Origin of the sequence: Amycolatopsis sp. NPDC098790 (genome assembly GCF_044759945.1) — a bacterium.
GTDB lineage: Bacteria > Actinomycetota > Actinomycetes > Mycobacteriales > Pseudonocardiaceae > Amycolatopsis.
Genome location: NZ_JBIWAI010000002.1, coordinates 1299930 through 1527884, shown reverse-complemented (window position 1 = coordinate 1527884; position 227955 = coordinate 1299930). Strand labels below are relative to the sequence as shown.

General features: G+C 71.8%; 206 protein-coding genes, 2 tRNA genes, 1 pseudogene and 2 riboswitches (2 of these 211 running past the window's edge). Of the genes and pseudogenes, 93 read left to right on the top strand and 116 right to left on the bottom strand.

The window, feature by feature from the left end:
* On the bottom strand, positions 1–124 hold the 5' end (the start) of the coding sequence (locus ACIQWX_RS20845) for an NAD-dependent epimerase/dehydratase family protein (protein WP_400873236.1). The gene continues 824 nt to the left of window position 1, outside the view; the window shows 124 of its 948 coding nt (coding positions 1–124); its start codon is at positions 122–124; the stop codon falls past the left edge of the window.
* 124 nt (positions 125–248) lie between these two features.
* Between ACIQWX_RS20845 and ACIQWX_RS20840 the strand changes: the two genes are divergently transcribed.
* Together ACIQWX_RS20840 and ACIQWX_RS20835 are read left to right on the top strand one after the other, a co-directional pair.
* Positions 249–917 (top strand): hypothetical protein, encoded by a 669-nt coding sequence (locus tag ACIQWX_RS20840; RefSeq protein ID WP_400873233.1) that lies wholly within the window; start codon positions 249–251, stop codon positions 915–917.
* A 67-nt stretch (positions 918–984) separates the two neighbouring features.
* Positions 985–1722, top strand: a complete 738-nt coding sequence (locus ACIQWX_RS20835) for a response regulator transcription factor (protein WP_400873231.1) — start codon at positions 985–987, stop codon at positions 1720–1722.
* 41 nt (positions 1723–1763) lie between these two features.
* Here ACIQWX_RS20835 and gcvP read toward each other — a convergent pair whose 3' ends face one another.
* Both gcvP and ACIQWX_RS20825 read right to left on the bottom strand, forming a co-directional pair.
* On the bottom strand, positions 1764–4634 hold the full coding sequence (gene gcvP / locus ACIQWX_RS20830) for an aminomethyl-transferring glycine dehydrogenase (RefSeq protein ID WP_400873228.1): 2871 nt from the start codon (positions 4632–4634) through the stop codon (positions 1764–1766).
* Positions 4635–4803: 169 nt separating this feature from the next.
* Positions 4804–4902: riboswitch (glycine riboswitch) on the bottom strand.
* 42 nt (positions 4903–4944) lie between these two features.
* The gene (locus tag ACIQWX_RS20825; RefSeq protein WP_086679377.1) at positions 4945–5523 is read right to left on the bottom strand and encodes a MerR family transcriptional regulator; all 579 of its coding nucleotides are present in this window, start codon (positions 5521–5523) and stop codon (positions 4945–4947) included.
* 279 nt (positions 5524–5802) lie between these two features.
* Between ACIQWX_RS20825 and ACIQWX_RS20820 the strand changes: the two genes are divergently transcribed.
* Positions 5803–6435, top strand: coding sequence for a TetR/AcrR family transcriptional regulator (locus ACIQWX_RS20820; protein WP_400873225.1), 633 nt, complete (start codon positions 5803–5805; stop codon positions 6433–6435).
* Here ACIQWX_RS20820 and trxA read toward each other — a convergent pair.
* The 8 genes from trxA to ACIQWX_RS20780 form a co-directional block, all read right to left on the bottom strand.
* A complete protein-coding gene (gene trxA / locus ACIQWX_RS20815; protein WP_400873222.1) occupies positions 6416–6751 on the bottom strand; it encodes a thioredoxin in 336 nt (111 codons plus the stop codon). The genes ACIQWX_RS20820 and trxA overlap by 20 nt on opposite strands.
* Positions 6752–6762: 11 nt before the next feature.
* Positions 6763–7158: a MerR family transcriptional regulator gene (locus ACIQWX_RS20810; RefSeq protein ID WP_400873220.1), complete on the bottom strand. Its 396-nt coding sequence runs from the start codon at positions 7156–7158 to the stop codon at positions 6763–6765.
* Between the two features lie 41 nt (positions 7159–7199).
* Complete coding sequence (locus tag ACIQWX_RS20805) at positions 7200–7673, bottom strand: bifunctional nuclease family protein (RefSeq protein ID WP_009078856.1); 474 nt, start codon at positions 7671–7673, stop codon at positions 7200–7202.
* Positions 7674–7889: 216 nt separating this feature from the next.
* Positions 7890–8636: a MerR family transcriptional regulator gene (locus ACIQWX_RS20800; protein WP_400873216.1), complete on the bottom strand. Its 747-nt coding sequence runs from the start codon at positions 8634–8636 to the stop codon at positions 7890–7892.
* On the bottom strand, positions 8633–9103 hold the full coding sequence (gene garA, locus ACIQWX_RS20795) for a glycogen accumulation regulator GarA (RefSeq protein ID WP_086679381.1): 471 nt from the start codon (positions 9101–9103) through the stop codon (positions 8633–8635). The genes ACIQWX_RS20800 and garA overlap by 4 nt, the downstream gene beginning before the upstream one ends.
* A 137-nt stretch (positions 9104–9240) precedes the next feature.
* Positions 9241–9627, bottom strand: coding sequence for a glycine cleavage system protein GcvH (gene gcvH, locus ACIQWX_RS20790; protein ID WP_086679382.1), 387 nt, complete (start codon positions 9625–9627; stop codon positions 9241–9243).
* A gap of 274 nt (positions 9628–9901) precedes the next feature.
* Entirely contained in the window at positions 9902–10528 is a 627-nt protein-coding gene (locus tag ACIQWX_RS20785) for a CDP-alcohol phosphatidyltransferase family protein (RefSeq protein ID WP_400873212.1), read from the bottom strand.
* Positions 10529–10541: 13 nt separating this feature from the next.
* The gene (locus ACIQWX_RS20780) at positions 10542–10772 is read right to left on the bottom strand and encodes a hypothetical protein (protein ID WP_400873209.1); all 231 of its coding nucleotides are present in this window, start codon (positions 10770–10772) and stop codon (positions 10542–10544) included.
* A 316-nt stretch (positions 10773–11088) separates the two neighbouring features.
* Here ACIQWX_RS20780 and ACIQWX_RS20775 point away from each other — a divergent pair, with 316 nt between their 5' ends.
* Together ACIQWX_RS20775 and ACIQWX_RS20770 are read left to right on the top strand one after the other, a co-directional pair.
* On the top strand, positions 11089–11592 hold the full coding sequence (locus ACIQWX_RS20775; protein ID WP_400873206.1) for a hypothetical protein: 504 nt from the start codon (positions 11089–11091) through the stop codon (positions 11590–11592).
* Between the two features lie 34 nt (positions 11593–11626).
* The gene (locus tag ACIQWX_RS20770; protein WP_400873204.1) at positions 11627–12031 is read left to right on the top strand and encodes a hypothetical protein; all 405 of its coding nucleotides are present in this window, start codon (positions 11627–11629) and stop codon (positions 12029–12031) included.
* Positions 12032–12298: 267 nt separating this feature from the next.
* Here the strand turns inward: ACIQWX_RS20770 and ACIQWX_RS20765 are convergent, their stop codons facing one another.
* Both ACIQWX_RS20765 and ACIQWX_RS20760 read right to left on the bottom strand, forming a co-directional pair.
* On the bottom strand, positions 12299–14002 hold the full coding sequence (locus tag ACIQWX_RS20765; RefSeq protein ID WP_400873201.1) for an AMP-binding protein: 1704 nt from the start codon (positions 14000–14002) through the stop codon (positions 12299–12301).
* Positions 14003–14014: 12 nt separating this feature from the next.
* Positions 14015–14857 (bottom strand): crotonase/enoyl-CoA hydratase family protein, encoded by an 843-nt coding sequence (locus ACIQWX_RS20760; RefSeq protein ID WP_400873198.1) that lies wholly within the window; start codon positions 14855–14857, stop codon positions 14015–14017.
* Positions 14858–14992: 135 nt separating this feature from the next.
* Here ACIQWX_RS20760 and ACIQWX_RS20755 point away from each other — a divergent pair, with 135 nt between their 5' ends.
* Positions 14993–15871 (top strand): alpha/beta fold hydrolase, encoded by an 879-nt coding sequence (locus ACIQWX_RS20755; protein ID WP_400873195.1) that lies wholly within the window; start codon positions 14993–14995, stop codon positions 15869–15871.
* A gap of 12 nt (positions 15872–15883) precedes the next feature.
* Positions 15884–16456: an AAA family ATPase gene (locus tag ACIQWX_RS20750; protein ID WP_400873192.1), complete on the top strand. Its 573-nt coding sequence runs from the start codon at positions 15884–15886 to the stop codon at positions 16454–16456.
* Here ACIQWX_RS20750 and cobA read toward each other — a convergent pair.
* The 5 genes from cobA to rpmB all read right to left on the bottom strand — a co-directional run bounded on the left by cobA (position 16407) and on the right by rpmB (position 18678).
* On the bottom strand, positions 16407–17633 hold the full coding sequence (gene cobA / locus ACIQWX_RS20745) for a uroporphyrinogen-III C-methyltransferase (protein WP_400873189.1): 1227 nt from the start codon (positions 17631–17633) through the stop codon (positions 16407–16409). The two genes, ACIQWX_RS20750 and cobA, sit on opposite strands and share 50 nt — an antisense overlap.
* Before the next feature lie 85 nt (positions 17634–17718).
* Complete coding sequence (gene rpsR, locus ACIQWX_RS20740) at positions 17719–17973, bottom strand: 30S ribosomal protein S18 (RefSeq protein WP_400873186.1); 255 nt, start codon at positions 17971–17973, stop codon at positions 17719–17721.
* The gene (gene rpsN / locus ACIQWX_RS20735) at positions 17970–18275 is read right to left on the bottom strand and encodes a 30S ribosomal protein S14 (protein WP_400873183.1); all 306 of its coding nucleotides are present in this window, start codon (positions 18273–18275) and stop codon (positions 17970–17972) included. The genes rpsR and rpsN overlap by 4 nt, the downstream gene beginning before the upstream one ends.
* The gene (gene rpmG / locus ACIQWX_RS20730) at positions 18275–18442 is read right to left on the bottom strand and encodes a 50S ribosomal protein L33 (protein ID WP_400873181.1); all 168 of its coding nucleotides are present in this window, start codon (positions 18440–18442) and stop codon (positions 18275–18277) included. Before rpmG ends, rpsN begins: the two co-directional genes overlap by 1 nt.
* A complete protein-coding gene (gene rpmB / locus ACIQWX_RS20725; RefSeq protein ID WP_257918745.1) occupies positions 18442–18678 on the bottom strand; it encodes a 50S ribosomal protein L28 in 237 nt (78 codons plus the stop codon). The genes rpmG and rpmB overlap by 1 nt, the downstream gene beginning before the upstream one ends.
* Positions 18679–18757: 79 nt before the next feature.
* Here rpmB and mrf point away from each other — a divergent pair, with 79 nt between their 5' ends.
* The 8 genes from mrf (at position 18758) to ACIQWX_RS20685 (ending at position 24656) form a co-directional block, all read left to right on the top strand.
* Complete coding sequence (gene mrf / locus ACIQWX_RS20720) at positions 18758–20002, top strand: ribosome hibernation factor-recruiting GTPase MRF (RefSeq protein WP_400873177.1); 1245 nt, start codon at positions 18758–18760, stop codon at positions 20000–20002.
* On the top strand, positions 19999–20253 hold the full coding sequence (locus ACIQWX_RS20715; RefSeq protein ID WP_400873175.1) for a type B 50S ribosomal protein L31: 255 nt from the start codon (positions 19999–20001) through the stop codon (positions 20251–20253). The genes mrf and ACIQWX_RS20715 overlap by 4 nt, the downstream gene beginning before the upstream one ends.
* Entirely contained in the window at positions 20253–20402 is a 150-nt protein-coding gene (gene rpmF / locus ACIQWX_RS20710; protein WP_400873172.1) for a 50S ribosomal protein L32, read from the top strand. Before ACIQWX_RS20715 ends, rpmF begins: the two co-directional genes overlap by 1 nt.
* Entirely contained in the window at positions 20399–21448 is a 1050-nt protein-coding gene (locus tag ACIQWX_RS20705) for a GTP-binding protein (RefSeq protein ID WP_400873169.1), read from the top strand. The genes rpmF and ACIQWX_RS20705 overlap by 4 nt, the downstream gene beginning before the upstream one ends.
* Before the next feature lie 63 nt (positions 21449–21511).
* Complete coding sequence (locus ACIQWX_RS20700) at positions 21512–21946, top strand: MarR family winged helix-turn-helix transcriptional regulator (RefSeq protein WP_400873166.1); 435 nt, start codon at positions 21512–21514, stop codon at positions 21944–21946.
* Positions 21943–23634, top strand: coding sequence for an MFS transporter (locus tag ACIQWX_RS20695; protein ID WP_400873163.1), 1692 nt, complete (start codon positions 21943–21945; stop codon positions 23632–23634). Before ACIQWX_RS20700 ends, ACIQWX_RS20695 begins: the two co-directional genes overlap by 4 nt.
* On the top strand, positions 23631–24371 hold the full coding sequence (locus ACIQWX_RS20690) for a dienelactone hydrolase family protein (RefSeq protein WP_400873160.1): 741 nt from the start codon (positions 23631–23633) through the stop codon (positions 24369–24371). Before ACIQWX_RS20695 ends, ACIQWX_RS20690 begins: the two co-directional genes overlap by 4 nt.
* 12 nt (positions 24372–24383) lie before the next feature.
* Entirely contained in the window at positions 24384–24656 is a 273-nt protein-coding gene (locus ACIQWX_RS20685; protein WP_400873157.1) for a DUF6295 family protein, read from the top strand.
* Between the two features lies 1 nt (position 24657).
* On the opposite strand, the gene ACIQWX_RS20680 is transcribed toward ACIQWX_RS20685, so the two are convergent.
* The 4 genes from ACIQWX_RS20680 to ACIQWX_RS20665 form a co-directional block, all read right to left on the bottom strand.
* The gene (locus ACIQWX_RS20680) at positions 24658–26076 is read right to left on the bottom strand and encodes a pyridoxal phosphate-dependent decarboxylase family protein (RefSeq protein WP_400873154.1); all 1419 of its coding nucleotides are present in this window, start codon (positions 26074–26076) and stop codon (positions 24658–24660) included.
* Positions 26063–27376, bottom strand: coding sequence for an MFS transporter (locus ACIQWX_RS20675; RefSeq protein ID WP_400873151.1), 1314 nt, complete (start codon positions 27374–27376; stop codon positions 26063–26065). The genes ACIQWX_RS20680 and ACIQWX_RS20675 overlap by 14 nt, the downstream gene beginning before the upstream one ends.
* Positions 27377–27496: 120 nt before the next feature.
* Positions 27497–28522 (bottom strand): LLM class F420-dependent oxidoreductase, encoded by a 1026-nt coding sequence (locus tag ACIQWX_RS20670; RefSeq protein WP_400873149.1) that lies wholly within the window; start codon positions 28520–28522, stop codon positions 27497–27499.
* 9 nt (positions 28523–28531) lie between these two features.
* Complete coding sequence (locus ACIQWX_RS20665; RefSeq protein ID WP_400873145.1) at positions 28532–29494, bottom strand: oxygenase MpaB family protein; 963 nt, start codon at positions 29492–29494, stop codon at positions 28532–28534.
* A 118-nt stretch (positions 29495–29612) separates the two neighbouring features.
* Between ACIQWX_RS20665 and ACIQWX_RS20660 the strand changes: the two genes are divergently transcribed.
* The 5 genes from ACIQWX_RS20660 to ACIQWX_RS20640 all read left to right on the top strand — a co-directional run bounded on the left by ACIQWX_RS20660 (position 29613) and on the right by ACIQWX_RS20640 (position 34391).
* A complete protein-coding gene (locus tag ACIQWX_RS20660; protein ID WP_400873142.1) occupies positions 29613–30203 on the top strand; it encodes a TetR/AcrR family transcriptional regulator in 591 nt (196 codons plus the stop codon).
* A 58-nt stretch (positions 30204–30261) separates the two neighbouring features.
* On the top strand, positions 30262–31047 hold the full coding sequence (locus ACIQWX_RS20655) for an IclR family transcriptional regulator (protein ID WP_400873140.1): 786 nt from the start codon (positions 30262–30264) through the stop codon (positions 31045–31047).
* 95 nt (positions 31048–31142) lie between these two features.
* On the top strand, positions 31143–32951 hold the full coding sequence (locus ACIQWX_RS20650) for a glycosyl transferase (protein WP_400873139.1): 1809 nt from the start codon (positions 31143–31145) through the stop codon (positions 32949–32951).
* 20 nt (positions 32952–32971) lie between these two features.
* Positions 32972–33811 (top strand): DUF4397 domain-containing protein, encoded by an 840-nt coding sequence (locus ACIQWX_RS20645; RefSeq protein WP_400873136.1) that lies wholly within the window; start codon positions 32972–32974, stop codon positions 33809–33811.
* The gene (locus ACIQWX_RS20640) at positions 33801–34391 is read left to right on the top strand and encodes a class F sortase (RefSeq protein ID WP_400873134.1); all 591 of its coding nucleotides are present in this window, start codon (positions 33801–33803) and stop codon (positions 34389–34391) included. The genes ACIQWX_RS20645 and ACIQWX_RS20640 overlap by 11 nt, the downstream gene beginning before the upstream one ends.
* Here ACIQWX_RS20640 and ACIQWX_RS20635 read toward each other — a convergent pair.
* The 6 genes from ACIQWX_RS20635 to ACIQWX_RS20610 form a co-directional block, all read right to left on the bottom strand.
* Positions 34388–35491, bottom strand: a complete 1104-nt coding sequence (locus ACIQWX_RS20635) for an LLM class flavin-dependent oxidoreductase (RefSeq protein WP_400873131.1) — start codon at positions 35489–35491, stop codon at positions 34388–34390. The two genes, ACIQWX_RS20640 and ACIQWX_RS20635, sit on opposite strands and share 4 nt — an antisense overlap.
* Positions 35488–36498, bottom strand: a complete 1011-nt coding sequence (locus ACIQWX_RS20630) for an ABC transporter substrate-binding protein (RefSeq protein ID WP_400873128.1) — start codon at positions 36496–36498, stop codon at positions 35488–35490. The genes ACIQWX_RS20635 and ACIQWX_RS20630 overlap by 4 nt, the downstream gene beginning before the upstream one ends.
* Positions 36485–37186, bottom strand: a complete 702-nt coding sequence (locus tag ACIQWX_RS20625) for an ABC transporter ATP-binding protein (RefSeq protein ID WP_400873125.1) — start codon at positions 37184–37186, stop codon at positions 36485–36487. Before ACIQWX_RS20625 ends, ACIQWX_RS20630 begins: the two co-directional genes overlap by 14 nt.
* Complete coding sequence (locus tag ACIQWX_RS20620) at positions 37171–37986, bottom strand: ABC transporter permease (RefSeq protein ID WP_400873122.1); 816 nt, start codon at positions 37984–37986, stop codon at positions 37171–37173. The genes ACIQWX_RS20625 and ACIQWX_RS20620 overlap by 16 nt, the downstream gene beginning before the upstream one ends.
* A gap of 124 nt (positions 37987–38110) precedes the next feature.
* Complete coding sequence (locus ACIQWX_RS20615) at positions 38111–38821, bottom strand: MBL fold metallo-hydrolase (protein WP_400873119.1); 711 nt, start codon at positions 38819–38821, stop codon at positions 38111–38113.
* Between the two features lie 16 nt (positions 38822–38837).
* The gene (locus ACIQWX_RS20610) at positions 38838–39791 is read right to left on the bottom strand and encodes a zinc-dependent alcohol dehydrogenase family protein (RefSeq protein WP_400873116.1); all 954 of its coding nucleotides are present in this window, start codon (positions 39789–39791) and stop codon (positions 38838–38840) included.
* A 48-nt stretch (positions 39792–39839) separates the two neighbouring features.
* On the opposite strand from ACIQWX_RS20610, the gene ACIQWX_RS20605 reads away from it, so the two are divergent.
* Positions 39840–40409, top strand: a complete 570-nt coding sequence (locus tag ACIQWX_RS20605; RefSeq protein ID WP_400873113.1) for a TetR/AcrR family transcriptional regulator — start codon at positions 39840–39842, stop codon at positions 40407–40409.
* 52 nt (positions 40410–40461) lie between these two features.
* Here the strand turns inward: ACIQWX_RS20605 and ACIQWX_RS20600 are convergent.
* A pseudogene (locus ACIQWX_RS20600) lies at positions 40462–40975 on the bottom strand (DinB family protein).
* Between the two features lie 44 nt (positions 40976–41019).
* Between ACIQWX_RS20600 and ACIQWX_RS20595 the strand changes: the two are divergent.
* Genes ACIQWX_RS20595 through ACIQWX_RS20585 form a run of 3 tightly spaced genes read left to right on the top strand, consistent with a single transcriptional unit; the run spans position 41020 to position 45344 of the window.
* Positions 41020–41877 carry a hypothetical protein gene (locus tag ACIQWX_RS20595; RefSeq protein WP_400873110.1) on the top strand — a complete coding sequence of 286 codons (858 nt, stop codon included), beginning with the start codon at positions 41020–41022 and terminating at the stop codon, positions 41875–41877.
* Between the two features lie 54 nt (positions 41878–41931).
* The gene (locus tag ACIQWX_RS20590; RefSeq protein WP_400873107.1) at positions 41932–43596 is read left to right on the top strand and encodes an ABC transporter ATP-binding protein; all 1665 of its coding nucleotides are present in this window, start codon (positions 41932–41934) and stop codon (positions 43594–43596) included.
* Complete coding sequence (locus ACIQWX_RS20585) at positions 43593–45344, top strand: ABC transporter ATP-binding protein (protein WP_400873104.1); 1752 nt, start codon at positions 43593–43595, stop codon at positions 45342–45344. Before ACIQWX_RS20590 ends, ACIQWX_RS20585 begins: the two co-directional genes overlap by 4 nt.
* Positions 45345–45435: 91 nt before the next feature.
* On the opposite strand, the gene ACIQWX_RS20580 is transcribed toward ACIQWX_RS20585, so the two are convergent.
* Entirely contained in the window at positions 45436–46305 is an 870-nt protein-coding gene (locus ACIQWX_RS20580) for a LysR family transcriptional regulator (RefSeq protein ID WP_400873101.1), read from the bottom strand.
* A 75-nt stretch (positions 46306–46380) separates the two neighbouring features.
* Here ACIQWX_RS20580 and ACIQWX_RS20575 point away from each other — a divergent pair, with 75 nt between their 5' ends.
* Positions 46381–46989: a dihydrofolate reductase family protein gene (locus ACIQWX_RS20575; protein ID WP_400873098.1), complete on the top strand. Its 609-nt coding sequence runs from the start codon at positions 46381–46383 to the stop codon at positions 46987–46989.
* 37 nt (positions 46990–47026) lie between these two features.
* On the opposite strand, the gene ACIQWX_RS20570 is transcribed toward ACIQWX_RS20575, so the two are convergent.
* From ACIQWX_RS20570 to ACIQWX_RS20555, 4 genes are all read right to left on the bottom strand, one after another.
* A complete protein-coding gene (locus tag ACIQWX_RS20570; protein ID WP_400873095.1) occupies positions 47027–47236 on the bottom strand; it encodes an MbtH family protein in 210 nt (69 codons plus the stop codon).
* A 10-nt stretch (positions 47237–47246) separates the two neighbouring features.
* The gene (locus ACIQWX_RS20565) at positions 47247–48275 is read right to left on the bottom strand and encodes an ABC transporter substrate-binding protein (RefSeq protein WP_400873092.1); all 1029 of its coding nucleotides are present in this window, start codon (positions 48273–48275) and stop codon (positions 47247–47249) included.
* 98 nt (positions 48276–48373) lie between these two features.
* The gene (gene panD / locus ACIQWX_RS20560) at positions 48374–48784 is read right to left on the bottom strand and encodes an aspartate 1-decarboxylase (protein ID WP_400873089.1); all 411 of its coding nucleotides are present in this window, start codon (positions 48782–48784) and stop codon (positions 48374–48376) included.
* A gap of 2 nt (positions 48785–48786) precedes the next feature.
* The gene (locus ACIQWX_RS20555; protein WP_400873086.1) at positions 48787–66981 is read right to left on the bottom strand and encodes an amino acid adenylation domain-containing protein; all 18195 of its coding nucleotides are present in this window, start codon (positions 66979–66981) and stop codon (positions 48787–48789) included.
* 136 nt (positions 66982–67117) lie between these two features.
* Here ACIQWX_RS20555 and ACIQWX_RS20550 point away from each other — a divergent pair, with 136 nt between their 5' ends.
* From ACIQWX_RS20550 to ACIQWX_RS20535, 4 genes are all read left to right on the top strand, one after another.
* Complete coding sequence (locus tag ACIQWX_RS20550) at positions 67118–68155, top strand: FecCD family ABC transporter permease (RefSeq protein ID WP_400873083.1); 1038 nt, start codon at positions 67118–67120, stop codon at positions 68153–68155.
* A 1-nt stretch (position 68156) separates the two neighbouring features.
* Positions 68157–69209, top strand: coding sequence for a FecCD family ABC transporter permease (locus ACIQWX_RS20545; protein ID WP_400873080.1), 1053 nt, complete (start codon positions 68157–68159; stop codon positions 69207–69209).
* 1 nt (position 69210) lies between these two features.
* Positions 69211–70014, top strand: coding sequence for an ABC transporter ATP-binding protein (locus ACIQWX_RS20540; protein ID WP_400873077.1), 804 nt, complete (start codon positions 69211–69213; stop codon positions 70012–70014).
* Positions 70015–70089: 75 nt separating this feature from the next.
* Complete coding sequence (locus tag ACIQWX_RS20535; protein ID WP_400873074.1) at positions 70090–70575, top strand: DinB family protein; 486 nt, start codon at positions 70090–70092, stop codon at positions 70573–70575.
* Here ACIQWX_RS20535 and ACIQWX_RS20530 read toward each other — a convergent pair.
* Positions 70562–71860, bottom strand: coding sequence for a lysine N(6)-hydroxylase/L-ornithine N(5)-oxygenase family protein (locus ACIQWX_RS20530; protein ID WP_400873071.1), 1299 nt, complete (start codon positions 71858–71860; stop codon positions 70562–70564). The genes ACIQWX_RS20535 and ACIQWX_RS20530 overlap by 14 nt on opposite strands.
* A 115-nt stretch (positions 71861–71975) precedes the next feature.
* Here ACIQWX_RS20530 and ACIQWX_RS20525 point away from each other — a divergent pair, with 115 nt between their 5' ends.
* A complete protein-coding gene (locus tag ACIQWX_RS20525; RefSeq protein ID WP_400873068.1) occupies positions 71976–72920 on the top strand; it encodes a methionyl-tRNA formyltransferase in 945 nt (314 codons plus the stop codon).
* A gap of 3 nt (positions 72921–72923) precedes the next feature.
* On the opposite strand, the gene ACIQWX_RS20520 is transcribed toward ACIQWX_RS20525, so the two are convergent.
* Positions 72924–73907 (bottom strand): hypothetical protein, encoded by a 984-nt coding sequence (locus ACIQWX_RS20520; protein ID WP_400873065.1) that lies wholly within the window; start codon positions 73905–73907, stop codon positions 72924–72926.
* Positions 73908–74084: 177 nt separating this feature from the next.
* Between ACIQWX_RS20520 and ACIQWX_RS20515 the strand changes: the two genes are divergently transcribed.
* The 4 genes from ACIQWX_RS20515 to ACIQWX_RS20500 all read left to right on the top strand — a co-directional run bounded on the left by ACIQWX_RS20515 (position 74085) and on the right by ACIQWX_RS20500 (position 79320).
* Positions 74085–76175 (top strand): alpha-galactosidase, encoded by a 2091-nt coding sequence (locus ACIQWX_RS20515; RefSeq protein WP_400873062.1) that lies wholly within the window; start codon positions 74085–74087, stop codon positions 76173–76175.
* Between the two features lie 109 nt (positions 76176–76284).
* Positions 76285–77556, top strand: coding sequence for an extracellular solute-binding protein (locus tag ACIQWX_RS20510; RefSeq protein WP_400873060.1), 1272 nt, complete (start codon positions 76285–76287; stop codon positions 77554–77556).
* A gap of 4 nt (positions 77557–77560) precedes the next feature.
* On the top strand, positions 77561–78502 hold the full coding sequence (locus tag ACIQWX_RS20505) for a carbohydrate ABC transporter permease (RefSeq protein WP_400873057.1): 942 nt from the start codon (positions 77561–77563) through the stop codon (positions 78500–78502).
* Positions 78499–79320, top strand: a complete 822-nt coding sequence (locus ACIQWX_RS20500; RefSeq protein ID WP_400873054.1) for a carbohydrate ABC transporter permease — start codon at positions 78499–78501, stop codon at positions 79318–79320. The genes ACIQWX_RS20505 and ACIQWX_RS20500 overlap by 4 nt, the downstream gene beginning before the upstream one ends.
* Positions 79321–80494: 1174 nt before the next feature.
* Here ACIQWX_RS20500 and ACIQWX_RS20495 read toward each other — a convergent pair.
* Positions 80495–82132: an ABC-F family ATP-binding cassette domain-containing protein gene (locus ACIQWX_RS20495; RefSeq protein ID WP_400873051.1), complete on the bottom strand. Its 1638-nt coding sequence runs from the start codon at positions 82130–82132 to the stop codon at positions 80495–80497.
* Between the two features lie 143 nt (positions 82133–82275).
* Between ACIQWX_RS20495 and ACIQWX_RS20490 the strand changes: the two genes are divergently transcribed.
* The 6 genes from ACIQWX_RS20490 (at position 82276) to ACIQWX_RS20465 (ending at position 88688) form a co-directional block, all read left to right on the top strand.
* On the top strand, positions 82276–83187 hold the full coding sequence (locus ACIQWX_RS20490) for a PaaX family transcriptional regulator C-terminal domain-containing protein (protein WP_086675251.1): 912 nt from the start codon (positions 82276–82278) through the stop codon (positions 83185–83187).
* 2 nt (positions 83188–83189) lie between these two features.
* Positions 83190–83969 carry an enoyl-CoA hydratase/isomerase family protein gene (locus tag ACIQWX_RS20485; RefSeq protein ID WP_400873047.1) on the top strand — a complete coding sequence of 260 codons (780 nt, stop codon included), beginning with the start codon at positions 83190–83192 and terminating at the stop codon, positions 83967–83969.
* A 118-nt stretch (positions 83970–84087) separates the two neighbouring features.
* Complete coding sequence (locus ACIQWX_RS20480; RefSeq protein ID WP_400873044.1) at positions 84088–86343, top strand: glycosyl hydrolase family 18 protein; 2256 nt, start codon at positions 84088–84090, stop codon at positions 86341–86343.
* Between the two features lie 158 nt (positions 86344–86501).
* Complete coding sequence (locus ACIQWX_RS20475; RefSeq protein WP_400873041.1) at positions 86502–87674, top strand: alginate lyase family protein; 1173 nt, start codon at positions 86502–86504, stop codon at positions 87672–87674.
* Positions 87675–87791: 117 nt separating this feature from the next.
* Positions 87792–87865: transfer RNA gene (locus ACIQWX_RS20470), tRNA-Pro, on the top strand.
* A gap of 217 nt (positions 87866–88082) precedes the next feature.
* Positions 88083–88688 (top strand): mobilome CxxCx(11)CxxC protein, encoded by a 606-nt coding sequence (locus ACIQWX_RS20465; RefSeq protein ID WP_400873038.1) that lies wholly within the window; start codon positions 88083–88085, stop codon positions 88686–88688.
* 218 nt (positions 88689–88906) lie between these two features.
* Here ACIQWX_RS20465 and ACIQWX_RS20460 read toward each other — a convergent pair whose 3' ends face one another.
* Positions 88907–89323: a tyrosine-type recombinase/integrase gene (locus ACIQWX_RS20460; RefSeq protein WP_400873035.1), complete on the bottom strand. Its 417-nt coding sequence runs from the start codon at positions 89321–89323 to the stop codon at positions 88907–88909.
* A gap of 446 nt (positions 89324–89769) precedes the next feature.
* Between ACIQWX_RS20460 and ACIQWX_RS20455 the strand changes: the two genes are divergently transcribed.
* Positions 89770–90573 (top strand): SAM-dependent methyltransferase, encoded by an 804-nt coding sequence (locus ACIQWX_RS20455; protein WP_400873032.1) that lies wholly within the window; start codon positions 89770–89772, stop codon positions 90571–90573.
* Here ACIQWX_RS20455 and ACIQWX_RS20450 read toward each other — a convergent pair.
* The 3 genes from ACIQWX_RS20450 to ACIQWX_RS20440 form a co-directional block, all read right to left on the bottom strand.
* Complete coding sequence (locus ACIQWX_RS20450) at positions 90563–90919, bottom strand: ClpX C4-type zinc finger protein (protein ID WP_400873029.1); 357 nt, start codon at positions 90917–90919, stop codon at positions 90563–90565. The two genes, ACIQWX_RS20455 and ACIQWX_RS20450, sit on opposite strands and share 11 nt — an antisense overlap.
* A 26-nt stretch (positions 90920–90945) precedes the next feature.
* Entirely contained in the window at positions 90946–91350 is a 405-nt protein-coding gene (locus tag ACIQWX_RS20445; protein WP_400873026.1) for a hypothetical protein, read from the bottom strand.
* 80 nt (positions 91351–91430) lie between these two features.
* Positions 91431–92648, bottom strand: a complete 1218-nt coding sequence (locus ACIQWX_RS20440) for a GDSL-type esterase/lipase family protein (RefSeq protein ID WP_400873023.1) — start codon at positions 92646–92648, stop codon at positions 91431–91433.
* Positions 92649–92735: 87 nt separating this feature from the next.
* Here ACIQWX_RS20440 and ACIQWX_RS20435 point away from each other — a divergent pair, with 87 nt between their 5' ends.
* Positions 92736–93011, top strand: a complete 276-nt coding sequence (locus ACIQWX_RS20435; protein WP_400873020.1) for a hypothetical protein — start codon at positions 92736–92738, stop codon at positions 93009–93011.
* Here the strand turns inward: ACIQWX_RS20435 and ACIQWX_RS20430 are convergent.
* The 3 genes from ACIQWX_RS20430 to ACIQWX_RS20420 form a co-directional block, all read right to left on the bottom strand.
* Positions 93008–93847 (bottom strand): lysozyme, encoded by an 840-nt coding sequence (locus ACIQWX_RS20430; protein WP_400873017.1) that lies wholly within the window; start codon positions 93845–93847, stop codon positions 93008–93010. The two genes, ACIQWX_RS20435 and ACIQWX_RS20430, sit on opposite strands and share 4 nt — an antisense overlap.
* A 91-nt stretch (positions 93848–93938) precedes the next feature.
* On the bottom strand, positions 93939–95387 hold the full coding sequence (locus ACIQWX_RS20425; RefSeq protein WP_400873014.1) for a radical SAM protein: 1449 nt from the start codon (positions 95385–95387) through the stop codon (positions 93939–93941).
* A complete protein-coding gene (locus ACIQWX_RS20420; RefSeq protein WP_400873011.1) occupies positions 95387–97957 on the bottom strand; it encodes a glycosyltransferase in 2571 nt (856 codons plus the stop codon). The genes ACIQWX_RS20425 and ACIQWX_RS20420 overlap by 1 nt, the downstream gene beginning before the upstream one ends.
* A 138-nt stretch (positions 97958–98095) precedes the next feature.
* On the opposite strand from ACIQWX_RS20420, the gene ACIQWX_RS20415 reads away from it, so the two are divergent.
* From ACIQWX_RS20415 to ACIQWX_RS20390, 6 genes are all read left to right on the top strand, one after another.
* Complete coding sequence (locus ACIQWX_RS20415; RefSeq protein WP_400873008.1) at positions 98096–99178, top strand: sensor histidine kinase; 1083 nt, start codon at positions 98096–98098, stop codon at positions 99176–99178.
* Positions 99175–99819 carry a response regulator gene (locus tag ACIQWX_RS20410; protein WP_400873005.1) on the top strand — a complete coding sequence of 215 codons (645 nt, stop codon included), beginning with the start codon at positions 99175–99177 and terminating at the stop codon, positions 99817–99819. The genes ACIQWX_RS20415 and ACIQWX_RS20410 overlap by 4 nt, the downstream gene beginning before the upstream one ends.
* A gap of 260 nt (positions 99820–100079) precedes the next feature.
* Entirely contained in the window at positions 100080–100976 is an 897-nt protein-coding gene (locus ACIQWX_RS20405; protein WP_400873002.1) for a hypothetical protein, read from the top strand.
* 254 nt (positions 100977–101230) lie between these two features.
* Positions 101231–101620, top strand: a complete 390-nt coding sequence (locus ACIQWX_RS20400; RefSeq protein WP_400872999.1) for a hypothetical protein — start codon at positions 101231–101233, stop codon at positions 101618–101620.
* A 1-nt stretch (position 101621) separates the two neighbouring features.
* A complete protein-coding gene (locus tag ACIQWX_RS20395; protein WP_400872996.1) occupies positions 101622–102914 on the top strand; it encodes a DJ-1/PfpI family protein in 1293 nt (430 codons plus the stop codon).
* Between the two features lie 175 nt (positions 102915–103089).
* Positions 103090–106737: a family 78 glycoside hydrolase catalytic domain gene (locus tag ACIQWX_RS20390; protein WP_400872993.1), complete on the top strand. Its 3648-nt coding sequence runs from the start codon at positions 103090–103092 to the stop codon at positions 106735–106737.
* A gap of 47 nt (positions 106738–106784) precedes the next feature.
* Here ACIQWX_RS20390 and ACIQWX_RS20385 read toward each other — a convergent pair whose 3' ends face one another.
* From ACIQWX_RS20385 to ACIQWX_RS20375, 3 genes are read right to left on the bottom strand one after another with little or no spacing between them, the layout of a single operon-like run.
* Positions 106785–107774, bottom strand: a complete 990-nt coding sequence (locus tag ACIQWX_RS20385; protein ID WP_400872991.1) for a pentapeptide repeat-containing protein — start codon at positions 107772–107774, stop codon at positions 106785–106787.
* Positions 107775–107825: 51 nt separating this feature from the next.
* Positions 107826–109145, bottom strand: a complete 1320-nt coding sequence (locus ACIQWX_RS20380) for a cytochrome P450 (protein WP_400872988.1) — start codon at positions 109143–109145, stop codon at positions 107826–107828.
* A gap of 38 nt (positions 109146–109183) precedes the next feature.
* Positions 109184–109528, bottom strand: a complete 345-nt coding sequence (locus ACIQWX_RS20375; protein WP_400872985.1) for a hypothetical protein — start codon at positions 109526–109528, stop codon at positions 109184–109186.
* A gap of 187 nt (positions 109529–109715) precedes the next feature.
* Between ACIQWX_RS20375 and ACIQWX_RS20370 the strand changes: the two genes are divergently transcribed.
* The 10 genes from ACIQWX_RS20370 (at position 109716) to ACIQWX_RS20325 (ending at position 116346) form a co-directional block, all read left to right on the top strand.
* Positions 109716–110975, top strand: a complete 1260-nt coding sequence (locus tag ACIQWX_RS20370; RefSeq protein ID WP_400872982.1) for a cation:proton antiporter — start codon at positions 109716–109718, stop codon at positions 110973–110975.
* A gap of 39 nt (positions 110976–111014) precedes the next feature.
* Positions 111015–111467 carry a Na+/H+ antiporter subunit E gene (locus ACIQWX_RS20365; protein ID WP_400872979.1) on the top strand — a complete coding sequence of 151 codons (453 nt, stop codon included), beginning with the start codon at positions 111015–111017 and terminating at the stop codon, positions 111465–111467.
* The gene (locus ACIQWX_RS20360) at positions 111464–111718 is read left to right on the top strand and encodes a hypothetical protein (protein WP_400872976.1); all 255 of its coding nucleotides are present in this window, start codon (positions 111464–111466) and stop codon (positions 111716–111718) included. Before ACIQWX_RS20365 ends, ACIQWX_RS20360 begins: the two co-directional genes overlap by 4 nt.
* Complete coding sequence (locus tag ACIQWX_RS20355; protein ID WP_400872973.1) at positions 111715–112014, top strand: monovalent cation/H(+) antiporter subunit G; 300 nt, start codon at positions 111715–111717, stop codon at positions 112012–112014. Before ACIQWX_RS20360 ends, ACIQWX_RS20355 begins: the two co-directional genes overlap by 4 nt.
* Entirely contained in the window at positions 112011–112247 is a 237-nt protein-coding gene (locus tag ACIQWX_RS20350) for a Na(+)/H(+) antiporter subunit B (protein ID WP_400872970.1), read from the top strand. Before ACIQWX_RS20355 ends, ACIQWX_RS20350 begins: the two co-directional genes overlap by 4 nt.
* On the top strand, positions 112244–112978 hold the full coding sequence (locus ACIQWX_RS20345; protein WP_400872967.1) for an MnhB domain-containing protein: 735 nt from the start codon (positions 112244–112246) through the stop codon (positions 112976–112978). The genes ACIQWX_RS20350 and ACIQWX_RS20345 overlap by 4 nt, the downstream gene beginning before the upstream one ends.
* A 5-nt stretch (positions 112979–112983) precedes the next feature.
* Entirely contained in the window at positions 112984–113319 is a 336-nt protein-coding gene (locus ACIQWX_RS20340) for a sodium:proton antiporter (RefSeq protein ID WP_400875831.1), read from the top strand.
* Between the two features lie 4 nt (positions 113320–113323).
* Complete coding sequence (locus ACIQWX_RS20335; RefSeq protein ID WP_400872964.1) at positions 113324–115114, top strand: complex I subunit 5 family protein; 1791 nt, start codon at positions 113324–113326, stop codon at positions 115112–115114.
* A gap of 97 nt (positions 115115–115211) precedes the next feature.
* A complete protein-coding gene (locus tag ACIQWX_RS20330) occupies positions 115212–115394 on the top strand; it encodes a CsbD family protein (RefSeq protein WP_364457290.1) in 183 nt (60 codons plus the stop codon).
* Positions 115395–115464: 70 nt separating this feature from the next.
* The gene (locus ACIQWX_RS20325; protein WP_400872960.1) at positions 115465–116346 is read left to right on the top strand and encodes an alpha/beta fold hydrolase; all 882 of its coding nucleotides are present in this window, start codon (positions 115465–115467) and stop codon (positions 116344–116346) included.
* On the opposite strand, the gene nrfD is transcribed toward ACIQWX_RS20325, so the two are convergent.
* The 6 genes from nrfD to ACIQWX_RS20295 form a co-directional block, all read right to left on the bottom strand.
* Positions 116324–117247: an NrfD/PsrC family molybdoenzyme membrane anchor subunit gene (gene nrfD / locus ACIQWX_RS20320; protein ID WP_400872957.1), complete on the bottom strand. Its 924-nt coding sequence runs from the start codon at positions 117245–117247 to the stop codon at positions 116324–116326. The two genes, ACIQWX_RS20325 and nrfD, sit on opposite strands and share 23 nt — an antisense overlap.
* Entirely contained in the window at positions 117244–118080 is an 837-nt protein-coding gene (locus ACIQWX_RS20315; RefSeq protein WP_400872954.1) for a 4Fe-4S dicluster domain-containing protein, read from the bottom strand. Before ACIQWX_RS20315 ends, nrfD begins: the two co-directional genes overlap by 4 nt.
* Positions 118073–121300 (bottom strand): formate dehydrogenase, encoded by a 3228-nt coding sequence (fdh, locus tag ACIQWX_RS20310; protein WP_400872951.1) that lies wholly within the window; start codon positions 121298–121300, stop codon positions 118073–118075. Before fdh ends, ACIQWX_RS20315 begins: the two co-directional genes overlap by 8 nt.
* A 69-nt stretch (positions 121301–121369) precedes the next feature.
* Positions 121370–123082, bottom strand: coding sequence for a selenocysteine-specific translation elongation factor (gene selB / locus ACIQWX_RS20305; RefSeq protein ID WP_400872948.1), 1713 nt, complete (start codon positions 123080–123082; stop codon positions 121370–121372).
* Positions 123073–124356 carry an L-seryl-tRNA(Sec) selenium transferase gene (gene selA, locus ACIQWX_RS20300; RefSeq protein ID WP_400872944.1) on the bottom strand — a complete coding sequence of 428 codons (1284 nt, stop codon included), beginning with the start codon at positions 124354–124356 and terminating at the stop codon, positions 123073–123075. Before selA ends, selB begins: the two co-directional genes overlap by 10 nt.
* A tRNA-Sec gene (locus ACIQWX_RS20295) sits at positions 124356–124450 on the bottom strand. Before ACIQWX_RS20295 ends, selA begins: the two co-directional genes overlap by 1 nt.
* Before the next feature lie 53 nt (positions 124451–124503).
* On the opposite strand from ACIQWX_RS20295, the gene selD reads away from it, so the two are divergent.
* Together selD and ACIQWX_RS20285 are read left to right on the top strand one after the other, a co-directional pair.
* Positions 124504–125496 (top strand): selenide, water dikinase SelD, encoded by a 993-nt coding sequence (selD, locus tag ACIQWX_RS20290; RefSeq protein WP_400872941.1) that lies wholly within the window; start codon positions 124504–124506, stop codon positions 125494–125496.
* A 35-nt stretch (positions 125497–125531) separates the two neighbouring features.
* Positions 125532–125744, top strand: coding sequence for a DUF2795 domain-containing protein (locus ACIQWX_RS20285; protein WP_400872938.1), 213 nt, complete (start codon positions 125532–125534; stop codon positions 125742–125744).
* Here ACIQWX_RS20285 and ACIQWX_RS20280 read toward each other — a convergent pair.
* Positions 125741–126022, bottom strand: coding sequence for a hypothetical protein (locus ACIQWX_RS20280; RefSeq protein WP_400872935.1), 282 nt, complete (start codon positions 126020–126022; stop codon positions 125741–125743). The genes ACIQWX_RS20285 and ACIQWX_RS20280 overlap by 4 nt on opposite strands.
* A gap of 55 nt (positions 126023–126077) precedes the next feature.
* On the opposite strand from ACIQWX_RS20280, the gene ACIQWX_RS20275 reads away from it, so the two are divergent.
* Entirely contained in the window at positions 126078–126635 is a 558-nt protein-coding gene (locus ACIQWX_RS20275) for a cysteine hydrolase family protein (protein ID WP_400872932.1), read from the top strand.
* Between the two features lie 25 nt (positions 126636–126660).
* On the opposite strand, the gene ACIQWX_RS20270 is transcribed toward ACIQWX_RS20275, so the two are convergent.
* Positions 126661–127629, bottom strand: a complete 969-nt coding sequence (locus tag ACIQWX_RS20270; protein ID WP_400872929.1) for a helix-turn-helix transcriptional regulator — start codon at positions 127627–127629, stop codon at positions 126661–126663.
* Positions 127630–127752: 123 nt separating this feature from the next.
* Here ACIQWX_RS20270 and ACIQWX_RS20265 point away from each other — a divergent pair, with 123 nt between their 5' ends.
* Positions 127753–128106 (top strand): RidA family protein, encoded by a 354-nt coding sequence (locus tag ACIQWX_RS20265; protein WP_400875828.1) that lies wholly within the window; start codon positions 127753–127755, stop codon positions 128104–128106.
* A gap of 39 nt (positions 128107–128145) precedes the next feature.
* On the opposite strand, the gene ACIQWX_RS20260 is transcribed toward ACIQWX_RS20265, so the two are convergent.
* The 3 genes from ACIQWX_RS20260 to ACIQWX_RS20250 all read right to left on the bottom strand — a co-directional run bounded on the left by ACIQWX_RS20260 (position 128146) and on the right by ACIQWX_RS20250 (position 130161).
* Positions 128146–129048 (bottom strand): serine hydrolase, encoded by a 903-nt coding sequence (locus tag ACIQWX_RS20260; RefSeq protein WP_400872926.1) that lies wholly within the window; start codon positions 129046–129048, stop codon positions 128146–128148.
* Positions 129045–129197, bottom strand: a complete 153-nt coding sequence (locus ACIQWX_RS20255; RefSeq protein ID WP_400872924.1) for a hypothetical protein — start codon at positions 129195–129197, stop codon at positions 129045–129047. The genes ACIQWX_RS20260 and ACIQWX_RS20255 overlap by 4 nt, the downstream gene beginning before the upstream one ends.
* A 97-nt stretch (positions 129198–129294) precedes the next feature.
* The gene (locus ACIQWX_RS20250; RefSeq protein ID WP_400872921.1) at positions 129295–130161 is read right to left on the bottom strand and encodes a LysR family transcriptional regulator; all 867 of its coding nucleotides are present in this window, start codon (positions 130159–130161) and stop codon (positions 129295–129297) included.
* 107 nt (positions 130162–130268) lie between these two features.
* Here ACIQWX_RS20250 and bla point away from each other — a divergent pair, with 107 nt between their 5' ends.
* On the top strand, positions 130269–131177 hold the full coding sequence (gene bla, locus ACIQWX_RS20245) for a class A beta-lactamase (protein WP_400872918.1): 909 nt from the start codon (positions 130269–130271) through the stop codon (positions 131175–131177).
* Here bla and rimO read toward each other — a convergent pair.
* From rimO to ACIQWX_RS20205, 8 genes are all read right to left on the bottom strand, one after another.
* Positions 131161–132528, bottom strand: a complete 1368-nt coding sequence (rimO, locus tag ACIQWX_RS20240) for a 30S ribosomal protein S12 methylthiotransferase RimO (RefSeq protein WP_400872915.1) — start codon at positions 132526–132528, stop codon at positions 131161–131163. The two genes, bla and rimO, sit on opposite strands and share 17 nt — an antisense overlap.
* A gap of 5 nt (positions 132529–132533) precedes the next feature.
* A complete protein-coding gene (locus ACIQWX_RS20235; protein ID WP_400872912.1) occupies positions 132534–132851 on the bottom strand; it encodes a hypothetical protein in 318 nt (105 codons plus the stop codon).
* Positions 132852–132941: 90 nt separating this feature from the next.
* A complete protein-coding gene (locus ACIQWX_RS20230; protein WP_400872910.1) occupies positions 132942–133577 on the bottom strand; it encodes an NAD(P)H-dependent oxidoreductase in 636 nt (211 codons plus the stop codon).
* A gap of 30 nt (positions 133578–133607) precedes the next feature.
* A complete protein-coding gene (locus tag ACIQWX_RS20225) occupies positions 133608–133841 on the bottom strand; it encodes a hypothetical protein (RefSeq protein ID WP_400875826.1) in 234 nt (77 codons plus the stop codon).
* 103 nt (positions 133842–133944) lie between these two features.
* Positions 133945–135195: a PucR family transcriptional regulator gene (locus ACIQWX_RS20220; protein ID WP_400872907.1), complete on the bottom strand. Its 1251-nt coding sequence runs from the start codon at positions 135193–135195 to the stop codon at positions 133945–133947.
* A gap of 24 nt (positions 135196–135219) precedes the next feature.
* A complete protein-coding gene (locus ACIQWX_RS20215; protein WP_400872904.1) occupies positions 135220–135912 on the bottom strand; it encodes an alpha/beta fold hydrolase in 693 nt (230 codons plus the stop codon).
* 11 nt (positions 135913–135923) lie between these two features.
* Positions 135924–137015 (bottom strand): FAD-dependent oxidoreductase, encoded by a 1092-nt coding sequence (locus ACIQWX_RS20210; RefSeq protein WP_400872901.1) that lies wholly within the window; start codon positions 137013–137015, stop codon positions 135924–135926.
* Entirely contained in the window at positions 137012–137701 is a 690-nt protein-coding gene (locus tag ACIQWX_RS20205; protein WP_400872899.1) for a TetR/AcrR family transcriptional regulator, read from the bottom strand. The genes ACIQWX_RS20210 and ACIQWX_RS20205 overlap by 4 nt, the downstream gene beginning before the upstream one ends.
* A 106-nt stretch (positions 137702–137807) precedes the next feature.
* Here ACIQWX_RS20205 and ACIQWX_RS20200 point away from each other — a divergent pair, with 106 nt between their 5' ends.
* Entirely contained in the window at positions 137808–138317 is a 510-nt protein-coding gene (locus ACIQWX_RS20200; RefSeq protein WP_400872897.1) for a hypothetical protein, read from the top strand.
* Positions 138318–138598: 281 nt separating this feature from the next.
* On the top strand, positions 138599–139027 hold the full coding sequence (locus ACIQWX_RS20195; protein WP_400872894.1) for a DoxX family protein: 429 nt from the start codon (positions 138599–138601) through the stop codon (positions 139025–139027).
* On the opposite strand, the gene ACIQWX_RS20190 is transcribed toward ACIQWX_RS20195, so the two are convergent.
* Both ACIQWX_RS20190 and ACIQWX_RS20185 read right to left on the bottom strand, forming a co-directional pair.
* Positions 139024–139530 carry a VOC family protein gene (locus ACIQWX_RS20190; RefSeq protein ID WP_400872891.1) on the bottom strand — a complete coding sequence of 169 codons (507 nt, stop codon included), beginning with the start codon at positions 139528–139530 and terminating at the stop codon, positions 139024–139026. The two genes, ACIQWX_RS20195 and ACIQWX_RS20190, sit on opposite strands and share 4 nt — an antisense overlap.
* 34 nt (positions 139531–139564) lie before the next feature.
* Positions 139565–140050, bottom strand: a complete 486-nt coding sequence (locus tag ACIQWX_RS20185; protein WP_400872889.1) for a TetR family transcriptional regulator — start codon at positions 140048–140050, stop codon at positions 139565–139567.
* A gap of 444 nt (positions 140051–140494) precedes the next feature.
* Between ACIQWX_RS20185 and ACIQWX_RS20180 the strand changes: the two genes are divergently transcribed.
* Together ACIQWX_RS20180 and ACIQWX_RS20175 are read left to right on the top strand one after the other, a co-directional pair.
* A complete protein-coding gene (locus ACIQWX_RS20180; RefSeq protein ID WP_400872886.1) occupies positions 140495–141364 on the top strand; it encodes an alpha/beta fold hydrolase in 870 nt (289 codons plus the stop codon).
* 4 nt (positions 141365–141368) lie between these two features.
* Complete coding sequence (locus tag ACIQWX_RS20175) at positions 141369–141959, top strand: TetR/AcrR family transcriptional regulator (protein WP_400872883.1); 591 nt, start codon at positions 141369–141371, stop codon at positions 141957–141959.
* Here ACIQWX_RS20175 and ACIQWX_RS20170 read toward each other — a convergent pair.
* Positions 141956–142498, bottom strand: a complete 543-nt coding sequence (locus ACIQWX_RS20170) for a dihydrofolate reductase family protein (protein WP_400872880.1) — start codon at positions 142496–142498, stop codon at positions 141956–141958. The genes ACIQWX_RS20175 and ACIQWX_RS20170 overlap by 4 nt on opposite strands.
* A 102-nt stretch (positions 142499–142600) precedes the next feature.
* Positions 142601–143722, bottom strand: coding sequence for a S1 family peptidase (locus ACIQWX_RS20165; RefSeq protein WP_400872877.1), 1122 nt, complete (start codon positions 143720–143722; stop codon positions 142601–142603).
* A gap of 374 nt (positions 143723–144096) precedes the next feature.
* Between ACIQWX_RS20165 and ACIQWX_RS20160 the strand changes: the two genes are divergently transcribed.
* Entirely contained in the window at positions 144097–145176 is a 1080-nt protein-coding gene (locus ACIQWX_RS20160; RefSeq protein ID WP_400872874.1) for a mandelate racemase/muconate lactonizing enzyme family protein, read from the top strand.
* Between the two features lie 60 nt (positions 145177–145236).
* On the opposite strand, the gene ACIQWX_RS20155 is transcribed toward ACIQWX_RS20160, so the two are convergent.
* From ACIQWX_RS20155 to ACIQWX_RS20135, 5 genes are all read right to left on the bottom strand, one after another.
* Positions 145237–145533: a hypothetical protein gene (locus ACIQWX_RS20155; RefSeq protein ID WP_400872871.1), complete on the bottom strand. Its 297-nt coding sequence runs from the start codon at positions 145531–145533 to the stop codon at positions 145237–145239.
* A gap of 200 nt (positions 145534–145733) precedes the next feature.
* On the bottom strand, positions 145734–146927 hold the full coding sequence (locus tag ACIQWX_RS20150; protein ID WP_400872868.1) for a GGDEF domain-containing protein: 1194 nt from the start codon (positions 146925–146927) through the stop codon (positions 145734–145736).
* Between the two features lie 110 nt (positions 146928–147037).
* Positions 147038–148708, bottom strand: coding sequence for a sulfatase-like hydrolase/transferase (locus ACIQWX_RS20145; protein ID WP_400872865.1), 1671 nt, complete (start codon positions 148706–148708; stop codon positions 147038–147040).
* A gap of 93 nt (positions 148709–148801) precedes the next feature.
* Positions 148802–149203, bottom strand: a complete 402-nt coding sequence (locus ACIQWX_RS20140) for a PPOX class F420-dependent oxidoreductase (protein ID WP_400872862.1) — start codon at positions 149201–149203, stop codon at positions 148802–148804.
* On the bottom strand, positions 149200–150120 hold the full coding sequence (locus ACIQWX_RS20135; RefSeq protein ID WP_400872859.1) for an NmrA family NAD(P)-binding protein: 921 nt from the start codon (positions 150118–150120) through the stop codon (positions 149200–149202). The genes ACIQWX_RS20140 and ACIQWX_RS20135 overlap by 4 nt, the downstream gene beginning before the upstream one ends.
* 203 nt (positions 150121–150323) lie before the next feature.
* Between ACIQWX_RS20135 and ACIQWX_RS20130 the strand changes: the two genes are divergently transcribed.
* From ACIQWX_RS20130 to ACIQWX_RS20100, 7 genes are all read left to right on the top strand, one after another.
* A complete protein-coding gene (locus ACIQWX_RS20130) occupies positions 150324–150518 on the top strand; it encodes an antitoxin (protein ID WP_086679365.1) in 195 nt (64 codons plus the stop codon).
* 133 nt (positions 150519–150651) lie between these two features.
* Positions 150652–151821 (top strand): VanZ family protein, encoded by a 1170-nt coding sequence (locus ACIQWX_RS20125; protein WP_400872856.1) that lies wholly within the window; start codon positions 150652–150654, stop codon positions 151819–151821.
* A gap of 101 nt (positions 151822–151922) precedes the next feature.
* Positions 151923–152309, top strand: a complete 387-nt coding sequence (locus ACIQWX_RS20120; RefSeq protein ID WP_400872853.1) for an STAS domain-containing protein — start codon at positions 151923–151925, stop codon at positions 152307–152309.
* A 92-nt stretch (positions 152310–152401) separates the two neighbouring features.
* Positions 152402–152797, top strand: coding sequence for an ATP-binding protein (locus ACIQWX_RS20115; RefSeq protein ID WP_400872851.1), 396 nt, complete (start codon positions 152402–152404; stop codon positions 152795–152797).
* Positions 152790–154409, top strand: a complete 1620-nt coding sequence (locus ACIQWX_RS20110; RefSeq protein WP_400872848.1) for a PP2C family protein-serine/threonine phosphatase — start codon at positions 152790–152792, stop codon at positions 154407–154409. Before ACIQWX_RS20115 ends, ACIQWX_RS20110 begins: the two co-directional genes overlap by 8 nt.
* A complete protein-coding gene (locus ACIQWX_RS20105; RefSeq protein WP_400872845.1) occupies positions 154406–155476 on the top strand; it encodes a B12-binding domain-containing protein in 1071 nt (356 codons plus the stop codon). Before ACIQWX_RS20110 ends, ACIQWX_RS20105 begins: the two co-directional genes overlap by 4 nt.
* Positions 155473–155820 (top strand): STAS domain-containing protein, encoded by a 348-nt coding sequence (locus tag ACIQWX_RS20100; RefSeq protein WP_400872842.1) that lies wholly within the window; start codon positions 155473–155475, stop codon positions 155818–155820. Before ACIQWX_RS20105 ends, ACIQWX_RS20100 begins: the two co-directional genes overlap by 4 nt.
* Here the strand turns inward: ACIQWX_RS20100 and ACIQWX_RS20095 are convergent.
* On the bottom strand, positions 155797–156603 hold the full coding sequence (locus tag ACIQWX_RS20095; RefSeq protein WP_400872839.1) for an MBL fold metallo-hydrolase: 807 nt from the start codon (positions 156601–156603) through the stop codon (positions 155797–155799). The genes ACIQWX_RS20100 and ACIQWX_RS20095 overlap by 24 nt on opposite strands.
* A 48-nt stretch (positions 156604–156651) precedes the next feature.
* Here ACIQWX_RS20095 and ACIQWX_RS20090 point away from each other — a divergent pair, with 48 nt between their 5' ends.
* Positions 156652–157029, top strand: a complete 378-nt coding sequence (locus ACIQWX_RS20090; RefSeq protein ID WP_400872836.1) for a MerR family transcriptional regulator — start codon at positions 156652–156654, stop codon at positions 157027–157029.
* On the opposite strand, the gene ACIQWX_RS20085 is transcribed toward ACIQWX_RS20090, so the two are convergent.
* Positions 157010–159064 (bottom strand): MMPL family transporter, encoded by a 2055-nt coding sequence (locus ACIQWX_RS20085; RefSeq protein ID WP_400872834.1) that lies wholly within the window; start codon positions 159062–159064, stop codon positions 157010–157012. The two genes, ACIQWX_RS20090 and ACIQWX_RS20085, sit on opposite strands and share 20 nt — an antisense overlap.
* A 75-nt stretch (positions 159065–159139) precedes the next feature.
* On the opposite strand from ACIQWX_RS20085, the gene ACIQWX_RS20080 reads away from it, so the two are divergent.
* The 3 genes from ACIQWX_RS20080 to ACIQWX_RS20070 all read left to right on the top strand — a co-directional run bounded on the left by ACIQWX_RS20080 (position 159140) and on the right by ACIQWX_RS20070 (position 160386).
* Positions 159140–159592, top strand: a complete 453-nt coding sequence (locus ACIQWX_RS20080; RefSeq protein ID WP_400872831.1) for a MarR family winged helix-turn-helix transcriptional regulator — start codon at positions 159140–159142, stop codon at positions 159590–159592.
* Between the two features lie 113 nt (positions 159593–159705).
* Positions 159706–159846, top strand: coding sequence for a hypothetical protein (locus ACIQWX_RS20075; RefSeq protein ID WP_400872828.1), 141 nt, complete (start codon positions 159706–159708; stop codon positions 159844–159846).
* Between the two features lie 120 nt (positions 159847–159966).
* Positions 159967–160386: a hypothetical protein gene (locus tag ACIQWX_RS20070; RefSeq protein WP_400872825.1), complete on the top strand. Its 420-nt coding sequence runs from the start codon at positions 159967–159969 to the stop codon at positions 160384–160386.
* A 54-nt stretch (positions 160387–160440) separates the two neighbouring features.
* Here the strand turns inward: ACIQWX_RS20070 and ACIQWX_RS20065 are convergent, their stop codons facing one another.
* The 6 genes from ACIQWX_RS20065 to ACIQWX_RS20040 all read right to left on the bottom strand — a co-directional run bounded on the left by ACIQWX_RS20065 (position 160441) and on the right by ACIQWX_RS20040 (position 167410).
* Positions 160441–161067, bottom strand: a complete 627-nt coding sequence (locus ACIQWX_RS20065; RefSeq protein WP_400872822.1) for a DUF4360 domain-containing protein — start codon at positions 161065–161067, stop codon at positions 160441–160443.
* Between the two features lie 182 nt (positions 161068–161249).
* Positions 161250–162113: a spermidine synthase gene (locus ACIQWX_RS20060; protein ID WP_400872819.1), complete on the bottom strand. Its 864-nt coding sequence runs from the start codon at positions 162111–162113 to the stop codon at positions 161250–161252.
* Positions 162113–162472: an adenosylmethionine decarboxylase gene (gene speD / locus ACIQWX_RS20055; protein ID WP_400872816.1), complete on the bottom strand. Its 360-nt coding sequence runs from the start codon at positions 162470–162472 to the stop codon at positions 162113–162115. The genes ACIQWX_RS20060 and speD overlap by 1 nt, the downstream gene beginning before the upstream one ends.
* Positions 162465–163607, bottom strand: coding sequence for a type III PLP-dependent enzyme (locus ACIQWX_RS20050; protein ID WP_400872813.1), 1143 nt, complete (start codon positions 163605–163607; stop codon positions 162465–162467). Before ACIQWX_RS20050 ends, speD begins: the two co-directional genes overlap by 8 nt.
* A 22-nt stretch (positions 163608–163629) precedes the next feature.
* Positions 163630–166170 carry a glutaminase domain-containing protein gene (locus ACIQWX_RS20045; RefSeq protein ID WP_400872810.1) on the bottom strand — a complete coding sequence of 847 codons (2541 nt, stop codon included), beginning with the start codon at positions 166168–166170 and terminating at the stop codon, positions 163630–163632.
* A 763-nt stretch (positions 166171–166933) separates the two neighbouring features.
* On the bottom strand, positions 166934–167410 hold the full coding sequence (locus ACIQWX_RS20040; RefSeq protein ID WP_400872807.1) for an MSMEG_6728 family protein: 477 nt from the start codon (positions 167408–167410) through the stop codon (positions 166934–166936).
* A 49-nt stretch (positions 167411–167459) separates the two neighbouring features.
* Between ACIQWX_RS20040 and ACIQWX_RS20035 the strand changes: the two genes are divergently transcribed.
* The gene (locus ACIQWX_RS20035; protein WP_400872804.1) at positions 167460–169055 is read left to right on the top strand and encodes an amidohydrolase; all 1596 of its coding nucleotides are present in this window, start codon (positions 167460–167462) and stop codon (positions 169053–169055) included.
* On the opposite strand, the gene ACIQWX_RS20030 is transcribed toward ACIQWX_RS20035, so the two are convergent.
* From ACIQWX_RS20030 to ACIQWX_RS20020, 3 genes are all read right to left on the bottom strand, one after another.
* On the bottom strand, positions 169024–169329 hold the full coding sequence (locus ACIQWX_RS20030) for a DUF1883 domain-containing protein (protein ID WP_086685181.1): 306 nt from the start codon (positions 169327–169329) through the stop codon (positions 169024–169026). The genes ACIQWX_RS20035 and ACIQWX_RS20030 overlap by 32 nt on opposite strands.
* Before the next feature lie 95 nt (positions 169330–169424).
* Positions 169425–170798 (bottom strand): hypothetical protein, encoded by a 1374-nt coding sequence (locus ACIQWX_RS20025; protein WP_400872801.1) that lies wholly within the window; start codon positions 170796–170798, stop codon positions 169425–169427.
* Between the two features lie 182 nt (positions 170799–170980).
* Positions 170981–171469, bottom strand: a complete 489-nt coding sequence (locus ACIQWX_RS20020; RefSeq protein WP_400872798.1) for a MarR family winged helix-turn-helix transcriptional regulator — start codon at positions 171467–171469, stop codon at positions 170981–170983.
* Positions 171470–171497: 28 nt separating this feature from the next.
* Here ACIQWX_RS20020 and ACIQWX_RS20015 point away from each other — a divergent pair, with 28 nt between their 5' ends.
* Entirely contained in the window at positions 171498–172943 is a 1446-nt protein-coding gene (locus ACIQWX_RS20015; protein ID WP_400872795.1) for a phenylacetate--CoA ligase family protein, read from the top strand.
* On the opposite strand, the gene ACIQWX_RS20010 is transcribed toward ACIQWX_RS20015, so the two are convergent.
* Together ACIQWX_RS20010 and ACIQWX_RS20005 are read right to left on the bottom strand one after the other, a co-directional pair.
* Positions 172940–175501: a hypothetical protein gene (locus tag ACIQWX_RS20010; RefSeq protein ID WP_400872792.1), complete on the bottom strand. Its 2562-nt coding sequence runs from the start codon at positions 175499–175501 to the stop codon at positions 172940–172942. The two genes, ACIQWX_RS20015 and ACIQWX_RS20010, sit on opposite strands and share 4 nt — an antisense overlap.
* A gap of 52 nt (positions 175502–175553) precedes the next feature.
* The gene (locus tag ACIQWX_RS20005; protein ID WP_400872789.1) at positions 175554–175862 is read right to left on the bottom strand and encodes a DUF4326 domain-containing protein; all 309 of its coding nucleotides are present in this window, start codon (positions 175860–175862) and stop codon (positions 175554–175556) included.
* 740 nt (positions 175863–176602) lie between these two features.
* Between ACIQWX_RS20005 and ACIQWX_RS20000 the strand changes: the two genes are divergently transcribed.
* Positions 176603–176989 (top strand): STAS domain-containing protein, encoded by a 387-nt coding sequence (locus ACIQWX_RS20000; RefSeq protein WP_400872786.1) that lies wholly within the window; start codon positions 176603–176605, stop codon positions 176987–176989.
* A gap of 4 nt (positions 176990–176993) precedes the next feature.
* Here ACIQWX_RS20000 and ACIQWX_RS19995 read toward each other — a convergent pair whose 3' ends face one another.
* From ACIQWX_RS19995 to ACIQWX_RS19925, 15 genes are all read right to left on the bottom strand, one after another.
* Positions 176994–177368, bottom strand: coding sequence for a response regulator transcription factor (locus ACIQWX_RS19995; protein WP_372665439.1), 375 nt, complete (start codon positions 177366–177368; stop codon positions 176994–176996).
* Positions 177365–178801 carry a PAS domain S-box protein gene (locus tag ACIQWX_RS19990; RefSeq protein WP_400872784.1) on the bottom strand — a complete coding sequence of 479 codons (1437 nt, stop codon included), beginning with the start codon at positions 178799–178801 and terminating at the stop codon, positions 177365–177367. The genes ACIQWX_RS19995 and ACIQWX_RS19990 overlap by 4 nt, the downstream gene beginning before the upstream one ends.
* A gap of 41 nt (positions 178802–178842) precedes the next feature.
* Positions 178843–179241 (bottom strand): ATP-binding protein, encoded by a 399-nt coding sequence (locus ACIQWX_RS19985; RefSeq protein ID WP_400872782.1) that lies wholly within the window; start codon positions 179239–179241, stop codon positions 178843–178845.
* A 72-nt stretch (positions 179242–179313) separates the two neighbouring features.
* Positions 179314–179958: a response regulator transcription factor gene (locus ACIQWX_RS19980; protein ID WP_400872780.1), complete on the bottom strand. Its 645-nt coding sequence runs from the start codon at positions 179956–179958 to the stop codon at positions 179314–179316.
* Positions 179959–180003: 45 nt separating this feature from the next.
* Positions 180004–180468, bottom strand: a complete 465-nt coding sequence (locus tag ACIQWX_RS19975; protein ID WP_400872777.1) for a DUF6292 family protein — start codon at positions 180466–180468, stop codon at positions 180004–180006.
* Between the two features lie 65 nt (positions 180469–180533).
* The gene (locus ACIQWX_RS19970) at positions 180534–181235 is read right to left on the bottom strand and encodes an RraA family protein (protein WP_400872776.1); all 702 of its coding nucleotides are present in this window, start codon (positions 181233–181235) and stop codon (positions 180534–180536) included.
* Between the two features lie 10 nt (positions 181236–181245).
* Complete coding sequence (cutA, locus tag ACIQWX_RS19965; protein WP_400872774.1) at positions 181246–181569, bottom strand: divalent-cation tolerance protein CutA; 324 nt, start codon at positions 181567–181569, stop codon at positions 181246–181248.
* A 106-nt stretch (positions 181570–181675) separates the two neighbouring features.
* Positions 181676–183241 (bottom strand): Hsp70 family protein, encoded by a 1566-nt coding sequence (locus ACIQWX_RS19960; RefSeq protein WP_400872772.1) that lies wholly within the window; start codon positions 183239–183241, stop codon positions 181676–181678.
* A 2-nt stretch (positions 183242–183243) separates the two neighbouring features.
* A complete protein-coding gene (locus ACIQWX_RS19955; protein WP_400872770.1) occupies positions 183244–184458 on the bottom strand; it encodes a hypothetical protein in 1215 nt (404 codons plus the stop codon).
* Positions 184455–185930 (bottom strand): dynamin family protein, encoded by a 1476-nt coding sequence (locus ACIQWX_RS19950; protein ID WP_400872768.1) that lies wholly within the window; start codon positions 185928–185930, stop codon positions 184455–184457. Before ACIQWX_RS19950 ends, ACIQWX_RS19955 begins: the two co-directional genes overlap by 4 nt.
* Positions 185927–187765: a dynamin family protein gene (locus ACIQWX_RS19945; protein ID WP_400872766.1), complete on the bottom strand. Its 1839-nt coding sequence runs from the start codon at positions 187763–187765 to the stop codon at positions 185927–185929. The genes ACIQWX_RS19950 and ACIQWX_RS19945 overlap by 4 nt, the downstream gene beginning before the upstream one ends.
* 47 nt (positions 187766–187812) lie before the next feature.
* Positions 187813–189225, bottom strand: a complete 1413-nt coding sequence (locus ACIQWX_RS19940; protein ID WP_400872764.1) for a hypothetical protein — start codon at positions 189223–189225, stop codon at positions 187813–187815.
* A 130-nt stretch (positions 189226–189355) separates the two neighbouring features.
* A complete protein-coding gene (locus ACIQWX_RS19935) occupies positions 189356–191920 on the bottom strand; it encodes an AAA family ATPase (RefSeq protein WP_400872762.1) in 2565 nt (854 codons plus the stop codon).
* Between the two features lie 134 nt (positions 191921–192054).
* Complete coding sequence (locus tag ACIQWX_RS19930) at positions 192055–192660, bottom strand: hypothetical protein (protein ID WP_400872761.1); 606 nt, start codon at positions 192658–192660, stop codon at positions 192055–192057.
* A gap of 4 nt (positions 192661–192664) precedes the next feature.
* On the bottom strand, positions 192665–193096 hold the full coding sequence (locus ACIQWX_RS19925; protein ID WP_400872759.1) for a hypothetical protein: 432 nt from the start codon (positions 193094–193096) through the stop codon (positions 192665–192667).
* Positions 193097–193225: 129 nt separating this feature from the next.
* Here ACIQWX_RS19925 and ACIQWX_RS19920 point away from each other — a divergent pair, with 129 nt between their 5' ends.
* Positions 193226–194626 carry a hypothetical protein gene (locus ACIQWX_RS19920; RefSeq protein WP_400872757.1) on the top strand — a complete coding sequence of 467 codons (1401 nt, stop codon included), beginning with the start codon at positions 193226–193228 and terminating at the stop codon, positions 194624–194626.
* A gap of 62 nt (positions 194627–194688) precedes the next feature.
* Here the strand turns inward: ACIQWX_RS19920 and ACIQWX_RS19915 are convergent, their stop codons facing one another.
* The gene (locus ACIQWX_RS19915; protein ID WP_400872755.1) at positions 194689–196572 is read right to left on the bottom strand and encodes a hypothetical protein; all 1884 of its coding nucleotides are present in this window, start codon (positions 196570–196572) and stop codon (positions 194689–194691) included.
* A gap of 199 nt (positions 196573–196771) precedes the next feature.
* On the opposite strand from ACIQWX_RS19915, the gene ACIQWX_RS19910 reads away from it, so the two are divergent.
* Entirely contained in the window at positions 196772–197923 is a 1152-nt protein-coding gene (locus ACIQWX_RS19910) for an FAD-dependent monooxygenase (protein ID WP_400872753.1), read from the top strand.
* Here ACIQWX_RS19910 and metH read toward each other — a convergent pair.
* Positions 197905–201528, bottom strand: coding sequence for a methionine synthase (gene metH, locus ACIQWX_RS19905; protein ID WP_400872751.1), 3624 nt, complete (start codon positions 201526–201528; stop codon positions 197905–197907). The genes ACIQWX_RS19910 and metH overlap by 19 nt on opposite strands.
* Before the next feature lie 14 nt (positions 201529–201542).
* Positions 201543–201621: riboswitch (S-adenosyl-L-homocysteine riboswitch) on the bottom strand.
* 206 nt (positions 201622–201827) lie between these two features.
* Here metH and ACIQWX_RS19900 point away from each other — a divergent pair.
* On the top strand, positions 201828–202682 hold the full coding sequence (locus ACIQWX_RS19900) for a TIGR03619 family F420-dependent LLM class oxidoreductase (protein ID WP_400872750.1): 855 nt from the start codon (positions 201828–201830) through the stop codon (positions 202680–202682).
* Positions 202683–202689: 7 nt separating this feature from the next.
* Here ACIQWX_RS19900 and ACIQWX_RS19895 read toward each other — a convergent pair whose 3' ends face one another.
* Both ACIQWX_RS19895 and ACIQWX_RS19890 read right to left on the bottom strand, forming a co-directional pair.
* The gene (locus tag ACIQWX_RS19895; protein ID WP_400872748.1) at positions 202690–203874 is read right to left on the bottom strand and encodes a GNAT family N-acetyltransferase; all 1185 of its coding nucleotides are present in this window, start codon (positions 203872–203874) and stop codon (positions 202690–202692) included.
* A 289-nt stretch (positions 203875–204163) separates the two neighbouring features.
* Positions 204164–205549 carry a sugar porter family MFS transporter gene (locus tag ACIQWX_RS19890; protein ID WP_400872746.1) on the bottom strand — a complete coding sequence of 462 codons (1386 nt, stop codon included), beginning with the start codon at positions 205547–205549 and terminating at the stop codon, positions 204164–204166.
* A gap of 287 nt (positions 205550–205836) precedes the next feature.
* Here ACIQWX_RS19890 and ACIQWX_RS19885 point away from each other — a divergent pair, with 287 nt between their 5' ends.
* Both ACIQWX_RS19885 and ACIQWX_RS19880 read left to right on the top strand, forming a co-directional pair.
* Positions 205837–207024, top strand: coding sequence for a hypothetical protein (locus ACIQWX_RS19885; RefSeq protein WP_400872743.1), 1188 nt, complete (start codon positions 205837–205839; stop codon positions 207022–207024).
* Positions 207025–207078: 54 nt separating this feature from the next.
* Positions 207079–208545 carry a cellulose binding domain-containing protein gene (locus ACIQWX_RS19880; protein WP_400872740.1) on the top strand — a complete coding sequence of 489 codons (1467 nt, stop codon included), beginning with the start codon at positions 207079–207081 and terminating at the stop codon, positions 208543–208545.
* A gap of 60 nt (positions 208546–208605) precedes the next feature.
* On the opposite strand, the gene ACIQWX_RS19875 is transcribed toward ACIQWX_RS19880, so the two are convergent.
* The gene (locus ACIQWX_RS19875) at positions 208606–210096 is read right to left on the bottom strand and encodes a cellulase family glycosylhydrolase (protein WP_400872738.1); all 1491 of its coding nucleotides are present in this window, start codon (positions 210094–210096) and stop codon (positions 208606–208608) included.
* Positions 210097–210520: 424 nt separating this feature from the next.
* Between ACIQWX_RS19875 and ACIQWX_RS19870 the strand changes: the two genes are divergently transcribed.
* A complete protein-coding gene (locus ACIQWX_RS19870) occupies positions 210521–211657 on the top strand; it encodes a cellulose-binding domain-containing protein (protein WP_400872735.1) in 1137 nt (378 codons plus the stop codon).
* Here ACIQWX_RS19870 and mgrA read toward each other — a convergent pair.
* Both mgrA and ACIQWX_RS19860 read right to left on the bottom strand, forming a co-directional pair.
* On the bottom strand, positions 211654–212649 hold the full coding sequence (gene mgrA, locus ACIQWX_RS19865; protein ID WP_400872732.1) for an L-glyceraldehyde 3-phosphate reductase: 996 nt from the start codon (positions 212647–212649) through the stop codon (positions 211654–211656). The two genes, ACIQWX_RS19870 and mgrA, sit on opposite strands and share 4 nt — an antisense overlap.
* Before the next feature lie 33 nt (positions 212650–212682).
* Positions 212683–213876 carry an AGE family epimerase/isomerase gene (locus tag ACIQWX_RS19860; protein WP_400872729.1) on the bottom strand — a complete coding sequence of 398 codons (1194 nt, stop codon included), beginning with the start codon at positions 213874–213876 and terminating at the stop codon, positions 212683–212685.
* A 187-nt stretch (positions 213877–214063) separates the two neighbouring features.
* On the opposite strand from ACIQWX_RS19860, the gene ACIQWX_RS19855 reads away from it, so the two are divergent.
* Positions 214064–215092, top strand: coding sequence for a lytic polysaccharide monooxygenase (locus ACIQWX_RS19855; protein ID WP_400872726.1), 1029 nt, complete (start codon positions 214064–214066; stop codon positions 215090–215092).
* A gap of 29 nt (positions 215093–215121) precedes the next feature.
* On the opposite strand, the gene ACIQWX_RS19850 is transcribed toward ACIQWX_RS19855, so the two are convergent.
* On the bottom strand, positions 215122–216381 hold the full coding sequence (locus ACIQWX_RS19850; RefSeq protein WP_400872723.1) for a substrate-binding domain-containing protein: 1260 nt from the start codon (positions 216379–216381) through the stop codon (positions 215122–215124).
* A 116-nt stretch (positions 216382–216497) separates the two neighbouring features.
* Between ACIQWX_RS19850 and ACIQWX_RS19845 the strand changes: the two genes are divergently transcribed.
* Together ACIQWX_RS19845 and ACIQWX_RS19840 are read left to right on the top strand one after the other, a co-directional pair.
* Entirely contained in the window at positions 216498–217760 is a 1263-nt protein-coding gene (locus tag ACIQWX_RS19845; RefSeq protein WP_400872720.1) for an ABC transporter substrate-binding protein, read from the top strand.
* 144 nt (positions 217761–217904) lie between these two features.
* Positions 217905–218423, top strand: coding sequence for a GNAT family N-acetyltransferase (locus ACIQWX_RS19840; RefSeq protein ID WP_400872717.1), 519 nt, complete (start codon positions 217905–217907; stop codon positions 218421–218423).
* Between the two features lie 55 nt (positions 218424–218478).
* Here the strand turns inward: ACIQWX_RS19840 and ACIQWX_RS19835 are convergent, their stop codons facing one another.
* The 5 genes from ACIQWX_RS19835 to ACIQWX_RS19815 form a co-directional block, all read right to left on the bottom strand.
* Positions 218479–220290, bottom strand: coding sequence for a glycoside hydrolase family 6 protein (locus ACIQWX_RS19835; protein ID WP_400872714.1), 1812 nt, complete (start codon positions 220288–220290; stop codon positions 218479–218481).
* A 26-nt stretch (positions 220291–220316) separates the two neighbouring features.
* The gene (locus tag ACIQWX_RS19830) at positions 220317–221894 is read right to left on the bottom strand and encodes a cellulase family glycosylhydrolase (protein ID WP_400872711.1); all 1578 of its coding nucleotides are present in this window, start codon (positions 221892–221894) and stop codon (positions 220317–220319) included.
* Positions 221895–221904: 10 nt separating this feature from the next.
* Complete coding sequence (locus tag ACIQWX_RS19825) at positions 221905–224850, bottom strand: glycoside hydrolase family 48 protein (protein WP_400872708.1); 2946 nt, start codon at positions 224848–224850, stop codon at positions 221905–221907.
* Between the two features lie 97 nt (positions 224851–224947).
* Complete coding sequence (locus tag ACIQWX_RS19820) at positions 224948–225073, bottom strand: hypothetical protein (RefSeq protein ID WP_400872706.1); 126 nt, start codon at positions 225071–225073, stop codon at positions 224948–224950.
* Between the two features lie 141 nt (positions 225074–225214).
* Positions 225215–226210 (bottom strand): LacI family DNA-binding transcriptional regulator, encoded by a 996-nt coding sequence (locus ACIQWX_RS19815; protein ID WP_400875823.1) that lies wholly within the window; start codon positions 226208–226210, stop codon positions 225215–225217.
* Positions 226211–226460: 250 nt separating this feature from the next.
* On the opposite strand from ACIQWX_RS19815, the gene ACIQWX_RS19810 reads away from it, so the two are divergent.
* The gene (locus ACIQWX_RS19810; protein WP_400872703.1) at positions 226461–227762 is read left to right on the top strand and encodes an extracellular solute-binding protein; all 1302 of its coding nucleotides are present in this window, start codon (positions 226461–226463) and stop codon (positions 227760–227762) included.
* A 4-nt stretch (positions 227763–227766) separates the two neighbouring features.
* Positions 227767–227955 carry the 5' portion of a carbohydrate ABC transporter permease gene (locus ACIQWX_RS19805; protein ID WP_400872700.1) on the top strand. The gene runs 801 nt beyond the window's last position, so the window shows 189 of its 990 coding nt (coding positions 1–189); it begins with the start codon at positions 227767–227769; the stop codon falls past the right edge of the window.

The window sequence follows — 227955 nt, the reverse complement described above, 5'->3', positions numbered from 1 at the left end:
CGCGGTCGACGACGGTGACCGGGACACCCCGCTCGCGGAGGGCGCGCACGACGGCCCGGCCGATGAAGCCGCTGCCGCCGGTCACGACCACGGACGTCCCATCAGGACCGTGCGCATTCGCCATGGCGTCAACCTACCTCCCGTTCCTGTGCGGTCGCCGGGTGCGTACGCAGAAGTGCGTATGGCCGGTTTCCCGGTCCGGTTGGTGTCCTGGACGGGTCATGAAGCAATGGGGAGGAAGGCTCACCATGAAACGACTCTTCACCGTTCCGGCACTGCTGCTGGCCTCGCTCGCCGGGGCGCTCACCGTGTCCGCCGCGCCCGCGAGCGCGGCGACGACCGACGTCGGCGTCATCCCGTCGGGCCGGTCGTGCCCGGTCGGCACCGAGGCGATCGTGATCCGGATGGACGACGAGGATTCGGGCAACGCGAACTCGCGCGGCGGGTTCATCGGGGCGGTCAGCAGCACGAGCAACACCGAGATGTTCTTCTGCCGGGTCAACGGCACCGCGTTCCGCGGGGTCGTGCAGTCCGGCTCGTTCCGGCCCTACGCCGTGCTGAAGCTCGGCGCGAACTGCCCGAACGGCTCGCAGGAGTTCTCGCGCCGGTTCGACAACGAGGACGACAGCAACAACAACTCGTTCTCCGGCAACATCTTCCCGAACGTGAGCGACAGCAACACGCTGCTGCGGTTCTGCCTGTTCGCGCCGGGGGTGGCCACGACGACGGCGTTCCCGACCGTCGGGTTCAGCTACCTGGTGTTCTCGGGGGTCGACTCCTCGGGCTTCTTCCACACCGACGACGAGGACGACAGCAACAACAACCAGTACTCGGCGCCGGCGGGGATCAGCAGCATCGCGCAGTCGATGGTGAGCGCCGGTTCGAACACCACGCTGAACGTCCGGATCGCCCGGTAACACCCGGTTCGTATCTCCCTCGGTTCGCCCGGGTCTTTTCCGACCGGGAGAACCGAGGGGGATACGGGTGAGCAGTGAAGTCTCGGCGCGGTGCCTGCACCGCGCCCTCGAAGTCGTGCGCGAGCTGAAGACCGCGGGGCCGGGCGAAGGGCTGGCCGGGCTGGGCCGGCTGGTCGGCTGCGACGTCGTCTCGTGCACGAGCACCGAGCACACCACCCGCCGGCTGACCGGCACGGTCACCGACCGGCCGGAGCAGAACCTGATGCGCCACCCGGAGTTCCGGGCGCACGTGCACCAGCACCCGGGGTTCGCGGCCTACCGCTCCGGCGCGCTGCGGCTCGGCACGTCCGCCGCGCTGAGCGACCTGGCCGACCTGCGGACGCTGCGCGCGCTGCCGTTCTACACCGACTTCTACCGCCCGCGCGGCACGGTCGACCAGCTGCTGTGCGTGGTCCAGGTCGACGACCGGCACGGGCGGGTCCTCACGCTCAGCCGGTCCCGGCCGGGGTTCGCCGCGCGGGACCGGGAGCTGGTGGACCTGCTGGCACCGCACCTGGCCCAGGCGTTCGCCCGGGAGTCCCGGCCGCCGGTCCGGCCGGTCGCCGGCGGGGCGGTCGAGGTGCTGACGGCCCGCGAACGGGAGGTGGCCGGCCTGGTGGCGCGGGCCGCGACCGACCGGGAGATCGCCCGCCGGCTGGGGATCAGCCCGCGGACGGTCCAGAAGCACCTGCAGCAGATCTACCGCAAGCTGGGGTTGACCAGCCGCACTGGGCTGATGGTCTGCCTGTCGGGCCCGGGGTCGTGAGTGCGTAACAGTGTTCTAACACTGTTACGCACTCCCGACCGTCAGGCGAAGGCTTCCGGGGGCGGGCAGGAACAGACCAGGTTGCGGTCGCCGGCCGCGCCGTCGATGCGGCGGACCGGGGGCCAGATCTTCGCCGCGGTCGCCCCGGCCGGGAAGACCGCCGTCTCGCGGCTGTAGGGTCGGTCCCACTCGCCCGTGACGCACTTCGCCGTGTGCGGGGCTTGGCGCAGCGGCGACTCCTCCAGCCGCCACTCCCCCGCCGCGACGCGGTCGATCTCCGCGCGGATCGCGATCATCGCGTCGCAGAAGCGGTCCAGCTCGGCCAGGTCCTCGCTCTCGGTGGGCTCCACCATCAGCGTGCCCGCCACCGGGAACGACATCGTCGGCGCGTGGAGGCCGTAGTCCGCCAGGCGCTTGGCCACGTCGTCGACCGTCACCCCGGTCGCCTTCGTCACCGGCCGCAGGTCGAGGACGCACTCGTGCGCGACGAGCCCGCCGTGGCCCGCGTACAGCACCGGGAAGTGCTCCCCGAGACGGCGGGCGACGTAGTTCGCGTTGGCCACCGCCACCAGCGTCGCCCGGCGCAGGCCCTCGGCGCCCATCATCCGGACGTACGCCCACGAGATGGGCAGGATCGACGCGCTCCCCCACGGCGCCGCACTGACCGGCCCGACCCCGGTCGCCGGACCGGCGGCCGGCTGCAGCGGGTGGTTCGGCAGGAACGGCGCCAGGTGCGCGCGGACCCCGATCGGCCCGACGCCGGGTCCGCCGCCGCCGTGCGGGATGCAGAACGTCTTGTGCAGGTTCAGGTGTGAGACATCGGCGCCGAAGCGGCCGTACTGGGCGACGCCGATGAGCGCGTTGAGGTTGGCGCCGTCGACGTACACCTGCCCGCCGGCGTCGTGCACCAGCGCGCACACCTCGCCGACGGTGTCCTCGTAGACCCCGTGCGTCGACGGGTAGGTGATCATGATCGCGGCCAGGTCGGCGCGATGCTCGTCCACAGTGGACCGCAGGTGGCCGAGGTCGATGTTGCCCTCGTCGTCGCAACGGACGACGACCACGCGCATGCCTGCCATCACGGCGCTCGCCGCGTTCGTGCCGTGCGCGCTGGCCGGGATCAGGCAGACGTCCCGCTCGCCTTCGCCGCGCGACCGGTGGTAGGCGCGGATGGCCAGCAGGCCGGCGAACTCGCCCTGGCTGCCGGCGTTGGGTTGCAGGGAAACCGTGTCATAGCCGGTGATCCGGGCGAGCCACGCGCTCAGGTCGGCGACGACCTCCAGGAGCCCGGCGGCGTCCTCGGCGGGCGCGAACGGGTGCAGGCCGGCGAACTCCGGCCAGGTGACCGGTTCCATCTCCGCCGTGGCGTTGAGCTTCATGGTGCACGAGCCGAGCGGGATCATGCTGCGGTCGAGGGCGACGTCCTTGTCCGCGAGCTGCCGCAGGTAGCGCAGCAGCGCGGTTTCCGAGCGGTGGGCGTGGAACACCGGGTGGGTGAGGAACTCGCTCGTGCGCCGCAGCGGGGCCGGGAGCGCGTCGGCGGTGTCCGCGTCGAGGCCGTCCACATCGGACACCGAGACGCCGAACGCCTTCCACACGCAGGCAAGCCGTTCGCGGGTGGTGGTCTCGTCGCAGGCGACGCCGACGTGGTCGTCGTCGATCCGGCGCAGGTTGACGCCGAGGTCGCGCGCCGCCTCGACGACGGTGCCCGCCCGGCCGGGGACGGCCGCGACGACGGTGTCGAAGAACTCGCCGTGCACGACCTCGACACCGCCCTCGCAGAGTCCGGCGGCGAGCACGGTGGCCATCCGGTGGGCGCGCAGCGCGATCGCGCGCAGGCCGTCGGGCCCGTGGTACACGGCGTACATCGACGCCAGCACGGCCAGGAGGACCTGCGCGGTGCAGATGTTCGACGTCGCCTTCTCGCGGCGGATGTGCTGCTCGCGGGTCTGCAGGGCGAGCCGGTACGCGGGGGCGCCGTCGGCGTCCTTCGAGACGCCCACGAGCCGCCCCGGCAGCTGCCGTTCGAGGCCCTTGCGGACCGCGAGGTAGGCGGCGTGCGGGCCGCCGAAGCCGAGCGGGACGCCGAAGCGCTGCGTCGACCCGACGTCGGCGCCGAGCTCGCCGGGCGGCCGCAAGAGCGTGAGGGCGAGCGGGTCGGCGGCGACGATCACCGCGGCGCCGTGCTTCTTGGCGTCGGCGATGGTCAGGTCCAGCTCGCGCACCGCGCCGGACGCGCCCGGGTACGCCAGCAGGATGCCGAAGAAGTCGCCGCCCAGCCCGAGGCCGGTCAGTCCTTGCGAGAGGTCTTCGACGACGAGTTCGATGCCGAGCGGCTCGGCGCGGGTGCGGAGCACGGCGAGGGTCTGCGGGAGGGTGTCCTGGTCGACGACGAACCGGTTCGAGGCCGATTTGCCCGCGCGGCGCACGAGCGTCATGGCTTCGGCGGCGGCGGTGGCTTCGTCGAGCATCGAGGCGTTGGCGACCGGCAGGCCGGTCAGGTCGGCGACCATGGTCTGGAAGTTGAGCAGGGCTTCGAGCCTGCCTTGGGAGATTTCCGGCTGGTAGGGCGTGTAGGCGGTGTACCAGGCCGGGTTCTCGAGGACGTTCCGCCGGATGACGGGCGGGGTGACGGTGTCGTGGTAGCCGAGGCCGATCATCTGCGCCATGGGCCGGTTCCGGCCGGCGAGCTCTCGCAGTTCGGCGAGTGCCTGGGCTTCGGTGGCGGCGGGCGGGAGTTCGAGCGGCTGCGCGGACCGGCGGAGTGACTCGGGAACGGCACGCTCGGAGAGCTCGTCGAGAGAAGCGACGCCGATGACGTCGAGGATGCGGCGGAGTTCGTCCGGACCGGGCCCGATGTGCCGGTCGGCGAAGGGAATGCCTTGTTCCAGGGAGGCGAGTGACGGTTCCACAACAGCCTCCTGGGGACGCGAAGCCGGACCGAGACGACGATGTCTCGGCCTCCCCACTCTGTCCGTACCCCCGAAGGGGCGCCTGAGAGTTTCGCCCGAGGTTGAGCCGGGCTTGCACCGTCGGCGGGGCCATCAGGTTGTGTCCTGACGACCCGCTTTCCAGAGGCGTCTCGTCCGCGCGGTCCAGGGTGCCTGAGAGGTTCCGGGGAGGACTTGCTCCTTCGGCGCCGAGCTCAAGGTGTGGCTCGGACTCTCCCGCGCGGATTCGTCGACCGCGAGGAGAACCTTACTCCGTCCGCCGCAGCGGTGATCACCCGGTCCGGCGGGCGTTGCGGCGCTGGGTCAGCTCGTCCGGCTGGTGGGTCTCGACGACGCCGCCGTCGGCGCGTTCGGCCGGGAACTCGTGGATCGTGCCGCTGATTTCCTGCATGGCGCCGCTGACCGCGATGCCGAAGACCCCTTGGCCGCCCTGGAGCAGGTCGACGATCTCCTCCGGCGAGGTGCACTCGTAGACGGTGGTGCCGTCGGAGAACAGCGTCACGCGCGCGAGGTCGCGGACCCCGCGCACGCGCAGGTGGTCGACGGCGACGCGGATGTTCTGCAGTGAGACCCCGGTGTCCAGCAGCCGCTTGACGACCTTGAGGACCAGGATGTCCTTGAACGAGTACAGCCGCTGCGAGCCGGAGCCGTGGGCGGTGCGGATGCTGGGTGCGACCAGCTTCGTCCGGGCCCAGTAGTCGAGCTGGCGGTAGGTGATCCCGGCGATCTGGCACGCGGCCGGGCCGCGGTAGCCCACCAGCTCGTCCGGCAGCGAGTTGTCGGGGAACAGCTCACCCTGCTCGCCACTCGCGACCTCAACAGGCTGCTTCTCGGAACCAGCCTCGACCACGCAAGCCTCCCCTCGCCCGACCTGGCGGCCGGCGAATGACAGCCGGAGGAGTCCCAGGAGCGGGACCCACCGGAGATCAACCGCCGCGGTCCGGCCCCAGACCGTGAATCACACCGTGGCGATTTACCTCCTTCGACGGTAAGCGCCCGGACAGTGCCGGTCAACGCGACGCGCGGCAAGCCTCAACGGTCGGCTGAGCCTTTGCACCGTTCGCCGTACCCCCGAGCCGGTGGTTCAAACCTCTTGCGCACTTTTACTCAGTCGAGTAACTTTTTACTCATGCAAGTAAACACCGACCTCATGGCCGAGATGGGGCTCAGCGCCGCCGAGGCGGCCCGCCGCGCGCAGATCATCGGGGCGACCATCGGCGTCCTCGCCGACCTCGGGTACCGCAAGACGACGTTCGCCAAGATCAAGGAGCGGGCCGGGCTCAGCAGCACCCGGCTGATCTCGTACCACTTCACGAACAAGGCCGGCCTGCTGCAGGCCGTGCTGAGCACGGTGGTCGAGACGAAGAACGAGTTCCTGAAGGAGCGCACCGGCGGCGGGCTCGACCCGGCCGACCGGGCCGGCTACCTGCGGGCCCACATCGAGACGTCGATCGCGTTCCTGCGCGCCTACCCCGAATGCGTCCGCGTGCTGACCGAGCTGTCGGCCAACGCCGACGACGAGGACGGCTGGGTGATGACGAAGGTGCTGGTCGACGACATGCGCGTGCACGGCCTCGCGCGTCAGCTCAAGCAGGGGCAGACCGAAGGGGTGTTCGGCGAGTTCACACCCGAGGTGATGGCGATGTCGGTCGCGCAGGCGATCGACGGGGTGGCCGCGGCGTACGCGGCCGACCCGTCGCTCGACCTGGAGAACTACGGGCGCGAGGTGGCGGACACCTTCGTCAAAGCGACGGCACCGTGAGGGCGCGGTCGAGGCGCTCTTCGATGCGGGCCTTCGGGAACGCCCCGACGATCGTCTCGACCGGCTCGCCCCCGCGGAACAGGATCATCGTCGGCAGGGACATGACCTGGTAGGAGCGGGTGGTCTCCGGGTTCTCGTCGGCGTTGATCTTGCGGACGGCGAGCTGCCCGGCCCGCTCGGCGGCCAGCTGCTCCAGCACCGGGCCGACCATCCGGCAGGGGCCGCACCAGGTGGCCCAGAACTCGACCAGCACGGGGACGTCGCTGCCGACGACCTCCGCGAACGTCGTGTCGGTGACTTCACGGACTTCGGACATGATGGGCTCCTTCACGGGCGCGGGGCATCGGGGACGACACAGGGATCGGGCGCTTGCCGGGCCAGCGCGCCGGCGAGCTTCGCGGCCAGTTCCTCGCGGATCCCGCCGAGGCGCGCCAGCAACGCGTCCGCTTCTTCGAGCTTGCGGCGGTAGACCTCGAGGGAGTTCGCGCAGGAGTCGCCGGTCTCGTGGCCGCTGCGGAGGCACTCGACGAACGGGCGGGTCTCGTCGAGGGTCAGGCCGACCGTCTGCAGGGTCTGGATCTCCTTGACCAGCTGCAGGTCGTGCTCGTCGTATTCGCGGTAGCCGTTCGCCGAGCGACGGGCCGCGATCAGGCCCTGGGCCTCATAAAACCGCAGCGCACGGGTGGTGACACCCGTGCGCTGCGCAAGCTCTCCGATCCGCATACCCCGACGCTAGACGTTGACGTCCGCGTCAAGGCAAGTTCTCAGGTATCGGCCCCGCGGAAGTCCTCCGGGGACACGGAGTCGAGGAACTCGCGGAACTTCTCGACCTCGTCCTCCTGCTCGTCCGGGATGATCAGGCCCGCCTCCTCCAGCACCGCGTCCACGGCGTGGATGGGGACGCCGATCCGCAGGGCCAGCGCGACCGAGTCGCTCGGCCGGGCGGACACCCGGATGTCGCCGTCGAAGACCAGTTCCGCGAAGAACGTGCCTTCCTTGAGGTCGGTGATGACGACCTGCTCGAGCTCCCGGCCGAGCGCCCCGATGACCTCTTTCAGCAGGTCGTGGGTCAGCGGACGGGCGGGCCGGACTCCCTGTTGCTCCAAGGCGATGGCGGTGGCTTCGACCGAGCCGATCCAGATCGGCAGGTACCGTTCACCCTCGGTCTCCCGCAGCAGCAAGATCGGCTGATTCGCGGGCAGCTCGACCCGCACACCGACGACGCGCATCTCGCTCATCGGGCTTCGCCTCCCTCTCGTGCACGCGGGCGCAGGTGCTGGAACGTTTCGGCGCCGTCACTGCCGACGCTACCCGTCATTCCCACGCTGTGCTCGCTGTCGAGACTATCTCGGTTCGCCTGCCGCAAACCCTTGCCCTCACGGTACGGCATGCGGCACCGAACATTCAGTCATTGACATGGGGCCGCCAAGAGGATCTCAGTGCCCCGTTGCGGATCAACACCCCGTGACGCCGCGGATTCCCGCCTTGACGAGAAGCGTGTGGAGCGTCACGGACAGCGCCGCGACCTCCCGGACCACTTCGTCGGCCCTCGACTTCGCTTCCGGGTCACGGTGCCGATACACCGGGGTCACGATCTGCTCCAGCAACCCGACCTCGCGGTCGGCCGCGGCGCGGAAGGCACGCAGGTGTCTCGGCTCGATACCGAATTCGGTCATCGCCTTCACCGTCCGCGCGACCAGCACCGCGTCCGGGTCGAAGAACCCGGCGGGACCGGACCGGACCAGGCCGTACTGCTGCAGCTCGGCCAGCGCGGCGGCGTCGATGCCGGCCTGCTCCAGGAGCTCCTCCTGGGTCAGGCGCAGCTCCTTGCCCACGGCGAAGTCCTCCGCCACGGGCAGGCCGACGTTCTCCGCCGGCGCGTCGATCGGGACCAGCCGGCGCGGCGGGCGGGGCAGGGCCGCGGCGGGCTCGGCTCCCGAGTCCACCGCGTCCAGCTGCTCCTTGATGACCTTCAGCGGGAGGTAGTGGTCCCGCTGGGCGGCCAGGACGAACCGCAGGCGCTCCACGTCCGCCGCGGCGAACTGCCGGTAACCCGAAGGCGTCCGGCCCGGCGTGACCAGGCCTTCCGCTTCGAGGAACCGGATCTTGGAGATGGTGACGTCGGGAAAGTCCCCGCGCAGCTGCGCGAGGACCGCCCCGATGCTCAACCCGTGGTTCTGTGGCCGCCCGGCCGCCGTCACTGCGCCCCCTGGCCCCCGTGACCCGGGCCGGTCAGGAAGACCAGGCGGAACTTGCCGATCTGCACCTCGTCGCCCCCGGCGAGGACGGCCTGGTCGACCGGCTCGCGGTTGACGTAGGTGCCGTTGAGGCTGCCGACGTCGATGACGACGAACTCGCCGCCCTCGCGCCGGAACTCCGCGTGCCGCCGGGAGACCGTGACGTCGTCCAGGAAGATGTCGCTGTCCGGGTGCCGCCCGGCGCTGGTGGTGTCGCGGTCGAGCAGGAACCGCGAACCCGCGTTGGGCCCGCGCTTCACGACCAGCAGGGCCGAACCCGGCGGCAGGGCGTCGACACCCTGGACCGGCGCCTCCGCGGCCGGGGCGGGCTCGTGGCCTTCGGCTTCGGCCAGGAAGTCGGCCCGGAAGACAGAGGTCCGCTCCGGAGACTGCTCCGGGGGAACGCCGCCGGGCCCGTCGTTCGTGCTCACCTGAGCTCTCCTCCACACATGCTGTGATGCCTAGTACTCAAGAACGTGTAGCTGCCAACGTACCGTGCCTGATCGATTCTCCGAGCCCCGGCTCCCCGAACCGGCGCAGCGCTGGTCCGACCGGGTGGGAGCGTCGTTCAGCCCTTGGTCAGGGCGTCGTACGCCTCGGCTTCGAGCAGGGCTTCGAGGCCCGCCGGGTCGTCGAGCCGGATCTCGATCAGCCAGCCCTCGCCGTAGGGGTCGCTGTTGATCAGCTCGGGCGAGTCGGCGACGGCGTCGTTGACCGCCACGACCTCCCCGTCGACGGGCGCGAACAGCTCGGAAACGCTCTTGGTCGACTCGACCTCGCCGAAGACGTCACCCGCGCTCACCTGGCGGCCGACCTCGGGCAGGTCGACGAAGACGACGTCGCCGAGCTGGTCCTGGGCGTACTCGGTGATGCCGATGCGGACGAGGGTGTCCTCGCCGCGGGTGGCGACCCACTCGTGTTCCTCGGTGTAGCGAAGCTCTTCTGGAGCGGACACCAGCGGTCCCCTTTCGTGCCCTCACTGGCGGAACGTGCTGCGCGAAGTCTTACACCCACCCGGCGCAGCCGCCGGGCACGGGCCGGGGAAAAGGTGGCGCTCAGTCGCCGGCGGCGGTGCGCGGGCCGGCACGGCGGGGGCGCGACGGGTCGGATTGCGTCGCCGACCGCCGCGACCTGCTCGCGCGGGCGGCGCAGGCCGGCGTGGTCGGTCCTGTGGTGAAGCCGCGGTTCGTGCGGCACGCCCGCCCGCTCCGGCGGCGCGAGCATGCCCCTCACTCCTCCTGAGCGGCGACTCCACGCAGGGCGTTGCGGGCCTGGACCACGTACAACACGCCGGACCACACGTACAGCACCGCGCCCCAGATCGTGAACGCGTAGCCGATCGGGCGGGCCACCGCCGCGACGTCCGAGCCGCCCTGGGCGAGCAGCAGGAACGGGAACGCGTACATCAGCACGAACGTCGCGCCCTTGCCGATGTACGTCACCTCCGGCGGGGCGAACCCGCGGCGGCGCAGCACCACCACGCACACCCCCAGCACCGCTTCGCGCAGCACCAGCGGGACCACGACCCACCAGGGGATGATGTCGCGGACCAGGAACGCGATCAGCGTCGCGAGGATGTAGAGCCGGTCGGCCGCCGGGTCGAGGAGCTGGCCGAGCCGGGACATCTGGTTGAGCCAGCGGGCCAGCTTGCCGTCGAGCCAGTCGGTCAGCGCGCTGAACACCAGCAGCGCGAGCGCCCAGCCGTCCTCCTCCGGTCCCAGCAGCAGCCACAGGAACACCGGGACGCCGGCGAGCCGCAGCAGCGACAGCATGTTGGGGACGTTGAAGGCCTGCCTGAGCAGGGACGGCTCGGCGGCGCTCGCCTGCGCGGCTGGTTCGGGTGCGGCTGTGCTCACCCGCCCAGCGTAGTCAGCAGGCGCGGCGGCGGCTCCAGCCGCGCCGCTGCAGTTCGGCGCTGCTCAGCGCCTCGGGGCGGCCCCGGTAGTCGGTGCCCATCCAGCGGGCGCGGCCGGGGCGCGCCTCCAGGACGTACGGGCGGCCGCAGCACCAGACGACGCTGCTGGGGACGGTCGGCGGGCCGGACGGGCCGGTGTTCTCGTCGGTGCTGGGTTCGGGGCTGGTCACAGCGTCGGCGTTCATCGCTCTCACGGGCTCGGGACGGGGGGTCGGGGACGGGAAGCTCGTCGGCCTCCACCAAGATCTTCGGCACGCGCGGCCGGATTGTTAACCGGTGCGGCCGGAATTAGACCGATCGATTCTTGATGGCAGTGTTGGGTTTCGGAGCGTGAACGGAATGTTAATCGTCCATTGTGGACAGTCTGGGAGCGCCCACCGTAACCGGCCGCCACCCGGCTGGAGTAATCTGCGGCACACCTGTGGGCGAGCCGGTCCACGGGGCCCCCACCCGGATGGGCCAGAATGACCGGGCCCAGCCGACCGGGGAGGAACGATCGCGGTGCCCCACCCGACCACCACGAGGACGTGGCGGCCGCTGCTCGCCGCCTGCCTCGCCGTGCCCGCCCTGGCGGCCTGCTCCGGCGAGCCGGCCGCCCAGGCGCCCGCATCGTCGGCCCCGCCTTCGACGTCCGCCGCGGCGGGCTCCTCGACCACCGCTCCCCCGCCGCCGCCCGCCGACGGCAGCACGCCCGCGCCGGCGACGAAGCCGTCCAGCGCGCCGCCGCCGGTGCCCGGGTCCTGCGGCACGGTGACCGCCGCCAGCGGGCTGACGCTCTACGTGTTCGACAGCGGCTCGGCCGGCGTCACCTGCGTCGCGGCGACGAAGCTCGTCGGCGACTTCCACCGCAAGATCGCCGGCCGCCAGGGCGCCGGCTCGAACGACGCGGTGAACGAGACCGTCGACGGCTGGCTGTGCACCTCCGGGCCGCCGGCCGCGCAGGGCGGCACCACCTGCACGAAGGGCGAGCAGACGGTGTTCGCCGCCGTCGTGCCCTCCGAGTGACCCCTCCCGATCCGTTCCCGCTCCTGAAGGGCCCATGAAGACACTCGCGTACCCCCTGCTGCTCGTCGCCGCGGCCGCCGTCCTGGCCGGCTGCGGCGGTGGCGACCCCGCGCCCGCCGCGCCGTCCTCCGGCGAGCCCGCGCCGGTCCCCGCCGCGGCCGCCGCGGCCGGGTCGACGGCCCCCGGCGTCCCCTGCGGCGACGTCACCGGCACCGGCGGCGCGAAGACGGCGGTCGTCGCGCACGGCCAGGTCGACTGCGCGGCGGCGGCCCAGCTCCTGACGGACTACTTCGCGAAGCTGACGCCCGCCGACGCGAACGACGCCGACGGCCCGGGCCCGATCGTCCTCGGCGAGTGGACGTGCGGCAGCGGCGCCGGCGACCCGGTGACCGCGTGCTCGACCGAGGACGGCCGCCAGGTCGAGGGCACCCGCGGCTGACCGGCGCCCGGCGGAAACGACGTGAATGACTCATTCATGTCGTCTGGCGACAGCAATGAGTCATTCACGTCGTTCGGCTAGCCCTTGAGGTCCGGGAAGTCCTCTTCAGCTCGCGCTTCAGGCCGGAACGGTGATCGTCCTCGGCAGCTCGGAGGCCACGGCGGTGCCGCGAATGCCGCATTCGAGACCTCCCACGTCCCGAATGCGGCATTCGCGACCTTCAAGTCCCCGGCTGCTGCCAGGAAATGGGTCATTCACGTCGTTCGGCTACCCCTTGAGGTCCGGGAAGTCCTCTTCGCGGAACTCCGTACCGGCACCGCGGGCCGGGTCGCTCTCGCGGGTCCGAAGCTCGACGCGGCGGATCTTGCCCGAGATCGTCTTCGGCAGCTCCGCGAACTCCAGCCGCCGAATGCGCTTGTACGGCGCCAGGTGCTCGCGGCAGTACGCGAGGATCGACCGGGCCGTCTCGGCGTCCGGGGAGAAGCCCGAGGCCAGCACGACGTACGCCTTGGGCACCGCGAGCCGGATCGGGTCCGGGGCCGGGACGACCGCCGCCTCCGCCACCGCTTCGTGCTCGATCAGCACGCTCTCCAGCTCGAACGGCGAGATCCGGTAGTCCGACGCCTTGAACACGTCGTCCGTGCGCCCGACGTAGGTGATGTAGCCGCGTTCGTCGATCGAACCGACGTCACCCGTGTGGTAGAAGCCGTTCGCGAAGGCGGCCGACGTGCGTTCGTCGTCATCCGCGTAGCCGGTCATCAGGCCGACCGGCCGGTGCCGCAGGTCGAGGCAGATCTCGCCTTCCGACGCGCGCTCGCCGCTGACCGGGTCGACCAGCGCCACCACGAACCCGGGCAGCGGGCGGCCCATCGAGCCGGGCACGACGTCCTGACCCGGCGTGTTGGCGATCTGGACGCTGCTCTCGGTCTGGCCGAAGCCGTCGCGGATCGTGACGCCCCAGGACTTCTGGACCTGCTCGATCACCTCGGGGTTGAGCGGCTCCCCGGCCCCGACGACCTTCTTCGGCGGGGTCTTCAGCGCCGTCAGGTCGGCCTGGATCAGCATCCGCCACACCGTCGGCGGCGCGCAGAAGCTCGTGACGCCGCAGCGGTCCATCTGGGCCATCAGCGCGCCCGCGTCGAACCGGTTGTAGTTGTAGAGGAACACCGTCGCTTCGGCGTTGAACGGCGCGAAGAAGTTGCTCCACGCGTGCTTCGCCCAGCCGGGCGAGGAGATGTTCAGGTGGACGTCGCCGGGTTCCAGGCCGATCCAGTACATCGTGGACAGGTGGCCGACCGGGTACGAGACGTGCGTGTGCTGCACCAGCTTCGGCTTCGCCGTCGTGCCGGAGGTGAAGTAGAGCAGCAGCGGGTCGCCCGCCTTCGTGGGGGCGTCCGGCGCGAACTCCGGGGACTGCGCGAACGCGGCCGAGTACCGCTGCCAGCCCTCGACCGGCTCCCCCACGGCGATCCGCGTGTAGTCGCCGTCGACGTCGGCGAACTTCGGGGCGTCCACCGAGCGGACGACGACGTGCTTGGCCGCGCCGCGCTCGACGCGGTCGGTCAGGTCGGCCGGCCCGAGCAGCGTGGACGCCGGGATGATCACGGCGCCGAGCTTGATCGCGGCGAGGATGGTCTCCCACAGCTCGCCCTGGTTGCCCAGCATGAGGATCAGCCGGTCGCCGCGGCGGACGCCGAGCGAGCGCAGCCAGTTCGCGACCTGGTTGGACCGGCCGGACAGCGCCGGGTAGGTCCAGCGGTTCTCGGTGCCGTCCTCTTCGACGATCCACAGCGCGTACCGCTCGGCGTTGTCCGGGTCGTGCGCGACGACGTCGAACCAGTCGATCGCCCAGTTGAACTCGTCGAGCGACGGCCAAGCAAAGTCCCGGTAGGCCGTCTCGTAGTCCTCGCGGTGGGTCAGCAGGTAGTCCCGCGCGACGCGGAACGCGTGGTGGACTTCCGAAGCGGTCACGCTGCCTCCTAGTTACTCGCCCTTGAACTCCGGCGGCCGCCGCTCCAGGAACGCCTGGACCGCCTCACCGAGGTCCTTGCTGGGCAGGAACGCCGAGTTCCACGCCGCGACGTACCGGAGGCCGTCGGCGACCTGGCGCTCGGTGTTCGTCGCCAGTACCTGCTTCGTACCCTGCACCACGAGCGGCGGGTTCGCAGCGATCTCCGCGGCGAGTTCCCGCGCGGCCGTCAGGAGCGCGTCCTGGTCCGCGTACACGTCGTTGACGAGCCCGATCTTCTCGGCGCGCGCGGCGTCGATGTCCTTGCCGGTCAGGGCCAGCTCCCGCAGGTGCCCCTCGCCGACGATCGAGGCGAGCCGCTGGAGGCTGCCGAGGTCGGCGACGATGGCGACGCGCACCTCGCGGACGCTGAACTTGGCGTCGACGCTGGCCAGCCGGATGTCCGCCGCCGCGACGACGTCGACCCCGCCGCCGATGCACCAGCCCGAAACGGCCGCGACGACCGGTTTGCGGCATTCCGCGATCGAGCTGACCGCCGCCTGCAGCGACCGGACCTGGTCGAGGAAGGCGGTCCGCGGGCCGGCCAGGTTCTCGCCGCCGAGCATCGGCGCCCAGTCGCCCATCATCGCGGGCAGGTCGAGACCGTAGGAGAAGTGCTTGCCGCTGCCGGTCAGCACCACCGCCCTGACCTGCGGGTCGGCGTCCAGCGCGCGGAAGACCAGCGGCAGCTCGCGCCAGAAGTCCGGGCCCATCGCGTTGCCCTTCGACGGGCCGAGGAGCGTCACTTCGGCCACGGAGCCGGTGACGTCGACCTTCAGGGAGACGAGGTCGGGCAAGCTGTCAGCAGTAGCGGTCATGGGGGTCATCTTCACCCATGACCGCGCCGGGCCGCCATTGGCACCTTGTCAACTGACGGCGACGTCACTGTGCCGACGCGGTGCCGGGATGCTTTCCTGAACAGGGTCACCACGACACGGGGAGGACGGTGGGACATGAGCCCGGCCAGTAGCGCGACCGCGATCGAGCCCGATCCGCCCACTGCCCCGGCGCGGCGCGCGTCCCGGCCGATCGAGCTGACCGGCTCGTTCGAGCACGAGGGGCACCGGCTCTGGTACACGGAGTTCGGCAGCGGCGACCGCGTCGTCGTGCTCACCCACGGCATCATGCTGACCCGCCGGATGCACGCACCGCTGGCACGCCGGCTGGCCCGCGCGGGGTTCCGGGTGGTCACGCTCGACCTCCTCGGCCACGGCGACTCCGACCGGCCGACCGAGTCGTGGCTCTACTCGATGCCCTCGTTCGCGGAGCAGACCCTGGCGCTGCTGGACCACCTCGAGGTCTCCTCGGCGGTCATCGGCGGGACGTCGCTCGGGGCGAACGTCTCGCTGGAGGTGGCGGTGCAGGCCCCGGACCGGGTCCGCGGGCTGATCGTCGAGATGCCGGTGCTGGACAACGCGATCGTGGCGGGCCTCGTCACGTTCGCGCCACTGCTGATGGCGGCCCGGTTCCTGCCGGTGACGGTCCAGGCGGTGGCGCTGGCGGCGTCCCTGGTGCCGCACGGCAACCAGTGGGTCGACGTCGTGACGGACACGCTCTCGCAGCGTCCCGCGCCGATGGCGGCGTTGCTGCACGGCGTGCTGTTCGGGCGGATCGCGCCGCCGAAGTCGGTGCGCCGCAAGATCACGACCCGGGCGCTGGTGATCGGCCACCAGAACGACCCGATCCACCCGTTCGGCGACGCGGACACCTTGGCGGTGGACATGCCGGACGCGGAGTTCGTCCAGGCGCGCAGCCCGGTCGAGCTGCGGTTCGACCCGAGCCGCCTGTCCGACGCGATCCGGGATTTCGCCGCGAGCTGCTACGAGAACTGAGATGCTGCGCCCATGCCTTTGGTGTGGGTGACCGGCAACTCCGGGGCCGGCAAGTCGGCGGTCTGCGCGGCCCTGAAAGCCCGGGGAGAGCTCGCGGTCGACGCGGACTGGGAGGGCTACAACCACTGGGTGGACCGGACGACGCGGGAGGTCGTCGTCGATCCCCCGGATCCCGTGCCGGCGGGCTGGCTCGACCGTTTCGGGTGGGAGACCGGCCGCGCGGAGGTCGAGGCCCTGGCGGCGAGAGCGCACGAAGGGGTCGCGTTCTTCTGCGGCTCCAGCGAAAACGACGAAGAGGTGCGGGATCTCTTCGACCTCGTCGTCTGCCTGGTAGTCGACGACGACACGCTCCGGGACCGGCTGCTGACCCGCACGTCGAACAGCTTCGGCAAGCACCCGGAGGAGCTGGCGGCGGCCCTCGACGCCAATGCGGGCGCCGAGACGACCTACCGGCGGCTCGGCGCGACGGTCGTCGTCGACGGCCGCCGCCCGCTGCCCGAAGTCGCCGACGCGGTCCTCGCCGCCGCCGCTTCCCTCACGACGCCCGAACCGGCGCCAGTCCCGCCACCGGCCCGATCACGATGATCGCCGGCGGCCGGACGCCCGACGCCGCCGCGTCCGTGACCACCGTGTCCAATGTGGACCGCAATGTCCGCTGGGTGCGCATGGTGCCGTCCTCGACGATCGCCACCGGGGTGTCGCCCGGGCGGCCGCCGTCCAGCAGCGCCTTCGCGAACTGCGGCAGCCGCTCGACGCCCATCATCAGCACGATCGTGCCGCGCATCCGGGCCAGCAGCTCCCAGTCCACCAGCGACCGGTCGTCGCCCGGGGCGACGTGGCCCGAGACCACCACGACCTCGTGCGCGACGCCGCGGTGGGTGACCGGGACGTCCGCCACCGCCGGGACCGCGAACGCGCTCGTGATGCCCGGGACCATCGTCACCGGGACGCCCGCCTCGGCGCAGGCCAGCACCTCTTCGAAGCCGCGGCCGAACAGGTACGGGTCGCCGCCCTTGAGGCGGACCACGAACTTGCCTTCCTTGGCCTTCTCGATCAGCGTCCGGTTGATGACGTCCTGGCTGGCCGCGCGGCCGTAGGGGATCTTCGCCGCGTCCACGACCTCGACCTCGGGCGCGAGCTCGTCGAGCAGCTCGCGCGGCCCCAGCCGGTCGACCACGACGACGTCCGCGCGCGAGAGCAGCCGCCGGCCGCGGACCGTGATCAGCTCCGGGTCGCCCGGGCCGCCGCCGACCAGGGCCACCCCGGGCAGCGAGCCCTCGGGGTGCGGCTGGCGGCCGTCTTCGATCGTGCCGTTGTGCAGGCCGTCGAGCATGGAGTCGCGGACGGCCGCCGAGCGCAGTGGCTCGCCACCGGACAGGACGCCGAACAGCAGACCGCCGTGCCGGCCCGACGCCGGGGTCACCGCGGAACCGGACTCGCCCTCGTCGGCGCGGACGCAGAAGACGCGCTCGCGCTCGGCCTCGGCGCAGATCGCCGCGTTCACGTCGGGGTCGTTCGTGCAGGCCAGGGCGTACCAAGCGTCGCGAAGGTCCCCGGTGGTGTAGCCGCGCTCGTGCCAGACCAGCTCGCCCGCGTCCACCATCCCCTGCACCGACGGCGTCGTGTGCGGCGACACCAGCTCGATGCGCGCACCCGCGCTGATCAGCCGGGGCAGCCGCCGCTGAGCAACGCTTCCGCCGCCGAACACGACAACGCGGCGGCCGGTGAGCTGGAGGCCGGAAAGGTAGTGCGGGTCGTCCATGGGCGGGAGTTTATTGACGGTTCACCCGGGCGCCAGCCCAGCGTGGGTCACGCCACCCGGAGATGTTCCGGGTGGCGTGACCGGCTCAGCTGGTGCGGCCCGCCGACGGGTACGGCAGCAGGGCCATCTCCCGCGCGTTCTTGATCGCCGTGGCGACCTGCTTCTGCTGCTGCGGGGTCAACCCCGTCACGCGGCGGGCGCGGATCTTGCCCCGGTCCGAAATGAACTTCCGGAGCAGGTCGGCGTCCTTCCAGTCGACGTGGGTGATCCGGTTGACGTGCAACAGGTTCACCTTGCGCTTGGCCGGGCGGTCCCGGTTCGGCTTCGGCATCCGGCTCACCAGCTCGACTTCGACACGCCGGGCAGCTCGCCGTTGTGCGCGGCCGCGCGCATCTTCACCCGCGACAGCCCGAACTTCCGCAGGTAGCCGCGCGGGCGTCCGTCGGCGGCGTCGCGGTTGCGGATGCGCGTCGGGCTCGCGTCGCGCGGCAGCTTCTGCAGCGCGACCACGGCCGCCCCCTTCTCCTCCGGAGACGACGCCGGCGAGGCGATGACGGCCTTCAGCTCGCGGCGCCGGGCGACGTACCGCGCCGCGACCACCTTCCGCTGCTCGTTCTTGGCGATCTTGGACTTCTTGGCCATCAGCGCTCTTCCTTGAACTCGACGTGCTTGCGCGCGACCGGGTCGTACTTGCGCAGGACCATCCGGTCCGGGTCGTTCCGGCGGTTCTTCTTGGTGACGTACGTGTAGCCGGTGCCCGCGGTGGACCGCAGCTTGACGACCGGGCGGACGTCGGTGCTCTTCGCCATTACAGCTTCACTCCCCTTGCCTTCAGTTCGGCCACGACGGCCTCGATGCCCCGCTTGTCGATCGTCTTCATGCCCTTGGCGGAGACGCGCAGCCGCACCCAGCGACCCTCGCTCGGCACGAAGTAGCGACGGTTCTGCAGGTTCGGCTCCCAGCGCCGGGACGTGCGGCGGTGCGAGTGCGAGACCTGCTTGCCGTAGCCCGGCTTGCGGCCGGTGACCTGGCACACGGCGGACACGAGACCTCCCAAGTTGATAGTGGTTGTCGTTTTCATCTACTCTGACGCACCGTACCCCGCCCGTATTCCTGGAGCCCCCGTGACCCCTGATTCCCGCATCCCGCTCGTCTTGGTGAGCGGCCTCGCGCCGGGACCGAACGCCACGCTCGCCGAGCTGCTGCGCGTGGCCGGGCCCGGCACCGCCGTCGTCCACCACGACCTGCGCGAGATCCACTCCGGCGTCGTCCGCCGCCGGCTGCGGCTCGAGCAGCGCGACCAGCTGACCGTGCTCGAACTGGCGCACGGCTGCGTGTCGTGCACCCTGCGCGAGGATCTGCTGCCGTTGCTGCGGCACCTCGCGCGGATGCCGCAGGTCCGCCGGATCGTCGTCCGGCTCGACGAGGCCATGGAGCCGGAGCCGGTGAGCTGGGCGATCCGGAACGTCCTGGTCGGCGACCACCCGGTGAGCGACGACGTCGACCTGCGCGCGGTGCTGACCGTCGTCGACTGCGCGACCTTCCTCGCCGACGCGACCGGCGACGACGTCCTGGCCGAGCGGAACCTGCAGGCCAGCCCGGAGGACGAGCGCACGGTCGCCCAGGTCGCGCTCTCGCAGGTCGAGTTCGCCGACGTCCTGGTGCTGGCCGGCGCGACCACCGACGCCTGGACCGCCGCGAAGGCGTCCGCGGTCCTCGACCGGGTCGCGCCGTCGGTCCCGCGCGTCGAGCTGTCGCGGATCGACGGGCACAGCGTCCTCGACGCCGTTCCCGCGGACGCCCGCCGCGGCGAGGTCACCGACATGCACGGCGCCCTGCTGCGCGGCGAACCACCGGTGCACGTCGACTGCGGCATCGGGCTGGTCACCTTCACCGCGCAACGACCGTTCCACCCCGAACGGCTGCACGACGCCCTGGACGTGCTGCTCGACGGCGTCGTTCGCACCCGCGGACGCGCGTGGGTGGCCAGCCAGCCCGACGTGGCGTTCTGGATCGAATCGGCGGGCGGTGGGCTCGGAATCGGCCACGCCGGGCCGTGGCTCGCGGCGCCGGACGGTCCGAAGTGGACGGATGTCTCCCCCGAGCGCCGCACCCTGGCGTCCCTGCGGTGGCACCCGGTGCACGGCGACCGCGCGCAGGAGCTCGTCGTGGTGACGGACCAGACAACGCCCGACGAGATCGACGCGGCCCTGCGCGGCGCTCTACTGACCGAAGAGGAACTCGCGGCAGGACCCGAGGCGTGGGCGCGCTACCCCGATCCGTTCGGCGACTGGCACGAAGAACCGTGCGAGGACACCGAACCCGACCCGGCGCGGCACTCCGCGGCGAACCGAAAGGAAGAACGATGAAGACCGGAATCCACCCCGACTACCACCCCGTGGTGTTCAAGGACTCGTCGACCGGCGACGCGTTCCTCACCCGCTCCACCATCACCTCCGACAAGACGATCGAGTGGTCCGACGGCGCGACCTACCCGCTGGTCGTGGTCGACATCAGCTCGTGGTCGCACCCGTTCTGGACCGGCACCCAGCGGATCATGGACAGCGCCGGCCAGGTCGAGAAGTTCCACCGCCGCTACGGGAAGCGGGGGACGCGCTGATGGCCGTCCCGAAGCGGAAGAAGTCGCGCAGCAACACGCGTTCCCGGCGGTCGCAGTGGAAGGCGGCGGTGCCGGACCTGGTGCCGATCAAGGTCGACGGCGAGATCCGGCTGGTCCCGCGGCGGCTGATGCGGCACTTCCACTCGTGAGCGTTCCGGTCACGGTGCTGTCCGGCTTCCTCGGCGCGGGCAAGACGACGCTGCTCAACCACATCCTCGCCAACCGGGCGGGCCTGCGGGTCGCGGTGATCGTCAACGACATGAGCGAGGTCAACATCGACGCGGCCCTCGTGCGTTCGCAGGAGCGCCTCGTCGAGCTGACCAACGGGTGCATCTGCTGCACCCTGCGAGAGGACCTCCTCGAGGAGGTGGCCGCGCTCTGCTCGGACGGCCGCTTCGACCACGTGCTGATCGAGTCGAGCGGGATCTCCGAGCCGATGCCGGTGGCGGCGACGTTCACCTTCCTGGACGCCGTCGCCCACCTCGACACGATGGTCACCGTGGTGGACGCGGCGAACTTCACCCGCGAGCTGGCGGCCGGCGACTCCCTCGTGGAGCGCCGGCTCGACCAGTACTCCGGTGACGAGCGGACGGTCAGCGACCTGCTGATGGACCAGGTCGAGTTCGCCGACGTCCTGCTGCTCAACAAGACGGACCTCGTCCCGGACGTCGACCGCCTGGTGGCGACGCTGCGGCGGCTCAACCCGGCCGCGGACGTCGTCACGGGCAGCTTCGGGAAGGTGCCCCTCGAGCGGGTTTTCGGGACCGGCCGGTACGACGTTTCGCGGGCGCAGGAAGCGCCGGGCTGGGTGGCCGAGCTGAACGGCGACCACGTGCCGGAGACCGAGGAGTACGGCATCTCGAGCGTGGTCTTCCGGGCTTCGCGGGCGTTCGACCCGGCGGCGCTGTGGGACTTCGTGACGCGGCGGCTGGACTCGGGTGAGTTCGGGACCGTGTTGCGGTCCAAGGGGTTCTTCGCGTTGGCGTCCCGGCCCGGGGTGACCGGGCTGTGGTCGCAGGCGGGCGCGGTGGCGCGGTTCGAGCCGCAGGGGGTGGCCGCGGAACCGCGGCAGGAGCTGGTGTTCATCGGAGTCGAGCTGGCGGGCGAAGCAATCCTGGACGCTCTGCGGGACTGCCTCGGCGAAGCGACCGGGCCGGATCCGTTCCCCGACTGGGAGCCCGTGCACGTCCACTGACGGCCGCGTCGGGCGAAACGTCCGAGTTGATCAACCCAGGTTTATCAGTCTAGGTTGACGATCGTGACGGACGAAGACCTTCTGCAAGCGAGCGCGGACCTGCGCGTCGCTTTGGGCCGGGTGATCCGGCGGTTGCGGCAGGGCTACGTCGTCGGGGAGCTGACGCTGCCCGAACGGTCGGTGCTCTCCCGGCTCGACCGGGAGGGCACGGCCACGCCCGGCTGCCTCGCCGATCTCGAACGCGTCAAGCCGCAGGCCATGGGCGTGACACTGGCCGGGCTGGTCGAGCGCGGGCTCGTCGAGCGGCGCAAGGACGACTCCGACGGCCGCAAGGTGCTGATGTCGGTCACCGAAACCGGCGTCAAGCTGCTCACCGACCGCCGGTCGGAGACGACGCGGAAGATGGCGGCCGCGCTGGCCGAGAAGTTCACCGCGGCCGAGCAGCGCGAGCTGGTCGCGGCCATCCCGCTGATCGAGCGGCTGGCGGACGAGCTGTGACCGTCACCGAAGCCCCGGGCCGCTACAAGTGGGTCGCGCTGTCGAACACCACGCTCGGCGTGCTGATGTCCGCGCTCGACGGCTCGATCGTGATCATCTCGCTGCCGGCGATCTTCCGCGGCATCGGCCTCGATCCCCTCGCCCCGGGCAACATCGGCTACCTGCTCTGGATGATCCTCGGCTACCTGCTGGTGCAGGCCGTGCTGGTGGTGACGCTCGGGCGGCTCGGCGACATGTTCGGCCGGGTCAAGATGTACAACCTGGGGTTCGTCGTCTTCAGCGTCGCGTCGGTGGCGCTGTCGTTCGACCCGTTCCACGCCGGCGGCGGCGCGCTGTGGCTGATCGGCTGGCGGGTCGTGCAGGCCGTCGGCGGGTCGATGCTGACGGCGAACTCGGCCGCCATCCTCACCGACGCCTTCCCCACCGAGCAGCGCGGCATGGCGCTGGGCGTCAACCAGATCACCGCGCTGGCCGGGCAGTTCCTCGGCCTGGTCGTCGGCGGGCTGCTCGCCGAGATCGACTGGCGCGCGGTGTTCTGGGTGAGCGTCCCGTTCGGGCTGCTCGGCACGATCTGGTCGATCCGCAGCCTCCGCGAAGTCGGGACGCCGAAGCGCGCGAAGGTCGACTGGGGCGGCAACGTCACCTTCGCGGCCGGGACGGCGTTGCTGCTCGCCGCGATCACGTACGGCATCCAGCCCTACGGCGGCGCCGCGACCGGCTGGGGCAGCCCGTGGGTGCTCGGCGGCATCGGCGCCGGCGTGCTGCTACTCCTGCTGTTCGGTGTCATCGAAACCCGGGTCGCCGCGCCGATGTTCCAGCTTTCCCTGTTCAAGATCCGCGCGTTCGCCGCCGGCAACGTCGCCGCGTTGCTGACTTCGGTCGCCCGTGGTGGCATGCAGTTCATGCTCATCATCTGGCTGCAGGGGATCTGGCTGCCCCTGCACGGCTACGACTACGAGCGCACGCCGCTGTGGGCGGGCATCTACATGCTGCCGCTGACCGTCGGCTTCCTGATCGCCGGGCCGGTGTCGGGCTACCTGTCCGACCGGTTCGGGGCGCGGCTGTTCTCCACCGGCGGGCTGCTGCTGGTCGCGGCGGCGTTCCTCGGCCTGCTCGCGCTGCCGGTGGACTTCCCGTACCCGGCGTTCGCCGCGCTGCTCGTCGTCAGCGGGATCGGGCAGGGCATGTTCTCCGCGCCGAACACGTCGGCGATCATGAGCAGCGTGCCGACCGAGCAGCGCGGGGTCGCGTCCGGGATGCGGGCGACGTTCCAGAACTCCGGGACGTCGCTGTCGATCGGCGTGTTCTTCTCGCTGATGATCGCCGGGCTGGCGTCGTCGCTGCCGCAGACGCTGACCGGCGGGCTGCAGGCCCACGGCGTCCCGGCCACCGTCGCCGACGGTGTCGCGCAGCTGCCGCCGGTCAGCACGCTGTTCGCGGCGTTCCTCGGCAGCAACCCGGTCGGGCACCTGCTCGGCCCGGACGTCCTCGCCGGGCTCTCCCCGGCCGACCGGAGCGCACTCACCGGCGGGGAGTTCTTCCCGCAGCTCGTCTCCGGCCCGTTCCACCACGGCCTGGTGGTCGTGTTCACCGCGGCCGCCGTGATGGCCGTCGTCGCCGCGGTGGCGTCCGCCTCGCGCGGCAAGCGCTACTTCCACACCCCCGAGGGATCGAAGGAGAACCGATGACCGACGAGATCGTCGCCGGGACCGTCACCATCACCGGCCACGGCGGGGACGAGCTCGAGGCGTACCTGGCCAAACCGACCGACGACACCCCGCGCGGCGGCGTCGTGGTGATCCACCACATGCCCGGCTACGACGCGGCGACGAAGGAGATGGTCCGCCGCTTCGCCGTCGAGGGCTACAACGCGCTCTGCCCGAACCTGTACACGCGCGAAGCGCCGGGCGCGGACCCGGACGACGCGGCGGCGACGGTCCGCGCGGCCGGCGGCATCCCCGACGACCGCCTGGTCGGCGACGTCTCGGGCGCGGCGGATTACCTGCGCGCACTGGAGAACGCGAACGGCCGCGTCGGCGCCATCGGGCACTGCTCGGGCGGCCGGCACGCGTTCCTGTCGGCGTGTTCCCTGGACCTCGACGCGGCGGTCGACTGCTACGGCGCCTTCGTCGTCAACGACCCGCCCGAAGCCATGAGGCAGATGAAGCCGCTGCTGCGTCTCGCGCCGCAGCTGTCGTGCCCGTTGCTGGGCATCTTCGGCGCGGACGACCAGTTCCCGAGCCCGGACGAGGTCGCCGTGCTGGCGGCCGAGCTGGAGAAGCTGGGCAAGGAGCACGAGTTCCACACGTACGCGGGCGCGGGCCACGCGTTCTTCGCGGTCGACCGCCCGAGCTACCGGCCGGAAGCCGCGAAGGACGGCTGGGAACGCATCCTCGACTTCTACTCCCGCACGCTGACCGCCTGAGAGGACCCGCGCATGTGCACTTACCTGACGGAGAAGTTCGAGCTCGAGGGCAGCGGCAAGGGCGCCCGCGGCTGGTTCCGGTTGAACGAGGGAACCGTGTACGTCGACCACCCGGTCCACGCACCGTACGCGCACACGGTGAACATCGACTTCCGCAACCCGGGACTGGGCGCTTCGGCGCGGGTCGCGCTGGAGCTGACGGAAGAAGACGCACTGGCCCTGGCGGACGCGATCCACGCGGCCGTCAAGTCGGCTCCCGCGGGGTTGGCTTCGCGGAACCAGTGATTCAGGGCGTGTAGAGCGCGCCCAGGAACTCGAGCAACAGCCGCTCCCGCAACGGCGCCGGTGCCGTTGCGAGGAGCGCGTTGATCGGGGCCATCCGGTCCGGCAGACCCGAAGCGCCGCCGAGACCCGCCGCCGCGAGCAGGCCCGCGAACTGTTCCGACGTCAGCGTTTCCGGATCCAACGCGGCGACGAACTCGGCGACGGCGGGATCGACGAGAACCGGGCCCGCCGCCCGGGCCGCGTCCACCGAAGCCGCGAGGTCGGTCAGGAACTCCTTCTCGCTGCCGTGGTTCGCCGCCGTCACCGTCAGGTGCAGGTTGACCGGGGACGCCAGATGAGCGAACTGCGGCTGGACGTACCAGCCCCGCACCTTCATCTCGTCGGCCACCGTGAACAGGTCGAAGCCGTCGTCGGAAGCGGTGAACGCGATCAGCGTCGACACCGGGTCGCCGAGTACCCGAAGCCCGGGCAGCTCGGAGATGCCGGACCGGATCCGGGAAACCGCTTCCCGTGTGGACGCCGCCAGCGAAAGGTAGCCCTCGGAGCCGAGGTGACGGGTCACCGCCCACGCCGCCGCCAGCGGACCGCCCGAGCGGGTGCTCTGGATCGTCGTGTTCAGCATCGTGTAGCCGGGCCAGGCCGCGCTCGCGAAGTAGTGCGACCGCCGCAGCTCCGCCGACGCGTGCAGCAGCACCGAAGTCCCTTTTGGACAGTACGCGTACTTGTGCAGGTCCACCGAGATGCTCGTGACGCCCGGGACGCGGAAGTCGAACGGCGGCACGTCCGCGCCGAGCCGCGCGAAGTACGGCAGCACCCAGCCGCCGATGCACGCGTCGACGTGCATCCGGACGCCGCGCTCGCGAGCGGCGGCCGCGATGGGGCCGATCGGGTCGAGGACGCCGTGGGCGTACGACGGCGCGCTCGCCACGACGAGGACCGTCGAGTCGTCGATCGCCGCGGCCATCGCCGCCGGGTCGGCGCGGAACGTCACCGGGTCGACCGGGACGTCGATCCGCCGCAGCCCGAACAGGTGCGCCGCCTTGTGGAACGCCGCGTGCGCGGTCGTCGGCAGCACGATCGACGGCGAAGCGACGTCGGACCGCGCGTCCCGGGCGGCCAAAACCGCCAGCAGGCACGACTCGGTACCGCCCGACGTCACCGAACCGACCACGCCCGGGACATCGCCCAGCAACGAAGAAGCCGCGGCCACGAGGTCGTTCTCCATGCGCAGCAAGCTCGGGAACGCCGTCGGGTCGAGGCCGTTGGCCGACGACGCCAGCGCGTGCGCCGCCGCGCCGAGGGAGTCCACTTCGGACAGCCCGCTGTCGTAGACGTAGGCCAGGGTGCGGCCGCCGTGCGTCGGCAGGTCGCCCGCACGCAGTTCGCGCAGCTCCGCCAGGACGTCCTCAGGCCGGCTCATGCCGCGGCTCCAGAACCTTGCGCCGCAGCAGCGGCAGCGCCAGCGCGATCAGCACGCCGGGGATGATCGACGACCCGATCAGGATCGCCACGATCGCGCTGTGCGGCTGGAAGGCCGTCGCGTCGGTGCTGGACACGTACCCGCCGAACGCGAGGATGAGCGCCCAGAGTCCGCCGCCGAAGGCAAGCCCGAGCGTCTCCCCCGCCGTCCACACGCCGGCCGCGATCCCCGCGCGGGTCTCGCCGGTGCGCTCCTCCTCGGCCGTGATCAGGTCGGGCAGGATCGCCAGCGGGAACACCGAGATCCCGGCGTACCCGACACCGCACAAGGCCACGAAGACGAACGTCACGACGAGCGGGATCGACTGCGCGAACACCAGCCCCAGCAGCCCGATCGCGAACGCCGCGGTCGCCAGGCGGAAGCCGTTCAGCTTGCCGACGCGGTCGCCCAGGCGCGGCCACAGCGGCATGGTGACCAGCGCCGGGCCGACGAAGATGACGAACAGGATCGTGCCGTACTTGTCGCTGCCGAGGATGCGCTGGGCGAAGAACGGGATCGCGGCGAGCACCGTGCCGATGCCCAGCGCCTGGATGAAGTACGTGCCCAGCAGCCAGCGGAACGGCCGCCAGCCGGCCAGCGTGCGGACGAGCTCCTTCAGGCTGACGGTGTTCGGCCGCAGCGAGCCGACCGGCGCGTCCTTGAGCCCGAAGTACACCAGCAGCGTCGCGGCCAGCACGATCAGCCCGATCACCACGGCCATGATCCGGTAGCCGGCGACGCCTTCGATCGCGGCCGTAATCGCCGGGGCGCCACCGCCGCAGATCAGGATCGTCACGGCCAGCACGCCGATGCGGACACTGGTGAGCTTCGTCCGCTCGGTCGCGTCTTCGGTCAGCTCGGCCGGCAGCGCGTTGAACGGCACCTGGAACAGCGCGTACGCCGTGGCGCACGCGGCGAACAGGACCGCCACGTACAGCGCGTCCGGCAGCGGGCCGCCCAGCCCGGGGTGGGCGAACATCGCCGCGAACAGGATCGCGACCCCGACGCCGCCGATCAGCAGGAAGCGCCGCCGGCTGCCGGTCTTGATCAGGTCCGCGTCGGACATCCGGCCGGCGACCGGGTTGAAGAAGAAGTCCCAGGCCTTGGGCACGAAGACGATCGCGGCGGCCCAGCCGGCGGGCACGGCCATGGTGTCGGTCAGGTACTTGACCAGGACCAGGCCGGGCACCGTCCCGAAGGACCCGGTGACGAACGAGCCGAGCGAATAGCGGAACCTCGTCCGGCCGGACAGCGTCGCCATGGTCCTCCTCGTAACGGCGTACCGGGTGCAGGCCATGAGTATTCGATCTCGGCGAGCACCCGGTAGTGGTCGAGGGGAATCGTGCCATCGTCGTGACCAAGGCCACGACCGGGGCCCGCGTCAGCCGAGCGCGCCCGCGATCTTCTCCAGTGTCGCCGCGTCACCGCGCAGGAGCAGTTGCGTGACCACCGTTTCCTCCCACGCCTGCAGCTCGTCGCGGATCTTCGCGGCCGGCCCGATCAGCGACGTGTCCTCGACCAGCGACGTCGGGATCGCCGCGGTCGCCTCGTCCTTGCGGCCGGCCAGGTACAGCTCCTGGACCTTGTCCGCGACGTCCTCGTAGCCGAGGCGGGCGAAGACGTCGTGGTGGAAGTTCACGCTCTTCGCGCCCATGCCGCCGATGTACAACGCCAGCGACGGCTTGATCCACGAAGCCGCCTCCTCGACGTCGTCGTGCACGATCACCGGGATCGAGCACGGCACCTCGAACGTCTCCAGCGTGTGCCGCGCCCCGGGCCGGGCGAAGCCCTCCTCCAGCGCGGCCTTGTAGAAGGCGTTGGACTTCGGGGAGAAGAACAGCGGCAGCCAGCCGTCGCCGATCTCGGCCGAGAGGGCGACGTTCTTCGGGCCCTCCGCCGCCAGGTAGATCGGGATCTCCTTGCGCAGCGGGTGCACGGTCGGCTTCAGCGCCTTCCCGAGCCCGGTGCCGCCCTTCAGCGGCAGCTGGTAGTGCTGGCCGTCCAGGGTCACCGGCGCCTCGCGGGCGATCACCTGCCGGACGATGTCCACGTACTCCCGCGTCCGGGCGAGGGGCTTCGGGTACGGCTGCCCGTACCAGCCCTCGACGACCTGCGGACCCGACGCGCCCAGCCCGAGCACCATCCGGCCCCCGGACAGGTGGTCGAGCGTCATCGCGCTCATCGCCGTCGCCGTCGGGGTGCGCGCGGACATCTGCACGATGTTCGTGCCGAGCCGGATCCTGCTGGTGGAAGCGCCGTACCAGGCCAGCGGCGTGAACGCGTCCGAGCCGTACGCCTCCGCCGTCCACACCGAGTCGAAGCCGAGCTCCTCGGCCTTCACCACGGCTTCCAGCGCGCCCGGCGTCGGCCCGCTGCCCCAGTACCCGACGTGGAATCCCAGCTTCACGAATGCCTCCTAGGTGTTTCGACGGACGTCCGGCGCGTAGTGCTCCGGCTTGCCCCGCTCCGACGGCGGCGGCAGGTTCCTGCGTGGAGTCTCGACCAACGGCGCTTCCGCAGCCACCTCGCCGCGCACGCGGCGCCAGCCGGCGCGGGCCCGCGGGTGGTAGCGGCGGTCGTGCGGGACGAGCTTGAACACGGCGTTGATCAGCTTCCCCACCCGGCGGTGCCGGCGGGCGTCGCGCTCGGACCAGCGGAAGCCGAGCAGGTCGCGGATCTCCCGGTCGTAGAGCCCGATGGTCAGCCAGCGGAAGTTCTTCGCGACCAGCACGCTCACCGGCCGCCAGAGCACGTCCGGCAGCCAGGGCAGGAACGGCGGCTTGGCGATCCCTCGCAGGTCGAGGACGTCCCGGGTGGCCTTGTTGTCCTCCAGGACCTCGGCGCACATGTGCTTCCAGTAGCGCTGGAAGTCCTCCCAGCTTTCGGGCACCGGCCGCAGGGTCATGCCGTACATCCGCCACCACGTGACGTGCTCGTCGAACAGCCGCCGCTTCTCCGCCCCGCCGATGCCGCCCATGAAGTGGTCGGCGATGAGGATCGTGCTGACGAAGAACGTCGAGTGAGCCCAGTAGTAGGTGTCCGGGTCGAGCGCGTGGTAGCGGCGGCCCTGCGCGTCCACGCCCTTGATGCGGTCGTGGTAGCCGCGCACCTGCAACGCCGTCTCGTGGGCGCGCGGGCCGTCGTAGACGACCCCGCCGATCGGGTAGAGCGACCGGAAGAGCCGTTGCCAGCGCTCCTCGAAGAACCGCGAGTGCTGCTCGACGCCGGCGCCGAGGCCCGGGTGCATGTTCTGCATCGACCCGGCCCACAGCGCGATGAGCAGGCCCCGCCAATCGCCGAAGTACTTCCACGTCAGCGAGTCGGGACCCAGCGGTTCTGTGACATCCGGGGCTCCGCCCCGGGCCGGGGGCTTCGCCACCCGGGCCCCCTCAAAGCGGTCGGAGGCATCCATCGGCACACTCCTCGTCGAGTCCAACTGACTACGGCTGTTGTCAGGCTAGGATCTGACAACACACGTAGTCAACCGAGGAGTGAGCATGCCGGGCCGCACGTGGGCGGGCACGACCCTGGACGACCGGAAGGCGCAGCGGCGCGCGCAGCTCGTCTCCGCGGGCCTGGAGCTGCTGGGCACCGAGGGGTCGGCCGGGACGAGCGTGCGCGCGGTGTGCCGGCACGCGAAGCTCACCGAGCGCTACTTCTACGAGAGCTTCGCCGACCGGGAAGAGCTGGTCGCCGCCGTCTACGAGCACGTCGGCGAGCAGGCCCGGCAGGCCCTCGTGGCCGCGGTCCGGGACGCGCCGACGCCGGTGCTGCGGGCCGAGCACGCCGTGCGCGCGTTCGTCGAGCTGATCGTCGACGACCCCCGCAAGGGCCGGATCCTGCTGCTGGCGCCGCTGACCGACCCGGCGCTGACCCGCCGGGGCCTGCACCTGCTGCCGGTGTTCGCCGCGCTCGTCGGCGAGCAGCTGTCCCACGGTGACGAGACCGAGCGGCAGATGGTCGCCGTCGGGCTGGTGGGCGCGCTGAGCAACGTCTTCATCGCCTACCTCGACGGCTCGCTGAAGGTCTCGCGCGAGCGGCTCGTGGCCCACTGCGTCAAACTCGTGCTCGGCGCCGACGACCACTGACGTCCACCTCCTTGCCGACCTGGTGACAGTCGCGCGGCGGATCGGGCACACTCAACCCATGCGTACCGCTGGGCGGAACGAGGGTGTGAGCGGCGACGGGCTCGTCGCGGCCCGGCTCGCCGCGCTCCTGGAAGCCTTCCGGCCGGGCGACGAGGCCCTCGGCGTGTCCGAGCTGGCCCGGCGGACCGGGCTGGCGAAGACGACCGTGCACCGGTTGGCGGGTCACCTCGCCGACACCGGGCTGCTCACCCGCGAGGGGGGTGCGGTCCGGCTGGGCCTGCGGCTGTTCGAAATCGGCCAACTGGCCTCACCCCGCCGCGGCCTCGTCGAAGCGGCCCGGCCGTACCTCGCCGACCTGCGCGAGGCGACGCGCAACACCGTCCACCTCGCGATCCTCGAAGGCACCGAAGTCGTCTACCTCGACGTGCTGCGCGGCCCGGACGCGCCGACGCTGCCGTCGCGCATCGGCGGCCGGTTCCCCGCGCACGCCACCGGGGTCGGCAAGGCGATCCTGGCGTTCTCTCCGGATTCCGTGGTGAACCAGGTGATCGACGCCGGATTGCCCAGGATGAGCCCGAAGACGATCACCGCGCCCGGCCTGCTGCGCCGTCAGCTGAGCCGGGTCCGCGAAGACGGGATCGCGTTGGAGCGTGAGGAATCCGGCGTCGGCGTCGTGTGCGCGGCGAGCCCGCTGCTCGACGCGCGCGGCGAGGCGGTGGCCGCGGTCTCGATTTCCGGCTGGGCCAACCGGATGCGGACCGAACGGGTCGCGCCCGCCGTCCGGACGGTCGCGCTCGCGTTGACCCGTACACTCTCCGGATCCACTGCGGACAGTCGGAAATAATCTTGCGGGACAACGCTTTTGCGGTCACTGGGCCGACCGGCTGACGTAACCGTCCCGAGCTGGACGGGTGATCGGGAGCGGCTACGATCCGTCCAATGGCCCAGCACAGCCGCGGGACGACGGTCCCCGGCCGCTCCCCCGCGACGCGCTTCGAACCGGTGGCCGCGCACCGGTTGCTGTCGCTCGACGTCGTGCTCGCGCTGCTGGCGCTGGCCGGCGGCCTGCGGGTGCTCTACCTCGCCGCGCCGGCCCCGGTCCTGCCCGCCGAAGCCGCCAACATCGCCCACGCCTACGCGCTCGGGCACTTCACGGCGTTCACCGACGCGGGCGGTGCCGGGGCCAGCCCGTTCGGCTGGTGGCAGCTTTCGGCGTACACCATGCTCACCGACGCCTTCGGGCGCTCGGCCACGGCGCTCGTGGCGGTCCGCGAAGCGATGCTCGTCGTCGCGGTGCTCGGGGCCCTGCTGCTGTGGGTCCTGGCCCGGCGGCTCGGCCTGACGCGGTGGGCGGCGGCGGCCGCGGTGCTGCTGCTCGCGGCGTCCCCGCTGGCGCTCGGCCTGCAGCGGCTGGTCGTCGTCGAGCACCTGGCGGCGGTGTGGGCACTGGGCGCGCTCGTGCTGCTCACCCGGCCCGACGCCCGGATCCGGCACGACGTCCTGGCCGCGATCTGCCTGTTGGCGGCCGTGCTCACCTCCCCGCTGGCGCTGGTCTTCCTGCCCGCGGCCGGCTGGCTGCTGGTGCGGCGCGCGCCCGTGCGGGCCGCGCTGGTGGCGGTGCTGCTCAACCTCGGGCTGGGCATCGCGTTCGGCCCGGCGGCGGGAACCCTGCGGCCGCACCTCGCGGCCGCGGGTCATCCCTCGGTCGCGGACTGGGTCGCGCTCGACCCGTCCTGGGCGGTGCTGTCGACCGTCGCCCTGGTGGCCGCCCTGGCCGTGCCGTCGCTGCGCCCGTTCGCGCTGTCCGGCCTCCTGCTCGTCGCCACCCTGCTCGTCCCCGGGGTTCCGGACACCGCCGTGCTCGCGCTGCTGCTACCGGTGACGCCGCTGCTGCTGGCCGGCGTCGTCCAGGCCGTGACCCGGCAGCGCGACCCGGCCCACCGGTGGGAAACGCGGCGCGGCACCGGAACCGCGCTGGCGGCGGTCGTGCTGATCGCGACGGTCGCCGTCGGCTGGGCGTACGGCTACCCCGCCCTGCAGCCCGCGGCCGACCGGATCGGCCCCCTCGCCGAGGCGCGGGAATGGTTGCGGGTCAACGCTTCCGGCGCCCGCGTGCTGGTCGGCGACGCCGCCTGGGCCGAGCTCGCGAAGGCGGGCTGGCCGACCGGCATGCTCGTCGCCCCCGCCGCGTGCGCGGACACCTGCCCGCCCGCCGAGTGGGCCGTCTTCACCGCCGACGAGACCGGGCTCCGGCACCGGTACCCCGGCATCGGTACCGCGTTCGAGACCGCCGCCGCGACCGCGGTGTTCGGCACCGGCGACCGCCGCGTCACCGTCACACGCCTCGGGCTGCCGCCCGCGGACCCGGCCGCGCCCTCGGAAGCGTCGGCCCGGGCCCACGCGGGCGAAGCCCTCCAGGCGTCGGCCCGGATCACGTTCACCCCCGACGCCGCCGTCCCGCTGCGGGCGGGCCACGTCGACCCCCGGCTGATCGCGACGATCGCCGCGCTCGCGGCGCTGCAGCCGGTGCGGGTCGCGGCGTTCCCCGAGGTCCCCGGCGAAGACCCCGCCGGGCAACCCCGCCGCCGGGTGCTGCTCACCGGCGGCGAAGACGGCGCGGCCGCGTACTACGCGGGCCAGCGCGACCTGTTCCGCCCCTCGTCGGTCGCCCGGACCGGCGGCGGCGTGCTCGTCACCTACCCGCTGTTCGCACCCCCGGGACTGCTCGTCCCGTTCTCCTCACCCTGACCGGCGAAAGAGGCCCTCCGATGCGCACCCTCCCCCAGCTCCTGCTCAGACCCGGCGGGCTGACCGCCGCGGCCCTCCTGCTCGTCGCGCTGACGCCGGTCACGGCCGAGGCGGCGACCACCCCCGGCCCGGGCGTCGGCTGGATCCGGGTCGGCCACCTCTCCCCCAAAGTCCCGCCGGTGGACATCTACTTCGCGCCGTTCGGCCAGGCCGAGAAGGTCGTCATCCGCAAGGCGGGCTACGGCGCCGTCACCCCGTACTCCTCGCTCGACCCCGGCAAGTACACGCTGTCGATGCGGCCCGCCGACGCCGCGTCCAGCACCCCGCCCGCGCTGTCGGCGACGATCGAGGTGGCCGAGCGGTCGGCGTACTCGCTGCTGGTGTTCGCGAACGGCCCGGAGAACTCGCTCAAGGGCACCCTGGTCACCGACGACCTCACCGCGCCCGCCGCGGGCAAGGGCCGGCTCCGGATCGTCGAAGGGTCCGCGGCGATCGCGCCGGTCTCCGTCGACGGCCCGGGTGTCCTCCTCGCCCAGGACGCGCCCTACGGCTTCACCTCGCCCTACGTCGACGTGGCGGAGGGCCGCTGGCCGCTGCAGCTGCGCGCCGGCTCGCTGCAGACGGCTCCCGAAGTCGACGTCAAGGCCGGCAGCTCGACGACCGTCCTGGTCCTCGAGAACAACGGCGTGCTGAAGGCGAACCCGATCTCCGACGGCGCTTCGCTGCCCGAGCCGCCGAAGCTGGGCGTCGAGACCGGCGGCGGGGGCACGGCGGACGGCACACCGCTGTGGCCCGCCTTCGCGGCGGTCGGGCTGCTCGCCGCGTTGCTCGTAGGACGCCGGGCGGCTCGTGCGCGGTGACGTCGGAGCGCTGCTCGTCGCCGCCTTGGTCGTGACGGGCTGCGCGCCGGCTCCGGCGCCGGTGGTGCCGCCCGCGGTGCGGACCACGACCGAGGCGGCGACCGGGCCCAAGCCGCTGCCGACCGCTTCGGAGGTCCGGCCGGTGCGGCTGCGGATCCCCGCGATCGGCGTCGACGCACCCGCGCTCGTCCCGCTCGGGCTGGGTGCGGACCACCAGCTCGAAGCACCGGCCCGCTTCGAAGACGTCGGCTGGTACGCCGCCGGTCCGGTGCCGGGCGACCCCGGGCCGGCGGTGATCGCCGCGCACGTCGACTCCCGGTCCGGTCCGGCGCCGTTCTTCCGGCTGCGCGACCTGCACGACGGCGACGAGGTGTTCGTCGGGCGCTCGGACGGCCAGGAGACGCGGTTCGTCGTCGACGCCGTCCAGCGCTACCCGAAGAACGCGTTCCCGACGGACGCGGTGTACGGGCCGGCGCCGGGCAGCGCGCTGCGGCTGATCACGTGCGGCGGCAGCTTCGACGCGGCGAAACGGTCCTACCGCGACAACATCGTCGTCTACGCCTCGCCGCGCTGGGGCTAGTACTCCTTGAGCAGCCCGCGCCGGGCCAGCTCGGGCCGGACGCCGTCGCCGAACCAGTACGCCTCCTCCAGGTGCGGGTAGCCCGACAGCACGAACTCGCTCACGCCGACGCTGTGGTACTCCTCGATCAGGTCCGCGACCTCTTCGTGGCTGCCGACGAGCGCGGTGCCCGCGCCGCCGCGGACCAGGCCGACGCCCGCCCACAGGTTCGGGTGGATCTCCAGCCCGCGCACGCCGCCGTCCGTCCGGCCGCCGTGCAGTGCGACCATCCGCTGCTGCCCCACGGACTCGCTCGCGGCCAGCTGGGCCTGCGCCTTCGCGACCTGCTCCGGGCTCAGCGCGTCCAGCAGCTTCTGCGCCTCCGCCCACGCCTCGGCCGAGGTGTCGCGCGAGATCGTGTGCAGCCGGACGCCGAACCGGATCGGCCGGTCCCCGGCCAGCTCGCGGACCTTGCCGATCTTCTCCGCGACCTGCGCGGGCGGCTCGCCCCAGGTCAGGTAGACGTCGGCGTGCCGCGCCGCGACCGGCAGCGCGGCCGGCGACGAGCCCCCGAAGTAGATCGGCGGCACGGGATCCGGCGCGGCCAGCGTCGTCGCGCCCTCGACCCGCAGGTGCTCGCCTTCGAAGGTGAACGGCTGCCCGGACCAGACCCCGCGCACGATCGTCAGGAATTCGTCGGTGCGCGCGTAGCGGGCGTCGTGGTCGTGCCAATCGCCGAAGCGCCGCTGCTCGACCGCGTCGCCGCCGGTGACGATGTTGAGCAGCACCCGACCCTCCGACAGTCGCTGGAAGGTGCCGGCCATCTGCGCGGCCAGTGTCGGCGAGATGACGCCGGGGCGGAAGGCGACCAGGAACTTCAGCCGGGTCGTCTCGCGGATCAGCGCGGCTGTGGTCAGCCACGCGTCCTCGCACCACGTGCCGGTCGGCGTGAGGACGCCTTCGAAGCCCTGCCGCTCGGCGGCGCGGGCGACCTGGGCCAGGTAGTCCAGGTCCGGTTGCCGCTGCGCCGACGGCCCCTGGGACCGGTTGGCGTGAAAGCGTTCCACGATCGTGCGGCCGTCGCCGCTGGTGGGCAGGAACCAGTGCAGCGCAATGCTCATCCGTTGCTCCTAGCCTGATCCAGGTCGGTGGCGAACCGCCGGTCGGCGAACGCGGCGAAGTCCACCTTGCCCGGCAGAGTCTTCTCCTCGGTGAAAGCGTCCGCGAGCTGCTGTTCGGACGCCACCACCGAGTCGTCCAGCGGAATCGGCAGGTCCCGGCCGGCGTCCACGGTCTTCTGCGCGACTTCGAGCTTCAGCCCGGTCTCCTTCGCCCACGCCGCCGCCCATTCCGCGCGGTGCGTGTCGGCCCACTTCTGCGCCTTGACGACCCGGACGGCGAAGTCCCGCAGCGCCGAGTTCTTGCCGGGGTCGGCCAGCGCGGCGGTGCCCGCGGTCAGGAAGCCGAGCCCGTTCGAGGCGCCCCGGCCGTCGGCCAGCACGCGGGCGTGCGCTTCGAGCTGGGCCTGCGCGGTGTAGGGGTCCCAGATCGCCCAGGCGTCGATCGTGTGCTGGGTGAACGCGGCGTAGGCCTCCGACGGCTGCAGGAAGCTCAGCTTGACGTCCTTTGTGGACAGCCCGTTCTTGCGCAGGGTGTTCAGCAGCTGGCCGTGGGCCGACGTGCCTTTGGCGACGCCGATCGTCTTGCCCTTCAACGCGGCGACGTTCGGCAGCGTCGAGTCGGGCGGGACGAGGACGGCCTCCCGCTCGACGTTGCTGCGCGAGACGCTGATGACCTTGATCTTCGCCTTCGCCGCGGCCGCGAAGATCGGCGGGGTGTTGCCGACCCGGCCGGTGTCGATCGCGCCGGCCGACGCGGCTTCGAGCAGCGGCGGCCCGGAGGTGAACGTCGACCATTCGATCTTGTACGGCGTGCCGTCGAGCTGGCCGGCCGCGGTGAGCAGCGACTTGACGCCGCCCTTCTGGTCGCCGACCTCGAGCGTCACCTTCGCGAGGTCCGCCGCGCTCACCGGGCCGGGCACGGCGGCCTGGTCGCCACCGGTCGCCGAGCCGCATCCGGCCAGCGTCAGCGCCGCCGCGGCGACTGCGATTCCCTTACGCCACTGCATCTTCGGTCACTCCCAGGTCCGCCAGCACGCGCCGGCGGAGGTCGTCGTGGCCGGCTTCGCGCGGCCGGTGCTCGGCCACGATCCGCCCGCCGTCGAGCACCAAGACCCGGCCGGCGAGCCGCAGGGCCTCGTCGACGTCGTGGGTCACCAGCAGGACGCCCGGCTGGTGCCGGCGCCAGAGGTCCACGACCAGCCCGTGCATCGCGATCCGCGTCAGCGCGTCCAGCGCCCCGAACGGCTCGTCGAGCAGCAGCAGGCCGGGTTCGCGGACCAGGGCGCGCGCCAGCGAGACGCGCTGGGCCTCGCCACCGGACAGCGTCAACGGCCAGTCGTCGGCGTGGTCGGCGAGGTGCACCTCGCCGAGGGCCTTCTCGGCCAGCGCGCGGTTGCGGGCCTTCGAGACGCCGTCCTGGCGCAGCCCGAGGACGACGTTGCGCCAGACCTTCCGCCACGGCAGCAGCCGCGGCTGCTGGAAGGCGACCGAGACGGTCCCACCCACGACCACGTGGCCCTCGACGTCGTCGTCCAGCCCGGCCAGCACCCGCAGGAGCGTCGACTTGCCCGACCCGCTGCGGCCCAGCAGCGCGACGAACTCGCCGCGTTCGACCGTGAGGTCGAGTCCACTGAGGATGGTCCGGTCGCCGAACTTCTTCGTGAGGTCACGGACCTCGGCTACCGGGTTCGCCACCGCAGCACCTTCCGTTCGAGCAGCCGGACCAGCGCGTCGGTGACCAGGCCGAGCAGGGCGTACAGGACGAGACCGACGACCACGACGTCGGTGCGCAGGAACTCCCGCGCGTTGTTGATGAGGTAGCCGACGCCGGCGTCGGCGTTGACCGTCTCGCCGACGATCAGCGCCAGCCAGGCGATGCCGAGCGACTGCCGGAGCCCGACCAGCGCCTGCGGCAGCGCGCCCGGGACGACCACGTGCCAGAGGCGTTCCGCGCGGCTGAACCCCAAGGCGCGTGAGGCTTCGACGAGGTTCGGGTCGGCGCTGCGGATTCCCGAGTGGACGTTGAGGTAGAGCGGGAACGCCACGCCGAGCGCGACCAGCACGATCTTCGTTTCCTCGCCGATCCCGAACCACAGGATGAACAGCGGGATCAGGCCGAGGAACGGAAGCGTGCGCAGCATCTGGACGGGCGGGTCGACCAGGACCTCGCCCCAGCGGGACAGGCCGGACACGATCCCCAGCAGCACGCCGGCGACGGCGCCGATCGCGAACCCGGCGCCGACGCGGCCGAGCGACACGGCGAAGGCCTCGCCGAGTTCGCCGGTGCGCGCGACTTCGACACCGGCCTGCACCACCGTCCACGGTGAACTGAGCTTGTCCGGTGGCAGGACGCCGGTGGCACTGGCGATCTGCCAGGCGGCGATGAGCACCACCGGGCTGATCCAGCGCCGCAGGTCGGGCTGCCACTTCTTGCGAGGTGGCCCGTCGGCGTGTTTCCGGACGCGTGGAAGCACGCCCGTGGTGGAAATCGACACGGATTTCTCCCGGGGACGGGGATGTTCGGGCTTGCGTGCTCCCGACATTCGGGCCCCGGGCAGGCTGAGTCAATCGGTGCCCAGTCCGTGAAATCGCGGGGTTTCACCCCGTGGAACGGTTTGCTCAGCCGCCGAACATGACCTTCCACTCGTCGAGCGACCGCGGCCGGTAGACGAAGTTCGTGCGCTTGACGTCGGACAGCGCGGCCGACGGCTCGGCGGAGTACTGGTGGCCGGGGTGGACGACGGGATCGCCCGGCAGCCCGGCGAGGGCCTGGAGGCTGCGGTAGATCTCGTCGGCGTCCCCGCCGGGGAAGTCGGTGCGGCCGCAGCCTTCGAGGAAGAGCGTGTCGCCGGAGACGAGCTTGTCCTCGACGAGGAAGCACTGGCTGCCGGGCGTGTGGCCGGGGGTGTGCAGCATCCGGATGGGCACGGACCCGACCTCGAGGACGTCGTCGTGGTCGTGGGCGCGCAGGTCGGTGTCCTCGACCCCGGTCACGCGGCGGACCCACTCGCTTTCGGCCCGGTTGACGTGGATCGGCACGGGCTGGATAGCGAGCAGTTCGGCGATGCCGGGCAGGTCGAAGCCGAGCATCTCGCCGCCGACGTGGTCGGGGTGGTGGTGCGTGGCGAGCACCCCGGTGAGCCGCATGCCGTCGGCTTCGAGCACCCCGAGCAGATCCTGCACGGCGTAGGCGGGGTCGACGACCACGGCGTCCCGGGTGTCCCGGTCCCCGATGAGGTAGGCGAAGTTCACCATCTGCGTCGCGACCGGGTCGCCGACGGCGAAGTCCCGCCCGGCGAGCAGCTGCCGGAAGTAGAGCCGATCTGCCATGGCCCCACCCTACGGGTCAGCTTTCCGGCGGGGTCAGCACGATCCGCCCGAACACTTCGCCGTCCCGCAGCTTCCGGTGCGCGGTCACCGCGTCCTCCAGCGGCAGCACCTCGTGGACCACCGACGTCAGCTCGCCGCGGGTGGCGGCCGCGAAGAGGTCGGCGGCCACCGGGCGGCGGTCGGCCCACGGGATCGTGTCGGCGCTGAACGTCGCGAACGACAGCGACCTGCGGAACGCCGTGAGCAGTTCCTTGCCGAAGTCCGCCGGTGGCTCGCCGGCGACCACGCCGACCGCCACCATCCGGCCGTTCGGCTTCAGCTTGGCGAAGAACCCGGGCAGCTCCGGGCCGGCGACGACGTCGAGGATGACGTCGTAGGTGTCCGGGCCGCCGGCGGCGCGGTCCAGCACCTGCGTCGCGCCCAGTTCGCGCAGCCGCTGCCCGCGTTCCGGCGACGACGTCGTGACCGCGATGGCACCGGCCTTGGCCGCGAGCTGGACGGCCATGATCCCGATGCCGCCCGCCGCGCCGCGGACGAGCACCGACTCGCCCGGGGCGAAGTGGGCGTGGCGCAGGGCGAAGTGGGCCACGAAGCCGGAGCTGCCGAGCGTCACCGCGTCGACGGGCGACAGGGTTTCCGGCAGGGGCACGAGTGTCTCCGCCGGGGCGACGGCCTGCTCGGCGTAACCGCCGCCGACACCGGCGAAGGCCCACACGCGCCGGCCGAGCCACGAGGGGTCGACGCCGTCGCCGGCCGCCGTCACCGTGCCCGCGATCTCGCCGCCGAGGACGTGGCCGGGTTCGAACCCGTAGGCGGCGAGGGCGCCGCTGAGGATCACGGCGTCGACCCCGCCGACGCCGATCGCCTCGGTGGCGACGAGCACCTGTCCGGGGCCCGGTTCGGGGTCCGGGAGGTCGATGACCGCGAGGCCCTCGGGGGCGCCGAACGTCTGTACCGCAACTGCTTTCATGCGCCCGACGGTAGTGGACGCCGGCGTCCACTTGGCTAAAGTGAGAGCGTGGTCGACCTTTTGCCTCACAACCTGCGCTCCGACGCCCGCGACAACCGCGAACGCATCCTCGACGCGGCCCGCGCGGTGTTCGCCGCCGACGGCCTCGACGTCCCGATGCGCGAGATCGCCCGGCGCGCCGGCGTCGGGCCGGCGACCCTGTACCGCCGGTTCCCGACCAAGGAGCTGCTGGTCACCGCGGCGTTCACCGACCAGATGCGGGCGTGCTACTCGATCGTCGACGAGGGTCTCGCGGACCCGGACCCGTGGCACGGTTTCGTCCTGGTCGTGGAGAAGCTGTGCGACCTCCAGGCGCGGGACGCGGGGTTCACCGCGGCGTTCACGACGGCGTACCCCCACGCGATCGACTTCACCGCGGACCGCGAGCGGGCGATGCGTTCGATCGCGAAGCTGATCCGGCGTGCGCAGGAGGCCGGCCAGGTGCGGTCCGACGTCGGCCTCGACGACGTGGTCCTGGTCCTGATGGCCAACGGCGGCATCCGGGCCGCGTCACCGTCCGCCCGCGTCGCGGCTTCACGACGCTTCGCCGCGCTTGCGTTGCGAGGGTTCCGCGCCTGACCGTTGGTGCGCCACGCAAGGCGGCCACTGCGGCGGCGGGCCCGAACCAGCCCTACTCCCCCACCTCCCCGTCGGCCAGCTCCCGCAGCAGATCCAGATGCCCCACGTGCCGCGCCGTCTCCTGGACGACGTGCGCCACCACCCAGCGCACGGTGAACTCCCCCCGCCGCCGGGTCCGGTCGTCCGGCCCCACCCTCGACAGCGACTTCTCCGACCGCGCCCACTCGGCCTTGTAAGCCGCCACCACCGAAGCCGGCGTGTCCTCGGCTCCCAAATCCCAACTGGGATCCGGCGACCCCGCCCACAACGACGGCAGATCCGCTCCCCCGGCCTCGATCGACAACCACCACCGCTCCACGGCCGTCAAGTGCTTCACCACCCCCAAGCGCGCTCAACCGCGGCGACGAAGGCAACGGCGTCGCCACCGCTAGCGAGACCGGCAACCCCGCCAGCTTGTTCACCGCCGTCGCGCGGAGGAACTGCAGGAAGTCCACCTGAAGGCGCAACTCGTCAGCGGCCAGGCGCCCGGGCCACGACCGCCGCGTCTTCGAACTCGTGTTCGACATGACCGCAACGTACCCCACGGGTCCGACAAAATAGAGTGATCACCATGTGGTGGGGACTGCTCTGCGCTCTCGGCGCGGCGATCGCGTACGGCGTGGCTTCGGTGATGCAGTCGGTCGCCGCCAAAGCGACCGACACGGGCACCGAAACCCAAGGCGTCGACCCGAAGCTCCTCGTCCGCGTCCTGAAACAGTGGAAGTTCGTGCTCGGCCTGTCCCTCGACGTCCTCGGGTTCGTCGCGCAGATCGCCGCCCTGCACGTCCTGCCGCTCTTCGTCGTGCAGGCCGCCCTCGCCGCCAGTCTCGCCGTCACCGCCGTCGCCGCGCGCTTCCTCGGCGTGCGGCTCGGGAAGAAGGAGTGGGCAGCCGTCGCCGTCGTGTGCGCCGGGCTCGGGCTGCTCGGCGCCGCCGCCGAAAGTGAAGGCTCCGACCCCGTCGGGCTCGGGTTCCGGCTCGGGCTGATCGGCGCCGTCGCCGTCCTGGCCGTCGCCGGGATCGCCGCCGGGAAGGCGAGCCGCCGCGTCCGGACGCCCGCGCTCGGGCTCGTCGCCGGCCTGAGCTTCGGCGTCGTCGCCATCGCCGGCCGGATCATCCCCAGCCTCGACCCCCTGGACCTGCTCACCGACCCAGCCACCTACACCGTCGCGGTCGCGGGCGGGATGGCGATGCTCTTCTACGCCACGGCGTTGCAACGCGGCAGCGTCACCACGAGCACCGCCATGATGGTCCTCGGCGAGACGGTCTTCCCGTCCCTGGTCGGCGTGCTCGTGCTCGGCGACCGGACCCGGCCCGGGTTCGCGGCACTGGCGATCGCCGGGTTCGTCCTCGCCGTGGCCGCCGCGCTCGCCCTGGCCCGCTTCGGCGAGCCGGACACAAGTGAGACGAAGCCGACCGTGTTCCCGTAACTCCTTTACTTAGACTAGCCTTACCTATCCCACGACCAGGACAGGGAGGCGCGGGTGAGCACGACCGGACGGGAAGTCCTCCGCCGTTCGATCACCGGGCAACGACGATCGGTGGGCCTCGCGGCACTGCTGACCTCGTGCCACCAGGGCGGCGAAGCACTGGTGCCGGTGGTGATCGGCGTGGTGATCGACCAGGCCGTCGCCGGCGGCTCGGTGGGCACGCTGCTCCTCTGGCTCGCGGTGCTCGGCGTGCTGTTCGCCGTGCTGTCGACCAGCTACCGGCTCGGCGCCCGCTTCGGCGAGCGCGCCGCCGAACGCGCCGCCCACGAACTGCGCCTCGACGTCGGGCGCCGGGTCCTGCACCCCGGCGGCGGCGCGGAGTCCCTCGCGGGTGAGCTCGTCAGCATCGGGACGTCGGACGCGAAGCGCGTCGGCCAGGTCAACGGTGTCCTGCCGTTCGGCGTCGCCGGGCTGGCCGGCCTGCTGGTCAGCGCCGTCGTGCTGCTGACCATGAGCGTCCCGCTCGGTTTGCTGGTGCTGCTCGGCACGCCGCCGATGCTCTACCTCGCGCACCTGATCGGCAAACCCCTCGAACGCCGCAGCGAGGCCGAGCAGGAACGCTCCGCCTTCGCCTCCGGCATCGCCACCGACCTCGTCGCCGGGCTGCGCGTGCTCAAGGGCGTCGGCGCCGAACGCGCCGCCGTCGACCGCTACCGCCGCACCAGCCAGGACTCGCTGAAGGCGACGCTGCGGGCGGCCCGCGCCCAGGCCTGGCACAACGGCGCGCTGCTCGCGCTGACCGGGATCTTCATCGCCGTCGTCGCGCTCGTCGGCGGCAACCTCGCGGCCGCGGGCGACATCAGCGTCGGCGACCTCGTCGCCGCGGTCGGGCTCGCGCAGTACCTGATCACGCCGTTCTCGATCTTCTCGTGGGTCAACGGCGAGCTCGCCCAGGGCCGCGCGTCGGCCGGGCGCATCGCCGACGTCCTCAACGCGCCGCCCGCCGTCGAAGCCGGTGAGGCCACGCTGCCGACGCCGGCCGCGGGGCACGTCCGGCTGTCCGCGCTCGGCCGCGGCGCGCTGCGCGACGTCGACTTCGAAGCCCGGCCGGGAGAACTGCTCGGCGTGGTCGCCACCGACCCGGCCGCCGCGACCGACCTCCTCGACTGCCTCGGCCGCGCCGCCGACCCCGCGACCGGCACCGTGACGGTCGACGCGGTCGACCTGTCCACTGTGGACCCCAGCCGGGTCCGCGAGGTGGTGCTGGTGGCCGCGCACGACGCCGACCTGTTCGCCGGCACCGTCGCCGAGAACTGCGGCGACGGGCCGCTGACCGAACCGGCGATGACCGCGGCCGCCGTCGACGAGGTGGCCGAGGCGCTGCCCGACGGCGTCGCGACCGCCGTCAGCGAACGCGGGAGGTCGCTCTCGGGCGGGCAGCGGCAGCGGGTCGCGCTCGCCCGCGCCCTCGCGGCGGACGCGCCGGTGCTCGTGCTGCACGACCCGACGACCGCCGTCGACACCGTCACCGAAGCCCGCATCGCCGCGGGCCTGGCCGAACTGCGGCGCGGCCGCACGACCATCCTCGTGACCACCAGCCCGGCCCTGCTCGCCGCGACCGACCGCGTCGTCCTCCTCGACGACGGGCGGATCGCGGGCGAGGGCAGCCACGCCGAGCTGGCCGGTCGCGCCGACTACCGGGCGGCGGTGCTGTCATGACCCGTGAACTCCTCCCCGTGGCCGACGGCCGCCGGATCCGCGCCGTCGTCGGCGAGCTCGCCGGCCGGTCCAAGGGCCGCGCCGCGGCCGCGTTCACGATGCTCGTCGCGGCGACGGCGATCGGCCTGCTCACCGCTCCCCTGCTCGGCCGGGTCGTCGACCTGGTCGCGACCCACCGGCCGGCCGCCGACCTCGTGACACCGGTCGTCGGCCTGGTGCTCGTCGCGCTCGGCCAGGCCGTCGCGACGGCCATCGGCGTGTCGCTGGTGGCGCGGCTGGGCGAGACGATCCTGGCCGAGCTGCGCGAACGGTTCGTCGAGCGCGCCCTCGGCCTGCCGCTCGACCAGCTGGAGCGCGCCGGGTCCGGCGACCTCACCACGCGCGTGACGAACGACGTCTCGGTCGTCGCGGAAGCCGTCCGGCAGGCACTGCCCGAGCTGGGCCGCTCGGTGCTGACGGTCGTGCTGACCCTGGGCGCGCTGGCGGTGCTGGACTGGCGGTTCCTGCTGGCCGCGCTGGTCGCCGTGCCGATCCAGCTGTGGACCGTCCGCTGGTACGTGCCGCGCGCGAAGCCGCTGTACGCGAGCCAGCGCGAGGCCGTCGGGGCGCAACAGCAGCAGCTGCTGGACACCATCGGCGGCGCGAAGACCGTCCGCGCGTTCCGGCTGGCGGACACCCACCTGGACCGGGTACGCGACCGCTCGAACACCGCGGTCGACCTCGCCCTGCGCGGGATCCGGCTGGTGACGCGGTTCTACGCGCGGCTCAACCTGGCGGAGTTCGTCGGGCTGTCGGCCGTGCTGGCCATGGGGTTCCTGCTGGTCGGCGCGGACGCGGTGTCGGTCGGCGTCGCGACGGCCGCGGCGCTGTACTTCCACAGCCTGTTCGGCCCGATCACGACGGCGCTGGCCCTGGTCGACGACGCGCAGGCGGCCGCGGCGAGCCTCGCGCGGCTGATCGGCGTCGCGGACCTGCCCGCCGAAGCGTCGCCCGCGCAGCCGGCCCGGCCGGTGGACGCGTCGGTGAAGACGGCGGCGGCGGGCTATTCCTATGTGGACGGTCACCCGGTGCTGCGCGACATCGACCTCGGCGTCGCGCCCGGCGAGCGGGTGGCGCTGGTCGGGGCGAGCGGCGCGGGCAAGACGACGCTGGCCAAGCTGATCGCCGGCATCCACGCGCCCGGCACCGGATCGGTCACGCTCGGCGGTGTCCCGCTGGACGAGCTCGGCCCGGAGGCCACGCGCCGGACGGTCGCGCTGATCAGCCAGGAGGTCCACGTCTTCGCGGGACCGCTGTCCGACGACCTCCGCCTCGCGCGCCCGTCGGCGACCGACGCGGAACTGCGGGCAGCGCTGGCGAAGGTGGGGGCACTGTCCTGGGTGGACAGTCTGCCGGACGGCCTGGCCACGGTGGTCGGCGAAGGCGGCCACCAGCTGACGGTGACGCAGGCGCAGCAGCTCGCTTTGGTCCGGCTGGTGCTCGCGGACCCGCCGATCGCGATCCTCGACGAAGCAACGGCGGAGGCGGGCAGCGCGGGCTCGCGGGTGCTGGAGTCCGCGGCGGCGGCGGCCCTCGAGGGACGCACGGCGCTGGTGGTGGCCCATCGCCTGACCCAGGCGGCGGCGTCGGACCGGATCGTGGTCCTCGACGCGGGCGCGGTGGTGGAGTCCGGCACCCACGACGAGCTGGTGGCGGCGGGCGGTCAGTACGCGAAGCTGTGGGCGGCCTGGTCCGGCCAGCGGGCTTGAGACAGACACGGTGAGCGCGGCCGGCCCGCCGCGACGGACTCGCGGGCCGGCGGCGGCTCGCCATCGACAGCAGCCGGCACTGGCCGCCGCCTCACGCCAACACGTCCGACGCCACCTCCGCCAGCGCGGCCACCACCGCCGCCACAGCGGGCGGGTCCGGCGGCTCCCCATAGGTGGCCGCGTGGACCCGCCGCCGGAAGCCGGTGTCGGTCGCGTGCACGTCGTGACGGCGGTGGGCTTCGAGCGCGAGTCCAGGCAGGATCGCAACCCCCGCCCCAGCGGCGACCAGCGACTGCACCACCACCATGTCGTCACTCAGCGAGGCGATCCGCGGCACAAAGCCCGCCCGCGCACACACCGCACCCAACTCCTCCCGGCACCGGGCACACCCACCGATCCACCCGGACTCCCGATGGTTCTCGAGGCGGTCACCGGCATCCCGGCTGACGAGGTGGATCGGATCGTCACCGAGGTGCCGCAGCCGGAACCCCTCCTCGACCGGACCTCCGTCGTGGCTGAACACCACGGCGACATCGATCTCCCCATGACGCAGCATGCGCAGCGCTTCGACCGGGTGCTCGTCGACCAGGCTCAGCTGCAGTCCCGGGTGCGCGACAGCCAGCACCGCCGCGGCCCGAGGCACGAGCGTGGCCAACGTGGACGCGTTGGCGGCCAGCCGGACCAAACCCGCCCGCAGGCCCACCTGCGCGGCCAGCTCGGTGGCCGCGGCGTCGACGCGGCCCACGATCTCCGCGGCCCGGTGGGCCAGCAGCCTTCCCTCCGGCGTCAACCGGATGCCGCGGCCGATCCGCTGGACGAGCTGGGCTCCCGTGGCCGCCTCCAGACGGGACAGGTGGTGGCTCACCGACGGCTGCGAATAGTGCAGCTCACGCGCCGCCTCGGTCACCGATCCGTGGCGCGCCACCGCCGCCAGCACCTTGAGGTGGACCAGGTTCAGCATTCATCAACGTTATCAATGCGTTCGCCGCCGATTTGGCATTGAACGTCATGCCCCGCACGCCGCAAGCTGGTCCCCATGACGAAGGTGACCTGCGACCTCACGATCTCGCTCGACGGCTACGCCGCCGGGGCCAACCAGACGGAGCAGCGCCCGTTCGGCGACGACGGCGGCGACGGCTGGGGCGACAAGCTGCACGCCTGGTACGGCGAAGGCGCCGAAACCCACCCCGAGGAGTTCGCCAGGATGATGACCGCGAAGGCGTTCATCATGGGCCGCAACATGTTCGGCCCGATCCGCGGCGACTGGGACCGGCAGTGGACAGGCTGGTGGGGCGACAACCCGCCGTACCACGGCCCGGTGTTCGTGCTCACCCACCACGAGCGCGAACCGCAGCCGATGGACGGCGGCACCACGTTCCACTTCGTCACCGAAGGGATCGAGGCCGCGTTCGAACGCGCTCGCGAAGCGGCCGGCGGCGGCGACATCTCCGTCCACGGCGGTGCGCAGACCGTGAACCAGTACCTCGCCGCCGGGCTGATCGACGAGATCCGGCTGCACGTCGCCCCGCTCATGCTCGGCGCCGGGTCGCGCCTGTTCGACGGCGTCCCGCCGCTGGACCTCGAGCAGGTCGAGGCGCGCGCCGCCAAGTCGGTCACGCACCTGCGCTACCGCGTGCTGCGCTGAAAACGCCGGGAGCCCCCGACCGGCTCCCGGCGCGACCTCAGTCGTCCATGGCGTCGGCCAGGGACTTCGGCCGCATGTCCGTCCAGTTCGCTTCCACGTGGTCCAGGCACTCCTGACGGGCCGCCGGGCCGAACGCGACCGTCCAGCCGGCCGGGACGTCGACGAACTCCGGCCACAGGCTGTGCTGGTTCTCGGCGTTCACCAGCACCAGGTACGTGCCGTCGGGGTCTTCGAACGGGTTGGTCATGCGGGCCTCCTCAGGCGGTGACGTCCGTGCGGGCGCCCTTGACGACCTCGGTCAGCTTCTGGATGACCGGGGCCGCGAGCACCGGGTTGAACCGGGGTTCGGTCGACCAGTCGGCGAGCTGGTTCGCCTTGACCGCGGGCAGCTGCGCCCACGTCGGGATCGCGGCCAGCTGCTGGCGCGAAAGCGCGTACGTGCGGCTGTCGGTCAGGATCAGGTCGGCCGGGTACTTGCCCGCCTGCTCCCAGCTGAGCGTCTCGAAGTAGTCGTCGGTGCCGGCGCCGTTGATGATGTCCAGGCCGAGGTCGCGGTAGTACGCCAGGTCGGCGAAGAACTCCGGCTTGCAGACGTACAGGTTGTCCTTGTCGCTGGACACCACGAGCACCTTGAGGCCGGGTTTGGCCTTGATCGCCGCCTTGAGGTCGTCGGACGCCTTCTGGAAGTCGTCCTTGCCCTTCTTGATGACGTCGGAGTTCGCGTCGCCGCCGAGCGCCACCGCGAGCTGCTCGTAGCGCTCGATCACCTTCGGCAGCGTGACCTTGTACTCCGACAGGGCGACGATCGGCGCGACCTGCTGGACCTTGGGGCCGAGGTCGTCCTTGAGCACCCACAGGTCGGTCGGCTTGGCGCCGGTGAGGCCGGTGATCACCAGGTCCGGCTTGGTGGCGGCGAACTTCTCCATGCTGAAGTCGTCCCAGGCGTTGCCGATCGACGTGACGGCGTTCAGGTCGATGTTGCCCGCCTGGATCTCCTTGCCGCCGTCGGCCGTCTTCTGCGGGCCGAACACGCCGACCGGGCGGACGCCGTAGTCCCACAGCGCGGCCGCGGAGCTGACGTAGGCCACGACGCGCGTCGGACGCTGGTCGCGCGACGCCTTCTGCCCGCGGTCGTCGGTGAATTCCCACGGGCCGGAGGACGCGGCGGGCTTGTCGTCCCCGCCGCCGCTGCCGCACGCGGTGAGGGCGGCGGCCGCGGCGAGCCCGCCGGTGCCGATCAGGAATCCACGCCGGCTGAGCCCGGCACCACCTTGAAACACGGACATGAAGAACCTCTCGCTGAGCTTTAGGTAAGGCACACCTTATTTAGGGCAGCCTGCCAAAAGCAACCACCGCAACCGTCCTGTGTCCACGCCCACGCGCGTCAATTCCGACCGGACAACTGGGCCTCCGCGCCGGGCACCGGCTCGGCCGGGTCGTGTCCCAGGTGGACCTGGCGGTTGTCGGCGTCGACGTGCACCACCCGCGGCCGGTGCCCGGCGCGCTCGGCTTCGTCGACCTGGGCGTAGGTGATGATGATGACGAGGTCGCCGGGGTGCACGAGGTGCGCGGCCGCGCCGTTGACCCCGATCACGCCCGTGCCGGGATCGCCGGTGATGGCGTAGGTCTCCAGGCGGGCGCCGTTGGTGATGTCGACGACCTGGACGCGCTCGCCCTCGACGATGTCCGCGGCGGCCATCAGGTCGGCGTCGATCGTCAGCGAGCCGACGTAGTGCAGGTCGGCCTGCGTCACGGTGGCGCGGTGGATCTTGGCGTTCATCAGGGTGCGGTGCACGTCTACCTCGCGTCTCGGGTCACGGTGTCTTTCGGGGGTTCCGGGTGGCGGAGCCCCCGGCCCGGGGCGGAGCCCCGGCTTTCACACAGCGTCTTTCGGGGTTCCGGGTGGCGGAGCCCCCGGCCCGGGGCGGAGCCCCGGCTTTCACACAGCGCGGCCAGGCCGGCCGCGGTCGGGGTGCGGAAGAACTCGGCGATCGGGAGCTCGGTCCCGAGCCGCTCGGTGATCCGGTTGCGCAGGACCACGAGCAGCATCGAATGCCCGCCGAGGGCGAACAGGTCGTCGTCGGCACCGACGGCACCGACGTCCAGGACCTCCGCGAAGATTTCGCAGAGGGTCTTCTCCAGGGGTGTCTCCGGGGCCCGGCCCCGGGTCGCGAACCCGGGCACCGGCAACGCGGCCTTGTCGAGCTTCCCGTTGGGTGTCACCGGGAACGCGTCGAGCGGGACGATCGCCGCGGGCACCATGTACTCCGGCAGCGACCGGGCGACGAACTCCCGCAGCCGCGCGGGATCCGCCGTCGCCGGGGTCGTGTAGGCGACCAGGCGCTTGTCCCGGTCCTCGCGGACGACGACGAGCGCCTGTTCGACGTCGTCGTGCCGGGTCAGCGCCGTCTCGATCTCGCCGGGTTCGATGCGGAAGCCGCGGATCTTGACCTGGTCGTCGGTGCGGCCGAGGTACTCGAGCTGCCCGTCCGGGCGCCACCGCACGAGGTCGCCGGTGCGGTACATCCGCTCGCCCGGCGGCCCGAACGGGTCGGCGACGAACCGGTCGGCGGTCAGCGCGGGCCGGTCGTGGTAGCCGCGGGCCAGCCCGGCGCCGGCCAGGTACAGCTCGCCGGGTACGCCGGCCGGGACCGGCGTGAGGCCGCCGTCGAGGACGTACGCGCGGGCGTTGTGCACCGGGCGCCCGACCACCGGTCGCTCGGAATCGGCGAAGCGGCCGACCAGAGCGTCCACAGTGGCCTCGGTCGGGCCGTAGAGGTTGTACGCCTCGGTGCCCGGCATCGACCGCAGCTGCTCCCACAGCGTCTGGGACACGGCTTCACCGCCGACGCCCACGACCCCGAGGGCGCACTTGCCGTCTTCGACGACGCCGGCCGCGGCCAGCTGCGCGAAGTGCGACGGCGTCAGTTCGAGGAAGTCGAGCCCGCGCTCGCGCACCACCGCGGCGAGCCGGTCGGGGTCGCGGCGGGTGTCGTCGTCGACGACGTGCACCTCGTGCCCGTCCAGCAGCCACAGCTGCGGCTGCCAGGAGGCGTCGAAGAAGAACGCCCAGGCGTGCCCGACCCGCAGCCGGCGTCCGCCCGCCGCGGCGACCGCCGGGCGGTAGAGCGTCTCGCGGTGGCTGTGGAACAGGTTCACCAGCCCGGAGTGCGGGATGACGACGCCCTTGGGCTTGCCCGTCGAGCCGGACGTGTAGAGCACGTACGCCGGGTTCGCGGGCGACGGCGGGGTGAGGACAGCGGAACTGTCCACAATGTCCTCGACGAACAGCGCCCCGGGTATCGGCGAAGCCACCGAACGGCTGGTGAGCACGAGCGTCGCCCCGGCGTCGGCGAGGATCGCCGAGATCCGCTCGACCGGCTGGTCCGGGTCGACCGGTAGGTACGCCGCCCCCGTCTTGAACACGCCGAAGATCGCCTCGACGACCTCGGCCGAGCGCGGAAGCACCAGCGCCACGACCTTCTCCGGCCCGGCGCCCCGGGAAGCCAGCCACCGGGCCAGGCGGTCGGTCCGGGCCCCGAACTCCGCGAAGGTGACGCTGCGGGACGCGTCGCTCAGCGCAGTCGCGCCGGGGGTCGCGGCCACCTGGGCGGCCAGCCGGTCGACCACGGTCGGCGCCGACGTCGTCAGTGGCTCGCCGGCGCCCCAGTCGCGCAGGATCCGGTGCCGCTCGGCGGGTTCGAGGACGTCGATCCGGCTCAGCGGGCGGTCCGGGTCGGCGACGACGGCGGTCATCAGCCGCACCAGGCGCTCGGTGAGCGTCCGGGCGGTCGGTTCGTCGAACAGGTCGAGGCTGAACTCGAGGTCGCCCTCGATCCCGCCGGGGGTTTCCACGAGGTCGAACGACAGGTCGAACTTCGCCTGCCGCAGCCCCGTGTCCCGGTATTCCGCGTCGAGGTCGAGCAGCCGTTCCGGCTCCGAACCGGAGTGGTAGACGGCGAGCATGACCTGGAACAGCGGGTGCCGCGCCAGCGACCGGGATGGGTTGAGCAGCTCGACGAGGTGCTCGAACGGCAGGTCCTGGTGGGCGTACGCGGCCAGGTCGGCCTCCCGGACGCGGCCGAGGAGTTCGCGGAACGTCGGGTCGCCGCCGGTGTCGGTGCGCAGGACCAGGGTGTTGACGAAGAACCCGGCCAGGTCCTCCAGCGCGTGGTCGGTCCGGCCGGCGACCGGGGTGCCGAGCGGGATGTCGGTGCCCGCGCCGAGCCGGGTGAGCAGGGCCGCGAGTGCCGCCTGCAGCACCATGAACGTGCTGGTGTCGCTGCCGTGGGCCAGCTCGCGAAGTCCACTGTGGACCTCGGCGGGCACGGTGAACGGTACGGCGGCGCCGCGGTTCGTCGACCGCGCCGGGCGGGGCCGGTCGACGGGAAGCGCCAGCTCGTCCGGGATCCCGGCGAGGGTGTCCCGCCAGAACGCGGCCTGCCGGCCGAGGATGCTGTCCGGGTCGCCGGCCCGGCCGAACATCTCCCGCTGCCAGAGCGTGTAGTCCGCGTACTGCACCGGCAACGGCGTCCACTGTGGACGTTCACCGCGCAGGCGCGCGGCGTACGCGGTGTCGAGGTCCCGCTTGAGCGGCGGCAACGACCAGCCGTCGCCCGCGATGTGGTGCACCAGCAGGACGAACACGTGCCGCTCGGGCCCGGCCGACACGAGCGTCGCGCGGATCGGGATCTCGGCGTCCAGGGTGAAGCAGTACGACGCCGCCGCGGTGACGCTGTCGTCGAGATCGGTGGACGTCTCCGTGACCAGCACCGGCCGCGCGCGGTCGTCGCCCGGATCCAGCACGACCTGCCGGGGCGTGCCGTGGTCCTCGACCAGGATCGTGCGCAGGACCTCGTGGCGCGCCACGACGTCACCCAACGCCGCCTGCAGCGCGCCGGCGTCGACCGGTCCGGTGAGCTCCCACGCCCACGGGATGTTGTAGGTCGCGCTCAGCCCGTCGAGGCGGTCGAGGAACCACAGGCGCTGCTGGGCGAACGACAGCGGCAGCACCTCGGGCCGCTCGACCAGCACCAGCGCCGGACGGCTTTCCCGGCCCGGGTCGAGCAGTTCCGCGAGCCGGGACGGCGTCGGCGCGTCGAACACCGCCCGGATCGGGACCTCGACGCCGAGCAGCGCGCGGATCCGGCTGACCAGCCGCGTCGCCAGCAGCGAATGCCCGCCGAGGGTGAAGAACCCGTCGTCCGGGCCGACCTGCGACACGCCGAGGACGTCGGCGAAGAGGTCGCACAGCGCCTGCTCGGCCGGCGTCCGCGCGACGCGGCCCGAGGTCCGGATCTCCGGGTCGGGCAGCGCGGCGCGGTCGAGCTTGCCGTTGGCGTTCACCGGCAGCTCCGGCAGCACGACGATCGCCGAGGGCACCAGGTACTCCGGCAGCCGCGCGGCGAGCGCCGTCCGCAGCGCGGCCGGGTCACCGGCCGGAGCGACGTAGGCGATCAGCCGGTCGTCCCGGGCGACCACCGCCGCGCGGGCGACCGAGGCGTCGGCCGTCAGCGCGGCTTCCACCTCGCCGGGCTCGACGCGGAACCCGCGGATCTTGATCTGCTGGTCGGCGCGGCCGAGGAACTCGAGGGCGCCGTCGGGACGGCGGCGGACGAGGTCGCCGGTGCGGTACATCCGCTCCCCCGCCTCGAACGGCGAGGCCACGAACCGTTCCGCGGTGAGCGCCGGACGACCGAGGTAGCCGCGGGCGAGCCCGGCACCGGCCAGGTACAGCTCGCCGCGGACACCCGGCGGCACCGGCCGCAACGCCGCGTCGAGGACGTACGCGCGGGTGTTCGCGACCGGCCGGCCGATCGCCACCGGCCCGCACTGCTGCGCGAGGCTGTCGCCCGCGACCTCCGAACAGCCGTACAGGTTGACGAGCTTCGCCGACGGCCACCGGCGCGCGACCTTTTCGGCCAAGGCGACCGAAAGCGGTTCGCCACTGGTGATCCACGTCGTCACGGAGTCGAACGCGTCGGCCGGGGCGTCCTCGACGAAGCTGTCGAGGAGGCTCGGCACCACGGTCAGCACCTCGGCGCCGGATGTCCGCACGAGGTCGGCCAGCGCGTGCGGGTCGGTGGCCGTCGCGTCGTCGGCGAGCACCACCGGATCGCCCGCGACGAGCCCGCCGAGCAGCTCGGTCGAACCGTCGATGAACGTCAGCGCGCTCTTCGCGATCCGTGCGCCGCCGGCGATCCCGCGTCCCCAGTGCAGCCGGTTCGCCAAGGCGAGCTGGGTGCCGGCGACGGCCTTGGGGCGTCCCGTCGAACCGGACGTGAAGATGACGTACGCCGGGTGGTCCGGGCTGATCGACGGCCACACGGGTTCGGGTCCCGTGTCGCCGGGCCGGACCAGCCGGTCACCGAAGCCTTCCTCGGCGATGACCAGGTGCGGGCCGGCGTCGGTGAGCATCAGCTCGACGCGCTCCGCCGGGTGGTTCAGGTCGAGGGGCAGGTAGGCGGCGCCGGTCTTGAGCACCGCCACCAGCGCGACGACGAGGTCGGCCGAGCGCGGCAGCGCGACCGCCACCACGCGTTCCGGACCGGCACCCCGCGCGAGCAGGGCGCGGGCGAGCGTCGTCGCCCGGGCGTCCAGTTCGGCGTAGGTGAGGCGTTCGGAGCCGAACACCAGCGCGGTGGCCTCCGGGGTCCGGGCCACTTGGGCGGCGAACAGCGCGGCGGTCGTCTCGGCAGGCAGCGGCGTCGCGGGGTCGGCGGCGAGCCGCTCGTGCTCGGCCGCGGTGAGCAGGTCGACCGCGCCGATCCGGGTGTCCGGGTCGGCCACGACGGCCCGCAGCAGCATCCGCAGCCGGTCCAGGATCGCTTCGACGCTCGCGCGGTCGAAGACGTCGCTGTTGTACTCGGCGGTGCCGCGGATCCCGGCCTGGTTGCCGGGCCGCTCGCCGACGAAGAACGTCAGGTCCGCGCGGGCCGTCCCGGTGCGAACCGGTTCTTCCGCGACCGTCAAGCCGGGCAGCGCGAGGTCAGCGACGGCGTTGTTCTGCCAGGCCAGCATCGTCTGGAACAGCGGGTGGTAGGCCAGCGAGCGGACCGGGTTCAGCGCTTCGACCAGGCGCTCGAACGGCACGTCCTGGTGGGCGTAGGCGTCGAGGCTGCGGTCCCGCACGCGGGCGACGAGGTCGCGGAACGACGGGTCGCCGCCGGTGTCCACGCGCAAGACCAGGGTGTTGACGAAGAATCCGACGAGGTCGTCGAGCGCGGCGTCGGTGCGGCCGGCGATGGACGTGCCGAGCGGGATGTCGGTCCCCGCGCCGAGCCGGGTGAGCAACGCGGTCAACCCGGCGTGGACGACCATGAACACACTGGCGCCGCAGGCGCGGGCCAGCTCTACTAGTCCACTGTGGAGCTCGGCGTCCCAGCCGAAGGCGAACTGCTCACCGCGGTAGGACGCTTCGGCCGGGTGCGGCCGGTCGGTCGGCAGCTCGATCCGCTCGGGCAGGCCGGAGAGGGTCTCGCGCCAGTAGGCCAGCTGCGGCTCGATCACCGGCTCGCCGAGGACGTCACGCTGCCACAGCGTGTAGTCCGCGTACTGCACCGGCAACGGCGTCCACTGTGGAGTCTCGCCGGCTTGCCGTGCGGTGTAGGCCGTCGCGAGGTCCCGCCACAGAGGTGCGGTCGACCAGCCGTCCGAGGCGATGTGGTGGAACACCAGCACCAGGACGTGTTCCTGGGCGCCGAGCCGCAGCAGCTCGGCCCGCAGCGGGATCTCCGACTCCAGCTGGAACACCGTCTGCGCTGCCTCGGACACGGCATCGGCGAGCGTCGCCTCCGTGACCGTGCGGGTGGGCAGCGGGATCGTGACGTCGTCGAGGATCTGCTGCCGGGCTTCGCCCTCGATCTCCGGGAAGACCGTGCGCAGAGCCTCGTGGCGGCCGACCACATCGGACAGGGCGAGTTCCAGCGCGGTGACGTCGAGGTCGCCGGTCAGGCGGACCGCGGTCGGCATGTTGTACGTCGCCGACGCGCCTTCCAGCCGGTGCAGGAACCACAGCCGCTGCTGGGCGAACGACAGCGGCAGCACGTCCGGGCGCGGCTCGACGCGCTCCAGCGCGGGCCGGGCGGCCGAGGAGTCCGAAGTGGACAACAGAGCCGCGAGCCCGGCGACCGTCGGCGTCTCGAACACCGACCGCACCTGCAGCTCGACGCCGAACACCGCGCGCAGCCGCGCGACCAGGCGCGTCGCCATGAGCGAATGCCCGCCCAGCGCGAAGAAGTCGTCGTCGACACCGATCGACGCGGTGTCGAGGACTTCGGCGAACAGACCGCAGAGGACCTCCTCGACCGGAGTCCGCGGCGCGCGGCCGGCGGTGACGGCGTGGGTGTCCGGGCTCGGCAGGGCGCGGCGGTCGAGCTTGCCCGAGGCGAGCAGCGGCAGCCGGTCGAGGACGACGAACGCCGAGGGCACCATGTACTGCGGCAGCCGGTCGCGGACGTGGGCGCGCAGGGCCGAGACCAGGGCGCTGTGGTCCCGCCGGCCCGCCGGGTGGTTGCCCAGCGTTTCCAGCGCGGCCCGGACCGGCTTCCCGCGGTGGATCCGCGTCGGCTCGCCGGTGGTGAACACGACCTCGAGCAAGCCCGGGTGCGTCGGCGCCGCGAAGACGCGGTAGCCGAGGTCCTGGAGTTCCTCGAAGTCCACTCCGGACGGTTCGGAGTCCAAAGCGGACAGTGCGGTGCCGGCGTCGCCCTCGGCGAGTGCGGCGACGGCGGCCAGCTCTCCGGACAGCCGTGCGTCCGGCACGCCGGTGACGCGCAGCCGGGTCGGGCGCTCGGCCAGCAGCCGCTTCAGCTCGTCGACCGTGGTGAACGCGACGACGGTTTCCTCGACGGGTTCCGGCTTCGGGGCCTTGCGCAGGACGACGTCGTAGCGGTGGCGGGTCAGCTCGTTGTGCGCGTGCCCACGTTTGACCCACAGGTCGACGTCGTCGAAGCCGTCGAGCTGTCGGGCCAGGGCCGGGAAGAAGTCCGGATCCAGCACCAATTCGCCTTCACGGGCAATGGCCTGATCGACGGCGGCCGTGTCGCGGCGGCCGTGGCGCAGCTCGGTCGCCGTCCGGAATGCCCGCAGGGAGCGCAGGTTCCGGATGTCGCCGAGGAAGATCACCCCGCCCGGGCGGACCTGCGCGGCGGCGGTGCGGATGACCTCGGCGAGGTAGCCGACGCTCGGGAAGTACTGCGCGACCGAGTTGATGATCACCGTGTCGAACGGTTCGTCCGGCAGTTCGCCCAGGTCGTGCGCGGGCCGGGCGGCGAGGTGGACCTTGGCCGCGAACGGCGTCGCCGCGAGTTCGCGCCGGAGGTTGGCGATCGCCTTCTCCGACAGGTCGACGCCCCAGTACTCCTCGGCGTCCGGCGCGATCCGGGACAGGATCAGGCCGCTGCCGACGCCGATCTCGAGCACCCGTTTCGGCTGGAGCGACCGGATCCGGTCGATCGTCGCCGCGTGCCACTCGCGCATCTCGCCGAGGGGGATTTCGGAGCCGTCGTAGCTGGAGTTCCAGCCGGTGAAGTTCTCCTCCAGCCCGCCGGACGCCGCTTCGGTGAACACGTTCTCGTGCAGTTCGCGCCACTCGCCGACGTGGTCGAGCTCCGCCTCTTCGTCGCGGCCGGCGGCCGGGACGGCGTAGGCGATGAGCCGCCCGTCCTGGGCGATCACCACGGCCTGGCCGACGGCCGGGTGCTCGGCGACGACGGTCTCGATCTCGCCGGGCTCGATGCGGTAGCCGCGGATCTTGACCTGGTCGTCCGCCCGGCCGAGGAACACCAGCCGCCCGTCCGGCAGCCACTTCACGAGGTCGCCGGTGCGGTAGAGCCGGCCGCCGTCGCCGAACGGGTCCGCGACGAACCGTTCCGAGGTCAGCGCCGCCCGGCCGAGGTAGCCGCGGGCCAGTCCGGACCCGGCCAGGTACAGCTCCCCCACCACGCCGGGCGGGACCGGCCGCAAGCCGGCGTCGAGCACGTACGCCCGGGTGCCGGGGTCGGGGATGCCGATCGGGACGACCGTCGCGTCCGCCAGTTCGACGGGGTCGCTCTCGCCGAGCGTCGAGTTGGTGGTCGCCTCGGTCGGGCCGTAGGCGTTGAACATCCGCCGCCCGGGGGCCCACCTTTTGACGAGTTCCGGCGACACGCGTTCGGTGCCGGCCAGCAGCACGCTGTCTCGCGGGAGGTCGCAGTCCGCCGGCATGGCGTCGAGCAGCGCGGGCGGCAGGATCATGAAGTCCACGGAGTGCTGGTGCGCGTATTCGGTCAGCGCCGGACCCGCGACCCGCCGTTCGGCCGGGACGACGACCAGGCGGCCGCCGGAGAGCAGGCCGACGCACAGGTCCCAGAAGGCGACGTCGAAGCTCGGCGACGCGAACTGCAGCACCCGGCTGTGCGGGCCGATCCCGAACCGTTCGACCTGCGTCGCGACCAGCTTGGCAACGCCGGAGTGCTGGAGGACGACGCCCTTGGGCCGGCCGGAGGAGCCGGACGTGTAGATGACGTAAGCCGCGTTCTCCGGCTTGACGACGACGTCCGGGTCCATTGTGGACATCGTGTCGAGCGCCGGGTCGTCCAGGAGCACGCGAGGAACGTCCGCGGGCAGCTTGGCGTCGATCTCGCGCGTCGTGACGACGCAGACCGGACGCGCGTCGCCGACCATGTAGGCGATGCGGTCGCCGGGGTAGTCGACGTCGACCGGCAGGTACGCGGCGCCGGCCTTGAGCACGGCCAGCTCCGCGACGATCATGTCGACCGACCGCGGAACGGCCAGCGCGACGACCCGCTCCGGCCCGGCACCGCGCGCGAGGAGCAGGTGCGCCAGCCGGTTCGCGCGCGCGTTCACCTCGGCGTACGTCAGCTCGACGTCCTCGAAGACGAGCGCCACGGCGTCCGGCGCTTCGGCCACGCGGCGCGCGAACAGGCCCGGGAACGTCTCGGTGCCCGCGGGGTCGAGCGAACCGGCCCACTCCGTCAGGACCCGGTCGCGCTCGTCCCCGGCCAGCAGATCCAGGGCGCCGACCGGGCGGTCCGGCTCGTCCAGCGCCGCGCGCAGCAGCACTTCGAGGCGGCGCAGGATCGCGTTCGCGCCGGCGTGGTCGAAGACGTCGGCGTTGAACTCCAGCACGCCGGCGATCCCGGCCTCGCGTTCGGTCAGCGAGATCGCCAGGTCGAACTTCGACGTTCCGGTGGTCACCGGGATCTCGGTGACGGTCAGGCCGGGCAGCACGACCTCGGCACGGGTGTTGTTCTGGCCGGCGATCATGACCTGGAACAGCGGGTGGTAGGACAGCGAGCGCGCCGGGTTGAGCACCTCGACCAGGCGCTCGAACGGGACGTCCTGGTGGGCGTAGGCGTCGAGGTTGCGCTCGCGGACGCGGGCGACGAGGTCGCGGAAGCTCGGTTCGCCGCCGGTGTCGACGCGCAGGACGAGGGTGTTGACGAAGAACCCGACGAGGTCGTCGAGGGCGGCGTCGGTGCGGCCGGCGATGGGCGAGCCGATCGGGACGTCGGTGCCCGCGCCGAGCCGGGTGAGCAGCGCGGCCAGCGCCGCGTGCACGACCATGAACACGCTCGCGCCGGACTCACGCGCCAGCTCGGCCAGCCGCGTGTGCAGTTCGGCGTCCCACGCGAAGGTGTGCAGCTCGCCGCGGAAGGTCGCGGTCGCCGGGTGCGGCCGGTCGAGGGGCAGCTCGATGCGGTCGGGCAGCCCGTCGAGGGTGTCGCGCCAGTACTCCAGCTGCGTGCTGAGGACGCTGTCCGGGTCGTCCTCGTTGCCAAGCAGATCTTGTTGCCACAGTGTGTAGTCCGCGTACTGCACCGGCAACGGCGTCCACTGTGGAGTCTCACCGGCGCGGCGCGCGGCGTAGGCCGTCGCGATGTCGCGCCACAGCGGGGCCATCGACCAGCCGTCGGACGCGATGTGGTGGAACACCAGGGCCAGGACGTGCTCGCGCTCGCCGGCCCGCAGCAGCTCCGCGCGTATCGGCGCCTCGCGTTCGAGGTCGAACGAGCCGCGGACGAGCCTGGTCAGGTCGGCGTCGAGGTCGGTGACTTCGCGCACGTGGAGGTCGACCGCACCGGCCGGGAGGATGTCCTGGTACGGGACGCCGTCGCGCTGCGGGAAGCGCGTCCGCAGCGCCTCGTGGCGGGCGACCACATCGGACAGTGCCGTGCGCAGCGCCTCGACGTCGACCTCGCCTTCCAGGCGCATGATCAGCGGGACGTTGTAGGTGGCCGACGGGCCTTCGAGGTGGTGCAGGAACCACAGCCGCTGCTGCGCGCCCGACAGCGGCACCAATGCCGGCCGGTCCACCGGGACGAGCGGCGGCCGCGCGGTGCCGGTCCCGGCGCCGACCAGCGCGGCCAGGCCGGCGGGAGTCGGGGTCTCGAACACCGAGCGGACTTCCAGCTCGGCGTTCAAGGTCGTGCGGATGCGGGCGATCAGCCGGGTGGCCAGCAGCGAATGGCCGCCGAGGGCGAAGAAACTGTCGTCGGGACCGACCTTCGGCAGGCCCAGGACGTCGGCGAACAGCTCGCACAGCTGCCGTTCGACCGGCGTGCGCGGCTCGCGGTCCGACGTCGGGGCGACCGGGTCGGGCGACGGCAGGGCACGGCGGTCGAGCTTGCCGTTGGCGGTCACCGGGAGCGCGTCGAGGACGACGATCGCCGACGGGACCATGTGCTCGGGCAGCCGGTCGGCCGCGAGGGTCCGCAGGTCCGCGGTGAGCGTGCTGATCCGGCGGAACCGGCCGGGGTTGCCGGTGTAGGACAGCAGCGGCCCGGTGCCCGGCTGGAACGCGCCGGCGGGGTCGCCGGTCGTGAAGAGGACATCGACCGAGCCGTCGCCGGACGCGGACCAGGTGACGACCGTGCGGTAGCCGTGCGCGTCACCGAATGCGTACCAGTCTTCGGGGTCCACCCCGCCCGGCGCCGTCCGGCCGTTCGGGACGCGTTCGATCCGGCACGGGCCGGTGATCTCGTCCAGTGTGGACAGATCCGTGCCCCACACCAGCGTGGGAACCTCGGGTGCCGCGGCCGATCCGGGGCGCAGGACAACGTCGTAGCGGTACTGGGTCAGCTCGTTGACCGCCCGGCCGCGCTTGACGCGGATGTCCGCGGTGACCTCGCCGAGCCCGGCGAAGAACTCGGGCGCGACGAGGAGTTCCTTCTCCCGCAGGAGGTTCTGCTCGACGTCGCCGCCGCGCGCTTCGGCCACGGCCGTGTGGAAGGCGCGGACCTGGCGGAGGTCGCGGACGTCGCCGACGAACAGCGATCCACCCGGCGCGAGCAGTTCGAGGGCCCCGCGCAGCACCTCCAGCAAGTACGTCCCGCTCGGGAAGTACTGGACGACGGAGTTCAGCACGATGGTGTCGAAGAACCCGGACGGCAGGCCGGACAGGTCCGCGGCGTCGCCGGTGCGCAGCTGGACGCGATCGGCGAGCGCGGGGTCGGCCTCGACCCGGCGGCCCAGCGACGCGATGACCTCGGCGGAGAAGTCCGTGCCCCAGTAGGTCTCGCAGTGCGGGGCCAGCTCGGTCAGCAGCAGGCCGGTGCCGACGCCGATCTCGAGAACCCGCGTCGGCTCGAGCTCGCGGATGCGCGTGACGATCGCGTCCCGCCACTCCCGCATCTCCGCTCGTGGGATCGGCTCGCCGGTGTAGCTGGAGTTCCAGCCTTCGAACTCGTCGTCGGTGGCCGCGTACATCGAGTCGTACAGCTCGCGCCACTCCCCGACCTGCTCGGTCTCCTCGTCCGCCGAGCTCGCGGTGTCGGCGGGCACGACGTACCCGACCAGGCGGACGTCGCCCGGCCGGTCCTCCCGGGCCACGACCACGGCGTGCGCGACCTCGTCGTGGGTGGCGAGGGTGGCCGCGATCTCCCCCGGCTCGACGCGGAAGCCGCGGATCTTGATCTGCTCGTCGCCGCGGCCCAGGAACTCGAGGACGCCGTCGGGACGGAAGCGGGCCAGGTCGCCGGGGCGGTACATCCGGGCGCCCGGCGCGCCGAACGGGTCGGCGACGAACCGTTCCGCGCTGAGGCCGGGCCGGCCGAGGTAGCCGCGGGCGAGCTGGACGCCGGCGAGGTACAGCTCCCCGGCGGTACCGGGCGGCACCGGCCGCAAGGCGGCGTCGAGGACGTAGGTCCGCGTGTTCCACACCGGACGTCCGATCGGGACGGAGGTGTCCTCAGTGGACGTCCGCCAGGACGTGACGTCGACCGACGCTTCGGTCGGGCCGTAGAGGTTGTGCAGCTCGGCGTCGAGGACCTGGCCGAACTGAGTGACGGCGTCGAGCGGCAGGGCTTCGCCGCTGCACAGGACCCGGCGCAGGCTGCGGCACTCCCCCGCCGCGGGCTCCTGCAGGAACACCTGCAGCATCGACGGGACGAAGTGGACGGTCGTGATCCCGCGGTCGCGGATCAGCCGGGCGAGGTAAGCCGGGTCCTTGTGCCCGTCGGGGCGGGCGAGGACCTCGGTCGCGCCCGTGACGAGCGGCCAGAGGAACTCCCACACCGAAACGTCGAAACTCGACGGCGTCTTCTGCAGGACGCGGTCGTCGCCGGTCAAGCCGTACTCGTCCTGCATCCAGAGCAGGCGGTTGACGATGCCCTCGTGCGGCACGACGACACCCTTGGGGCGGCCCGTCGAACCCGACGTGTAGATGACGTACGCCGGGTTCTCCGGCCGGACGACGACCTCGACCGGCGCGTCCGACACCCCGGCCAGGGTGCCCGGGTCGTCCAGGAGCAACGCGCCTTCGACGGCCGTTTCCGCGGTCGCCAGGACCAGGGCCGGCCGGGCGTCTTCGAGCATGAACGCGATGCGGTCGGCCGGGTAGCCCGGGTCGAGCGGCAGGTAGGCCGCGCCGGTCTTGAGCACCGCGAGGATGGCCGTGACCAGGTGCGTCGAGCGCGGCAGGGCCAACGCGACGACTCGCTCGGGCCCGGCACCACGCCCGGCCAGCACCCGGGCGAGGCGGTTCGAGACGGCGTCCAGCTCCGCATACGTCAGTTCTTCGTCCTCGAAGACGAGCGCCGTCGCGTCCGGCGTCCTCGCCACCTGGGCGGCGAACAGCTCGGGCACGGTGACCGCGGGGACGTCTTCGACCGCACCGGACCAGGTCTTTTCGAGGTCGTCGCGCTCGGCCTCGGTGAGCACGTCCAGCGTGCCCAGGCGGCGGTCCGGGGCGGCGACGACCTGGCGCAGCAGGACTTCGAGGCGGTCGAGCAGCCCGGTCACGGTGGCGTGGTCGAAGACCTCGGCGTTGAACTCGGCCTGGCCGTGGATGCCGTCGGCGCGCTCGGTGAAGGAGAACCAGAGGTCGAACTTGGCCGTGCCGGTGCCGACCGGGCGCTCGGTGACGGTCAGTCCGGGCAGTTCGACGCCGGCGCCGGGGGTGTTCTGCCAGGCGAGCATGGTCTGGAACAGCGGGTGGTGCGCGAGCGACCGCACCGGGTTCAGCGCTTCGACGAGCCGCTCGAACGGGACGTCCTGGTGGGCGTAGGCGTCGAGGCTGCGGTCGCGGACGCGTGCCACGAGGTCGCGGAACGACGGGTCCCCGCCGGTGCCGACGCGCAACACGAGCGTGTTGACGAAGAACCCGACGAGGTCGTCCAGCGCGGGGTCGGTCCGGCCGGCGATCGGGGTGCCGATCGGGATGTCGGTCCCGCCGCCCAGCCGGGACAGCATCGCGGTCAGGCCGGCGTGCACCACCATGAACGGGCTCGCGCCGCACGCGCGGGCCAGCTCGGTCAGCCCGGCCTGCAGGTCGGCGTCCCAGGTGAAGGTGAAGAACTCGCCGCGGTAGGCCGACACCGCCGGGTGCGGCCGGTCGAGCGGGAGCGGGATGCGCTCGGGCAGGCCGTCGAGGGTCTCGCGCCAGTAGTCGAGCTGGGTGCTCTCTTCGGCCTCGAGGAGTTCCCGTTGCCAGAGCGTGTAGTCCGCGTACTGCACCGGCAGTGGCGTCCACTGTGGAACGTCGTCGCGGAGCCGGGCGCGGTAGGCCGTGGCGATGTCCCGCCAGAGCGGGGTGAGCGACCAGCCGTCGGCGGCGATGTGGTGCACGACGAGGACGAGCACGTGCCGCCGCGGGTCGACGGTCAGCAGGGCGGCCCGCACCGGGACGCCGGCGCCGAGGTCGAACACGCCGCGGACGAGCGCGTCCACGGCCACGTCCACTTCGGACTCGGCCACCGCGTGAATGCTCAGCTCGACCGTCGCTTCGGCCAGGATTGCCTGGTACGGCACGCCATCGGCGGTCGGGAAGACCGTCCGCAGGGCCTCGTGCCGGTCGAGGACGTCGTGCAGCGCCGCCCGCAGTGCCTCGACGTCCAGCTCGCCGGCCAGCCGCATGACGAGCGGGACGTTGTAGGTCGCCGAGCCGCCTTCCAGGCCGTGCAGGAACCAGAGCCGCTGCTGCGCGAACGACAGCGGCAGCCGCTCGGGCCGGGCTTCGACGCGGGTCAGCGGGCGCCGCTCGGTGCCGGTCACCGCACCGGCGAGCAGGTCGGCGAGCGCGGCCGGGGTCGGCGCGTCGAACACCGCCCGCACCGGCACCTCGGCGCCGACGGCCGCGCGGATGCGCTGGATCAGCCGGGTCGCGAGCAGCGAATGCCCGCCGAGGGCGAAGAAGTCGTCGTCCGGACCGGCCTGCGGGACGCCGAGGACGTCGGCGAACATTTCGCACAGCAGCTGTTCGACGGGGTTGCGCGGCGCGCGGCCCGGTCCGGCGGCGAACCGCTCGGGGCTGGGCAGCGCCTTGCGGTCGAGCTTGCCCGACGCCAGCACCGGCAGCTTGTCCAGCACGACGAACGCCGACGGCACCATGTACAGCGGCAGCCGGTCCCGCACGTGCGCGCGCAGCGACGTCACCAGGGCGCCGGTGTCCCGCCGCGCGGCGGGGTTGTTGGCGTACGACGCCGGAGTGCCGGATTGCCGCCCGGGGCGGTACGCCTGGCCGTCCTCCCCCCTCGTGAAGACGGCCTCCAGCGCACCGGCCTCGGCCGACCAGGTCACCGCGACCCGGTAGCCGGCGGTGTCGCCGAGCCGGTGCAGGTCCTCGGGGTCGACGCCGTCGCGGCGGTCGAGCGCCGCCCGGGCGGCGGCCGGATCGCCGTCGTCGAGGGCGCGCGCCGCCGCTAGCTCACCCGACAGCCGCGCGTCCGGGATGCCGGTGACCCGCAGCCGATCCGGCGTCTCGGCGGCCAGGAACCGTTCCACCGCACCGAGGTCGCCGAACGCGACGACCTGCTCGTCGGCCGGGGCCGGCTTCGGCGCCTTCCGCAGGACGACGTCGTAGCGGTGCCGCGTCAGCTCGTTGTGCGCCTGCCCGCGCTTCACCCAGAGGTCGACGTCGTCGAAGCCGTCGAGGCCGCGGGCGAGCGCCGGGAAGAAGTCCGGGTCGAGCACCAGCTCGCCCTCGCGGGCGATCGCCTGGTCGACCGCCGCGACGTCGGCGCGGCCGTGCCGCAGCTCGACGGCGGTGCGGAACGCGCGCAGCGACCGGAGGTTGCGGATGTCGCCGAGGAAGATCGTGCCGCCGGGCTTCAGGAGACCCGCGGCGGTCTTCACGACCTCGGTGAGGTAGTCGGCGCTCGGGAAGTACTGCGCGACCGAGTTGATGATGACGGTGTCGAACGGTTCGGCCGGCAGCTCGCCCAGGTCGTGCGCCGGGCGGGCGGCGAGGTGCACCCGGTCGGCGTAGGGCGTCGCGGCGACCTCGCGCCGGACGTTCTCGATCGCGCTCTCGGAAAGGTCGACGCCCCAGTACGTTTCGGCGTCGGGCGCGATCCGCGAGAGGATGAGCCCGCTGCCGACGCCGATTTCCAGGACCCGCTTCGGCGCGAGGGACCGGATCCGCTCGATCGTCGCCGAGTGCCACTCCCGCATCTCCTCGAGGGGGATGTCGGAGCCGTCGTAGCTGGAGTTCCAGCCCGCGAAGTTCTCTTCGATGCCGGTGGAGCCGGCGAGCATCTCCTCGTGGACGGCGTGCCACTCCTCGACGTGGCCCTGCTCGGCCGCCTGGTCGCGATCGGGCAGCGGCACGGCGTAGGCGACGAGCCTGCCGTCGTGGGCGACGACGACCGACTGGCCGACGCGCGGGTGCTCGGCGAGCACCGACTCGATCTCGCCGAGTTCGATGCGGTAGCCGCGGATCTTGACCTGGTCGTCGGCCCGGCCCTGGAACACCAAGCGGCCGTCCGGCAGCCACTTCACCAGGTCACCGGTGCGGTAGAGCCGGCCACCGTCGCCGAAGGGGTCCGCCACGAACCGTTCCGACGTCAGCGCCGCCCGGCCGAGGTAGCCGCGCGCGAGACCCGATCCGGCCAGGTACAGCTCGCCGACGACCCCGACCGGGACCGGCGCGAGCGACGCGTCGAGGACGTACGCGCGGGTACCGGGGTCCGGGACGCCGATCGGCACGGCCGAACCGGGCGCGATCTCCGGGTCGCACAGCCCGAGCGTCGAGTTGGTCGTGGCCTCGGTCGGGCCGTAGGCGTTGAACATCCGGCGACCCGGCGCCCACCTCCTGACGAGCTCCGGCGACACGCGCTCGGTGCCGGCCAGCAGCACGCTGTCGCGCGGGAGATCGCAGTCGTCGGGGAACTCGGCGAGCAGCGCGGGCGGCAGGATCATGAAGTCGACGCCGTGGGCGTGGGCGTACTCGGCGAGTTCGGGGCCGGGCACGCGCCGCTCGGTGGGCACGACCACGAGGCGTCCGCCGGACAGCAGGCCGAGGCACAGATCCCAGAACGCGACGTCGAAGCTGGGTGACGCGAACTGCAGCACCCGGCTGTGCGGGCCGATCCCGAACCGCTGCGACTGCGTCGCGACGAGCTTCGCGACGCCGGCGTGGGACACGACGACGCCCTTGGGGCGCCCGGTGGAACCGGACGTGTAGATGACGTAGGCCGCGTTCGCCGGGACGATCTCCGCGACCGGGTCCGTTTCCGGCGCCGCCGCGAGGTCCAGTTCTTCAAGGAGGACCGGGCTTTCGAAGTGGTCCGCGAGGTCGCCGGTGGTCAGCACGCACACCGGGAGGGCGTCGGCGACCATGAACGCGAGGCGCTCGGCCGGGTAGTCCGGGTCCAGCGGGAGGTAGGCGGCCCCGGCCTTGAGCACGGCCAGCTCGGCCACGATCATCTCGACCGAGCGCGGCACGGCGAGCGCGACGACCCGTTCCGGCCCGGCCCCGCGGCCGATGAGGACGTGGGCGAGCCGGTTCGCGCGCGCGTCCAGTTCGGCGTAGGTCAGTTCCTCGTCCTCGAAGACGAGCGCCACGGCTTCCGGCGCCTCGCGGACACGAGCGGCGAACAGCGCCGGCAGCGTCGACAACGGCGTGTCGAGGTCGGTGTCGTTCCAGTCTTCGAGGAGCTGACGGAGTTCTGGCGCGCTCATCAGGTCCAGCCGTTCGACCGGCCACTGTGGACGCTGCCGCGCATCGGCCAGGAGCGTCCCCAGGTGCCCGAGCATCCGGTCCACTGTGGACTCGTCGAGGACGTCGGCGCGGTAGCCGGCGACGAGTTCGCCGTCTTCGACAAGCAGGTTGAGGTCGAGCGGGAGGTCCGTCTCCGCGCCGAAACCGACGCTGACGAGCACCGATCCCCCGCGTCCGGGCTCGGGCTCCAGCTCGGCGACCAACTCGTCGAAGGGGACATCGTGCGCCAATGCCTCTTCGCGCGCGTCACGCACGCGCGTGACGACGTCGGCGAAGCCGGGCGAGCCACCGAGGTCGATCCGCAGGGGCGTCAGCGAGCCGATGCCGAGGACGACGTCGGCGGTGCCCGCGTACCGGGACAGCAGGACGACGAACGCGGCCAGGAGGGTCAGCTCGTCGGCGTCCGGCCGGGGCCGGGTCAGCCGGGCGCGGACGGGCTCGGCGGCGTACGGCCGGTCGACCGGCAGCGCGAGCTCCTTCGGCGCCGAGGCGAGGCGGTCACGCCAGAATTCCAGCTCCGCCACCTGCTGCACAGCGTCACCGTTGCTCACCGGTAGACCAGCCTCCCGCTGCTCAAGACGCCCCGAACGAGACGTGGACTTAGGGCAACCTAACAAACCGACGGTGAGAATGCACTGCTGTACCATCGGTTAGCCTTACCTAAAATGAGTACCAGTCGGAGGTGCGGTGCGAACAGACCCCGGAGGGATCGCTCTCACGCGACGCCCGCCACACACGGGCCGCGCGCTCGGTCTGCTGGCCGCCTTCGCCGCGCTGGTCTTCCTGTGCCTGCTGAGCATCTGGCTGGGGTCGAAGGAGATCTCGTTCGGCGCGGTCTGGCAGGTGCTGTGGCACGACGACGGCTCCGCCGACGCCGTGATCATCCACAGTGTCCGGATGCCCCGCACCTTCCTGGCGGTGTTGGTGGGGACCGGCCTCGGGCTGGCCGGCACGGTGATGCAGGCGCTGACCCGCAACCCCCTGGCCGATCCGGGCCTGCTCGGCGTCAGCGCCGGGGCCGCGTTCGCCATCGTGTTCTCGATCACCGTGCTCGGCGTCGGCTCGCTCTACGGCTACATCTGGTTCGCCTTCGGCGGCGCGCTCCTCGCGACCGCCGTCGTCTACTACCTGGGCACGCGCGGCCGGGCCGGGTCGAGCCCGGTCAAGCTGGCGCTCGCCGGCGCGGCCGTCACGGCGTTGCTCTCCTCCTTCACCAGCGCGATGGTGCTGTCGGATCCCGTGGCGCTCAACCGCTACCGCTTCTGGTCCGCCGGCTCGCTGTCCGGCGTCGACGCGACCGCGTTGCTGCAGGTCCTGCCGTTCCTGGTCGTGGGTGTGGTGCTGGCGATCGCGAGCGGGCCGGCGCTGAACAGCCTCGCCCTCGGCGACGACGTCGCGATCGCGCTCGGCCGCAAGCTCGGCCCGCTGCGGCTGCGCGGCGCGCTGGCGATCACGCTGCTGACCGGCGCGGCCGTCGCCGTCGCCGGGCCGATCGTGTTCCTCGGCCTGATCGTCCCGCACGCGGTCCGGTTCGTCATCGGCCCGGACCACCGCTGGCTGCTGCCCTACACCGCCGTGCTCGCGCCGTGCCTGTTGCTCGCCGCGGACATCCTCGGCCGGGTCATGGCGCGGCCGAGCGAGATCCGCGCGGGCGTGATCGTCGCGTTCCTCGGCGCACCCTTCTTCATCTACCTGGTCCGCCGCCGCAAGCTCGTGGAGTCCTGACATGAGCCTGCTGCAAGTGCGGCCCGGCCGCGTCACCTTCCGCGCCGGCCCGGTGTCCGGCCGCTTCCGGCCCCGGCTGCTGCTCGTCTCGATCGTCCTCGCGGTGCTCGCGTTCGCGTTGTTCTGCGTGGGCATGACGATCGGGGACGTCCCGATGACCGTGTCCGACGTCCTGTCCGGCCTCTTCGGCGGCGGCGACAGCGGAAACGGTTACATCGTCCAGGAACTGCGGCTCCCGCGGGCGCTCACCGGGCTGCTGGCCGGGTTCGCGTTCGGCGCGTCCGGCGCGGTGTTCCAGACGATCACCCGCAACCCGCTGGCCAGCCCGGACATGATCGGCATCAACGCGGGCGCGGCCACGTTCGTCGTCGCCGGCATCGCGTTCGGCTTCGGCGGCGGGCTCGGCACGACCACGCTCGGCCTCCTCGGCGGGCTGCTGACGGCGCTGCTGGTGTACGCGCTGGCGTGGCGGCGCGGCACGACCGGCTACCGGATCCTGCTGGTGGGCATCGGGATCTTCGCGATGTGCACCAGCCTCACCGACTACCTGCTGAGCAAGGCGCAGATCACCGAGGCGCAGGCGTCGATCGGCTGGCTGGTCGGCAACCTCGCCAACCGCGGCTGGGAACACGTCGTGCCGCTGTCGCTCGCGCTCGTCGTGCTCTACCCGCTGGTGCTGGCGTTGTCCCGGTGGATGGGCACGCTGCTGCTCGGCGACGACGTGGCCGCCGGCCTCGGCACGCCGGTGCAGCCGGTCCGGCTCGGTCTGCTGCTGGCCGGCGCCAGCCTGGTCGCGTTCGCGACGGCGTCGGCGGGCCCGGTTTCGTTCGTGGCGCTGACCGCCCCGCAGATCGCGCAACGGCTGGCCCGGCTGTCGTCGCCGCCGATCACGGCGTCCGCGCTCACCGGCGCGGTCGTGGTGCTGGGCAGCGACATCATCGCGCGTTCGCTGACGGCGTCGGCGCTCCCGGTCGGCATCGTGACCGGCGTGCTCGGCGCCCCGCTCCTGCTCTGGCTGCTGGCCAGGGCCAACCGATCCGGCTCCGGAGGCTGACATGACACCATCCCTTCGGGTGCAGGACCTGCGCGTCGCCTACGACGACCGGGTCGTCATCGACGGCCTCGACCTCGACATCCCGGCGGAGCAGATCACCGCGATCGTCGGGCCGAACGCGTGCGGGAAGTCGACGCTGCTGCGCACGCTGGCGCGGCTGCTCACGCCGAAGTCGGGCGGGGTGTACCTGGACGGCCGCTCGATCCACGACCTGCCGACGCGCCAGGTCGCCCAGCGGCTCGGCATCCTCCCGCAGTCCCCGGTGGCGCCCGAGGGCATGACGGTGGCCGACCTCGTCGGCCGCGGCCGCGCCCCGCACCAGAGCTGGTGGCGCCAATGGTCCACATCGGACGAAGGCGCGGTCGCTTCTGCTTTGGAGGCGACGTCGATGACCGACCTGGCCGACCGCCCGGTCGACGAGCTGTCCGGCGGCCAGCGCCAGCGGGCGTGGATCGCGATGGCGGTCGCGCAGGGCACGCCGGTCCTGCTGCTGGACGAGCCGACGACGTACCTGGACCTGGCCCACCAGATCGACGTGCTGGACCTGGTGGTGGATCTGAACCGCGGCGAGGGCCGGACGGTGGTCATGGTGCTGCACGACCTGCCGCAGGCGTGCCGCTACGCCGACCACGTAATCGCGATGAAGGCGGGCCGGATCGTGGCGTCGGGCAAGCCGGTGGAGGTGATCACCGAGGAGCTGGTGGACGAGGTGTTCGACGTCCGCTGCCAGGTGACCCCGGACCCGGTGAGCGGAACCCCGATGGTGATCCCGATCAGCCGCCACCACCCGGCGCCGGTCAACTAGCGCTATCCTGGGCGTGGCCCGCCTCGTGCCATCCCGAGGTCCGTCCGGCCACCAACCCCCGTTGAGGAGCTGACTGTGTTCGTGCTGCCCGAAACCACCACCGGACCCGAGCGCCGCCTGCTGGAGGCGACGATGGACCGCAACCGCCGCGCGGTGATCGACATCGCGCGCGGCCTTCCCGAGGCCGACGCCCGGGAGCGGCTCGTCACGTCCCTGACCACGCCGATCGGCCTGGTCAAGCACGCGGCCATGGCTGAACGGCGCTGGTTCCAGCTGTTCCTGCTCGGCCTGCCCGAGTCCGAATGCGACGGCCCCACCACCCCCGGCGACGCCAGTTTCGTCGTCGCCGAGGGCGAAACGCTCGCCGACGTGATCGCCGAGTTCGAGCGGGCGAGCGCGCGGTCCCGCGAGATCGCCGCCGGCTTCGCCCTCGACGACACGTGGACCCACGACGTCCTCGGCGAGGTGAACCTCCGGTTCGTCTACCTGCTGCTGATCGAGGACTTCGCCCGGCACGCCGGCCACGGCGACATCCTGCGGGAACAGCTCACCGCGCGCTGACGGCGTACTCCCCCGCCGGCTCCGCGACCACCCGGCGGTCCACAATGGACTGGAGGATCTCCCCCACCCGCACGGCGGTGTTCGACAGCAGCGACGACGTGATGCCGTGCGTGTGCTCGGTGCCGCCCTGCAGGTAGATCCCGCCGCGCAGGGGCGCGTCCGTCGACAGCCGGTAGTCGCGCTCGATGCGCAACCGGCCGGACTCGTCGCGCAGGAAGCTCGCACCGAGCTCGCCCAGCAACGGCGTCGGGTCCGCGGGCCGGTAGCCCGTCGCGTACACGACCGCGTCGGCCTCCAGCACCGTCCGCGCGCCCGTCGTCAGCGACTCGACCGTCACCGCTCCCGACGGCGTCACCTCGACCGGCCGCGACACGTTGATCAGCCGCAACCTTTCGACGCCGAGGACCTTCTCGCGGTAGACGCGACGGTAGAGCTCGTCGATCAGGTCGACGTCGACGGCCGAGTAGTTCGTCGCGCCGTGGTAGCGCATCAGGCGGTCCTTGACCGGCTCGCCCGCGCGGTAGAACTGGTCGACGGCGTCGGGGTCGAAGATCCGGTTCGCGAACGAGCTGTCGTCGGCCGGGCTGTAGCCGTAGCGCGCGAACACCGCGCAGACCTCGGCTTGCGGGAACTCGTCGTGCAGCAGGGCGGCCACCTCGGCCGCGCTCTGCCCGGCGCCCACGACGACGAACCGCCGGGGCGACGTGCCGCGCAGGGCGTCCACGCGGAACAGCAGCTCGCTGTTGTGCCAGATCCGCTCGCCGGCGGTGACACCCTCGGGCAGCTGGGGCCGCAAACCGGTGCCGACCACGAGGTTGCGGGCGCGCAGGGACGAGCCGTCCGAGGCCTCGACGTCGAAGTAGGCGATCTCGGAGCCGTCGTACACCGGCTTCACCGCGACGACCTCGGTGCCGTACGAGACGACGTCGTCGACCTTCGCGGCCGCCCACTCGAAGTAGTCGTGGAACTCGACGCGCAGCGGGAAGAGGTTCTTGTGGTTGATGAAGTCGACCAGCCTGCCGGCCGCGTGCAGGTAGTTGAGGAAGCTGAACTCGCTGGTCGGGTTCCGCATGGTGACCAGGTCCTTGAGGAACGACACCTGCATCGTCGCCGTGTCGATCAGCATCCCGCGGTGCCAGCCGAAGCGCGGCTGCCGCTCGAGGAAGTGTGCGGTCACCGGCTCCCCGGCGCCGGCGTTGTGCTCGGCGAGGGCGATCGCGAGGGCCAGGTTCGACGGTCCGAAGCCCACGCCGACGATGTCGTAGATCGGGACCTCTGCAGTCATGTTGCTCCCTCGCGCGCTCCGGTACGGTTCAGGGAACCCTAACCTAACTTAGGCGAGCCTCGCCTAGTACGTTCGTGGTGATGTTCGTCCCCCGATCACGAAAGGGCACTCTCGAATGCGCGTGGCGATGTTCGGCTACCAGACCTGGGGGCACCGGACCCTCCAGGCGCTCATCGACGCCGGCCACGAGGTCGCCCTCGTGGTCACCCACCCGAAGAGCGACCACGCCTACGAGCGGATCTGGGCGGACTCGGTCGCCGACCTCGCCGCGGAGAACGGCATCCGGGTCCTCCTGCGCAACCGCCCGGACGACGCCGAACTGCTGGCCGAGCTGAAGGCCGCGGACCTCGACCTGATCGTCGCGAACAACTGGCGCACGTGGCTGCCGCCGGAGATCTTCGAGCTGCCGCGCCACGGCACGCTCAACATCCACGACTCGCTGCTGCCGTCGTACGCGGGCTTCTCGCCGCTGATCTGGGCGATGATCAACGGCGAGCCGGAGGTCGGCGTGACCGCCCACATGATGGACGGCGAGCTGGACGCGGGCGCGATCGTCCTGCAGCGCGCGATCCCGGTCGGGCCGGCGGACACGACGACGGACCTGTTCCACCGCACGGTGGACCTGATCGCCCCGATCACCGCGGAAGCGATCTCGAAGATCGAGACGGGCTACACGCCGGTCCCGCAGGACCGTTCGAAGGCGAGTTTCTTCCACAAGCGCGCGGCACGCGACAGCCTCATCGACTGGACGTCGTCGCCGTCGGACATCGAGCGTTTCGTGCGAGCGTTGTCGGACCCGTACCCGAACGCGTTCACCTACCACCGCGGCGAGCAGCTGCGGATCCTTCGCGCCTCGGTGTCCCAGGGCCACTACGGGGGCACGCCGGGCCGCATCTTCATCCGCGAAGGCGACGGCGTGGTGATCGTCGCCGGCCCGGAGGCCCGGCGCGGTCAGTCGCCGGGCCTCGTGGTCGAGCGCGTCCGCACGGCCGACGGCACGGAGCTGCCGGCGGCCGAGTACTTCAAGACCATGGGCGGGTACCTGACCGACCGCCCCTGACCCTCAGCCGTCCTTGCCCCGCGCCGGTTCCGCCACGTTCTGCTCCACGGCGCCGGGCAAGGTGCGGACGATCGTGTCCTGCGCCCGCCGTTCGCTGAACCCCGCGAGAAAGGCCAGTCCGGCGAAGAACAACGTCACCTGCTGGCCCGATTCCGGAACGGCGAGCGGCAACAGCCCGGCGCGGACGAGCACCAGCATCGCGGCCCCGAAGACCGCGCCGATGATCAGCCGGAAACACCCGGAAAGGACGATCACGAGCGAGCCCTGGTCGAGGCTCACGCGCACCCTTTCCCGGTTCGCCGTGCGCGTCATGACGCTCAGGATCGCCCCGATGGCGCCGGCCACCACGCAGATGACCAATTCCGACCGGATCGCGGCCGGCAACGGCAGGAAAGCCACGCCGACCGCGACGGCGGCGGCCGCGAAAACCCCGACGGCGAGCCCGCCGAGGTAGCGGACGAGCGCCCGGTCGAGCGCCGCCTCGCGGGCGTTCTGCTCGATCTGGCGGATTTCCTTCCGGGCCGAAAGAACGGCGGCGGCCACGCGCTGACGTTTCTGATCGGACCCCACCATCGCGTCGAGCACGGTCAGCAGTGCGGCGACCGCGGTGTAGAGACCGCGCGCGAGGATCTCCTGCGCCTGGCCCTCGAGCAGCACCGAGTACTTCCGCTCCACGCGGCGGGCCGAGCGGAACACGTCGTCGACGTCCGGAGTGCCCTCGCCCGGGTCGTAGAAGAGCCGGAGCCGGTACACCTTTTTCTTGTCGCGGTTCGGCTGCTCTTCGTCTTCGGCGACGAGCAGAAGTGCCGCGGCGAATTCGAGCGCGAACCAGTCGTCTTCGATCTTTCCCTGGCTCTCCTCGTACTGCTCGCGCACCACCGCGAATCGCTGAGCCGATTCCCGGCGGGCGTCGATGAGATCGTGGACTGACGGGCGGACGATCCGAGATTCCGCCAGTGCCGTTATTTTCCGGTCGCTGACCACCATGGTGATCTCCCCTCACGAACGACCACCGCCTTCGTGGCCACCCCTCCCATCACCCATTGTCACGGCGACTGCCCACACACAGCAATATCGCGAGCCAAGGCCACCCGAACGGCCGAGTTCACCGATGAGCGGAACACCTCCTTGGCCGTCGGCCGGCCCGGCGCCAGGATGTCCCGCATGGGCGAGATCAGCTACCTCGAGCGCCACCACGCGTGGGTGCTCACCGGCGAGTCGAGCACCTACGCCCTGCGGCTGAACGAGGACGACGTCCCGACCCACGTCTACTGGGGCCCCGCCCTCCCGGCCGGCGCGGTCGAAGAACTGATGACCGAATCGCTGCCCTGGTGGGACGGTTTCAACGACCCCAACGAAGGCCTCGACGAACTGGCGGCCGACGGCGGCACCCGCTATTGGACCCCCGCCCTGCAGGTCCGCTTCGAAGACGGCACCCGGGCCTTCGAATGGTGTTATGAGACGCACGAAATCTCGCGAGACCACCTCGTTGTTCTTTTCACCGACCGCCACTACCCCTTCCGGATCGCCCTCCACTACCGGCTGCGCGGCGACGTCCTCGAACGCTGGACCGAGCTGACCACGGACACGGACGTCGAGCTGGTCCGCGCCGACTCCGCGACCTGGTCGCTGCCCCTGCGGGACGGCTACCGGCTCAGCCACGTCACCGGCCGTTGGGCCGCGGAAACCCAGCTGCACCGGACACCCGCGGCCCACGGCGAAACGGTCTTCGCGAGCCGTCGCGGGATCACCGGGCACCACGCCAACCCGTGGGTCATGGTCGACGACGGCACCGCCACCGAGCGCCACGGCGAGGTGTACGGCGTCGCGCTCGCCTGGAGCGGGTCGTGGCGGCTGACGACCACGCGGTCGTCGACCGGGCGCCTCACGGTCAGCGGCGGCTTCGGCCAAGACGGCGTCGTCCACCGCGTCGGCCCCGGCAAGCCCCTTCGCACGCCGGTGATCGCCGGGCTCCGCACCACCGGCGGGTTCGGCGCCGCCAGCCGCGCGTGGCACGCCTACGTGCTGGGCGATGTGCTGCAGCACGCGCGGGAACTGCGTCCGGTGCTCTACAACTCCTGGGAGGCAACGGGTTTCGACGTCTCCGAGCGGGGACAGCGCGTCCTCGCCGAGCGGGCCGCGGCGCTGGGCGTCGAACTGTTCGTCGTGGACGACGGCTGGTTCGGCGCCCGGACCGGCGACCACGCCGGGCTCGGCGACTGGCACGTCAATCCGGAACGCTTTCCGGACGGACTCAAGCCCCTGGTCGACACCGTCCACGGGCTCGGCATGCGGTTCGGCATCTGGGTCGAGCCGGAAATGGTCAACCCCGACAGCGACCTCTACCGCGCCCACCCGGACTGGGTCCTGCACCACCCGCACCGGCGCCGGTCCGAGCTGCGTCACCAGCTCGTGCTCAACTTCGCCCGGCCGGACGTCGGCGCGTGGGCCCACGACTGGCTCGACCGGCTCGTCGGCGACCACGGCGTCGACTTCCTGAAGTGGGACATGAACCGGCCGTTCAGCGAGGCCGGCTGGCCGGGCGACGCCGACCCGGACCGCCTGTGGGTCGAGCACACGCTCGCCGTTTACGCGCTGATGGACCGGTTGCGCGCGGACCACCCCGGGTTGGGGATCGAGGCGTGCAGCGGCGGGGGCGGGCGGATCGACCTCGGGGTGCTGGCGCGCGCCGATCAGGTCTGGACGTCGGACAACACCGACGCGCTCGACCGGCTGCGGATCCAGCACGGCTACAGCCAGCTCTACCCGGCGCGCGCGATGTCGGCGTGGGTCACCGACAACCCCAATTTCGTCACCGCGCGGTCGGTGCCGCTGCGGTTCCGCTTCCACGTCGCCATGGCCGGTGTGCTCGGCATCGGCGGCGACATCGTGCACTGGCCCGACGAAGACCTCGCACTCGCCCGCGAGTTGATCGCGCTCTACAAGGACATCCGGCCGATCGTCCAGCACGGCGCGCTGTACCGGCTGCGGCCACCGGTCGACGACGGCGTCACCGCTTTGCAGTACGTGCACGAAGACCGCGCGGTCGTCTTCGTTTACCGCCAGGCCGCGCACTTCGCCGCGCCAGCACGCCCGCTGCGTCTCGAGGGTCTGGATCCCGCTCACCGGTACGTCGATTCGGATGCCGGCACGACGCACAGCGGGGCCGTGCTGCTCGCCCACGGACTGCCGCTCACGCTGCCGACCGGCGACTTCGCGAGCACCGTGATCCGGCTGAGCCGAATTTCGCGCTAGAGATCGGATCTATGAAGCGCGCATCGACGGTTTCGTCGCCTTATCGCGCTTGACAGCCCAACAGACGTCAGATCAAATGCGTCATACATCACATATGGCGGGAGGCTCGATGAGAAGGTTCCTCATGTTGGGGGCAGCGGCGCTCCTCGCCGTGAGCGCGTGCTCGGTCGGCTCGAACACCGGCAGCGGCGGCGCCGCGGAGATCACCTTCCTGACCTTCGAGACCCCGAACCTGACCCCGGCCTACTGGGACGCCGCGATCAAGCGCGTCACCGACAAGAACCCGGGGGTCAAGGTCAAGAAGCTCGTCGCGCCGACCGCCGACGGCCGGACGTCGTACGCGAAGCAGCTCCTGCAGTCCGGCCAGTTCCCGGACGTGATGATCGCCGTCGACTCGGCGGGCTTCGCCGAAGCGGGCAACCTCTACGCCTGGACGCCGAGCGAGCTCAAGGACTTCCAGTTCCCCGAGGCGAATCCGGTCCACGGCAAGTACTACCAGCTGCCCGCCAACACCCAGGCCATCCCGCCGATCTACTACAACAAGAAGATGTTCGCCGACGCGGGCATCGCCGCGCCGCCGAAGACGTGGGACGAACTCGTCGCCGACGCCGGCAAGCTGGCGGGCAAGGGCTATTCGCCGTTCACGATCGGCGGCGGCAAGGACGGCTTCCCGTCGTCGATGATCCTTTCCGGACTGGTCAGCACCGAGGTCTACAACGCGACGCCGGACTGGCTCACCCAGCGCCGTCAGGACAAGGTCAAGTTCGCCGATCCCGCGTTCCAGAAAGCGTTTTCGAAGCTGGCCGACCTCGCCTCGAAGGGGTACGTGGACAAGACGAGCGTGGCGCGCGACTACGCGGCGACCGAGCAGGCCTTCCTCGACGGCAAGAGCGCGATGTACCCGATGGGCAACTGGTTCGCCGCCAACGCCGACAGCAAGAAGCACGACTTCGAGATCGGCGTGTTCGACTTCCCCACCGAGGACGGCGAACTCGTCGTGCCCGCCTACACCGGCGGCGGCATGATCGTGAACGCCAAGGCCGCGAACCTCGACGCGGCCAAGAAGTTCGCGCTCGGCTTCCAGCTCGACAAGGACCAGCTCGACGCGTCGGTCAAGGCGGACGGCCTGTTCCCGGCGATCAAGGGCTACACCCCGCCGGCCGACGTCGGCCCGACCTTCAAGGCCGGCTACGACCTCTACACGAAGGCGGTGCAGCAGAACGCCGTGGTGCACGCGTTCCGCTGGGAGACCGCCGACGACGGGCTGCTGCCCGGCATGAAGGACAAGGTCGATCAGGCCGCCCAGGACGTCATCACGGGCCGCAAGTCCGTGGCCGACGCGTGCGCGTTCCTGGACACCGAGTGGGCGAAGGCGGGCTGACGCGTTGACCGCCGTCGCCTCCCCGCCCGTCCAGCGCCGCCGCTCCCCCACACATCGACGGCGGCGCAAGCCGATCCTGCCGCGGATCGGGCACTTCGCGTCGTTCGGCGCCCCGGGGGTGCTCGTCTACCTGTGCTTCGTGCTGGCGCCGATCCTGATCAGTTTCGGGTACAGCCTCACGAACTACAACCCGTTCAACCCGCCGGTGAAGTTCGTCGGCCTCGACAACTACCGGTTGCTTTTCGCCGACGAACAGTTCCTCACCGCGCTGAAGGTGACGACGATCCTGACGCTGATCGTGGTGATCGTCCCGAACCTCCTGGGCCTCGGTGTCGCGCTGCTGCTGGACCGGAAAGGGTGGCTGTACAACGCTTTGCGCAGCGTGTTCTTCACCCCGGTGATCTTGATTTCGGTCGTCGTCTCGATCGTCTGGTCCCGGCTGCTCGACGACCAGGGGCCACCGAACAATCTGTTGCGGACTCTCGGCGTCGCACACCCGCCGGGCTGGCTGTCCGATCCGGACGTCGCGCTGTACTCGGTGGCGTCGATCGTGTGCTGGCAAATGCTCGGGTTCTGCGTCGTGGTGTACCTCGCGGGTCTACAAGGAGTGCCCCAGGAGTTGCTGGAGGCAGCGTCGATCGACGGGGCCGGACCACTACGGCGGTTCCGGGCGGTCACGTGGCCACTGCTCGCACCGTCGCTGACGATCAACACGGTGGTGCTGCTGATTTCGGCGTTCAAGACGTACGACTACGTCAAGGTGATCACCAACGGCGGCCCGGGTTCGGGCGCCACGGCAACGATCGCGTTCGACGTCCTGCAGACCGGTTTCGACTCGAACCACGTCGGCTACGCGTCGGCGATGGCGGTGCTGATGCTGGTGATCGTCGCGGTCGTGACGACGGTCGTGCTGGGTTTCCTGCGCCGCCGGGAGGTGGACCTGTGACCCGGTCCTGGCTGCGGCCCACGGTCGCGCTGCTGGTCAGCGCGGTGTTCTTCGTGCCGCTGTACCTGGTGCTGACGAACGTGGTCAAGCAGGGCGACCTGATCGCGAAGGAGCCGGCGTCGCTGCCGCTGCCGCCGACGCTGGCGAACATCCACGCGGTCCTGACCCGGCCGGACGGTCTGTTCTGGGTCAGCCTGACCAACAGCGTCGTCGTGACGGTCTTGTCGATCCTGGTACTGACGGTGCTGTCGGCAATGCTCGGCCACTACCTGGCGCGGTCGGGCAAGCGGTGGACGAAGGTCCTGACGCTGGTGCTGCTGGCGGGGTTGATGATCCCGCCGCAGGTGATCCTGATCCCGATCACGGACGTCCTCCGGGTGACGCACCTGATGGCGACACTGCAGGGGCTGGTGTTGTTCAACGTCGGGTACTACGTGCCGTTCGGGGTGTTCGTGTTCACGGGGTTCATCCGCGGAGTGCCGGTGGAGCTGGAGGAAGCGGCGTTGCTTGACGGCGCAAGCCGCATGCAGGTGTTCTGGCGAGTGGTGTTCCCGCTGTTGCGCCCGGCAACGGCATCGGTGTTGATCTTCTTGGGAGTCTGGATCTGGAACGACTTCATCGACCCACTGATCATCTTGGGCCCCAGCCAGGGCACAACGATCACCACCGGCATCTACCGTTCGATCGGCCAGTACCAGGCGGACTTGGGAAGCGTGTTCGCACTGATGTTCTTGGCGACGCTGCCGGTGCTGATCTTCTACTTGGCCCTGCAGAAGCAGTTCGTGAAGGGCCTAACGGGCGGCGCAACAAAGGGTTGAGGGATGCGCTCACCCGAGAGCACCGCTCACCCACGCGGCAAGCAAGGCGCTCACAACCAAGAGCACCGCTCACCCGCGCAGCAAGCAAGGCACTCACAACCAAGAGCACCGCTCACCCGCGCGGCAAGCAAGGCACCCACATCCAAGAGCGCCGCTCTCCCCCAACGGCGACCGGCGCCCAGTCCCGAGAGCACCGCTCACACGCAAGATCGGGCACCGCTCAACTTCGAGAGCAGTGCTCCACCGAGAGCGCAGCGCTACCGCACACCAGCGCCCGGTGACCAGATCCGAGAGCACCGCTCCGGCCCAGCTTCCCCGTCACACTGAGACCCAAGAGCACTGCTCTCTCTAGCGAGCACCGTTCACGCTCCCGCACCACACCGCTCATTCACGAGCACCGCCCACGCCTCCGCAGCCCAACGCTCACTCGCCCGCCGGACGCCACCCACAACTCCGAGCCGCATCACCGCCGAACGCCCGCACGCAGCCCCGAGCCGTATCACTCACTCGCGAGCGCCACTCACGGTTCCGAGCCACGCCAGCCCTCCTCGAACACCACTCATCACTCCGAGCCGCATCGCTCACCGCCGAACCCCACTCAGAGCGCCGAGCCACATCGCTCACTCGCGAACGCCACTTACAGGCCCCGAGGCACGCTGGCTCACCTGCGAGCGCCCGCCACGCTCCCACGGCCCAACTCTCAAACCGAGAGCACCGCTCACGCGCGTCGGCAGGCGACGCTCAGCATCGAGTCAAGCTGTCGCGCAGCAGCGATCAGCGTTCAGATTCGAGAGCACTGCTCTGGCATGGCTCCGCACCCAGCCCCCAGGCGAGAGCATCGCTCACCCGCGCGGCGAGCAAGGCAAGCCTCTGCGCCCCAACCCCAAGCGAGAGCGCAGCTCGCAACCGAGGGCGCCGCCCACAATCGAGAGCACTGATCGCGTACTGACCTGACGAAGTGCTTACAAACGAGAGCACCGCTCTCCTCAGGTCGCGACCACCGCTCAGCTTCGAGAGCGCCGCTCTCGCAATGCCACACAGAACGCCACAGCAGATCTATCGATGGGCGCGGTCACCACTCGGATTCGAGAGCACCGCTCTCAAACCATAGCGAGCAGTGCTTCCACACGAGAGCACTGCTCACCAGCGCCAGCAACCGGAAGCGCCAACCGCCTCACAACTCGCGAACCTTCCCACCATCCACCTCAAGCCGCCGCCCCACATGAACAGCGTCCAGCATCCGCCGATCATGGGTCACCAACAGCAAGGTCCCCGGGTACTTGTCCAAAGCCGACTCCAACTGCTCAATAGCCGGCAGATCCAAATGGTTGGTCGGCTCGTCCAACACGAGCAAATTAACCCCACGCGCCTGCAACAGAGCCAGAGCAGCACGAGTCCGCTCCCCCGGCGAGAGCGTCGCAGCGGAGCGCAGCACATGCGCCGCCTTCAAGCCGAACTTGGCCAGCAGCGTCCGAACATCCGCGTCCGCGAGCTCCGGCACCTCCCGAGCGAAAGCCGAAGCAAGCGGAACGTCCCCGAGGAACAACCGCCGAGCCTGGTCGACCTCACCAACCACAACACCCGGCCCCAAAGCGGCAGACCCCTCGTCCAACGACAACCGACCGAGCAGCGCGGCCAGCAACGTCGACTTCCCAGAGCCGTTAGCCCCAGTGATGGCAACCTTGTCCGCCCAATCGACCTGCAGATCAACCGGCCCGAGCGTGAACCCACCCCGCCGGACCACCGCGCCGCGCAAGGTGGCGACCACCGCCCCCGCCCGCGGGGCCGCGGCGATCTCCATCCGCAGCTCCCACTCCTTGCGCGGCTCCTCGACGACCTCCAGACGCTCGATCATCCGGTCGGTCTGCCGCGCCTTCGACGCCTGCTTCTCCGTCGCCTCGGTGCGGAACTTGCGGGCCGCCTTGTCGTTGTCGGGCTGCTTCCGGCGCGCGTTCTTGACGCCCTTCTCCATCCACGCCCGCTGCATCCGCCCCCGCGCCTCCAGCGAAGCCTTGGTGTCGGCGTACTCCTCGTACTCCTCACGCGCGTGCCGGCGCGCGACCTCGCGCTCCTCGAGGTAGGCCTCGTACCCGCCGCCGTAGACGTTCACCTGCTGCTGCGCCAAGTCCAGCTCGACGACGCGGTCGACCGTCCGGGCCAGGAACTCGCGGTCGTGGCTCACCAGCACCGTCGCCGCCCGCAACCCGGACACGAACCGCTCCAGCCGAGACAGGCCATCCAGGTCGAGGTCGTTCGTCGGCTCGTCGAGCAGGAAGACGTCGTAGCGGCTCAGCAGCAGCGACGCGAGCCCCGCCCTGGCCGCCTGGCCACCCGACAGCGACGTCATCGGCTGGTCCAGGTCGACGGCGAGCCCCAGGTCGGCGGCCACTTCCGCGGAACGCTCGTCGAGGTCCGCGCCGCCGAGGTCGAGCCACCGGTCCAACGCAACCGCGTAGAGGTCGTCCGCGCCCGCCGAGCCCGCGGTCAGCGCAGAAGTCGCCGCATCGAGGTCCGCCTGCGCCGCCGACACACCCGTCCGCCGCGCCAGGAACGCCCGCACCGACTCGCCTTCGCGCCGCTCGGGCTCCTGCGGCAGGTGCCCGACGGTCGCGGTCGGCGGGTTCAGCCGGATCTCGCCGTCGTCGGGCTTGGCGAGCCCGGCCAGCGTCCGCAGGAGCGTCGACTTGCCGGCGCCGTTGACGCCGACCAGGCCGACGACGTCGCCGGGCGCGACCACGAGGTCGAGGCCGGAGAAGAGGATGCGGTCACCGTGGCCCGCGGCCAGGTCCTTCGCGACGAGAGTTGCGCTCATGAGGTGGCCAAGTCTACGGGCCCGTGCTGAACTGTCAGATCATGGTCAAAGCCACCGACTGTGTGTGTCCGGTGGCGCTTTGATCACTCAGTGTGGGTACCCTGTTCGGTTGTCGATACCCCCGCGCAGTGAGGTGGAACAGCATGGGCGAATCCGCTCCCCCGGTCACCCTCGGCCGCAGGCCGAAACCGAGGGAAGGCCGCCCGTCCGCGCCCCGGCCCACGGTGAGCCGGCGCCGTGAGGTCAGCCACGCGAGCGCGCGGTCGCTGCTGATGACCGTCCTCGGCGAATACACGCTGCCGCGCGACACGCCGGTCTGGACGTCGATGCTGGTCGAGGTGCTCGGCATCCTCGACATCGAGGAGAAGTCGGCGCGGCAGGCGCTGGCCCGCTCCGCCGCCGAGGGCTGGGTGGTCTCCGAACGCGTTGGGCGCCGCGTGCGCTGGTCGTTGACGCCGCCGGGACGCCGTCTGCTGACCGAAGGCGCCGAACGGATCTACGCTTTCGGCCGCGAAGAACGCCCGTGGAACGGGCAGTGGCTGATGCTCATCGTCTCCGTGCCGGAGGCCAAGCGCGACCTGCGCCACCGTCTCCGCACGCGGCTGACCTGGGCGGGCTTCGGCTCGCCGGTGGCCGGCGTGTGGGTCAGCCCGGACCTGAGCCGGCAGCGCGAGGCGCAGCAGATCGTCAACGAGCTCGGCCTCGACGCGCAGGCGATGTCCTTCACCGCCACGTACGGCGAGGTCGGCGAGCAGGAGACGATGGTCGCCCGGTCCTGGGACCTGACCGAGCTGAAGGACCGCTACGAGGACTTCATCGACCGGTTCACCGGCCTGCACCCCACCGGCGGCCGCGCGGTGCTGCGCGCGCAGACCGAGCTGGTGCACGAGTGGCGGCGGTTCCCGTTCCTCGACCCGCAGCTGCCCGCCGAGCTCCTGCCGGCGAAGTGGAGCGGGACGAAAGCGGCGGAACTGTTCCATCACAAACACGTCGACTGGCGTCCCGAGGCCCAGCAGTATTGGGACGACATCGTCGCCGCCGAAGAAGCAGGGTGAACATGACCGACCAGGTCCGCCTCGATCGTGACGGCGGGCTCGCCGTCCTGACCGTCGACGCTCCGCCGTTGAACCTCTACACGGCCGCCCTGCAGGACTCGCTCTCCTCGGCCATCGGCGAGCTGGAAGCGTCGCCCGCGCGGGCGCTGTTGATCCGCGCCGAGGGCAAGATCGTCAGCGGCGGCGTGGACGTCTCGCTGTTCGACGCCCAGGGCTCGCCGGCCGAGGCGAAGGTGCTTTTCGACGAGATGCTGGCGGTCCCGGACCGGATCGCGGCGCTGCCCTTCCCGACCGTCTTCGCCGCACACGGCCTGTGCCTGACCTGGGCGTTCGAGGTCGCGGTGGCGTGCGACCTGATCCTGGCGGCGTCGCGCGCGAAGTTCGGGCTCGTCGAGAAGGTCGTCGGGCTGACGCCGACCATGGGCGGCACGCAGCGGCTCGCCGGTCGCGCCGGCGTCGGGCGCGCCAAGGAGTTCGTGATGACCGGCGACACCTACGACGCCGCGACGCTCGAGCGCTGGAACGTCGTCAACCGCGTCCTGCCGGACGAGGGCTTCGACGACGCCGCGCGGGCCTTCGCGCGGAAGCTGGCCGACGGACCGACCCGGGCCCACGCGGCGACCAAGCGCGTCCTCGACCACTTCTCCGCGGGCGGCGTCCCGGAGGCGAACGCGCACATCACTTCGATCGCCGCCGAGCTGTTCGAGACCGAGGACCTCCGGGGCGCCGTCAAGTCGTTCCTCGCGGACGGGCCCGGCAAGGCGACGTTCTCGGGTCGTTAACAGTCCGTTCGGACAGCGGTTGCCGCCGTTCGGGCGTGCGCGGTTCTCGCCGCCGCGGGTTACCTTTGATGTGGTCTAGACCACGTCGTCCCCGCCCCGTGCCGCTTGGAGAACCGCCATGAGACGCACCTCCGCACGACTACGCTCCGCGCTCGCCGCCGTACTGATCGCGGTCGGCGGCACCGCGGCGCTCGCGCCACCCGCCGCCGCAGCCGGTTCGCTTACCGCCACCTTGGCGATGAGCGGCACCACCGGCACCTACACCGTCGCGAACACCGGCACCGCGTCGGTGAGCAACTGGGCCATCACCTTCACGCTGCCCGCCGGCATCACCGCCTCGACCGGCGAAAACGGCACGGTGACGCAGAACGGCACCCAGGTCACGCTCACCCCCGCGTACTACATCGCGACGCTGGCGCCGGGCCGGAACACCTACCCCTACAGCCCCACTTTCCGGCTCAGCGCCGCCGCGACGCCGACGCAGTGCCGCGTCGACAACGCCAACTGCGACGGTTCACCCGACACTCCCCCGGGCGCGCCGGCGAACCTGCGGCTGGTCGCGAAGACGACCAAGACGGTCGCGCTGGCGTGGAACGCCTCGACGGCCGGTTCATTGCCGGTGACCGGGTACGACGTCTATCAGGGCGCCTCCCTGGCGACGTCGGTGACCGGGACCGGCGCCACCATTTCCGGGCTCACGCCGGGCACGGCGTACTCCTTCACGGTGAAAGCCAAGGACGGCAAGGGAAACACGTCGCCCGCCAGCGCGGCGCTGGCCGTCACGACGAACAACCCGGCCGACGACACCCAGCCACCGTCGGCGCCGAGCGGCGTGCGCTCGACGGCCGCCGACTCGGGCAGCGTCTCCCTGGCGTGGACGGCCTCGACCGACAACACCGGCGTCGTCAGCTACGACGTCTACCGCGGGTCCACTTTGGCCACGACGGTGACCACGACGGCCGCTGTGGTGACCGGGCTGGCACCGTCCACTTCGTACACTTTCACGGTGCGCGCGCGGGACGGCTACGACAACGTTTCGGCGCCGAGCGCCGCGGTGACGGCTCGAACCGGCGACATCGTCTCGGGTTACGCCAAGGTCGGGTACTTCGTCCAATGGGGAATCTACGGACGCCAGTACTTCGTCAAGAACCTCGAGACGTCGGGCGCGGCGGCGAAGCTGACGCACCTGCTGTACGCGTTCGAGAACATCGACCCGGTGAACCTGACCTGCCTCTCCGGCGTCACGAAGGGCACGACGGCGAACCCGCAGGACCCCAACCAGGGCGACGGCGCGGGTGACGCCGAAGCCGACTACTCGCGGCCGTTCTCGGCGGCGCAGTCGGTCGACGGCGTGGCGGACACGGGCTGGGAGTCGTTGCGCGGCAACTTCAACCAGCTCAAGAAGCTCAAGGCGAAGCACCCGAACCTCAAGGTGCTGGTGTCGCTGGGCGGCTGGACGTACTCGAAGTACTTCTCCGACGTCGCGGCGACGGACGCGTCGCGCAAGAAGTTCGTCTCGTCGTGCGTCGACACGTGGATCAAGGGCAACATCGCGCCCTACGGCGGCGCCGGCGGCCCGGGCACCGCGGCGGGCATCTTCGACGGCATCGACCTCGACTGGGAGTGGCCGGCGAGCGCCGACGGCCACCCCGGCAACCACTGGAGCCCGAACGACAAGGACAACCTGACCGCCCTGCTGGCCGAGTTCCGCACGCAGCTCGACGCGTACGGCGCGACCACCGGCAAGCGGTACCAGCTGCACGCGTTCACGCCGGCGGACCCGGCCAAGGTCGCGTCCGGTTGGGACCTGTCCCGGGTTTTCAACTACCTGGACGTCGCCAACGTGCAGGGGTACGACTTCCACGGCTCGGGCAGCGACAATTCGTGGGAGCCGAACCGCACGGGCCACCAGGGCAACCTCTACGCCGACGCGGACGACCCGTACAACTTCCACTTCAGCGCGGAAAGCGCGATCAACGCGTACACGAATGCGGGCGTCGACCCGCGGAGGCTGACCCTCGGATTGGCGTTCTACGGTCGCGGCTGGCAAGGCGTCGCGGACGGCGGGAAGCACGGCGAGTGGCAGTCGGCGACCGGCGCCGCGCCGGGGCAGTTTGCCGAGGAAGCGGGCACCCGCGGGTACTCGAACCTGATGGCGAGTGTGCCGGCGTGCACGGTCTACCACGACACCGCGGCGGTCGCGACGTCGTGCTACACCGGCAACGGCGGCCAGTGGTGGACGTTCGACGACGCGTGGTCGATCGGGCTGAAGACCACGTGGCTCAAGCAGCGCGGCCTGCTCGGTGTCATGGCTTGGGAGATGTCGGGTGATACCGGGACGTTGATGAACGCGGTCAGCGCGGGTCTCGGCTAACGGTACGGCGATTCAGCCCGCTGAACGATTTTGTTCAGCGGGCTGAATCTTCCTTCAGGAGCAAAAGAAAGGGCTCTCCGCGGGTTGACGCGCGATGGTCTGGACCATGAGACTGCTTGCAGCGCGCTACCCCGGACACCGTCGTCTCGAGGAGAGCCATGTCCCGCTTGAGAAAAGTCGTCACGCTCGCCGCCATGGTGCCGCTTGCACTGGGCCTGGTCGCCACCCCGGCCCCCGCGGCGCCCGCGACGTTCACGCACCCGGGCGTGCTGGTCAGCCGCCCGCAACTCGACTTCGTCAAGACCCAGGTGAACGCCGGCGCCCAGCCGTGGAAAGCGGCGTACGACCAGGCGGTCTCGAGTTCCTACGCCTCTCTTTCCCGCACGCCGAAACCGCGCGCGGTCGTCGAATGCGGGTCCTATTCGAACCCGAACTACGGGTGCACCGACGAGCGCGAAGACGCCATCGCGGCGTACACGGACGCGCTGATCTGGTACATCTCCGGCGACGCCCGCTACGCGCAGAAGGCGATCGCGCTGATGGACGCGTGGTCGGCGACGATCACGAGTCACACCAACAGCAACGCGCCGCTGCAGACGGGTTGGGCGGGCTCGTCGTGGCCCCGCGCGGCGGAAATCATCAAGTACACGTATTCGAGCTGGCCGAACTCGGCCCGCTTCGGCACGATGCTCCGCAATGTGTACTTGAACAAAATCATCAACGGCAGCAACAGCAACGGCAACTGGGAACTGTCCATGATGGAGGCTGCGGTCGGAATTTCGGTCTTCCTGGAGGACAAGACGAACTTCGACAAGGCGGTAACGCGCTACCGCAACCGCGTCGCGGCGTACGTGTACCTGTCATCGGACGGCGCGTTGCCGAAGACGGTCCCGGGCAGCGGGCTGTCGACCCGGGATCAGATCGTCGGCTACTGGCAGGGCCAGTCGACGTTCGTGGACGGCCTGACGCAGGAGACCTGCCGCGACTTCACCCACACGGGCTACGGCATAGCGGCGATCGCGGACGTGGCGGAGACGCTGCGCATCCAGGGCCAGGACGTGTACGGAACGGACGTGGGCGAGCGCTTGCGGCAGGCGTTGGGCTTCCAGTCGAAGTACCAGCTGGGCACGGCGGTGCCGTCGTGGCTGTGTTCCGGGTCGCTGAAGCTCGGCCTGGGCCCGGTGACGGAGGTGGGCTTCAACGCGCTCCACACGCGGTTGGGCATCGCGATGACGAACACGCAGACGCTGACGGAGCGCCAGCGCCCGGCGGGGCCGAACAACTTGTTCGTGGCGTGGCAGACCTTGACGCACGCTGCGAACCCGGCTTGATCTTGGGGCGGTCCGCCTGGCCTGCGTTTCCGCAGGTCAGGCGGATGAGGGCCCCGCGTGCAGGCGGCTTCGGCGGGCACGCTAGAGTACTTCTCACGCACTCAGCGAGTGCGGGTCCGGGCTGTGGCGCAGTTTGGTAGCGCACTTGACTGGGGGTCAAGGGGTCGCAGGTTCAAATCCTGTCAGCCCGACGGACACAGAAGCCGCTTGGTCTGGGTGAAAGCCCAGGTCGGGCGGCTTTCTTGCTCTCGACTACGCACACCTGCGTCCCCAACTGCACGAGAGGCCCGGGGACCACATAGGGACCAGCCAGTCGAGCTCAAGCCCCCGAGCGTAGTCTGACCAATCTGCAGTGGCCCCCATCGCCCAAGTGGATCAATGCAAACAACGATAGACACCGGAGGTCCTGTGGAGTCGTCGGACTCGCCAGCGCCGAACTCGCAGCCCGACCCTGCCGAAGTTATCCGACGCGACTGTCTGAAGCGGGCCGTCGAAGCCTTCGGAACTGCGTCCGTATTTGAGTGGCGTTCACATCGACTCACCTGGCACCTCCAGCTGATCACCTTCGCCGGCCTCGTGGTTCCTGTAGTCGTGGGACTTTTAGCCTTGAGCTACGGTGCAGGCTTCAAGGCACTACCGCTAATTATCATAATTGGCTCAGCACTCGGAACCGCGCAGGTGATATTTTCTCTATGGTCGCTCGTCGCACGCTGGGTCGAAGCGCAAGGCTATGCCGTCGAGTCGATGATTTCGAATCGCAGACTTTTTGGACAGTACGTCAAGACGGCACGAGACCTAACACTCGATCTCGGCGAACTCAAGCTCCGTTACGAAAGCCTCGTCGCCGAAGACACCTCTCGGCGAGAGCAGGACACGAAGTGGAACCTGAAAGCCAAGGAACGCCGAAAAGGGCTTCGCGCTGGACTGCGTGAACTCGGGATACCCTGCACAGCATGCAAGGAGACACCGGTAGCGATGACAGCCACAAAGTGCGACCTTTGCGGAAACTTCTAACACGATTGGAAAGACAATGGATTACGAAGTAGCAAGAATTCTTAACGCATACACAGAATTGCGACCAAGCCAGCAACAGGAGCTTGTCTCAGAACTCAACGCATACATCTCCGCACCTTATGAGCGCAAAATAACACTGACTCGCGAAGCAAAACGCTTCATGAAAGTTGAACTCGGCCCTGTCGGGATTACATGCCCAATGTGTGGAAAATAGCAAACTATATAACTTGAAGCTTAGGTTCGCGCGGCACAGACAAGTGCGCACTGAGCAAACTTCCAGCCGCTATCACGGTCCGTTTGTCTGGGTGGAGGTAGCGTTGCGTTGTCGAGATAGAGCCATGGCCTGCGATTTCTCGCAAGTGGTGAATTGGTACACCTGCATCCGCCATCCAGGTCAGACCCGTATGACGCAAGTCATGACGTCTTAGTTGTTCGTATCCGAGCTTCGCCACTATGTCGTCCCATGCCGTCGCGTCGCGAAGCACCGCAGTCGTAATTCGACCGCCGCGCGGGCCCTTGAACAGCCGGCCGTCTAGGTCGTTATCAGCTAAGGCAATACGGCGCTTGACCAGCTCCCGTATCTCTTCGATCACCGGTACGGTTCGGGCTCGCTTCCCCTTCGTCCCTTTGTCCACTAGTCAGAGGTCAGGAAGAAGCAAGCACCCGCGAGAACTGATGACAGACAAAACCGCAGCTCAGCGCACCTAAGAGGCAGAAACGCCGAGGTCGAGCAGAACCCCCGAGCAGATCATCGCGATCTGGTCCGCCAAGCCCGCCTTGGGGACCACCAGGGGACCGCACGTCGTGCGCACTGATGAACGACCAGGCAGTTCTGACACGCCTGTTGATCACGCGCAGGGGCTCTGAGCTGCGAAAACCCCGACTCCCCCGTCCTGGGGGTCAAGGGGTCGCAGGTTCAAATCCTGTCAGCCCGACGGACAAGCCACGTTTACGCAGGTGAGCGTGGCTTTCGTCGTACCTGGGGCCGGTCCGCGACCGAAGCCACGCACCGCCGCACATGCCCGGGTGACGCCCGAAGATCCGATAAGGTGGCCGGAGCCGATTCGAGGGGGGCCACCCGATGACCGATCAAGAAGGTGCGGACTGGATTCCGCCCGGAGCCGACCTTTCGCGGCCCAGCGCCGCTCGGATCTACGACTACCTGCTCGGCGGAGCCCACAACCTCGCCGCCGATCGGGCTGTTGCTCAGAAGCTCGAACGCATCCAGCCGCAGGTTGCGAGCGTGGCCCGGCGGAACCGGGCCTTTCTGCGGCGGGCCGTGCGGTTCATGCTCGACCAGGGCGTTCGGCAGTTCCTCGACCTCGGGTCCGGTATTCCGACCGTCGGCAACGTGCACGAGGTCGCTCAGGCTGTCGATCCCGCGTCGAAGGTTGTCTACGTCGACTACGAACCCGTTGCCGTTGCGCACAGTTTCATGCTGCTCAAGGACAACCCGAACGCCCAGGCGCTCGAGGCCGATGCCACCGACACCGAAGCCGTGCTCGACTCCGGGCCCGTCAAGGACCTGCTCGATCTCGACCAGCCCGTGGGGCTGCTCGCCATCACCCTCGGGCACTACCTGCCGGAGGTCGAGGGCGTCTTCGGTGCCTACCGCGACGCGCTCGCGCCCGGCAGTCACCTTGCGCTGACCCACCTCACCAACGACTTCGCCGTGTTGAGCGACCCCAAGATCGCCGAAACCATGCGGTCGACGCAGGACCACATCTACCCGCGGTCGAAAGCGGAGGTGCTCGCCCTCTTCGACGGGTTCGAACTCGTCGAACCCGGGCTGACGACGTCCGCGAACTGGCGGCCGGACCGCGTTGCCGCCGTAGTCGATCCCGAAGAGGACGGCCTCTACGCCGGCGTGGGCATCAAGCGGTAGAGCCGAAGCGCTCCCACGCAGACTGCCGGGTCATCCCCAGCGCCTCGCCGATCTGCGCCCACGTACCGCCGAGCGTTCGCGCCTTGCCCACCCACGCGGCGAGGTTCTCCTGAACCTGCGCGGTGGCGGCCGCGACCGGGCGCAGGTTCTGCAGCACCTGTTCGAGCGGCAGGTCGTGCTCCCACGGCGCGATGAGCGGCGCGTCCGCCGGCTTGCCTTCGATCACCGACACGCACAGCTGGACGCACCCGTCGCAGATGAAGACACCCGGCCCGCCGACGAGCGTGTCGACCTCGGTGTTCGGCTTGGCGCAGAACGAACAGCGCGCGATCACCCCAGTGGTCATCCCGACCTCCTTTGTCAGGACGGACCTTACAGCCGTAAGGCCGAGCCTGACAAGCTCAGGAAGTTCGACGTCCACTCGGCGAGCTCGGCCATCCGCGACGTCAGCTCTTCGATCTCGGCCCAGCGCCGGTGCTCGCGTTCCAGGTCCGGCACGAGGAAGTCCTCGACGAGGAGCAGCAAAGTGGCGATCTCGTAGGCGACGTCCGCGAGCTGCAGGAAGGGCCGGTACTCGGCCTCGGAGCCGGTCCCGTTCCGCGCGGCCCAGTCGCGGGCGCCGAGGCCGGCGGTGCGGCAGACGGACTCGACCGAGCGCCGGATCGCCCCGCGCCGGGAGTCGGGCCGGGAGCCGGGCCGCCCTTCGGTCAGCGGGGCGACGTTCCAGGCCACGGACAGCAGACAGCACCCGGCGTCGTCCATTGAGTTGTGCTTCACGCGACGTACTCTGCGGACTCGCAGGCACAGTCCCGACGTTCCGACTCGCCCCGTCACCTCATCGTGTGGAGAACCGGCCCCTATCGGGCGAGCATCGGCACCGAAATGAAGTCCGCCAACGCCTGCTGCCCCACCGCGTTCGCGTGGATCCCGTCGCCGTTGTCGTACGCCGGGAGGATGCTGTTCGGCTTCAGCGGGTCCTTCAGCACCTCGTCGAAGTCCAGCACTCCCGAACACGTGCCGCCGCAGGAAGCCCAGCGGGACACGAACAGGCCGATCTCGTGACGCGCCACGTTCGCCGCGTCGCTGTAGCCCGGGCGGGGCGTGCTCGGCGTGACGTACACCGCGATCCCCGCCGCTCGCAGCCGCTGGAACACCGCTCGGTAGCTGGCCAGGATCGTCTCCGCGTCGCAGCCGTACGCCAGGTCGTTCGTGCCGTAGTAGTAGATGACCGACTTGACGCCGTGCAGCGCCAGGACGTCCCGGTCGAGGCGGCTTCCCGCGTCCAGGCCCGCCACCGACGGCGGCATCCCCGGGCACGTCGGCGCGCTCGTCGTGCCCGAGACGCCGGCGTTCGCGACCGCCAGCGACGACGGCACGAGGCGCCGCGCCAGGTCGTCCGTCCAGCGCTTGTCCGCGCCCAGCTGGGTGCAGCCCGGGCCGCAGTTCGTGCTGCCGATCCCGTCCACCACCGAGCTGCCGAACGGGACGACCGTCCCGCGCAACGCCGTGTTGTGCACGTCGACCGCGCTGACCACGTACGTCGAACCGACCGTCGACGTGAAAGCCGCGCCCGAGGCGTCGGCCGTGTGGTCACCCGCGCCGGTCGCGGTCAAGTAGTTGTCGCGCAGTCCCGCGCCGTGCCGGCCGACCACGGCCGTGCCCGGGACGAACATGCTCACCGCGAGGTTCGTGTCCGGGCGGGTCGCGAGGCGGGTCTCGTCGCTCCAGACCTCGCCGCCCGCCGGGATCGTCACCGACGGCCGGCCGGCGAACGTCAGGTCACGCGCTCCCGACACGCCCGCGCCGGACGTGCTGAGGCCGGCCGTCGCGTGGCCGATCGTCAGCGGGCCCGTGCCGAACGTGTTCTGGAGCCGGACGCGCACCGCGTCGCCGCCCTGGCTCAGGTGGGTGATCATCCGCAGGGACTGGCCGGACACCGGTGCGTCGGCGCGGCCGTCCTGGGACTGCGCCCACGACGTGAACCACGCGTGCGCCGCCCCGGCGGCACCCGGCGCCGACGCGACGACCAGCGCGGAAATCGTGGCCAGGACAGCGATCCGATGGGCTGCTCGCATTCGACCGATGGTAGGGAGCGGCTCACGAAACCGGCAAGAAGCCTGTCCGATGTTGTCAGCGCCCCGGTTTCCCGGTTCGATGCGAACATGACGCTGCGAGGTCTGCCCCGACGAGCCGAGAGCGCACCGCGGCTCTTCGGCGAACCGCACGAGACTCCCGACGGCACGACCGTGATCACCGTGACGAACCCGCCCGGGGTGTTCGCGATCCGTGACGGCCGGGCCAAGTTCGAGCCGGCCGTCGACGCGACGCGCGTGATGCTGCTGGCCGTCGGCACCGGGCTGGTCGCCGCGACCCTCGGCACGCTGGCCGTGCTGCGGCGGCCGCCGTGGCCGGACCTGACGGGCCGCTGGGAGCGTTAGGCCGCCCCGCCGGCCAGCGCCACGACCCGGCCGAACGGGCCGTTGTAGTAGTTCTGGTCCCCCGGCAAACCGCCGCCGCGGGCGAACTGCCAGATGCTCTGCTTGTCCCAGCCCGCCGGGAGCTCCCCGACCGCCGGGCCGTAGCGCGCGAGCCACAGCGGGTTCGTGTTCCCGAACCCGGACGCGTTACCCGTGCACAGCTTCCACCACGCCGTGCTGGTGTAGATCAGCGCGCTGCGCTTGACCTTCGCCAGGTACGTGCGCGTGAAATCGGCGATCCACGCCGTCATGTCGGCCGGGTTCTTGCCGTAGCAGACGTCGCCGTACGGGTTGTACTCGATGTCCAGCGCGCCCGGCAGCGTCTTGCCGTCGGCGCGCCAGCCGCCGCCGTGGGCGATGAAGTACTCCGCCTGCTCCGCGCCACCCGAGATGTCGGGCCGGCCGAAGTGGTACGCGCCGCGGATCAGCCCCGCGTTGTGCGCGCCGTCGTACTGCTGGCCGTACTGCGGGTTGACGAACCCGGTGCCCTCGGTCGCCTTGACGTAGGTGAACTTCGCGCCACCCGCCGACGCGGCCGCCCAGTCGACGGCGCCCTGGTGCCCGCTGACGTCGTGCCCGAGCGTCTGGTCGGTCGTGTCCGCCCGGGCCGCGCCCGGCACCACGCCCTCGTGCAACGCGATCTGCGTGCCCGCGAAGTTCGCGGCCGCGAGCGAGTAGTCGGGCGAGGCGTTCGCGGGGGCCGCCACGACCACCGACGCGAGCGCGGCCAAGGCGCCCGCGGCGGCGAGCCGGGGCCGCCACCGCTGTTCGTCGTGTCCGGCAACGGTTCGGCTCATCGGGGCTCCGATCTCGGTACTGGCACGTCCGGAACCCATGCTGCCCGCCCGAGTCGCTCCCCGCGAGCGATGTGTCACTCGATGTAGTGATCTACAGCTCGGCGGTGATGATCGCCTCGACGAGCACCTCCCCCACCGGGGTGAGTTCGACGACGCCGTCGTGCGGACGCAGCTCGACGAGCCCCCGCGCGGCCAGCGACCGGAACTTCCCCAGCCACGGTTCCGCGAACAGCGACCGTCCCGGGAACCGCGCCGCGTGCAGGGAATCCCGCAACGGCTGCAGCGTCGTCAGCGCCATCTTCACCGCCCGCGCCTCCTGCGCTTCGGGCGTGAACCGCGTCGCCGAGCCCAACGGGATCCGGCCGGCCGACACCGTTTCGATGTAGCGGCGAGAGTTGACGTCGGTGATCGCCTCGGACGCGCGGCAGCTCGACGAACCACCCAGCCCGATCGCGACCTCGGGCTCCTGCTTGTCCTGGTCGACCATGATGGCCTTCCACTTCTCGGGCCCGAGGCCCGCGCGCGCGAAGTACATCGTCGGGTGCTCGGTGTAGCCCGCCGCGCGCAGGCCGCCGGTGAGCAGCTCGCGCATCTGGTACTGCTCGCCGAGCGTCGGCCAGCGGTGGCCGTCGCGCACCAGCTTGTCCCGGTACGCCGGCAGCTGCCACGCCGCCGGCTTCTCGCCGGTGACGCCGGTGCGGGTGTCGCTGTAGGACGCCAGGTGCAGCTTCGTGCACACGACCGCCGTGACTTCGTTCTCCAGCACGACGTCGAGGTCGCGGCGGACGCTGTCCAGGGTCTGGTCGAGCAGGCCGTACATCAGGTCGATGCTGACCCATTCGAAGCCCAGCGAAGCCGCGTTGCGGACGAAGTCGACGCACATCTGCGACGAGTGCTCGCGGCCGCACAGCTCCAGGACGTGGTCGTCGAACGACTGGACGCCGCTGGAGAGCTTGGTGCAGCCCAGTTCGCGCAGCAGCGAAAGCTTGGCCGGGGTGAACGTGCTCGGGTCGCCCTCGAACCGGATGGTCGTGCCGGGGGTGAACCCGAACTCCGAGCGGTAGAACTCCAGCAGGCGGCGGATCTCCGGCTCCGGCAGCAGCGACGGCGTCCCGCCGAAGACGTTGAACTCCCCCACTTCCGCGCCACGCAGGTTCGGCACGGCGTCCAGCCACAGTTTCGCCTCGGCGATGTTGAGATCGACCCAGTGCTTGGCTTTCTCGTACTGCACTTCGGATTTGCCCTTGACCAGCACCACCGGGTACTGGCAGAACCGGCACCGATAAGCACAAGTGGGGATGTAGGACCAGAGGTGGATCGGACCGGACGACGCCAGCTGGGCGTCCAGGTCGCGCAGGAAGTCCGACGGCGAACCGGGGACGTTGCCCGGAAACACGTGCGCCCCGAACGGGTCCTCCTGCACGAAGTCCAGCAGGTGCCGGTTCTCCGGCGCCTCGAGGACGTCGAGCACCGCGGGCCGCGGCCACGCGGGGTCGAGCGCGTGCAGCGAGCCGATCGCCTCTTCGTAGGCGAGGGTCATCAGAACACCCCTCCGTTGCCGAAGTAGTTGTGGGCCTCTCCCGATTCGCGGTCTTCGCAGTAGTAGTGGACGAATTCGGCGAACCGCGCCGCGGGCACCTCCGCCAGGCAGGGCGGCAGGGGCGGCGGGTGACCGATGTCCTCGCCGACGTGCCGGCGCAGGCAGGCGAACAGCTCGTCGGCGAATTCGAAGTACAGCCGGTACGACGGCGTCTTGTACGCGTGGATCGGCGTGAAGTCGACGACGCGCATCTCGTCGCGGATTTCGGCGATCCGCCGCGCGAGCCGGGCGGCCAGGTCGGCGCCGAAGAACGCGATGACGGCGTCGTCCTCCAGCAGCGCCGGGGTCAGCAGCACCGGCAGGATCGTGTTCTTCGGCGTGAAGTCCTTGATGGAGAACTCCCACGCCTGCTGGGCTTCGGCTTCGGTCAGATCCCCGCCGGCCGCCGGCGTGGCGGGGCGGATGTCGCGCATGACGATGATGCCGTCGGAACCGTAGGCGCGGCCGGCGATGACTTCGTCGATGGCGTGGTCGACGCGCCGCGGGTTGATCTCGACGCGCGAGCGAGGCGCGTACGTGATCGCGTCGCCGCCGCTGGCGACCTTGATGCCGAAGTCCCAGTCGTCGGACAGGTGGCTGACGAACTCGCCGTCCTGCAGCTGGTAAAAGATTTCGATCCCGCCCGCGCGCTCGTAGGCGTCGCGCTCGACGGCGAAGCCCTTGCCGTCGGGAAAGCCGCCGAACAGCGAAAACGTGACCGCGCGGCACCGGAGCGTCCGCTGGATCGCGTCCCACAGCCGCGGCCGCCCGGTGAAGTGCGAAGCGTTGTAGTAGTAGTCGCAGACGCCGATGGCGGCCTTGCTCGACTCCATCGCGGCGAACAGTTCGCTCAGCCAGTGCGGGTCGACGCGGCAGTCCGCGTCGGCCGACACGAGGTAGAACCGCTCGGCGGGATCGGTGTCGGGCCGGTTGCGGCTGCGCGCGAGCGCGAAGTCCATTCCCGCCCGGCGCGCGCACGAGACACCCTGCTCGGGCTCGTGGATCACGTGCACCGGCAGATCCGGGTGGGACGCCGCGAAGGCGCGCGCGACGGCGACCGTGTCGTCGGTCGAGTTGTTGTCCACCAGCACGACTTCGTACTGGCTCTTGTCGAGTGCACCGCGCTGGTCGTGCAACGTCCGCAGGACCTCCGGGAGGTTCGCCGCTTCGTTGTAGACCGGCAGCACGACGGAAAGCCGCGTGGCGGCGCCCATCGGCGGCGGGTACAGCCGATCGACGAGGTCGGCGGCGACCCCCGTGCCGAAGTGCGCCTGCCCGAGTTCGGAGTTCGCCCGCACCACGTCCGCCCGTTTCCCTTCGTCGGTGATCAGCTCGGCCACTTCGCGGGCGAACGCCGCGTCCGGCAGGTCACGGGCCCGGATGTCCAGCACCGGTGCCCGGAACCCCTTGCGCCCGTAGACGACGTCGTACAGCTCGTACCCGCTGGTGATGTACGGCGTCCCGGAGGCGATCGCCTCGCTGACCGGGTTGCCGTAGCTCTCGTAGTCGTAGGAGGTCAGGAACGACACGACCGTCGCGTGCGCGAGGAGGTCCCGCACCGAATACCGGCCGGGGACGCTCGTGTCGTACGGCGTCAGCCAGCCGCCGAACACGACGCGGTCGCGGACACCGAGCTCCTCGGCCAGCCGCACCAGCCGCGTGTGCTCGGCGGGCGCCTCTTCGACGTCGCCGGCGACGAACAGCCACGCGGCCGGCAACAGCGTGAGCAGGTGCAGGTCCCGGTCGATGCGCTTCTGCGGGATGATCCGCGTGATCCGGGCCAGCAGCGGGACGCCGTCGGGGATGCCGTGATCACGACGGAAACCCGAGGAGCGCTCGTCGATCCGCGCGGGCGCGATGGTGAACGCGTTGGGCAGGACGTCGATGTTCCGCAAGCCGGGAACCCACTCCAGGGTTTTCGCCAACGCCTGGTCGTGCAGCGCGAAGTAGTGGATGTGCGGCGAGTTCCGCGGCGCGGGGACGCCGGGGTACGGGAACCGGCCGTACTTGGCGATGCCCGGCTCGCTCTGCCACATCAGGTCGTGGTCGCGCCAGAACACGAACCGGCCGAGCCGGTGCCGGGTGCCGTAGCGGCCGATCGCGCGGTAGAGCGCTTCGGTGTAGGCGATGTTCTCGGGCAGGGTCCCGTTCTCCACCATGACCATCGTGACGCCGAGGCGTTCCCACGTCGCCACGATGCGCTCGGCCAGTTCGCCGGCGATCCGGTCGATCTCCGGGCGCAGCGCCTCGTCGCCGTGCTGGACGACTTCGCGCAGGGTCCGTTCGACGAACTCCCGGTCGTAGCCGCGGATCCCGTCGACGCCCTCGACGCGGTCCAGGGTGACCCACTCCGGCAGCAGCCCGGCTTCGCCGCGGTAGGGCCGGAAGAACGCGCCCTTGTCGGGCCGGATGTCGTAGCCGAGGTCGAGGTGGACGCGGTGGCCGGCGAACCGGCGCGCCGTCTTGAGGAACTCGACCACGACCCCGGACAGCGGAGTGGCGTCGAAGGACACGCCCCAGAGGACTGACATCGATGTCGGACTCCCGTCTCGGCTTCGCCGTCACTTCCAGCGTACGGGGTGTGGCGGCGGGTGGCCGCGTGAGCAGAGAGCGCTTTCCCCCGGTGCGCGGTGGTTGACCGCGGCGCACGCACGCCCCAGAGTGGCTCCATGAACCGGGCCCTCGGGGTGCTGACCTGCGGCGCCTTCCTCTCGATCGTGCTCGGGGTCCTCGGGTCCGGGGAGCCCGTGGTTTCGCTCGTGCTCGGCGCGGTGTTCGCCGCACTGGCCACCGCGGGCTTCGGCTGGGTGCGCACGCGCGGCCGAACGGCGTGGTCGGCCGCGTACGTCGGTGTCCAGCTGCCGCTGGCCTTCGTGACGTTCACGATCAACGCCGGGGTCGGGGCGACGTTGTTCCTCGTCGTGCTGGTCAGCCAGTGCGTGCTGCTGCGGCTGCCGCTGCCGGTGGTCGCGCTGGTCATCGCCGTGGTGCCGCTCGTGCACCTCGGGATGTCGCTGGGTGAAGGTCTGCGGGAGGGCCTGGGAACGCTGGTTTCGGTGTTGTTCGCGGCCGTCATCACCGAGCTGCTGGTGCGCGAACAACGCTCGCGCGGCGAACTCGCCGGAGCGCACGAGAAGCTGCGCGACTACGCGACGCAGGCCGAGCGGCTGGCGACGGCGCAGGAGCGCAACCGCGTCGCGCGCGACATCCACGACGGGCTCGGGCACTCGCTCACCGTCGTCCAGATGCAGGTCAAGGCCGCGCGGGCGGTGCTGCCGACCGACCCCGGCAAGGCCGACGAGGTCCTCGCGAAAGCTCAGGAGCAGGCGGAGAACGCGCTGGCGGAGGTGCGCCGCTCGGTCAAGGCGCTGCGGGAACCGCGGTCGACACCGTTGCCGGACGCTCTGCGCGCGTTGGCGTCGGACGCCGGCGTCCCGGCCGAGCTGACGATCTCCGGTGCCGAACGGCCGCTGCCCGACGAGCACCGCGAAGCCCTGTTCCGGACCGCGCAGGAAGGTCTGACGAACGTCCGCAAGCACGCCGAGGCCGCGCACGTCGACCTCGCGCTGGACTACGCCGAAGCGTCCGTGCGCGTCTCGGTGCGCGACGACGGCGTCGGCAGCGACGGCGTCACGGCGGCCGGCTTCGGGCTCGTGGGGCTGCGGGAACGCGCCGAACAGCTGGGTGGCAAGCTCGCCTTCACCTCGGCGCCCGGCGAGGGCAGCGCGCTGAGCATGGAGGTTCCCGGATGACGCCGGTCCGCGTCCTGCTCGTCGACGACCAGGCCCTCTTCCGCGAAGCGCTCGCCACGCTCCTGGCGACCCACGACGGCATCGACGTCGTCGGCGAAGCGGGCAACGGCGAGGAAGCACTCGGCCGGGTCGCCGCGCTCGAGCCCGACGTCGTCCTGATGGACCTGCGCATGCCGGTCCTCGACGGCGTCGGCGCGACCCGGCGGCTGCGCGGCGAGCACCCGGACGTCCGGGTCATCGCGCTGACCACCTTCGACGACGACGAAGACGTCTTCGCGGCTCTTCGCGCGGGCGCGGTCGGGTACCTGCTGAAGGACGTCTCGTCGGCCCGGCTGATCGAGGCGGTGCTGGCGGCCGCACGCGGGGAGTCCGTGCTGCAGCCGTCGGTGGCGGCGAAAGTCGTCGCGCGGTTCGCGGAGCTGCCCGAGCCGACGCCGCAGCCGCTGGTGGTGCCGCTGTCGGAGCGGGAGCTCGAAGTGCTGCGCCTGCTCGCCGACGGCCGCAGCAACCGCGAGATCGCCGCGAAGGTGTTCCTCGCCGAGGGCACGGTCAAGAACCACGTGACGAACCTGCTCGGCAAGCTCGGCGCACGCGACCGCACCCAAGCCGCGCTGCGGGCCCGGGACCTCGGCCTGCTCTGAGTTGTCCGCCAAAATCTACTGCGACAGTCAGGCGATTGGCAAGGAAACCGCGAACGGCAGGACACTCTCAATGGCGCAACTCGTTGTGAACCCCGGCTGCGCAATTTCCGCTGCGCGAGGCCACTGTCGATGTTCGCCCGTGCAGATCGACAGCCGCGAGGTCCGCTCGACCCGAGAAGCGGTGGTTGCAGCTACGCTTGAACGGACCTGTTCGACGATGGTCCCAGCGTTGCCGTGCGGCGAAGGAAGGCCTGAGCTCCATGTTGCTGTCTCTTGAAGAAGTTGCCGACGAGCCAGCCGGGCGTTTGCACACGGTGCTCTCGCTATTCCATGGCATGGATGGGCAGAAATCGCTTGGCAACTGGTGGGCCGAGATTGCCAGCTACGTTGCGACTGGCGGTGACGGAGTCTCAGTACGCGTCGAAGTGGCGGCACTGCTCGGCGATGTTGAGCGCAACGTATACTCACTCTCGCACAAGCGTCACAATCATCAGGCATTATTACGCCGACGCGACGAGTGGGCAAAGCCGATCTTCGGCATTGCGGTGAATGACTGTCATCCCTACACATCCGAAGTGTTCATCTCCGAAGACGCTCTCGACTCCTTGTCGGTCCTATCTTCAGTTCTGAAACTCGCAGTTCCAGAGCACGGGCCTCGAATGGAAGCCGACGTCGCCTCCACCTTGAACGAAGTATATGAGATGCTAGGACTTCTCAAACTCGATGTCGCAAATGCGCCGGATATTCCCGAGGTAGCACGCGTTCGAATCACGCAACAATTGTTGGCGATACTCGAGCGAATCACATATGTCCGACTACGCGGGTTCTCTTCGTTGGTCAGCGTAGCACAAGGTGCCACTGCCGACATAGAGGTCGTAGCAGGTCGAACGATCGCGACACGGTCGGCGAAGGAATCAGTTATCGAGTGGCTCGCGGCACTTCATGAGATTATCCGCAAGATTGAACTCATTGCCGTCCCACCTATGATAGGAATAGCCACCACCATCGCAACCAATAGCGTGGAAGCCGGCTTGACATCGGGGGCCGCAGCCCGCATCGGACTTGAGTCGATGAAGAAAATTGAGAGGCCGAAGGAGATTGAGTCCGGCAAACACAGTGGCCAATCCGACCTGGAGCTTCCGCCAGATCAAAGCTGATAGTCACGAAGTTTCTACTTGGCACTATCACGGCTCACGGACTCGTCAGCACGACGACGCCGGCATGCTCGATGCATGATGTCGCGCATGACGTAGTGGCGCGCGGCGATCGGCCACGTCGAGGTGGTCACGTAGGCGATGGCCGGCTGGGATCAGGGAAGCTTGACGTCACATGACCCGGGTCATGACTTCCGGCACGTCCCGGGCGGGCCGGCACCCGGGATTCTCGTCCAGGACAACACCTGGAGGGACCCATGACCACCACCGCACCGGCCCGGACCACCGGCCGCAAGCTCGCCCGCTTCACCGGCCACTACGTCGAAATGGTCGCCGCCATGCTGATCGGCATGGTCGTCCTGCACCCGCTCTGGCCGTCGTCCTGGCTGGACCGCCCGGACGTCGACGCGCTCGTCATGGCCACGAACATGACGGTCGCGATGACCGCGGCCATGCTGCTGCGCCGGCACTCGTGGCCGCGGATCGCCGAGATGGCCGCCGCGATGTACCTGCCGTTCGTCGCGCTGCTCGTGCCGTACTGGCTCGGCGCGATCTCCGGCGGCAGTCTGATGGTCGCCGGGCACGTGATCATGTTCCCGCTGATGCTCGCCGCCATGGTGTGGCGCCGCGCCGAGTACTGGCACTGACGTGCGGACCTTCCTGAAGTGGTTCGCGCTGGTCGTCGCCGTGCTCGCGGTCCCGGCCGTGGGCGCGACCGTCTCCGCGCTCTCGGCGTTCGACGCCCTGTACTCCCCCGGCCCGGACCGGCCGGTGCCCGCCGCGGCGCCGCCGGCGCACGACCCGGCCAAGCCGACCGCGGTGGTCGTCGTCGGTGACCGCGGCGCCGTCGTCTCGGACACGCTGGCGCCGTACGAGATCCTCGCCGCGACCGGCCGGTTCAACGTCTACACGGTCGCGCCGAAACGCGAGCCGAAGCCGCTGACCGGCGGTCTCGACCTCGTGCCCGACCTGAGCTTCGCCGACCTCGCCACCCGGCTCGGGCCCAAGGCGCCGGACCTCGTCGTCGTCCCGGCGCTGCCGGACGTCGGCGAGCCGAGCACCGAACCCGTGAAGCAGTGGCTGCGCGTCCAGGCCGCGAACGGCGCGAAGCTGCTGAGCGTCTGCAACGGCGGTGGGGTCCTCGCCTCCGCCGGCCTGCTCGACGGCCGGCCGGCGACCGCGCACTGGCTGAAGCTCGACGCCTTCTCGGGCGACTATCCGGCCGTGCACTGGGTGCGCGGGCAGCGGTTCGTCGACGACGGCGACGTCGTCACCACCGCCGGGATCCTGTCCGGCGTCGACGGGACGCTGCACTGGGTCGAACGGCTCGCCGGCCGCGAGGTGGCGGCCGACGCGGCGAAGGCGATCGGCTGGTCGCGCTACGGCACCACCGTCCCGGTGCACGCGCCCGAATCGATGCCGGACGCGGCGGCGATCGTCAACGCCGCTTTCCGTTGGGACCCGGACGACATCGGCGTCCTGCTCGCGAACGGCGTCGGCGAGATCGAATTGGCGTCGGTGTTCGACACCGAAGGGCAGTCGCTGTCCTCGCGCACGCTCGCCGTGAGCACCGACGGCGCGCCGATCCGGTCCCGGCACGGCTTGACGTTCGTGCCCCGGGCGACACTGGCCGACGCCGATCTCGACCGGCTGATCGTGCCCGGCGCGACGCGCGGGGTCACCGGCGGCCCGGAACCCGAGTACGTCCACGACCGGCCCGGCTTCGCTTACGACACCGCGGTGAGCGCGCTCTCGCGCCGCACGGACGTCGCGACCGCGCGGTGGACCGCGAAGGTTCTCGAGCTGCCCACCGACGGCGCCGGTTTCGAAGGCCGGGCCTGGCCGTGGTGGCCGACGGCGCTACCGGTCGCCCTGGTCCTGCTGGGTGCGGCCGCCCTCGTCGTCGTGCGCCGGGTCAGGGCCGCCCGACGACCCGGCTGACGTCGTCGTTCTCGGCATAAAACGATTTAGGAAATCGGACATCGTCGAAGCGATTCACCACCCATACGTCCCGGTGGAGTATTGCCAACGTGGAAAATCGTGATTACAGTCACGTATCACGCTGTTTTGAAACGTTTAAATACTGTCGCCCCGTCCCCGCCGTAAGGGAGCCCGCATGCTGCCCTCGAAGCTTTGGCGCGCGACCACCACCACGCTCGCCGCGATCCTGGTCCTGTCCGCCAACTCGGTTCCCCCGGCGGGCGCCGCGCCCCCGGTGGAGCTGACCGGTGCGCACTGGATCTGGTACCCGGAAGGCGACCCCGCGAACTCCGCGCCGGCCGCGACCCGGTACTTCCGCACCACGTTCAGCGCCCCCGCCGGCGCGGTCAGCGACGCCCGGTTCGTCGTCACCGGCGACGACACCGCCGACGTCTGGCTCAACGGCAAGCCCCTCGCTTCTTCGGCCCGCACCGCGGACTCGTGGCGCTCGGCGCTGTCGGTCGACCTCGCCCCCGCGCTGACGCCCGGCTCCAACACGCTCGCCGTCGCCGTCCGCAACTCCGGCGGCGCGGCCGGGCTGCTCGGGCGGCTGCGCGTGACGACCGCGTCGGGCACCACCGACCTCACCACCGGCGCCGGCTGGAAAAGCGCGACGACGGCGCCGGACGGCTGGGAACAGCCCGGTTTCGCCGACGGGACCTGGGCCGCGGCCAAGGACCTCGGCACCTACGGCACCGGCCCGTGGGGCACCCGCGTCGCCACGCCGAGCCCGTCGGCGCAGACGCCGCTCTCGATCGCGAGCGCGACGGTCGGCCAGCGCGTCAACCCGATCGGCGTCGACCAGCCGCGGTTCGGCTGGAAGCTCGCGTCTTCGGCGGCGCAGCAACGGCAGTCCGCGTACGAAATCCTGGTGTCGGCCGGCGGCAAGGACGTCTGGGACAGCGGCCGCGTCACCTCCGCGCAGCAGGCCGACGTCGCTTACAGCGGTCCCGCGCTCGGCTCGCTGACCGCGTACACCTGGAAGGTCCGCGTCTGGGACGGCCAAGGCCGGATGAGCGGCTGGAGCCCGGTGCAGCGCTTCGAAACGGCGTTGCGCGATCCGGCCGCCGAATGGACCGGCGCCTTCCTCGGCCGCGCCACCGCGGGTCCGGACCTCGCCGGCGCGAACTGGGTCTGGTACCCCGAAGGGGACCCGATCGGCGGCGTGCCGCCGGCCACCCGGTACTTCCGGAAGACCGTCGACCTGGCCGCGGCGCCCGCAAAGGCGACGCTGGTCGTCACCGGTGACGACACCGCGACTGTCTGGGTCAACGGCACGCAGGTCAGCGATTCGCCGCGGGTCACCGACTCCTGGAAGACCGCCGCCGTCCTCGACGTCGGCGGCTTGCTGACCGCGGGGACGAACACCATCGCGATCAGCGCCGAGAACACGACCCAGAGCCCGGCCGGGATGATCGCCAAGATGACCGTCCCCAATGGACCGACCGTGGTCACCGACGGGTCGTGGAAGTCGAGCCAGACCGGCCCGGCCGGCTGGCAGCAGCGCGGGTTCGACGACAGCTCGTGGCCGGCGGCGCGGTCGCTGACCGCGTACGGCACCGGGCCGTGGGGCGCGAACGTCGCCGCCCCTGCCCCCGCTCCCCTGCTGCGCAAGAGCTTCACGGTCTCGAAGCCGGTCGCGAGCGCGCGGCTGCTCACCACCGCGCTCGGCCTGCAGGAAACCCACCTCAACGGCGCGAAGGTCGGCGACGAGGTGCTCGCTCCCGGGTGGACGGACTACACCAAACGCCTGCAGTACCGCGTTTCCGACGTCACCCGGCAGATCCGCACCGGTGGGAACGTCCTCGGCGCGCTGGTCGGCAACGGCTGGTACTCCGGGAGCGTCGGCATCGCCGGCAGCCAGAAATACGGCACCGAACCGTGGTACTCGGCGCAGCTGAAGCTGACGTTCACCGACGGCACGAGCACGACCGTCGCGACGGACGGCACGTGGAAGGCCGGCGACGGCCCGATCCGCGCCGACGACCTCTACCAGGGCGAAACCTACGACGCCCGACTCGCCACCGGCTGGGACCGGCCCGGGTTCGACGACCGCAGCTGGGCGGCACCCCGCGTCAAGACCGGCGCGAAGCCGAACCTGGTGTCCCAAGTGGACAACGGCGTCACCGTGCAGCAGGAGTTCAAGCCCGTCGCGTGGACGCAGCCGAAGCCCGGGGTCTGGGTCGCCGACCTGGGCCAGAACTTCAGCGGCTGGAACCGGTTGTCCGTCACCGGCCCAGCCGGCACCACGGTCACCATGCGGCACGCCGAGGTCCTCAACCCGGACGGCACGATCTACACGACCAACCTGCGCGCCGCACAGGCGACCGATCGGTTCACCTTGGCGGGCACCGGCGGCGCCGAGACGTACGAGCCGCGCTTCACGTCCCACGGCTACCGGTACGTCGAGCTGACCGGCCTGCCGTCGGCGCCGACGGCGGCAACATTGACCGGGCGGGCGATGTGGACGGCCGGCGCGCAGACCGGCACGTTCACGACGTCGAACGCGCTGGTGAACCAGCTGCAGCACAACATCCTCTGGGGCGAGCGGTCGAACATGCTGTCCGTGCCGAGCGACTGCCCGCAGCGCGACGAGCGGCTCGGCTGGACCGGCGACATCGGGATCTTCGCCGGCACCTCGACGTTCAACCTGGACGTGGCGAACTTCCTCGGCAAGTTCAGCGACGACCTGGTCGACGCGCAGCACGACGACGGGTCGTTCACCGATGTCGCGCCGGGTGTGCTGAGCGGTTCGGGCACGGCGGGCTGGGGCGACGCGGGCGTCATCGTGCCCTACACCCTGTGGCAGCGCTACGGCGACACCGGCGTGATCGACGAGCACTTCGCCGCGATGGTGAAGTGGGTCGAGTACCTGCGCTCGACGTCCGGGGCCGACATGATCCGCGACCACCAGACCTACGGGGACTGGCTCAACGTCAACGACAACACCGCGCAGGACCTGATCTCGACGGCGTTCTTCGCGTGGTCGTCGCGGCTGGTGTCGCGGATGGCCGCGGCCACCGGGCACACCGCCGAGGCGACGAAGTACGGCACGCTGGCCGACCAGATCGGGACGGCGTTCACCAATCGGTTCTCGCAGGCGGACGGCACGGTCGGGGCGAACACCCAGACCGGGTACGTCCTGGCGCTGGCGTTCGGGTTGCTGCCGGCTTCACGCGTCCAGCCGGCGGCGGACAAACTCGCCGCGAAGGTCGCGGCGACCGGCGGGCACCTGAGCGTCGGGTTCCTCGGTGTGGAGAACCTGCTGCCGGTGCTGGCCGCGCACGGGCACGCCGACACGGCGTACCAGGTGCTGCTGCAGCCGGGCTTCCCCGGCTGGGGCTACATGATCGGCCACGGCGCGACGACCATCTGGGAGCGCTGGGACGGGATCAAGCCGGACGGCTCGTTCAACGACCCGGGCATGAACTCGTTCAACCACTACGGCCTCGGCTCGGTGGGCGACTTCCTGTACCGCTCGGTCGGCGGGCTCTCACCGGCGTCGCCGGGCTACGCGTCCCTCCTGGTGGCGCCGCAACCGGGCGGCGGGTTGACGTCGGCGAAGTCGGCGTACGAGACGCCGTACGGGTCCGCGGCCAGCGACTGGTCGATCTCGGGCGGCAAGCTGACGCTGCGGGTGACGGTTCCGGCGGGCTCGTCGGCGACGGTGCGCGTGCCGACTTCCCAGCCGGGTTCGGTGGCGCCGCCGCCGGAAGCGGTCCCGTCCTCGGCGGGGTCGTACTTCGTGCCCGCGGGTTCGTACGTGTTCACCGCTTCGGCGTGACTCCGGCGGGTGGGACGGGGCCGGCCGGCCCCGTCCCACCCGCCCGTTCACGGCTGGTCCGCGGACGGCAGGTACTCCCGCAGGCGCTCCGGGACACCTCGTGCGAACTTCGCGTCGGTCAGCTGGACGTCGCCGGCGAAGCTCGCCTCGGTGAACCACGTTTCCCCGGCGAACTCCGCTGTGTCGAACCGGGCGTCCGCGGCGAAGGCCGCACCGCCGAAGCTGGCTTCCCCGGCGACGCTGAATCCCGCGAACCACGCTTCCCCCTGGAACGAAGCCCAGCCGAACAGCGCCTCCCCGGCGAATTCGGCCCGGGTGAACCAAGCGTCGCCGACGAACCGGGCCTCGGTGAAGACCCCGTTGCGGATCCGGCATTCGCTGAGGACGAAGTCGATCAGGGTGGCACCGGCGAGATCGAGGTCGATGCCGGCCCAGAAGGTGCCGGTCTGCTCGCCGGCACTCAGGTGTCTCGTCAGGACCCGCTGCGCGGAGAGGCGCACTTGGCGTTCACCGCGGGCGTCGTCCTCGAGTTCCGGACGCGACTCGTCCGGCAGCCGAAACGGGGCCCGCAGGTAGGCGCAAACGACGTCGACGACGTTCTGCCGCCGGCTCGGGTCGGCTTGGGCCATCCGTTCGAGGGCGTAGAGACCCCCGTGCCGGACAGCGGCCGTGCCCGAGCCCAGCTGCTCGACGGCCCTGAGGTAGAGATCGGCCGACCGCCGTTCGCGCGTGTCGAACTCGCTCTGGGCGAAGGCGCGTTTCGCCAGCTGGTGCGCCTCGTGCTTCCGGAGCAGGTCCAGTTCGGTCGAGCGTTGCCGGCGAGCCGCGAGCCACAGCGCGATCGTGCCCGCGAAGCCCACGCCCAGGACCGCGGCCGTGCGGATCGCGTCCAGCCGGTCGCCGGTCGCTCCGCTGCGCACCAGCAGCCAGGCAGCCGCGGCCGCGAGCAGGACCACGGCCGGCACACCGGCGGCGATCACCCACTGCGGGATCGGGCCGACGGGAGGACGCTGCTCCGCGTCATCTGTTCCACTCACCACGGGGTAGTCGGGCAAACCGGCCTATTCGCTACGGCCGCGGACGAACGGCTACGGAGCGTTCCGGCTCACCCCGAACTCCAGGTGGAAGTTGTCCAGGGTGGCCGGGAGCGGGCGGTCGGGGGCGATGACCGGACCGGAGACCTGCTCGAACGCGTGCTCGCGCAGCAGGTTCGCCAGCACCGTGCTCGTGCAGAACTGGACCAGGTCACGGCCCGGGCAGATCGCCGGGCCCGCGCTGAACGGCACCAGCGCCGGGTTCGCCTCCGCGCGGCCGTCCAGCCAGATGTCCGGCTCGAAGCGGTCCGCGTACGGCAGCTGCGCGTCGCGGTGGAAGAACGGGGTGTAGATCAGGACCGTCGTGCCCACCGGTCCCCGCCCCGTCTCCTCCGTCGTCTCACGCAGGATCATCGGCGTCGTCGGCCAGAGCCGGACCGCCTCCAGCACGCACGCGCGCAGGTAGCCCAGCTGCTGCGGCTCGGCCGGATCGGCGTCCGGCAGCTCGGTGCGGGCCCGCTCGAGCGCCGCCGGGTGGGTGGCCAGCAGGGCCAGCGTCCGGAACGTCACCATGCCCGCCGCGTCGAAGGCGAACAGCCAGTGCGCCACCTGGTCGGCCGCGGTGCCGTCGTCGCCGGCCCCGGCGATCGCCGCCGCCAGGCTGCCCGGCTCGGCGCGGCCGAGGTGTCCGGCCAGCCGGGCGTGGAAACGCTCGCGCAGCTGCTTGCGCCGCGGGTGCGCGTACGCCCAGTTCGCGTCCAGCCGCAGCCGCTCCAGCAGGTCGGTCAGCATTTCGTCGTCGCGCGCTTCCGGCCCGAGCACGATCGTGCGCACCAGCCGCCACCAGGCGACGTTGAAGGCGTCCCAGGTCAGCTTCGAACCGGCCTCGCCGAGCAGGACGGCGGTTTCGCCGGCGATCGCGCGGGCGAACGGCGCGGCCAGTTCGTGCAGCGGGCGGCCCGGTTCGAGCACGGCCTCGGTGAACCGGCGCCGCGGACGGCGGTCTTCGGCGTCCGAGATGAGCAGGCCGTGCGGCTGGAAGTGGCCCAGCGCGGCCCGCTTTTCCACTGTGGACGGACTGAACGGCGTCGGCGCGCCGGCCAGCAGCGTGCCGACGTCCTCGCCGGACAGCACCAGTTCCACCGACCGGCCGGGAACGCGCAGCTTCAACGGGCGCCCGTCGTAGCGGTCCCGCAGCCGGGACAGCAGCTTGACGGCCGGGCGGTCGACCTGCAGCTTGCCGGCCAGCCCCATCGCCGCCGGACGGCGCTTGATCACGCCGCCCGCGAGCGTGGGCAGCGCCACTTCGGCCGCGACGCGCAGGGTTTCGGTGACCGACGCGGTCACCGGCCGGGTCAGGTGGGTGGACGTCATGGCGCCCGGTTACCCGAGTGGACAGACCGGAAACACCGTCAGTGACGCAGCGCGAGGTTCAGCACGTCACCCGCGTGGTCCAGGCAGTCGGCGCAGATCACCGCGTCCCGCGCGGCGCAGTCGACCCGCAGCAGCGGGCGGCGCAGCCCGAGGAACGTCCGCCGCTCCCGGCGGCCGCAGAACTCGCACACCGCGGCCAGCGGCGACGTCACCGCCGCCAGCACGTCCCCGCTCGGCGTCTCGCGGTCCGCGCCGTCGCGCACGACCCTCAGCCCGGCGCGCACGCACTCCACGCAGATCGGCCCGGCCTTGCCGGGGACGCGCGGGCCGCGCACCGAGCCGCAGAACCGGCAGGGCCGACCGGCCCCGTTCGCCGCCGTCACGCCGCCTCCTCACCGGTTTCGCCGCCCGCACACCGGGAACCCCGGGCACGACGTCACCTCCCGGCCACGCTACCCGCATCCGCACCGGGCGGGGGCATCGGCGGAACCCGGCTCACGCTCGGCCGGGACCGCGCGCACGGACCTCCCGCCCGGGCGGCACCACGGCACGAGCGGGCTGGAGGAAACATTGTCGTCGTTGACCGTGCTGTTCGGGGTGGCCGGGCTGCTGGCCCTCGCCGCGGCGATCGTGCCGAAGCTCGTCGCGGACCGGCCCTTCTCGGTGCCGCTGGTGATGCTGATCGCCGGGATCGTGCTGGGCCTGCTCCCGCTGCCCGCGCCCTACGGCAACGGCTGGAGCGACCCCGCCGCCCACCTGCACGGCGTCGAATCGTTCACCCAGCTGGGGATCCTCGTCGCGCTCGCCGGGGCGGGCCTGTCCGTGGACCGCCGGTTCGGCCTGAAGCGCTGGGGGTCGACCTGGCGGCTGCTCGCGCTGACCATGCCGCTGTCGATCCTGGCGATCGCCGCGCTCGGCTACTGGTGGCTCGCGCTGGCGCCCGGCGTGGCCCTGCTGCTGGCCGCGGCGCTCGCGCCGACCGACCCGGTGCTGGCGGGCGACATCGGCGTGCCGCACCCGGACGTCGAGCCGGAACTGGCCAGGGACAACGAAATCCGCTTCACGCTGACCACCGAGGCGGGGTTCAACGACGGGCTGGCCATGCCGTTCGTGCTGCTCGGGCTGGCGATGGCGGGCAGCAGGCCGAACCTGGACCTCTCGTGGGTGCTCGTCGACCTGCTGCTGCCGGTCGTGACCGGCGTGGTGGTCGGCCTGGTCGCCGGGCGCGGGCTCGGCTGGGCGATCTTCCACACGTCGTCGGACCGCCTGCGCCTCGCCGAATACGGTGACGGCCTGGTCCTGCTGGCGCTCGCCTTCCTGCCGTACGCGCTTTCGGAGCTGGCTCACGGCAACGGGTTCGTCGCCGTGTTCACCGCCGCGGTCGTGGTCCGCAAGCAGGAGCGCGAGCACGACTACCACGGCGTCCTGCACGCGTTCGGCCACCAGCTGGAACGGCTCTTCGTGCCGCTCGCCCTGCTCGGGCTCGGCCTCGCCATCGGCGACGGGCTGCTGCGCGGCCTGCGTCCCCTGGAGGTCGTGATCGCCGTGGTCGCGGTGCTGGTCGTGCGCCCGGTGATCGGCTGGGTGTCGCTGCTCGGGTCGTCGGCGGGCCGCCCGGCGTCGCTGGCCATCGCGTTCTTCGGCGTCCGCGGCATCGGGACGCTCTTCTACCTCGCCTACGCGATCAACCGGCTGCCGGTGGACCACCAGGACGTGCTGTGGCGGGTCGGCGCGCTCGCCGTCGCCGTGTCGGTGGTGGTCCACGGCATCCTCGCCGAGCCCGCCATCCAGCGGATCGAGCGGATGGGCGGTCACCTGCCCGCCCGCTGAGCCCGGTTGGCGGACGCGGGCGCGGGGTACCCGGCCGACGTGGCTTTCGAGGTGCTGCCCTGGTGGCTCGGCCTGACCGGTCTGTGGGTCCTCACGCTCTCGACGCCGTCGTGGCCGGAGCTCGTGGCCGCGGCCGTGGCGGCGGTGCCGTGCGCGTTCGCCGCCCGAGCCGCGCGCAAGGCCGTCGGCGGGGCGTGGCGGCCCCGCGCGAGCTGGCTGCGCTGGCTGCTCGCCATCCCGGGCACGGCGGTCCGCGAATCGGTCCAGGCCCTGGTCGAGGTCGTCCGGCACCCGCGTGCCGGCCGGTTCGACACGGCCGGCCTGCCGGACGAACCCGACGCGGTCCACGAAGCCCGGGCGGCCTGCGCGGCCGCCGTCGTCGGCAGCACCCCGGGCACGATGGTCGTCGCCACTCCCCCGCACGACCGCCGGCTGGTCGTCCACCGGCTGCTCGAAGGGGATTCCCGCGTGCTGGACGAGGTGCGCCGGTGACCGGCTGGCTGATCGCCGCCGTGCTGCTGATGGCGGGCGGCCTCGGCCCCGCGTTGTGGCTGGCCGCGCGCGGGGACGCCATCGGGCGGCTGGCCGGGCTCCAGCTCGCCGGCCCGGTCACCGTGCTCACGCTGCTCCTGCTCGTCCAGGCCTACGGTCCGTCGAGCGCGGTGATCCTGCCGCTGGTGCTGACCGTCCTCGCCTTCGCCGGCACGCTGCTGTTCATCCGGTTGCTGGGGACGACGGAATGACGGTCGTCGCGCAGGTGCTGGTCTTCGCCGGGGTCGCCGTCGTGGTGGTCTCGGCGCTGGCGATGCTGCGGGCCCGGACGCTGCTCAACCGGCTGCACCTGCTCGCCCCGGTGACGACGCTGGGCGCGCCGCTCGTCGGCGTCGGGCTGGCGCTGGACACCGGGTGGAACCTCGGCTCGGGGGCCATCCTGCTCACCGTCGTGCTGCTCGCGGTGACCGGTCCGGTGCTGCAGTCCGCCGCCGGGCGCGTCGAGGCGCGGCGGCAGGGCGCGATCGACGAGGACCTGCCGTCGTGACGACGGTCGTGCTGCTCGTCGCCCTCGCGTTCGTAGCCGTCGCGGGGTTCGCGGTGGTGGCCACCCCGGACCCGCGCCGGCAGGCCATCACGCTCTCGCTGTTCAGCTTGTGCCTGACGCTGCTGTTCGTCGTGCTCCAGGCCCCGGACGTCGCGCTCTCGGAGCTGGCCGTCGGGTCGGCCGTGGTGCCGCTGCTCGTGCTGCTCACCATCCGGAAGGTGGGCGGGCGATGACGCTGCGGGCGCGGACGTGGCTGTGCGCGGCCGGCGCGCTCGGCGTCGCCGTCCTGCTCGTGTCGGCGTTCCTGCGGATGCCCGCGTTCGGCGACGCGCTGCACGTCTACCGCGACCTCGCGCTGCCCGCCGCGCTCGCGCGGGCGACGCCGAACCTCGTGTCGTCGGTCAACTTCGACCTGCGCGCGCTCGACACCCTGGGCGAGGAGACCATCGTCGCCGCCGCGGTCGTGGGAACGCTGTCGCTGCTGCAACCGTCCAAAGAGGAACGTCAGCGGATCGAACCGCAGCGCGGGTACGTCATGCCGGTGGTCAAGCTGGCCGGCTACCTCCTGCTGCCGGTGACGCTGCTGCTCGGCCTCGACGTCGTGGCGCACGGTCACCTCACCCCCGGCGGCGGCTTCCAGGGCGGGGTCGTGCTGGCCACCGGCTGGCACCTGCTCTACATCTCCGGCAGCTACCCGGCGCTCGCGCGGCTGCGGCCGATCGACTGGTGCGAGTACGCCGAGGCGGCGGCGACCGGCCTGTACGTCGTCACCGGGCTGGTGGGCCTGGTCGCGGGCGGCGCGTTCCTCGCCAACGTCCTGCCGAAGGGCGAGTTCGGCTCGCTGCTGTCGGCGGGCACAGTGCCGGTGCTGAGCGTCCTGGTCGGGATCGAGGTCGCCGCCGGGCTCGTCGTGCTGCTGGCCCAGTTCCTCGGCCAGGGCCTGATCCGGGAGGAGAACGCGTGATCGGGATGGCCTGCTACGGCGTGGCCGGGTGGCTGCTGCTGGTCGGCGCGGTGGGCATCGTGCGCAGCCGGCACCTCGTGCACACCGTCGTCTCGCTTTCGGTGGCGCAGGCCGGGACGTACGTGCTGCTGCTCGGCATCGGCTACCAGGACCAGGCCGGCGCCCCGATCGTGGTCGAAGGGCAGCGGCAGCCGGTCGTCGACCCGATGGTGCAGGCGATGACGCTCACCGACATCGTCGTGTCGGCGACGATCACCGCGCTGCTGCTCGGCCTGACCATCCAGATCTCGAAGCGCCACGGGACGGTCGATCCCGACGAGCTGCGCGCGTTGCGCGGCTGAGGCGATGTCCGCGCTGCCGTCCCTCATCGTCGCCTTGCCGCTGCTGGCCGCGTGCCTGCTGCTCGGCCTGGGGATGAAGCTGCCGCGGGTGGTGGCCGACGGGTTCGCGACCGCCGCGGCGCTGGCCGCCACGGTGCTGAGCGCCGTGCTGCTCGCCGCCGTCCAGCACGGCCGGGTGGTGGTCTGGCTGGGCGGCCACCGACCCGACGGCGCCCGCTCGCTGGGCATCGTCCTGGCCGCCGACGGGCTGAACACGACGCTGGCGCTGCTGGCGTCGTTCCTGACGACGTGCGCGCTGGTCTACAGCTGGCGTTACTTCGAGGCGGTCGAGGCCCGCTACCACGCGATGATGCTGCTGTTCCTCACCGGCATGCTCGGTTTCCTGCTCACCGGGGACCTGTTCACCCTGTTCGTGTTCTTCGAGCTGATGAGCGGCGTCGCGTACGCGTTGACCGGGTACCGCGTCGAGGAGGCCGACTCCGTCCAGGGCGCGCTGAACTTCGGCGTGGTGAACTCGCTCGGCGCGTACTTCACGCTGATGGGCATCGGCCTGCTGTACGCGCGCGGCGGGCAGCTCGGGCTGGCGCAGCTCGGCGTCGCCCTCGACGGCAAGCCCGCGGACGCGCTGGTGCTCGCCGCGTTCGTGCTCGTCTGCACCGGGCTGCTGGTCAAGGCGGCCGCGGTGCCGTTCCACTTCTGGCTCGCCGACGCGCACGCGGTCGCGCCGACACCGGTGTGCGTGCTCTTCTCCGGCGTCATGGTCGAGCTGGGTGCCTACGGCGTGCTCCGGGTGCGGCGCACGGTGTTCGGCGGCGTGCTCGACGACGGCACGTTCGCCCGGGTGCTGCTGGTGCTCGGGATCGCGAGTGCGGTGCTCGGCGCCGTCCTGTGCTTCACCCAGCGGCACCTGAAACGGCTGCTGGCCTACTCGACGATCGCGCACACCGGGTTGTTCCTTTGTGGACTGGCGGCCGCGGACGGCGCGGCGAGCACCGGGTTCCTGCTGGCGGTGGCCGGGCACGCGGGCGCCAAGGCGGCGCTGTTCCTGCTCGTCGGGGCGCTCAAGGACCGCTACGGCAGCGTCGACGAAGACGAGCTGTTCGGCAAGTGCGGGCACTCGCGGCTGGAGGGTGGGCTCTTCCTGCTGGCGGGCCTGGTCCTGGCCGGGCTGCCGCCGTTCGGGATCGCGTTCGGCAAGGACGTGGCCGAGCACGCGCTCGAGGAGACCGGCTACGGCTGGCTCGTGGCGGTGTTCGTCGTCGTCACCGCGGTGACGGCGGGCGCGGTCCTGCGGGCCGGCCTGGGTGTCTACTTCGGACGCGGCCGGCCTCCGCGCCGCGACGACGGCGACCGCACCCCGGGCACCGACGAGGAACCCGAGACGGGCGGCCGCATCGAGCGCACGCCGGCGACGATGACCGCCGCGATCGTGGCGGTGCTGGCCGCCGCGCTCGCCGTCCCCTGGCTGGGTGAAGCCGCTGTCACGGCCGGGCGGCAGGAAGCGGACCGGGAGGGCTACTTGCACGACGTCCTGCCCGCGGTCGGTTCCCCCGGGTCGCTGCCGCCGGTGACGGCCGAATGGACGTCGTCCGGCCTGCTGTTCGGCGGCCTTACGGTGCTCCTGGCCCTGGGCATCGCCGCGGCAGCCCTCTGGCCCCACCGGCTCCCGTCGTGGCCGCGCCCGGTCCGGACGGCGCTCGACGCGCTGCACCGGGGGCATTCCGGTCACGTCGGGGACTACGTCGCGTGGCTGCTGGTGGGCGTGACGGCCCTCACGGCACTCGTCTGGCTTTGACGATGTGTACGCGGGCGGCGAGTGGGTATTCCTTTGTCAAGGCCCTTTTGGCGACTGGCCGATCCGGAAATGTCGCCGCGACGGAAGGTGCACCCCGATGAACGACAAGTTCGAGAACAAGGGCGAAGAGCTCAAGGGCCGGGCGAAGGAAGCCGTCGGCGACGCCACGGGCAACGAGCAGTGGCAGGCCGAGGGCAAGACCGACCAGGCCAAGGGTTCGCTCAAGCAGGCCGGCGAGAAGATCAAGGACGCCGTCAAGGGCGTCAAGGACAAGGACTGACCCGTAGTCCTGCCGCTGCCGCACCCCGGTTCGCCGGGGTGCGGCAGTTTTCGTCGATGAGGAGGGCAGCTTGTTCGACGGCTTCACGCTCGACCACGTCGACGTCGGCGAGGTGACGCTGCGGGTCCGCCACGGCGGCTCGGGGCCGCCGGTCCTGCTGCTGCACGGGCATCCGCGCACCCACACGACGTGGCATCGCGTGGCGCCCCGGCTCGCGGAGCGGTTCACCGTCGTCTGCCCCGACACGCGGGGCTACGGCGAATCCACCAAACCGCCCACCGACGCGGACCACACGCCGTACAGCAAACGCGCCATGGCCGCCGATTGCGTGGCGCTGATGCGCCGGCTCGGACACGACCGGTTCTTCGTGGCGGGCCACGACCGCGGCGCCTACGTGGCGACCCGGCTGGCCGTCGACCACCCGTCCGTGGTCCGGGGCGTGGCCATCCTCGACGCCGTTCCGATCGGGGAAGCCCTGGCCCGCTGCGACGCCCGGTTCGCCCGCGAGTGGTACCACTGGTTCTTCTTCGCCCAGCCGGAAAAGCCCGAACGGGTGATCACCGCCGACCCGGACGCCTGGTACGACGTCACCACCCGCAACACGCCGGAGCGGCTCGGCGAGGAGAACTTCGCCGACTTCCACCGCGCGATCCACGATCCGGCCACCGTCACGGCCATGCTCGAGGACTACCGGGCCGGGCTCGGCGTCGACCGCGCCCACGATGACGCCGACCGGGCCGCGGGCCGGCGGATCTCCTGCCCCGCACTGGTTCTGTGGTCCAGCGACGACGACCTGGCCGACCTCTACGGCGACGTCCTCGGTGTCTGGCGGGACTGGGCCGACGACGTCCGGGGGCACGCCATCAAGTCAGGCCACCACGTGGCCGAGGACAACCCGGAAGACCTCGCCGCCGCCTTGAGCGGCTTCTTCAGCCGCCTGTCCGCTGGTTGATCCGCTCCCGTTGCGGCACCACCACGTACTTCGGGTCCTTTGTGGACTCCACACCCGCCGCGTACACGCCGAACCGCGTGCACAGGCCCGAAGCCAGGTAAGCCGCGCCCGCCAGCGCGCCCGCCGCGCGGTTGCGGCTCGCCAGCAACGACAGTCCCGCGCCGGCCGCCGTCAGAGCCTTGGCCGCCTTCAGCAGCTTGCCCGCGCGGCCCGTCCGGTAGGGCTCCGACACCAGGCCCAGGCCGGTCTCCAGGTGGTGCTCGGCCACCAGCTCCGCCACCGCACCGACGAGCCCCGCGCGGACCGCCGGGCCGACCTCGCCCGCCGGGGCCGCCAGCATCGCCGCTCCCGCGCCGCTCGTCAGGGCGCTACCCGCGAACAGCACCGGGAGCGTCCCGTGGGCTTCGTGCCACGACGGCGTCGCCGTGTCCGCCAGCAGCACCGCCGTGTACGTGCACATCGCCGGCCCCAGCACGGCCGCGCCCGCCCCGGCCAGCTTGCCGATCAGCGGCAGCTTCCCGGTCACCTCGGACGCCGCCGCCACCGCGGCCAGCCCGGAGAACGGCGACAGGATCCACGACCCCACCGAAAGCGGCGACGTCGGCTTCAGCACGCGCAGCATGTGCAGGAACCGCGTCGGCTTCCCCAGGTCGTGGACCAGCGCGACGACGCTGGCGAGCGACCCGCCGGACGCGACCAGGCGCCCGACGCGGGCCAGGCCCGGCCGCCCGGTGACGTCGGCCAGCGCCGCCATCGTCGCCGACGCGCCCGCCGCGCCGCCCAGGAACAGGTACAGCGGCACGTCCGGCTGCTTCCACGCCGGTTCCTTGAGGATCGGCCTGCCGTAGTAGGACTTGAACTCGGCGGGCTCGACCATCGCCCGTTCGCGGCGCGGGCTCATCGGCGCCGTCCCAGGAACGACATCGCCACGGCCGCGGCCACGCCGGCCGCCGTCACCGCGGCGCGCTTCCACATCGCCGGGAGGTCCCGGGGCGTGACGACCGGGTCCGGCGGCAGCCCGTACACCTCGGGTTCGTCCAGCAGCAGGAAGAACGCGCCGTCGCCGCCGACGCCGTCGTCCGGGTCACGGCCGTAGAGCCGCGCTTCCGGCACGCCCGACTCGTGCAGTGTCTTCACCCGCTCGTCGGCCCGTTCGCGCAGCTCGTCCAGCTCGCCGAACTGGATCGAGTCGGTCGGGCACGCCTTGGCGCAGGCCGGTTCGAGGCCCGCGCCGAGCCGGTCGTAGCAGAGGGTGCACTTGAACGCGCGGCCGTCCGACTCGCGCTTTTCGATGACGCCGTACGGGCACGCCGGGACGCAGTAGCCGCAGCCGTTGCAGATGTCCTGCTGGACGACGACGGTGCCGAACTCGGTGCGGAACAGCGAGCCGGTCGGGCAGACGTCGAGGCAGGCGGCGTGCGTGCAGTGCTTGCAGACGTCGCTCGACATCAGCCAGCGCACGCCCGGCTCGTCCTGCGCCGGCGCGCCGACGTCCGGCATGCCGAGGTCCACAGTGGACTCGACCTTCTTGGGCTGCTCGACGAACGCGACGTGCCGCCAGGTGTTCGAGCCCAGCGCGCCGGTGTTGTCGTAGGACGAACCGAGCAGGTCCAGCTCGCCGCGGTCGGGCACGCCGTTCCACTCCTTGCACGCCACTTCGCAGGCCTTGCAGCCGATGCACACGGACGTGTCGGTGAAGAACCCCATCCGGGGCTGGGTGCCGTACTCAGCCATCGGCTCGCCTCCGGTACTCCTCGACCATGGCCGGCAGCGCGGCGCCGCGCGGGCGGCGTCCCGGCCGGATGTCACAGGTGGCCGCCTTCGACTCCTGGATGTGCACGTTCGGGTCCATCACGATCGACAGCAGGTCGTTCGCCGCGTCGCCGCGCGAGAGTCCGTTCGGGCCCCAGTGGTAGGGCAGCCCGACCTGGTGGATGGTCCGGCCGCGGACCTTCAGCGGCTTCACGCGCTCGGTCACGAGCACGCGGGCCTCGATCGCGGTCCGCGCCGAGACGATCGTCGCCCAGCCGCCGTTCTCCAGGCCGCGTTCGGCCGCCAGCGCGGGCGAAACCTCGCAGAAGAATTCGGGCTGCAGTTCCGAAAGGTACGGCAGCGTGCGGCTCATCCCGCCCGCCGTGTGGTGCTCGGTGAGCCGGTAGGTGGTGAACACGTACGGGTAAACCTCGCTCCGCGCCGGGTTGTAGGGGTTCGACGGGCTCTCGAGGGTCTGGCGGGTCGGCGACTCCTGCTGGCTGTACAGCGCGTTCTCCACCGGGCTTTCGAACGGCTCGTAGTGCGCGGGCAGCGGGCCGTCGGCCAGGCCGGCCGGGACGTAGAGCCACGCCTTCCCGTCGGTCTGCATGATGAACGGGTCCCGCCCGCCCAGCGCGTCCTGCGCCTTGGCTCCCTCGGGCGGCACGTGGTCCGGTGCCTTCGTCGGCTCGAAGTCCGGGACGTCCGGGCCGACCCACTTGCCCTGCTCCGCGTCCCAGCTGAGCAGCTTCTTCCGTTCGCTCCACGGCTTTCCGTCCGGGTCGGCGGACGCGCGGTTGTAGAGGATCCGCCGGTTCGCCGGCCAGGCCCACGCCCAGCCCTTCGCGACCCAGTCCTGCTCGCTGCCCGGCTGCCGGTTCGCGGCCTGGTTCTTCCCGTCGGCGCGGACGCCGCAGTAGATCCAGCAGCCGCACGCGGTCGAGCCGTCGTCCTTCAGCTGCGTGTACGCCGAGAGCGGGCCGTCCGGGCCGTGGCCGTTGATCTCCGCGAGCACAGACTCCGCGCTCGGGTCGTCGGTCGGTCCCTCGACCGGGTAGCTCCAGGTGAGGTCGCGCAACGGCGCGTCGCGCGGGTCGTCACCGATCCGCTCCCGGATGATCCGGCCCAGGTGGTAGTAGAACCACAGGTCGCTGCGGGCGTCGCCGGGCGGTTCGACAGCCTTGTGGTGCCACTGCAGCAGGCGCTGGGTGTTGGTGAAGCTGCCGTCCTTCTCGGTGTGCGCGGCGGCGGGCAGGAAGAAGACCTCGGTGCCGATCTCCTCGGGCTTCAGCTCGCCCGTTTCGATCTCCGGACCGTCCTTCCAGAACGTCGCGCTTTCGATCATCTGCAGGTCGCGGACGACGAGCCAGTCGAGGTTGGCCAGGCCGAGCCGCTGGAACTTGCCGTTGGCCGAGCCGACCGCCGGGTTCTCCCCGACCAGGAAGTAGCCCTTGCACTCACCCTCGATCTGCTTCTGCACGGTCGCGTACGTGCCGTGGTCGCCGGTCAGGCGCGGCAGGTAGTCGAAGCGGAAGTCGTTGTGCGGCTGGGCCGAATCGCCCCAGTAGGACTTGAGCAGGCTGACGGCGTAGGAGCGCATGTTGCCCCAGAACCCGGTCTTGCCCGCGTCGGCCGCGACGAACTCGTCGAGGCTCTGGTGCTGGTGCGCGTGCGGCATCGGGATGTAGCCGGGCAGCAGGTTGAACAGCGTCGGGATGTCGGTGGAGCCCTGGATGCTGGCGTGCCCGCGCAACGCGAGGATGCCGCCGCCGGGACGGCCGATGTTGCCGAGCAGGGTCTGCAGGATCGACGCCGTGCGGATGTACTGCGCGCCGACCGTGTGGTGCGTCCAGCCGACCGAGTACACCCACGCCGTCGTCCGGTCGCGGCCGGAGTTCGCGGTGACCGCCTCGGCGATCTCCCGGAACTGCTCGACCGGCAGGCCGCAGACGTCGGCGACCATTTCGGGCGTGTAGCGGGCGAAATGGCGCTTGAGCACCTGATAGACGCACCGCGGGTGCTGCAGCGTCTCGTCGGTCTTCGGCTTGGACCCCACGGCCGCGCCGCCGCTGCCGTAGGTGTCGGCCCGGGCCGTGCTCTGGTGGCCCTCGCCGCCGTGCTGGCCCTCCGAACCGGGCTCGCCCGGCTGCTCGGGGTCGGTGGACCCGGCCGCGGGCACGGTCGCCGCGCCCTCGTACTCCCACGTCGTCATGTCGTACTGGCGCCGCTCGGGGTCGTAGCCCGAGAAGACGCCGTCGAGGTCTTCGGTGTCCCCGAAGTCCTCACGCAGGATGGCGGCCGCGTTCGTGTAGGCCAGCACGTACTCCCGGAAGTCCTTCCCTTCGGACAGGACGTGGTTGATCAGGCCGCCGAGGAACGCGATGTCCGTCCCGGCGCGCAACGCCGCGTGGACGTGCGAGACCGCGCTGGTGCGGGTGAACCGCGGGTCGACGTGGATGATCTTCGCGCCGCGGGCCTTCGCCTCCATCACCCACTGGAACCCGACCGGGTGGCACTCGGCCATGTTCGAGCCCTGGATGACGATGCAGTCGGCGTTGGCGAGGTCCTGCTGGAACGTCGTGGCGCCTCCACGACCGAAGGAGGTCCCCAGACCGGGAACCGTGGCGGAGTGTCAAATACGCGCCTGGTTCTCGATCTGGATCGCGCCGAGCGCGGTGTAGAGCTTCTTCATCAGGTAGTTCTCTTCGTTGTCCAGCGTCGCGCCGCCCAGGCTGGCGAAGCCGAGCGTGCGGTTCAGCGGACGGCCCTGCTCGTCGGCGGCCTGCCACGTCTCGGCGCGGGTCTTCAGGACCCGGTCGGCGATCATGTCCATCGCCTTGTCGAGGGGCAGGCGCTCCCAGTCGGTGCCGTACGGGCGCCGGTAGAGGACTTCGGTGACGCGGCTCGGGCTGGTCACGAGCTGCTTGCTGGCCGACCCCTTCGGGCAGAGCCTGCCGCGCGAGATGGGCGAGTCGGGATCGCCTTCGATCTGGGTGACGCGGCCGTCCTTGACGTACACCTTCTGGCCGCAGCCGACGGCGCAGAACGGGCAGATGGACTTGACCACCTTGTCGGCGTCTTCGGTGCGGGCGTGCCATTTTTCCGAACCGTCCGATTTGGCCGCCGCGGCGCGGGCCGTCCGGTCGGGACCGGTCAGCTGCCGGTACACCGGCCAGCCTTCGATCCACTTCCGCACGCTCATACCCGGCACGGTAGTAGCGATACCCGCGGTTCGCAGGTCTAACCACTCTCGTGGCGGCTTCGCCGCGGCTCAGCTCGTACGGCGGGTTCCGTCGCCGAGTGGTTCCGTCTTGCCCGCCGCGTCGAGGCGTTCCAGCAGCGGGATCATCACCCGGCGGGTGCTGTCCAAAGCTCTCCGCGCCTCCGAAACCGTGAACGGCTGCGGCAGCCCGCGCAGCTCGGCCACCGCGCGCTCCTCGGCGTCCGGGCCGAGCACCACGCCCTCCGCGACCGCCGTCAGCCTGCCGAGGCGGACCGCCGCCGCCAGCTCGCGGCGGCCCAGGCCCAATGCGCGCAGCTCGTCCGCCTCCGGCGCGCGGAACGGGTGCTCGGCGAGCCGTTCCACCACCGTCTCCACGGCCTTCCCGACGGCCGGGGCAAGGCCCGCGCCGGGCCTGCGCACCAGCCCGCCCGCGACCTCGAACCCCGTGCCCGCCAGCAGCGGGCCGACCAAGTCGGGCGCGGGAAGCCCCAGACGTTGCCGCAACGCCTCCACCGGCATTCCCGCGGCCAGGGCGTCCCAGCCGCGGACGAGCGCGACGGCTTCGGCACGCAGCCCGGCGACGCGTGCCGGGTCGGCGAACCAGTCCCCCACCCGGTCACCCGTCTCCGGCAGGCCCATCGCCGCGAAGTCCCCCGCCGGCACGAAACCGTGCCGGCGCAGGTAGGTCCCGGCCAGATCCGGGTCCGCCAGCTCCTCACCGCGGGCCCGGGCCGCACCGCGGCGGGCCAGGGACGGCGGCCGGACGTCGAGGACGTCGAACCCGGCGGCGATCCGGTGCTCGCCGGGATCGCGCAGCAGCCCGCGGTCGCCCACGCGCAACGGCAGCGCGGACGCCGTCGTGAGCCGCGCGGTGTCCGTCCCCAGTGGACGGACGCGGACCGGCACCGCCGCCGTGCCGAAGTGCAGCACCAGGTTCCGGTGGACGTCCGCGGCGCGCAGCCGGACGTCGAACTCGGCCGTCGCGTGCCACCGGCCCGGCGTGAGCAGGACGTCGCCGCGCCGGACGTCCGTCTTCGCGGTCCCGCGCAGGTTCACCGCCACGCGTGCCACCGCCGTCACCCGGTCGTGCGACTTCCCGAGGGCCTGCAGGCCGCGGACCTTCACCCGCGCGTCCCCGAGCACCAGCTCGTCGCCGACCGCGATCGTCCCCGCCGCGAGGGTGCCCGTGACGACCGTGCCTGCCCCCGAAACGGTGAACGCCCGGTCGATCCACAGCCGGACGTCGGCGTCCGGATCGGGTGCCGGCAGTCCGCCGGCCAGCGTCCCGATCGCCGCGCGCAGCTCGTCGAAGCCCCGGCCCGTGGTCCCGCTGACGGCGACGGTCGGCACCGCCCCCAGCGATGTCGCCGCGATTTCTTTCAGCGCCGATGCGGTCGCGGCCGCCGGATCGGCCCGGTCCGCCTTGGTGACGACGAGCAGGCCGCGCCGGACGCCGAACGCGTCGAGCGCGGCGAGGTGTTCGGCCGACTGCGGCATCCAGCCCTCGTCCGCCGCGACGACGAACAGCACGGCCGGGGCGGGTCCGGCGCCGGCGAGCATGTTCGGCACGAACCGTTCGTGGCCCGGCACGTCGACGAACGCGACGTCCTCGTCGCCGAGCCGCGTCCAGGCGAAGCCGAGGTCGATGGTGAGGCCGCGGCGGCGCTCCTCGGCCCACCGGTCCGGCTCCATCCCGGTCAGCCGCCGCACCAGCGTCGACTTGCCGTGGTCGACGTGCCCGGCGGTGACGATCACCCGCATCGGCGGACGGCTTCCCGGAGCTTCGCGTCCTCTTCGGGCCGCACGGTCCGCAGGTCGAGCAGGCACCGGTCCCGTTCGACGCGGCCGACGACCGCGGGCTCGCCGGTCCGCAGCGCGACGGCGTACCGGGCGGGCAGGCTCACCGCCACGCTGGGCAGCTCGACGCCCGGTGCTCCCCCGCCGCCGACCGCCGCGACGGACGCCACCACCCGGGCATCGACTCCCTCCAGCGCCCGGACCAGGACTTCGGCCCGCTGGCGGAGGCTGTCGACGGACACCTCGAGCGCCTCTCGCACCGGCGTTTTCGGTCCACGCAGCGTCGCTTCGAGGGCGGCCAGGGTGAGCTTGTCGACGCGCAGGGCCCGCGCGGCCGGGTGCCGCCGCAGCCGTTCGACGACGTCGGCGTCGCCCAGCAAGAGGCCGGCCTGCGGGCCGCCGAGGAGCTTGTCCCCGCTGGCCGTGACGATCGTGGCGCCCGCGCGCAGGGCGCTCGCCGCGTCCGGTTCGTCGGGCAGGAGCGGATGCGGGGCCAGCAGGCCGGAACCGATGTCGGCGACGACGGGCACGCCGAGCCCGGCCAGCTCGCCGAGCGCCGCCTCCGACGTGAAACCGGTGACGCGGTAGTTCGAGGGGTGGACTTTCAGGACGAACCCGGTGTCCGGGCCGATGGCGTCGGCGTAGTCGCGGACGGAGGTCCGGTTGGTGGTGCCGACCTCGCGCAGCCGGGCGCCGGTCGACGCGAGGAGGTCGGGGATGCGGAAGCCGTCGCCGATCTCGACCAGCTCCCCCCGGCTGACGACGATCTCGCGGCCCGGGGCCAGGGCAAGCGCGCAGAGCAGCAGCGCGGCCGCGTTGTTGTTGACGACGTGCACCGCGCCGGCGTCCGGGACGGCGGCCGCGAGCGCCGCGAGGGCACCGCGCCCGCGGCGGGCGCGCTCGCCGGTCGTCAGGTCGAACTCGACGTCGGTGGCGCCGCCGGCCGCCACCAGTGCGTCCAGCGCGAACGCGGACAGCGGGGCGCGGCCGAGGTTGGTGTGCACGACGACGCCGGTCGCGTTGACCACCGGCCGCAGCGACGCCGCGCTCGCCGGGAGTCGCCCGAGCACGGCGTCGACGACGTCACCGGGAGCGATTTCACCGGTCCGGGCGGCCTGTTGCGACTCCTGGATCGCCGCCTTGACCAGGTCCCGGCCGAGCGTCTCGGCGAACTCGGCGATCCGGGGCTCGGCCAGCAGCGCGTCGGTCCGCGGGATCGCGCGGCGCGGGTCAGGCATGGCGGAGGCGGACGGGAATCGAACCCGCCAGCGGCAGGACCTGCCGCTCAACGGTTTTGAAGACCGTGCCGGTCACCAGGCCGGATACGCCTCCCTGCACCATGGCGCCATCCTGCCAAGGTTGCGGCGGGCGGGCACGATGAAGCGGTGGAACACCGACTCACGCAGTACGCGCACGGCGGCGGCTGTGCGTGCAAGATCCCGCCCGGCGAGCTCGAAGAGGCCGTCCGCGGCCTGACCGGGAGCTCCCCCGCCGACCCCGCCGGCGAGCTGCTCGTCGGCCTCGACACCGGCGACGACGCGGCCGCGGTCCGGATCTCCGGGTCGACCGCGCTCATCGCGACCACCGACTTCTTCACCCCGGTCGTCGACGACGCCTACGACTGGGGGCGGATCGCCGCGGCCAACGCGCTGTCCGACGTCTACGCCATGGGCGGCACGCCGGTGGTGGCGGTCAACCTGCTCGGCTGGCCGCGGGAGACGCTGCCGTTCGAGCTCGCGGGCGAGGTGCTGCGCGGCGGGCTCGACGTCTGCGGCAAGGCCGGCTGCCACCTGGCCGGCGGGCACAGCATCGACGACCCCGAACCGAAGTACGGGCTGGCCGTCACCGGCGTCGCGGATCCCGCACGGCTGCTGCGCAACGACGCGGGCCGCGCGGGCGTGCCGCTGACGCTGACCAAGCCGCTCGGCGTCGGCGTGCTGAACTCGCGGCACAAGGCGACCGGCGAACGGTTCGCGCAGGCGATCGACGCCATGACGACGTTGAACGACGCCGCGGCCCGGGCCGCCCTCGCCGCCGGGGCCGTCTGCGCCACCGACGTCACCGGCTTCGGGCTGTTGGGTCACCTCCACAAGCTGGCGCGGGCGAGCGGGGTGACGGCCCGCCTCGACCCGGCCGCGGTGCCCTACCTCGACGGCGCGCGCGAGGCCCTGCGCGACGGCTACGTCAGCGGCGGCACGCGCCGGAACCTCGACTGGGTGAGCCCGCACGTGGACGTTTCCCGGATTTCGGCGGACGAGGCGCTGCTGCTGGCCGACGCGCAGACGTCCGGCGGGCTGCTGGTCGCCGGGGAGCTGCCGGGGCACCCGGTGATCGGGGAGCTCGTGGCGCGCAGGGACTACACGATCGTCGTCGGCTGAGTTTTCGGGCCGTCCGGGACGGGTACGCGGGGATCATGCCTGCACCGGACCGTTCCAGCCTCGAACAGCACCTGGCCGAGACCGACTACCCGTGCGGCCGCGACGAGCTCCTGCGGCGAGCGGCCGCGGCCGGCGGCGGCGACGCCGTGCTCGGCTCGCTCGGCGGCCTGACCGAAGGCGACCGGTACGAGAACTTCGACGCCGTGTGGGAGGCGGTGTCGGCCAAGCACATCGGCGGCGCGCCCTAAGCGAGCCGCTCCACGGCGTCGCGGGCTTCCTTGAGGTCCGCGCCGGTGTTTTCCCGGTAGGCCTTGATCGCCTGGATCTTCTTGCCTTCGCGCAGCAGCGCGGTGACCTCGGCGAGCCCCGGCTCTTCGACGGTCACCCCGAGCTGGGTGACGATGGCGTCCAGCTTCCGTTCCATCCGGTCGAGCCGGCGGCCGAGCCTGCGTTCGGTGTTCGAGGCCCCGAGCCCGACCACCGTGATGAGCAGGACGATCCCGAGCAGCAGCATCCCGTAGTCCATGGCGGCTCATGCTACGTGCGGAAAACTGTCGGTGCCCGCGGTTAAGGTGGCCCGCATGACGACTTTGCCGGATCGCCCGAACACCGCCCTCCTCGTGGTCGACGTCCAGAACGGCGTGATGAAGGAGGCCCACGACCGCGCCGCGGTCCTCGCGAACATCGTCGCTTTGGTGGACAAGGCGCGTACGTCCGGGGTTCCGGTCGTGTGGGTGCAGCACACGAGCGAGGAGCTGCCGCGCGGGAGTGCGGTGTGGGAGTACGTGCCGGAGCTGGTGCCGGGTCCGGCGGAACCGGTGGTGCACAAGGAGTACGGGGATTCGTTCGAGGACACGGACCTGGAGTCGGTGCTGTCTTCGGGCGGTGTCGGGCGGTTGGTGGTGGCCGGGGCGCAGACGGACGCCTGTATCCGGTCGACGTTGCACGGGGCGTTCGCCCGGGGTTATGACGCCACTTTGGTCGCGGATGCGCACACCACGGAGGATTTGTCCGCGTATGGGGCTCCGGGGCCTGGGGAGGTCATCGCGCACACCAATTTGTACTGGCAGTTCCAGACCGCTCCGGGGCGGACCGCCGGCACGGTCAAGACCGGTGATGTGGACTTCGCTTCGGTTTGAGGCTGGACCGGGGGCCGGGGAGCGGTTACGGAGGAGCCTTCGTTCCTCCGTACCTAGCCGCGATCGCTGCCGCCCGATTGCGCAACTTCTCCCTCAACTCCGCCGGTTCCAGCGCCTCCACCTCCGCTCCCAGCTGCCACAGTGCCCACTCCGCATGGCGCAAATCCTGGAACGTCACCTCCAGCCGTAGCCACGCGTCGGCGTCATCCACGTCCATCGCCCTTACCGCGACCGCCATGCCCAGCAAGTCCTCGCGCCGCCCCGGGCTCACCTTCACCCGCACCGCGATGTGGTTGTCCGCCAAGAACCGTGCGCAGCGTTCCCGCCATGCCCGGTCCAGGTCGGCCTCGGGCGGGCGCTCGGCCGGCTCCCTCAGTTCCGTAGCCGCCACCACTCGTGACAACCGGTACGTCCGGTCCGCGCCCGATCTCGTCGCCAGCAGGTAACCCCGCTCGCGGACCGTCACCAGCCCGATCGGGTCCACCGTGCGCCACCGGGGTTGCTCCCCCACGGCCGCGTAGTTGATCCGCAGCTTGCGGCCCGCCGACACCGCGCGGCGGATCTCGGCCATCGTCGGCTCCGGCACCTCGGCAGAAGCCACCGGGCGGGACAGCAGATCCGTCTCCGGGGACGCCAGGAACCGGCTGGCCGCGTCGCGCGCCGTCGCCCGGTGACCCTCCGGCAGCGCGTCCACCACCTTGCGGCGGGCCGATGCCAGCGCCGGGCCCAGGCCGAAGCCGAGGCCCGTCGACAGCAGGGCCAATGCCTCGTCGTGGTTCAGGCCCGTCAGCTCTGTCCGGAACCCCGGCAGCAACGCGAACCCGCCGTGGCGGCCGCGCTCCGCGTACACCGGGACGCCCGCCGAGGACAGCGCCTCGATGTCGCGCAGCACCGTGCGCGTCGACACCTCCAGCTCGGCCGCCAACGCCTCCGCCGTCAGCCGGCCGCGTTGACGCAGCAACAGCACCAGCGACACCAGCCGGTCGGCACGCATCCCGAAACCCTAGCGAATACACGACAGCAGGTGTCGTGATTCGCCGAGACGCTCGATCTCTCGAAAGGAGCTGATGTGAACGCAGAACGCACGGCGGTCAACCCGTGGCCGTGGTCGGGGGAAATGGGCTTCAACCAGGGTGAGCTCGTCTCCGGGGCACCCCGGACGCTCTACTGCTCCGGGCAGACCGCGATGAACGGCGACGGCGAGCCCGAGCACGACGGCGACCTGGCGGCCCAGCTGGCACTGAGCCTCGACAACCTCGAGGCCGTGCTCGGCGGGGCCGGCATGTCGCTGGCGAACCTCGTCCGGCTCACCGTCTACACCACCGACGTCGACGGGCTCTTGCCCCACTACGGCGTCCTGGCCGCCCGGCTCGGTGCCGCCGGGGTCGCGCCGGCGACGACGATGCTCGGCGTGACGCGGCTGGCCGTCCCCGGCCAGCTCGTCGAACTGGAGGGCACGGCCGTCGATTGACGCGGACGGCTTCGAGTGGCTCCGGCCGCTCGAAGCCGTTCACGCCCCGCGCAGGTGGTCGCGCAGTTCGCGGGCCACCCGGGCCATCAGCACGTCCGCCTCCGGCTGGAGGACCGCCGGAACCCGCGACTCCGTCAGCGCCACCACGCCGAAGACGCGCCCGTCCGCGTGCTCGACCACGCCCGCCTCGTGGCGCAGGTTCAGCAACGTCCCCGTCTTCGACGACCAGCGGGCCGCGTCCGAGGCGAAGTCGGGGGTCAACCGGTGGCGGATCACGTTGTGCGCCATCAGTTCCCGCACGCCCGCCGCCACCGCGGGGTCGATTCGCGAAGGCGTCCACAACGCCTGCAGCAGATCGAGCACCGCCCGCGCCGACGCGGCGTTCGCGCGCGTCACGTCCAGCTGGGCCAGCCGGTGCCCCCGGCCCGCCGTGCCGGCTCCGATCGCCAGCGCGTGCGCCAGGTCGACCTCGCCTGCCTCGAAGCGCTCGGCCGGGGTGTCGACGAGGTCCGCCATCAGGTGCCGCACGGCGATCCCGGACAGGCCCCACCCTTCGAGGATGCGCATGGTCTCGGCGGGCGGGGTCAGGCCGAAGAGAACGTCGGCGGCCACGCCGTCGCTCAGCGCGGTGCTCAGGTACAGCAGATCGTCGACGGCGACGCGGGCCGGGTGGCGGAACCGGGTCAGCCCGATCGGCCCGGGCGTGGTCACCCCGCCGGGCGCGACCTCCAGCTGCGTCGCACCGTCCAATTCGCCCTGGCGGATGCGCTCCAGCGTCGCCGCCGCCAGCGGAACTTTGACGAGGGACGCGATCGGGTAGACCCGGTCCGGGTCGATGCCCAGCTCGTGCCCGGACCGCAGATCGCGGACCAGGAACGACCCGCGCAGCCCGCCATCGTCGAGTTCGGCCCGCAGCTGCCGGACCAGCTCCTCCGCGCTCACGCCACGACTCCCAGGCAACGGCCGACCGCCAGAGCCGGCCCGCACAACCGCTCGACGTCCTCGCCCGACCAGGCTGCGACGGCGAACCCCCGCAACCCGCCATCGGCCAGCTCGCTCCGCAGCCGCCGGACCACCTCTCCCGCGCTCACGCCACGACTCCCAAACACCGACCGACCGCCGAAGCCAGCCCGCGCAACCCACCATCGGCCAGCCCGCCCCACAGCCGCCGGACCACGCCCCGCGCGCTCACGCCTCCACTCCCAAGCACCGACCGACCGCCACAGCCAACCCGCCCAACCGCTCGGCATCCTCACCCGACCCGGCCGCGACGGCGAACCCGCGGGCCAGGGCGACCTCGCCGATCGGCCGCCAGTGCAGCCCCAGCTCGCCGGCCTGCGCTCGCGAGCACAGCAGGAGGTCCGCCGAGCCGAACACCGCCGCGGCCGCCGCGGTCAGCGATTCGGCCGCCTCGACCTGCGCAGGCAGGAGCCCCACCGCGTCGCGGGCCCGCAGCAGTGGGTCGCGCACGTGCGGGACGTCGTCCTCCGGCTGGAGCCACACCCGGCGCCGGGGGCCGCCGGACCGGCCGGCCCGCAACGTCTCCAGGTGCACCACCCGCGCCTGCGGAGCGGAAACCCCGGCCAGCCCCAGCGGCACGGACCACCGCCCTTCGTCGGCCGGGACGGCGACGAGCGCCGCCCGCACCTCCTCGGTGCGCACCAGCTCGGCCCGCTCCCCCGGCGGTGCGACGCGGAACTCGAGGTGGACCTCCAGCGCGCGGGCCTCCGCGGCGAGTTCCGCCAGCTCGCGCACCCCGCAGGTATCCGGGACGGCCAGCCGCATCGGCCGCAGCCGCGCGCGCCGGGCGTCGTGTTCCAGGGAGTCGGCCAGCTGGACCAGCCGTTTCGCCGACGGCAGCACGTCCCGGCCGAACGGCGTTAGCCGCGCGCGCCGGGTCGAGCGGTCGAAGAGCCGCTCGCCGAAGTGCCGTTCCAACGCCGCGATCCGCCGGCTCGCGACCGGCTGCGGGATGCGCGCGACCGCCGCGCCCGCCGTGAAGCTCCCCGCCTCGCTCACGCTCACGAACGCCCTGCAGCCGCCGACCAGGTCCACGACCTCACTCTATGCGATTCCGGCATCGAACCACGCGTTTCCGTCTTGGACAGCATGGCCGAACCCGGTGAGACTGCGGGAGTCGATCAAGATCGGAAAGGGTTGCCGTGCCGTTCCCCTCCCGGACCGCGCTCGCCGCGCTGGTCCTCGTTTCGCTCACCGCCTGCGCCGCCGAAGCCCCGGCGCCACCACCACCACCGCCGGCCGCAGCAGCGACGTCGAGCACCGCCGCCGCCACACCCCAGGCCGACTTCGCGCCGCTGGAGAAGGAGTTCGACGCGCGCCTCGGCGTGTACGCCCTCGACACGGGCTCCGGCCGCGAGCTCGCCCACCGCGCCGACGAACGCTTCGGCTACGCCTCGACCCACAAGGCGTTCTCGTCGGCCGCCGTGCTCCAGCGCACGAGCGTCGACGGGCTGGCGAAGGTGCTGAAGTACACCCGGGCCGACCTGCAGGAGAACTCGCCGGTCACCGAGAAGCACGTCGAGACCGGCATTTCCCTGCGTGACGCGATCGACGCGGCCCTGCGCTACAGCGACAACACCGCCGCGAACCTGCTGTTCAAGGAACTGGGCGGACCGCAGGGGCTCGCCGCGGCGCTGAGGAGCATCGGCGACACGACCACCCACGTGGACCGGACCGAACCCGGCCTCAACGACCTCGCGCCGGGCGACGTCCGGGACACCAGCACCCCGCGCGCGATGGCCACGACCCTGCGCGCGTTCACCCTCGGCGACGCACTGCCGCCGGAGAAGCGGCAGATCCTGACCGACATGATGAAGGCCAACCTGACCGGCGCGGCGGTGATCCGGGCCGGTACGCCCGCGGGCTGGACCGTCGCCGACAAGACCGGCACCGGCGAATACGCGACGCGCAACGACATCGCCGTCGTCTGGCCGCCCGGGCGCGCGCCGATCGTGCTGGTGGTCATGTCCGACAAGAAGACCGAGCACGCCGACCACGACGACCGCCTGCTCGCCGCCGCGGCGAAACTCGCGTTCAGCAGTCTGAAGTGAGTACGCGGGCCCGCAGGTCGACGCCGTGCGTTCCGACGACCTCGGCCCGCACGAGCGACCCCGGTTCCGGCGCCGCGCCGGCGAACGTGACGTGCCCGTCGACCTCGGGGCCCTGGTGGGCCGCCCAGCCGTGGCCGCCGGTGCCGACGAGCACCTCGACGACGCTGCCGACCCGTTCCGCCGAGCGGCGGGAGACCGCTTCGTCGGCGAGGATCGACAGCTCCTCGACGCGCTCGGCCAGGAGCGACGCCGGTACCTTGTCCGGCAGGCCCGCGGCCTCGGTGCCGTCCTCGTCCGAGTAGCCGAACACCCCGGCCGAGTCCAGCCGGGCCTGCGCCAGGAACAGCTTCAGCTCCGCGAAGTCGGCGTCCGTCTCTCCGGGGAAGCCGGCGATGAAGTTCGAGCGCACGCCGGCGTCCGGCGCCACCTCGCGGATCCGCTCGAGCAGCTGCAGGAACCGCTCGCGGTCGCCGAACCGGCGCATCCGGCGCAGCACCGGGCCGCTCGCGTGCTGGAAGGACAGGTCGAAGTACGGCGTGACGCCCGGGGTCCCGGCGATCACCTCGAGGAGCGTCGGACGCAGCTCGGCGGGCTGCAGGTAGCTGACCCGGACGCGGTCGGCGACGCCGGCGAGCTTCGGCAGCAGCTTCTCCAGCGCCTGCAGGTCGCCGAGGTCCTTGCCGTACGACGTCGAGTTTTCGCTGACCAGCACCAGTTCCCGCACGCCGTGGCCGGCCAGCCACTCGGCTTCGGCGAGGATCTCGGCGGGCGGCCGGGAGACGAACGCGCCGCGGAAGCTCGGGATCGCGCAGAACGTGCAGCGCCGGTCGCAGCCGGACGCCAGTTTCAGCGGCGCGATCGGGCCGCCGCCGAGCCGGTGCCGCAACACCCGCGGGCCGCTCGCCGGCCCGTGCCCCGGCACGTGGGCGACGGCGGCCGCAGGGCGCTGGACCGGCGTGATCGGCAGCAGCGTCCGCCGGTCGCGCGGGGTGTGCGCCGGCCGGGTCCGGCCGTGGAGGACGTCCTCGATGCGGTCGCCGATCTCCGGGTAGTCGTCGAACGACAGGACCGCGTCGGCTTCGGGGAGCGCGTCGGCGAGTTCGCGGCCGTAGCGCTCCGCCATGCACCCGACGGCGACGACCTTCGCGCCCTTGCCGGACGCGGCGAGGACCGTGTCGATCGACTCCTTCTTCGCCGCTTCGATGAAGCCGCAGGTGTTGACCACGACGACGTCGGCTTCGGCGCCGGGTTCGGCGAGCTGCCAGCCGGAGCCGCCGAGCCGGGCGGCGAGCTCGTCGGAGTCGACCTCGTTGCGCGCGCAGCCCAGGGTGACCAGGGAAACCGTGCGCACGGCGATCAGTACGCGACGATGGCGACGGTCGGCGGCTTCGAGTCGCCGATCGCGGAGACGACCTCGCCCCGGCCGGGCCCCGGGTCGCCGATCGCCCGGGTCTGCACCAGCACCGGCGCGTCGACCGCCGGCGCGACGGCGTTCACCGGCAGGTAGGCGGTGACGACCAGGCCGCTCGCGAGCAGCACCCGGGCGATCTTGCGGCGCCGGTCGCCGGAGTCCCGGACGCTGACGCAGGTGCCCCACTGCTGCCCGGCCGGCGCGTCCGCAGTGCTTTCCCGACGGCGACGGCGTTCTTCGGCCATCCGCTCGAGCATGCTCATGGCTCCCCCTCTTCGGCGTCCGGGTCGAGCCGAGCGTCGCACGCGGCGCGAAACGGCCTCAAGGTCTTCACCGGAAGTGGCCGGAAGAGGTCAGTGACCGCCGAACCGCTGCCAGACCTCGGTTTCGACGTCGGCCAGCCACCCCGCCCGCTGCCGTTCGTCCGCTTCGGCGACCACCCGCAGGACGAGCCGGTGCACCGCCGGCTCGCCGAGGTAGGGCGCGAGGCAGCGCCGCCAGATCGCGTCCAGGGGGTCGCCGAAGAGCGTCCGCTCGCGCTCCTCGGTGGTGTCCGAAGTGTTCACGACGAGCAGCCTGCGCAGCGACAGCAACGACTCCGGCGCGCCGCCGGCGTCATCGAGCCGGTACGCCACGCCCGGGACGAGGATCCGGTCGAGCCAGCCGCTCAGGATGGCGGGCGGCTTGCCCCACCAGTTCGGGTGGATCGCGACGAGCCCGCCCGCGTCCCGCAGCTCCTCGCGGTGCCGGCGCACCAGCGGGTCCGGTTCGGCGGCGAGGAACTCCTCCGCCCGGGTCCCGCTCGTGTAGGCCTCTTCGGCCGTGAGCACCGGGTCGAAACCCTCGGCGTACAGGTCGTGGAAACACACCTTTCGCCCGGCGCCGGTCAGCGTGTCGCGGACCCGCTCGGCGAGCGCGTGGTTGAAGCTCCCCGGCCGGGGGTGGGCCAGCAGGACCACCACCGGCCGGGTCTCGTCGTCGTCGATCACCGCGTCAGCTTGCCACGGAGACCCGGCGGCTCAGCCCGCGTTCGCCAGCAGACCCGGCCCCGAGGGCGCGCTCTCCATCAGGCAGCGGTGGCACGGCATCCCGCGCAGGCCGTCGAGCACTTCGGCGTCGCCGGGGAAGATCGCTTCGCCGCACAACGCGGTCAACCGGGCGGGCACCGCGCCCGCGGCCGGGACGGGGATCAGGTGGCAGACGCGTCTGCTTTCGCCGACGACGCCTCGGCGTAGCCGCACCAATGCGAGCATCCCACCGTTCTCACCCATAGCCGAAAGGTAGGCCGATCGGCTCATCCCGGCTTCGTGCCCGCGCACCAACGATCTTCGCGACCGGTGGTCCGGGATACCAAAGTCAGGCCGGCGACAGCACCGCCGCACCCAGCCGGTGGCTCAGGTTCAACGCGAGCTCGACGTCCAGGCGGCTCTCCGCGAGCTCGCGCGGCAGCAGCTCCTGCGCCTTGCGGACGCGGTACTGCACCGAGTTCTTGTGCATCGTCAGCTCGCCCGCGGCCGCGGTGTAGCTGCCGCCGGACGCGAGGAACACACGCAGGGTGTCGCGCAGCCGGCCGCAGTTTTCGTCGTCGGTGCTCAACGGCCCGAGCGTGCTCGAGACCCACAGCCGGGCCGCGTTGAGGTCGGTCGTCATCAGCGCGACCGTGCCGACCTCCCGGAAGGTCAGCACGCGGTCGCAGTGCTCGCCGGCGGCCAGCGCCAGCGCGTGCACCCGGCGGGCCTGCTGGTGGGTGTCGCGAAAGCCGGCGACGCCGGTGCCGGGGTCACCGACTGTCACGCGCACGCCGGGGTCGGCCTCCGCGAGCACCGCGTCAAGGTGCTCGCGGCGGACCGCCGCGACCGGGAGCCATGCCCACGCGCCGGCTTCGTCGCGGGGCACGAACAGCGGCCGCCCCTCACCGCCGGCCCGCTCGAGCACCGCCCCCGCGACGGACTCCAGCAGCGACAGCACGTCGTGGTCCTCGGACGCGTGCCAGACGACCATCCCGACGTGCGTGCCGCGCAGCCGGTAGCCGATGACCGCCTCGGCCGCGTCGACGTCGGGCGGGCCGCCGTTCTCGCTCAGCAGGTCCAGCACCTTGGCCGCCCGCGCGGCACTCCGGTTGAGCAGCCACTTGTCGCGTTCGTCCTGGTAGACGCTCACCAGCTGGCGCACCACCCGCGTGATGAACTCGTAGGCGACCTTGAGCAGCCGCCGCATCATCGCCCCGAGCAGGGCCGCGTCGTCGACGTGCCGGATGCACTCCTGGAACCCGAAGTCGAGCATCGCGGCCTGGCCGAGGTCGTACGCCCGGATCAGGTCGAACACCGGGGTGCCGCGCTGGGCCAGCCGGCGCGCGTACTCCATCGCGGCGGCCGGCGGCTCGACGGTCGCCGGGTCGATGCCGTGCTGGAAGATCTGCAGGGCGGTTTCGATGTTCTGGTAGACGCTCGCCGACAGCAGGCTCACCATGCGCTCGTCGTCGTTGACCAGCTGCGGCAGGTCGGCCGCGTAGAGCTGGACCAGCTCCCCGGTCAGTTCGCCCGCCCGCTCCGCCAGGGTGGCCGCGATCTGCCGGAGGCGGTCCGAGACGGCTTGTTCGTCCACCATGGAGCTACTCTACGGGGTGAACGATCAAGCTCGGCGGAGGAACTCGTCGATCAAGCCGAACGTTTCGGCCGGGGCCTGAACGTGCGGCACGTGCCCCGCGCCCGCCACCACCTCGAAGCGCGCGTCGGCGAACGCGGCCGCGTAGATCTTGCCGAACTCCGGCGGCACGACGACGTCGTCCGCACCCCAGATCAGCAGGGCCGGGATTCGCACCCGCGCGAGCCGGCGCAGCAGCTTCGGGTCGGCGATCCGCGGGCCGGCGTACGCCCGGAGCGCCGCCATGTCGGCGGGATCCGGCCCGGGCGCACCGGGTGGCGGCTGGGGCAGGCTGATGGCGCGGCCTTCGACGTCCGGGCCGATGCCGTCGAGGACGACCAGCTCGCCGATCCGCCGTCCGCGGTCGCGAACGGCCATTTCGGACGCGACCCAGCCGCCGAACGAGCTGGCGACGACGACGACGTCGTGGGCGTCCTCGTCGTCCAGCAGGTCGAGGTAGGTGACGGCGAGGTCGTCGACGCCGGAGAACCAGTCCGGGCGGGGCGTGCCCGCCCAGCCCGGGTGCGTCGGCGCCAGCACGCGGGCGTGCGGGGCGAAGTGCTCGACGATCGGCTCGACACCGCGCGGTCCGGCGCCGCCGTGCAGGACCAGCACCGTGCGGTCGCCGGTGCCGGTGTCGACGAGGGGGATGTCCAGTCCGGGGTGGGGTCGCAAGTTCACGGTCAGGTCCTTCAGGAGTGGGCGAGCATCTGGTCGACCATCGCGGCGGGCGCGTCCGGCCGGAAGCAGGCTTCGAGGTTGTCGGCGGAGTCCCGGGCGGCTTCTTCCGCCCGCGGGAAGAGCGCGGCTTCGTAGGCTGAGAGAGCGCTTTCGACGTCGTCGTGCGCGGCGAGCGCGAGGGCCAGCTCGGTGGCGTCGAGCATGGCGAGGTTCGCGCCTTCGCCCGCGAACGGCGACATCACGTGCGCGGCGTCGCCGAGCAGGGTCACCCCGGGCACCCGGGCCCAGCGGTGGCCGACCGGCAGGGCGTGGATCGGCCGCGGGATCAAGGGGTCGTCGCTGTCTTCGAGCAGGGCGCGCAGTTCCGGGGCGAACCCGGCGAAGACGTCGAGGAGGCGCTCACGGTCCAGCTCCGTGACCGCCGCCGGGTCGTCGTTCCTGACCGCGGCGTACACGCGGATCCGGCCGCCGCCGTTGCGCTGGGCGATCAGGCCGAGTCCGCCGGCCAGCGCGAACATCGAGCCCGGCCCGACGAGCGCGGCCGAGGCCGGGTGTCTGGTGTCCACATCGGACAGATGCGCCTCCACGAACGACAGTCCGGAGTAGACGGGCACCGCGTCCGACAGCAGCGGCCGGACTTTCGACCAGGCACCGTCCGCGCCGACGACCAGATCGGCCTCGACGACCTCACCGGTGGCGAGGGTGAGCCGACCGGCGTCCACTGTGGTCACTTTCGTGCCCCAGCGGACGACGCCGTCCGGCAGCGACTCGACCAGGATCCGCTTGAGCGCGCCGCGATCGACCTCGGGCCGCGTGCCGCCGGCGGCGTCGGCCGTCTCCTCGAACCGGACGACGCCGTGGCGGTCGAGGATGCGCAGCGCCTCGCCCTCTTCCCGCGCGATGGCGCGGAACTGCCCGGTCAGGCCGGCTTCGGCGAGGGCGCGCTGCCCGGATTCTTCGTGCAGGTCGAGCGTGCCGCCCTGGTCGCGGGCGGTCGGGGACGCGTCGAGTTCGCAGACGGTCGCCGCGATCCCGCGGGTGTGCAGGACGCGGGCCAGCGTGAGGCCGCCGAGGCCGCCGCCGACGATGGCGATCCGGGTCATCGGGTCTCCTCGGGTCCGGGGCGCGGGGTGGCGAGCGCGCCGTTGAGCAGCGCGTCGAACGCCCACCGGGCGCGGGTGGGGCCGGGGCCGGCCACCAGGTCGGTGGCCAGCGCGGCGATGTGCGGGTGGGTGTCCGGCGAAGCGGTGGCCACGGACTCGACCATGACCTCGTGTTCGCGAGCGGCCCCGGGCTTCTCCCGGCGGCTGCCGTGCTCGACGGCGGTCGCGGTGGCGGTCAGCAGCAGCACGTCGACCGCCCAGGCGGCCTGCCCCGGCGCCATGCCGCCCTCGTCGAGCAGCGCGAGCACGGCCTCGACGAGGGTCAGGTAGTGCGGCCCGCTCAGCCGGGTCACCAGCGCGACGCGCGCCAGGCTGGGGTGCGCGAACAGGACCGACCGGTAGGAGCCGAGCACCGCCCAGAGCCGGTCGCGCCAGTCGCCGGTGCCGTCGAGGTGGACTTCGGCGAGCAGTTCGTCGAGCACCGCGGCGTGCAGTTCTTCGGTGTCTTTGACGTACACGTAGAGAGACGCGGCGCCGGTGTCGAGTTCCTTGGCGAGCCGGCGCATGGTGACGCGCTCGACGCCTTCGGCCCGCATCACCTCGACGGCCGTCGCCACGATGCCTTCGCGGGTCAGCGCCGGCTTCGCCGGACGCTCCCGGCGGTTGTAGGTGCTTTCCGGGGTCATGCCTCCACTGTAGCGAACATGTTCGTGACGAACATGTTCGTGCGACTCGCGTCACAACCCTGCGAGTCGTTCGCGCGTGTACCCGGCGACACCGGGGGAGGAAGTCATGGACCCACTCGACAACGATGAACAGCTGCTGTGGTCAGGCCGGCCGGAGCGCCCGCAACGCTGGTTCCCCGAGCACTTCATCATGCTGTTCGGCACGCTCGCGCTGGTCGGCATCCTGGGAACGTGGGTCGCGATCCACGACTCGCCCGAGGCGTTCTTCGCGTTGTTCACGGGGTTGCCCGGCTTCCTGGTCATCACGCACGCGCAGCTGCAGAGACGCCGTTCCCGCACCTACGCGACGACGTACCTCGTGACCGACCAGCGGATCATCTTCGCAACCCGATGGCAGAGCGGCGTCGAGTACCGGTGGGTGCGGTTCAGCCGGCTCGGCCCGCCCCGGGTCAAGGTGGACGAACACGGCATCGGGACGATCACCTTCGGCAAGAGCGGCCGGCAGCCGGACCCCCACACGCGGGCGTCGTTCGCACCGGACCTGCGCGCGATCGCGGACGCGCGACGGGTGGCCGGGCTGATCGCCGGAGCCCAGCACGGCCCGCCGCGCAGTTAATCGAAAAGAATCGGAAATAATCGCGAAACCCGGACCACACATCAAACTGGTCTGGACCAGTCGGCGAAGATCACCCATCCGGCGGTTTCCCGTTCTACCACAAGGCGACACAGAGGTCCAGACCACTGCGTCAACCCCCATTCCGCATTTTGTTCGGAAAACCGGTTAAGCAACTTTCGGGGGGTGTGTCACCTTCTCACGGGCGGTATATCTGATTCCACCGAATCCGCACCGGCCGGCCCCACCCACCGGCCGGCTCGATGCCGCCCACGGAGGCGCCCGTGCACCGCTTGGACCCGGCCCGCGACCACGTCATCGGGCTCTACCGGATCGTCATCGGCTTCCTGTTCGCCTGCCACGGCGTGAAAACGCTCTTCGGCGTGCTCGGCGCGAAGGCGCCCGCCGCCGTCGGGGCGTGGCCCGGCTGGTGGGCCGCCGTCATCCAGCTCGTCTGCGGTGCGCTGATCTGCCTCGGCCTCGGAACCCGCGCGGCCGCGGTGCTCGGCTCCGGCTCGATGGCCTTCGCCTACTTCACCGTGCACCTGCCGGACGGCCTGCTGCCGATCCAGAACGGCGGCGAGGCCTCGACCCTGTTCTGCTGGGGACTGCTGATCGTGGCGTTCGTCGGCCCGGGCCGCTTCGCACTGGGCAACCTGCCGGCACTGCACCGGACCCCGTCGGAGCCGGCGCGAACCCGCGTAACGGCCTAAGGGCGCGAGATCCCGACGCCGCTGCGCGCGTCGGGGCCGTACTTGGCCAGCTCCCGCGCGAGGTCGAGCGCGCCGCTGCTCGCGCGGTCCTCTTCGGTCAGCAGGTCGCGCGGGATGATCCAGACCACCTCGAACTCGAGCCCGCTGGGATCCTTGGCGTACAACGACTTCGTGGTGCCGTGGTCGGACGAGCCGACCAGCGCGCCGGCGTCGGCGAGGCGGCCGGCGAGCCGCTCGAGGTCGCCGAGCGTGTCGACCTCCCACGCCAGGTGGTACAGCCCGACCGAGGTCTCCCCCGCGCCCGAGTCCGCGGCGTGCGAACCCAGCTCGAACAGGCCAAGGTCGTGGTCGTTGGTCGAACCGGGCGCCCGCAGGAAGGCCGCGCCGCGGTGGACGTCGCCACCCTCGACGTAGTCGAAGCCCAGCACGTCCCGGTAGAACGCGACGCTCTCCGCGAGGTTCCGGACGTACAGCACCGCGTGGTTCAGACGGAAGATCGACATCGACGGCCCCCGCGCACGGAAATCGGTTGAAGTTTCAACTCAAAGGTAGCACGAAGGACGCCGTCCAGAGCCGGCCGAGCCAGGCCGCGTACCGCTCGTCCGACCACCCGAGCCCCTCGACGAGCTGGTGCCACAGCGTCCCGTCCGTCGTGGCGAACAGCACGTCACGGCACTCTTCCTCGGCGACGGCCAGCTGCCCGGTGGCCGCGGCTTCGCGCGCGTGCCCGCCCATGCTCTCCAGCCGCTGCCGGTCGATCTCGGCGAGCATCGCCACCGCCGCGGGGTCGCTCGCCGCCGCGCCGCGCACCGCGAGGTGCAGCCGCGCGGTCCGGCGCATGGCGGCGGTGTTGAAGACCGCGAACGCGGTGAGCCGGGCCGAGTAGACGGTCTCCGGCGCGACCCCCGGCTCGGCGGCAACGTCCGCGATGGTCGTCCGGCCGTAACCCTTCGTGACGAACAGGTCGTGCGCGGCCGTCAGCACGTGTACCGCCGCGAAGAGGGCGGGTGGATGATCGTCCACCGCCACGGCAACCGGCCGCCGGGCGAACCCGCGCCGGTCAACTCTCGGTAGACCCGGTGACCGACCGGGCGACAAACCTTCGACACCGCATCGAGGCCCTGGTCAGACCCGCCGGCGATTCGTAGGGTGGTTGCACCGCAGGACACCGTGTCAGCTGTCCCGCGGGCGGTGATGCCCCCGGATCCGACCTTTCCCCGAAGCCAAGTCCCGGGGCATCACCGCGGCCACCGCCTTATGGCCCGCCGAGCCGCCAGGCGCGAGGCGCGAGGCCGAGTGAAGCCGCCAGCCCATGGGCCGGGTGAAGCCGCGGCGGTTCCGGGGCGCCCGCCGCCGAGCCGGGCGCCTTCTGTCAAGCGGCAAGCAGCCCCGCAGCAGCCATGCCCACCTTTCCTGCATCATCCCGACCTCATTTACATACATACACCATGTATGTACTCTCGCCGCATGACGACACGCAGCGAATCCCTGGGCCAAGAGCGCCGCGTCCGGCTACCAGCCGGCGAGGTGCGCTACTTCGAACGGGGCCGAGGCGCCCCGGTGGTCTTCATCCACGGCGTCCTCACCAACGCCGAACTCTGGCGGAAGGTCGTCCCCGACGTCGCCGCCGCGCACTTCCGTTGCCTCGCCCCGGATCTGCCCCTCGGCTCGCACGACCTGCCCATGCGCGCCGGCGCCGACCTCTCCCCCGCCGGCAACGCCGACCTCATCGCGGACTTCCTCGACGCCCTCGATCTGCGGGACGTCACGCTCGTCGCGAACGACACCGGCGGCGCGCTCACGCAGATCATGCTCAGCCGTCGCCCGGAACGCGTCGGGCGCGTCGTGCTCACGCCGTCGGACTGCTTCGAGTACTTCTTCCCGCCCATCTTCAAAGCACTGCCGCCGGTCGCGAAGATCCCCGGGTCGATGGCGGTGCTCGGGCAGCTCCTGCGCATCCGGGCGCTGTACCCCCTGCCGCTGCTCTTCGGCTGGGTGACCAAGCGGCCGCTGCCGGACGACGTCGCGCAGGCCTACCTCGGGCAGCTGCGGAAATCGGCCGGGGTGCGCCGGGACCTGCGCAAGCTGCTGCGGGACGTGCACCCGCGGCACACCCTCGCCGCCGCCGAGGCGCTGCGGACCTTCGACCGGCCCGTGCTGCTCGCCTGGGCCACCGAAGACAAGCTGTTCCCGATCCGGCTGGCCCACCGGCTCGCGGCCCTGCTGCCGGACGCCAAGCTCGTCGAGATCGCCGACGCCTACACGTTCGTCTCCGAAGACCAGCCCGCCGCGCTGGCCGGGCACATCGTCGAGTTCGCGGGCGTCATGGCAGATTAGGCGGGTGCGACGTACCCAGCAGGACCGTTCCGCCGGCACCAAGGCCGCGCTGGTCGCCGCCGCGCGGGAACTGTTCGCCGCCCGCGGTTACCAGGCCGTGCCGGCGGACGAGATCACCCGCGCCGCCGGCGTCACCCGCGGCGCGCTCTACCACCACTACGCCGACAAGCAGGGCCTGTTCCGCGCCGTCGTCGAAGAGCTGGAACGCGAACTGACCGAAGAGGTCCGGGCCGCGTTCGCCGGCGGCGCGGACCCGCTGACCGGCATGCTGCAGGGCCTCGGCGTCTTCCTCGACGCGTGCCTGCGCGAGGAGGTCCGCCGCATCTCGCTCACCGACGCGCCCGCCGTGCTCGGCTGGGACGTCTGGCGCGAGATCGAGGCGGAGTACGGCCTCGGCCTGATCGTTTCCGTGCTGGAGCAGGCCAGGGCGGACGGGCTGATCGTGGAACTGCCCGTCCGGGCCCTGGCGCAACTGGTGCTCAGCGCGGTGATGGAAGCGGCCAGGATGATCGCCGCGGCGGACGACCCCGCGCGGACCCGCGCCGAGGTCCAGCAGGTCCTCGGCGGCTGGCTCGCGAGTCTCCTGCGGACCTAGCGCGGCCGGTAGGTGCCGAGGATCGCGGCCCCGACCTGGGTGGTCGACACGAGGTCGAGGTCCGCAGGCGCTTCGAAGAGCCGCCGGCCCGCGCCCACGACGCTCGGGAACACGAGCAGCCGGTACTCGTCGACCAGCCCGCGCCGGCCGAGCTCCTGGGCGATCCCGACCGACCCGATGACGATCACGTCGCCCTCGTTCTTCTCGACTTCGGCGACGAGATCTCCTTGCAGCACCGAGGAGTTCTGCCACGCCGAGACGTCTTCGAGGGTGCGCGAAGCGACCAGCTTCGTGGCGTTGTTGAGCCGGACGGAGAACTCGTCCGTGCGGCCGGGCCAGAGCTTCGAGAAGAGCTCCCAGGTCGTCCGGCCGAGCAGCAGCGTCCCGGTCTCCAGGAGCGTCCCGAGCCGGAACTTGTCCCCGGCGACGGCCTCCGGCCCGTGCCGGAAGGCCCAGCCGCCGGTGGCGGTGCCACCCGAGCCGTCCGGGTCCTCGACGACGCCGTCCAGGGTGAGGAACTCGGCGACGATCACGCTCATGACTGCTCCCGGTGGTCTCCGCCGCGCCCCGGTGGCGCGGCCTCACCGGTACCTACCGGCGGCGGCCGCCGGATTCATCGGCCGCCGCCGGATCGGTTTCCGCTACGCCGTGACGAGGGACAGGCCGTAGGTCTGCAGGATCTCGTTCACCGGCTGGAACCACGTCTCGCCACCGGAGCTGCAATTGCCCCAGCCACCGGAGGTGACACCCTGGGCCTGGTCGCCCGTGATGAACGAGCCGCCCGAGTCGCCCGGTTCGGCGCAGACGTTGGTGCGGGTCATCTGGTAGACGGCGCCCTGGGAGTAGTTGACCGTCTCGTTGAGCCCTTCGACGACTCCGCAGTGCCAGTGCGTCGTCGAGCCCGAGCGGCACACCGACGTGCCGACCGGCGCGACCCACGAGCCGCGGACGAGCGCGTCGCTCACCGTGCCCCAGCCGAGCACGACCGGGGCGGTCCACCAGCCGTTGCCGATGCGGATGAACGAGTAGTCGTTGCCGGGGAAGGAAGAGCCGGCGAAGCTGCCCATGGCCGAGCCGTCCCAGCCGACCACCGAGCTGCCGGTGCCGCCGCAGTGGCCGGCGCTGACGAAGCCGCCCTGCACGGAGAAGCCGATCGAGCAGCGGGTGTTGCCGTTGATGTAGTACGGGTCGCCGCCGACGGTGCCGGCCGAGAACGGCTCGGCGGCGGGAGCGGTCGCGACGGTGACCGGGCCGGCTTCGCGCGCTTTCGCGACGAAGGCATCGACGTCGGCGCCGTGCGCGCCCGGCCGCAGCGTGACGACGACGCTGCCGGCGCGCGGGTCGGTGCGCCAGCCGCTGACGGCCGCCGGGGCGGGTTTCGCCTTGGCGGAAGCGTCGATCGCGGCTTTCGCGGCGTCCAGCTTGGCGGCGCTGACCTTCGCCGGCGCGGCTTCGGCACCGGCCTGCCGGACGGCGTCGGCCGCGGCCGGGTCGGTCACGCCGACGACGAGCTTGCCGAGCGCGGGGTTGAACCAGGCACCGCCGAACGCGGCCCCGGCGGCCCGCTGGGCGGCCGGCATGACCCGCGCGGCGGTCACTTCCTGGCCGAGACGGGTTTCGGCCTGGGTGGCGGTCAGGCCGAAGTCCCGTTGCATGGCGGCGATCAGCCCGGGTGACGCGACGGCCGGGCTGAGGGAGGACGACGCCAGGGACGCGGTCAGGACGGCGACGCCGCCGAGGGTGAGGGCGATTCTTCGACGCATGAGGTCTCCTTCGTGGCAGGGGGAAAGAAACACACCGTGCGCCGAGTGTGCGGCCGGTCACGGGAGTGGTCCAGAAATGTCCGGTCTTCTGTCCGCAATTCGCGGAGGCGAACGACTGTCCAATGCAGACACTTAGCCTGAACACGTTGCAGTGAAGTAGTTTTCGGCGCGCGAAAGAAGCGCGATCCGGTGTCACCCGTCCGCACCGACGAAGGTCTGGACCAAGTACAGCACGCGGGTGCGGGCGGTGGCGGGAACAAGAGTCTGCGGGGCAGCAGGCTTGCATGACCGTCCCCGGACCACTGGACCGTTGACAGTCCACACCCACGCGGGCACGATCGTATTTCCTATAGGATTCACCGGCAGGGGGACCGTTGACCGTCGTAACGCACGCCGAAGCCTTTCTCGTCGACGTCGAGGTCGAGCGAACCCGGACCGACGCCGTGCAGGCGTTCACTTCGCAAGAGACCGTCTTCGTCGAGCTGACCACCGCCGACGGGAACACCGGGCTCGGCTACTCCTACACGATCGGCACCGGCGGCAGCTCCGTCGTCGCCCTGCTGCGCGACCACCTGCTCCCCCGGCTCGCCGGCCGGGATTCGCGGCTGGTCGAAGGGCTTTGGCGGGACCTCTTCGCGAGCACGCGCGCGACGACCGTCGGCGCCATCACCTCACTCGCCCTCGCCGCCGTCGACACCGCGTTGTGGGACCTCAAGTGCCGGCGGGCCGGGGAACCCCTGTGGCGCGTCGCCGGCGGGTTCCGGCCGCGCGTTCCCCTCTACGACACCGAAGGCGGCTGGCTGCACCTGAGCACCGAAGAGCTCGTCGCCGGCGCGAAAGCCGCGGCGGCCGCCGGCTGGGGCGGGGCCAAGGTGAAGATCGGCAAGCCCGACGACCTCGAGCGGCTCACCGCGGTCCGCGCGGCCGTCGGCCCGCGGTTCGACGTGATGGTGGACGCGAACCAGTCGATGACGGCCGCCGAGGCCGTCCGGCGGGCGGCCGCCTTCGCCCCGCTCGACCTGTGCTGGCTCGAGGAACCGCTGCCGGCCGACGACGTGAGCGGGCACGCCCGGCTCGCCGCCGCGACCGCGATCCCGGTCGCCGTCGGCGAGTCGCTGTACTCGGTCGCGCAGTTCCGCGACTACCTCCACCGCGGCGCCGCGGCGATCGTGCAGCCCGACGTCGCCCGGGTCGGCGGCATCACCCCGTGGCTCAAGGTCGCGCACCTGGCCGAAGCGTTCAACGTCGACGTCTGCCCGCACTTCCTGATGGAACTGCACGTGAGCCTGGCGGCGGCCGTGCCGAACGGCCGGTACGTCGAGCACATCCCGCAGCTGCGCGCCATCACGCGGACCGAACTGACCGTCGAAAACGGGCACGCGGTGCCCCCGGGAACACCCGGGCTCGGAATCGACTGGGACCGCGACGCGATGGACGACCGCCGCACGTCGTGAAACGCGGACACGACACCGCCCGGCCACCCCGGAACGGGTGGCCGGACGGTTCTGCGGAAATCAGATTTCGTCGACCTGGTAGGTCACCACCCGCGCCGGGACCAGCAGCGCACCCGAGCATTCCGCAACCGCCGGCCCGAAACCGTACGGCACGAAATCACCGGCCGCGAACCAGAACGCGCCACCGTTGGCGCAGTGCGCGATCACGCGGTACCCGTACCCCTCGCCGGGGAAGCAGCTGACCGCAACGCCCTGGCCGAAGAGGGTTCCGTAGCGCTCGCCGAAACAGCCGGGTGGCGCGAATTCGCCACCGGCGGCGGCCGCGGGCACGACCGACAACCCGAAAAGCGAAAACACAGCGACTCCGAGAACCGCCCATTTCCTTCGCATGAAAACTCCTCAGCGCGGAGAGACCCGACGTTGTGAAGCGTAGGAGCGCGGAAGAATTACCGGCAATTCATCGGGCCAGTGAATACGGGTGCAGCGGAACGTCACCGCGCTGCTCCATCCGGGCTAGCCCGCGACCCGGGACGGATGGCGGAGGGGCACGCGATTCCTCAACGGCTGACGCAGACGCGGTCGCGGCCGGCGTTCTTCGCCGCGTAAACGGCCTTGTCCGCGGCGCCGAGCACCTCGTCCACCGCGCGGCCCGCGGCCGGGTGCACCGCCACCCCGATCGACACCGAGAGCCCGGCGATCCGCGTCCCGTCCGCGGCCACGACGGTCAGCGCCGCCACCGCGTCGCGGATCCGCTCGGCGACCGCGACCGAGTGGACGCGCCCGATGCCGGGCAGCAGCACGACGAACTCCTCCCCGCCGAACCGGCCGACCGAGTCGTAGACCCGCACCTCGGCCCGGACGGCACCGGCGACCGCACGCAGGACGTCGTCGCCCGCCAGGTGCCCGTACGTGTCGTTGACCCGCTTGAAGTGGTCGAGGTCGAGCATCAGGATCCCGCAGTCAGCCCCAGCGCGCGCCGCCCGGCTCAGCTCGGCCTCGGCCCGCGCCCGCCACTCGGCGCTGGTCAGCAGCCCGGTCTTGGGGTCGCGTGCCTGCAGCTCCAGCCGCCGCCCGAGCTCGCCGCGGTGCAGCAGCACCACCGGCAGCACCAGCAGCGGGACCAGCCACGGCGTCGACGGCAGCAGCGCGGCCGCCACCACGCCGAGGCACAGCGTCGCCGCGTCGAGCAGGTTCTCCGACACCGACCCCGCGAACGAGAAGAACGGGCGGCCCGGCTCGTGGAGCTTGAACCCGACCATCACCAGCAGCGTGTTGACCAGCGACAACGTCAACCCGGACGCGATCGGCCCGGCGACGTCGGCGACGGCTCCCGCGGCGAAGACGGTGACCACGAGCGTCGCGGCCGAGCACGTCGCCCGGTACAGCCGGGTGCCCGGCACCCCGCCCGCCGTGCGCAGCCAGAGGTGCCCGTAGACGAGCACCGCAAGGACGGCGGCCAAGACCGGTGGCATCACGAGCGCCCCGGCGAAGTACCACACCGACGCCACGCTGACGTGCGGGTTCCGGGACAGGAACCGGCGCATCCGCTCGGCCTTCGCCGACAGCTCGGTCTGCACGACCGCCGAGGCGAGCAGGACAGCGAAGAACAGCCACTCCCGTGGCGCCGGCTTCGTCGCGGGCACGGCCAGGACCAGCAGCGCGACGGCACCGACCTCGACCGCGACGTAGTACGGCACGACTCCGGGCGGCACGCCCCGGTACGCGAAACGACTCTCCCCTTGCTGATCCACTTACCCTCCCGTGTCCGTGGATCGGCCGGGCTCCCCCGCCCGGCGGTCCCAGGATAGGCGCACCGGGCGCGTCCCCGGAAGCCACCGGAGGGAGTGTCCTCAGTGGACGGTCAGCGGGCGAACGCGGTCAGGAAGCGGTCGCGGAAGGAGTCCATCTTCCAGACCGGCGCCTGCGCGGCGGGGTGCAGGCCGTCCGTCCAGCCCCAGCCGGAGATCCGGTCCAGCACCTTCGGGTCCTTGGCCACGATCGTGATCGGCACGTCGTGCACCGCGCCCTGCGGGGTGACTACCGGCGGCTGGTGGTCGCCGAGGAACACCAGGACCGTGTTCTCGTCGCCGTAGTGCTGCATGAACGAGATCAGGGTCTTGAGCGAGTAGTCGGTGGCGTCGCGGTAGGCGTCGCGGATCTTCGCCGGGTCCTTCCAGACCGACTCCGGTGCCTCGCCCGCGCCCGGCTGCGGCGCGAAGACCGAGCCGTCGCCGACCTGGTTCCAGTCCACCAGCCAGGGCCGCGGCGACCACGGCGCGTGGCTGGAGACGAGGTCGACCTCGGCCATCACCGGCTTGTCCGCGCTCTTCGCGAGCTCGTTGCGCTGCAGCATCGAAAGCGTGTACTGGTCGGGCATGGTGGCGTAGGCGTACCCGGGCCCCCGGTACCCGATGTTCCGGAAGTCGTAGTAGGCGTCCGGGTGGTAGAACCGCTGTCCCTCCGGCCAGTCCTTCGTGTGCGCGGGGACGTCCCAGACCGTCTTCCAACCCGCCTTCTGGAACGCGCCGCCGAGGGTCAGCCGGTCGCTGTCGAGGAGGTTGTTGTACCGCTGCTGGTTGTCGATCCACATGCCGGACTCGACGGTGGAGTGGGCGAGCCAGCTGCCGCCGCCGAACGTCGAGGAGGACAGGAACGCGCTCTTGGCACCGATCCCCGCGGCCTTCAGCTCGGCGGTGCCCGTGTCGAGGGTCGCGCCGATCTTCGGCGCGAACCCCGGGTCGTCGAGCGCGATCCGGCCGTAGCTCTCGACGAACGTCAAGATCACGTTCTTGCCGCGCAGCCCGTTCAGCAGCTGGCCGCCGGGGGTGTTGCGGAACGCGTCCTCGGCGGCCAGCTCGCCGAACGGCCGCTGTTCCCGAAGGTCCGTGCTCACCTGGCGCAGGTCGCCGTAGGCCAGCGCGGCGGCGCTCTGCGAGGCGACCGGCTGGCCCGGCGCGATCTCGACGTCGAACAGCGAGCAGACGATCCAGATCACGCCGAGCACGGCCACCACGCGCGTCGCGCCGGTCCGGCGCCCCGCCGCGATCCGGCTCAGCCGCAGCATCGCCAGCACCATGAGCACCACGACGGCGACCGCGAGCACCCCGGCGCCGACGAGCGCGGCCATCGCACCGGCTTCGCCGATCTGCCCGGCGAGGAACTCGACCCCGGCACTGAAGAAGCTCCAGTCGTAAACCGGGTCGAACGGCTTCTCCAGCGTCGCGTAGAAGCCCGTGTCCAGCGCCTTCAGCACGACCAGCAGGCCGAGCGCCAGCCCGGCGAGCACCGCGCCGACCCGCCGTGGCCGCGGCGGCAGGACCAGCAGGAACGCCGCGAGGACGATTCCCTCGACCGGCACCCGCACCAGCGCTTCGGCGGAGAACGACGTCAGGTCGTCCGGGGAGAGCAGCGCGAACAGCACGAGCAGCGCGGCTAGAGCGGTCACGACCAGCCCGGCGACGGCGTGCCGCCGCCCGGTCCGGGGCAACCCGAAGTCGGGCAGCGGTGCGGCTTGAACGGGCTTTCCGAGCATGCGGGCCTCACGTCGATCGCGGCGGTGACCGCCCGGCCCGTGCGGCGGGACCGGCGATCCTCACCCGGTATACGGGTTCGGGCCCCGTGCGGTTCAAGCGGCATCCACCGGCGGCCAGTCGTACAGCTTTTCCGGGACGATCCGGACGATCAGCCGCTGCGCGTCCGGTTCCGGCGGCGGCGTCTGCCCGCCCATGTACCGGTCGTACATTTCGTGCAGCAGCACCTTTTCCGGGTCGTCGGTGATCTCGACGGTGCCCCGGATCTCGGCCCACCGGCCGGGGTTGCTCGACACCAGCAGGCTGACCCGCGGGTCGCGTTCCATGTTGCGGGTCTTCAGCCGCCCCCTGATGGTGCTGAAGACGACGGTGTCGCCGTCGCGCTTTACGAAGATCACCGACGACTGCGGCCGCCCGTCGGCGTTCGGGGTGGCGAGCACCGCCGTGTGCGGGCCGTCGAGCACTTCGCGGGCGGCTTCGGTCAGGGGCACGGTCATCGGGACGTCCTTCCGGCGGTTTCGGACAGCCACTGCCGGAAGGTCAGCAGGCCGGGGTGGAGCTCGCGGACGGCGGCGGGATCGCGCGCTCCCGCGTATGCGGTTTCGAAGTCCTGGGTGAAGCGGAACATGTTGCCTAATTCGGTGGGGAACGCCGTCGTGGGAACGTCCTGGAACCGCACCGGTTCGCCGAGGAATTCGGCGAACGCGGCCGCGAGTTCCGCGCCGGTGAGGTTTTCGCCGGTGACGCTCACCGTTTTCCCCGCCAGTTCCAGGTGCCGCAGGATCGCGTGGGCGCAGCGGCCGATGTCCGCCACCGCGATACCGGGCAGCCGGGCGGACCCCAGCGGCAGCGCCAGCGTGCGGACGCCGTCGTCGCCGCGGGCCGGACCGTCGCCGTTCTCGTCGAGGAGGTTCTCCCAGTAGAACGCTGTGCGCAGGAACGTGGTCCGCGCGGGGTCGAACTCCGCGTCGGCGGCGCCCTTGGCGTCGTAGTGCGGGACGACGTAACCCCCGGGCAGCGGCGGCATCCGGTCGTCGCCGGGCCGGACGAACGTCCGGGTGTCTTCGAACGTCGACCACACGACGTGCGCGACCCCGGCCCGGCGCGCCGCCGCGGCCATCGTGGCGGCGTGGGCGGTTTCCCGCTCCGGCGGGTGTTCCTGGGCGGCAGTGACACAGAAGGCGCCGTACGCGCCGGTGAAAGCCGCCTCGACGGACGTGGGGTCGTCGAGGTCGGCGGTCACGACTTCGACGCCCGGGCCGGCCAGTTCCTTCGCGCGCGGCGAACCCGCGTCGCGCGTGATGGCCCGGACGGTGAAGTCACGTTCTGCGGCGATCGAGCGGACCACGCCGCCGCCCTGCCGCCCGGTGGCGCCGACGACGGCGACCACGCGTTTGCTCGAGGAAGTGCTCATGCCCGTACCGACCCGGGCGGTGCGGGAAAGGAATCGGCCGCTACCCGAAGTCGCCGTCGCCAAACTCCGACGACGGGCTTTCACCCGGGAAAGGGGCGGTAATACCCCCGACAGGTGAGTGCGCACGGCCATTCGGTTGCGGGCCGGCCGGGCCGGTGTTCTCCTCGGGGTGTCCGAAGATCGGATTCCGAACGGAGGCACCGATGAACCTGTTCGACAAGGCCAAGGAAGCGCTCGGCAAGCACCCGGACCAGGCCGACCAGGGTGTGGACAAGGCCGCCGACGCCGCCAAGCAGCGGTTCGGCGAGCACTCCGACAAGATCGACCAGGGCACGGAGAAGGTGAAGGACTACCTGCACAACCAGGGCGGCGGACAGCAGGACGCGCCCCCGCAGTGAGCCCCGCCGGCCGTCGCCGCCGTGCCGCTCCCGGCGCGGCGGCGGGCCGGCCGGAGCCGGGGTCCGGTGAGCCTGCCCAGCCTTCCGGGGGAAAGACGCTTCGCTCCCCGCCCGGCTGGGTACCACCGGCTCCGTGGTCGCCACCTACCTCGTCCCCGTCCGGACGGCCCTCATCCTCTTCCCGTTCCTCGTGCTGGCCGTCATGCTGCCCGCCGCGTTCGTCAGCTACCGGCGGCGCGGGCGCGCCGGCGGGTGGCCGACCTTCGTCTTCTACGCCTTCCTCTTCTACCTCCTGGCGATCGCGACGCAGACCGTGCTGCCGCTGCCCGCCGACCCCGCCTACTGCGCCGGGCACACCTACGCCAGTTCTCCGCAGTTGCGGCCTTTCTACTTCGTCGAAGTCGTCTCCCAACGCGCTCGCGGGCACTGGAGCCCCGGCGCGCTGCTGCACAACCCGGCGGTCTGGACCACCGCGCTGAACGTCGTGATGCTCGCGCCGCTGGGGTTCTACGTCCGCTACGCGCAGCGGATGCGGCTCGTGCCCGCGGCGCTGATCGGCTTCGGCGTCTCGCTCTTCTTCGAGCTGACGCAGCTGACCGGCCTGTGGTTCGTCTACCCCTGCCCGTACCGGCTCTTCAGCGTCGACGACCTGATCCTCAACACCGCCGGCGTCGTCGTGGGCTGGCTGATCGCCGGTCCGCTCGGCCGGCTGCTGCCCTCGCCGACGCCGGAGCACGACCGGCGCCGCTACGCCGCGAAGGTCACCTTCACCCGGCGGCTCTTCGCGCTGGCCACCGACCTGCTCGGGTTCGCCGCGCTGCTCGGGTTCCTGTTCGGCCTGCTCACGCTGTTCGGCGAGGACCTGACCCACCGCGACACGCCGGTCGTCATCCTCGCTCTCGTCTGGTTCGTGGTGCTGCCCGCCGTGACCGGCTCGACGCCCGGGAAGCGGGCGATGCTGCTGCGCGTGGTGCGCCGGGGACGGCGCCGGGCCGGGCCGATCGCGCTGCTCGTCCGCAACGGTGTCCTGCTCTCGCCCCTGTGGCTCGGCTGGCTGGTGCTGGACCTGGACCACTGGGACCTCGGCAACCACCCCGAGCGGCTGCTCCTGCCGGTCGCGCTCGCCGCGTCGGTGTTCGTCGTGGGCGTCTGGACGCCGCTGGCCGTGCTGCTCGACAGCGAGCACCGGGCGCCCTACGAACGGCTCACCCGCACGGTGAACACGGCCATCGTGCCGGACGTCCCGGAGCCGGCAACGGCCCCCGAGCAGGCCCAACGGGAGGAAGTCCTTAAAGGACGGTGACGGGGACGCCGGGCTGCCCGGGATCGGCGGCTTTGGTAGATTGCGTCGGGAGCAGGTTGAGCCGCCAGCCCGCGTTCCCCATTCCCCATCCTGGAGCCCGTATGACGACCGACGCAACGCGGCCCCGGCAGCGGTGTTCCGGTGACGGCTGGTCGCTCGACGTCGGCGAAGGCGGGGACCTGCGGATCTTCACCCTCCGTGGCGAGTTCGACTTCGCGGTTTCGGCCAAGCTGGCCGAAGCGTTCCCGGACGAACCGGGTGCCGACCGCGTCGTGCTGGACATGGCCGAAGTCGAGTACTGCGACTCCAGCTGCCTGCAGGTCCTGCTGCGGCTGGGCAGCAGGTTGCGCGAGGCGGGCGGCCGGCTGGCCGTCGTGACGACCGTTCCGGCCGTGCTCCGGCCGATCGAGCTGCTCCGCCTCGGCGACGTCATGCCGGTGCACCCGAGCGTCGCCGCGGTCCGCGCTTCGTGGGGCGAAGAAGCATGACCTCCTCCGATACCCGTGTCGGCGGGCCCGGATCCGGGCATGAAGAAGGGGAGGGCTTCTCCCCGGAGCCCGGCACGGACAGGGAGGCGGACGTGAACCTGAGAGCGATCCGGCACGAGCTCGGCATCACCGCCGAGCTCACCGAGCTGGCGAAGGTCCGGCACTGGGTCCGCACCGTCCTGCGGGAGTTCCCGGCGAACGTCGTCAGCACCGCCGTCATGGTGGTCGACGAGCTGACTTCGAACGCGCTGCGCCACGGCCGCGCGCCCTACCACGTGCGCCTGCTGCCCGGTGCCGCGAAGCTGCGGATCGAGGTCGACGACGGCGGGGGCGAGCCCGCGCGCCGGCGGGCGCCGTCCGACCAGGGCGGCCGCGGGCTGCTGCTGGTGGAGCGCTGCGCGGCGGCCTGGGGCCAGCTGCGCCGGCCCAGCGGCAAGACCCTGTGGGCCGAGCTGACCACCGACGACCCTGCGGGTGCGCGTGGCTGACCCGGCGCGCACCGCGCCGGTCGTCCCGGACACCGGCGACCGCGGCTGGGCGGCCGCGCCCGTGGCCGCGGTCTGCGCCGACACCGCCGGGACCGTCCTCGCGCTCAACGAGGCCGCCCGCACGCTCTTCCCGGGGATCGAGCGGCTCTCCGAGACCGGGATGGACTGGCTGGTGGCCGCGCACGACCGCCGTGGCGACGAGGTCGTCCGCGGCGCGCTCGGCGAGCAGTCCTTCGCGGCCCACCCGATCCCGCACGGCGAGGCCGTCACGTGGTGGCTGGTCGACGAAACCGACACCCGCCTGGCCCAGGACGCCCTGGTCCGCGAGCAGGAGCGCACCGCGTTCCTCAGCGACGCCTCCGCCGCGCTGCTCGGCTCGCTCAACCTGGAGCGCTGCATGGAGGTCGCCGCCCGGCTCGCCGCGCAGCACCTCGCCGACGCCGCCCTGGTGCTGGCGCCCGCGACCGGCGGGACCTACCCCGGCGTCACCTGCGTGCGCGGCGGGGAGCCGACGCGGTCGGGGCTGGAGATCGACCCCGACGAGCTGCCCGGCCTCGGCGAAGCGCTGCAGGGCTTCCCTCCGGTGCCCTCGCGCTGGCTCGACCCGGACGCGGCACCCGGCTGGGTGCTCCCGGCGGGCTTCGGCCCGGTCGGCTCCATCGTCGTCACGCCGCTGCCCGGCCACGGCGTTCCCGCCGGCGCGCTGGTGCTGCTGCGCCGCGGCGACCGCGCGTCGTTCACCGACCAGGAAGAGCTCTTCGCCCGGCTGTTCGCGGCGCGGGCCGGTGCGGCCATGTCGGCGGCGCGCGTGTTCGCGCTGCAGGCGTCGATCACCGACACGCTGATGCGCGAACTGCTCCCGCCGACGCTCGAGCAGCTCGGCGGCGTCGAGTTCGCCGGCCGCTACCGCCCGGCCCGCGACGGCGAGCGGATCGGCGGCGACTTCTACGACGTGCACTCGGCCATCACCGCCGAGGGCGACGAGTCGCTGGCCGTGCTCGGCGACGTCTGCGGCAAGGGCCTCGACGCGGCCGTGCTGACCGGCAAGATCCGCACCACGCTGCGCGCGCTGCTGCACATGGCCGACGACCACGAGCGGCTCCTGAACCTGCTGAACCGCACGCTCGCCGACGGCCGGAACGCCCGGTTCGTCACGCTCGTGCTCGCCTCCGCGCGTCGCGAAGGCGCCACCGTCCGGCTGCGGGTCACCTGCGCCGGTCACCCGCCGCCCCTGATCGTCCGGGCCGACGGCCGGGTCGAGGAGGCCGACACCCACGGGAGCCTGATCGGCGTGCTGCCCGAGATCGAGTCGTCCGGCACGGACATCACGCTCGACCCCGGCGAGACGTGCCTGCTCTACACCGACGGGATCGTCGAGGCGCGCGGCGGCCCGCTCGGGGACGCGATGTTCGGCGAGGACCGGCTCCGGCAGTCGCTCACCGAGTGCGCGAACATGCCCGCCGACGCCGTCGTCGAGCGGATCCAGATGCTCGCGTCGCAGTGGATCGGCCGCGGCGCCCACGACGACATGGCCGTCCTGGCGATCACCGCGCCGCGCGGCCAGCACCTGGCCGCGGTCGGCGGCCACGGTCGCGGGAGGTACACGGCATGAGCACCCCCACCCGCACGCCCGGGGTGGCCGAGCACGCCGAACGGCTCTGGGACGCCGTCACGACGGGCGACGAGTACGCGGCCGGTGACATCGTGGTCCAGGCGCTCGGCGACGGCGCCGACCCGGAGAGCCTGCTGCTCGACGTGATCGGCGCGGTGCAGCGCAAGGTCGGCCAGGAGTGGGCGGCCAACCGCCTCACCGTGGCGCAGGAGCACGCCGCGACCGCGATCAACGACCGCGTCATCGCGACCTTCGGGTACGTGCTCAAGCGGCCGGACCCGCACCTCGGCCGGGTGACCGTCGCCTGCGTGGACGGCGAGTGGCACGCGATGCCCGCCCGGCTGCTCGCCGAGGTCCTGCGCCTGCGCGGCTTCCGCGTCGACTACCTCGGCGCGCAGGTGCCCGCCCCGCACCTGGTCGCCCACCTGCACCGCACCGGGCCGGACGCGGTCGCGTTGTCCGGGTCGATCGCGACCCGGCTGCCGACCGCGCACGCCACGATCACCGCGTGCCAGGCGGCCGCGACCCCGGTCATCGCCGGCGGCGCCGCGTTCGGCCCCGACGGCCGGTACGCCCGGCTGCTCGGCGCCGAGGCGTGGGCACCGGACGCGCGTTCGGCGGCCGACCGGCTGGCCGAACCGCTCCCCCGCCCGCACGCCGGGCACCAGCCCCTCGACGACCTGCCGCACCTGGCCGACCAGGAGTACACGCTGGTCACGCGCAGCGCCGGCCGGCTCGTCAAGGCGGTGCTGGCCGGCCTGGAAGAGCGCATCCCGGCGATGCGGACCTACACCGACCTGCAGCGCCAGCACACCGCCGAGGACATCGCGCACATCGTCGAGTTCCTGGCGACCGCTCTCTACGTCGGCGACGAGGAGCTGTTCACCGGCTTCTTGAGCTGGACCGCCGGCATCCTCACCGCGCGCGGCGTCCCGGCCGCCTCGCTGGTTCCCGCCCTCGACCTGCTCGAGGCGGAGCTGCGCGACTTCCCGCGGGCCGCCGGCCTGCTCCGCGCGGCACGCACGCACGTGGCGGGCCCGGCCGCCGGATCGGGGCTCTCGGCATGACGTTGACCTGCACGTGGACCGCGCCGGACGGCGAAACGGCCCGCGTCGCGATCACCGGCGAGCTGGAGTTCGGCACGGCGGGCGCGCTGCTGCAGCTGGTCACCGACCGGCTGGCCGGCCACGCGGGCGTCCGGGACGTGCGGCTCGACTGCGCCGAGGTCGCCTTCTGCGACTCCTCCGGGTTGTCCACCCTGCTGCTGGTGCACCGCGCGGTCACGGGCGCGGGTGCCCGGCTGCACCTGGACAACCGCCCGCCGTCGCTCGACCGGCTGCTGGCGTTGACGGGCACGACGGCCCACCTCACGGGCGAAGCCGCCGACTCACGCGCCCGCCGCGACTCGTAGGCGGTCCAGCTCCCACGGGTCGTGGGCGCTGAACACCGTCACCTCGCCGCCGTGCCGCCGGACGAGTTCGCGCAGCCGGGCCTGCGTGCCCAGGCGCAGGTCGTGGTGGATCTCCGAGCGCGTCTGGACGACGTCGAGGACCGGGTGCGGCTCGGGCACGGCGTCGAGCTCCCGGTGGTAGTAGTAGGCGTCGCCGCAGTGCAGGAGCCAGCGGGCGCCGTCGTGGACCGCGACTCCGGCGTGGCCCGCGGTGTGGCCGCCGAGCGGGACCAGCCGGATGTCGGCGTCGATCCCCCGCAGCGGGATCGACGCGAAGCCGAACCAGTCGTCCCCCGACGGCTGCTCGTAGGTCTCCCACTTCGGCCCGTGCGCCCAGTGGGCGGGCCGGTAGCGGAAGCTCGGCGCCTCGGCCAGCGCCGCGTCCCGTTCGGCGGCGAGGACGTGGACCCGCGCGTCCGGGAAGTCGGGCAGGCCGCCGCAGTGGTCGACGTCGAGGTGCGTGACGACGACGTGCCGCACGTCTTCGGGGGCGAAGCCGAGCCGGACGACCTGGCGGACGGCGGTTTCGGCTTCGGACAGCAGCGGCTGGGCCATGGTGACCCAGTCGGCGCCCAGCGTGGCGGCGGGGTCGCGGACGTCGTCGAGGCCCAGGCCGGTTTCGACGAGCACGAGACCATCGTGGTCGGTTTCGGCGAGCAGGCAGTGGTTGACCGCGGGCGCGGGCGCCAGGCCGGGGGCTTCGATCTGCCGCACGGACCCGCAGTTGAGGTGGTGGATCTTCATGCCGACGATCGTCCGACTTGAACTACGCTTCAAGTCAAGGAGGCATTCATGACCTTGCTCGACATCGCCGAAGTCGCCGAGAAGTCCGGGCTGGCACCGTCGGCGCTGCGGTTCTACGAGAAGCGCGGGCTCGTCGAACCGGCCGGCCGCAACGGCCTGCGCCGCACGTACCACCCGGACGTCCTGCGCCGCCTCGACCTGGTCGCCTGCGCCCGCGGGGCGGGCTTCACGATCGCGGAGATCGCCCGGTTCCTGGTGGCCACCCCGACCGACGACGCGCTGCGCGAGCGCATGGCGGCCAAGGCAACCGAGCTCGAAGACACGATCGACCGCCTGACCAGGATGCGCGACAGCCTGCGCCACGCGGCGACCTGCGACCACGTGCCGCTCGTCGAATGCCCGGACTTCAAGCGGGCGATTTCGTAGCCTTCGCCAGCTTCGACGGCCACCAGATCCGCCGCCCGACGTCGACCGTCAGGGCCGGTACCAGCAGCGACCGGACCAGGAACGTGTCCAGCAGGACGCCGAACGCCACGATGAACGCGATCTGGGCCAGGAACAGGATCGGGATCACCGCCAGCGCCGAGAACGTCGCCGCCAGCACCACGCCCGCCGACGTGATCACCCCGCCCGTCAACGACAGTCCGCGCAGCGTCCCTTCGCGTGTGCCGCGGGTCAGTGCCTCCTCGCGGACCCGGGTCATCAGGAAGATGTTGTAGTCGATGCCCAGCGCCACCAGGAAGACGAACCCGAACAGCGGCACCACGGGGTCCGCGCCCGGGAAGTCCAGGACGTGGTTGAACACCACCGCGGACACGCCCATCGTCGCGGCGAACGAGAGCACCACCGTTGCGATCAGCAGCAGCGGGGCGAGCAACGACCGCAGCAGCAGGGCCAGCACCAGGAAGATCACCAGCAGCACGATCGGGATGATCAACGCGCGGTCGTGCTCCGACGTCTTCTGCGTGTCGAGCTGGATCGCCGTCGGGCCACCGACTTTCGCGTTCGCGCCCGGGATTGCGTGGACGGCGTCCCGCAGCCGGCCGACCGTCGCGACCGCCGCTTCGGAGTCGGCCGGGTCGTTCAGCACAGAGAGGATCTGGACGCGGCCGTTCACTTCCTTGGGCAGCGGCACCGACTGTGCCACTCCGTCCATTTTGGACGCGGCCAGCACCGCGGGCACGGCGTCCGCGTCGGCGATCGTGATGGCGGGCGCGCCGAGGCCGCCCGGGAAGTGCTTGCCCAGGACGTCCTGCCCGGTCCCGGATTCGACCTGCGTGAGGAAGACGTCGGACTGCGCGGTGCCGGACGCCTTGAGCTGCGGCAGGAACGCGACGCCGACGCCGAGGACGAGCGCCGTCACCACCCAGACCACGCGCGGCCGCCGGCCGACCAGCCGGGCCACGCGGCCCCAGATCCCGGACGTTTCGGGGTGCGGCGAGCCGAGCGCCGGCTTGAACGGCCAGAACGCGCCGCGGCCGCACAGGGCCAGCACGGCGGGCAGGAACGTCGTCGACGCCAGCAGCGCCGCGCCGATGCCGATGGCCGCGACCGGGCCGAGGCCCTTGTTCGAATTCAGGTCGCTGAACAGCAGGCACAGCACGCCGAGGATCACGGTGCCCGCCGACGCGGCGATCGGTTCGAGCGTCGCGCGCCAGGCCAGCTTGAGCGCGTCGAAGCGGCTCGGCGTGTCCCGCAGCTGTTCCCGGAACCGCGCGACGAGCAGCAGCGCGTAGTCGGTCGCCGCGCCGAACACGAGGATCGAGAGGATGCCCTGGCTCTGGCCGTTGAGCGCGAGGACGTCGTTCTTCGCCAGCAGGTAGACGACGAGGCTGGCGAGCCCGAGTGCGAACACCGCCGACAGCAGGACGAGGAACGGCAGCAGCGGGCTGCGGTAGACGGCGATGAGGATCAGCGCGACCACGCCGCCGGCGACGAGCAGCAGGATGCCGTCGATGCCGCCGAACGCCGTCACCAGGTCGGCGATCTGCCCGGCGGGTCCGGTGACCAGCACGGTGAGCCCGTCGGGAGCGCCGGTGAGCTTCGCGCGGACTTCCTTGACGACGTCGGCGGGGTTGCCGTCGGCGAGGATCGGGACGGCCAGCTGCACGGCCTGGTCGTCGCGCGGCGCCTTCTCGGGCTGCCCGAGCGGGCCGACCACGCCGGGCACGGTGCCCAGCTCCGCGGCCTTGGCGTCGAGGAACCGGCGGTCGTCGGCGGTCAGGCCGGTGGTGCGCTCGGCGACGACGGTCGCGGGCAGCACCTGGCGCGGCGTGAAGGCCTTCTGCTCGTCGGAGACCTCGGTGGCCTCGGCCGAGCGCGGCAGGAAGGCGGCGTTGTCGTTCTTCGCGACCTCGCCGAGCTTCCCGGCGAACGGGCCGCCGAACCCGCCCAGCCCGAGCCAGGCGATCACCAGGAGGGCGGGGACCAGCCAGCGGAGGCGGCGCGGCTTGTCGTTCATGGTCGCTAAGGTCCTTTCGAGGGCGAACACGCCCAATTGTTCAGCAAGCTGAACATTCTGCACGACGGACCCGGAGTGACGGTGAGCACAACCCCCGAACCCGACCTGAGCACGTGGCCGACGGGCCGGCTGCTCGCCGTGGCGGCGCGCCTGGTGGAACACCGCTGGGCGGCGGTGCTCGACGGCATGGGACTCACCCACGCGGGGCTGATCGCGCTGCACACCCTGCGCGACGGGCCGCTCCCCCAGCGGACGCTGGCCCAGCGCTGCCAGGTCACGGACCAGACGATCAGCCGCACCCTCGACCGGCTGGCCAAGGCGGGGTTCGTCACGCGGACGCCGGACCCCGCGGACGCCCGGCGGCACGTCACCCAGCTGACGCCCCGGGGGCGGGCGGTCCACGAACAGGCGGTGCGGGCCGAACCCGCGGTGCTCGGGGACCTCGGCGAGGACGACGCGTTCCGGGCCGGCTTGCTGCAGGTGATCGCCCGGCTGTCGGCGGCGGATCGAGACCAACCGGTGACCTGACCGGCTTCGCCCAGGCCAGGCCCGGATTCCCGGGCCGGGAAAGGCTTCTCCGCCGTCATTCCGGCGATTCAGCTCGAGCGTGGCTGGGTAGGTGTTCTGGCATGTGGATCGCGGTGAGCACCCCAGTGGCCCTCCTGATCGCTACCGTCCTGATGGAGCGGTTCGAGCGACGATGCACGCTGACTCCGGCCGCGCAGGGCGAACCGGCCGAGCTGCCGGCCGCGGGCGGCGCGACCCGCGTCCGTCCTTTGTAGACTCTCCGTTGACCTCCGTGTGATCCACGTCTCACTCCCCTTCGCCGAGAACCTCGGGCCCGCCCCGCGGCGACTGACGAAGCAGATCCGGCGAACCCCGGATCCAGGGAGGAGAACACCATGCGCAGCAGGACCACTCGCGCGGTGACCGGGCTGGCCGCCGCGGCGGGGCTCGTCACGGCGGTGAGCATCGGGATCGCCGGCGGCGCGTCGGCCGAATCGGGGACCACGGAGGGGACCATGACCGCACAGCCACCCCAGGGCGCTCGCGCCACCGTCGAGGTGACGCCGAATCCGACCACCCACCGCGGCCAGGAAGTGACCATCACCGGCGACTGCGGCGGCGGCACGGGGCTCAAGTCCGTCCTCGGCGGCTTCCCGGACCGCCCGGCACTGGAGAACATCCGCATCCTCGACGCGGGCCCGGAGCACTTCGTCGCCAAGGCGACCGTGGCGCAGCACATCGGCAACGGCGTCGGACCGGTCTTCGTCGATTGCGGCGGCGAAGCGGGAGTGACACTCCTGGTCACCCACGTCTAGCGCGAAGCGGCCCGTTCACCGGGCAGTACCGGTGAGCGGGCCATTTCGCGGAATTCAGCAGGTATTCCACGCGAAGTGGTAAATCGTGTCCACGCTCGCGTGTTCGGAATCCATTTCGATGTAACTCGTCCCACCGGAACTGCCCGCGTCCGCGCGCAGTTCCGCATTGATGTTCAGGTTGCGGTCCTCACCGCACGGGGCGAACACGAGCGCCGCCACGTCGGTGGTGTCCGTCGCGCGCCACACGCCGTGGAACGGGCCCGGGTAGGTGTGGCGCACCCGGGCCGTCGGCGCGGTGCCCGTGAAGTAGTAGTTGGCCTGCTCGAGCGCGCTCGCCCCGCTCTCGATGTGCGCGAAACCGCGGTATTCGGCCTCGGCGATCGCGTACGTGAACCCTTGCGGGACATGGACGAGCACGTTGATCTGGCAGTTCTTCCTGGCGTCGAGCGCGGACGCGCCACCTCCGGCCTTGGCGGTGAAGTTCGTGTAGTGCACCGTGAACGACGTGTTGTCGGACGCGACGTCGGCGGTCGCCGCGGCCGTGCCCGCCGGGCAGCCCGACCCGTTGATGGTCTTGACGTCGAGCGTGATCTTTTCGGTCGGAGCCGACGTCGCCGCGGAATCGACGGGTGCGGCGAGGGCGGACAGAACCATTCCGGCTACGACCAACATACCGAGCATGACGCTCCTCCAAATGGGCCACGGTGCCTTTTGATCACGATGATCGCGCGCGGAACGGATCGTAGCGCGAGCGCAACCTTTTCGACGGCCACTGAACGGAGTAACACGACAACGCGGAGTGCGGGAAATCCATTTCCCGTTTTTTATCGCTCGAATACTTGATTGCGTCGGACAATCAACGGTCAGCGCTGGTCCGGACCACTGGCGTGCCGGAGCGAATACGGCGGGGTCGTCCCGCCGCGCAGCGCTTCGGCGTCCAGCGTGGCCGCGCCGCTCCCCCGCTCCGCGAACCGACGGGCCACCAGGGCACCCGGGTCGTCGACGACGTCGGCGCGGCCGGTGAGGAACGCCCACTCGTGCTCGTCGGACCCGAAGTACAGCACCGTCCCGAACACCTCGCGGAACCGGCGCCACGATGCGAGCAGCGTTTCGTTGCGCCACAGCGTCGGGCAGCCCGCCTGACACGTCACCACCCCGCCGGGCGCCAGGACGCGGGCGCACCGGCCGAGGAAGTCCGTGCCGTACAAGCGGTTGTGCTGCGCGTCCGGGTCGGTGTTCTCGTCCGGCAGGTCGATCACGACGACGTCGTAGGCGTCGCCGCGCTCCTCGGCCGCGGCCAGGAACGCCCAGCCGTCCTCATAGGACACCCGGACCGGCCCGCCGCCGCGGGCGAGGTCCGCGGTCGTGTAGCCGTAGGGCAGGTGCTCGGCGCAGGCCCGCACGGCCTGCTCGTCGATGTCGACGTGGTCGACGAGCGTGGCCCCGGCCGAAACCGCCAGTTCGGAAGCGACGCCTTCGCTCGACCCGATGATCAGCACCCGCCGCACCCGCTCGGCCAGCAGCAGGGCCGGCACCATCAGCGCCTCGTGGTAGACGAGCTGGCTGGCTTCGGTGCTCTGCCGTTCGCCGTCGCAGAACAGCGAAATCCCCTGCGCGGTCTTCCCGATCAGCACTTCCTGGTACGGCGTGCGCGCGTGGAAGCGCACGTCGCCGACCTCCCACACGCGGGTGAGGCCGGCGCCGACCGGTTCGTGGATCGTGGGCATCAGCGTTCTCCCCGGTGCAGGACGGACAGGTGGACCGAAGCGGCGTCCAGCGCCTTCGCCAGCAACCGCAGCGCGTGCTCGGGGTCGGCGCGCGAGCCGCAGGTGAACACGTCGGCGAACAGCGAGCCGTGCTCGGGGTAGGTGTGCACGGACGCGTGCGACTCGGCGAGCAGCGCGATCACCGTGGCGCCCTGCGGCACGAACCGCTTGGCCACGACGTCGACGACCGTCGCGCCCGCCTCCGTCACCGCCGCCCGCAGCAGTTCGCCGAGGCGCGCGGCGTCGTTGAGCAGGTCCGGGTCGACGCCGTGCAGCTCGGCGAGCACGTGGCGCCCGGTGAACCGGCCGATCTCAGGCATCGCCCCACCGCCCGACGCAGTGGGTGCGCAGCGGCTCGATCCCGTTGAACCCGACCGACGCGTAGCTCGCGGTGTAGGCGCCGGTGCCCGGCACGTCGAGCCGGTCGCCGGTGCGCAGGGACAGCGGCAGCTCGTACGGCGTCCGCTGGTAGAGGACGTCGTCGCCGTCGCAGGTCGGTCCGGCGAGCACCACCGGCCCGCTCGGCCCTTCTTGTGCCGCCACCGGCTCGAACCGGTAGGCGATGGCCTCGTTCTCGGCCTCGGCGAGCCCGTTGTAGCGCCCGATGTCGAGGTAGACCCAGCGCCGTTCGCCGCGCCACGCGACCAGCACGACCTCGGTCCGCAGCAGGCCCGCGTCGGCGACGAGCACCCGGCCCGGCTCCAGCATCAGCTCGGGCCGCTCCCCGGGGAAGTGCGTGTCGAGGGCGGACGCGATCGTCGCCGCGTACGCGTCGAGGGTGGGCACCGCGGTCCGGTGGGTGGTCGCGAAACCGCCGCCGAGGTTGAGCCGCGTCATGGCGACGCCCTGCGCCGCGGCCTCGGCGAACAGCTTCGCCGCCGTGGCGATCCCGATCTCCCAGGCGCCGGCGTCCGGCTGTTGTGACCCGACGTGGAAGGCGATCCCGGGCCGCAGCCCCCGCGCGGCCGCGCGCAGCACGAGGTCGAGGGCTTCGGCCGGCTCGCAGCCGAACTTCCGGCCGAACGGCGTCACCGAGTCCGGCGCGTCGAGCACCACGCGGATCGACACGGCCGAGCCCGGCGCGTGCTCGGCCAGGTGGTCGACGTCGGCGGCCGCGTCCGAGGTGAACTCGCGGACGCCGCGGTCGAAGGCGTCCGCGATGTCCCGGGGTTTCTTGATCGGGTTCCCGTAGGCGAGGTCCGCCGGGTCCGCGCCGCGCTCGATGCAGAGGGCGAGTTCGGCGGGCCCGGCGACGTCGAAGCCGATCCCGGCCGCCACCAGCGCGTCGAGCACCGGCGGCGCCGGGTTGGCCTTGACGGCGTACCGGATCAGCGCGCCCGGGAACGCCGAGCGGACCTCGCGCGCCCGGGCCGCGACGCCGTCGGTGTCGACGACGAGGCACGGGGTCGGCGGGTCCCGTTCGTCGAGGAACCGGCGGAGGGGGTCGGCGCACACGGCGCCAGTCTTGCAAACGACGTCAGACGAACCGCCACAGGTGGTCCGGTGTCCCGTTGTCGTCCCACTGGGTCACCTGCGCGCCGTCCGCCGTGGACTGCTGGTCGACGGCCAGCACCTTCCCGCTGCGGACGTTGACGAGCTTCGACCAGCCGCCGCCCGCGTCGACGATCCGCCAGTTGTGGTCGGGGGTGCCGTTGTCCTGGAACTGCTGGACGTGGGCGCCGTTGTCGAGGCTCTGGTCGTGCACCGCGAGGACCTTCCCGCTGTTGCGGTTGACGATCCGGACCGTGCCGTCGCCGTTGTCGGCCACCGCCCAGAGGTGGTCGGCCGAGCCGTTGTCCGACCACTGCGTGACTTCCGCGGTGTCGGCCAGCGACATGTTCGACACGGCGAGCACCTTGCCCGAGCGCTGGTTCTGCAGCTTGCGCCAGACGGTGGTCGACGCGGCCGGGCGCGTCAGCAGGGCCAGGTAGCCGCCGGCGACCGGGCGGGCCTGGAAGCCGCGCTGGGTGGCGTCGGCGACGACGTACCAGTCGCTGAACGGCACCCGCTGCGGCGTCACGTTCGCGTAGCTGTACACGCCTTCGACCAGCGACGTGCGGATGTTCGGCTGGTCGGTCAGCCAGGCCGCGGTCCAAAGTTCCCAGTCGGCCTTCGTGTAGTTGTTGCGCGGGTCGAGCAGGACGCCGTGGGCGCCGACGCGGCCCTGGTACCAGGCCGCTTCCTGGGCGGCGACGCCGAGCGGGACCAGGTCGAGGCCGAGCACGCGGTCGGCGAAGCCGTTGTACTTCAGGTTCCACGTGCCGGGCTGGTCGTAGGCGAGCTTGAGGTGCTGGTTCGACGTGTCCTGGGCGAGGGTGACCCACTGGCTGATGTAGCTGCGGGACGTCGAGCGGTAGCGCTGGACGTCGGCGGTGTTGCCGACCGCGGCGGCGATGATCCCCATCGCGCCGACGCCGATGATGCCCTTCAGCGCGAGGTTGGCGCTGTGCGCGATGAAGCCGGTGAAGTCGTCGGTCTGGTTCTGGAAGCCGGGGTCGAGGGTGTTCCCGACCAGGTATTCGGCCCATTGCCGCAGGATCCGGTAGTGGGTGTTCGCGAAGGCGACGGCGTCCGCCGACGGCAGCCGCTGCACCAGGGCGGCGGCCATGATCAGCATGTTGGCCGACTCCTCGACCGGCATGCTCTCCTCGTTGCCGTCGTTGTGCCCGGTCGCGTCCGGGTAGTGGGTGCCGAGGTCGTGCTCGGCGAACTGCATCGGCCAGCCGCCCCGCTCGGCGTAGTCGAGCAGCGGCTCCAGGATCAGCCGCAGGTACGCCGGGGAAAGGTAGAGGTAGGCGGGGAACGCCGGGTAGGTGACGTCCACTGTGGACATGTTGCCGTTGGAGGAGATCTCCTTGAGGAAGCCCCACGGCGCGCCGCCGCGGTCGACGAGCTCGGTGCCGCCGAAGGCCTGGCGCAGCGCGAGCGCGCAGATCCCGGCGTAGTGCTCGCCGGTGGTACCGCCGCCGGCCGCGGCGACGGCGTCGTCGTGCAGGCGCTGGTCCAGCGCGGTCGCGGCGGACAGCGCGCTCGCGTAGTCGTTGCCGAACCAGACGGCCATGTCCTGCCAGCTGCCCCAGTAGTGCGTCCACCAGGGGTTCAGCGGCGTGCCGAGGTAGCGGACGGCGGGCGTGCGGACGTGGCCGATCGAAAGCGTGAACGGCGTCGAGGTGCCGCCGGCCGGGATGGTGCCGAGGTTCTTGTTGAAGGCGAGCACCGGCCAGCGGTCGTTGATCGCGCGCGGCTGGGCGGTGTCGCTGCTGTTGTTGAGGGCGCCTTGGCCCGCCGAGGCGGCGCGCACGACGGTGTCCTGCCCGATCTGCCAGCTGGTCCCGGACGTCGGCGCGGCCAGCACGAGCGAGCCCCAGCTCGCCTGGTCGCCGTTCTCCTGCAGGACGCCCGGGCTCGCCGGGGTGCAGCTGAGGAGGGTGTAGCCGCCCGCTTGCTGCTGGGTCCAGGTGACCGGGGTCGAGGTGTTGCCGTGCACCCACTCGGCGGAGGTGTCGAAGTGCAGGTCGACGGCGTGCGCGCGGCCGTCGGCGCTGGCGGCCTGAAGGGTGACGTAGCCGAAGGGGACGCACTGGCGCTGCAGGTTCGCCGGGTCGACGGGCGAGAAGAACGTGACGGTGAGGTTCACGCCGCCGCCGGTGAGGACGTAGGTCGAGCGCGTGCCGGTGACCTGCAGGCTGACCTGCGTCATCGGCGTGAGGGTGGGCCCGCTCGGCAGGGCGGGCTGACCGGCGAAGACGTAGGCGGCGCCGTCGATGCGGGCGAGGCCGCAGAGGGCGGTGATGTGCCCGGTCCAGAAGCTCGACCAGCTGCCGGCGAGGTTGTCGGCGGGCTGCCAGGTGGAGAGGTAGGGCGAGCGGACGACGAGCGGGGTGGCGGGCGGCCGGATCGGGCTGAAGGTCCCCGCGGCGGCGGCGGTCCCGGGCAGCCAGAGCGCGGCGGCGACGGCTGCGGCGGTCCCGCCGGCGAGCCGGATCAGGTCCCGGCGGGTGAGTTCTCGGGCGGACATCGGTGGCCCCTTTCACGGGCTGGTGGGCTCGTGCGGGGATAACTTTTACATCGTTGGTACAACGTTGTAAATCCGCCGTTGGTCGGTGTGGTTGAGGGGTGACGGACCAGTTGAGGCGCAGGTCCGGTGCGGATTTCGGCCGAGGTCGGACTCGATGGCGGCGGCTCGCGGCGCGGGCCGCAGGCTCGCGGGTGGCGGCCTGCGGGTGGAGGTGCCGGTGGCCGGCGGTGCCGGTGGCCGGCGAGCGGCGGCCGGTGGCTGGCGGCCGGTGGTTGGCGGCCCGCAGGCGGCGGTGCCGGTGGCCGACGAGCGGCGGCCGGTGGCTGGCGGCCGGTGGCTGGCGGTGCCGGTGGTCGGCGGTGCCGGTGGCCGACGGGCGGCGGTCCGTGGCCGGCGGCCTGCAGGCGGCGGTGCCGGTGGCCGGTGGCCGGCGGGCGGCAGTCCGTGGCCGGCGGCCGGCAGGCGGCGATGCCGGTGGCCAGCGAGCGGCGGTCCGTGGCCGACGATCTCCCGCGCCGCGGCTCAGGCGACTCGATTCAGGACGGCCACTCCGCCCTCAAACGTCTTGAATGAGTCATTCAGGGCGCCGGAGGTCCTGAATGACTCATTCAAGACCTTTCGGGAGCCAGCGGGCGGGTCAGACGAGTGCGCGGTGCCAGGGCCGGGGGCCGAGCTGCGCGGGCCGGTGGTCGGTGAGCAGCGGTGCGGCGGGCCCGCGGGCGAACCGGCCGGGGCAGGGCCGCCGGGTTCGCGGCCGCACGAGTCAGGCCGCGCGCGGCGGCCGATCCGACGCCGGCCAGACGTACGGCAGATCGTCCGGCACACCCGGGAACCGGTCCGCGTAGTGCTCCGGGTCCTTCCGCACCAGCGCGGACCGGTGGCTGAGGTGCAGGGCTTCGTCCCCCAGCCATGGCGGGACCTCCCCCGCGCCCGCCAGCTCGGCCTGCGTGCGGACCGCCGAGCGCCCGATCGCGACCGTGAACTCGTCGGTCAGCTTCACCGCGCACGTGTCCGCCGCGCCCAGTTCGCACCACACCGCGCACACCTCGAGGCCGTAGCGCGTCAGCGCCTCCTCGTAGCCGGTCCACATCTTCGCCGCCGGGTGGTGGCGCCAGCCGTAGCCCGGGATGATCAGCGCGCGCAGCACCTGGAGCGTCTCCACGCGCTGCTTGCCCAGGCGGCGGCGGTCGAGCGCGCGGGCGCTCTCGGTGAAGTCGGCGAACGGCAGGAACGTCTGCATCCCGGCCGGGTACCCCGGGACGGCCCGTCGATGCGGGAAGATCGGGGGTATGCACGCCGACCTCGTCTTCACCCGCGGCCCCGTGCTCACGCCCGGCGGCCGGGCCGGGTTCGCGGCCGTCCGCGGCGACCGGATCACCGCCGTCGGCGCCGACCCCACCCCGCTGATCGGCCCGCACACCGAGGTCGTCGACCTGGGCGGTCGGCTGCTCCTGCCCGGCTTCCAGGACGCGCACATCCACGCCGTCGGCGGCGGCGTCGAACTCGGCAAGTGCGACCTCACCGGCGCGACCAGCGTCGTGAGCTGCCTCGACGCCGTCGCCGCGTACGCCAGGGCCAACCCGCGGCTCGAGTGGCTCACCGGCAGCGGCTGGTCGCTCGACACCTTCGCGGGTGGGCTCCCCCACCGCGGGCTGCTCGACGCCGTCGTCGCGGACCGGCCGGTCGTCCTGGTCAACCGCGACCACCACGGCGCCTGGCTGAACAGCGCCGCGCTCGCCCGCGCCGGCATCACCGCGGACACGCCCGACCCGCCGGACGGCCGCATCGAGCGCGACGCCGACGGCCCCACCGGCGTCCTGCAGGAGGGCGCGATGGACCTCGTCACGCGGCTGCTGCCGCCGGTCACCGAGGTCGACGAGCTGTCCGGCCTGCTGCGCGCGCAGCGGCTGCTGCACTCGCTCGGCGTCACCGCCTGGCAGGACGCGCTCCTCGGCGAGTACGGCGGCATGCCGGACCCGTCGCGTGCGTACGCGACCGCGTCGGAACGCGGCCTGCTGACCGCCCGGGTCACCGGCGCGCTCTGGTGGGACCGCGACCGCGGCGCCGAGCAGCTCCCGGAACTCGTGGAACGCCGGGAGTCGTTGCGCCGCAGCGGGTTCCGCGCCGAAACCGTCAAGATCATGTTGGACGGCGTCGCCGAGAACCACACCGCGGCGCTGCTCGGCCCCTACCTGTGCACCGGCCACAGTGGACTGAGCTTCGTCGACGCGGTGGCGTTGCGCGAGTACGTGACGCTCCTGGACGCGCACGGTTTCCAGGTGCACTTCCACGCGCTCGGCGACCGCGCGGTACGCGACGCGCTCGACGCCGTCGAAGCCGCCCGCGCGGCGAACGGCACCGGCCGGCGCCACCACCTCGCGCACCTGCAGGTGGTGCACCCCGACGACGTCCCGCGGTTCGGGCGGCTCGGCGCGACCGCGACGATCCAGCCGTTGTGGGCCGTGCACGAGCCTCAGATGGACGAGCTGACCATCCCCTTCCTCGGCGCCGAACGGGCGGCGTGGCAGTACCCGTTCGGCGCCCTGCTGCGGGCCGGGGCCACCCTGGCCGCCGGCAGCGACTGGCCGGTGAGCAGCCCCGACCCGCTGCAGGGCATCCACGTCGCGGTCAACCGGATCCCGTACGGCGAGGACGTCCCCGCGTTCCTACCGGGCCAGCGGATCGGCCTGGCCGAGGCGATCACCGCCTACACAGCGGGTTCGGCCTACGTCAACCACCTCGACGACACGGGCGTGATCCGCCCCGGGCACCGCGCCGACCTGGTGGTGCTCGACCGCGATCCCTTCGCGGGCCCCGACCGCGAGATCGGGGCCGCGAGGGTCGCGATGACGTTCACCGGGGGCCGGTGCGTCCACGAGCCATGACGGCGGGCTCCGGTTCGACGCTCACCCGGGGCCGCAGCGGCAGGTTCTCCAGCCCTTCGACGTCGAGCACGAGGAACCAGTGCGCGTTGGCCGGGATGTGGATCTTGAACATCGGTGCGGTGGCCACCCCGCCGTGCATCCGGTAGTACTGCCGGCGCCGGTAGGCCTGGAAGTTGACCTCCGTCAGGAGCCTGACATTGGCCATCGCGTCCAGGCGGATGGTGACCACCGCGTCTCTTCGCACTTTCCCGAGATCGAACACATTCGCTTCCATTACGCCCCTCTTCACGCGTGGGTTGTGGTTGTGGCGGGTCGCGGGCAGCGCGGAACGCGCCGCGCACGCGACGGCGAGATCGATCGGGAGGGGGCTCAGCCGGGGCCGGTGCCCGGTTCGCAGGGCCGCCAGAGCGGCACGAAGTCCCCGTGCGACCGCGTGAACGCCCGGGTCGCGCCGGGGCCGTGGTCGGGGGTGAGGAAGGCGGGCGGGATGGTGGGGCCGGTCCCGCAGGCGGCATCGGCGGGAGCAGCGGGCTCCCGCGGCGCCGGGGCATGGCCGGGCGCGCGATCGGGATGCGACGCGGCGGTGTGGCCCGCGGTGACCTTCGCCTTCGCGGCGGGCTGGGGGCAGTCTCCGGCCCGGGTGGTTGATGGGGCGGTGGTCCGTCGTTCGGTGAGGGCGGCCGCGGTCGGCTGGGGGTTTGCTTCCGGGATCTTCGTTCGGAATGCCTGGGCGAAGTGCAGATTGGTGGACGGCAACCTGGTGGGCGGGTCGGCGACGAGATCATCGCCGGGTTCGACCACGGGATCGACGGCGGTATCGGTGATTGGCTCGACGACCGGGTTGACGGTTTGCACGACCGGTTCGACCACCGGCGCGACGGCTCGCACGACCGGGTTGACCACTGGTGCGACAGCTTGCACGACCGGGTCGATCACGGGGGCCGCCGCGCGGACGACGTCCGAGACGGGTTCGAGAATCGGCTCGACCACGGGCGCGGCGGCGCGGATGACCTGGGAGACCGGCTGGAGAACCGGCTTCACCACCGGCACGGCGGCGCGCACGACATCCGACACCGGCTCGAGCACGGGGCCGGCCGCCCGCACGACCCGCGACACCGGCTCGAGAACCGGCTCCACGGAACGCACCACGGGCTCGACGACTGGCGCGGCGGCGCGCACCACGCTCGACACCGGTTCGAGTACGGGACCGGTCGCCTGCACCACTCGCGAAACCGGCTCGGCCACGGGAGCCGCCGCACCCACGACCCGCGACACCGGCTCAAGGACCGGCTCAACGGAACGCACCACGGGCTCGACCACCGGCACGGCGGCGCGCACCACATCTGACACCGGCTCAACCACGGGGCCGGTCGCCTGCACCACTTGGGAAACCGGCTCGGTCACCGGCGCGGCAGCGCGCACCACCCGGGAAACCGGCTCGGTCACCGGCTCGACAGCCCGCGCCACCGGCTTGACCTCGCCCTCCGCGGCGCGAACTGAGCGCGCCACCGGCTCGGCCGCACGCGCAACCGGCTCCGTCACCGACGGCACCAAAGCGCCGCCACCGGATGGCGGCTCCCCCAACGCCCCCGCCACGAAAGCACCCAACGGATCCCGTCCGGCGGCCTCGGCGTGCCCCGACAACAACCAGGACACCAGCCACAAGCCCGCCGCCGCCGCGGCGACCACCAGTGCGCGCCGGGCGGCGGTTCTCATGCCACCCCTTTCGCGAGCCCTGGTCACGGTCGGCGTACCTCCGGATGCGGAAAGCAGGTCTGGGACGTACCCCTCAACGGTCTTCCCCACACCCCGGCAACGCGCCACCTGGCGCTACCACTCGACCGGACTAGCACTTTTCGTCAGCAAGCCTGAGTAAATCCGCCACCTGGCCGAGACCGGTACACCAGCTGCGGGGCCAGTGAAAATCAGCTTTCCTGCGAGCGCCGTTGCGACGACAACGCACCCAGCGTGAGCACCCCGTGCTGGAGCCCCTCGCGGAACGTCGCGCGCTGGCCCGGGCTGAGGTCCGCCAGCAACGCGCCCTCCACCTCCGCGACCGCCGGGGCGCAGCCCGCCAGCAGCGCGCGGCCCGCGTCCGTCAGGCCGGCCAGCAGGACGCGGCGGTTGCCCGGCTTGGGCGTCCGCGCGATCAGGCCGCGCTTCTCCAGCGCCAGCACCATTTCGTGCATCGTCTGCGGGCGCAGGAACGAGCGTCGGGCCAGCTGCGCCGACGACAGCGCGCCGCTGGCCTCCAGCACCGTCAGGGCCGTGTACTGCAACGTCGTGAGCCCGACCGGGCGGAGCGCGTCGTCGAGCAGGGCCCTGATCGCCAGCTCGAGCCGTTTGACCAGGTAGAGGGTCAACGGCGAGCCGGCGGGCTGCTGCTCCGCGGACGTGCTCACGCCGCCCATCATGACACGTGCCCCCCGCTATGCTCCGATCATGGACCTCGGCCGGCAGACCCGCGTGCGGCAGGCGTTCGACACCTTCTTCGGCCCGCCCGGACCACCCTCGGAAACCCACGTCCTGGACCTCTTCCGCCGTACCGCGGAAACCGTGCCCGCGTACCGGAAGTTCCTCGGCGAACACGGCGTCACGCCGGGCGATGTCGAGACCATGGCGGACTTCCGAAAGCTGCCGCTGCTCGACAAGGACGGCTACCACCGGAAGTACCCGCTCCCCGAACTGTGCCGCGGCGGCACCTTCGACGGGCTCGACATGATCGCCGTCTCCTCCGGCTCCAGCGGCCGGCCGACGATCTGGCCGCGGGCCCTCGAAGACGAGCTGCACGTCGCCCGCCGGTTCGAAACCGTGCTGGTGGACGCCTTCGAAGCCGACCGGCGCCGCACCCTCGCCGTCGTCTGCTTCCCGCTCGGCACCTGGGTCGGCGGCCTCTTCACCACGGCGTGCGTGCGCCACCTCGCGGCCAAGGGCTGCCCGATCACCGTCGTGGCGCCGGGCAACAACAAGGCCGAGATCCTGCGCGTGCTCCCCGAACTCGCGCCGCACTTCGAGCAGGTCGTGCTGCTGGGCTACCCGCCGTTCGTCAAGGACGTCGTCGACACCGGTCTCGCCGAGGGCGTCGACTGGCCCGCATACGCGATCAAGCTCGTGCTGGCCGGCGAAGTCTTCAGCGAGCAGTGGCGCGAGCTGGTGGCCCGGCGGGCCGGGGTGGCCGATCCGGTGCGCGACATCGCATCGCTGTACGGCACGGCCGACGCCGGGGTGCTCGGCACCGAAACCCCGCTGTCGGCGGGCATCCGCCGCTTCTTCGCCGACCGCCCCGAACTGGCGCGCGAGGTCTTCGGGGACGCCCGGCTCCCGACGCTGGTGCAGTACGACCCGGCGAGCCGCTTCTTCGAGGTGCACGACGGCACGCTCGTCTTCACCGGCGACGGCGGCATCCCGCTGATCCGCTACCACATCGCCGACGACGGCGGGGTCCTGCCGCACGCCGAGCTGCTGGACCTCTGCGCCCGCCACGGTTTCACGCCGCCGCCCGGGCCGGAGCTGCCGTTCGTGTACGTGTTCGGCCGGTCGCTGTTCACCGTGTCGTTCTTCGGCGCGAACGTCTACCCGGAGAACGTGACGGTCGGGCTGGAGCAGCCGGGGATCAGCGACACGGTCACGGGCAAGTTCGTGATCGAGTCGGTCGAGGACGAAGACCGCGACCGCCGGCTGCGCGTCACGGTCGAGACGGCCCCGGGCGCGACGGCCGACGCGGACGCGATCGCCGACGCGGTCCGCGACCAGCTGCGGCGGCTCAACAGCGAGTACGCGCACTACGTCCCGGCCGGGCGGCAGCGGCCGGAGGTCGTGCTCCGCCCGGCGGGCGACCCCGAGTACTTCCCGGTCGGGGTGAAGCACCGCTACACGCGGCGGTCCTAGGGCCGGGCGAGCTTGCGGAACCGCTCGCGCCGCTCGGCGGCCGACGAGCCGTCGGCGATGTCGTCGTCGAACCACGCCGACAGTGCCGTCCACAGGTCGGCGCACGCCGCGAAACCGGTGACCGGCGACTGCTCGGTCAGCTCCGCGATGTCCGTCGCCAGCTGGTCGAGCCGCTGGTCGCACAGGCGGACGTACTCGCGGACGACGATGTCGGCGTCCAGGCCCGTCTTCCGGCCCCGGCCGGCCGCGCCGCGCAGCTGGGCGTGCAGCCGTTCTTCGCTGTACAACGGGAAACCCGCGATCGAGCCCGGGTAGCCCGAGTCGGCCGACCACGCGCGGAACGCGCAGATCGCCTGGTAGCGCGTGTACCAGTCCTGCTTGCCGGTCGCGAGCTCGGCCAGCTTGCGGAAGGCGTCGCGGTCGGCCGAGCGCCAGCGGTCGAGCGTCCGGTCGTCCGGCCCATTGTCGGCGGCCTTGGCGCGCCAGAAGTGCGCGCGGCACGCCGCGATCTCGCCGACGAGCCGCCGGACGTAGCTGACCTGCTCCCAGACGTGGGCGCGTTGCGGCCGCAGCGGCGCGGCGCGGTCCGGGGAGAACGTGACCATCTCGAAGACCCGGAACAGCTCGTGCCCGCGTAGCGCGACCAGGTCGGGGTCCTCCCCCATCACCCACGAGCGGCGCTCCGGCAGCCGGCCGCTGTGGCTGATCGTCGCCGCGTGGTAGAGCTCGCGGACCGCGCGGCGGGCCACTTCGTCGCGCGCTTCGCCGACCAGACGCGGGTTGCGCGCGCGGTCGCGCAGGTCGCGTTCGCCGCGCGGGCCGACTTCGAGCATCGCTACGGCGTACACGCTCGCCGCGTTGTAGCACTCTTCCCACGACTTGCGAGGTCCCGCGGCTTCGACGGTGTCGTCGAGGGCCCGGGGATCCGGCGGCCAGCGCCGGTCCGGGCAGACGTCGGCCAGCCGCACCCGGCTGGCCGGGTAGGCGGGCTGGGGCACGGGGACCGCGCCGGTCACCGGCTCGACGTCGGCCATCGCGCGGCGCACCACGGACCAGACCAGGGACAGGTCGAGCGCGCGGTTCGTCAGCTGGTGCCAGCTGCTGCGCCAGCGCCTGCCGAACCGGCGGTAGTCCGCGATGAGCCGTTCGATTTCGTACTGCGACAGCGCGCCGAGGTACGACCGCATCTCGGCGGCGCGCTGGTTGTACTCGGCCAGCCGCTCCGGGGTCGCCTCGTGGACGACGATCTCCTCGACCGGCGCCTTCAGCACGCGGCGGTGCAGTTCCAGGCGTTTCTCCGGCGGGATCGCGTACGGCCGCACCCGCACGTCGAGCTCGACGTAACGGCGGAAGCGCAGCTCCAGCGCCGTCCGCAGCTCGGCCCGGCGCAACGCCCGCGCGTCGCCCGGCGCGCCCGCGGTCGTGCGCCGCACCCACCACGAGCCGGCCACGGAGTCGCCGTGGCCGAGGACGAGCGCGTGCCGGTAGCGGGCGATCAGCAGCGCGACGGCGCGCCCGCGGCCCGCGTGCCGGGGCTGGCGCGCGAAGTCCGGGCCGATCCACCAGCGGGCGAGCGCCGGGTGGCCCCGGCTGCACACGGTGATCACGTCGTCGTACGTCGCGAGCGCGTCGAGGTGCAGGTCGAGCTGCTCCTGCAGGGCGGCGATCTCGAGTCTGATGTAGACGTTCGACGGGTCGAGGCTCACCGCGCGGTAGTACTCGGCGAGGGCTTCGTCGTAGCGGCGGTGGGTGATGAAGTGGTTGGCGCGCTGGTAGGCGTCGAACAGCTCGTACGGGATCTTCGCGCCCCGCCAGGCGGCCCAGTGGATGTTGCTGCGGACGTAGGCGCTGCGCGGGATGACGAGCGCGGCAACGGCGTTGGCCGCGCGGTGCAGCACGCGCGGCCAGTTCTCGTCCTCGATCACCAGCGGGCTGGCGGCGAACCGCGGGACGCGCACGAGTTCCAGGATGAGCTGGTAGCGGCCGGTGGTGTTGCCCGGCCGGACGGTGCCGGTGACGGTGAACGCGGCGGGCGGCTGGGCGAGCCGGACCAGCTTGGTCGCGGCCTTCCACCAGCCTTCCGCGGCGTCGCCGGCGTGCTCGACGATCTGGATGAAGTCGTAGGACCCGCCGACGCCCGGCACCGGCGTCGGTGTGTAGAGCCGCGAGTCGTTGAGGATCCGCTTGAACGCGGCGGTCAGCTCGACCGCGGAGTCGATCTCCCGGTCGTGGCTGCCTTCGGGGCGTTCGTCGGCGAAGAGCCGGATGTCGATCTGGTTGGCGCGAAAGGCGGCGGCTTCGAGGCGCGCCCGGCCGATGAAGTAGAGCGTCAGCACCGCGGCGATGACCACGACGGACGTCTGCAGGACGGTCCAGGTGATGACGCTCGCGACCTTCGGGTCCCGGACGAAGGTCCAGCCCTGGAAGAACGGCAGGTACGGCACGACGGCGAAGCCGGCCGCGACGAGCCCCGCCGTCACCGCCGCGACCCACCACCGGATCCGGTGAGCCGCCGGAAGATCCGCTTGGTCGAAGCCGCCGTACCGTCGCGCGGACACCAACGATCACCCCCTCTTGTCGCCAGGTTACTCGCGGAGGGGGTGTGAATCGTTACGGCCCGTGATCCGCGATCTCGGCGATCACCTGGGCGTGGCAGAGTTCGGGGACGCACCAGCAGCCGAGGCGCTTCCCGCGCAGGTCCGGCAGGAGCGCGAGCAGGTCCGGCCGGGCCAGCAGGTGCTCGCGGTACTGGGCGAGGACCTGCTCGCGGGTGCCGTCCGGGCCCGGCCGGAACGGGCTGGCGAGCTCCGACCCGGCGAGGTGCCAGCCGCCCCGGTGCATCGGCCGCCCGACGTAGACGACGTCGGCGTACTCCGGGTCGTCGCGGTGGCCCTTGAGGTTGACGACGGTGGTGGGCATGCGCGCTCCTTCCTCGCCCGCCAGCGTGGCGGTCGTGGCCGGGGAGCGCCAGCCGGGTCCCGGCGAGAGGTCTTGAATGAGTCATTCAGGACGTGGGAGGTCCTGAATGACTCATTCAAGACGTTTGGGCGAGGCGCGTTGCGGGCGCGAGCGGACCCCGGGCCGGGCACGCCGCCGGTCTGGCCCGCCGCGGGGCGCCGGTGCCGATCCCGCTTGGCGCCGCCGGCGCAGTCCCGTCTAGTACACCGGTGCCGGGCACGCCTGTGGCGCCGGCGCCGGGCCGCCTGGCGCCGCCAACGCGAGTCTCGCCCGGCACGCCGGCGCGAGTCCTACCCGGCACGCCGGAGCCGGTCCCGCCCGGCACGCCAGCACGAATCCCGCTCCGGCACGCCGGCGCGAGTCCTCCCCGGCACACCGGTGCCGGTCCCGCCCAGCACCAGCGCGAGTCCCGCCCGGCACGCCGGCGCGAGTCCCACCCAGCACGCCAGCGCCGCTCCCGCCTAGGGCGCCGGCGCCGGTCCCCCGGCGCGCCCGCTCGAGGCCCGCTTGTCCCCCGTTGCGGTCGGCAACGTGCGCCCCGATGGTCCACCTAGTGCATGTGCACTACTATGAAGGCTCACGGTTGAGCCGTCAGCCGCTGCCGGACGTTCCGCGCCCGGGCCGGCAGGCTGCCTCGACCGGCACCCTTTCGGCCCCTGCGTCCGGCTCGCCCCCGCTGCCCGACGAAAGGGTGTGCCGCGATGGTTCCTGAACCTCGCTCGGCCGACCACGAGCTCACCCCCGGCCGGATCGACGCCGGCCGCATGACCCTGCGCGTCTCGTGCCCCACCGCGCGCACCGTGCTCGTCCGCGTGAGCGGCGAGGTCGACCTGAGCACCGCGCGCCGGCTCGACGAGCTCCTGCGGTCGCGCATCCGCGGCGACGTCGAGGAGGTCGTCGTCGAACTCTCCGGCGTCACGTTCATCTCCGTCGCCGGGCTGAACTCGCTGCTGCGCGCCCAGCTCCTCGCCGACGCCGCCGGTGCGCGCCTCACGGTGGACCCCGGCGGCTCGCGCGCGGTGCGGCGGCTGTTCACCGCGCTGCCGATGGACTTCTACGGGGTGATGAGCCCGCGGCCGGTCGGCTGACCGGTCACGACGCCCGTCCGAGCCGCCGGACGGCCTCGACGATCTTCGCGTTCGGCACGCCCTTCACCAGGTACTCCGTGACGCCGGCCGCGGCCAGCCCCGCCATCGAGGCCCGGTCGGCGTAGGCGGAAAAGGCGAGGATGGCGGTGTCCGGGCTGCACCGGGCGATCTCGCGCGCCGCCCTGGCCCCGCCGCCGCCCGGCATCCGGACGTCGAGGACCGCGACGGCGGGCCGGTGGTGCTCGGCGAGCCGGATCGCCTCGTCGGCGTCTTCGGCGACCGCGACCACGGCGATGTCGGCCTCGGAGTCGAGGACCTCCTTGAGGACGGCCCGGATCATCTCGTCGTCGTCGGAGATCAGCACCCGCACTTCGGTCATGGTTCCAAACCCGGCACGTCGGGCAGCATCGGCAGCCAGAACTCGACGGTGGTCCCCCGGCCGGGGTTGCTCGTCACCGAAAGCCAGCCGTGCGCCGCTTCGGCCCGTTCGTACATCTCAACCATCCCGAAGTGACCCGCGGCGGCGTCGTCCGCGGCCATGCCGACGCCGTCGTCGGTGATCCGCACGAGCGTCCCGTTGTCCACTGTGGACATCCACAGGTCGACGCGGGTGGCGCGGGCGTGCTTGTGGACGTTGCTGAGGGCTTCCTGGCAGATCCGGTACACCGTGATCGCGGCTTCCGGCGACGGCTCGGCGGTGAGGTCGTCCCGCACCGAGTGCGCCAGGCCCCAGCGGCCCGCGACGTCGTCGAGGTACCCGGACACGGCCTCCACCAGGCCGTGGGTGTCCAGCTCCGGCGGCCGCAGCCGGGACACCAGGCCGCGCAGCCTGCCGATGGCGGCCTGCACGGACTCGTCCAGGCCCGTGACGGCGCTCGCGTGCGGCTCCGGCAGCCGGGAGGCGAGCAGCTGCAGGCGCATGCCGACGGCGACCATGGACTGGATCGACTCGTCGTGGACGTCCCAGGCGATCCGGCGCCGTTCGACCTCCTGGGCGTCGACGAGGTGGCCGACGAGCCGGCGGCGTTCGCGCAGGGCCTGCTCGGCGTTGCGGCGCTCGGTCATGTCACGCGTGACCTTCCCGAAGCCCTGCAGCCGGTGGTGGTCGTCGAACAACGCCGTGATCACCACGTTCGCCCAGAACCGGGTGCCGTCCTTGCGGACCCGCCACCCCTCGTCCTCCAGCCGGCCCTCCTGGGTCGCGACCTCCAGCTCCCACGCGGGCTTGCCGGCCGCGACGTCCTCCGGCGGGTAGAACGCCGAGAAGTGCTGCCCGATGATCTCCTCCGCCGTCCAGCCCTTGATCCGCTCGGCCCCGGTGTTCCAGCTCGAGATGTGCCCGCCCCGGTCGAGCATGAAGATCCCGTAGTCCTGCACGTTCTGCACCAGGAGCCGGAACCGCTCCTCGCTCTCGCGCAAGGCCTGCTCGGCCGCGCGACGTTCCGTCATGTCGCGGGTGACCTTCCCGAACCCCTCCAGCCGGTGCCGGTCGTCGAACAACGCCGTGATCACCACGTTCGCCCAGAACCGGGTGCCGTCCTTGCGGACCCGCCACCCCTCGTCCTCCAGCCGGCCGTCCCGGGCCGCGGCTTCCAGCTCCCCCGCCGGCTTGCCCGCCGCCACGTCCTCCGGCGGGTAGAACACCGAGAAGTGCTGCCCGATGATCTCGCCCGCGGTCCAGCCCTTGATCCGCTCCGCACCCGCGTTCCAGCTCGCGATCCGGCCCTGGGGGTCGAGCAAGAGGATCGCGTAGTCCTGGACGCTGCGCACCAGCAGCCGCACCAGGTCGTCGCCGCGCCCGTCGTCGTCCATGGGGCAACTCTGCCGGATGACCGCCCGCCCGGCACGGCGCGTCAGCCGGCGAGCTCGGCCGACCGCGTGGACAGCGCACACCAGACCACCTTTCCCAGGCCGTGGCGTGCGGTTCCCCAAGCCAGTGAAAGCCGCTCGACGAGCGCCAGGCCCCAGCCGCCGTCGGCGCCGGGGGCGCGCCGCACGGGCGGCGCCGGGTCGTCGTCGAACACCTCGATGCGCACGTGCCCGGCCCCGACGCTCAGCCTCAGGACCGGCCGGCCGGTACCGTGCTGCAGGGCGTTGGTCGCGAGCTCGGTGAGCAGCAGCAGCGCGTCGTCCACGACGGAGTCGCAGGCCCAGGCCGTCAGCGTGAGCCGCGCGAACCGGCGCACGACGGCCAGGCCGCCCACCGGATCGGTCAGGGCGCACTCCGCGGTCAGCGGCGCCGGGGTCTCCACGGCGTCCAGCGTGCCGGGCGGCACCGGGGCGCACGAGATGCAAACCCCGGCCACGTCACTGGTGCAGGTGCATCAGCCGATCAAGCCCTCCCGGCGGGCCACGGCGACCGCTTCGAGCTTCGACCGCGCGCCGAGCTTCTCCAGCACGCGCTGGACGTGGTTGCGCGTGGTGTTGCGGGAGATGCCGAGCCGCGCGCCGATCTCCTCGGTCGTGGCGCCTTCCGCGAGCAGGTCGAGGGTTTCGCGCTCCCGCGCGGTCAGCTCCGCGCCGCGGGCGGGCGTCCGGCCGGTGAGCCGGTCGAAGATGTCGGGCAGCAGCTCGGGGTCGAAGACCACGCCGCCGGCAGCGACGTCGCGCACCGCCGACTCCAGCACGCCCAGCTGCGACGACTTCAGCAGGAGCCCCGCGCCGCCCGCCTTCGCCACCTGCACGGCGACCAACGGCGTCGCGTCCCCGGTCAGCACCAGCACGCGCGCGCCGGTCTCGCCCAGCTCCCCGACGACGCCGAGCGCGTCACCGTCGGCGAGGCGCCGGTCGAGCAGGACGACGTCCGGCTCGTGCTCACGCGTGTCGGCGACAGCTTCGGTCCGGGAGCGGGCGCGGCCGACGACGGTGATCCCGTCGGCGCGGTCGAGGGCCTGCTGCAGCGCTTCGGCCACCATGTCGTGGTCCTCCACCAGGAGGACGCGGACGGGACGGGGTTCGGCGCTGGTCACGGGGTTCCCTCGGTGGACGGATCGCTGCCGGGCCCATCCTAGGCGTCACCAAGCCGGCGAGCTCGGCCGCAACAGACCTTCCGGGCCGGTGACCGGCAGCCAGTCGACGAGGTCCTCGTGCCGCCCGGCCGCCCGGAACACCGGTGGCCGGAAGGAGCCGGCGGGCGGGCCGGCGAGCCGCAGCACGTCGAGGAACCGCGCGACCGCGCGCGGCGACGGCAGCACCTCGGTCCCGCCGAGGTAGGCGAGCACCTTCGGCGCGCCGCCGCGCGCGTGCTCGACGACCGCCGACCAGCCGTGCACCTCGTCCCAGATCAGCGCCAGGTCGTGCCCCGGCAGGTCCGGGAGGGCGCGGTCGAGCGCGACGTAGCCGGAGGTCGGCACGTCGAGGTCGAGCGAACACGACTCGAACCCGACGCCGACGGCGCGGGCGACCCGGCCGAGGTAGGCCCGCAGGCCGCGGGCGAAGTGGTACTCGATGTCCCTGCCGAAGTCGATGAGGGTGTTCATGATCCCGCCTCCCACGCCGCCGCAGCGCCGGAATACCCCCTTCGGGCGAAGATCACACTTCCGGGTTACTCCTCGATCGCACCGCCGACGGCCCGCAGGTGCGCGCGGAAGGTCAGGGCCGGATCCGCGTCGCGCGCGGCGAGGAAGTCGGCGAAGCGGACCTGCTGCCGCAGGGGCTCGCCGCCCCGGATCCGGTCGGCCTGGCGGCGTTCGGTGTCGCGGATGCCCTCGGCGAGGGTGAAGAGCTCGCTCGCGCGGTCCAGCGGGAGGAAGACGACACCGTCGTCGTCGCCGGCGACCAGGTCCCGCGGCCCGATGCGCCAGGTCCCGACGATCGCTTCGTCGAGGCCGCCGTCGATGCGCGGGCCGAGGCTGAGCGGGCCGGTGGGGATCGACCCGAGGCTGAACACGGGCAGCCCGATCGCGCGGACGTCGGCGGTGTCGCGGTGCAGGCCCCAGATGACGACGCCGGCGAGCCCGGCCGCGCGCGCCTCGTGGACGACGAGGTCGCCGACGCAGCTTTCGTCGAGGCGGCCGCCGTTGTCGACGACCAGGACGCCGCCCGGGGTGGCCTGCTCGAAGGCTTCCAGGAAGACGTCGACGCTGCCGACGTGCCGGGCCGGGACCGCGGGCCCGACCATGCGGGCGCCGGGCACGACCGCGCGCGTGCCCGCCGGGGCGCAGCGCACGGGGAGGCCGGCGCGGACGCAGGCGTCGGCGAGGTGGGCGGTGGTGAGGGTGTCGAAACGCTGGCGAAGGTCTTCCATGCCCCCGAATCTAGCCAGCGGTTTCGGTGCCGAGCCAGGACAAATACGCGGCGCTGCCCCCGACGATCGGCGTCGCGATGATCTCGGGCAGGTCGTAGCTGTGCAGCTGGCCGATGCGTTCGGTCAGGGCGGGTACCCGACCGGCGGTCGTTTTGATCTCGACGCGCCATTCTTGGTCGGTTCGGATGTCGCCGTCCCAGCGGTAGACGCTGGTCACGGGGCCGACGACCTGCGCGCAGGCGCCCAGCCGTTCTTCGATCACCTTCGCGGCCAGGTCGCGGGCCGCGGTTTCCGAGTCGGTCGTGGAGGTCACGACCACGTGCTCTGCCACCATGCGCGCGAGGCTACCGAGCCGAGTCAGGTGGCCGGGCCGGCCCCCGAACCGCGTTCGCCGCCAACCCACGCCCCCGCGAGCGAACCCGCCGCGCCATCCGCACCGCTCAAGTCGTGGGCCTCGCGGTCGTCGTGGTCGTCGGGGTCGTGGTCGTCGTCGGTGTTGTCGTGCGTGTCGGGGTCGTCGTCCTCGGCGGGGTCTTCCGCCGCGTCGTCGCCGGGTTCGTGCGCGGGGCCGCCGCCGTTGCGTGCGTTGTCTCCGGGGCCTCCGGGGACGGCAACGTCACCAGCGTCGGTGTCTCGGAAGCCGGACTCGAGGCCGGTGGCGTGCTTCCCGATCCGCTTCCGCCCGAACTGCTCACCGCCACCGCCACGCCGCCGATCGCCACCACCGCCACCGCGCACAGTCCCACCACCACGCCCCGGCGCGACGCGCGGCGGCCCGGGCTCGCCTCGGACTTGGCCCGGCCCAGCGACGGCGGCGGTGCACCCGCGCCGAACCCCGGTGTCGCCAGCTCCTTCGTCTCCTCCCGCGGCGCCGGCACGCGCGGCACCGCGGGCACCGGCACCGCGGGCACCACCGGCTGCGCACGCGTCGCCTGGACCAGGCCCGACCGGCCGGTCGCCAAGGCCGCCGCCCCCAAAGCCACCCCGTACTTCGGGTGGATGTCCACCGCCGTCGGGCGGCCCAGCTCCGCCGACACCAGCTGGGACACCAGCGGGATCCGGGACGAGCCGCCGACCAGCAGGACCGCCCCCAGGTCGGCCGGGCGGAGGTTCGCCGAGCGCAGCGCCCGGTGCAGCGACCCGATCGTCGCCGTGATCGACGGGCGGATCATCTCCTCGAACTCGCCGCGGGTCAGCCGGACCTCCGTCTGCACCGACGGCAGCAGCACCGGCACCGCCGCCTCCGTGTCGGCCGACAACGCCTCCTTCGCCAGCACGCACTCCTGCCGCAACCGCACCACCGCCGCCACCGCGCCCGGGTCGTCCGGGTCGATCCGCGACAGCGTCCCGTCCAGCGCCCGGTCGACGTGCCCGAACACGGCCTCGTCGAAGTCGACGCCGCCGAGCCCCTCGATGCCCTCCGGCGAACCGAGGATCTCGAACCCGCTGCCGCGCTTGCGGAGCACCGTCGCGTCGAACGTGCCGCCGCCCAGGTCGTACACCGCGACGACCGCGCCGTCGTCCAGCCGCTCCTGCGCCGCGTAGTGCGCCGCCGCCGCTTCGGGCTCGGTGATCAGGCCGACCCGGTCGATCCCGGTCAGCCGCGGCACCTGCTCGAACAGCTCCCGCTTGTACGGCCCCCAGTTCGCCGGGTGCGTCAGCGTGATCCGGTCGGGCCGGCCGCCCTGCTGCCCGGCGACCGTCCGCACCACGTACCCGAGCAGGTGCGCCATCAGCGACGCCACCGAGTGCGGGGCGCCGCCGAGCAGCACCGGCGTCGGGTCGCCGAGGCGCCGCTTGAACTCCCGCGCGACGCGGTCCGGCTCGACCGCCGCGCGCCGGCTCGCCGCGTCGCCGACCAGCACGCCGCCGTCGGCCCGCAGCAGCACCACCGACGGGATGGCCGCCGTGCGGTCGCCGAGCGACACCATTTCGACGTGGCCGGCGGTGTCGACGGCGGCGGCCGTGAAGGTCGTGCCGAGGTCGATGCCCAGTCCGTAGCCCATTGTCAGCCTCCGCCGTGAACGTGCGTGTGCTCGAAAGCCGGGTGGTCGCCGGGAACCGGCTCCGGTTCCTCGAGGTGGTGGTCTTCGTGCTCCGGCGGGCCGGGCGGCTCCGCCGGAGGCAGGTTGTGCGGTGGGTCGTCCGGCGGGTGACCCGCGGCCGGCGCGTGGTCCGGCTCCGGCTCGTGGTGCCGCGGTGGTTCGAACGGGTGGTCCTCCGCCGCGGGGTGCGGCCGGCTGCCCGTGACCTCGCCGGCGTCGTGGTGCTTCGGCGCGGGTTCGGTGGCGAAGCTGTGCTTGACCACCGGGTGCTCGGCCAGCGTGGTCGACGCCGCCAGCGTCGTCTCGACCGCGACCGGCGGCGGCACCGGGGTGTCCACTGTGGACGGCTGCCGGCTGAACGTCACCACCGGCGGCGACGGCGCCCCGGGCAGCGACGGCGCCGGGGCGGTGACCTGCGCGGTCACCGTCGCGCCGCGGCCCTTGTCGGCGATCACCTCGGTCTGGTGGATCGTCGGCCCGGCCGGCTCGCCGAACGGGTCGTCGGCCCGCGCCTGTTCGTCCACGGTGATCCCGACCTCGATCCCGGGCGGCCCGGTCTCGGCTTCGTCGAGGATGACGGTCTCCTCCTGGAAGATCTCGATGTCGCCGTGGCCCGGCGCGTCCGGGGTGAGCTCGTAGGTCAGCGAACCGTGGTGCTCCACGGTGATCGTGCCGTCCGGGTTCTCGTGGATGACGATGTCGGCGTCCTGGACGATGTCGATGTCCGTGTCGCCCGGCGTCCCGTCCCCGGGCACGACGATGTGCTGGTGGTCGGTGTACACCTCGTCGCGGCCGTTGTTGTGGACCACGAACCGCTCGGTCGCGTCGATGATGAAATTGCCGAACTCGTCTTCGCGGACCTCGATCTGCTCGAACTCCTCGACGGTCGGCAGCTCCTTCAGCGGCAGGCCGTCGGTCGTCTCCGGGTGCCAGACGGTCCCGGTCTGCGCCTCCACGTGGCCGTCTTCGCCGCGGGTGACGGTGCTGGTCTCGACCTCGGGCACGTACTCGTGCGGCGGGACGTCGTGCGCGGTCTCCGCGGCGGCCGGCTCCGGCCGCGGCGGTGGCGCCGACGCACCGGGCGACCCGGGGGTGAGCGCGTTCCCGGCCACCTCCGACGCGACGGCGCCGGCGACGGCCGCGGCCGTCCGCTTGACCTTCTTCGGCAGCTCGTTCACGACAGGACCTCCGCCCGGGCTTCGCTGAGCAGGATTCCCTCGCAGGTGCGCACGAGGACGCGGGCCGCGTCCCGGACGTCGCGCGGGGACGCGGGGTGCTCGGCGCGCCGCTGCCACCTCAGCAGCTGCGCGCCGAGCGCCTGCCGGACCGCGGCGCGGCCCGCGTCCCCCGGCAGGTCCAGCCGGCTCGGCACGTCCACCCCGGCCGCGCCGAGCAGCCGTTCCGCGTCGCGGGCCTCGTCGGTGGTGAACAGCACGACGCCGAGCCGGATCGAGTCGATCAGCTGGATCTCGGCGAACTCGTGCGCGCCGGCGACGATCCGCTCCCATTCGTGCAGCAGCCCGCCGGTGCGGTCCGGGTAGGCCCGCAGCACCAGTTCCGCCGCCTGCAGCGCCGACCGCGCCTTGAGGACGTCGGCGCGCGCGGCGAACTGGGACGTCAGCAGCGACCGCAGCCGGTGCAGGCCGCTGCGGGCCAGCAGCTCCCCCGACAGCGCCCGCGCGCCCGTCACGTGGCCGCCGCCGGTCAGCTCGATCCCGAGGCGGACGCCGTAGAGCCCGTAGCGGCCCAGCAGCTCGGCGCGCGCGGCCGCCGGAACGTCCACATCGGACTCCGCCTGGGCGAACCGGTCGGCCGAGGTGAGCAGCCGCGCCACCTCGGCTTCGGGCGCGGCGGCCAGCACGCGGAACGCGCGGAACTCGGACTCCTTCAACGACGCGGCCGAGCTGGCCAGCAGGCCGGCCACCGGGACGACGGTCTGGCAGAGACCCCGCACGCGCGGGTCGCGGGCGTAGCGGGCGGCGATCTTCTCCGCCGAGTCGAGCGCGTCGGGGCGGGCGTGCCCGACCTCGTCGGCCTTGGACAGCACGCCGATCGTGTTCACCGGGCGGCGCTGCGCCGGGTCGTCGTGGAAGGCGTCGAGGAACCGGACGTCGTCGCCGTGGACGTGCCGCATCAGGTACACGACGGCGTCCGCGGTGCCGACGCCGTCGCCTTCAGGGACCAGCGCCGCCTCGGTGCGCCCGGACACGGCCGAGCGCGCCGAGCCGAGGCCGGGCGTGTCGATCAGCGTCATGGCGCGCAGAGCGGGCGACGGCCAGTCGACGACGAGCCGGTCGACGTCCTCGGGCGCCATGCCGAGTTCGAGGCCGAGCGTCCCGGACAGGCGGCCGAACGGCAGCTGGCGCGGGATCCCGCGGGCCGGGTGCAGCATGATCCGGTAGGTCGGGCCGTTGCGGTACCAGGTGACGACGCGGGTGCACTCCCCCGCGTCGGTGGCCGCGAGCTCCTGGCCGACCAGCGCGTTGAGCAGCGTGGACTTGCCCGCCTTGACGCGGCCGGCGATGGCGACGCGCAGCGGTTCGGCGAGCCGGCCGGCGATCTGCCGCAGCTGCGGCTCGGCGGGCGTGCCGGCGTACCCGGCGCACGCGCGGGCGACGAACCCGCGGACCTGGACGTACAGCGGGGTCATCGGGCCACCGCCTTCGGCTTGGGTGCGCTGCGGACGGTGAGCTCGTCGGCGCGGCGGCCGAGCACTTCAAGGGCTTCGATGTCGGCTTCGAGGCGCTTGAGCTCGCTCGCCTCGGCGTCGTCGTCGACGACCGCCTTCTTGGCATTCGCGAGCGCTTCGGTGAGGGACCGCTGGAGCTCTTCGACGCGGGCGCTGTAGGCGTCGCGGAGTTCTCTTTGGACGGTCCGCATCGCGTCGCGGGAATCCTTGCCCACCTGGAGGTTGAACTCGTCGACGAACCGGCGCACGGCGGTCTTCGCCAGGCCGCGGCGCTTTTCCAGCTGCCGCTTGCGTTCGTCGACGAAGCCGGAGCGGCCCATGAGCAGGCCGGCCGCGACCCCGAACGGCGTCGGGATGGCCAGCGCGGCCATCTTGGTGAGCATGGAGAACATGAGGAAGCCGCTGTAGGCTTTCTGGAACGCGGCCATCCCGGTGGCGCCGCGGGTCTTGACGCCGGTGAACGACGAGTCGATGTCGATCTCCTCCACGACTTTCACGGGCGCCTGGACCTCGCGCGGCAGCACGGCCTGGGATTCGGCGAGCTCGAAGTGCTCGGCGACGCGGGAGGCCAGGCCGCGGGCGTCCTTGACGAAGGTCGCGTAGTTCTCGAGGGTCTCGTTCGCGAGGCGCTGGCGCAGCCACTTCTCGAACTCGTCCCAGTTCTTGGCGGGGTCGCCGTCTTCGATGGCCTCTTCGGCCTCGTGCAGCACGCCGCGGGAGCGGGCGCGCAGGTCGTAGTCCACATCGGACGAAATGTCGGCGAAGCCGTCGAAGAGCAGCTGCTGCCACTTCGCGGACTGGCTGCGCAGCGCGTCGACGCGGTCGTTGACCCGGCCCAGTTCCGCGACGAGCGCGGCGGACTGCTCGGGGTGGGCGAGCGCGGTCCGCCGGGCGCGCAGGGAGGCGTGCAGCTGCCCGACCGCGGACCCGACGTGCAGGCCGACGGCGTTCAGCGCGGACCGTTCGGCGTCCCCGACGACCCCCTGCAGGCGCTTGACCAGCTGCGGAAAGCCGGATTCGACGTTGAGCTCCTGATCGGCCGACCGGGCGGCGACGGTGCGCAGCTCGGAGGAGACGGCGACGGTGTCGATGGCGATCCCGCACGTTTCGAGGTGGCCGGCGTTGAGTTCGAGGATGCGCCGCCAGTGCGGGTAGAGGTCGATCTTGGTGAGGACGAAGAAGACCGTCGGGCAGAGTTCTTTGACCGTCCGGAGGAACCGCAGCTCGGCGCCGGTGAGCTCTTGCGAGGCGTCGGAGAGGAAGAGGACGGCGTGCGCCCGCGGCAGCGAGCTGACGGTGACGGCGTTGTGCAGCGACCCGAGCCCGCCGACGCCGGGCGTGTCGACCAGCGCCAGCCCGCCGGAGAGCAGCTGCCGGCTGATCGACGCGGTGACCGACTTGAGCTTCCGGACGTTGCCGGGGTTCCCGGCTTCACTCACGTGGGCGGGAAGGTCTTCGAGGGAGATCCGCTCGGTCCACGGCGGCGACGACGGGTCGGCCGGTTCGTAGGTCGCCAGAGCCCCGGACTCCGGCGCGTAGCGGACGACGGTCGGCACCGCGGTCGCGATGTCGTCGTCGACCGGGCAGATCTTCGCGGTCAGCAGGGCGTTGACGAGCGAGCTCTTGCCCTGCTTGAACTCCCCGACGACGTAGACGGTGACGTCCGGTTCGGACAGCAGGCGCCGGGCGTCGGTGAGGCGCTGGACGAGGTCGTCCCGCCCGTAGGCCTTCGCTCCCTTGACGGCGAGGTCGAGGGTGTCGAGGGCGATGCGCCCCCCGCCGCTCGGCTCCTGCATGACCGCTCCCTCTTGCTTTCTTGCATTCCCTGCTTGCTTACGCCGGCTCAGTAGTGGTCGCCGTCGTGGTGGTGGTGCTCGGCGTGGTGGTCGTGGTGGTCCCCGCCGCCGTGGTGGTGCTCGTGCTCGTGGCCGTGGTGCTCGGTGGACGCCTGCTCGTTGAACTGGTTTCCGCCGTGGTGGCCTTGCGCCTGCTCGTTCTGGAAGATGTTGCCGTGGCCGCCCGTGCTCGCCTGCTCGTTGAACTGGTTGCCACCGTGGCCACCGGAACCCTGCTGGTTCTGGAAGATGTTGCCGTCACCGCCCGTGGAGGCCTGCTCGTTGAACTGGTTGCCACCGTGGCCACCCGAGCCCTGCTGGTTCTGGAAGATGTTGCCGTGGCCACCCGTGCTCGCCTGCTCGTTGAACTGGTTGCCACCGTGGCCACCCGAACCCTGCTGGTTCTGGAAGATGCTTCCGTGGCCGCCCGTGCTCGCCTGCTCGTTGAACTGGTTCCCGCCGTGGCCACCCGAACCCTGTTCGTTCTGGAAGATGCTCCCGCGGCCACCCGTGCTCGCCTGCTCGTTGAACTGGTTGCCACCGTGGCCACCCGAGCCCTGCTCGTTCTGGAAGATGTCCCCGCCACGCCCGCCGGTCGAGGCCTGTTCGTTGAACTGGTTGCCCCCGTGCCCGCCCGAACCCTGCTGGTTCTGGAAGATGTCGCCACCGCGGCCACCCGTCGAGGCCTGCTCGTTGAACTGGTTGCCACCGTGACCACCCGAACCCTGCTGGTTCTGGAAGATGTCTCCCACGCCGCCGGTTGAGGCTTGCTCGTTGAACTGGTTGCCCCCGTGGCCGCCCGAGCCCTGCTCGTTCTGGAACACGTCACCGTGGTGGCCGGCCGACGCCTGCTCGTTGAACTGGTTGCCGCCGCGGCCGGCGCCTTGCTGGTTCTGGAAGATGTCCCCACCGCGGCCACCCGTCGAGGCCTGCTCGTTGAACTGGTTCCCGCCGTGGCCACCCGAGCCTTGCTCGTTCTGGAAGATGTCCCCACCGCGGCCGCCGGTCGAAGCCTGCTCGTTGAACTGGTTCCCACCGGAACCGCCCGAGCCCTGCTCGTTCTGGAAGATGTCGCCGCGGCCGCCGGTCGAGGCCTGCTCGTTGAACTGGTTCCCACCGTGACCACCCGAACCCTGCTGGTTCTGGAAGATGTCGCCGCCGCGACCGCCCGTGCTCGCCTGCTCGTTGAACTGGTTCCCGCCGTGGCCACCGGAACCCTGCTCGTTCTGGAAGATGTCCCCGCCGCGGCCGCCCGTGGAAGCCTGCTCGTTGAACTGATTCCCGCCGGAACCACCCGAACCCTGCTGGTTCTGGAAAATGTTCCCCGAGCCCCCCGTCGAAGCCTGCTCGTTGAACTGGTTCCCCCCGCCACCGCCGGAACCCTGCTCGTTCTGGAAAACGTCGCCCGATGAAGTCGTCATCCCGTGCACTCCTGACATTCGGATCGGTGAAGCCCGTGCCCCTCCGTTGTCATCCAGTCTTGGGCCCGAAGCCGCGCGGGTCATGAGTAGCGCGCTACTCGGCTTCCGCACGGCGGCGACCGCGATCTACCTATGGACCGTCGCCGGGACTACTCCCCGATGCCGGCGGCCCCACCACCGAGGCCAGCTCGCGGCGGCCGGAAATACCCAATTTCGCGTAGACCCCGTGCAGCACGTTGTCGACCGTCCGCACCGACACCACCAGCCGGTCCGCCACCGCTCGGCTCGTCAAGCCCGTCGCCACCAGGCGGGCGATCTCCAGCTCCCGGACCGTCAAGTCCAACGGCGTCTCCAGCAACGAAAGAGCAGGCGTGGCAGCGTCCTCACAGGACGCCAGCCACGCCCGCGCCCGCTGGGCCGACGTCGCCGCGCTGCCGTTCTTGCCCTCCGCCCGGTACGCCCGGGCCGCCTCCGCCGACGCCTCCGCCGCGAGCAGCCGCGCGCCGACGTCGGCGAACGAAGCCGCCACCGCGTCCAATGCCACCGCATCAGACACAGCCGCCGCGTGCGCCGAGTACAACGCCGCCATCCCGCCCGCCGTTGGGATCTCCCCCGGGTCGGCGCCGAACCGGAGCAGGTCGTGGCGGATCTCGGCCGCGATCGCGAGCCTGCCGTCGTCCGAAGCGGCCGAAGCGGCGGACAAACCCAGCGACGACGCCCGCGACAGCTCGCCCCGCGCCGCCGCGACCCACGCGCCGTCCCAGTCGCCGAGGGGTTCGGCCACCGCGCCGCTCATCGCCGTTGCCCGGACCAGTGCCGCGGCGACCGCCGGGCGGAACTCGTGCGGCTGGTCGTGCGCGTCCGCCGCCAATGCCTCGCGCAGCCAGCGGATCGCGCCGCGGACGTTGCCGTACGCGAGCGCGACCGTTCCGAGCGAGGCCGCCGCGCCCGCCAGCGCCGGGCCCCACCGGTCGCGGACGGCGTCCCGGTAGTCGTCGCCCGCCCGGTCTTCGGCCTCCTCCAGCCGGCCCGCCCGGCACAGCGCGACGACCCGCGCGTGCTCCAGCCGCACCCGCGCGCCCGGCGCCGACGCGTCCGAAATCCGGGACGCGATCTCCAGCCCCTCGTCGACGACGCCGAGGCACGCCTCCGTCCGCCCGGTCGACGACAGCGCCCCGGCCGCGACGACCAGCGCCGAGAGCCGCAGCGCGTCGCCGCGGCGGTTGCGGTCCAGCACCGGCCCGAGCAGCTCCAGGGCCGCGCGCGACGACCCCGAAGCCGCCGAAAGCGCCGCCCGGGCCGTCACGAGGTCGTCCTGGGTCCCGGACACCGCCGTCTCCGCGGTGTCCAGGACCGCCGCGGCCTCCGGGGCCCGGTTCAGGCCGAACGCCAGGTTCCGCGCCCGCGTGGCCGCGACGCGGGCGTGCTGCGCGTCGGACACCGTTTCGCCCGCCAGCTCCGCGAGCAGCGAGTCCGCGTCGGCGTGGCGGCCGCCGGCGATCCGGACCTGGGCGAGGAGGAACTTCGCACCGAACCCGCCGCCCATCCGGACGGCTTCCGCCGCCAGGTGCTCAGCTTGCGGGAAGTCCTTGCGCAGCAACGTCTCCGCCGCCGCCCGGACGAGCCCCGGGTCGGTCGGCAGCCCGGCGGCCAGCCGCCACCGCACCAGCCGCGGCTTGTCCTCGGCCCGGCGCGCGCCGGTCAGGTCCAGGGTCTGCGCGAGGATCCGGTAGGTGTCGCGCTGGCGCAGCGGCGACGTCCGGCGCCGGATCACCTCGGCGTAGAGCGGGTGCGCCAGCCGGACGTTCAGCCGCCGCCCGGTCCGCTCGGACACGACCAGGCCGGCCTGCTCGGTCGTGGCGAGGACGCGGGCGGCACCGAGCCGCACCAGCGGTTCACAGCCCAGCGGCTCCCCGAAGGCGAGCAGTTCCAGCAACCGCCGCTCGTCGGCGTCGACCCGGTCGGTGCGGGTTTCGATCAGCTCGACCAGCCGCGGGGTCGCCGCGAGCGCCCCGCTCCACCGCCACACGCCGTCCCCGGCCGACAGCGAACCGCTGTCGAGGCCGCCCTGCACGAGCTCGCGCAGGAACAGCGGGTTGCCCAGCGTCAGGCCCCACAGCCGGTGCTCCGCGCCGTCGTCGAGCCGCCCGTTCAGGACCGCGGTGACCAGCTCCGTGGTCTGCGGCCGGGTCAGCTCGCCGACGTCGAGCCGCTCGGCGACGCGGTCCTTCCACATCGCGAACACCGGGTCGGGCACGCTCACGCCGTGCGGCGCGATGACGATCACGAACGCCGACGCCGTCGCGGCCAGCTGGTGCACCAGGGTCGCGGAGAGGTCGTCGAGCAGGTGCGCGTCGTCGACGCACAGCACCAGCCGGCGCCCCTCCGCGCCGCGCGTCAGGTGGCCGGCGACCTGGTTGAGCCGGTGCGCGCGATCGCCCGTGCCGTCCGCGCTGCCCGGCAGGAGGTGGGCGAACGCGCCGAACGGGATCGTCGACGCCGAAGACATTGCACGCACCCAGTGCGTGCGCGCGCCGCCACCGGCCAGCTCGGCCAGCAGCACCTTCGCCAGGCGCGTCTTCCCCGCGCCGGCGCGGCCGGTCAGCAGCAGCCCGCACACCTCGGGATCGGCCAGCGCCCGGCGCGCGAACGCCAGCTCCTGTTCGCGGCCGACCAGCGGCCAGTCGTTCGCCACACCCACTGCCTCCCCAACCCCTCACGGGCTTTCCGCACCCGCGCACACTCGTTCCTCGGATAATGAGCGCGCGTGGCTCCGCGGAGTACCGGAACCGCGCGACGATTCGGTAAGAATTTCGATCCGGAAATACGCTATTCCCGGTTTCTCGGTGATTCTTTTTCCTGCGCCAGCATCATTCCTACGACGCGCGGCAGCACCACCGCGTTCCAGCCGGCCATGGCGGTGACGAGTTCCGGTTCCGGGCCACCGGTCCACACGCGCACCTGACCGGCGCGCAAGTCGGTGCCCAGCACGCCGGCCCACGGCACCTTCGGCGCGAACCACCGCCACCGGCGCAGTCCTTCGGCGTCCGCGTCGATCCGCCGAAGCCCGCCGCTGCCGAACCGGGCGGTGGCGCCGGCGGCGATCGCGTCGACCGCGGCCCGCGCGATCCGCGGGCAGGCCGCCGACTCGACCAGCTCGACCAGCCGCCGCCACGTTTCGCGCGCGTCCGCCAGCTCGTCGCGGCCGAAGGCGTCGAACACGAACCGGCTCCGCACCGCGCCGCACGCCAGGCCCAGCGCGTAGCTGGCCTGGCGCGGCCGGGCCGCCGCGTCGTAGGCGACCCGGTCCACCTCGGCCAGCCGGAAGACCCGGTCACCGATCACGATCACGTCGCCGGCCGCGGCGAGCGTCCGCCCGCCGCTGCGGACCAGGACTTCGCCGGAGCCGGTGAACGAGAACTTCCCGGCGGCCATCGGGCTACTTGCCGGTCTTCGCCAGGCAGAGCACGACGCCGGTCTCGCCCTCCTTGCCCTGCCAGAACACCTGGTCGGCGTCCGGGTACGGGGTGCACGCGCTGATCTGCGCCTCGATCCGCGTCTTGTCCTCGACCCGCGCGACGACCTTGAGCGTCGCCTCCGGCGTCCCGCAGTCGACGATCTTGACGTAGTTGTCGCCGCTCTCGGTGACGCAGTTGCCGGCCTGGGCGTTCTCGCCGTTGGACCGGGTGGCCACCCAGACCAGCGCGAGCACCGCGGCGACCAGGATCAGGAACACGGTGAGCACGATTTTCTGCCGCCGCTTGGACTTCTTCGGCGCGGCCGGGGGCTGCGGCGGGCCGGGCACCCCGGCCTGCGGCGGCGGCACGGGTCCGGTCGGCTCCGGGAACTGGGATCCTCCCGCGTGGGTCATGACGTTCCTCCCTCGATGTCCAGCTGTCCCCTTCTAGGCGTTCCACCCGTGTTCCACGGTGTTCCACCCGGTGTTCGGCCGTCCCCGCCAAGATGGGACCGCCCCGTTCCCCGACGTGAGGACCCGAGGATGACCCGACTGCCCGCCCTGGCCGTCTCCGCGCTGACCACCGCCGCGCTCCTGACCGGCGGGACGGCCGAAGCCGCGAGCCCGCCGTTCACCGGCTCGGTCTTCCGCGCCACGCACAACAGCTATTCGGGCAGCGTCGACGGCGCGAAGAACTCGATCGCCTACCAGCTCGACCACGGCGTCCGGTTCATCGAGTACGACATCCACGACAACGGCTACGCGACCACCCACGACTACGGGGTCGGCCACGACTCACCCGGCAACGCCGTCGACCACAGCGGCGGCAACCCGGCGTCGAACAACCTGCGCGACTGGCTCTCGGTGGTGAACACCTGGTCCGCGGCGCACCCGTCGGCCGCGCCGATCGTCGTCATGCTCGACCTGAAGGACAACCTGACCGACAACGCGAACTTCGCGGCGGGCAACCTGGTCGCGGTCAACCAGGAGCTGGAGTCGGTGTTCGGCAGCCGGCTGCTGCGGGCGCAGGACTACCCGGCCGGCTCGCCGACCGTGGACGCGCTGCGCGGGCGCGTGCTGCCGCTGCTGTCCGGCGACGGCGGCAGCCGCAGCGAGTACAAGCGGGACGTCGGGTACCACCCGGCCGTCGCGATCAACGGCCGCGGCCAGATCGTCGAGGTGCACGACTCCGGCGGCGGCGCGCTCTGGTACTGGACCGGCACCTACGGCGCCGACGGCCGCGTGACCTGGCTGCGGCACGGCAAGTACGACAGCGGGCAGACGCCGGCCGTCGCGCTCAACGACAACGGCGACCTCGTCGAGGTCCACCAGTCGCAGACCGCGTCGACGCTCTGGTACCACGTCGGCAAGCTCGGCGCGGACGGCGAGATCACCTGGCAGGCCAGCCACCAGTACGACAACGGCGTCCAGCCGACGGTCGCCTTCACCGACGCGACGCACGTGCGGGAGATCCACCAGAGCCAGAGCGGCAGCCAGAACTGGACCTGGAACGGCACCCTGGCCGGCACGACGGTGACGTGGGCCGGCAACGCGAAGACGTCGGACGCGCGGTACGCCAAGGACACCGCCGCCAACGGCGCCCGGCGCGTGAAGGTGTGGACGGGCGCGGACGGCCCGACGCCGTCGAACACCCTGCGCGTGGACACCGCGAGCGTCACCGGTGACCGGATCCGCTGCCGCCAGGTCGCTTTCGACGAGTTCCAGAAGGGCGACAGCGCGGAGCTGCAGCAGGGCGCGCTGTTCTACGGGGCACCCGCGACGGAGTCGGCGTTCATCACCTCGGCCCGGCAGTCGGGCAAGCTGGTCCGCGGCTGGGACTTCGACTCCGCGAGCGACGCGACGACGCCGCTGGCGAACTACCCGGCGACCAACCACCCGTACGACGCCTGGTACCAGACCGTGGTGGCCGGCGCCGTCGAGTAGCCCACCGACATGAACGACTCTTTCATGTCGTCTGGCGACATGAAAGAGTCGTTCATGTCGTTTCAGCCGGGGTGGTAGGAGCAGCGGGTGCCGGTGCGGACGCCGTCGCGCAGGACGTCGCCGATCACCGCATCCGCCGCGGCGATCCGCGTCAGCGCGCGGCGGATCGCCTTGCCCACCGCGATCCGGGCCTTCTCCTCCGCGCCCGCGAACTCGCGGACGCGGCCCGCCAGTCCCGCGGCCGCCGACAGCTCGCCCAGCAGCCAGTCGCGTTCGGTGCGGACCTGTTCCGCCCGGCCGGTGTCGTGGTTGGCTTCGTGCTCGTCGAGCTCGGCCTCGAGGTTGGCGAGCCAGCGCCGGTAGTGCGCGGTCGCCTCCTGGTCGAGCACCGGCTGCGCGGACGTCGCCTCGGCCACCACTCCGTGCGCCAGCTCGACGGCGGTCAGCTCGTGGCCCGGGTTGTCCAGCAGCGTCGCGAGGTAGCCCATGCCGACGCTGTGCTCGACCGAGGCCGACCGGCCGTCCAGGGTGAAGACCCAGTGACTGCCCTCGCGACGGCAGGTGACCCTGCGGTCCGCGACGCGGGGCGCAAACGCGGGCAGCACCATCCCGAGCTGCTCCGCCTCCCGCGTCGCCGCGGCCTGCTCCCGCGCCCCTTCCGCCGACGCCGGTCCCAGCGCCTGCGCGAGCCGGGCGCGCGACAACGCCGCGGCCGGCCAGTGCGCCAGCGCGAGGTTGTCGCGCACCGCCGCGCGGAAGTGCTCGGCGGCGCGCCCGGTCTCGCCCGCGGTCAGCATCGCCACGCCCAGCGCGTGCTGCACCGAGCCGAAGCAGGCGACGCCGAGGCTGGCCGTCATCGGCAGCCGCGCGAAGGGCTTCAGCAGCGCGTACGCGGCCAACGCCGATTCGACGTCCGAAACCAGGCAGGCGGACTCGACGATCCCGTACATCGACACGAGCCAGCTGCTCGACCGCGGCAGCAGCGCCAGGTCCCGCCCGCGCAGCCGGGCCAGCGCTCCGGCAGCCTCGCGCTCGTCCCCGGCCGCCGCGGCGGCGACGGCCAGCCCGGCGATCAGCGCGTTGTCGACGGCGCTGAGCGTCGGCGAATGCACCGTCTCCCGCAGCACCGGCAGCAGCTCGGCGACGCGGCCCTGGTAGAAGCGGACCGCGCCGACCTGCGCGGTGTACCAGCCGATCGCGTCGGCGTCGCCGGCCTGCTCACCCCGCAGCGCGCAGGCCGCCGCGCGGTTTTCCGCCTCCTCGAAGCGGCCGGCGCGGATGCTGAGCATGACGTCGATCGCGTCGAGCACGAACCCGACCGCGAGGTGGTCGCGTTCGGCCAGCAGGCCGCGCAGGTCGGCGAGCCCGCGCTGGGCGTGCGGGTCGCCGTCGAGGAAGAGGTCGACCGTGCGCCAGAGCAGGCCCATCAGCAGGTCGCTGCGGCGATCGGTGCGGAAGCCCTCGGTGATCAGCTCGTGGGCGAGCGCGCGGCGCTGGCCGCCGTGGTCGGGCCCGAGCAGGCAGTGGTGGGCCAGGCTCGCGGCCTCGGCCCAGGCGACCGGGTCGCCCGCGCGCTTGGCTTCTTCGAGCACGGCGAGGATCTCGTTGCTCTCCCCCGCCACGTAGTCGGCTTCGCCCGCGAGCCGCGCCTTGAGCCGCAGGGCCAGCGACGACCCCGGGTCGACCGCGGTCGCCGCACTGCGCAGCCGCGCCTGCAGCAACGCGGCCGCGGGCGCGCTCCGGTGTTCGTGCACCCACAGCCCGGCCAAGCCCAGCGCCGCCCGCGCCATCCCGGTCCCGTCGCACTCGGCCTCCGCGGCCCGGTACGCCCGGTCGAACCACTCCCGGCCGGCGCGCAGGTCGCCGTCGGCCTCGAGTGCGCGCTCCCCGTTGCGCAGCAGCTCGCCGAGCGCGGTGGCCGCCGGTCGCGTTTCGCTGTCCAGCATCGCCGCCCCCTCTCCCCCGGGAAATGGTGCCCGCGCGACCGGCGGGGGTCAACGTGCGAAAACCGCCGGGAAAGCCCTGGTCGCGGCCGGGTATTTTCCGCCGTCACGGTCCGCGCGCGGTCCACTCGCGACAGTCGCTGACGGCCGCCGTCAGCGCTTCGCCAGGGACCGGTAAGCCGTTCTCGCGAAGCTCTGCGGCATGAAAAAGCTGACTGTCCTGATCTCCGGCGCGAGCATCGCCGGCCCCGCACTCGCCCTCTGGCTGACCCGCTACGGCTGCGAAGTCACCGTCGTCGAACGCGCCCCTTCGGTGCGCCCCGGCGGCCAGGCCGTCGACTTCAAGGGCGCCACCCACCGGACCGTCCTGGAGCGCATGGGCATCCTCGACGACGTCCTGGCCCGCCAAACCGGCGGTACCGACCAGACCATCATCGACGCCGACGGCCGCTCCCAGGCCGTGATCCCGGGCGAGTTCACCGGTGGCGACATCGAGATCCGCCGCGGCGACCTCGCCGACATCCTGTACGAGCACGCGGACTGCGAGTACCTCTTCGGCGACACCGTCACGGCGCTGACCGAGACGCCCGACGGCGTCGACGTCACCTTCGCCAACGCTGGGCCGCGCCGGTTCGACCTCGTCGTCGGCGCCGACGGCATCCACTCGAACGTCCGGCGGCTGGCCTTCGGCCCGGAACGCGACTACGTCAACTTCCTGGGCCACTACTACGCCCTGGCCGAGCTGGGCGAGCAGGTCGGCGGCGGCGAGGCCGTGATGTACAACGAGCCGGGCCGGATGGCCGCGGTCGGCGGGCCGAAGGCGTCGGCGTTCTTCGTCTTCGCCTCGCCCGAACTGGACTACGACCGCGGCGACACCGGCACCCAGCGGAAGCTGGTCGCCGAGGCCTACCGCGACGCGGGCTGGCGGGTGCCCGAACTGATCGCGAAGCTTCCCGACGCCCGCGAGTTCTACCTGGACTCGCTCGCCCGCGTCACGATCGACCACTACTCGCGCGGCCGGGTCGTCCTGCTCGGCGACGCCGCCTACGGCAACACCCTCGGCGGCTTCGGCACCGGCCTCGCGATCGTCGGCGCGTACGTGCTCGCCGGCGAGCTCCTGGCCGCGGACGGCGACCACCGCGTCGCCTTCGCCCGCTACGAAGAACAGCTCCGGACGTACGCGAAGGTGTCGCAGCGCGGCAGCGCGGGCCCGTTCCTCGCGCCGCCGTCACCACTGCGGATCAAGCTGCGGGACTGGACGTTCAAGTCCCGCTTCCTGCTCGGCCTGATGCTCAAGGCGACCGACAAGTTCGCCACGGACATCGAGCTGAAGGACTACGCCTCGGGCTCGTAGGCCAGGTTCGGCCGCAGCCACTGCTCGACCTCGGCGACCTCGACGCCCTTGCGGCGCGCGTAGTCCTCGATCTGGTCGAGCCCGAGCCTGCCGACGGTGAAGTACCGCGAGTCCGGGTGCGCGAAGATCAGCCCGGACACGCTCGCCGCCGGCGTCATCGCGAACGACTCGGTCAGGTCCATGCCCAGCCGGTCGGCTTCGAGCAGTTCGAACAGCTCGCGCTTCTGGCTGTGGTCCGGGCTGGCCGGGTAGCCCAGCGCCGGGCGGATGCCGCGGAAGCGCTCGGCGTGCAGGTCGGCCAGCACCGGCTCGGCGTCCGGCTCGAACCAGTCGCGGCGGGCCCGCAGGTGGATGTGCTCGGCGAAGGCCTCGGCGAGCCGGTCGGCCAGCGCCTTGACCATGATCGCGCGGTAGTCGTCCTGCTGGGCTTCGTACTTCGCCGCCAGTGTCTCGGCGCCGTGGATCGCGACGGCGAACCCGCCGAGGTGGTCGCCTTCGGGGGCGATGTAGTCGGCGAGGCAGCGGTTGGCGCGGTCCTCCGGCTTCGACGTCTGCTGGCGCAGCATCGGGAACCCGACGTGCGCGAACTCGCCGTCGAGCAGGATGTCGTCGCCCTCGCTGTGCGCCGGCCAGAACGCGTACGCGCCCTTCGCGGTGAAGCTGCCGGTGGCGATGATCTGGTCGAGCAGCGTGTTGGCGTCGTCGAACAGCTCGCGGGCGACCGGCTGCTCCAGGATCGCCGGGTACTTGCCCTTGAGCTGCCAGGCCAGGAACAGGAACTGCCAGTCGATCATCTCGCGCAGCTCGGTGATCGACGGCTCGACGACGCGGGTGCCGGTGAACAGCGGCGTCGGCAGGTCCGCGAACACGACCTGCTCGCGGTTGAGCCGCGCCTGCTCGAGCGTGAGCATCGGACGGCGCTGCTTGCTCGCGTGCTGCTCGCGCAGCACCTCCTGGTCGGCCCGGTTCTTCTCGGCGAGCGCGATCGAGCGGTCCGGGTCGAGCAGGTCCGACACGACGCCGACGACGCGGGAGGCGTCCAGCACGTGGACCGTCGCGTTGTCGTAGGCGGGCGCGATCTTGACCGCGGTGTGCTGGCGGGACGTCGTGGCGCCGCCGATCAGCAGCGGCAGCTTCAGGCCGCGCCGCTGCATCTCGGTGGCGACGGCGACCATCTCGTCCAGCGACGGCGTGATCAGCCCGGACAGCCCGACCGCGTCGGCGCCTTCGGTGACCGCGGTGTCGAGGATCTTGCCGGCCGGCACCATCACGCCGAGGTCGATCACCTCGTAGTTGTTGCAGCCCAGGACGACCCCGACGATGTTCTTGCCGATGTCGTGGACGTCGCCCTTCACCGTGGCCAGCACGATCTTGCCCTGGCCGCCGTTCGACGCGAGCCTGCCCTCCTGGCGCGCCTTCTCCTTCTCCTCCTCCATGAACGGCTCGAGGTAGGCGACGGACCGCTTCATCACGCGGGCGCTCTTCACGACCTGCGGCAGGAACATCTTGCCGGAGCCGAACAGGTCGCCGACGACCTTCATACCGTCCATCAGCGGGCCCTCGATGACGTCGAGGGGCCGCGCCATCTGCTGCCGCGCCTCTTCGGTGTCGTCCTCGATGTAGTCGACGATCCCGTGCACCAGCGCGTGGGACAGCCGCTCGCCGACCGTGCCTTCGCGCCACGAGAGGTCCACGACGCGCTTGGTGCCGCTGCCCTTCACGTTCTCGGCGAAGCTCACCAGCCGGTCGGTGGCGTCCTCGCGGCGGTCGAACAGCACGTCCTCGACCAGCTCGAGGAGCTCCTTCGGGATGTCCTCGTAGACAGCGAGCTGGCCCGCGTTCACGATGCCCATGTCCAGGCCGACCTGCATGGCGTGGAACAGGAACGCCGAGTGCATCGCCTCGCGGACGACGTCGTTGCCGCGGAAGGAGAACGACAGGTTCGAGATGCCGCCGGAGATGTGGACGCCGGGACAGCGTTCCTTGATCCGGGGCAGCGCGTCGATGAACGCCTTCGCGTAGCCGTTGTGCTCGGCGATGCCGGTGGCGACGGCGAGCACGTTCGGGTCGAAGATGATGTCTTCGCCCGCGAAGCCGGCCTTCTGCGTGAGCAGGTCGTAGGCCCGGCCGCAGATGTCGACCTTGCGGTCCGCGGTGTCGGCCTGGCCCGTCTCGTCGAAGGCCATCACGACGACGCCGGCGCCGTAGTTGCGGATCGTGCGGGCCTGGGCGAGGAAGGGCTCCTCGCCCTCCTTGAGGCTGATCGAGTTGACCACGCCCTTGCCCTGCAGGCAGCGCAGGCCGGCTTCGAGCACGGTCCACTTGGAGCTGTCGACCATCACCGGGATCCGGGCGACCTCGGGCTCGGTGGCGATGAGGTTGAGGAAGGTCGTCATCGCCTCCTCGGAATCGAGCAGGTCGGCGTCCATGTTGACGTCCAGCAGGTTCGCGCCGCCGCGGACCTGCTCCAGCGCGACGTCGACGGCGGCCTGGTGGTCGCCGGACTCGATGAGCCGGCGGAACCGCTTCGAGCCGGTGACGTTGGTGCGCTCGCCGATCATCACGAACCCGGTGTCGGCGCCGATGCCGAACGGCTCGAGGCCGCTGAAGCGGGTGTGCGTGCGCGGCGCCGGCACCTCCCGCGGGCCGACGTCCTTCGCCGCGGCGGCGATCTTCGCGATGTGCTCCGGGGTCGTGCCGCAGCAGCCGCCGACCAGGTTGACCAGGCCGTCGCGGGCGAACCCGCCGATCAGCCCGGCGGTCTCCTCGGGCGTCTGGTCGTACCCGCCGAACGCGTTCGGCAGCCCGGCGTTCGGGTGGCAGGCGACGTAGGCGTCGGCGATCCGGGCGAGCTCCTCGACGTGCGGCCGCATCTCCTCGGCGCCCAGCGAGCAGTTCACGCCGACGACCAGCGGTTTCGCGTGCTCGACCGAGCTCCAGAACGCCTCGACGGTCTGCCCGGAGAGCGTCCGGCCGCTCAGGTCGACGATGGTGACCGAGATCCACAGCGGCAGGTCCGGCGCGACCTCGCGGGCGGCGGCGATCGCGGCCTTGCAGTTGAGCGTGTCGAAGATCGTCTCGATCAGCAGCAGGTCGACGCCGCCCTCGGCGAGCCCGGCGATCTGCTCCGCGTAGGCCGCCTTGACCTGCTCGAACGTGACCGCGCGGTACGCCGGGTCGTCGACCTTGGGCGACAGGCTCAGGGTGACGTTCAGCGGCCCGATCGACCCGGCCACGAACTTGCCGCCTGCCTCGTCGGCCGCCTGGCGGGCCAGCTGCGCGCCGCGGACGTTCATCTCGTGGACGTAGGCCTGCAGGCCGTAGTCGGCCTGGCCGATGCTGGTCGCGGTGAAGGTGTTCGTCGTGGTGATGTCCGCACCGGCCGCGAGGTACTGGCGGTGGACATCGAGGATGACGTCCGGGCGGGTGAGGTTCAGCAGGTCGGGGTCGCCGGTGACGTCGTGGGTGTGCTCGCCGAAGCGGTCGCCGCGGTAGTCGGCCGGGGTGAGCCCGGCCCCCTGCAGCATGGTGCCCCAGGCACCGTCGAGGACCGCCACGCGGCTGTCCAGCAGCTCACGCAGCCGGCTGGTGGGATCTTGACTCATCAGCGCCCTCCCTCGTCGGGGAGGCGCCCTTGGTCCGGTGGAGCGGGCCGAGCGTGGCGGACCCCGTGGTCCGTTGCAGCGCCTCTCGACCCGCGAACCAGGATAGTGGACCCGGCACCCGGCTGGCCATCCCGCCCCGGCCGGGCGTCCACGATCTGGGACACCGGCCGTGACCGTCCACAATGGAACACTGCGTGCACCCTGCACCTCCACCACGGATCCTCCTCGCTCCGGCGGCGGTCCTCACCTCATCGACTGCCCTCCTTGAAAACTGAAACACGTTCTAATACGCTCCTCGCGTGGACTACGGAATCGTGCTGTTCACCAGCGACCGCGGCATCACCCCGGCTTCGGCGGCGCGCGCCGCGGAGGCCGCGGGGTTCGCCACCTTCTACGTGCCCGAGCACACGCACATCCCGGTGAAGCGCGAGTCGCCGCACCCGCGCACGGGCGACGCGTCCCTGCCCGACGACCGCTACAGCCGCACGCTCGACCCCTGGGTCGCGCTGGCGACGGCGGCCGCGGTGACGTCGCGGATCCGGCTGTCCACCGCGGTGGCCCTGCCGGTGGAGAGCGACCCGATCACCCTCGCCAAGACGATCGCGAGCCTCGACCACCTCTCGGGCGGCCGGGTCACACTCGGGACCGGCTTCGGCTGGAACGTCGACGAGCTGACCGACCACGGCGTTCCCGGCAACCGCCGCCGGACGGCCCTGCGCGAGTACCTCGAAGCGATGAGTGCACTGTGGACGGAGGAAGAGGCTTCCTACGCCGGGGAGTTCGTCTCGTTCGGACCGAGTTGGGCGTGGCCGAAGCCGGTCCAGGCCCACATCCCGGTGCTGCTGGGCGCGGGCCCGACGGAGAAGACGTTCCGCTGGATCGCCCGCCACGCGGACGGGTGGATCACCACCCCGGCGGACTCCGACCTGGACGGGCACGTGGCTCTGCTCAAGGAGATCTGGTCCGCTGAAGGCCGGACTGGCGCACCGCGGATCTGCGCGCTCGGGGAACGCCCGGACCCGGACCGGTTGGCGCACCTGGATTCCCTCGGCGTCACCGAGACGATCTTCGGCTTGCCGGACCGTTCGCCGGAGGAAGTCGAAGCGTGGATCGGCCGGCTGGCCGGGAAGCTCGGGCTCGCCGTCACCCTCTAGGGCCGCCTCAGAACCAGTGCAGGCAGTGCGGTGGGCGCTCGGCGCGGAACAGCGCGTCGGCGAGCGCGGCCGCGTCCGGGTGGTGGGCGTGGATCTGCCCGCCCCGCACCAGCGTGCTCGGTGCCACGCCGCCGAGGTACACCGAACCGAGGTCGGTCGCGTCCAGGGAGAGGTCCGGCGCCCGGCCGGTCGGGTAGCACTCGGCCTTGCCGTCCCGGACCGTGAGAAGGTAGCGGCCCCGCTCCCCCAGGAACGAGTCCTCGACGTCGAGGACGAGCTCGCCGTCGGTGGACCAACCGCGCGCCGTCAACGCCCGCGGGACGTCCAGCAGCCGCACCCACAGCCAGTCCGTCTCGTCGCTCACCTCGGCCGCGCGGAAGTCCGCGAGCTGCCAGCGCAGCGGGTGCTCCGGCGGGCACTTCTTGAGCACGACGCGGGTGACCAGGTCGTGGTCGAGGAGGAACCGGGTGAGCGCGGTGGTGACGGCGTCGTCCGCCGCGATCGTCTCGTCGACCGTCAGCGTGCCGGAGTCGAGCAGGTAGGTCGCGTACCCGTCGGCCCTGCCGCCGGAGTCCCGGTGCACGGCGACGTAACGCGGGGCCGCGGACACCGGCGGCTGCCCCGCGCCGCGGGCCCACCAGTGACGCGGCCGGGACAACGCACCCGGCTGAGTTCGGCGGTAGCGGTCGTAGGCGTCCTCCAGGAGGTCGCCGCACTCGGCGCGGCGCAGCACCTCGATCGAGCCTTCCGCCGCGACGGCGGTGCTCCGCGGAGCGGCTCGGTGCCGGTCCACCGTCAGCCGGTGCGTGGTCGTCGCCGGCCCGTAGCCGAACCGGCGGTAGATCACCGCCTCACTCGCGAGGAGCACCGCGAGGAACTCCCCGCGCGCCCGCGCGTCGGCGAGCTGGTGGCGCATCATCGCGGTGAGCACGCCTCGCCGCCGGTGCGACGGCAGGACGCCGACCGCGGTCAGCCCGCCGGCGGGCACGGGGACGTTCCCGGGCAACGTCAGCTCGAAGGAATAGACGGCCGCGGTGCCGACGGGCCGGCCGTCCACCACCGCGAACAGCGCCCGGTCCATCTCCAGTGCCGACCAGACCCGGTCGCCTTCGGGTGGGAAGCGCCCGAAGGCGGCGAAAAGCGTGTCGACGAAGGCGTCGCGGTCGTGCTCGGTCGTGGAACGGATCTCCATCGGGGCACAGTGCAGGGCCGGATCGCCACTGGGCAACCGAATAACGGTCCCTGAAGCGAAGGCCTCGGCCCCCGCCTCGGCGTGCCGAGTTTCTCCACAACGTTTCTCCGCAACCCCGAAGCCTTCATTGTGACTACGGCCGGCAACACCGCGTCAAGGCGGGAAAGATGCCTTGACCCGGCGCTGCCGGCCGTGTTCTGGCTTCGGATCGGGGTTGCGGGAGGCCCGGGTTTCGATGGTGCTCGGGTTCTCGACTGGCCCTCGCCTCTGTGTTGGCCGGACCCCCGGGTCAGCTCTTCGCCGCGACCCCCTGCCGCGCCCGGAGGTCGAGCTCGATCTGCTCCAGCGAGCGCCCCTTGGTCTCCGGCACCAGCCACTTGGTGAGCACGAACAGCACCACGTTGATGCCGGCGAACAGGAACATCGAACCGCCGATGCCGAGCGACTTCGGGTCGGAGATGATCGGGAACACCGCGCTCACGATGCCCGTCGCGGCCCAGAGGACGACGCTGCTGACGCCCATGCCCGCCGCGCGGAACTTCAGCGGGAACACCTCGGACATCATCACCCAGACGACCGCGCCCCAGCCGAGCTCGTAGCCCACCAGGTAGAGCACCATCATCACCAGCATCAGGATGCCGCGGGTGCCGGTGTCGTGGACGTTCAGCACGACGAGCCCGGCCGCCACCAGCGTGAGCACCATGATGACGTTGCCGATGAGCAGCAGCGGCTTGCGGCCCCAGCGGTCCACCACGAACACGACCCACGCGGTGAACAGGAACTTCGTGACGCCCAGCAGGACCCCGGACAGCAGCGCGGCCTGCGTCGCGAACCCGAGGCCGATCAGCATCGTCGGGAAGTACGCGTTGATCGCGTTGACGCCGCTGAACTGCTGGCCGATCGCGAGCAGCAGGGCCACCACGAGCATCGGGCGGACGAAGCCGGAGAACAGGTCGCGCAGCCGCGGCTTCTCCTCGGTGTCCAGCCGGATGACCTCGTTGATGGTGGCGATCTCTTCGTCGAGGTTGACGGTGTTGCCGTGCGCGCTCGCCAGGACCCGCCGGGCTTCCTCCTCGCGGCCGTTCTTCACCAGCCAGCGCGGGGTTTCGGGCAGGAACACCAGCCCGACGAGCAGGATCACGGCGGGCACGATCGCGCCGGCGAACATCCACCGCCAGGCCGACACCGGGCCGAGCCAGTAGCTGACCAGGAACGCGATCAGGATGCCGAGCACGATGAAGATCTGGTTCAGCGCGCCCATCGCGCCGCGCAGCCGCGCCGGCGCCAGTTCGGACAGGTACGTCGGCACCGTCGACGACGAAAGGCCGATGCCGAGGCCGATGATCAGCCGCGAGATCACCAGCAGCGCGAACGTCGGCGAGAACGTCGCGGCGAGGGTGCCGACGATGACGATCGCCGCGGCGACCATGATCGTGCGGCGGCGGCCGAGCGCTTCGTTGGTGCGGCTGGAGAACAGCGCGCCGACGATCGCACCGACCGACAGGCTGGCGGTGATCACGCCCTTGTCCCAGCTGGTCAGTGCCCACAGTTTCCCGATGAACGGGAGCACCCCGGAAATCACGCCGAGGTCGTAACCGAAGAGGATGCCGCCGAGCGCGCCGAAGAAGTACAAGGTGGTTCGGCTGATGTGCCGCGCCGGGGCTGTCTGCGTCATTGCCGGGTCGCCTCTTTCGTAGGTCCAGTCCAGCCAGCGGCCACCACACTCACACGCCGGAAAAAGCCGGGCAAGACAGTCGTTGATAACGATTCAGAAACCTGATCGGCGTTCACATATGTGACACCGCTTATCGCACAACACACCCCTTTCCCCCGGCCCGCCGAATCCACTGTAGACAGACCACTCCGGTGAAATCGTCGAAGCGTTTGACCTGGTCCGAACCCTGGTTTACGGTCCACCTGGAAGCGCTCCCAGACTTGTCGAGACAACCTGTGGAGGCAGACGTGCGCAGCACGCTTTCCCGTTCATCGAGACGGCTACTGGCGAGTGCGCTCGCCCTCGTCGTCCCCGTCGCCGTCGCGGTCACCGTCGGTGCGCCGGCTTCCCCGGCCGCCCCCGCGCCCTACACGTGGCGCAACGCGGAGATCGGCGGCGGCGGGTTCGTCCCCGGCATCGTCTTCAACCAGGCGGAACCGGGCCTCGCCTACGCCCGCACCGACATCGGCGGCGCGTACCGCTGGAACCCCGCCACCGGGCGCTGGCTCCCGCTGCTGGACTCGGTGGGCTGGACCGACTGGGGCCACAACGGCGTGGTCAGCCTGGCCACCGACCCGGTCGACCCGAACCGCGTCTACGCCGCGGCCGGCATGTACACCAACAGCTGGGACCCCAACAACGGCGCGATCCTGCGCTCGACCGACCGCGGTGCCACCTGGCAGTCCTCGGCGCTGCCGTTCAAGCTCGGCGGCAACATGCCCGGCCGCGGCATGGGCGAGCGGCTCGCGATCGACCCGAACCGCGACAGCGTCCTCTACCTCGGCGCGCCCAGCGGCAACGGGCTCTGGCGCAGCACGGACTCCGGCGTCACGTGGGCGAAGGTGACGGCCTTCCCCAACCCGGGCAACTACGCACCGGACCCGAGCGACCCGACGGGCTACTCCAGCGACAATGAGGGCGTCACCTGGGTGACGTTCGACCCGTCGACCGGCACCCGCGGGAACACCACGCAGACCATCTACGTCGGCGTCGCGGACAAGGCGAACACCGTCTACCGCAGCACCGACGGCGGCACGACGTGGGCGCGGCTGGCCGGCCAGCCCACGGGTTTCCTGGCGCACAAGGGCGTCCTCGACAGCGCCGGCGGTTACCTCTACCTCGCGACCAGCGACACCGGCGGGCCCTACGACGGCGCGAAGGGCGACGTCTGGAAGTACGCGACGAAGACCGGTGCGTGGACGCGGATCAGCCCGATCCCGTCCGACAGCGCGGACGACTACTTCGGCTACAGCGGGCTGACGATCGACCGGCAGCACCCGAACACGCTGATGGTCGCGACGCAGGTGTCGTGGTGGCCGGACGTCATCTTCTTCCGCAGCACCGACGGCGGCGCCACGTGGACCCGGATCTGGGACTTCTCGAGCTACCCCGACCGGACGCTGCGGTACACCCAGGACATCTCTTCGGTGCCGTGACTGACCTTCGGCACCCAGCCCGCTCCCCCGGTGCCGTCGCCGAAGCTCGGCTGGATGACCGAATCGGTGGAGATCGACCCGTTCGACTCGAACCACCTGCTCTACGGGACCGGCGCGACCATCTACGGCACGAACGACCTCACGAAGTGGGACAGCGGCGGCAAGATCACGCTCAAGCCGGTCGTCGGCGGCCTCGAGGAGACCGCCGTGCTGGACCTGGTCAGCCCGCCGTCGGGCGCGCCGCTGATCTCCGGGCTGGGCGACATCGGCGGGTTCCGGCACGACAGCCTCGACGCCGTGCCGTCGACGATGTTCACCTCGCCGGTGTTCACGACGACCACCAGTCTGGACTACGCCGAGCTGACGCCGGCGACGATCGTGCGCGTCGGGACACTCGACCGCAGCGCCCGGCCGAACGACAACCGCGTCGCCTTCTCCACCGACGGCGGCAAGAACTGGTTCCAGGGCGCCGAACCGGGCGGCGGCGCGAGCGGCGGGACGGTGGCCGCGGCCGCCGACGGCAGCCGGTTCGTGTGGAGCCCGGAAGGCACCGGAGTCAGCTACTCGGTGGGCTTCGGCTCGTCGTGGACGACGTCGGCGGGCATCCCCGCCGGCGCGGTGGTCGAGGCCGACCGCGTGGACCCGAAGCGGTTCTACGGGTTCGCCGCGGGGAAGTTCTACGTCAGCACCGACGGCGGCGCGACGTTCACCGCGACCGCGGCCACCGGGCTGCCCAGCGGCTCGGCGCACTTCAAGGCGCTCCCCGGCGTGGCCGGCGACGTCTGGCTGGCCGGTGGATCCGGCTCGGCGTACGGTCTCTGGCACTCCACCGACTCCGGAGCGTCCTTCACGAAATTGACCGGGGTCGCCGAGGCCGACAACATCGGGTTCGGCAAGGCCGCCTCCGGCCGGCCGTATCCGGCGTTATACACCATCGCGAAGATCGGCGGGGTGCGCGGGATCTTCCGGTCGGACGACGCGGGCGCGTCGTGGACGCGGATCAACGACGACAAGCACCAGTACGGCAACATCGGGGCGGCGCTGAGCGGCGATCCGCGGGTGTACGGCCGGGTGTACGTGGGCACGAACGGGCGCGGCGTGATCATCGGCGAGTCCGGCGGTGACCAGCCGCCGCCCACGACCACCACCACGTCGTCTCCCCCGACGACCACGACGACCACGACGACCCCGGTGCCGTCGTCGTCGTGCACCGCGGCCTACACCGTCACGAACCAGTGGCAGGGCGGTTTCCAGGCCGGGGTGAAGATCGGGAACACCGGGACCGCGCCGGTGTCCGGCTGGACGGTCACCTGGTCCTTCGCCGACGGCCAGCACGTGACGCAGGCGTGGAACGCGCAGGTGACGCAGACCGGCGCGGCGGTGTCCGCGGTGGACGCGGGGTGGAACAAGACGATCCCGGCGGGCGGCAGCGCCGAGTTCGGCTTCACCGGGACGTCCGGCAGCACCAACGGGAAGCCCGCCGCGATCAGCCTCAACGGCAGGGCCTGCACCACGTCCTGACGGCGGAACGGGAACGGGGCGGCGGAGGGATCCGCCGCCCCGCCCCCACCGCCGGTCCCGTCAGCCGGCGGCGAGGAAGTGGGCGCGGATGCCCGCGCCGAACGCCGTCGGCGTGCCGTCGTACGACGTGATCAGCGCCGGGCCGGACGTGCACGGCCACGTGTTCCACGTCCAGCCGAGGTACGACGCCTGGTGCCGGTCGAGCCAGTCCATCAGGCCGGTCACGTACCCGCTCGCGCAGTCGTTCTCCCCGATCTCGCCCGCCACGAACGGGACGGCCGCCGCGACCGGGGCGAGCTGGCTGTCCCAGCAGGACGACGAGCTGCACGTGTTGAAGTTGTACGAGTGCCAGGACGCCACCAGGTTCCCCGCCGGGTCGGCCGGCTTGTACTGCAGCCAGCCGGTGAGGTCGTTGGAGTAGGCGAGGCCGCCGAGCATGACCACGTTCGTCGCGCCGGTCGCGCGCACCGCGTTCACCAGCGTCTGCATGCCGGCCACCGGGTAGCCGATGCCGGGGCACGCCGAACCGCCGTCACGCCAGCACGTCCACGCCTGGGCCGAGCCGGAAACCGCGCGGTCGAGGTAGGGCTCGTTGAACAGGTCGAGGATCGTCGCGTTGTCCCCCTTGAAGGTGTTCGCGACCGACGTCCACAGGTCGACCGAGTGCTCCGCGTCGGTCATCGGCTTCTGGCAGGTGGCGTTAACGTCGCTGCACGCCGAGGAACCGCCCGTGTAGACGCCGTGGGTCCAGTGCAGGTCGAGGATCGCGACCAGGCCGTTCTGGTGCAGCAGGTCCACATAGGACTTGATCGCCGCGCGGTACGTGGCGCCGGCGTAGCGCGGGTCCACGTTGGACAGTCCCAGCCAGCAGTCCTCGTTGAAGGGCACCCGCACGACGTTGACGTGCCAGTTCTTGATGGCGGCCACCGAAGCCGCGTCCATCGGGCCGTCGAAGAGGCCGTTGCCCTGCACGCACGCGAACTCGCCGCCGGAGCGGTTGACCCCGCGCAGCGTCACGGCGGTGCCCGCGGCGTCGGCCAGCCGGTTGCCGGAGACGTGCAGCTGCGGCGCACCACCCGGCGGAGGCGTCGGCGTGGTGGTGGTCGGCAGCGTGGTCGGGGTCGTCGGCGGCGGGGTGCCGCCGCAGGGTTCGCCGTTCACGCTGAACGACGCCGGCGCCGCGTTCGCCCCGCTGTAGCCGAAGTTCGCGCCGGCGCTGATCGACGCGTTCGGGGCGATCGTGCCGTTCCAGCCGGCCGGGGTGACCGTGACGGTCGGCCCGGACTGCGCCCAGGTGGCGTTCCAGCCCTGCTGCAGCTGCTGGGTCCCGGTGTAGGCGTAGCTGATCCGCCACCCGGACAGCGGCGCCGTCCCGAGGTTCTTCAAGGTGAGGTTCGCGGTGAAACCGCTTCCCCAGTCGTTCACCGTGTAGCCGACTTCGCAGGCCGTCGCCGCCGCGGCGGGCGAAGGCGTGCCGAGCGTGAACGCCGTCGTCGCGCCGACGACGGCGAGCGCGCTGAAGGCGCCGAGCAGTGCTGGTCCGGAACGCATCGATCACTCCCTCGGGACAGGACAAATCGTGAGAGCGCTCCCAGCAGCGGAGGACAGTACCCGGCTCGCCGAGGCACTGTAAAGCCCACCGCGATCTTGGGCGCGGATTCCCGGATTCCACTCGAACGGCGGAATCGACCGGCGCGCACCGGCGGCGCAGCGCGACCATGTAGAGGCGTTGCCATCCAACGGCTTCGGCCGTTCAGGAGCGTTCAGTTCCCGGCGGGCACCGCGAAGATCCCCGAAAACGGACCACCGGATCGGCCGGCGTCCGGGTCGCGCTTTACAACGGCGACACACGGGGGTTACGTTTCCGGCGGCTGGAAGCGCTCCCATGCCAGGTCGCCTCAACCGAACGCGGCCACCACCCAGGGGCGCCGTGGTGCGAGCCACGGCGCCCCTGTCCGCGTCCCGGGAGGCCCCGATGCACAGGTTCGCCGCCGCCCTCGCCGGGCTCTGCCTCGCCGCGGCCGGAACCACGGCGGTCGTCGCCGCCGTCCCGGCCGCCGCCGCGCCGGCCTGCTCGGTCGGCTACCGCGTCAACCAGTGGCAGACCGGGTTCACCGCCGAGATCACCGTGACCAACGGCGCCACCGCGCTCTCGTCGTGGACGCTCACCTGGCACTACGCCGGGAGCCAGTCCGTCACCTCCGCCTGGAACGCGACCGTCCGGCAGGACGGCACCGCCGTGACCGCGGAGAGCCTGCCCTACAACGCTTCGCTGCCCGCCGGCGGCAGCGTGTCGTTCGGGTTGCAGGGCACCTCGCCGGGCCCGGACCCGACCGACTTCGCGCTCAACGGCGTCGCGTGCGGGGACACCACTCCCCCGGTGACGACGACGCCGGTCACGCCCACCACCACGACGTCCACGCCGCCGCCCGCGGGGTGCGCGGACGCGGCGATCTGCGACGACTTCGAGCAGCAGACCGGCAGCGCGCCATCGGGCCGCTGGACCGTCGGCGCGGCGAACTGCCAGGGCACCGGCACGGTCGGCGTCGACACCGCGGTTGCGCACTCCGGCACCCGCTCGGTGAAGGTCGCCGGCGGGGGCGGCTACTGCAACCACGCCTTCTTCGGCACGAGCGTGTCCGGCTCCGGCGTGCTGTACGGCCGCTTCTGGGTCCGCCACACCACCGCGCTGCCCGCCGGGCACGTCACCTTCATGGCGCTGCGCGACACCGCGGACGGCGGCCGCGACCTGCGGGCCGGCGGGCAGAACCGGGCCCTGCAGTGGAACCGCGAGTCCGACGACGCGACGCTGCCCGCGCAGAGCCCGGCCGGTGTCGCCCAGAGCGTCCCCCTGCCGACCGGTACGTGGTCCTGCTTCGAGTTCCAGCTCGACGGCGCCGCCGGGCAGCTGCGGACGTGGCTCGGCTCCGCCGCGGTGCCCGGGCTCGTCGTCGACGGCGTCCCCACCCCCGACGTCGACCAGCAGTGGCTCGCCCGGGCCTGGCACCCGGCGGTGACCGACCTGCGGCTCGGCTGGGAGAGCTACGGCGGGGACGCCGACACGCTGTGGTTCGACGACGTGGCCGTGGGCTCCGCGCGGATCGGCTGCTAGCCCGCGACGATCCGGTCGATCTCGGCCAGCTCGTCGTCGGTGAACTCGAGGTTCTTCGTCGCCGCGACGGTGTTCTCGAGCTGCGCGACGCTGCTGGCCCCGATCAGCGCGGACGTGACGCGGCCGCGGCGCAGCACCCACGCGATGGCCAGCTGGGCCAGCGTCTGGCCGCGCCGCTTCGCGACGTCGTTCAGCGCGCGGATCGTCGCCAGCGTCTCGTCGGTGAGCCGGTCGGTCGTGAGGAACGGGCTGGCGCCGGCGGCGCGCGAGTCGGCGGGGACGCCGTCGAGGTAGCGGTCGGTCAGCAGGCCCTGGCTCAGCGGCGAGTACGCGATCGAGCCGACGCCGTGCTCGTCCAGGGTGTCCAGGAGGCCGTCCTCGACCCAGCGGTTCAGGATCGAGTACGACGGCTGGTGGATCAGCAGCGGTGTGCCGAGCTCCCTCAGCGCGGCGAGCGCGGCTGTCGTCTGCTCCGGCGAGTAGTTGGAGATGCCCGCGTACAGCGCCTTGCCGGAGCGGACCGCGGTGTCGAGGGCACCCATCGTCTCCTCGATCGGCGTCTCGGGGTCCGGGCGGTGGGAGTAGAAGACGTCGAAGTGGTCCAGTCCGGTGCGCGCGAGGCTCTGGTCCAGGCTGGCCAGCAGGTTCTTGCGCGAGCCCCACTCGCCGTACGGGCCGTCCCACATCAGGTAGCCGGCCTTCGACGACACCAGGATCTCGTCTCGGTACGGGCGGAAGTCCGCGGCGTAGTGCTTGCCGAAGTTCGCCTCGGCGGCGCCGGGCGGCGGGCCGTAGTTGTTGGCCAGGTCGAAGTGCGTCACGCCGAGGTCGAACGCCCGCCGCAGCACCGCGCGCTGGACGTCGAGGGGCTTGTCGTCCCCGAAGTTGTGCCACAGGCCGAGCGACACGGCGGGCAGCTTCAGCCCGCTGCGCCCGGCGCGCCGGTACGGCATGTCCGCGTACCGGTCTTCGGAGGCGGCGTAAGGCGACATGGTTCTCCTCGTCGGCAGGGGTTCGGGCGCAGTCTAGCGACGGGTGGCCAGCGCGCCGGCGAACGACGCGGCGGCCGGCAGCGCGGGCAGGAGCGTCGCCTGGTAGGCGTGGTAGATGTCCGGCTTGCCGGCCCAGACCGCCGCCGCGGGGCGGTTCTCCGGGTCCAGCTCGTGGTGCCACGAACCGAGCTCGTGGTCGACGAAACACGCCTCGGCGTGGTCGCACCACTGCGTGAACCGGTCGAGGTAGGCCGCGTCGCCGGTTTCCTGGTGCAGCGTCCACGCGGCGGCGATCGCCTCGGCCACGACCCAGTGCAGGCGGGTGCGCACGACCGGCGTCCCGGCGAAGTCGGTGGTGTAGACGAATCCCGGGCGGCCGTCGACGGCCCAGCCGTGGCGGACCGCGGTCGCGAAGAGCGCCTCCGCGTCCGGCAGCAGCCACTCCGGCGCGTCGGCGTCGAGGGCGCGCTTGAGGTGGACGGCCAGGCGAGCCCACTCGAAGAGGTGACCGATGGTCGCACCGAAGGGCCGGAACGGGTGGGCGGGCTCGTCCCGGTTGTGGTCCAGCCGGACGTGCCAGCCGGCGTCGTAGTGCTCGGGGAGCAGCCAGCCGTGCGCGCGGGCCTCGCCGTGCACCAGGTGTTCCACAATGGACAGTGCGCGTTCGGCCCAGACCCGGTCGCCGGTGACGTCGGCGGCGGCCAGGAACGCCTCGACCGTGTGCATGTTGGCGTTGGCGCCGCGGTAGTCCTCCAGGTGCGTCCAGCCGCGGTCCCAGACGTCGGCGACGCGGCCGGGTCCCGGTTCCCAGAACCGGCGTTCGACGACGTCAAGCGCGTCGGCCAGCAGCGGTTCCGCCCCCTCGGCGCCGGCGGCCACCGCGCTCGAGGCGGCCAGGACGACGAACGCGTGCTCGTAGGCACGCTTCTCTGACAACGTTGTCGTCGCGTACCAGCCGTCGTGGTCCGGGTCGCGCAGGAGGCCCGTCAGCGCTTCGACGCCGTGGTCGACCTGCTTCCCGGTGTCGCCGCCCTGCAGCTGAGCCAACGCGAAGACGTGCGTCATCCGGCAGGTGATCCACGTTTCGACGGGCCGGTCGAGCACCGGGCGGCCCGTGTCGTCGAGCCAGGCGAAGCCGCCGCCGGGGTGGGCCGCGCGGGCGGCGAAACCGAGCAGGCGGGCGGGTTCGGCGCGCACCCACGCGGGAACCGATGAGGGAATGTCCACTCTCTGCCTTTCTCGGTGATCGACGCTTCCGTCAAGGTAGGCCAAGGCACCGGCCCCGGTCACCGCGGGATATTCCGGAAGTGACCACCGCCGCGTATCCTGCTCGTGAGAGCGCTCCCAGTCTTCGACGCACGCTACCCACGAAGGGACTGACGTGACCAGGAGACGAAGTACGATCCTCGCCGCCGTGACCGTGCTGCTGGCGAGCTTGACCGCCGTCCTGCTGAACACGGGCACCGCCGAAGCGCACGGCGCCATGATGAAACCGGGCAGCCGGACGTTCCTGTGCTGGCAGGACGGGCTCAGCTCGACCGGCCAGATCATCCCGCAGAACCCGGCGTGTTCCGCCGCGGTGAACACCAGCGGCGCCAACTCGCTGTACAACTGGTTCGCCGTGCTGCGCTCCGACGGCGCCGGCCGCACGCGCGGGTTCATCCCGGACGGCAAGCTGTGCTCCGGCGGCAACCCGGGCTACGCCGGTTTCGACCAGGTCGGCGACTGGCCGCTGACGCACCTGACGGCCGGGGCGTCGTTCGACTTCTCGTACAACGCGTGGGCCGCGCACCCGGGCTGGTTCTACACGTACGTGACGAAGGACGGCTGGGACCCGTCGAAGCCGCTGACCTGGGACTCGCTGGAGGACCAGCCGTTCCTGACGGTGGACCACCCGGCGGTGACCGGCCAGGTCGGCACGGTCGACGGGCAGTACAAGTGGACCGGCGCGCTGCCGTCGAACAAGTCGGGGCGGCACATCGTCTACTCGGTGTGGAAGCGCTCCGACAGCGCGGAGACGTTCTACGGCTGCTCGGACGTGACGTTCGACGGCGGGCACGGCGAAGTCACCGGGGTGAAGGACCCGGGCACCCCGCCGACCACGCCCACGACGCCCACCACGCCGCCGCCCCCGGACGGCTCGTGCATGGCGATGTACGAGGTGACGAACGCCTGGAGCGGCGGCTACCAGGCGACGGTGACGGTGATGAACCACGGCACCGCGGCCTACAACGGCTGGCAGGCGGGCTGGACGTTGCCGTCGGGCCAGACGGTCGGCAGCATGTGGAACGGGACGCTGAGCCAGTCCGGATCGGTGGTGACGGTCCGCAACGCCGACTGGAACGGCCGCGTCGCCCCGGACGGGTCGACCACGTTCGGGTTGGTGGTGAACGCGGCCGGGGCGAACCCGGCCCAGCCGTCGGTGACCTGCCAGGGCAGCTGAGGCGTCGAGGCGCCGGCCCCGTTCCGGGTTCACCGGACGGGGCCGGTGCTGCCGCGCGTGACGAGCCGCGGCCGCGAGGCGCAGACATCCCCGACGTCCTCCCCGGCGACGAGGTCCCGCAGCAGCGAGGCGGCGAGCCCACCGAGTTCGGCCAGCGGCCGGCGAACGGCGGAGAGGGCGGGCCGCACGAGCCGGCAGAGGTCGGAGTCGTCCCAGGAGACGACGGAGAGGTCGTGGGGCACGGAGAGGCCGAGTTCGGTGGCGGCGACGAGCGCGGCGACGGCGAGGGAGTCGGTGTCGCAGAGGAGGGCCGTGGGGCGGGGGTCGGAGAGGAGGACCCGGCGGAGGGCTTCGGCCGAGGGTTCGGTGGGGTGAGGCGGCTCGACGGCCCACATCGGACTGCCCTCAACGACCGTCGGCAGCGCGGGCCGATGGCGGTCAGGGCCAGTCCAGGCGCCAGGCCGCCAGGGATCGTCGGCCCAGCCGCCGGCCTGCACCACGCCGCCGCGGTGCGCAATCCTGGCACTACGGTGGTACGCGAGACCGAAGCCCTGGGCCTCGGCAGCCGAGGGTCCCGCCAGACCCGGGCCGCCGCGGGATGCGGCGCCGAGCCCCGGCACGCCGGCCGCCGAACCCCCGGTCCGGCCACCGCCGCACTGTGCCGACCCCGGGCCGCCCGCGGTCCGTGCCCCCACCAACCCCAAACGGCGGGCCACCGTCGTGAACGCCTCCCCCCTCTCCCCCGCGTCCGCGAACGCCGCCGCTCCCGGAACCCTCACCACGTGCCGGTGCCCCAGAGCCGCCAGGTACTCCAGGGCCTCCGCCGCTCCCGCCGTGTCGTCCACCCGGACCGAGGGCGCCTCGGGCAACCCTCCCGGTCCGCCCAGCACCACCGCCGGCAGACCGATCCGCGCCACCTCCCCCGCGCAGTCCGGGCCCGTCAGCAGCACCCCGTCCACCTTCCGCTCCGCCTTCCAGCGGCGGTAAACCGCCAGCGCCGCCTCGGGGCCCGTCGCCACCCTCAGCAGCAGCTCCTGCGAGAATCCGTCGAGCAGGGCCGGGAAGAACACCTCCGCCGGCCCGTCGAGCACCAGGCCGATCGTCCCGGAGCGCCCTCCCGACAACGCGCGCGCCGCGCTGCTGGGCGACCACCCCAATTCGCGGGCGATGCGCGTGATCCGGTGGCGGGTTTCCTCCGAAACCCCCGGCCTGCCGTTCAGCGCGTAGGACACCGCGCCCTTGGAGACGCCGGCCTCCCGGGCGATGTCGGTGATCGTCGGCCGCTTCATCGCACCCCTTCCGTGTCCGCGCGGACACCCGCCGTCGCACTTCTTGACACCCGCCGCACCCGGAACAGAGACTCCGTCCGGGAGCGCTCCCAATCACGAGGGAGTGAGGAGTGCGCATGAGGAAAAGCCTGGCCTTCGCCGTCGCATCGGTTCTGCTCGTCCTGACCGGCGGCTGCGGCCCCGGGACGCCCGAGCGGATCACGCTGACGCTCGCGACGTTCGGCGAGTTCGGCTACGACGACCTGATCCCCGGTTACGAGTTCACCCACCCGGGGATCACCATCACCCAGGTGCGGACCGAGCAGGGCGGCCCGTACCACCAGGACCTGCTGGACAAACTCCGAAGTGGACAGGGGCTCGCGGACGTCCAGGCCGTCGAGGAAGGCCACCTCGCCGACGTCCTCGCGCAGTCCGGGAAGTTCGCCGACCTGGCCAAGGTCGGGCCGCCCGAGGTCAAGCCCGGCCGCTGGCTCGAGTGGAAGTACGAAGCCGGCCGCAGCAAGGACGGCAAGCTCGTCGGCTACGGCACGGACATCGGCCCGCTGGCCATGTGCTACCGCAAGGACCTGCTCGAGGCCGCCGGGCTGCCGACCGACCCGGGCTCGGTCAAGACGATGTTCGCCACTTGGGACAGTTACTTCACGGCCGGCGAAAAGTACGTCAAACGCTCCAAGGGCAAGGCCTGGTTCGACTCCGCGGCGCAGAACTTCAACGCGATGGTCAACCAGCTGCCGGTCGGCTACCTCGACCGCGACGACCGCCCGACGCTCGAGACGAACACCGCCCTGCGAGCCGCGTGGGACCAGGTGACGACCGCGGTGAAGCAGGGGCAGTCGGCCGGGCTCACCGCCTTCGCCGAAGACGGCAACAACGGCCTGCGCACCGGTGCTTTCGCGACGAAGGTCTGTCCCGCGTGGATGCTCGGCGTCATCGAGCAGCAGGCGGGGCTCGGCAACGCGGGCAAGTGGGCGATCACGGACGCGTTCCCGGACGGCGGCGGCAACTGGGGCGGCTCCTACCTCACGGTCCCGGCCGCGGGCGCGCACCAGCGGGAGGCCGCGGCGCTCGCCGCCTGGCTGACCGCGCCCGAGCAGCAGCTGCACGCCTTCCGGGTGAGCGGGACCTTCCCCAGCCAGGTCGACGCCTTCACCTCGCCCGACCTGCTCAGCGAGATGAACGGCTACTTCGGCGGCGCGCTGAGCGGGCAGGTCTTCGTCGCGCAGGCCCAGAAGGTCGGGAAGCCGCAGTACAAGGGGCCGGGCGACGGCAAGATCCAGGAGACGGTGGTCGCGCCCGCGCTGAAGTCGGTCGAGCGCGGCGCCGACCCGGCCGCCGTCTGGCAGCAGGTGCTGATCGGGGTGCACCAGGTGGTGCCCTGAGCCGGACGCTCGCCGGCCGCCGGGTCGCGAATGCCGCATTGGGGGCGTGGGAGGTCCCGAATGCGACATTCGCGACGTCGGGCGAGCCGACGCCGGCCCGAAATCCGGTCGTGCCGGGCCCGAGCACCAGGCAGGGTGGCCGGTATGACCACACTCCCGCCGCTGCTCGGCCACCCCGTCCGCCGTCCCACCCCGGACGACCACCTGCCGGTGCTCGCGGTCCTCGACCGCTGGTGGGGTGGCCTGGGCGGCGACGAAGGCAGCCGGCAACGGGCACTGCTGCTGCCGAAGCTGATGTTCCAGCACTTCTCCGGCAGCAGTTTCCTGGTGACCGCGGACGAGCGGATCGTCGCGTTCCTGATCGGCTTCCTGTCGCCGTCGCGACCGGCGGAAAGCTACATCCACTTCGTCGGCGTCGACCCCGCCGAACGCGGAAAGGGCCTCGGCGCGGCGCTGTACGAGCGCTTCTTCGCCTACAGCCGCGAGAACGGGCGGTCGGTGGTACGGGCGATCACGTCGCCGGTGAACAAGGATTCGCACGCGTTCCACACCCGGATGGGGTTCGTCACCGAACCAGGGCCGAAGGAGTTCGAGGGGGTGCCGGTCCAGCCCGACTACGACGGGCCGGGCCTGGACCGGCTGAGCTTCCGCAAAGATCTGTAGGTGGAGACCCGGGCCGGGCGGCGGCTGCGCGGCACCGCCCGGCCCGGGAGTTCTTTCAGGACACCGGCGGGTACGCGTTCTGGACCAGCTCTTCGAACTGGGCCTGGAACCACTTGCCGGACAGCGGCGAGTTCGGCAGGGCGCCGGTCAGGTTGCCGCCGTTGGCCTGCTCGCTGCCGTGGTAGGTCGGGTCGCACATCCGGTCGAAGCCCTTGCCTTCGTCGTTCGGGATCTGCGAGCTCGCGCCGTCGGACTCACCCGGCGGCTTGACCCAGACGTAGGCGTCGAAGTGCGCGGCGGGCGACGCCGTCGGCCGCACGCCCAGCCCGGCTCCGCTCTGGTTGCACCAGTTGCCGCGGTGCAGCCGCCGGTCGATCCGGCCGGAGTTGACGTAGCTGTCCACAGTGGACCCCGACGCGCCGCTCGGGCGGGCCGCGCCGCCCCAGCCGTTGCGTGACGTGTCGACCAGCATGCCGATCCCGCTCGGCAGGCCGGCGGAGACGAACGCGTTGTACATAGCCGTCGCGAACGGGACTTCGGCGAAGTACGGGTTCCACTGGTAGAACGTCGCCGACTTCAGCTGCTGCCCGCCGACGTTCAGGTTCGGGTCCGGCAGGTTCGGCTCGGTGAGCGGCGTGTAGTTCGCCGTGTCGCTGATGAAGCCGTCGAGGCTGTTCACCCCGGCCGTCGTGCCCTGCAGCGTCTGCTTCACCAGGTTGACGAACGGGCCGAAGTTGCTGTCCCAGCCCAGCCACGCCGAGTGCGCGATGTCGAGGTAGTTGTAGACGTTCGAAATCGCGTGGAGCTTGTTCAGCGCGTACTGGATGCCCTGGGTGTAGGCCCCGCTCGACTGCGCTTCGGCGCACTTCGCCGTCGCGGTGTTGGTGATCAGGTTGGGCAGCGAGTCCGGCTCGACGATCGCGACGATCCGCAGCGGCGCGTACTTGGCGTCGGACAGGATCGAGGCGATCGGGTCGATGTACTCGCTCTTGTACCGGGCCAGGCCGTTCTGCGCGACCGTCAGCTCGCCGTTGGACGCCAGCGCCGCGCAGTCGCGGTTGGGCAGGTCGTAGACGACGATCTGGATGGTCACCGGCGTGCCGCCGCTCGCCTGGCTCAACGCCGCGTCGAGGTGGCCGCGCAGGCCGCGGGCGCTCGACGTGCCTTCGATCGCGGCGATCCGGTCGAGCCACACCGCCGTCGAGGTGTTGGCCACCTTGGCCATCTGGGCGCCGAGCGTGCCGCCCTTGGCCGCGGCGGCCGCGTTCACCGACGCCTGCCAGTCCGGGTTCACGTACCCCTTCGAGCCGGCGTACGGGTTGTCCACGTGCGTCCCGGGCTGGGGCGTCGTGGTCGGGCCCGTCGGGGTCGTCGGCGTCGTCGGGGTGGTCGGCGTCGTGGGGGTCGTCGGCGTGGTGGACGGGCCACCCGTGCTGCCGTCGCAGACGACGCCGTTGAGCGTGAACGACGTCGGTGCGGCGTTCGATCCCGAGTACTGACCGTTGAACCCGAAGCTCGCGGTCGCGTTCGTCCCCAGCGTGGCGCCCCACGACGGGTTCTTCGCGCTGACGTGCTTGCCGGTCTGGGTGAACGTGGCGCTCCAGCCCTGCTGGACCTGCTGGTTGCCACCGAAGTCCCACTGGAGGTCCCAGCCGGACGTGATCGGGTCACCCAGGTTGGTCACCGTGATGTTCGCGGTGAACCCGGGCTCGTACAGGTTGGTCGCGTAGGTGACTTTGCAGCCGGACGCGGCGACCGCCGGGCTGCCGCCGGCCACCAGCAGCCCCGAGACGACCGCGGCGGCCGTCACCGAGGAAGCCGCGGCGAGCCGCACTTTCCTCTTGGGGGACCAGAATCCACTCCTCATCGAGTGTGCTCCTTCGTGTTGTCGGGTCAAGCGGTGCACGGTGTGGCGCCGACGGCGAACCCGGTCGGTGTCCCGGGAGCGCCGGTCGCTTGGAAGCCGATCGACGTCGAGGCGCCGCCGGCGAGGTCGGGCGCCCAGGACGGCGCCTTGGCGCTCGCCTGCTGCCCGGTCTGGGTGACCGTCGCGCCCCAGCCGCCGGTGATCTGCACCCCGGAGGGCACGGTCCAGCCGAGTGCCCAGGTCTTGAGCGGCGAGGTGCCGGTGTTCTTGAGCGTCACCGAGGCGACGAACCCGCCCTGCCACGTGTTGTCGACGTGGTAGGCGACCGCGCAGCTCACCGCGGGCGGCGGGTCGGTCGTCCCGCCCCCGCCGCCGACGGGCGGGATCAGGTACGGCTGCAGGATGGCCTGCTTGGCCTGGTTGACCGTCGTCCAGTCGTCGTTGAGGATGCCGCCGGTGTCCCCGGAGTTGGGGTTCCACGACCAGTACGTGAAGCTCATCCCGGTCGCGCCGGTGCCGGCGTACTTCATCAGCTCCTGCAGCCACGTCTTGTCGCGCGGGTCGGCGAGCGTGCTGCCGAACTCGCCGAGCAGCACCGGCGCGATGTTCTGCTTCTGCAGGTAGCCGAAGAAGTGGTCCCACAACGCCGGCAGGTTCGCCGGGAAGGACGGGTCGGAGAACCACGGCTGCGCGAACACCGACGTCGCGTACTCGTGCGCCGAGTAGACGAGCTTGTCCGGTTTGGACAGGCGCACGGGGAACTGCCGGGCCCCGGAAAGGTTGCCGCCCCACCAGCCGCACTGCGGATCGCCGGTGCCGCTCACGCAGTCGACGCCCTCGACGATGACCAGCCAGTCGGGGTTGGCCGCGAGGACGGCGTTGCCGCCGCGTTCGGCGGCCAGGCGCCAGTCGGTCGCGGTGTCGCCGCAGCCCCAGCACGCTCCGCCGCCACCCTGGATCGAGTGCGGTTCGTTGTGCAGGTCGGCGCCGATCACCGTGGGGTTGCCCTTGTAGTGCTGGGCGAGCATCGTCCAGTCCGAGAGCCACCGGCTTTCGGGGTAGGCGCTGGTGTACCAGAGCGGGGACTGCGCGCCGGAGTCCGGCCGGTGCCGGTCGAGGATCACGCGCATGCCCTTGGTACCGGCGTACGCGATGATCTTGTCGAGCACCTGCAGCCCGGAAAGCCCTTGCAGGTCCGGGTTCTGGACGGCGTCGATGCTGGTCGGCTTCGAGCCGGCGTCGAACAACTGGTTCGAGTACGGCAGCCGCAGCGTGTTGTAGCCGAGGCTCGCCATCTGGTCGAGCATGTCCCGGTAGTTCCGGCTCCACAGGCCGTGCGGCGAGTAGTTGCCGGTCTCGGCACCGAACCAGTTGATGCCGGTCATCCGCACCGGCGTGCCGGTGGCGTCGACGAGCTGGGAGCCCGACGCGTGCCAGTATCCCGTGCCGGTGCCGGCCAGGGCGGCACTTTCACGTGAAAGTGCCGCTCCCAGGTGGGCACTTTCACGTGAAAGTGCCGGGGCGGGGGCCGCGGTGGCCGGGGACGCCGTGAGTACGGCGGCCCCGGCCAGTGCGGCGACCGCGAAGGCGAGCAGTCGCTTCATCGAGTGCCTTTCAGCCGAACAGGGCGACGTGCGCGGCGAACGCCGTGGCGATCTCCGACTGCGCCCAGAACCGGTGGTAGGTGAACGTCGGCGCGGCGCCACCGTCCAGGTAGGACTGGACCTTCGGCCACTGCGGGTCGCTCTTGTAGAAGGAGCGGATCGAGGTGAACGTCGAGCTCGAGTTGATCGCGTCGCCGTTCGGCATCGTGCCGGTCCAGCCGCTCGGGACGTACAGGCCCTGGTCGGTGGTGGCGTTGTAGGCATCGTCGAACCGGTTGTAGTCCGCCCGGGTCTCCGGCACCGCGATGCCCTTGGTGTCGGTGTTGGCCGACAGGGCCGTGAGCAGCTGCTCCCCCACGGTCTTGGCCTGCGCGTTGCTCGAGCCGGCCGCGTAGTAGAGCAGCGTCTTGGCCAGCGACGCCGCGACACCGACGTCGTTGCTGTAGTTCTTCACCGTGACGTGCAGGCCGGTGTTCGAGCCGGGGCTGGTGGCGTTCCAGGTGTCCGGCGCGCCGCTCCAGGTCAGGTCGGATGGGATCTGGAAGCTCCCGCCGGCGCCGACCGTGGTGCCCGCGATCGCCCACGGGACCCACTTGTCGAGGATCTTCTTCGCGCGGGCATCATTGGTCGCCTGGTAGTACTCGGCGATCCGCTCCATGCCCCACGTCTGGAACCCGAACCACTGGTTGCTCGGCGGGTCGTGCCAGACCGGCTGCCAGTCGTAGAACATCCCGTAGAACGTCGGCGTACCCGACGGCGGGGTGCCGTACTGGCCGTCCCAGCTGTTGGTCGCGCCGCCGGCGAGACCGCCTTCGGACGACTGCAGCCATTGCAGGAACTCCATCTGCCTGCCGAGGCTGGTGGCCCAGTCCTGGGCGCCGGTGGCCGAGGTGACCTTCAGGCCCGGGTCCGCCGAAAGTGCGTACGCGGCCAAGGGGTTCTGGTAGCCCTGGTGGGCCGCGCCGTCACCGATCCGCCACGCCCAGGCGCTGGCCGGGTCCATCGAGCCGCCCCAGGCGTAGTACCAGGAGACGAGGTAGTGCTCGCTGTCCTTGCCGGTGCCCGCCGCGCAGGTGGACGCGCCGACGCAGTTGCCGATCTTCTTGAAGTACTTGTCGAACAGCGAGTACCGCAGGTAGTCGCCCATCTTCGACGCCTTCTTGACGACGGCGGCGATGTCCGCGCTCTTGCCCTGCGCGGCAGCCCACTTCTCGGCCTGGAAGGCCACCTGCACGGCGCGGGCGTCCGCGTCGGGCGCGTTGGTGTACTTCCACTGCTTCGCGTACGACGTGTCGCCGGTGAACAGGTCGAGGTAGCCGTTCTTGCCGCCGAACTTCAGGACGTCGCAGCTGGGCTGGGTGACCGTCTCCCAGACCGACTCCTGCGAGCCGCGCTGGAAGGTGTTGATGAACGCCGGCGCGGTGTTCGTGCCGTCCTCGCAGTGGCCGAACTTGTAGATGTTGTCCACGTCGAGCAGCCAGTGCATGCCGTAGACGTCCGCCGAGCCGTAGGCGGCCTTCAGCTCCGCCGCGATCGGGTCGGCGCCGACGGAGACGCCGGTCTGCAGCTGCGACGGGTACGACTTCGGGCTCGGGTACTCGGCCGCGTAGGTCGCCGGCTTGCTCGCGTTGTAGCCGGAGTTGCCGGGCTGGTCGGCCGCGGACGGGATCGCGTACGTCTCGATCGACGTCCACGCCTGGTTGAACGGGGCCCAGTCCCCGGTGATCCGCCCGTAGGACGCCTCCAGCCACAGGTAGTAGCTGAACGCCTCCGACGTCGTCTCGTGCCCGTGGTCCGGGGCCTCGACGATGAGCGTCTCGATCGAGTGGTAGGGCACCAGGATGCTGCCGAACTTGCGGAAGTAGCCGTTGTTCGGGTCCTTGATCTTGTTGTACTGGGTCAGGAACGCGAGCTGGTAGTCCGAAGTGGACGACGAGATCTCGTTGACCGTCACCGTCGCGGCGGTGTACCCGCTGCTGCTCGCGGTGAAGGTCGCGCTGCCGAGTTCTCCGCCGTTGTCGGCGCTCTTCACCGTGACGTTCTGCGGGGTGTTCCAGTTCGTCGTCGAGAAGGTGAGGCTCGCGGGGGTGGCGGTGAGGTCGGTGCTGCCCGCCGTCCGGGCGACGGCGACCGTGACCGGCGCGGTGGGCGCACCGGCGAGGCTGACGGCGAACGTCGCCGTGCCGCCCTGCTTGACCTGGGCCGTGGCCGGCGCGGCGACGATCGTGGGGCCGGACAGCACCTTCACGCTGACCGGGCTCGACGTCGCCGACGCGTTCTTGTTGTCGTAGGCCTTGGCCGTGATCGAGTACGTCCCGGCCGGGACGTTGCCCCAGCTGCCTTCGAACGGCGCGGCCGTGTCGGTGGCCAGCAGCGTGTCGCCGGCGTAGAACTCGACCTTGGCGATCGTGCCGTCGGTGTCGGCGGCCGTCGCGGCTAGCGGGACCGTCGCCGGTGCGTAGTACGTGCCGGTCGACGTGGGCGAGGTCAGGGTGACCGTGGGTGCCTTGTTGGCGCCGGTGCACGCGGTGCCGTTGACGGAGAAGTCGGCCGGTGGGCGGTTGGCGGAGCCCTTCGAGCCGTTGAAGCCGAAGCTCGTGCTCGCGCCGGTGCCGAGGTGGCCGTTGTAGGAGAGGTTCGTGGCGGTGACCGCGGCGCCGGTCTGGGCGAAGGTGGCGCTCCAGCCCTGCTGGACCTTCTGGCCGTCCAGGAAGGTCCAGCCGACCTGCCAGCTGTCGAGCGGCGCGCCGTCGTTGCGCAGCGAGACGTTGGCGGTGAACCCGGTGTCCCAGTCGTTGGTGGTGTAGGTGACGGAACAGGCGACGTCGGCGGCGAGCGCCGAGGAGGGGACGACCAGCGTGGCGGCGAACGCGACCGCGGCCGAAGCCAGGGCCAGCGCGCGGCCGCGTAACCAGCGCGTTCGGCGCGCGGGGCGCCATCGGGGAGAGGAACGCATGGCTGCGGAACTCCTTTGTCCGTAGGGAGCCAGCGATCTGGGAGCGCTTCCAGGCGCAGACGGTAGCCAGCCGGAAACCTGGATGTAAAGAATCGAGTCAGAAAAACACCGCGGCCGCGAACGTCACATCGGCGCACCCGGCGAACGAGGACCCGCTGAACACTCCTGAACAGCCGCCGCCGATGGTCGGCCCGTCACTCGAACGGCCCAGCGCGGTGGTCACGGGGAGTGTCGCGGAAACGGCGTTTAGCGCCGAACGCGTAGATCTGAACGGGCAGCTGAAGGGCACCTTCAGTACGCGTGACGCACTGAAGGGCACCTTCGTCGCATCAGATGCGACGAAGGTGCCCTTCAGCCCGGCGGGTCAGCTCGAGGCGCGGACCGCCAGCGAGACCGGGAGGATGTGCTGCCGCGGCTTGAGGCCCTGGTCGTCGAGCAGCTGCATCAGCGTCTCGACCATCTCGTGGACCTGCTCGCGCGGGTCCTGGTGGACCGACGTCAGCGGCGGGTCCATCGCCGGGGCCAGCGTCGCGTTGTCGTCGAAGCTGACCACCGCGACGTCGTCGGGGATGCGGCGGCCCGCCGAGTCCAGCGTCCGCAGCGCGCCCACCGCCATCATGTCGCTGGCGACGAACACCGCGTCCAGGTCGGGGTGGCGGCTCAGCAGCGCGGACATCGCGGTCGCGCCGCCGGACAGCGTGAAGTCGGCTTCTTCGGCCAGGTCGGCGGGGTCGAGCCCGGCGTCGAGCAGGGTCTTGCGCCAGCCGGCGAGCCGGTCGATCGGGGCGCTCTGGTCCTGCGGGCCGGCGATCGTGGCGATCCGCCGCCGCCCGGCCGCGACCAGGTGCTCGACGGCCAGCCGGGCGCCGCCCTCGTTGTCGAAGTCGACGACGTGGACGCCGCGCCGGATGCCGGCCGCCTGCCCGCCGAACACCACCGGGATGCGCAGCAGCCGCAGCGCCTTGGGCAGCGGGTCGGCCCGGTGCGGCGCGAACACCAGCGCGCCGTCGACGTGGCCGCCTTCGAGGAAGCGGACCGTCCGGCTCAGGTCCTCGCGGATGTCGCTGAAGATGAGCACCATCTGGCGGCCGACGTCGGCGAGCTCCCGGTAGCCGGCCCGCATGACGGCGGCCCGGTACGGGTCGTCGAGCAGCCGGGACTCCGGCTCCGACAGCACCACCGCGACAGCCCCGGTCCGGCGCGTGACCAGGGAGCGAGCCGCCTGGTTCGGGGAGTAGCCCAGGTCGCGCGCCGCGGCGAGGACCTTCTCGCGCGCCGCCGCGCTGACGTACGCGTCGTCGTTCAACGCGCGCGACGCCGTCGACCGCGACACGCCGGCGAACGCCGCGACGTCCTCCAGCGTCGGCCGTTCTTCATCCCCTGCTCGAGGCCCCACGGCACCGCCCTCAATCACCCGCTACCACCCTGACCGCCTCAGCTTAACGTTCACGCCCTCACCCGTCCGGGAGCGCTCCTCGCAGGAAACGCTCCGGTTACGACCCCTTGACACCGGTGAAGGCCCCCAGCAGACTCTGCGACACCTGGGAGCGCTCCCAGTCGGGCTCCCAGCAGTGAGAGCGCTCATTCCCGTCAACAAGGTGGTTGAACACGTGAGAACGATCCGGAACGGCCTGGTCCTCGCACTGGGCATCACGATGACGGCGCTCGGCGCCTCGGCCTGTGGCAGCGGCGGTGACAGCAGCACCCCGCCGGCGGCGGGCCCGAACGAGCACGTGGACCTGACGCTGGCGACGTTCACCGAGTTCGGCTACGAGGCACTCATCCCGGAGTACGAGCGGCTGCACCCGAACATCAAGATCACCCACCGCAAGACCGGCCAGGGCGGCCCGTACCACGAGGAACTCGTCACCAAGCTGGCCGCCGGGTCCGGCCTCGCGGACGTGACCGCACTCGAAGAGGGTCACCTCTCGGACTTCCTCGACAAGGGCTCGAAGTTCAACGACCTGAGCAAGATCGGCCCGGCCGACGCCTCTCCCGACCGCTGGCTGAACTGGAAGTACGACGCCGCCAAGACCAAGGACGGCAAGCTCATCGGCTACGGCACCGACATCGGCCCGCTCGCCATGTGCTACCGCAAGGACCTGTTCAAGGCCGCCGGCCTGCCGGACGACCCCGAGGCCGTGAAGCCGCTGTTCGCCACCTGGGACAGCTACTTCCAGGCCGGCGCCGACTACTCCGCCAAGACCAAGAAGGCCTGGTTCGACTCGGCCTCGCAGAACTTCAACGCCATGGTCAACCAGCTCCCCCAGGGCTACATCGGCTCCGACGACAAGCTCGCCGTCGAGAGCAACCAGGGCATCAAGGACGCCTGGACCAAGGTCACCGACGCGGTCGCCAAGGGCGAGTCGGCCAAGCTCACCGCGTTCAGCAACGAGTGGAACACCGGCTTCAAGCAGGGCGCGTTCGCCACGAAGGTGTGCCCGGCGTGGATGCTCGGCGTCATCAAGGAGCAGGCCGGCCCGGAGAACGCCGGCAAGTGGGCGGTCACCGCGGCCTTCCCCGGCGGCGGCGGCAACTGGGGCGGCTCGTACCTGACCGTGCCGACGCAGTCGAAGCACCCGAAGGAAGCCGCCGAGCTGGCCGCGTGGCTGACCGCGCCGGAGCAGCAGATCAAGGCGTTCCAGGCCAAGGGCACCTTCCCGAGCCAGGTCAAGGCGCTGTCGGACCCGGCGCTGCTGAGCAAGACCGACGACTACTTCGGCGGCACGAAGGTCGGCGAGCTGTTCGCCGAGCAGGCCAAGAAGGTGCAGAAGCCGCAGTACAAGGGCCCCGGTGACGGCCAGATCCAGGAGAACGCGTCGAGCCCGGCCCTGCAGGCGGTCGAACAGGGCAAGTCGGCGGCGGACGGCTGGAACCAGATGGTCGAAGCCGCGAAGAAGATCACGCGCTGAACCGATGACCGTCCTCGACAAGGTCGCGCCGGAAGGGAGTAAGGCCGGGGAGCGCACGTCTCCCCGGCCCACCTTCCGTCACCGGTTGAGCCGGTGGGACGTCAAGGTCTCGCCGTACCTCTACATCGCGCCGTTCTTCATCCTCTTCGGGATCGTCGGGCTGTTCCCGCTGCTGTACACCGCGTACGTCTCG

Coding starts and splice junctions, on each gene's coding strand:
- ACIQWX_RS20840 (WP_400873233.1), top strand. CDS start 249: ATGAAACGACTCTTCACCGTTCCGGCACTGCTGCTGGCCTCGCTCGCC.
- ACIQWX_RS20820 (WP_400873225.1), top strand. CDS start 5,803: ATGCAAGTAAACACCGACCTCATGGCCGAGATGGGGCTCAGCGCCGCC.
- trxA (WP_400873222.1), bottom strand. CDS start 6,751: ATGTCCGAAGTCCGTGAAGTCACCGACACGACGTTCGCGGAGGTCGTC.
- ACIQWX_RS20810 (WP_400873220.1), bottom strand. CDS start 7,158: ATGCGGATCGGAGAGCTTGCGCAGCGCACGGGTGTCACCACCCGTGCG.
- ACIQWX_RS20805 (WP_009078856.1), bottom strand. CDS start 7,673: ATGAGCGAGATGCGCGTCGTCGGTGTGCGGGTCGAGCTGCCCGCGAAT.
- ACIQWX_RS20780 (WP_400873209.1), bottom strand. CDS start 10,772: ATGAACGCCGACGCTGTGACCAGCCCCGAACCCAGCACCGACGAGAAC.
- ACIQWX_RS20770 (WP_400873204.1), top strand. CDS start 11,627: ATGAAGACACTCGCGTACCCCCTGCTGCTCGTCGCCGCGGCCGCCGTC.
- ACIQWX_RS20760 (WP_400873198.1), bottom strand. CDS start 14,857: ATGACCGCTACTGCTGACAGCTTGCCCGACCTCGTCTCCCTGAAGGTC.
- ACIQWX_RS20755 (WP_400873195.1), top strand. CDS start 14,993: ATGAGCCCGGCCAGTAGCGCGACCGCGATCGAGCCCGATCCGCCCACT.
- ACIQWX_RS20750 (WP_400873192.1), top strand. CDS start 15,884: ATGCCTTTGGTGTGGGTGACCGGCAACTCCGGGGCCGGCAAGTCGGCG.
- cobA (WP_400873189.1), bottom strand. CDS start 17,633: ATGGACGACCCGCACTACCTTTCCGGCCTCCAGCTCACCGGCCGCCGC.
- rpsN (WP_400873183.1), bottom strand. CDS start 18,275: ATGGCCAAGAAGTCCAAGATCGCCAAGAACGAGCAGCGGAAGGTGGTC.
- rpmG (WP_400873181.1), bottom strand. CDS start 18,442: ATGGCGAAGAGCACCGACGTCCGCCCGGTCGTCAAGCTGCGGTCCACC.
- ACIQWX_RS20715 (WP_400873175.1), top strand. CDS start 19,999: ATGAAGACCGGAATCCACCCCGACTACCACCCCGTGGTGTTCAAGGAC.
- rpmF (WP_400873172.1), top strand. CDS start 20,253: ATGGCCGTCCCGAAGCGGAAGAAGTCGCGCAGCAACACGCGTTCCCGG.
- ACIQWX_RS20690 (WP_400873160.1), top strand. CDS start 23,631: ATGACCGACGAGATCGTCGCCGGGACCGTCACCATCACCGGCCACGGC.
- ACIQWX_RS20685 (WP_400873157.1), top strand. CDS start 24,384: ATGTGCACTTACCTGACGGAGAAGTTCGAGCTCGAGGGCAGCGGCAAG.
- ACIQWX_RS20680 (WP_400873154.1), bottom strand. CDS start 26,076: ATGAGCCGGCCTGAGGACGTCCTGGCGGAGCTGCGCGAACTGCGTGCG.
- ACIQWX_RS20675 (WP_400873151.1), bottom strand. CDS start 27,376: ATGGCGACGCTGTCCGGCCGGACGAGGTTCCGCTATTCGCTCGGCTCG.
- ACIQWX_RS20660 (WP_400873142.1), top strand. CDS start 29,613: ATGCCGGGCCGCACGTGGGCGGGCACGACCCTGGACGACCGGAAGGCG.
- ACIQWX_RS20655 (WP_400873140.1), top strand. CDS start 30,262: ATGCGTACCGCTGGGCGGAACGAGGGTGTGAGCGGCGACGGGCTCGTC.
- ACIQWX_RS20650 (WP_400873139.1), top strand. CDS start 31,143: ATGGCCCAGCACAGCCGCGGGACGACGGTCCCCGGCCGCTCCCCCGCG.
- ACIQWX_RS20645 (WP_400873136.1), top strand. CDS start 32,972: ATGCGCACCCTCCCCCAGCTCCTGCTCAGACCCGGCGGGCTGACCGCC.
- ACIQWX_RS20635 (WP_400873131.1), bottom strand. CDS start 35,491: ATGAGCATTGCGCTGCACTGGTTCCTGCCCACCAGCGGCGACGGCCGC.
- ACIQWX_RS20630 (WP_400873128.1), bottom strand. CDS start 36,498: ATGCAGTGGCGTAAGGGAATCGCAGTCGCCGCGGCGGCGCTGACGCTG.
- ACIQWX_RS20615 (WP_400873119.1), bottom strand. CDS start 38,821: ATGGCAGATCGGCTCTACTTCCGGCAGCTGCTCGCCGGGCGGGACTTC.
- ACIQWX_RS20610 (WP_400873116.1), bottom strand. CDS start 39,791: ATGAAAGCAGTTGCGGTACAGACGTTCGGCGCCCCCGAGGGCCTCGCG.
- ACIQWX_RS20595 (WP_400873110.1), top strand. CDS start 41,020: ATGTGGTGGGGACTGCTCTGCGCTCTCGGCGCGGCGATCGCGTACGGC.
- ACIQWX_RS20585 (WP_400873104.1), top strand. CDS start 43,593: ATGACCCGTGAACTCCTCCCCGTGGCCGACGGCCGCCGGATCCGCGCC.
- ACIQWX_RS20580 (WP_400873101.1), bottom strand. CDS start 46,305: ATGCTGAACCTGGTCCACCTCAAGGTGCTGGCGGCGGTGGCGCGCCAC.
- ACIQWX_RS20575 (WP_400873098.1), top strand. CDS start 46,381: ATGACGAAGGTGACCTGCGACCTCACGATCTCGCTCGACGGCTACGCC.
- ACIQWX_RS20570 (WP_400873095.1), bottom strand. CDS start 47,236: ATGACCAACCCGTTCGAAGACCCCGACGGCACGTACCTGGTGCTGGTG.
- ACIQWX_RS20565 (WP_400873092.1), bottom strand. CDS start 48,275: ATGTCCGTGTTTCAAGGTGGTGCCGGGCTCAGCCGGCGTGGATTCCTG.
- ACIQWX_RS20545 (WP_400873080.1), top strand. CDS start 68,157: ATGAGCCTGCTGCAAGTGCGGCCCGGCCGCGTCACCTTCCGCGCCGGC.
- ACIQWX_RS20540 (WP_400873077.1), top strand. CDS start 69,211: ATGACACCATCCCTTCGGGTGCAGGACCTGCGCGTCGCCTACGACGAC.
- ACIQWX_RS20530 (WP_400873071.1), bottom strand. CDS start 71,860: ATGACTGCAGAGGTCCCGATCTACGACATCGTCGGCGTGGGCTTCGGA.
- ACIQWX_RS20525 (WP_400873068.1), top strand. CDS start 71,976: ATGCGCGTGGCGATGTTCGGCTACCAGACCTGGGGGCACCGGACCCTC.
- ACIQWX_RS20520 (WP_400873065.1), bottom strand. CDS start 73,907: ATGGTGGTCAGCGACCGGAAAATAACGGCACTGGCGGAATCTCGGATC.
- ACIQWX_RS20515 (WP_400873062.1), top strand. CDS start 74,085: ATGGGCGAGATCAGCTACCTCGAGCGCCACCACGCGTGGGTGCTCACC.
- ACIQWX_RS20510 (WP_400873060.1), top strand. CDS start 76,285: ATGAGAAGGTTCCTCATGTTGGGGGCAGCGGCGCTCCTCGCCGTGAGC.
- ACIQWX_RS20495 (WP_400873051.1), bottom strand. CDS start 82,132: ATGAGCGCAACTCTCGTCGCGAAGGACCTGGCCGCGGGCCACGGTGAC.
- ACIQWX_RS20490 (WP_086675251.1), top strand. CDS start 82,276: ATGGGCGAATCCGCTCCCCCGGTCACCCTCGGCCGCAGGCCGAAACCG.
- ACIQWX_RS20485 (WP_400873047.1), top strand. CDS start 83,190: ATGACCGACCAGGTCCGCCTCGATCGTGACGGCGGGCTCGCCGTCCTG.
- ACIQWX_RS20480 (WP_400873044.1), top strand. CDS start 84,088: ATGAGACGCACCTCCGCACGACTACGCTCCGCGCTCGCCGCCGTACTG.
- ACIQWX_RS20475 (WP_400873041.1), top strand. CDS start 86,502: ATGTCCCGCTTGAGAAAAGTCGTCACGCTCGCCGCCATGGTGCCGCTT.
- ACIQWX_RS20455 (WP_400873032.1), top strand. CDS start 89,770: ATGACCGATCAAGAAGGTGCGGACTGGATTCCGCCCGGAGCCGACCTT.
- ACIQWX_RS20450 (WP_400873029.1), bottom strand. CDS start 90,919: ATGACCACTGGGGTGATCGCGCGCTGTTCGTTCTGCGCCAAGCCGAAC.
- ACIQWX_RS20440 (WP_400873023.1), bottom strand. CDS start 92,648: ATGCGAGCAGCCCATCGGATCGCTGTCCTGGCCACGATTTCCGCGCTG.
- ACIQWX_RS20435 (WP_400873020.1), top strand. CDS start 92,736: ATGACGCTGCGAGGTCTGCCCCGACGAGCCGAGAGCGCACCGCGGCTC.
- ACIQWX_RS20430 (WP_400873017.1), bottom strand. CDS start 93,847: ATGAGCCGAACCGTTGCCGGACACGACGAACAGCGGTGGCGGCCCCGG.
- ACIQWX_RS20425 (WP_400873014.1), bottom strand. CDS start 95,387: ATGACCCTCGCCTACGAAGAGGCGATCGGCTCGCTGCACGCGCTCGAC.
- ACIQWX_RS20420 (WP_400873011.1), bottom strand. CDS start 97,957: ATGTCAGTCCTCTGGGGCGTGTCCTTCGACGCCACTCCGCTGTCCGGG.
- ACIQWX_RS20415 (WP_400873008.1), top strand. CDS start 98,096: ATGAACCGGGCCCTCGGGGTGCTGACCTGCGGCGCCTTCCTCTCGATC.
- ACIQWX_RS20410 (WP_400873005.1), top strand. CDS start 99,175: ATGACGCCGGTCCGCGTCCTGCTCGTCGACGACCAGGCCCTCTTCCGC.
- ACIQWX_RS20405 (WP_400873002.1), top strand. CDS start 100,080: ATGTTGCTGTCTCTTGAAGAAGTTGCCGACGAGCCAGCCGGGCGTTTG.
- ACIQWX_RS20400 (WP_400872999.1), top strand. CDS start 101,231: ATGACCACCACCGCACCGGCCCGGACCACCGGCCGCAAGCTCGCCCGC.
- ACIQWX_RS20390 (WP_400872993.1), top strand. CDS start 103,090: ATGCTGCCCTCGAAGCTTTGGCGCGCGACCACCACCACGCTCGCCGCG.
- ACIQWX_RS20380 (WP_400872988.1), bottom strand. CDS start 109,145: ATGACGTCCACCCACCTGACCCGGCCGGTGACCGCGTCGGTCACCGAA.
- ACIQWX_RS20355 (WP_400872973.1), top strand. CDS start 111,715: ATGACGGTCGTCGCGCAGGTGCTGGTCTTCGCCGGGGTCGCCGTCGTG.
- ACIQWX_RS20345 (WP_400872967.1), top strand. CDS start 112,244: ATGACGCTGCGGGCGCGGACGTGGCTGTGCGCGGCCGGCGCGCTCGGC.
- ACIQWX_RS20340 (WP_400875831.1), top strand. CDS start 112,984: ATGGCCTGCTACGGCGTGGCCGGGTGGCTGCTGCTGGTCGGCGCGGTG.
- ACIQWX_RS20335 (WP_400872964.1), top strand. CDS start 113,324: ATGTCCGCGCTGCCGTCCCTCATCGTCGCCTTGCCGCTGCTGGCCGCG.
- ACIQWX_RS20330 (WP_364457290.1), top strand. CDS start 115,212: ATGAACGACAAGTTCGAGAACAAGGGCGAAGAGCTCAAGGGCCGGGCG.
- nrfD (WP_400872957.1), bottom strand. CDS start 117,247: ATGAGCCCGCGCCGCGAACGGGCGATGGTCGAGCCCGCCGAGTTCAAG.
- ACIQWX_RS20315 (WP_400872954.1), bottom strand. CDS start 118,080: ATGGCTGAGTACGGCACCCAGCCCCGGATGGGGTTCTTCACCGACACG.
- selB (WP_400872948.1), bottom strand. CDS start 123,082: ATGCGGGTGATCGTCACCGCCGGGCACGTCGACCACGGCAAGTCGACG.
- selA (WP_400872944.1), bottom strand. CDS start 124,356: ATGCCTGACCCGCGCCGCGCGATCCCGCGGACCGACGCGCTGCTGGCC.
- ACIQWX_RS20285 (WP_400872938.1), top strand. CDS start 125,532: ATGCCTGCACCGGACCGTTCCAGCCTCGAACAGCACCTGGCCGAGACC.
- ACIQWX_RS20280 (WP_400872935.1), bottom strand. CDS start 126,022: ATGGACTACGGGATGCTGCTGCTCGGGATCGTCCTGCTCATCACGGTG.
- ACIQWX_RS20275 (WP_400872932.1), top strand. CDS start 126,078: ATGACGACTTTGCCGGATCGCCCGAACACCGCCCTCCTCGTGGTCGAC.
- ACIQWX_RS20270 (WP_400872929.1), bottom strand. CDS start 127,629: ATGCGTGCCGACCGGCTGGTGTCGCTGGTGCTGTTGCTGCGTCAACGC.
- ACIQWX_RS20265 (WP_400875828.1), top strand. CDS start 127,753: ATGGGCTTCAACCAGGGTGAGCTCGTCTCCGGGGCACCCCGGACGCTC.
- ACIQWX_RS20235 (WP_400872912.1), bottom strand. CDS start 132,851: ATGAGCATGCTCGAGCGGATGGCCGAAGAACGCCGTCGCCGTCGGGAA.
- ACIQWX_RS20225 (WP_400875826.1), bottom strand. CDS start 133,841: ATGCTCGCATTGGTGCGGCTACGCCGAGGCGTCGTCGGCGAAAGCAGA.
- ACIQWX_RS20220 (WP_400872907.1), bottom strand. CDS start 135,195: ATGGTGGACGAACAAGCCGTCTCGGACCGCCTCCGGCAGATCGCGGCC.
- ACIQWX_RS20210 (WP_400872901.1), bottom strand. CDS start 137,015: ATGACCCGGATCGCCATCGTCGGCGGCGGCCTCGGCGGCCTCACGCTG.
- ACIQWX_RS20205 (WP_400872899.1), bottom strand. CDS start 137,701: ATGACCCCGGAAAGCACCTACAACCGCCGGGAGCGTCCGGCGAAGCCG.
- ACIQWX_RS20200 (WP_400872897.1), top strand. CDS start 137,808: ATGGACCCACTCGACAACGATGAACAGCTGCTGTGGTCAGGCCGGCCG.
- ACIQWX_RS20190 (WP_400872891.1), bottom strand. CDS start 139,530: ATGTCGATCTTCCGTCTGAACCACGCGGTGCTGTACGTCCGGAACCTC.
- ACIQWX_RS20180 (WP_400872886.1), top strand. CDS start 140,495: ATGACGACACGCAGCGAATCCCTGGGCCAAGAGCGCCGCGTCCGGCTA.
- ACIQWX_RS20170 (WP_400872880.1), bottom strand. CDS start 142,498: ATGAGCGTGATCGTCGCCGAGTTCCTCACCCTGGACGGCGTCGTCGAG.
- ACIQWX_RS20165 (WP_400872877.1), bottom strand. CDS start 143,722: ATGCGTCGAAGAATCGCCCTCACCCTCGGCGGCGTCGCCGTCCTGACC.
- ACIQWX_RS20145 (WP_400872865.1), bottom strand. CDS start 148,708: ATGCTCGGAAAGCCCGTTCAAGCCGCACCGCTGCCCGACTTCGGGTTG.
- ACIQWX_RS20140 (WP_400872862.1), bottom strand. CDS start 149,203: ATGACCGTGCCCCTGACCGAAGCCGCCCGCGAAGTGCTCGACGGCCCG.
- ACIQWX_RS20135 (WP_400872859.1), bottom strand. CDS start 150,120: ATGAGCACTTCCTCGAGCAAACGCGTGGTCGCCGTCGTCGGCGCCACC.
- ACIQWX_RS20130 (WP_086679365.1), top strand. CDS start 150,324: ATGAACCTGTTCGACAAGGCCAAGGAAGCGCTCGGCAAGCACCCGGAC.
- ACIQWX_RS20120 (WP_400872853.1), top strand. CDS start 151,923: ATGACGACCGACGCAACGCGGCCCCGGCAGCGGTGTTCCGGTGACGGC.
- ACIQWX_RS20105 (WP_400872845.1), top strand. CDS start 154,406: ATGAGCACCCCCACCCGCACGCCCGGGGTGGCCGAGCACGCCGAACGG.
- ACIQWX_RS20100 (WP_400872842.1), top strand. CDS start 155,473: ATGACGTTGACCTGCACGTGGACCGCGCCGGACGGCGAAACGGCCCGC.
- ACIQWX_RS20095 (WP_400872839.1), bottom strand. CDS start 156,603: ATGAAGATCCACCACCTCAACTGCGGGTCCGTGCGGCAGATCGAAGCC.
- ACIQWX_RS20090 (WP_400872836.1), top strand. CDS start 156,652: ATGACCTTGCTCGACATCGCCGAAGTCGCCGAGAAGTCCGGGCTGGCA.
- ACIQWX_RS20085 (WP_400872834.1), bottom strand. CDS start 159,064: ATGAACGACAAGCCGCGCCGCCTCCGCTGGCTGGTCCCCGCCCTCCTG.
- ACIQWX_RS20070 (WP_400872825.1), top strand. CDS start 159,967: ATGCGCAGCAGGACCACTCGCGCGGTGACCGGGCTGGCCGCCGCGGCG.
- ACIQWX_RS20065 (WP_400872822.1), bottom strand. CDS start 161,067: ATGCTCGGTATGTTGGTCGTAGCCGGAATGGTTCTGTCCGCCCTCGCC.
- ACIQWX_RS20060 (WP_400872819.1), bottom strand. CDS start 162,113: ATGCCCACGATCCACGAACCGGTCGGCGCCGGCCTCACCCGCGTGTGG.
- speD (WP_400872816.1), bottom strand. CDS start 162,472: ATGCCTGAGATCGGCCGGTTCACCGGGCGCCACGTGCTCGCCGAGCTG.
- ACIQWX_RS20045 (WP_400872810.1), bottom strand. CDS start 166,170: ATGTCCGCCCGAGAACTCACCCGCCGGGACCTGATCCGGCTCGCCGGC.
- ACIQWX_RS20040 (WP_400872807.1), bottom strand. CDS start 167,410: ATGCAGACGTTCCTGCCGTTCGCCGACTTCACCGAGAGCGCCCGCGCG.
- ACIQWX_RS20035 (WP_400872804.1), top strand. CDS start 167,460: ATGCACGCCGACCTCGTCTTCACCCGCGGCCCCGTGCTCACGCCCGGC.
- ACIQWX_RS20030 (WP_086685181.1), bottom strand. CDS start 169,329: ATGGAAGCGAATGTGTTCGATCTCGGGAAAGTGCGAAGAGACGCGGTG.
- ACIQWX_RS20020 (WP_400872798.1), bottom strand. CDS start 171,469: ATGATGGGCGGCGTGAGCACGTCCGCGGAGCAGCAGCCCGCCGGCTCG.
- ACIQWX_RS20015 (WP_400872795.1), top strand. CDS start 171,498: ATGGACCTCGGCCGGCAGACCCGCGTGCGGCAGGCGTTCGACACCTTC.
- ACIQWX_RS20005 (WP_400872789.1), bottom strand. CDS start 175,862: ATGCCCACCACCGTCGTCAACCTCAAGGGCCACCGCGACGACCCGGAG.
- ACIQWX_RS20000 (WP_400872786.1), top strand. CDS start 176,603: ATGGTTCCTGAACCTCGCTCGGCCGACCACGAGCTCACCCCCGGCCGG.
- ACIQWX_RS19995 (WP_372665439.1), bottom strand. CDS start 177,368: ATGACCGAAGTGCGGGTGCTGATCTCCGACGACGACGAGATGATCCGG.
- ACIQWX_RS19990 (WP_400872784.1), bottom strand. CDS start 178,801: ATGGACGACGACGGGCGCGGCGACGACCTGGTGCGGCTGCTGGTGCGC.
- ACIQWX_RS19975 (WP_400872777.1), bottom strand. CDS start 180,468: ATGAACACCCTCATCGACTTCGGCAGGGACATCGAGTACCACTTCGCC.
- ACIQWX_RS19970 (WP_400872776.1), bottom strand. CDS start 181,235: ATGGAAGACCTTCGCCAGCGTTTCGACACCCTCACCACCGCCCACCTC.
- cutA (WP_400872774.1), bottom strand. CDS start 181,569: ATGGTGGCAGAGCACGTGGTCGTGACCTCCACGACCGACTCGGAAACC.
- ACIQWX_RS19960 (WP_400872772.1), bottom strand. CDS start 183,241: ATGGGCTACGGACTGGGCATCGACCTCGGCACGACCTTCACGGCCGCC.
- ACIQWX_RS19950 (WP_400872768.1), bottom strand. CDS start 185,930: ATGACCCCGCTGTACGTCCAGGTCCGCGGGTTCGTCGCCCGCGCGTGC.
- ACIQWX_RS19945 (WP_400872766.1), bottom strand. CDS start 187,765: ATGCAGGAGCCGAGCGGCGGGGGGCGCATCGCCCTCGACACCCTCGAC.
- ACIQWX_RS19940 (WP_400872764.1), bottom strand. CDS start 189,225: ATGACGACTTCATCGGGCGACGTTTTCCAGAACGAGCAGGGTTCCGGC.
- ACIQWX_RS19930 (WP_400872761.1), bottom strand. CDS start 192,660: ATGGCCGCCGGGAAGTTCTCGTTCACCGGCTCCGGCGAAGTCCTGGTC.
- ACIQWX_RS19925 (WP_400872759.1), bottom strand. CDS start 193,096: ATGACCCACGCGGGAGGATCCCAGTTCCCGGAGCCGACCGGACCCGTG.
- ACIQWX_RS19920 (WP_400872757.1), top strand. CDS start 193,226: ATGACCCGACTGCCCGCCCTGGCCGTCTCCGCGCTGACCACCGCCGCG.
- ACIQWX_RS19915 (WP_400872755.1), bottom strand. CDS start 196,572: ATGCTGGACAGCGAAACGCGACCGGCGGCCACCGCGCTCGGCGAGCTG.
- ACIQWX_RS19910 (WP_400872753.1), top strand. CDS start 196,772: ATGAAAAAGCTGACTGTCCTGATCTCCGGCGCGAGCATCGCCGGCCCC.
- metH (WP_400872751.1), bottom strand. CDS start 201,528: ATGAGTCAAGATCCCACCAGCCGGCTGCGTGAGCTGCTGGACAGCCGC.
- ACIQWX_RS19895 (WP_400872748.1), bottom strand. CDS start 203,874: ATGGAGATCCGTTCCACGACCGAGCACGACCGCGACGCCTTCGTCGAC.
- ACIQWX_RS19890 (WP_400872746.1), bottom strand. CDS start 205,549: ATGACGCAGACAGCCCCGGCGCGGCACATCAGCCGAACCACCTTGTAC.
- ACIQWX_RS19880 (WP_400872740.1), top strand. CDS start 207,079: ATGACCGAATCGGTGGAGATCGACCCGTTCGACTCGAACCACCTGCTC.
- ACIQWX_RS19875 (WP_400872738.1), bottom strand. CDS start 210,096: ATGCGTTCCGGACCAGCACTGCTCGGCGCCTTCAGCGCGCTCGCCGTC.
- ACIQWX_RS19870 (WP_400872735.1), top strand. CDS start 210,521: ATGCACAGGTTCGCCGCCGCCCTCGCCGGGCTCTGCCTCGCCGCGGCC.
- mgrA (WP_400872732.1), bottom strand. CDS start 212,649: ATGTCGCCTTACGCCGCCTCCGAAGACCGGTACGCGGACATGCCGTAC.
- ACIQWX_RS19850 (WP_400872723.1), bottom strand. CDS start 216,381: ATGAAGCGGCCGACGATCACCGACATCGCCCGGGAGGCCGGCGTCTCC.
- ACIQWX_RS19845 (WP_400872720.1), top strand. CDS start 216,498: ATGAGGAAAAGCCTGGCCTTCGCCGTCGCATCGGTTCTGCTCGTCCTG.
- ACIQWX_RS19840 (WP_400872717.1), top strand. CDS start 217,905: ATGACCACACTCCCGCCGCTGCTCGGCCACCCCGTCCGCCGTCCCACC.
- ACIQWX_RS19835 (WP_400872714.1), bottom strand. CDS start 220,290: ATGAGGAGTGGATTCTGGTCCCCCAAGAGGAAAGTGCGGCTCGCCGCG.
- ACIQWX_RS19830 (WP_400872711.1), bottom strand. CDS start 221,894: ATGAAGCGACTGCTCGCCTTCGCGGTCGCCGCACTGGCCGGGGCCGCC.
- ACIQWX_RS19825 (WP_400872708.1), bottom strand. CDS start 224,850: ATGCGTTCCTCTCCCCGATGGCGCCCCGCGCGCCGAACGCGCTGGTTA.